The 226,900-nt window shown below is 73.8% G+C and carries 213 protein-coding genes (2 of these 213 cut by a window edge); 136 read left to right on the forward strand and 77 right to left on the reverse strand.

The genetic code is table 11. The annotated features are described in order from the left end of the window. The 5 genes from ABFT23_RS02910 to ABFT23_RS02930 all read left to right on the forward strand — a co-directional run. Window positions 1–1,063, forward strand: the 3' portion of a protein-coding gene (locus ABFT23_RS02910) for a RecQ family ATP-dependent DNA helicase (RefSeq protein ID WP_347892446.1). Its footprint begins 1,046 nt before the window's first position; only the last 1,063 of its 2,109 coding nucleotides appear in the window; the start codon falls outside the window, past its left edge; its stop codon occupies window positions 1,061–1,063. 187 nt (window positions 1,064–1,250) lie between these two features. Further along, complete coding sequence (locus tag ABFT23_RS02915; RefSeq protein WP_347892448.1) at window positions 1,251–2,126, forward strand: LLM class flavin-dependent oxidoreductase; 876 nt, start codon at window positions 1,251–1,253, stop codon at window positions 2,124–2,126. A 102-nt stretch (window positions 2,127–2,228) separates the two neighbouring features. Beyond that, entirely contained in the window at window positions 2,229–4,511 is a 2,283-nt protein-coding gene (locus ABFT23_RS02920) for an outer membrane protein assembly factor BamB family protein (RefSeq protein WP_347892449.1), read from the forward strand. 134 nt (window positions 4,512–4,645) lie between these two features. Continuing rightward, the gene (locus tag ABFT23_RS02925; protein ID WP_347892451.1) at window positions 4,646–7,423 is read left to right on the forward strand and encodes a DEAD/DEAH box helicase; all 2,778 of its coding nucleotides are present in this window, start codon (window positions 4,646–4,648) and stop codon (window positions 7,421–7,423) included. Further along, entirely contained in the window at window positions 7,420–8,115 is a 696-nt protein-coding gene (locus ABFT23_RS02930) for an SWIM zinc finger family protein (protein ID WP_347892453.1), read from the forward strand. The genes ABFT23_RS02925 and ABFT23_RS02930 overlap by 4 nt, the downstream gene beginning before the upstream one ends. Window positions 8,116–8,185: 70 nt before the next feature. On the opposite strand, the gene ABFT23_RS02935 is transcribed toward ABFT23_RS02930, so the two are convergent. Continuing rightward, window positions 8,186–8,755, reverse strand: a complete 570-nt coding sequence (locus ABFT23_RS02935; protein WP_347892455.1) for an SACE_7040 family transcriptional regulator — start codon at window positions 8,753–8,755, stop codon at window positions 8,186–8,188. A 20-nt stretch (window positions 8,756–8,775) separates the two neighbouring features. Further along, the gene (locus ABFT23_RS02940; protein ID WP_347892457.1) at window positions 8,776–10,296 is read right to left on the reverse strand and encodes an MFS transporter; all 1,521 of its coding nucleotides are present in this window, start codon (window positions 10,294–10,296) and stop codon (window positions 8,776–8,778) included. A 79-nt stretch (window positions 10,297–10,375) separates the two neighbouring features. On the opposite strand from ABFT23_RS02940, the gene ABFT23_RS02945 reads away from it, so the two are divergent. From ABFT23_RS02945 to ABFT23_RS02985, 9 genes are all read left to right on the forward strand, one after another. Beyond that, window positions 10,376–10,984, forward strand: coding sequence for a TetR/AcrR family transcriptional regulator (locus ABFT23_RS02945; protein WP_347892459.1), 609 nt, complete (start codon window positions 10,376–10,378; stop codon window positions 10,982–10,984). A gap of 29 nt (window positions 10,985–11,013) precedes the next feature. Next, the gene (ddaH, locus tag ABFT23_RS02950; protein WP_347892461.1) at window positions 11,014–11,787 is read left to right on the forward strand and encodes a dimethylargininase; all 774 of its coding nucleotides are present in this window, start codon (window positions 11,014–11,016) and stop codon (window positions 11,785–11,787) included. A 423-nt stretch (window positions 11,788–12,210) separates the two neighbouring features. Then, window positions 12,211–13,761: a carboxyl transferase domain-containing protein gene (locus tag ABFT23_RS02955; RefSeq protein WP_347893046.1), complete on the forward strand. Its 1,551-nt coding sequence runs from the start codon at window positions 12,211–12,213 to the stop codon at window positions 13,759–13,761. Window positions 13,762–13,861: 100 nt separating this feature from the next. Beyond that, entirely contained in the window at window positions 13,862–15,751 is a 1,890-nt protein-coding gene (locus tag ABFT23_RS02960) for an acetyl/propionyl/methylcrotonyl-CoA carboxylase subunit alpha (RefSeq protein WP_347892462.1), read from the forward strand. Beyond that, on the forward strand, window positions 15,748–16,677 hold the full coding sequence (locus ABFT23_RS02965) for a hydroxymethylglutaryl-CoA lyase (protein WP_457622885.1): 930 nt from the start codon (window positions 15,748–15,750) through the stop codon (window positions 16,675–16,677). Before ABFT23_RS02960 ends, ABFT23_RS02965 begins: the two co-directional genes overlap by 4 nt. 176 nt (window positions 16,678–16,853) lie before the next feature. Further along, window positions 16,854–19,124 (forward strand): SpoIIE family protein phosphatase, encoded by a 2,271-nt coding sequence (locus ABFT23_RS02970; RefSeq protein ID WP_347892464.1) that lies wholly within the window; start codon window positions 16,854–16,856, stop codon window positions 19,122–19,124. Between the two features lie 22 nt (window positions 19,125–19,146). Then, window positions 19,147–20,229 carry a hypothetical protein gene (locus tag ABFT23_RS02975; RefSeq protein WP_347892466.1) on the forward strand — a complete coding sequence of 361 codons (1,083 nt, stop codon included), beginning with the start codon at window positions 19,147–19,149 and terminating at the stop codon, window positions 20,227–20,229. Next, entirely contained in the window at window positions 20,226–21,347 is a 1,122-nt protein-coding gene (locus ABFT23_RS02980) for a hypothetical protein (RefSeq protein ID WP_347892469.1), read from the forward strand. Before ABFT23_RS02975 ends, ABFT23_RS02980 begins: the two co-directional genes overlap by 4 nt. After that, on the forward strand, window positions 21,344–22,570 hold the full coding sequence (locus tag ABFT23_RS02985) for a hypothetical protein (protein WP_347892471.1): 1,227 nt from the start codon (window positions 21,344–21,346) through the stop codon (window positions 22,568–22,570). The genes ABFT23_RS02980 and ABFT23_RS02985 overlap by 4 nt, the downstream gene beginning before the upstream one ends. On the opposite strand, the gene ABFT23_RS02990 is transcribed toward ABFT23_RS02985, so the two are convergent. Then, entirely contained in the window at window positions 22,531–23,232 is a 702-nt protein-coding gene (locus ABFT23_RS02990) for a hypothetical protein (protein WP_347892472.1), read from the reverse strand. The genes ABFT23_RS02985 and ABFT23_RS02990 overlap by 40 nt on opposite strands. Window positions 23,233–23,268: 36 nt before the next feature. Here ABFT23_RS02990 and aat point away from each other — a divergent pair, with 36 nt between their 5' ends. Together aat and ABFT23_RS03000 are read left to right on the forward strand one after the other, a co-directional pair. Then, window positions 23,269–23,964, forward strand: coding sequence for a leucyl/phenylalanyl-tRNA--protein transferase (gene aat / locus ABFT23_RS02995; protein ID WP_347892473.1), 696 nt, complete (start codon window positions 23,269–23,271; stop codon window positions 23,962–23,964). 62 nt (window positions 23,965–24,026) lie between these two features. Then, window positions 24,027–24,506, forward strand: coding sequence for a hypothetical protein (locus ABFT23_RS03000; RefSeq protein ID WP_347892475.1), 480 nt, complete (start codon window positions 24,027–24,029; stop codon window positions 24,504–24,506). Window positions 24,507–24,509: 3 nt separating this feature from the next. Here ABFT23_RS03000 and ABFT23_RS03005 read toward each other — a convergent pair whose 3' ends face one another. Both ABFT23_RS03005 and ABFT23_RS03010 read right to left on the reverse strand, forming a co-directional pair. Then, the gene (locus tag ABFT23_RS03005; protein WP_347892476.1) at window positions 24,510–24,842 is read right to left on the reverse strand and encodes a rhodanese-like domain-containing protein; all 333 of its coding nucleotides are present in this window, start codon (window positions 24,840–24,842) and stop codon (window positions 24,510–24,512) included. 10 nt (window positions 24,843–24,852) lie between these two features. After that, window positions 24,853–25,719, reverse strand: coding sequence for an Fpg/Nei family DNA glycosylase (locus ABFT23_RS03010; RefSeq protein WP_347892477.1), 867 nt, complete (start codon window positions 25,717–25,719; stop codon window positions 24,853–24,855). Window positions 25,720–25,801: 82 nt separating this feature from the next. Between ABFT23_RS03010 and ABFT23_RS03015 the strand changes: the two genes are divergently transcribed. After that, entirely contained in the window at window positions 25,802–26,044 is a 243-nt protein-coding gene (locus ABFT23_RS03015) for a hypothetical protein (RefSeq protein ID WP_347892478.1), read from the forward strand. Between the two features lie 4 nt (window positions 26,045–26,048). Here ABFT23_RS03015 and ABFT23_RS03020 read toward each other — a convergent pair whose 3' ends face one another. Further along, window positions 26,049–27,092, reverse strand: coding sequence for a hypothetical protein (locus ABFT23_RS03020; RefSeq protein ID WP_347892479.1), 1,044 nt, complete (start codon window positions 27,090–27,092; stop codon window positions 26,049–26,051). Then, window positions 27,089–27,427 (reverse strand): hypothetical protein, encoded by a 339-nt coding sequence (locus tag ABFT23_RS03025; RefSeq protein ID WP_347892480.1) that lies wholly within the window; start codon window positions 27,425–27,427, stop codon window positions 27,089–27,091. The genes ABFT23_RS03020 and ABFT23_RS03025 overlap by 4 nt, the downstream gene beginning before the upstream one ends. A 135-nt stretch (window positions 27,428–27,562) precedes the next feature. On the opposite strand from ABFT23_RS03025, the gene ABFT23_RS03030 reads away from it, so the two are divergent. From ABFT23_RS03030 to ABFT23_RS03055, 6 genes are all read left to right on the forward strand, one after another. Further along, window positions 27,563–28,060 (forward strand): hypothetical protein, encoded by a 498-nt coding sequence (locus tag ABFT23_RS03030; protein ID WP_347892482.1) that lies wholly within the window; start codon window positions 27,563–27,565, stop codon window positions 28,058–28,060. 64 nt (window positions 28,061–28,124) lie between these two features. Further along, window positions 28,125–28,916, forward strand: coding sequence for a glycerophosphodiester phosphodiesterase family protein (locus ABFT23_RS03035; RefSeq protein WP_347892483.1), 792 nt, complete (start codon window positions 28,125–28,127; stop codon window positions 28,914–28,916). Between the two features lie 9 nt (window positions 28,917–28,925). Further along, window positions 28,926–29,855 carry a DUF5926 family protein gene (locus ABFT23_RS03040; protein ID WP_347892484.1) on the forward strand — a complete coding sequence of 310 codons (930 nt, stop codon included), beginning with the start codon at window positions 28,926–28,928 and terminating at the stop codon, window positions 29,853–29,855. Window positions 29,856–29,991: 136 nt separating this feature from the next. Then, a complete protein-coding gene (locus tag ABFT23_RS03045; RefSeq protein WP_347892486.1) occupies window positions 29,992–30,132 on the forward strand; it encodes a hypothetical protein in 141 nt (46 codons plus the stop codon). Between the two features lie 21 nt (window positions 30,133–30,153). Then, a complete protein-coding gene (locus ABFT23_RS03050; protein ID WP_347892488.1) occupies window positions 30,154–31,062 on the forward strand; it encodes a hypothetical protein in 909 nt (302 codons plus the stop codon). Then, window positions 31,059–32,129: a hypothetical protein gene (locus ABFT23_RS03055; protein ID WP_347892489.1), complete on the forward strand. Its 1,071-nt coding sequence runs from the start codon at window positions 31,059–31,061 to the stop codon at window positions 32,127–32,129. The genes ABFT23_RS03050 and ABFT23_RS03055 overlap by 4 nt, the downstream gene beginning before the upstream one ends. 12 nt (window positions 32,130–32,141) lie before the next feature. On the opposite strand, the gene ABFT23_RS03060 is transcribed toward ABFT23_RS03055, so the two are convergent. The 3 genes from ABFT23_RS03060 to ABFT23_RS03070 all read right to left on the reverse strand — a co-directional run bounded on the left by ABFT23_RS03060 (window position 32,142) and on the right by ABFT23_RS03070 (window position 34,863). Further along, window positions 32,142–33,473, reverse strand: coding sequence for a hypothetical protein (locus tag ABFT23_RS03060; RefSeq protein ID WP_347892491.1), 1,332 nt, complete (start codon window positions 33,471–33,473; stop codon window positions 32,142–32,144). Window positions 33,474–33,490: 17 nt separating this feature from the next. Further along, on the reverse strand, window positions 33,491–34,405 hold the full coding sequence (locus tag ABFT23_RS03065; protein WP_347892492.1) for an adenylate/guanylate cyclase domain-containing protein: 915 nt from the start codon (window positions 34,403–34,405) through the stop codon (window positions 33,491–33,493). Window positions 34,406–34,494: 89 nt separating this feature from the next. After that, window positions 34,495–34,863: a Crp/Fnr family transcriptional regulator gene (locus tag ABFT23_RS03070; protein WP_347892494.1), complete on the reverse strand. Its 369-nt coding sequence runs from the start codon at window positions 34,861–34,863 to the stop codon at window positions 34,495–34,497. Between the two features lie 130 nt (window positions 34,864–34,993). On the opposite strand from ABFT23_RS03070, the gene ABFT23_RS03075 reads away from it, so the two are divergent. Beyond that, window positions 34,994–36,655, forward strand: a complete 1,662-nt coding sequence (locus tag ABFT23_RS03075; RefSeq protein WP_347892496.1) for a SigE family RNA polymerase sigma factor — start codon at window positions 34,994–34,996, stop codon at window positions 36,653–36,655. A 12-nt stretch (window positions 36,656–36,667) separates the two neighbouring features. Here ABFT23_RS03075 and ABFT23_RS03080 read toward each other — a convergent pair whose 3' ends face one another. Next, the gene (locus ABFT23_RS03080) at window positions 36,668–37,255 is read right to left on the reverse strand and encodes a TetR/AcrR family transcriptional regulator (protein ID WP_347892498.1); all 588 of its coding nucleotides are present in this window, start codon (window positions 37,253–37,255) and stop codon (window positions 36,668–36,670) included. Window positions 37,256–37,333: 78 nt separating this feature from the next. On the opposite strand from ABFT23_RS03080, the gene ABFT23_RS03085 reads away from it, so the two are divergent. Further along, a complete protein-coding gene (locus ABFT23_RS03085; protein ID WP_347892500.1) occupies window positions 37,334–38,113 on the forward strand; it encodes an oxidoreductase in 780 nt (259 codons plus the stop codon). On the opposite strand, the gene ABFT23_RS03090 is transcribed toward ABFT23_RS03085, so the two are convergent. Both ABFT23_RS03090 and ABFT23_RS03095 read right to left on the reverse strand, forming a co-directional pair. Continuing rightward, window positions 38,110–39,330 carry an arginine deiminase gene (locus ABFT23_RS03090; protein ID WP_347892501.1) on the reverse strand — a complete coding sequence of 407 codons (1,221 nt, stop codon included), beginning with the start codon at window positions 39,328–39,330 and terminating at the stop codon, window positions 38,110–38,112. The two genes, ABFT23_RS03085 and ABFT23_RS03090, sit on opposite strands and share 4 nt — an antisense overlap. Window positions 39,331–39,385: 55 nt before the next feature. Further along, window positions 39,386–40,297 (reverse strand): MarR family winged helix-turn-helix transcriptional regulator, encoded by a 912-nt coding sequence (locus ABFT23_RS03095; protein WP_347892502.1) that lies wholly within the window; start codon window positions 40,295–40,297, stop codon window positions 39,386–39,388. A 93-nt stretch (window positions 40,298–40,390) separates the two neighbouring features. On the opposite strand from ABFT23_RS03095, the gene ABFT23_RS03100 reads away from it, so the two are divergent. The 3 genes from ABFT23_RS03100 (at window position 40,391) to ABFT23_RS03110 (ending at window position 44,148) form a co-directional block, all read left to right on the forward strand. Continuing rightward, window positions 40,391–42,043, forward strand: coding sequence for an MFS transporter (locus tag ABFT23_RS03100; protein WP_347892503.1), 1,653 nt, complete (start codon window positions 40,391–40,393; stop codon window positions 42,041–42,043). 189 nt (window positions 42,044–42,232) lie between these two features. After that, on the forward strand, window positions 42,233–42,625 hold the full coding sequence (locus tag ABFT23_RS03105) for a DUF4446 family protein (protein ID WP_347892505.1): 393 nt from the start codon (window positions 42,233–42,235) through the stop codon (window positions 42,623–42,625). A gap of 23 nt (window positions 42,626–42,648) precedes the next feature. Beyond that, window positions 42,649–44,148 (forward strand): TolB family protein, encoded by a 1,500-nt coding sequence (locus ABFT23_RS03110; RefSeq protein WP_347892507.1) that lies wholly within the window; start codon window positions 42,649–42,651, stop codon window positions 44,146–44,148. Between the two features lie 153 nt (window positions 44,149–44,301). Here the strand turns inward: ABFT23_RS03110 and ABFT23_RS03115 are convergent, their stop codons facing one another. Genes ABFT23_RS03115 through kdpA form a run of 5 tightly spaced genes read right to left on the reverse strand, consistent with a single transcriptional unit; the run spans window position 44,302 to window position 51,844 of the window. Next, a complete protein-coding gene (locus ABFT23_RS03115; RefSeq protein ID WP_347892509.1) occupies window positions 44,302–44,997 on the reverse strand; it encodes a response regulator transcription factor in 696 nt (231 codons plus the stop codon). Beyond that, window positions 44,994–47,528 (reverse strand): ATP-binding protein, encoded by a 2,535-nt coding sequence (locus ABFT23_RS03120; RefSeq protein ID WP_347892511.1) that lies wholly within the window; start codon window positions 47,526–47,528, stop codon window positions 44,994–44,996. The genes ABFT23_RS03115 and ABFT23_RS03120 overlap by 4 nt, the downstream gene beginning before the upstream one ends. 8 nt (window positions 47,529–47,536) lie before the next feature. Further along, entirely contained in the window at window positions 47,537–48,148 is a 612-nt protein-coding gene (kdpC, locus tag ABFT23_RS03125; RefSeq protein WP_347892513.1) for a potassium-transporting ATPase subunit KdpC, read from the reverse strand. A gap of 10 nt (window positions 48,149–48,158) precedes the next feature. Continuing rightward, the gene (kdpB, locus tag ABFT23_RS03130) at window positions 48,159–50,171 is read right to left on the reverse strand and encodes a potassium-transporting ATPase subunit KdpB (protein ID WP_347892514.1); all 2,013 of its coding nucleotides are present in this window, start codon (window positions 50,169–50,171) and stop codon (window positions 48,159–48,161) included. After that, window positions 50,168–51,844, reverse strand: coding sequence for a potassium-transporting ATPase subunit KdpA (gene kdpA, locus ABFT23_RS03135; RefSeq protein ID WP_347892516.1), 1,677 nt, complete (start codon window positions 51,842–51,844; stop codon window positions 50,168–50,170). Before kdpA ends, kdpB begins: the two co-directional genes overlap by 4 nt. Before the next feature lie 341 nt (window positions 51,845–52,185). Here kdpA and ABFT23_RS03140 point away from each other — a divergent pair, with 341 nt between their 5' ends. The 3 genes from ABFT23_RS03140 to ABFT23_RS03150 all read left to right on the forward strand — a co-directional run bounded on the left by ABFT23_RS03140 (window position 52,186) and on the right by ABFT23_RS03150 (window position 53,414). Further along, window positions 52,186–52,314 carry a hypothetical protein gene (locus ABFT23_RS03140; protein ID WP_347892518.1) on the forward strand — a complete coding sequence of 43 codons (129 nt, stop codon included), beginning with the start codon at window positions 52,186–52,188 and terminating at the stop codon, window positions 52,312–52,314. 90 nt (window positions 52,315–52,404) lie between these two features. Continuing rightward, window positions 52,405–53,097, forward strand: a complete 693-nt coding sequence (locus tag ABFT23_RS03145; protein WP_347892520.1) for an AzlC family ABC transporter permease — start codon at window positions 52,405–52,407, stop codon at window positions 53,095–53,097. Further along, window positions 53,094–53,414: an AzlD domain-containing protein gene (locus tag ABFT23_RS03150; RefSeq protein ID WP_347892522.1), complete on the forward strand. Its 321-nt coding sequence runs from the start codon at window positions 53,094–53,096 to the stop codon at window positions 53,412–53,414. Before ABFT23_RS03145 ends, ABFT23_RS03150 begins: the two co-directional genes overlap by 4 nt. A 48-nt stretch (window positions 53,415–53,462) precedes the next feature. On the opposite strand, the gene ABFT23_RS03155 is transcribed toward ABFT23_RS03150, so the two are convergent. Beyond that, complete coding sequence (locus tag ABFT23_RS03155; RefSeq protein WP_347892524.1) at window positions 53,463–53,744, reverse strand: DUF427 domain-containing protein; 282 nt, start codon at window positions 53,742–53,744, stop codon at window positions 53,463–53,465. Between the two features lie 67 nt (window positions 53,745–53,811). Between ABFT23_RS03155 and ABFT23_RS03160 the strand changes: the two genes are divergently transcribed. The 8 genes from ABFT23_RS03160 to ABFT23_RS03195 all read left to right on the forward strand — a co-directional run bounded on the left by ABFT23_RS03160 (window position 53,812) and on the right by ABFT23_RS03195 (window position 62,280). Next, on the forward strand, window positions 53,812–54,951 hold the full coding sequence (locus ABFT23_RS03160) for an ROK family transcriptional regulator (protein WP_347892526.1): 1,140 nt from the start codon (window positions 53,812–53,814) through the stop codon (window positions 54,949–54,951). A gap of 91 nt (window positions 54,952–55,042) precedes the next feature. Beyond that, on the forward strand, window positions 55,043–56,353 hold the full coding sequence (locus ABFT23_RS03165) for an extracellular solute-binding protein (protein WP_347892527.1): 1,311 nt from the start codon (window positions 55,043–55,045) through the stop codon (window positions 56,351–56,353). Between the two features lie 91 nt (window positions 56,354–56,444). Then, window positions 56,445–57,416, forward strand: a complete 972-nt coding sequence (locus ABFT23_RS03170) for a carbohydrate ABC transporter permease (RefSeq protein WP_347892529.1) — start codon at window positions 56,445–56,447, stop codon at window positions 57,414–57,416. Beyond that, entirely contained in the window at window positions 57,413–58,369 is a 957-nt protein-coding gene (locus ABFT23_RS03175) for a carbohydrate ABC transporter permease (RefSeq protein ID WP_347892530.1), read from the forward strand. Before ABFT23_RS03170 ends, ABFT23_RS03175 begins: the two co-directional genes overlap by 4 nt. Beyond that, window positions 58,366–59,736, forward strand: coding sequence for a glycoside hydrolase family 3 N-terminal domain-containing protein (locus ABFT23_RS03180; protein ID WP_347892531.1), 1,371 nt, complete (start codon window positions 58,366–58,368; stop codon window positions 59,734–59,736). The genes ABFT23_RS03175 and ABFT23_RS03180 overlap by 4 nt, the downstream gene beginning before the upstream one ends. Further along, window positions 59,733–60,632 (forward strand): ROK family protein, encoded by a 900-nt coding sequence (locus ABFT23_RS03185; RefSeq protein WP_347892533.1) that lies wholly within the window; start codon window positions 59,733–59,735, stop codon window positions 60,630–60,632. Before ABFT23_RS03180 ends, ABFT23_RS03185 begins: the two co-directional genes overlap by 4 nt. Next, a complete protein-coding gene (locus ABFT23_RS03190) occupies window positions 60,629–61,513 on the forward strand; it encodes an N-acetylglucosamine 6-phosphate deacetylase (RefSeq protein WP_347892534.1) in 885 nt (294 codons plus the stop codon). Before ABFT23_RS03185 ends, ABFT23_RS03190 begins: the two co-directional genes overlap by 4 nt. Continuing rightward, entirely contained in the window at window positions 61,513–62,280 is a 768-nt protein-coding gene (locus ABFT23_RS03195) for a glucosamine-6-phosphate deaminase (protein ID WP_347892535.1), read from the forward strand. The genes ABFT23_RS03190 and ABFT23_RS03195 overlap by 1 nt, the downstream gene beginning before the upstream one ends. Here the strand turns inward: ABFT23_RS03195 and ABFT23_RS03200 are convergent, their stop codons facing one another. Both ABFT23_RS03200 and ABFT23_RS03205 read right to left on the reverse strand, forming a co-directional pair. Then, a complete protein-coding gene (locus ABFT23_RS03200) occupies window positions 62,281–63,102 on the reverse strand; it encodes a DUF222 domain-containing protein (protein WP_347892537.1) in 822 nt (273 codons plus the stop codon). A gap of 210 nt (window positions 63,103–63,312) precedes the next feature. Next, complete coding sequence (locus ABFT23_RS03205; RefSeq protein ID WP_347892538.1) at window positions 63,313–63,633, reverse strand: putative quinol monooxygenase; 321 nt, start codon at window positions 63,631–63,633, stop codon at window positions 63,313–63,315. An 83-nt stretch (window positions 63,634–63,716) separates the two neighbouring features. On the opposite strand from ABFT23_RS03205, the gene ABFT23_RS03210 reads away from it, so the two are divergent. The 3 genes from ABFT23_RS03210 to ABFT23_RS03220 all read left to right on the forward strand — a co-directional run bounded on the left by ABFT23_RS03210 (window position 63,717) and on the right by ABFT23_RS03220 (window position 66,599). Next, window positions 63,717–64,478: an IclR family transcriptional regulator gene (locus tag ABFT23_RS03210; protein ID WP_347892540.1), complete on the forward strand. Its 762-nt coding sequence runs from the start codon at window positions 63,717–63,719 to the stop codon at window positions 64,476–64,478. Window positions 64,479–64,547: 69 nt separating this feature from the next. After that, the gene (locus ABFT23_RS03215; protein ID WP_347892541.1) at window positions 64,548–65,003 is read left to right on the forward strand and encodes a hypothetical protein; all 456 of its coding nucleotides are present in this window, start codon (window positions 64,548–64,550) and stop codon (window positions 65,001–65,003) included. A 12-nt stretch (window positions 65,004–65,015) separates the two neighbouring features. Continuing rightward, complete coding sequence (locus ABFT23_RS03220; protein WP_347892542.1) at window positions 65,016–66,599, forward strand: GMC family oxidoreductase; 1,584 nt, start codon at window positions 65,016–65,018, stop codon at window positions 66,597–66,599. A 61-nt stretch (window positions 66,600–66,660) separates the two neighbouring features. Here the strand turns inward: ABFT23_RS03220 and ABFT23_RS03225 are convergent, their stop codons facing one another. Then, window positions 66,661–67,983 (reverse strand): esterase-like activity of phytase family protein, encoded by a 1,323-nt coding sequence (locus tag ABFT23_RS03225; protein WP_347892543.1) that lies wholly within the window; start codon window positions 67,981–67,983, stop codon window positions 66,661–66,663. A 110-nt stretch (window positions 67,984–68,093) separates the two neighbouring features. Here ABFT23_RS03225 and tsaD point away from each other — a divergent pair, with 110 nt between their 5' ends. The 3 genes from tsaD (at window position 68,094) to ABFT23_RS03240 (ending at window position 71,181) form a co-directional block, all read left to right on the forward strand. Beyond that, entirely contained in the window at window positions 68,094–69,116 is a 1,023-nt protein-coding gene (gene tsaD, locus ABFT23_RS03230) for a tRNA (adenosine(37)-N6)-threonylcarbamoyltransferase complex transferase subunit TsaD (RefSeq protein ID WP_347893049.1), read from the forward strand. 95 nt (window positions 69,117–69,211) lie between these two features. Beyond that, window positions 69,212–69,751, forward strand: coding sequence for a Dps family protein (locus ABFT23_RS03235; RefSeq protein ID WP_347892544.1), 540 nt, complete (start codon window positions 69,212–69,214; stop codon window positions 69,749–69,751). A 125-nt stretch (window positions 69,752–69,876) separates the two neighbouring features. Continuing rightward, window positions 69,877–71,181 carry a cytochrome P450 gene (locus ABFT23_RS03240; RefSeq protein ID WP_347892545.1) on the forward strand — a complete coding sequence of 435 codons (1,305 nt, stop codon included), beginning with the start codon at window positions 69,877–69,879 and terminating at the stop codon, window positions 71,179–71,181. On the opposite strand, the gene ABFT23_RS03245 is transcribed toward ABFT23_RS03240, so the two are convergent. Together ABFT23_RS03245 and ABFT23_RS03250 are read right to left on the reverse strand one after the other, a co-directional pair. Next, on the reverse strand, window positions 71,171–71,788 hold the full coding sequence (locus ABFT23_RS03245; RefSeq protein ID WP_347892546.1) for a hypothetical protein: 618 nt from the start codon (window positions 71,786–71,788) through the stop codon (window positions 71,171–71,173). The two genes, ABFT23_RS03240 and ABFT23_RS03245, sit on opposite strands and share 11 nt — an antisense overlap. 44 nt (window positions 71,789–71,832) lie before the next feature. Beyond that, window positions 71,833–72,531 (reverse strand): IclR family transcriptional regulator, encoded by a 699-nt coding sequence (locus tag ABFT23_RS03250; RefSeq protein WP_347892548.1) that lies wholly within the window; start codon window positions 72,529–72,531, stop codon window positions 71,833–71,835. 142 nt (window positions 72,532–72,673) lie between these two features. On the opposite strand from ABFT23_RS03250, the gene ABFT23_RS03255 reads away from it, so the two are divergent. The 9 genes from ABFT23_RS03255 (at window position 72,674) to ABFT23_RS03295 (ending at window position 81,541) form a co-directional block, all read left to right on the forward strand. Then, a complete protein-coding gene (locus ABFT23_RS03255; protein WP_347892550.1) occupies window positions 72,674–73,153 on the forward strand; it encodes a nuclear transport factor 2 family protein in 480 nt (159 codons plus the stop codon). Further along, window positions 73,150–73,980 carry an SDR family NAD(P)-dependent oxidoreductase gene (locus ABFT23_RS03260; RefSeq protein WP_347892551.1) on the forward strand — a complete coding sequence of 277 codons (831 nt, stop codon included), beginning with the start codon at window positions 73,150–73,152 and terminating at the stop codon, window positions 73,978–73,980. Before ABFT23_RS03255 ends, ABFT23_RS03260 begins: the two co-directional genes overlap by 4 nt. Next, window positions 73,973–74,752: an SDR family NAD(P)-dependent oxidoreductase gene (locus ABFT23_RS03265; protein WP_347892552.1), complete on the forward strand. Its 780-nt coding sequence runs from the start codon at window positions 73,973–73,975 to the stop codon at window positions 74,750–74,752. Before ABFT23_RS03260 ends, ABFT23_RS03265 begins: the two co-directional genes overlap by 8 nt. Further along, the gene (locus ABFT23_RS03270) at window positions 74,752–76,194 is read left to right on the forward strand and encodes an FAD-dependent oxidoreductase (protein WP_347892553.1); all 1,443 of its coding nucleotides are present in this window, start codon (window positions 74,752–74,754) and stop codon (window positions 76,192–76,194) included. The genes ABFT23_RS03265 and ABFT23_RS03270 overlap by 1 nt, the downstream gene beginning before the upstream one ends. Window positions 76,195–76,306: 112 nt before the next feature. Then, window positions 76,307–77,650, forward strand: a complete 1,344-nt coding sequence (locus ABFT23_RS03275) for an MFS transporter (RefSeq protein ID WP_347892554.1) — start codon at window positions 76,307–76,309, stop codon at window positions 77,648–77,650. Between the two features lie 174 nt (window positions 77,651–77,824). Beyond that, a complete protein-coding gene (locus tag ABFT23_RS03280) occupies window positions 77,825–78,850 on the forward strand; it encodes an ABC transporter ATP-binding protein (protein ID WP_347892556.1) in 1,026 nt (341 codons plus the stop codon). After that, entirely contained in the window at window positions 78,847–79,680 is an 834-nt protein-coding gene (locus ABFT23_RS03285) for a hypothetical protein (protein WP_347892557.1), read from the forward strand. The genes ABFT23_RS03280 and ABFT23_RS03285 overlap by 4 nt, the downstream gene beginning before the upstream one ends. A gap of 86 nt (window positions 79,681–79,766) precedes the next feature. Then, the gene (locus ABFT23_RS03290) at window positions 79,767–80,930 is read left to right on the forward strand and encodes a sensor histidine kinase (RefSeq protein ID WP_347892559.1); all 1,164 of its coding nucleotides are present in this window, start codon (window positions 79,767–79,769) and stop codon (window positions 80,928–80,930) included. After that, entirely contained in the window at window positions 80,927–81,541 is a 615-nt protein-coding gene (locus ABFT23_RS03295) for a response regulator transcription factor (protein ID WP_347892560.1), read from the forward strand. Before ABFT23_RS03290 ends, ABFT23_RS03295 begins: the two co-directional genes overlap by 4 nt. Before the next feature lie 7 nt (window positions 81,542–81,548). Here the strand turns inward: ABFT23_RS03295 and ABFT23_RS03300 are convergent, their stop codons facing one another. From ABFT23_RS03300 to ABFT23_RS03310, 3 genes are read right to left on the reverse strand one after another with little or no spacing between them, the layout of a single operon-like run. Further along, window positions 81,549–82,220 (reverse strand): IclR family transcriptional regulator, encoded by a 672-nt coding sequence (locus ABFT23_RS03300; protein ID WP_347892562.1) that lies wholly within the window; start codon window positions 82,218–82,220, stop codon window positions 81,549–81,551. After that, window positions 82,213–83,427, reverse strand: a complete 1,215-nt coding sequence (gene fahA, locus ABFT23_RS03305; protein ID WP_347892563.1) for a fumarylacetoacetase — start codon at window positions 83,425–83,427, stop codon at window positions 82,213–82,215. Before fahA ends, ABFT23_RS03300 begins: the two co-directional genes overlap by 8 nt. Further along, a complete protein-coding gene (locus ABFT23_RS03310; protein ID WP_347892564.1) occupies window positions 83,424–84,260 on the reverse strand; it encodes a hypothetical protein in 837 nt (278 codons plus the stop codon). The genes fahA and ABFT23_RS03310 overlap by 4 nt, the downstream gene beginning before the upstream one ends. A 69-nt stretch (window positions 84,261–84,329) precedes the next feature. Here ABFT23_RS03310 and ABFT23_RS03315 point away from each other — a divergent pair, with 69 nt between their 5' ends. Together ABFT23_RS03315 and ABFT23_RS03320 are read left to right on the forward strand one after the other, a co-directional pair. Next, a complete protein-coding gene (locus ABFT23_RS03315; protein WP_347892565.1) occupies window positions 84,330–85,520 on the forward strand; it encodes a homogentisate 1,2-dioxygenase in 1,191 nt (396 codons plus the stop codon). A 38-nt stretch (window positions 85,521–85,558) separates the two neighbouring features. After that, complete coding sequence (locus ABFT23_RS03320) at window positions 85,559–86,656, forward strand: PQQ-dependent sugar dehydrogenase (RefSeq protein WP_347892567.1); 1,098 nt, start codon at window positions 85,559–85,561, stop codon at window positions 86,654–86,656. 47 nt (window positions 86,657–86,703) lie between these two features. On the opposite strand, the gene ABFT23_RS03325 is transcribed toward ABFT23_RS03320, so the two are convergent. After that, window positions 86,704–87,510: an ABC transporter permease gene (locus tag ABFT23_RS03325; RefSeq protein ID WP_347892569.1), complete on the reverse strand. Its 807-nt coding sequence runs from the start codon at window positions 87,508–87,510 to the stop codon at window positions 86,704–86,706. Continuing rightward, window positions 87,507–88,514, reverse strand: a complete 1,008-nt coding sequence (locus ABFT23_RS03330) for an ATP-binding cassette domain-containing protein (protein WP_347892570.1) — start codon at window positions 88,512–88,514, stop codon at window positions 87,507–87,509. The genes ABFT23_RS03325 and ABFT23_RS03330 overlap by 4 nt, the downstream gene beginning before the upstream one ends. A 72-nt stretch (window positions 88,515–88,586) precedes the next feature. Between ABFT23_RS03330 and ABFT23_RS03335 the strand changes: the two genes are divergently transcribed. From ABFT23_RS03335 to ABFT23_RS03345, 3 genes are read left to right on the forward strand one after another with little or no spacing between them, the layout of a single operon-like run. Beyond that, on the forward strand, window positions 88,587–89,453 hold the full coding sequence (locus ABFT23_RS03335) for a PfkB family carbohydrate kinase (protein ID WP_347892571.1): 867 nt from the start codon (window positions 88,587–88,589) through the stop codon (window positions 89,451–89,453). A 26-nt stretch (window positions 89,454–89,479) separates the two neighbouring features. Next, window positions 89,480–90,370 (forward strand): pseudouridine-5'-phosphate glycosidase, encoded by an 891-nt coding sequence (locus ABFT23_RS03340; protein WP_347892573.1) that lies wholly within the window; start codon window positions 89,480–89,482, stop codon window positions 90,368–90,370. Between the two features lie 46 nt (window positions 90,371–90,416). Then, window positions 90,417–92,153: a DUF429 domain-containing protein gene (locus ABFT23_RS03345; protein ID WP_347892574.1), complete on the forward strand. Its 1,737-nt coding sequence runs from the start codon at window positions 90,417–90,419 to the stop codon at window positions 92,151–92,153. Here the strand turns inward: ABFT23_RS03345 and ABFT23_RS03350 are convergent. Continuing rightward, on the reverse strand, window positions 92,105–92,536 hold the full coding sequence (locus ABFT23_RS03350; protein WP_347892576.1) for a hypothetical protein: 432 nt from the start codon (window positions 92,534–92,536) through the stop codon (window positions 92,105–92,107). The two genes, ABFT23_RS03345 and ABFT23_RS03350, sit on opposite strands and share 49 nt — an antisense overlap. A gap of 66 nt (window positions 92,537–92,602) precedes the next feature. Here ABFT23_RS03350 and ABFT23_RS03355 point away from each other — a divergent pair, with 66 nt between their 5' ends. Then, window positions 92,603–93,100 (forward strand): mycothiol transferase, encoded by a 498-nt coding sequence (locus tag ABFT23_RS03355; protein ID WP_347892577.1) that lies wholly within the window; start codon window positions 92,603–92,605, stop codon window positions 93,098–93,100. A 3-nt stretch (window positions 93,101–93,103) separates the two neighbouring features. Here ABFT23_RS03355 and ABFT23_RS03360 read toward each other — a convergent pair whose 3' ends face one another. The 3 genes from ABFT23_RS03360 to ABFT23_RS03370 form a co-directional block, all read right to left on the reverse strand. Further along, window positions 93,104–94,597, reverse strand: coding sequence for an SDR family NAD(P)-dependent oxidoreductase (locus ABFT23_RS03360; RefSeq protein ID WP_347892578.1), 1,494 nt, complete (start codon window positions 94,595–94,597; stop codon window positions 93,104–93,106). A 79-nt stretch (window positions 94,598–94,676) separates the two neighbouring features. After that, on the reverse strand, window positions 94,677–95,966 hold the full coding sequence (locus ABFT23_RS03365; RefSeq protein WP_347892580.1) for an MFS transporter: 1,290 nt from the start codon (window positions 95,964–95,966) through the stop codon (window positions 94,677–94,679). Then, window positions 95,963–96,520, reverse strand: coding sequence for a gamma carbonic anhydrase family protein (locus ABFT23_RS03370; protein WP_347892581.1), 558 nt, complete (start codon window positions 96,518–96,520; stop codon window positions 95,963–95,965). The genes ABFT23_RS03365 and ABFT23_RS03370 overlap by 4 nt, the downstream gene beginning before the upstream one ends. Window positions 96,521–96,672: 152 nt before the next feature. Here ABFT23_RS03370 and ABFT23_RS03375 point away from each other — a divergent pair, with 152 nt between their 5' ends. The 10 genes from ABFT23_RS03375 to ABFT23_RS03420 all read left to right on the forward strand — a co-directional run bounded on the left by ABFT23_RS03375 (window position 96,673) and on the right by ABFT23_RS03420 (window position 109,422). Beyond that, window positions 96,673–96,993 (forward strand): DUF6916 family protein, encoded by a 321-nt coding sequence (locus ABFT23_RS03375; protein WP_347892582.1) that lies wholly within the window; start codon window positions 96,673–96,675, stop codon window positions 96,991–96,993. Further along, window positions 96,990–97,463 carry a DUF6916 family protein gene (locus ABFT23_RS03380; RefSeq protein ID WP_347892584.1) on the forward strand — a complete coding sequence of 158 codons (474 nt, stop codon included), beginning with the start codon at window positions 96,990–96,992 and terminating at the stop codon, window positions 97,461–97,463. Before ABFT23_RS03375 ends, ABFT23_RS03380 begins: the two co-directional genes overlap by 4 nt. Continuing rightward, window positions 97,460–97,978 carry a phage tail protein gene (locus ABFT23_RS03385; RefSeq protein ID WP_347892585.1) on the forward strand — a complete coding sequence of 173 codons (519 nt, stop codon included), beginning with the start codon at window positions 97,460–97,462 and terminating at the stop codon, window positions 97,976–97,978. The genes ABFT23_RS03380 and ABFT23_RS03385 overlap by 4 nt, the downstream gene beginning before the upstream one ends. A gap of 8 nt (window positions 97,979–97,986) precedes the next feature. After that, complete coding sequence (locus ABFT23_RS03390; protein WP_347892587.1) at window positions 97,987–98,502, forward strand: phage tail protein; 516 nt, start codon at window positions 97,987–97,989, stop codon at window positions 98,500–98,502. Between the two features lie 15 nt (window positions 98,503–98,517). Beyond that, window positions 98,518–99,042: a phage tail protein gene (locus ABFT23_RS03395; RefSeq protein WP_347892588.1), complete on the forward strand. Its 525-nt coding sequence runs from the start codon at window positions 98,518–98,520 to the stop codon at window positions 99,040–99,042. An 11-nt stretch (window positions 99,043–99,053) separates the two neighbouring features. Next, window positions 99,054–104,942, forward strand: a complete 5,889-nt coding sequence (locus ABFT23_RS03400; RefSeq protein ID WP_347892589.1) for an Ig-like domain-containing protein — start codon at window positions 99,054–99,056, stop codon at window positions 104,940–104,942. 70 nt (window positions 104,943–105,012) lie between these two features. Beyond that, window positions 105,013–106,665 carry a peptidoglycan-binding domain-containing protein gene (locus tag ABFT23_RS03405; RefSeq protein ID WP_347892590.1) on the forward strand — a complete coding sequence of 551 codons (1,653 nt, stop codon included), beginning with the start codon at window positions 105,013–105,015 and terminating at the stop codon, window positions 106,663–106,665. Beyond that, window positions 106,662–107,369 (forward strand): hypothetical protein, encoded by a 708-nt coding sequence (locus ABFT23_RS03410; protein ID WP_347892592.1) that lies wholly within the window; start codon window positions 106,662–106,664, stop codon window positions 107,367–107,369. Before ABFT23_RS03405 ends, ABFT23_RS03410 begins: the two co-directional genes overlap by 4 nt. Further along, window positions 107,366–108,973, forward strand: a complete 1,608-nt coding sequence (locus ABFT23_RS03415) for a tetratricopeptide repeat protein (protein WP_347892594.1) — start codon at window positions 107,366–107,368, stop codon at window positions 108,971–108,973. Before ABFT23_RS03410 ends, ABFT23_RS03415 begins: the two co-directional genes overlap by 4 nt. Next, window positions 108,973–109,422 carry a YbjN domain-containing protein gene (locus ABFT23_RS03420; RefSeq protein WP_347892596.1) on the forward strand — a complete coding sequence of 150 codons (450 nt, stop codon included), beginning with the start codon at window positions 108,973–108,975 and terminating at the stop codon, window positions 109,420–109,422. The genes ABFT23_RS03415 and ABFT23_RS03420 overlap by 1 nt, the downstream gene beginning before the upstream one ends. Window positions 109,423–109,428: 6 nt before the next feature. Here ABFT23_RS03420 and ABFT23_RS03425 read toward each other — a convergent pair whose 3' ends face one another. Continuing rightward, window positions 109,429–109,932, reverse strand: a complete 504-nt coding sequence (locus tag ABFT23_RS03425; protein ID WP_347892598.1) for a hypothetical protein — start codon at window positions 109,930–109,932, stop codon at window positions 109,429–109,431. A 210-nt stretch (window positions 109,933–110,142) separates the two neighbouring features. Between ABFT23_RS03425 and ABFT23_RS03430 the strand changes: the two genes are divergently transcribed. Genes ABFT23_RS03430 through ABFT23_RS03440 form a run of 3 tightly spaced genes read left to right on the forward strand, consistent with a single transcriptional unit; the run spans window position 110,143 to window position 112,222 of the window. After that, window positions 110,143–111,042, forward strand: a complete 900-nt coding sequence (locus tag ABFT23_RS03430) for a sulfite exporter TauE/SafE family protein (RefSeq protein ID WP_347892600.1) — start codon at window positions 110,143–110,145, stop codon at window positions 111,040–111,042. A gap of 16 nt (window positions 111,043–111,058) precedes the next feature. Continuing rightward, window positions 111,059–111,565, forward strand: coding sequence for a DUF427 domain-containing protein (locus ABFT23_RS03435; RefSeq protein ID WP_347892602.1), 507 nt, complete (start codon window positions 111,059–111,061; stop codon window positions 111,563–111,565). Window positions 111,566–111,577: 12 nt separating this feature from the next. After that, a complete protein-coding gene (locus ABFT23_RS03440) occupies window positions 111,578–112,222 on the forward strand; it encodes a CG0192-related protein (protein ID WP_347892603.1) in 645 nt (214 codons plus the stop codon). Window positions 112,223–112,235: 13 nt separating this feature from the next. On the opposite strand, the gene ABFT23_RS03445 is transcribed toward ABFT23_RS03440, so the two are convergent. Further along, complete coding sequence (locus ABFT23_RS03445; protein ID WP_347892604.1) at window positions 112,236–112,592, reverse strand: hypothetical protein; 357 nt, start codon at window positions 112,590–112,592, stop codon at window positions 112,236–112,238. A 48-nt stretch (window positions 112,593–112,640) separates the two neighbouring features. Further along, a complete protein-coding gene (locus ABFT23_RS03450) occupies window positions 112,641–113,225 on the reverse strand; it encodes a maleylpyruvate isomerase family mycothiol-dependent enzyme (protein WP_347892606.1) in 585 nt (194 codons plus the stop codon). Window positions 113,226–113,387: 162 nt separating this feature from the next. Here ABFT23_RS03450 and ABFT23_RS03455 point away from each other — a divergent pair, with 162 nt between their 5' ends. Both ABFT23_RS03455 and ABFT23_RS03460 read left to right on the forward strand, forming a co-directional pair. Beyond that, on the forward strand, window positions 113,388–113,750 hold the full coding sequence (locus ABFT23_RS03455; protein ID WP_347892607.1) for a YciI family protein: 363 nt from the start codon (window positions 113,388–113,390) through the stop codon (window positions 113,748–113,750). 22 nt (window positions 113,751–113,772) lie between these two features. Continuing rightward, a complete protein-coding gene (locus ABFT23_RS03460) occupies window positions 113,773–114,984 on the forward strand; it encodes an RNA polymerase sigma factor (RefSeq protein WP_347892608.1) in 1,212 nt (403 codons plus the stop codon). A gap of 40 nt (window positions 114,985–115,024) precedes the next feature. On the opposite strand, the gene ABFT23_RS03465 is transcribed toward ABFT23_RS03460, so the two are convergent. Beyond that, on the reverse strand, window positions 115,025–116,323 hold the full coding sequence (locus ABFT23_RS03465; RefSeq protein WP_347892609.1) for an HAD family hydrolase: 1,299 nt from the start codon (window positions 116,321–116,323) through the stop codon (window positions 115,025–115,027). An 82-nt stretch (window positions 116,324–116,405) separates the two neighbouring features. Here ABFT23_RS03465 and ABFT23_RS03470 point away from each other — a divergent pair, with 82 nt between their 5' ends. Continuing rightward, window positions 116,406–118,355: a M3 family metallopeptidase gene (locus tag ABFT23_RS03470; RefSeq protein WP_347892611.1), complete on the forward strand. Its 1,950-nt coding sequence runs from the start codon at window positions 116,406–116,408 to the stop codon at window positions 118,353–118,355. A gap of 8 nt (window positions 118,356–118,363) precedes the next feature. Here the strand turns inward: ABFT23_RS03470 and ABFT23_RS03475 are convergent, their stop codons facing one another. Then, window positions 118,364–119,719 (reverse strand): outer membrane protein assembly factor BamB family protein, encoded by a 1,356-nt coding sequence (locus ABFT23_RS03475; RefSeq protein WP_347892613.1) that lies wholly within the window; start codon window positions 119,717–119,719, stop codon window positions 118,364–118,366. Between the two features lie 155 nt (window positions 119,720–119,874). On the opposite strand from ABFT23_RS03475, the gene ABFT23_RS03480 reads away from it, so the two are divergent. Both ABFT23_RS03480 and ABFT23_RS03485 read left to right on the forward strand, forming a co-directional pair. Next, window positions 119,875–120,609 carry a PadR family transcriptional regulator gene (locus tag ABFT23_RS03480; protein WP_347892615.1) on the forward strand — a complete coding sequence of 245 codons (735 nt, stop codon included), beginning with the start codon at window positions 119,875–119,877 and terminating at the stop codon, window positions 120,607–120,609. Beyond that, the gene (locus tag ABFT23_RS03485) at window positions 120,606–121,001 is read left to right on the forward strand and encodes a DUF1707 SHOCT-like domain-containing protein (protein WP_347892616.1); all 396 of its coding nucleotides are present in this window, start codon (window positions 120,606–120,608) and stop codon (window positions 120,999–121,001) included. The genes ABFT23_RS03480 and ABFT23_RS03485 overlap by 4 nt, the downstream gene beginning before the upstream one ends. On the opposite strand, the gene ABFT23_RS03490 is transcribed toward ABFT23_RS03485, so the two are convergent. Further along, the gene (locus tag ABFT23_RS03490; RefSeq protein WP_347892617.1) at window positions 120,934–121,926 is read right to left on the reverse strand and encodes an SMP-30/gluconolactonase/LRE family protein; all 993 of its coding nucleotides are present in this window, start codon (window positions 121,924–121,926) and stop codon (window positions 120,934–120,936) included. The two genes, ABFT23_RS03485 and ABFT23_RS03490, sit on opposite strands and share 68 nt — an antisense overlap. A gap of 54 nt (window positions 121,927–121,980) precedes the next feature. On the opposite strand from ABFT23_RS03490, the gene ABFT23_RS03495 reads away from it, so the two are divergent. Next, on the forward strand, window positions 121,981–123,195 hold the full coding sequence (locus tag ABFT23_RS03495; RefSeq protein ID WP_347892618.1) for an acyl-CoA dehydrogenase family protein: 1,215 nt from the start codon (window positions 121,981–121,983) through the stop codon (window positions 123,193–123,195). 13 nt (window positions 123,196–123,208) lie between these two features. Here the strand turns inward: ABFT23_RS03495 and ABFT23_RS03500 are convergent, their stop codons facing one another. Further along, a complete protein-coding gene (locus ABFT23_RS03500) occupies window positions 123,209–124,732 on the reverse strand; it encodes a sensor histidine kinase (RefSeq protein ID WP_347892620.1) in 1,524 nt (507 codons plus the stop codon). A gap of 403 nt (window positions 124,733–125,135) precedes the next feature. Then, window positions 125,136–126,338 (reverse strand): ROK family protein, encoded by a 1,203-nt coding sequence (locus tag ABFT23_RS03505; protein WP_347892621.1) that lies wholly within the window; start codon window positions 126,336–126,338, stop codon window positions 125,136–125,138. Window positions 126,339–126,475: 137 nt separating this feature from the next. Between ABFT23_RS03505 and ABFT23_RS03510 the strand changes: the two genes are divergently transcribed. From ABFT23_RS03510 to ABFT23_RS03530, 5 genes are read left to right on the forward strand one after another with little or no spacing between them, the layout of a single operon-like run. After that, window positions 126,476–127,507: a substrate-binding domain-containing protein gene (locus ABFT23_RS03510; RefSeq protein ID WP_347892622.1), complete on the forward strand. Its 1,032-nt coding sequence runs from the start codon at window positions 126,476–126,478 to the stop codon at window positions 127,505–127,507. Window positions 127,508–127,548: 41 nt separating this feature from the next. Then, complete coding sequence (locus tag ABFT23_RS03515; RefSeq protein WP_347892623.1) at window positions 127,549–128,541, forward strand: ABC transporter permease; 993 nt, start codon at window positions 127,549–127,551, stop codon at window positions 128,539–128,541. 8 nt (window positions 128,542–128,549) lie between these two features. Next, a complete protein-coding gene (locus tag ABFT23_RS03520; RefSeq protein ID WP_347892625.1) occupies window positions 128,550–129,326 on the forward strand; it encodes an ATP-binding cassette domain-containing protein in 777 nt (258 codons plus the stop codon). 45 nt (window positions 129,327–129,371) lie between these two features. Beyond that, complete coding sequence (locus ABFT23_RS03525) at window positions 129,372–130,268, forward strand: sugar phosphate isomerase/epimerase family protein (protein ID WP_347892626.1); 897 nt, start codon at window positions 129,372–129,374, stop codon at window positions 130,266–130,268. Then, the gene (locus ABFT23_RS03530; RefSeq protein ID WP_347892627.1) at window positions 130,265–130,909 is read left to right on the forward strand and encodes a nucleoside/nucleotide kinase family protein; all 645 of its coding nucleotides are present in this window, start codon (window positions 130,265–130,267) and stop codon (window positions 130,907–130,909) included. Before ABFT23_RS03525 ends, ABFT23_RS03530 begins: the two co-directional genes overlap by 4 nt. A gap of 22 nt (window positions 130,910–130,931) precedes the next feature. Here the strand turns inward: ABFT23_RS03530 and ABFT23_RS03535 are convergent, their stop codons facing one another. Next, entirely contained in the window at window positions 130,932–131,243 is a 312-nt protein-coding gene (locus ABFT23_RS03535; RefSeq protein WP_347892629.1) for a DUF4333 domain-containing protein, read from the reverse strand. Between the two features lie 77 nt (window positions 131,244–131,320). Beyond that, a complete protein-coding gene (ligA, locus tag ABFT23_RS03540; RefSeq protein ID WP_347892630.1) occupies window positions 131,321–133,336 on the reverse strand; it encodes an NAD-dependent DNA ligase LigA in 2,016 nt (671 codons plus the stop codon). Window positions 133,337–133,520: 184 nt separating this feature from the next. Between ligA and ABFT23_RS03545 the strand changes: the two genes are divergently transcribed. Beyond that, a complete protein-coding gene (locus ABFT23_RS03545; protein WP_347892631.1) occupies window positions 133,521–134,963 on the forward strand; it encodes a sensor histidine kinase in 1,443 nt (480 codons plus the stop codon). Window positions 134,964–135,084: 121 nt separating this feature from the next. Here ABFT23_RS03545 and ABFT23_RS03550 read toward each other — a convergent pair whose 3' ends face one another. The 7 genes from ABFT23_RS03550 to ABFT23_RS03580 form a co-directional block, all read right to left on the reverse strand. Continuing rightward, a complete protein-coding gene (locus ABFT23_RS03550; protein WP_347892632.1) occupies window positions 135,085–138,405 on the reverse strand; it encodes a M14 family metallopeptidase in 3,321 nt (1,106 codons plus the stop codon). 187 nt (window positions 138,406–138,592) lie between these two features. Further along, window positions 138,593–139,864: an MFS transporter gene (locus ABFT23_RS03555; RefSeq protein ID WP_347892633.1), complete on the reverse strand. Its 1,272-nt coding sequence runs from the start codon at window positions 139,862–139,864 to the stop codon at window positions 138,593–138,595. Next, complete coding sequence (locus tag ABFT23_RS03560) at window positions 139,861–141,192, reverse strand: YcaO-like family protein (RefSeq protein WP_347892635.1); 1,332 nt, start codon at window positions 141,190–141,192, stop codon at window positions 139,861–139,863. The genes ABFT23_RS03555 and ABFT23_RS03560 overlap by 4 nt, the downstream gene beginning before the upstream one ends. After that, complete coding sequence (locus ABFT23_RS03565) at window positions 141,189–142,148, reverse strand: CocE/NonD family hydrolase (RefSeq protein ID WP_347892636.1); 960 nt, start codon at window positions 142,146–142,148, stop codon at window positions 141,189–141,191. Before ABFT23_RS03565 ends, ABFT23_RS03560 begins: the two co-directional genes overlap by 4 nt. Continuing rightward, window positions 142,145–142,780 (reverse strand): hypothetical protein, encoded by a 636-nt coding sequence (locus ABFT23_RS03570; protein ID WP_347892638.1) that lies wholly within the window; start codon window positions 142,778–142,780, stop codon window positions 142,145–142,147. Before ABFT23_RS03570 ends, ABFT23_RS03565 begins: the two co-directional genes overlap by 4 nt. Window positions 142,781–142,850: 70 nt before the next feature. Continuing rightward, window positions 142,851–142,970 carry a streptamidine family RiPP gene (gene amiA / locus ABFT23_RS03575; RefSeq protein ID WP_347892640.1) on the reverse strand — a complete coding sequence of 40 codons (120 nt, stop codon included), beginning with the start codon at window positions 142,968–142,970 and terminating at the stop codon, window positions 142,851–142,853. Between the two features lie 99 nt (window positions 142,971–143,069). After that, window positions 143,070–144,011: an ABC transporter substrate-binding protein gene (locus tag ABFT23_RS03580; protein ID WP_347892641.1), complete on the reverse strand. Its 942-nt coding sequence runs from the start codon at window positions 144,009–144,011 to the stop codon at window positions 143,070–143,072. Window positions 144,012–144,063: 52 nt separating this feature from the next. Here ABFT23_RS03580 and ABFT23_RS03585 point away from each other — a divergent pair, with 52 nt between their 5' ends. The 5 genes from ABFT23_RS03585 to ABFT23_RS03605 are packed head-to-tail and all read left to right on the forward strand — an operon-like array spanning window position 144,064 to window position 148,135. Next, complete coding sequence (locus tag ABFT23_RS03585; protein ID WP_347892643.1) at window positions 144,064–145,047, forward strand: iron chelate uptake ABC transporter family permease subunit; 984 nt, start codon at window positions 144,064–144,066, stop codon at window positions 145,045–145,047. Beyond that, window positions 145,044–146,024 carry a FecCD family ABC transporter permease gene (locus ABFT23_RS03590; RefSeq protein ID WP_347892644.1) on the forward strand — a complete coding sequence of 327 codons (981 nt, stop codon included), beginning with the start codon at window positions 145,044–145,046 and terminating at the stop codon, window positions 146,022–146,024. The genes ABFT23_RS03585 and ABFT23_RS03590 overlap by 4 nt, the downstream gene beginning before the upstream one ends. Beyond that, the gene (locus tag ABFT23_RS03595) at window positions 146,017–146,808 is read left to right on the forward strand and encodes an ABC transporter ATP-binding protein (RefSeq protein WP_347892646.1); all 792 of its coding nucleotides are present in this window, start codon (window positions 146,017–146,019) and stop codon (window positions 146,806–146,808) included. The genes ABFT23_RS03590 and ABFT23_RS03595 overlap by 8 nt, the downstream gene beginning before the upstream one ends. After that, entirely contained in the window at window positions 146,805–147,482 is a 678-nt protein-coding gene (locus ABFT23_RS03600) for a nitroreductase family protein (RefSeq protein ID WP_347892647.1), read from the forward strand. Before ABFT23_RS03595 ends, ABFT23_RS03600 begins: the two co-directional genes overlap by 4 nt. Beyond that, entirely contained in the window at window positions 147,479–148,135 is a 657-nt protein-coding gene (locus ABFT23_RS03605) for a hypothetical protein (protein WP_347892649.1), read from the forward strand. Before ABFT23_RS03600 ends, ABFT23_RS03605 begins: the two co-directional genes overlap by 4 nt. Here the strand turns inward: ABFT23_RS03605 and ABFT23_RS03610 are convergent. The 5 genes from ABFT23_RS03610 to ABFT23_RS03630 form a co-directional block, all read right to left on the reverse strand. Continuing rightward, window positions 148,132–149,700 carry a lysyl oxidase family protein gene (locus ABFT23_RS03610; RefSeq protein ID WP_347892650.1) on the reverse strand — a complete coding sequence of 523 codons (1,569 nt, stop codon included), beginning with the start codon at window positions 149,698–149,700 and terminating at the stop codon, window positions 148,132–148,134. The genes ABFT23_RS03605 and ABFT23_RS03610 overlap by 4 nt on opposite strands. Before the next feature lie 96 nt (window positions 149,701–149,796). Next, window positions 149,797–151,353, reverse strand: a complete 1,557-nt coding sequence (locus ABFT23_RS03615) for an AbgT family transporter (protein WP_347892652.1) — start codon at window positions 151,351–151,353, stop codon at window positions 149,797–149,799. After that, a complete protein-coding gene (locus ABFT23_RS03620) occupies window positions 151,350–152,294 on the reverse strand; it encodes an alpha/beta hydrolase family esterase (RefSeq protein ID WP_347892653.1) in 945 nt (314 codons plus the stop codon). Before ABFT23_RS03620 ends, ABFT23_RS03615 begins: the two co-directional genes overlap by 4 nt. Before the next feature lie 122 nt (window positions 152,295–152,416). Beyond that, window positions 152,417–153,178: a creatininase family protein gene (locus tag ABFT23_RS03625; RefSeq protein WP_347892654.1), complete on the reverse strand. Its 762-nt coding sequence runs from the start codon at window positions 153,176–153,178 to the stop codon at window positions 152,417–152,419. A 5-nt stretch (window positions 153,179–153,183) separates the two neighbouring features. After that, window positions 153,184–153,858 carry a FadR/GntR family transcriptional regulator gene (locus tag ABFT23_RS03630; protein WP_347892655.1) on the reverse strand — a complete coding sequence of 225 codons (675 nt, stop codon included), beginning with the start codon at window positions 153,856–153,858 and terminating at the stop codon, window positions 153,184–153,186. A gap of 118 nt (window positions 153,859–153,976) precedes the next feature. Between ABFT23_RS03630 and ABFT23_RS03635 the strand changes: the two genes are divergently transcribed. After that, entirely contained in the window at window positions 153,977–155,290 is a 1,314-nt protein-coding gene (locus tag ABFT23_RS03635) for a hypothetical protein (RefSeq protein WP_347892656.1), read from the forward strand. A 3-nt stretch (window positions 155,291–155,293) separates the two neighbouring features. On the opposite strand, the gene ABFT23_RS03640 is transcribed toward ABFT23_RS03635, so the two are convergent. Beyond that, window positions 155,294–156,310 carry a serine/threonine-protein kinase gene (locus ABFT23_RS03640; RefSeq protein WP_347892657.1) on the reverse strand — a complete coding sequence of 339 codons (1,017 nt, stop codon included), beginning with the start codon at window positions 156,308–156,310 and terminating at the stop codon, window positions 155,294–155,296. A 62-nt stretch (window positions 156,311–156,372) separates the two neighbouring features. Between ABFT23_RS03640 and ABFT23_RS03645 the strand changes: the two genes are divergently transcribed. Continuing rightward, the gene (locus ABFT23_RS03645) at window positions 156,373–156,861 is read left to right on the forward strand and encodes a hypothetical protein (protein ID WP_347892658.1); all 489 of its coding nucleotides are present in this window, start codon (window positions 156,373–156,375) and stop codon (window positions 156,859–156,861) included. Between the two features lie 7 nt (window positions 156,862–156,868). On the opposite strand, the gene ABFT23_RS03650 is transcribed toward ABFT23_RS03645, so the two are convergent. From ABFT23_RS03650 to ABFT23_RS03675, 6 genes are all read right to left on the reverse strand, one after another. Then, window positions 156,869–157,606, reverse strand: a complete 738-nt coding sequence (locus ABFT23_RS03650) for a hypothetical protein (protein ID WP_347892659.1) — start codon at window positions 157,604–157,606, stop codon at window positions 156,869–156,871. A 78-nt stretch (window positions 157,607–157,684) separates the two neighbouring features. Next, entirely contained in the window at window positions 157,685–158,605 is a 921-nt protein-coding gene (locus ABFT23_RS03655) for a GNAT family N-acetyltransferase (RefSeq protein WP_347892661.1), read from the reverse strand. Between the two features lie 72 nt (window positions 158,606–158,677). Then, window positions 158,678–159,244, reverse strand: coding sequence for a YceI family protein (locus ABFT23_RS03660; RefSeq protein ID WP_347892662.1), 567 nt, complete (start codon window positions 159,242–159,244; stop codon window positions 158,678–158,680). Between the two features lie 145 nt (window positions 159,245–159,389). Then, a complete protein-coding gene (locus tag ABFT23_RS03665) occupies window positions 159,390–159,518 on the reverse strand; it encodes a hypothetical protein (protein WP_347892663.1) in 129 nt (42 codons plus the stop codon). A 111-nt stretch (window positions 159,519–159,629) separates the two neighbouring features. Then, the gene (locus ABFT23_RS03670; RefSeq protein WP_347892665.1) at window positions 159,630–160,247 is read right to left on the reverse strand and encodes a hypothetical protein; all 618 of its coding nucleotides are present in this window, start codon (window positions 160,245–160,247) and stop codon (window positions 159,630–159,632) included. Further along, window positions 160,244–160,690 carry a MarR family winged helix-turn-helix transcriptional regulator gene (locus ABFT23_RS03675; protein WP_347892666.1) on the reverse strand — a complete coding sequence of 149 codons (447 nt, stop codon included), beginning with the start codon at window positions 160,688–160,690 and terminating at the stop codon, window positions 160,244–160,246. Before ABFT23_RS03675 ends, ABFT23_RS03670 begins: the two co-directional genes overlap by 4 nt. Window positions 160,691–160,804: 114 nt before the next feature. On the opposite strand from ABFT23_RS03675, the gene ABFT23_RS03680 reads away from it, so the two are divergent. Together ABFT23_RS03680 and glmS are read left to right on the forward strand one after the other, a co-directional pair. Further along, window positions 160,805–161,068 carry a hypothetical protein gene (locus ABFT23_RS03680; RefSeq protein ID WP_347892667.1) on the forward strand — a complete coding sequence of 88 codons (264 nt, stop codon included), beginning with the start codon at window positions 160,805–160,807 and terminating at the stop codon, window positions 161,066–161,068. A gap of 15 nt (window positions 161,069–161,083) precedes the next feature. Then, the gene (gene glmS / locus ABFT23_RS03685; protein ID WP_347892669.1) at window positions 161,084–162,910 is read left to right on the forward strand and encodes a glutamine--fructose-6-phosphate transaminase (isomerizing); all 1,827 of its coding nucleotides are present in this window, start codon (window positions 161,084–161,086) and stop codon (window positions 162,908–162,910) included. A gap of 13 nt (window positions 162,911–162,923) precedes the next feature. On the opposite strand, the gene ABFT23_RS03690 is transcribed toward glmS, so the two are convergent. Beyond that, entirely contained in the window at window positions 162,924–163,298 is a 375-nt protein-coding gene (locus tag ABFT23_RS03690; protein ID WP_347892671.1) for a YccF domain-containing protein, read from the reverse strand. 92 nt (window positions 163,299–163,390) lie between these two features. On the opposite strand from ABFT23_RS03690, the gene ABFT23_RS03695 reads away from it, so the two are divergent. Further along, window positions 163,391–165,190 (forward strand): DEAD/DEAH box helicase, encoded by a 1,800-nt coding sequence (locus ABFT23_RS03695; protein WP_347892673.1) that lies wholly within the window; start codon window positions 163,391–163,393, stop codon window positions 165,188–165,190. Window positions 165,191–165,284: 94 nt separating this feature from the next. Here the strand turns inward: ABFT23_RS03695 and ABFT23_RS03700 are convergent, their stop codons facing one another. After that, complete coding sequence (locus ABFT23_RS03700; RefSeq protein WP_347892675.1) at window positions 165,285–166,211, reverse strand: NAD(P)/FAD-dependent oxidoreductase; 927 nt, start codon at window positions 166,209–166,211, stop codon at window positions 165,285–165,287. 71 nt (window positions 166,212–166,282) lie between these two features. Here ABFT23_RS03700 and ABFT23_RS03705 point away from each other — a divergent pair, with 71 nt between their 5' ends. The 9 genes from ABFT23_RS03705 to ABFT23_RS03745 all read left to right on the forward strand — a co-directional run bounded on the left by ABFT23_RS03705 (window position 166,283) and on the right by ABFT23_RS03745 (window position 177,497). Continuing rightward, window positions 166,283–166,720: a MerR family transcriptional regulator gene (locus ABFT23_RS03705; protein ID WP_347892676.1), complete on the forward strand. Its 438-nt coding sequence runs from the start codon at window positions 166,283–166,285 to the stop codon at window positions 166,718–166,720. A 45-nt stretch (window positions 166,721–166,765) separates the two neighbouring features. After that, entirely contained in the window at window positions 166,766–167,560 is a 795-nt protein-coding gene (locus ABFT23_RS03710) for an SGNH/GDSL hydrolase family protein (RefSeq protein ID WP_347892677.1), read from the forward strand. A 115-nt stretch (window positions 167,561–167,675) separates the two neighbouring features. Further along, window positions 167,676–168,473 (forward strand): SGNH/GDSL hydrolase family protein, encoded by a 798-nt coding sequence (locus ABFT23_RS03715; protein WP_347892679.1) that lies wholly within the window; start codon window positions 167,676–167,678, stop codon window positions 168,471–168,473. A gap of 58 nt (window positions 168,474–168,531) precedes the next feature. Then, entirely contained in the window at window positions 168,532–170,439 is a 1,908-nt protein-coding gene (locus tag ABFT23_RS03720; RefSeq protein WP_347892681.1) for a penicillin-binding transpeptidase domain-containing protein, read from the forward strand. A 90-nt stretch (window positions 170,440–170,529) separates the two neighbouring features. Then, the gene (locus ABFT23_RS03725) at window positions 170,530–173,313 is read left to right on the forward strand and encodes a helix-turn-helix transcriptional regulator (RefSeq protein WP_347892682.1); all 2,784 of its coding nucleotides are present in this window, start codon (window positions 170,530–170,532) and stop codon (window positions 173,311–173,313) included. Window positions 173,314–173,395: 82 nt separating this feature from the next. After that, window positions 173,396–174,505 (forward strand): DNA glycosylase AlkZ-like family protein, encoded by a 1,110-nt coding sequence (locus tag ABFT23_RS03730; protein ID WP_347892683.1) that lies wholly within the window; start codon window positions 173,396–173,398, stop codon window positions 174,503–174,505. Between the two features lie 158 nt (window positions 174,506–174,663). Beyond that, window positions 174,664–176,139, forward strand: a complete 1,476-nt coding sequence (locus ABFT23_RS03735) for an NAD-dependent succinate-semialdehyde dehydrogenase (RefSeq protein WP_347892685.1) — start codon at window positions 174,664–174,666, stop codon at window positions 176,137–176,139. Between the two features lie 37 nt (window positions 176,140–176,176). Then, complete coding sequence (locus ABFT23_RS03740) at window positions 176,177–177,136, forward strand: glycoside hydrolase family 25 domain-containing protein (RefSeq protein WP_347892686.1); 960 nt, start codon at window positions 176,177–176,179, stop codon at window positions 177,134–177,136. Window positions 177,137–177,173: 37 nt separating this feature from the next. Continuing rightward, window positions 177,174–177,497: a YkvA family protein gene (locus ABFT23_RS03745; protein WP_347892687.1), complete on the forward strand. Its 324-nt coding sequence runs from the start codon at window positions 177,174–177,176 to the stop codon at window positions 177,495–177,497. Window positions 177,498–177,507: 10 nt separating this feature from the next. On the opposite strand, the gene ABFT23_RS03750 is transcribed toward ABFT23_RS03745, so the two are convergent. The 5 genes from ABFT23_RS03750 to ABFT23_RS03770 form a co-directional block, all read right to left on the reverse strand. Further along, on the reverse strand, window positions 177,508–178,455 hold the full coding sequence (locus ABFT23_RS03750; protein ID WP_347892689.1) for a LuxR C-terminal-related transcriptional regulator: 948 nt from the start codon (window positions 178,453–178,455) through the stop codon (window positions 177,508–177,510). 10 nt (window positions 178,456–178,465) lie between these two features. Further along, window positions 178,466–179,098, reverse strand: coding sequence for a TIGR03086 family metal-binding protein (locus ABFT23_RS03755; RefSeq protein ID WP_347892690.1), 633 nt, complete (start codon window positions 179,096–179,098; stop codon window positions 178,466–178,468). A 7-nt stretch (window positions 179,099–179,105) separates the two neighbouring features. Further along, window positions 179,106–180,149, reverse strand: a complete 1,044-nt coding sequence (locus ABFT23_RS03760) for a sigma-70 family RNA polymerase sigma factor (RefSeq protein WP_347892692.1) — start codon at window positions 180,147–180,149, stop codon at window positions 179,106–179,108. A gap of 88 nt (window positions 180,150–180,237) precedes the next feature. Next, on the reverse strand, window positions 180,238–181,758 hold the full coding sequence (locus ABFT23_RS03765; protein ID WP_347892693.1) for a glycerol-3-phosphate dehydrogenase/oxidase: 1,521 nt from the start codon (window positions 181,756–181,758) through the stop codon (window positions 180,238–180,240). Beyond that, on the reverse strand, window positions 181,755–182,336 hold the full coding sequence (locus ABFT23_RS03770) for a TetR/AcrR family transcriptional regulator (RefSeq protein ID WP_347892694.1): 582 nt from the start codon (window positions 182,334–182,336) through the stop codon (window positions 181,755–181,757). Before ABFT23_RS03770 ends, ABFT23_RS03765 begins: the two co-directional genes overlap by 4 nt. A gap of 17 nt (window positions 182,337–182,353) precedes the next feature. Here ABFT23_RS03770 and ABFT23_RS03775 point away from each other — a divergent pair, with 17 nt between their 5' ends. Together ABFT23_RS03775 and ABFT23_RS03780 are read left to right on the forward strand one after the other, a co-directional pair. Next, window positions 182,354–183,964, forward strand: a complete 1,611-nt coding sequence (locus tag ABFT23_RS03775) for an FAD-binding oxidoreductase (RefSeq protein WP_347892696.1) — start codon at window positions 182,354–182,356, stop codon at window positions 183,962–183,964. Beyond that, a complete protein-coding gene (locus tag ABFT23_RS03780) occupies window positions 183,964–184,881 on the forward strand; it encodes a diacylglycerol/lipid kinase family protein (protein ID WP_347892697.1) in 918 nt (305 codons plus the stop codon). Before ABFT23_RS03775 ends, ABFT23_RS03780 begins: the two co-directional genes overlap by 1 nt. Here ABFT23_RS03780 and ABFT23_RS03785 read toward each other — a convergent pair. Then, a complete protein-coding gene (locus ABFT23_RS03785; protein WP_347892699.1) occupies window positions 184,878–185,522 on the reverse strand; it encodes a pirin family protein in 645 nt (214 codons plus the stop codon). The two genes, ABFT23_RS03780 and ABFT23_RS03785, sit on opposite strands and share 4 nt — an antisense overlap. 16 nt (window positions 185,523–185,538) lie before the next feature. Between ABFT23_RS03785 and ABFT23_RS03790 the strand changes: the two genes are divergently transcribed. After that, complete coding sequence (locus ABFT23_RS03790) at window positions 185,539–186,906, forward strand: GH1 family beta-glucosidase (RefSeq protein WP_347892700.1); 1,368 nt, start codon at window positions 185,539–185,541, stop codon at window positions 186,904–186,906. A 106-nt stretch (window positions 186,907–187,012) separates the two neighbouring features. Further along, the gene (locus tag ABFT23_RS03795) at window positions 187,013–189,382 is read left to right on the forward strand and encodes a CARDB domain-containing protein (protein ID WP_347892701.1); all 2,370 of its coding nucleotides are present in this window, start codon (window positions 187,013–187,015) and stop codon (window positions 189,380–189,382) included. Between the two features lie 6 nt (window positions 189,383–189,388). Here ABFT23_RS03795 and ABFT23_RS03800 read toward each other — a convergent pair whose 3' ends face one another. Both ABFT23_RS03800 and ABFT23_RS03805 read right to left on the reverse strand, forming a co-directional pair. Beyond that, entirely contained in the window at window positions 189,389–190,099 is a 711-nt protein-coding gene (locus tag ABFT23_RS03800; protein WP_347892702.1) for a class I SAM-dependent methyltransferase, read from the reverse strand. 10 nt (window positions 190,100–190,109) lie between these two features. Then, a complete protein-coding gene (locus ABFT23_RS03805) occupies window positions 190,110–191,915 on the reverse strand; it encodes a glycosyltransferase family protein (RefSeq protein WP_347892703.1) in 1,806 nt (601 codons plus the stop codon). Between the two features lie 18 nt (window positions 191,916–191,933). Between ABFT23_RS03805 and ABFT23_RS03810 the strand changes: the two genes are divergently transcribed. From ABFT23_RS03810 to ABFT23_RS03830, 5 genes are read left to right on the forward strand one after another with little or no spacing between them, the layout of a single operon-like run. Further along, window positions 191,934–193,361 (forward strand): hypothetical protein, encoded by a 1,428-nt coding sequence (locus ABFT23_RS03810; protein ID WP_347892704.1) that lies wholly within the window; start codon window positions 191,934–191,936, stop codon window positions 193,359–193,361. A 7-nt stretch (window positions 193,362–193,368) separates the two neighbouring features. Then, a complete protein-coding gene (locus tag ABFT23_RS03815; protein ID WP_347892705.1) occupies window positions 193,369–194,850 on the forward strand; it encodes a glycosyltransferase family A protein in 1,482 nt (493 codons plus the stop codon). A gap of 10 nt (window positions 194,851–194,860) precedes the next feature. Then, window positions 194,861–195,946, forward strand: a complete 1,086-nt coding sequence (locus tag ABFT23_RS03820; RefSeq protein WP_347892706.1) for a sulfotransferase family protein — start codon at window positions 194,861–194,863, stop codon at window positions 195,944–195,946. Between the two features lie 5 nt (window positions 195,947–195,951). After that, a complete protein-coding gene (locus tag ABFT23_RS03825) occupies window positions 195,952–196,887 on the forward strand; it encodes a hypothetical protein (RefSeq protein WP_347892707.1) in 936 nt (311 codons plus the stop codon). Continuing rightward, on the forward strand, window positions 196,880–198,253 hold the full coding sequence (locus tag ABFT23_RS03830; protein WP_347892708.1) for a glycosyltransferase: 1,374 nt from the start codon (window positions 196,880–196,882) through the stop codon (window positions 198,251–198,253). The genes ABFT23_RS03825 and ABFT23_RS03830 overlap by 8 nt, the downstream gene beginning before the upstream one ends. Here ABFT23_RS03830 and ABFT23_RS03835 read toward each other — a convergent pair. Together ABFT23_RS03835 and ABFT23_RS03840 are read right to left on the reverse strand one after the other, a co-directional pair. Next, window positions 198,245–199,399 (reverse strand): MalY/PatB family protein, encoded by a 1,155-nt coding sequence (locus ABFT23_RS03835; protein ID WP_347892709.1) that lies wholly within the window; start codon window positions 199,397–199,399, stop codon window positions 198,245–198,247. The genes ABFT23_RS03830 and ABFT23_RS03835 overlap by 9 nt on opposite strands. A gap of 20 nt (window positions 199,400–199,419) precedes the next feature. Beyond that, window positions 199,420–200,100: a hypothetical protein gene (locus ABFT23_RS03840; RefSeq protein WP_347892710.1), complete on the reverse strand. Its 681-nt coding sequence runs from the start codon at window positions 200,098–200,100 to the stop codon at window positions 199,420–199,422. Window positions 200,101–200,283: 183 nt separating this feature from the next. Here ABFT23_RS03840 and ABFT23_RS03845 point away from each other — a divergent pair, with 183 nt between their 5' ends. The 4 genes from ABFT23_RS03845 to ABFT23_RS03860 all read left to right on the forward strand — a co-directional run bounded on the left by ABFT23_RS03845 (window position 200,284) and on the right by ABFT23_RS03860 (window position 204,005). Next, on the forward strand, window positions 200,284–201,447 hold the full coding sequence (locus ABFT23_RS03845; RefSeq protein ID WP_347892711.1) for a CaiB/BaiF CoA transferase family protein: 1,164 nt from the start codon (window positions 200,284–200,286) through the stop codon (window positions 201,445–201,447). Between the two features lie 66 nt (window positions 201,448–201,513). After that, window positions 201,514–202,965, forward strand: coding sequence for a flavin-containing monooxygenase (locus ABFT23_RS03850; RefSeq protein ID WP_347892712.1), 1,452 nt, complete (start codon window positions 201,514–201,516; stop codon window positions 202,963–202,965). 94 nt (window positions 202,966–203,059) lie between these two features. Beyond that, window positions 203,060–203,254 (forward strand): CsbD family protein, encoded by a 195-nt coding sequence (locus ABFT23_RS03855; protein WP_347892714.1) that lies wholly within the window; start codon window positions 203,060–203,062, stop codon window positions 203,252–203,254. 58 nt (window positions 203,255–203,312) lie between these two features. Beyond that, on the forward strand, window positions 203,313–204,005 hold the full coding sequence (locus ABFT23_RS03860; RefSeq protein ID WP_347892716.1) for a CPBP family intramembrane glutamic endopeptidase: 693 nt from the start codon (window positions 203,313–203,315) through the stop codon (window positions 204,003–204,005). A 20-nt stretch (window positions 204,006–204,025) separates the two neighbouring features. On the opposite strand, the gene ABFT23_RS03865 is transcribed toward ABFT23_RS03860, so the two are convergent. Further along, window positions 204,026–204,922 carry an NAD(P)H-binding protein gene (locus ABFT23_RS03865; RefSeq protein ID WP_347892717.1) on the reverse strand — a complete coding sequence of 299 codons (897 nt, stop codon included), beginning with the start codon at window positions 204,920–204,922 and terminating at the stop codon, window positions 204,026–204,028. Between the two features lie 256 nt (window positions 204,923–205,178). Between ABFT23_RS03865 and ABFT23_RS03870 the strand changes: the two genes are divergently transcribed. The 13 genes from ABFT23_RS03870 to ABFT23_RS03930 all read left to right on the forward strand — a co-directional run bounded on the left by ABFT23_RS03870 (window position 205,179) and on the right by ABFT23_RS03930 (window position 217,526). Further along, entirely contained in the window at window positions 205,179–206,654 is a 1,476-nt protein-coding gene (locus ABFT23_RS03870) for a DEAD/DEAH box helicase (protein ID WP_347892719.1), read from the forward strand. A gap of 237 nt (window positions 206,655–206,891) precedes the next feature. Continuing rightward, complete coding sequence (locus ABFT23_RS03875) at window positions 206,892–207,812, forward strand: hypothetical protein (RefSeq protein WP_347892720.1); 921 nt, start codon at window positions 206,892–206,894, stop codon at window positions 207,810–207,812. Then, window positions 207,809–208,543, forward strand: coding sequence for a Flp pilus assembly protein CpaB (gene cpaB / locus ABFT23_RS03880; RefSeq protein ID WP_347892721.1), 735 nt, complete (start codon window positions 207,809–207,811; stop codon window positions 208,541–208,543). Before ABFT23_RS03875 ends, cpaB begins: the two co-directional genes overlap by 4 nt. After that, a complete protein-coding gene (locus ABFT23_RS03885; protein ID WP_347892723.1) occupies window positions 208,540–210,147 on the forward strand; it encodes an AAA family ATPase in 1,608 nt (535 codons plus the stop codon). Before cpaB ends, ABFT23_RS03885 begins: the two co-directional genes overlap by 4 nt. A 47-nt stretch (window positions 210,148–210,194) precedes the next feature. Continuing rightward, window positions 210,195–210,497, forward strand: a complete 303-nt coding sequence (locus ABFT23_RS03890; RefSeq protein WP_347892725.1) for a TadE/TadG family type IV pilus assembly protein — start codon at window positions 210,195–210,197, stop codon at window positions 210,495–210,497. Continuing rightward, the gene (locus ABFT23_RS03895) at window positions 210,494–211,870 is read left to right on the forward strand and encodes a CpaF family protein (RefSeq protein WP_347892727.1); all 1,377 of its coding nucleotides are present in this window, start codon (window positions 210,494–210,496) and stop codon (window positions 211,868–211,870) included. Before ABFT23_RS03890 ends, ABFT23_RS03895 begins: the two co-directional genes overlap by 4 nt. After that, on the forward strand, window positions 211,861–212,781 hold the full coding sequence (locus ABFT23_RS03900; RefSeq protein WP_347892729.1) for a type II secretion system F family protein: 921 nt from the start codon (window positions 211,861–211,863) through the stop codon (window positions 212,779–212,781). The genes ABFT23_RS03895 and ABFT23_RS03900 overlap by 10 nt, the downstream gene beginning before the upstream one ends. Beyond that, entirely contained in the window at window positions 212,778–213,689 is a 912-nt protein-coding gene (locus tag ABFT23_RS03905) for a type II secretion system F family protein (protein WP_347892730.1), read from the forward strand. The genes ABFT23_RS03900 and ABFT23_RS03905 overlap by 4 nt, the downstream gene beginning before the upstream one ends. Continuing rightward, window positions 213,686–214,864, forward strand: a complete 1,179-nt coding sequence (locus ABFT23_RS03910) for a sensor histidine kinase (RefSeq protein ID WP_347892732.1) — start codon at window positions 213,686–213,688, stop codon at window positions 214,862–214,864. The genes ABFT23_RS03905 and ABFT23_RS03910 overlap by 4 nt, the downstream gene beginning before the upstream one ends. Further along, complete coding sequence (locus tag ABFT23_RS03915; RefSeq protein WP_347892734.1) at window positions 214,857–215,561, forward strand: response regulator transcription factor; 705 nt, start codon at window positions 214,857–214,859, stop codon at window positions 215,559–215,561. Before ABFT23_RS03910 ends, ABFT23_RS03915 begins: the two co-directional genes overlap by 8 nt. A gap of 192 nt (window positions 215,562–215,753) precedes the next feature. After that, window positions 215,754–215,978, forward strand: coding sequence for a hypothetical protein (locus ABFT23_RS03920; RefSeq protein WP_347892735.1), 225 nt, complete (start codon window positions 215,754–215,756; stop codon window positions 215,976–215,978). Between the two features lie 74 nt (window positions 215,979–216,052). After that, window positions 216,053–216,694 carry a pilus assembly protein TadG-related protein gene (locus ABFT23_RS03925; protein WP_347892737.1) on the forward strand — a complete coding sequence of 214 codons (642 nt, stop codon included), beginning with the start codon at window positions 216,053–216,055 and terminating at the stop codon, window positions 216,692–216,694. A gap of 91 nt (window positions 216,695–216,785) precedes the next feature. After that, entirely contained in the window at window positions 216,786–217,526 is a 741-nt protein-coding gene (locus tag ABFT23_RS03930) for a dienelactone hydrolase family protein (protein ID WP_347892739.1), read from the forward strand. Window positions 217,527–217,532: 6 nt separating this feature from the next. Here ABFT23_RS03930 and ABFT23_RS03935 read toward each other — a convergent pair whose 3' ends face one another. Next, window positions 217,533–218,132: a nitroreductase family protein gene (locus tag ABFT23_RS03935; protein ID WP_347892740.1), complete on the reverse strand. Its 600-nt coding sequence runs from the start codon at window positions 218,130–218,132 to the stop codon at window positions 217,533–217,535. Between the two features lie 23 nt (window positions 218,133–218,155). On the opposite strand from ABFT23_RS03935, the gene ABFT23_RS03940 reads away from it, so the two are divergent. The 6 genes from ABFT23_RS03940 (at window position 218,156) to ABFT23_RS03965 (ending at window position 226,746) form a co-directional block, all read left to right on the forward strand. Beyond that, window positions 218,156–219,352, forward strand: a complete 1,197-nt coding sequence (locus ABFT23_RS03940) for an allantoate amidohydrolase (RefSeq protein ID WP_347892742.1) — start codon at window positions 218,156–218,158, stop codon at window positions 219,350–219,352. Next, entirely contained in the window at window positions 219,352–220,617 is a 1,266-nt protein-coding gene (locus ABFT23_RS03945; protein ID WP_347892743.1) for a formimidoylglutamate deiminase, read from the forward strand. The genes ABFT23_RS03940 and ABFT23_RS03945 overlap by 1 nt, the downstream gene beginning before the upstream one ends. Continuing rightward, a complete protein-coding gene (gene hutI / locus ABFT23_RS03950; RefSeq protein ID WP_457622930.1) occupies window positions 220,602–221,753 on the forward strand; it encodes an imidazolonepropionase in 1,152 nt (383 codons plus the stop codon). The genes ABFT23_RS03945 and hutI overlap by 16 nt, the downstream gene beginning before the upstream one ends. Window positions 221,754–221,900: 147 nt before the next feature. Beyond that, a complete protein-coding gene (locus ABFT23_RS03955; RefSeq protein WP_347892745.1) occupies window positions 221,901–222,047 on the forward strand; it encodes a hypothetical protein in 147 nt (48 codons plus the stop codon). A gap of 145 nt (window positions 222,048–222,192) precedes the next feature. After that, window positions 222,193–225,174, forward strand: a complete 2,982-nt coding sequence (locus ABFT23_RS03960) for a helix-turn-helix transcriptional regulator (RefSeq protein ID WP_347892747.1) — start codon at window positions 222,193–222,195, stop codon at window positions 225,172–225,174. Between the two features lie 165 nt (window positions 225,175–225,339). Beyond that, window positions 225,340–226,746, forward strand: coding sequence for a cytochrome P450 (locus ABFT23_RS03965; protein WP_347892748.1), 1,407 nt, complete (start codon window positions 225,340–225,342; stop codon window positions 226,744–226,746). A gap of 71 nt (window positions 226,747–226,817) precedes the next feature. Here ABFT23_RS03965 and ABFT23_RS03970 read toward each other — a convergent pair whose 3' ends face one another. Further along, window positions 226,818–226,900 carry the final stretch of a TIGR03086 family metal-binding protein gene (locus ABFT23_RS03970; protein WP_347892749.1) on the reverse strand. It continues 484 nt past the right edge of the window, so 83 of the gene's 567 nt are visible here — the last part of the coding sequence; its start codon lies beyond the right edge, outside the window; its stop codon occupies window positions 226,818–226,820.

Below are 226,900 nucleotides of genomic sequence, written 5' to 3' on the forward strand. Positions count from 1 at the left end.
GGGGGCGAGCGTCGTCCTGCTGCCGGCGACGGAGGACCGCGACATCTGGGCCTACTTCGGCTCCCTGTCGTTCCCGCCCGAGGCCCAAGTGCGCCAGACCCTCGAGGTGCTGGCGGCCGAGGCCCGGCCGATGTCGCTGCCGTCGCTCGAGACCCAGGTCGAGCTCAGCCGCAGCCGGCTCGAGCAGATGCTCAAGGTGCTCGACGTCGACGGCGCCGTCCGACGCGTGCGGGGCGGGTGGGAGGCCACCGGGCAGCCGTGGAGCTACGACGAAGACCGCTACCGCCGGGTGCGCGAGGCGCGTGAGCGCGAGCAGCAGGCGATGCTCGACTACCTCGCCACCGACGGCTGCCGCATGCGCTACCTGCGTGAGCAGCTCGACGACCCCGAGGCCGTCGACTGCGGCCGGTGCGACAACTGCGGCGGCCTGCGCCTCGACGCGACGGTCTCCGAGGCGGCGGTCGCCGAGGCGGGCGAGCGGCTGTCGCGTCCGGGCGTGCCGGTCGAGCCACGCAAGATCTGGCCCACCGGGCTGGCCGCCATGGGCATCGAGCTCAAGGGCAAGATCACCGGGGCCGACGAGGGCCGCGCCATCGCCCGGCTCACCGACCTCGGCCACGGCCAGGCCCTGCGCGAGCTGTTCAAGCCCGGCGCGGGCGACGGCCCGGTGCCACCCGGCCTGGCCCGTGCCCTCGTCGACGTGCTCATGCACTGGCGACCGCAGGTCGACGGCGTCGTCGTGGTCGAGTCGCTCTCGCGGCCCGCCCTCACCGACGACCTCGCCACCAACCTGTCGCGGTTCCTCAAGAAGCCCGTGCTCGGCCGCTACGCGATCGTCGACCACGACATCGAGCCCGGTCGCGGCGCGATGAACTCCGCGCAGCGGGTCGCCACCGTCGGACGCCGCTTCGCGCTCGAGGTCGACGAGCCCCTCGACGGGCGCTCGGTGCTGCTGGTCGACGACCTCCACGTCACCGGCTGGACCCTCACCCGGGCCGCCGTCGCCCTGCGCGCCCGGGGTGCCGACGCCGTCCTGCCGCTCGTGCTGGGGACCGAGCGTTGATGGCATCGGCCCTGCCGTTCGACCACGACGCCACGTCGCATAACGCCGTCCAGGTCGCCGGGCGCGTAGCGTCGCTCGAGTACGTCGTCCGGAGCAGGCAGGCCGCCAACCGGCCGAAGGACCAGCGAGTGCTGCCGGTCCTCCGCGAGATCCTCGCGACCCGACACCAACGAGGGGAGACGCAGCGGTGCGCTACGGCATCACGATCCTGACCGACCTGCCGTGGGCCGAGGCGAGGCCGCGGTGGCAGGCGGTGGAAGACATGGGCTTCGACCACGCCTGGACCTACGACCACCTCGTCTGGGGCGGTCTGCCCGACTCGCCGTGGACGACGGCGACCCCGGTGCTCGGGGCGGCGGCCCAGGTGACGAGCCGCATCGGCCTCGGCACGCTCGTCGCCTCGCCCAACTTCCGGCACCCCTACCTGCTCTTCCGCGACGCCCAGGCCCTGGAGGACCTCAGCGACGGCCGCTTCCTGCTCGGGGTCGGCACCGGCGGCAACCTCGACTCCACCGTGCTCGGGCTCGACGAGCTGAGCGTGAAGGAGCGCGTCGACCGGTTCCAGGAGCTCACCGACACGCTCGTGGCCCTGCGCGACGGCGACCACGTGACCCGCGAGGGCCGCTGGTTCTCCACCACCGACGCGCGCACCCTCCCGCCGCTGCGGCGCACCCCGCTCCTGGTCGCCGCCAACGGCCCCCGATCACTGCGCTACGCCGCCCGCGTCGGCGACGGGTGGGTCACCACCGGTCCGAGCGTCGAGACCGTCGGGCAGTGGTGGAGCGGGCTCGCGACCGCCGTCGCGACCTACGACGAGGCGCTCGCGGCGTCCGGGCGCGGGCCGTGCCCGCGCTACCTGCTCACCGACGCCGCCCCCCAGGTGGCGGGCACGCCGGGTCGGTTCGCGCTCAGCAGCCGGGCCTTCTTCGAGGAGGTCGCCGGTCGGGCGGGCGAGCTGGGGTTCACCGACCTCGTCACCCACTGGCCTCGCCCGAGCGAGCCCTACCCGGGCGACGTGGCGGTCCTGGAGGACGTCGCACGTGAGGTGGTCTCGCGGGGGTAGGCCCGGCCCGGCGACCGCGGACCCCTCCCGCGCGACCAGGCCCCGGGGTTTGGCCACGCCGTCGGCATGGGCACCGTGGGGTCTCGAACCGAGAGGACCCCGATGCCCCGCCGCGCCCCCCGCCTGCTCACCGCGCTTGCGCTGACCCTCGTCGGCGCGACGCTCGCCGCGTGCGGTGACGACGACCGCGCCGACCTCCCGGACCTGCCCGTGATCCAGCAGGCGTGGGAGCTGCGCGACGTCGACGTGTTCGTCGCCGGCACGTACTGGACGCGGCCGGCGGTCTGGTCGACCGCCGACCTGCTCGTGGCGACCTCGGCCGACCACGACGCGATGAGCACCACCCTGCGCAGCATCGACCGCGACGGCACCGTGCAGTGGACCACCGACCTCGAGGGCTTCCCGTGCTCGACGTCCGACCAGGTCGGCGACGACGGGACGGCGGCCCTGCGGCTGAGCAGCAGTCGCGACCAGCTGAGCTGCGACCAGCTGGTCGCCTTCGACACCGCGACCGGGACCGTGCGCTGGCAGGCCGAGCTCGGAGCCCTCGACGGACCGTACGAGCCCCGCACCACGGTCGGCGCCGTCGTCAGCACGTCGGGCGCGTGCGGACGGGTGCTCCGGTTCGCCCTCGCCGACGGCGCGCCGTTGCGCGAGGTCCAGACCTACGCCGGTGACCGGCCTTGCCGCGGCGTCGGCGCCTTCGCCGACGACCTGGTGCTCGCCCAGCCCCGCCGCGAGAACGCCGACGGCCGGCCGACCCGGTCGGTGCTGCTCGACGACTCGTTCGCCGAGCGGTGGAGCACGCCGCGTCCTGTGCAGGCCACCGACGTCGTCAGCACCGACCCCCTCGTGGTCGAGGCCGTCGAGGGACCGCACCGGTTCCTGCGCCGTTACGACGACGCGGGCCGGCCCGGGCCGCCGATCGGCTACGACCTCGGCTACACCGCGCACTTCCGCACCATCGCCCACGACGACCGCACCCTCGTCGGTGCCTACGACGACGCGGAGGTCGTGCACGCCTTCGACCTCGACACCGGCGAGCTGCTCTGGACCAGGTCGAACGACCGGTTCGGCTCGACACCACGCCTGCTCGGCGAGCACGACGGCCGGCTCGTCTGGGGGCAGCCCGCCGACGTCGACCAGGGCGAGGAGGGCTACCCGAGCGACCAGTACTGGATCACCCTCACCGACCTGCGCGACCCGACCCGGGGCAGCACCCTCGGCCGGCTGCAGACCGACGACGGGCAGTCGGGTCCCTCGCTCACGGTGGACGTCGACCTGGCCTACGTGGCCGGTGACCTCCTCCTGGTGCCCGGCTACCGGTTCCTGGCCTTCGACCTCACCGCCGACACCGAGGGCGGCTCGGCCCCGGACGGCGTCTCGCTGGTCCCGCCCGATCGCTGGGCCGGTGTCTCCGACACCGACCAGGACTGGGCCGGCGGCGACGTCCGACCCACCGAGGCGCTGCGCGCCTGCACGACGGTCGCGCCGACGACCCTCGACCTGCTCGGCCTCGACGGCGACCTGCCGGCGCCGATCTCCTGCTCCTGGTACGGCGGCGGCGCGGGAACGCTCGCGGTGCGGGTGACGGTCGCGGAGGGCGGCACGTTCGAGGACGGCGAGCGGACGGCGTCGGAGAACGCGGCCCGCTCGATGGACGGGCTCGACGACACGGAGGCGCGGGTCGTCGCCGTCGACGGGCTCGGCGACGCCGCGTTCGTGGCCGACGGCTCGTTGTCCGACCGGCTCGGCACGGCGGGTCCCGCGAGCGCGCCGACGGCAGGACGGTCGCGCGTCGTGGTCCGCAGGGCCAACGTGCTGGTCGACGTCGATGCCTCCGGCTTCACCGGCGTGGCGCCGTCGACGGTGCGACGCGCGGCCCTGCTCGCCGCCACCGACGTGCTCGCCGGCGTGGGGCTCGACGTGGCGCCGCCGGCCCCGGGCACCCCCGGACCGGTCACCGGCGTGGGCACGGCGTGCGCCGACCTGGCTCCCGCGCGCGGCCTGGCCGACGGCCCCGGCCGGGAGATCGGCCCCGGTGGTGAGGTAAACGGTTGCCGGTGGGGCACGACGAGCGACGGGGAGCTCGTGCTCGTCGCCGAGGCGGTCGAGCCGCGACCCACGGGTGGGGTCGACGCCGTCACGACCGCGAGCCAGCTGATGACGGCCGACGACGTCACCGAGGTGCCCGGTCTCGGCGACGAGGCGTGGGCGGCGCTCGACGAGAGCTACGGCGCCACGACGGTGCTGCTCGCGGCCCGGCGCGACAACCTGGTCGTCACCGCGCGCTACTCCGCCTACGACGACGCGTCGAGCGAGCGGCGTCAGCGCCAGGTCGAGGCACTCGTGCGTCAGGCGCTCGAGCCGGGCGTGCTCGGCTGACGGCCTCGGGTCGCTCTTGGTCCGGCGGCTAGCCTCGCCCGCGGCACCGGCCCGCCCCCGGACCGTGTGCGGGCCCGGCGCTGTCCCCGCCCGCGGCTACGGTCGTCGCCGAGAGCCCGAGAGGAGGTCGACCCGTGAGCTTCGTGCCCGTCACCGGCACCGCGACGTTCCGCGCTGCCGAGCCGCCGCGCGAGAGCGTGGTCGAGTTCAGCGACGAGCGCCGCACCGTCGCGCTGCCCATGCGGGCGGCGCTGCCGGTGCTCTCGCGGGTGCGGGGGCGCGACGACGTCCACCCGAGCGTCGGGCTGCTCTCGGGCGCGGCGCTGCTCGGGCTCCGCCTCGTCGCCTCGGGGCGGCTCGAGCCGGGGTCGGGGTCGTGGCGTGCGGCCCCGCTCGCCCCCGACGACGCCGAGCGGGTCGCGCTGCTGGCCGCCGCCCGGGCCCACGACGAGCTCGGGGCGAGCGACGCCGACGCGTTGGTGCGACGGGTGCTCGACGCCGTCGCCGACACCCTGCCGCGCAGCGCTCCGGCCAGCACCGCGGCCCGCCGTCCCGGGCCCGGGGCGCCGAGCACGGGGCCGGCGACGCCGTCCACGCCGTCCACGCCGTCCACGCCGTCGACGACGGGCGGGCCCGACTTCGCCGAGCGGCTGCAGGCGCGCATCGCGCGGCACCGCTCGCGCGCCTCGGTGCTGGCCGACCTGCCCCAGCTGGTGCGCCTCTCACTCCGCGTCGAGGCCGACGAGGAGGACCTCGCGGCCGGGTCGCTGCGCGTCGTCCTGCAGGTGCACGACGAGCTCGACCCGCTGCACGTGTGCGACGCAGCGGTGCTCTTCACCGCCGATCACGACACCCACGGCTTCGGTGAGCGCGCCCGCACTCATGCCAGCATCGCGCTGCGGGCCGCGGCCGAGGCGTGGCCCCCGCTCGAGCGGCTGCTCGCGCTCCGGGTGCCCGACGAGATCACCCTCGACGCCGACGAGATCGGCAGCCTTCTCGAGTCCGGGGTCTCCGCCCTCGGCGAGCGCGGTGTCGACGTCATGTGGCCCAAGGCGCTCGGCCGCGACCTCACGTCGTCGGCCGTGCTCGACGCCGCGCCCCGGCCGAGGGGCGCGGCCGGCGCCGCGCGCGAGGAGCCCCTCAACCAGCCGCTGCTGTCGACCGAGGCGCTGTTCAGCTTCCGGTGGCAGCTCGCCCTGCACGGCGACCCGCTCACCGACGACGAGATGGACCACCTCGCCGCCGCGGCCTCGCCGGTGCTCAAGCTGCGCGGCGCCTGGACCGTCGTCGACCCCGCCACCGCCCGGCGCGCCCGCAAGCGCCTCATCCGCACCGTCAAGCCCGCCCAGGCCGTCGCAGCCGCGCTCACCGGGGTCGTCGAGGTCGAGCCCGGCGCCGACACCTCGGTCGTGGTCGGCGCCTCGCTGCTGCGGGTGCGCGAGCGGCTCACCGCGGCCGCCACGCGCGAGCCGGTCGAGCCTCCGGCCGCGCTCCGGGCCACGCTCCGCGGCTACCAGCGCCACGGCCTCACGTGGCTGGCCGACCTCACCGGCCTGGGCCTCGGTGCGTGCCTTGCCGACGACATGGGCCTGGGCAAGACGATCACCCTCATCGCGCTGCACCTCCACCGGCGCGACGCGGGCCACAGCGCGCCGACCCTGGTCGTCTGCCCGACCAGCCTGCTCGGCAACTGGGAGGCCGAGATCCACCGGTTCGCGCCCGGCGTCGCCGTCCGGCGGTTCCACGGCGCGCAGCGCGACCTCGACGGCCTCGACGGGCCCGACGGCGCCGGCGGCTTCGTGCTCACGACCTACGGCACCATGCGGGTCTCGGCCGAGGCGCTCGGCGCCGTCGGGTGGGACCTCGTGGTCGCCGACGAGGCGCAGCACGTGAAGAACCCGGCGTCGTCGACGGCGCGTGCGCTGCGCTCGATCCCCAGCGTGGCGCGGGTGGCGCTCACCGGCACCCCGGTCGAGAACAACCTCACCGAGCTCTGGGCGGTGCTCGACTGGGCGATCCCCGGCCTGCTGGGCAGCCGCAACGCGTTCCGCAAGGCGTGGGCCGGGCCCATCGAGTCGGGCCAGGAGCCGAAGAAGGCCGCCCAGTTCGCCGACCTGGTCTCGCCCTTCCTGCTGCGCCGGCGCAAGTCCGACCCCGGCATCGCCCCCGAGCTGCCGCCCAAGACCGAGACCGACCACCCTCTCACGCTCACGCGCGAGCAGGTGGTGCTCTACGAGGCCTTCGTGCGCGAGACGATGGAGCGCATCGAGCGCTCCGACCCCGATGCCCGCCGCGGTCTCGTGCTCGCGCTGCTCACGGGGCTCAAGCAGATCTGCAACCACCCGGCCCAGTTCCTCAAGCAGTCGGGCGCCGTCCGGCTCGGGGGTCGCTCCGAGAAGCTCGACCTGCTCGACGAGCTCGTCTCCACCGCGGTCGCCGAAGACGGCTCGGTGCTCGTCTTCACCCAGTACGTCGCCATGGCCCGGCTGCTCGAGAGCCACCTGACGGCGGCGGGGCTGCGGCACCAGTTCCTGCACGGCGGCACGATGGTGCGTGAGCGCGAGCGCATGGTCGAGCGGTTCCAGGCCGGCGAGGTGCCCGTCTTCCTGCTCTCGCTGAAGGCCGGTGGCACCGGGCTCAACCTCACCCGCGCCGACCACGTCGTGCACGTCGACCGCTGGTGGAACCCGGCCGTCGAGGAGCAGGCGACCGACCGCGCCTACCGCATCGGCCAGACCCGCCCCGTCCAGGTGCACCGCATGCTCATGCGCGGCACCGTCGAGGAGCGCGTGGCCGAGCTGCTCACCCGCAAGCGGGCGCTCGCCGACGCCGTCCTCGGCCGCGGCGAGGCGGCGCTCACCGAGCTGAGCGACGCCGAGCTGCGCGACCTCGTCACCCTGCGGCAACCGTGACCGCCTCGGTCGTCAGCCACCCGCCGATCGCCGCCCGGCGCGGCGCCGCTCGCGCGCGCACCTGGTGGGGCAAGGCCTGGGTGCGCGCGCTCGAGGAGGCGGCCTACGCCGAGACCGACCTGCGCCGTGGCCGGTCGCTGTCGCGCGCGGGCGCCGTGGGCGGCATCTCGCTCACCGCCGGCCAGGTGGTCGCCGCCGTCGCCGACGACCGCGGCCTCCACACGGTCGACGCCCGCCTGCCGGTGCTCACCCCCGAGAGCCGGGCCACCCTGGTCGAGGTCGTGGCCGCCGAGGCCGGCCGCATCGGCTCGCTGCTTGCCGGCGACCTGCCCCACTCGCTCGTCGAGCACGCCGACGAGGCCGGCGTCGAGCTGCTGCCGTTCGGCACCGAGCTCGAGACCACCTGCACGTGCGTGGGTTGGCTCGACCCCTGCCCGCACGCCCTCGCGGTGCTCAGCCAGGTCGCCTGGCTCGTCGACGACGACCCGCTCGTGCTCCTGCACCTGCGCGGGCTCCCGCGCGACGAGCTGCTCGCCGGCCTGCACGCCCGCACCGCCGTCAGCTACACCAGCGACGGGGGCGAGGAGACCGACGCCGATCTCGACACCGCCCTCGACGCCGCCGCCCGGGCCGCGCGCATCCTCGAGCTCCTCGACGGCGACGCCGACGCCCGCGTCGACCACCTGTTCTGACCGTTCCGAGCTCACCGCGACAGTCGTGGACGTCTCGCACGAGCCGTTCGCCGGTGCGAGAGGTCCACGACTATCGCAGCAGGGCGCGCAGGGCCATGTCGGTGAGCAGGTCGGTCATCTCGTCGTCGGGCAGCTTGCCGCTGTGGGGCGTGGAGTTGATGAGCCCGAACGCCGCGTGGGCCTGGGCGCGGGCCGCGCCGCGCCCGAGGGCGGGGTCGAGCTGGCGCAGCTGGTCGGCCCACAGGTCGACGTAGGCCCGCTGCAGGCTGCGCACCCGCTCGCGGGCGTCGTCGGGCAGCGACGACCAGTCGCGGTCCTGGACGACGATCAGCGCGCGGCGTCCGAGGGCGAACGAGACGTGCCACGCCACCAGGCGCCGCACGGCGTCGGCGGGACCGGTGGCGGCCTCGACCCGCTCCTGACCGACCGCGAGCAGCTCCTCGCTGATGTTGACCAGCATCTCGGCGAGCACGGCGTCCTTGGAGGCGAAGTGTTTGTAGAGCGCCGGGCCGGAGATGCCGCACGCGGTGCCGAGCTCGGTGACGGAGACGCCGTGGAAGCCCCGTGCCGCGAACAACTCGGCCGCGGTCGCGAGGATCTGCTCGCGGCGGGTGGCCGCGGGGGCGGCGGTCTCGGTCACCCGCACGAGGTTACCGACCGTTAACGACCCACCTCGGCCGGCGTCTCGTCGGCGGGCACGTAGCCGCGGCCCGGGAGCGCGACGACGGCGGCCGCCGCGGCGGCGAGGCACAGCAGGCCGATGGCCACGCAGGCCACCGACAGCCCGTCGACGAAGGCGTCGTTCATGGCGGCGGTGACGCCGGGCACCCGGGCGCCGAGGGCGTCGGTGAAGCCGACCGACTCCTGCGCCCGGGCCAGGGTGGCGTCGTCCAGCTGCCCGGTGAGCAGGGTCGCGAGCCGGTCGGCGTAGAGCGAGGAGAACAGCGAGCCGACGACCGCGACGCCGAGCGTGCCGCCGAGCTCGCGGGTGGCGTCGTTGACGGCCGAGCCGACGCCGGCGCGCGCCGGCGGCAGCACCTGCAGGATCGACTCGGTGGCCGGGGTGCTGACCAGGCCGAGGCCGAGACCCATGAGCACCATCTGCGGCACGATCACCTGCGCGTAGGAGACCTCGACCGTGACCGTGGAGATCCACAGGAACGCCGAGCCGAGCAGCACCAGCCCGGTGGTGACGACCGCCTTCGTGCCCAGGCGCGGCGCGAGCGTGGCGCCGGCGATCGAGGCGATGGCGATGCAGGTGGCGACCGGCAGGATGCGCAGGCCGGTGCCGAGCGCGGAGTAGTCGCGGGTGAACTGGAAGAACTGCGTGATCAAGAAGATGAACCCGAACAGGGCGAAGAAGGCCACCGTGACGGCGCCGCAGGCCGCGCTGAAGCGACGGTCGAGGAACAGGGTGACGTCGAGCATCGGGTGTTCGACGGCGCGCTCGACGGCGACGAAGACGCCGACCAGCACGGCGGCGACGGCGAAGCCGGCGACGGTCGTGACGCTGGTCCAGCCGTGCTCGGGCGCCTCGATGATCGTCCACGTCAGCGTGCCGAGCGCCGCCACCGAGGCGAGCAGGCCGGGCCGGTCGAGCGCGGGCACGTGCGGGTCGCGCGACTCGGGCACGAACGCGAGCGTCATCGCGATCGCGACGAGGCCGACCGGCACCAGTGCCCAGAACACCGCGTGCCAGGTGAAGTGTTCGAGCAGGAAGCCGCCGGTGACCGGACCGAGCGCGACGCCCATGCCGGTGGCGGCGCCCCAGGCCCCGAGGGCGCCGGCACGCTCGCGCCGGTCGGGGAAGGCGTTGGCGATGATCGACAGCGTCGTCGGGAAGATCAGGGCGGCGCTCACGCCCATGACGAAGCGCAGGGCGACGAGGGCGCCGGCGCTGTCGACGAGCGCGGCCACGCCGCTGGCGGCGGCGAACGAGGCAAGACCGACGACGAGCGCGGGACGGCGTCCGACCTTGTCGGAGATGCTGCCCATCGCGAGCACCAGCGCGGCGAAGGCGAGGTTGTAGCCGTCGACGACCCACAGCAGCTCGCGGGTGCCGGCGTCGAGCTCGCGGGCGAGGCTGGGCAGCGCGACGTTGACGATCGTGGTGTCGAGGTTGATCGTCAGCGCGGCCAGGCAGACCGTGAGCAGGATCAGGGGCTTGCGGTGCGTGGGCATCAGGACTCCATGTGGACGGCGACAACATGGAGCATGCATGGTCATGTGGACGCTGTCAACATCGTCTAGTCTCGGCGGGGTGACGACGCAGCGCTACCACCACGGCAACCTGCGCGAGGCGCTCGCCGAGGCCGCGGTGCAGGCCGTGCGCGAGCACGGGCCCGACGGCCTGGCGGTCCGCGACCTCGCCCGTCGCGTCGGCGTCTCGCACAACGCCGCCTACCGACACTTCGCCGACCGCGACGCCCTCGTCGACGTCGTCGCCGAGCACGCCCTGGCCGGCCTGGTCGTCGCCATGCAACGGCGCCTGGCCGGCGTCACCGAGACCGAGCCGGTCGCGCGGGCCCGACGTCGACTGATCGAGATCGGCGTCGGCTACGTCGACTACGCCGTCGCCGAGCCCGGCCTCTTCCGCCTCCTCTTCACCGCCTACCCCGAGGCGCCCGAGCCAGACGGCAAGGCCGGCGACCCCTACGGCCTGCTCAACGCGGCCCTCGACGACCTGGTCGACGTCGGCTACCTCAGCCCGGCGGTGCGCCCGGGCGCCGAGATCGGCTGCTGGTCGGCCGTGCACGGCTTCTCGGTGCTCTGCACCGAGGGCCCCCTCCGGTCGATGCCCGACGACGAGCGTCAGGCCGCCCTCACGGCCATGCTGTCGAGCATCGACCTCGCCTACGGCGTCAGCTGAGCTCGCCGACGGCGCGGCAGACTGACGTCATGACCACCGAGCGACCGCTGCGCGCCCTCGTCCGTCGTCCTGGCCCGCTCCTCGCCGACGGCCTCGTGACCCACCTCCAGCGCACGCCCGTCGATCTCGACCTCGCCGCACGGCAGTGGGAGGCCTACGTGGGCGCACTGCTGGCCGAGGGGTGGGAGATCGTCGAGGTCGCGCCTGCCAACGCGTGTGCCGACGCGGTCTTCGTCGAGGACACCGTCGTCATGTACGCCGACCTGGCCGTCATCACCCGGCCCGGCGCCGACGAGCGCAAGCCCGAGACCGCCGGCACGGAGGCCGCTCTCCGCGCCCTCGGCTACCGCATCGCGCACATCGAGGCTCCCGGCACGATGGACGGCGGCGACGTGCTCAAGCACGACGGCACGGTGTGGGTCGGCCTGGGCGGGCGGACCAACCGGGCCGGGGTCGACCAGCTCGCCGCACTGCTCGAGCCCCTGGGCGCGCGCGTCGTGGCCGTACCGGTGTCGAAGGTCCTGCACCTGAAGTCGGCCGTCACCGCGTTGCCCGACGGGACGGTCGTCGGCTACCAGCCGCTGGTCGACGACCCGACCGTGTGGGACCCGTTCCTGCCCGTGCCCGAGGAGCCCGGCGCCCATGTCGTCCTCCTCGACGGCGAGACCGTGCTCATGGCGAGCAGTGCCCCGGAGACGGCGGCGCTCTACCGCGCGCGTGGCCTCCGCGTCGTCACGGTCGACATCAGCGAGTTCGAGTCGCTCGAGGGCTGCGTCACGTGTCTGTCGGTGCGTCTGCGCTGAGCGCTTCCGCCGACCTCGCCGACCGGTCGACCTGGTCGGTGGGTCTGCGCGCCGGCCCGCGACGCACATGACTATTCCTCCAGGGCCGCCCGGACCGCGTCGTGGTAGCCGGGCGGGTCGAGCAGGAACGAGTCGTGCCCCCACGGGAGACGATCTCGACGTGCTCGGAGTCGGCGGCGCGCAGGAGCTCGTGGGTGCGCACGGAGTGTGCCGTCGGGAAGCGCCACTCGGAGTCGACGGAGACGTGTCGGAACCGGGTCCCGCCGGAGGCCGCCCGGGCCGCGGCGCCGGGCTCGGCGAGCGGGTCGAAGCAGTCCATGACCCGCTCAGGTAGAGGTAGGACGGGGCGTCGAAGCGCTCGAGGAACATCGCCGCCCGGTGGACGACCGGGTTAACGATCGTTAACCTGGGGGCGTGCCCGAGATGAGAGACCTCGTCGCCGACCTGCGCGAGCGGTTGGCCGTCGTACGCCGGGGCGGCAGCGAGGCCGCCCGCACCAAGCACACCGACCGCGGCAAGCTCCTCGTCCGCGACCGGGTCGACCGGCTGCTCGACCCCGGCAGCCCGTTCCTCGAGCTGAGCCCGCTCGCCGCGACCGAGATGTACGGCGGCGCCGTGCCCAGCGCCGGCGTCGTCACCGGCATCGGGCGGGTGCACGGGCGCGAGGTCGTCGTCGTCGCCAACGACGCCACCGTCAAGGGCGGCACCTACTACCCGATGACGGTCAAGAAGCACCTGCGCGCCCAGCAGGTCGCCGCCGACAACCACCTGCCGTGCGTCTACCTCGTCGACTCCGGCGGCGCCTTCCTGCCCATGCAGGACGACGTGTTCCCCGACCGCGAGCACTTCGGCCGGATCTTCTTCAATCAGGCCAACCTCTCGGCGCGCGGCATCCCGCAGATCGCCTCGGTGATGGGCTCGTGCACCGCCGGCGGTGCCTACGTGCCGGCGATGAGCGACGAGACCGTCATCGTCAAGGAGCAGGGCACCATCTTCCTCGGCGGCCCGCCCCTGGTGAAGGCCGCGACCGGCGAGGTCGTCACGGCCGAGGACCTCGGCGGCGGCGACGTGCACGCACGCAAGAGCGGCGTGGTCGACCACCTCGCCGACGACGACGCCCACGCACTCGCACTCGTGCGCGGCATCGTCGACACGCTGCCCCGCTCCGGGGGTCTCGAGGCTCGCTCCGCTCGCACCTCGACCACCGGGGGCCGCACGTGGCAGGTGCGCGAGCCCGAGGAGCCTGCCGTCGACCCGGCCACGCTCTACGACGTCGTCCCGGCCGACACCCGCACGCCCTACGACGTGCGCGAGGTGATCCGTCGCGTCGTCGACGGCAGCCGGTTCCAGGAGTTCAAGCAGCTCTACGGCGAGACGCTCGTGACCGGGTTCGCCCACGTGTGGGGCCACCCGGTCGGCATCGTGGCCAACAACGGCATCCTGTTCAGCGAGTCGGCGCTCAAGGGCGCGCACTTCATCGAGCTGTGCAACCAGCGCGGCATCCCGCTGGTGTTCCTGCAGAACATCACCGGCTTCATGGTCGGCCGCGAGTACGAGAACCGGGGCATCGCTCGCGACGGCGCCAAGCTCGTCACGGCCGTCGCCTGCTCGGTCGTGCCGAAGTTCACCGTCGTCATCGGCGGCTCGTTCGGCGCCGGCAACTACGGCATGTGCGGGCGCGCCTACGACCCCCGGTTCCTGTGGATGTGGCCCAACGCGCGCATCTCCGTCATGGGCGGCGAGCAGGCGGCGTCCGTGCTCGCCACCGTCGCCGGCCGCCCCGACGACGACGAGTTCAAGGCCCCGATCCGCGAGCAGTACGAGACCCAGGGCTCGCCCTACTACGCCACGGCGCGGCTGTGGGACGACGGCGTCATCGACCCCGTCGACACCCGCCGGGTGCTCGGCATGGGTCTCGCGGCGGCCGCCAACGCGCCCGTGCCCGAGCCCTCCTACGGCATCTTCCGGATGTGATCGCGATGTCGTGTGGACCAGTCGGTACGACGCCGCTGAGGTCTCGAGGCTCGTCGCCACGGCTCCTCGCACCTCGACCAGCGTGTGAAAGGGACTTGAAGTGATCCGCCCCATCGCCCTCGACTCCGTCCTCGTCGCCAACCGCGGCGAGATCGCGCTCCGCATCATGCGCACCTGCCGGCGCTTCGGCATCCGCACGATCGCGGTCTACACCGCCGTCGACGCCGGCGCGCCGCACGTGCGGGCCGCCGACGAGTCGGTCGAGGTGGCCAGCTACCTCGACATCGACGCCGTCGTCGCCGCCGCGGTCGCCACCGGGGCCTCCGCCGTCCACCCCGGCTACGGGTTCTTGTCCGAGCGCGCGGCGTTCGCGCAGGCGCTCGCCGACGCCGGCGTCACCCTCGTCGGGCCGAGCGCCACGGTCATGGAGCAGATGGGCCGCAAGGACGCCGCCCGCGAGATCGCCGTCGCGGCCGGGGTGCCCGTCGTCCCGCGTGGTGAGGACGCCGGCTTCCCGGTGCTGGTCAAGGCCGCGGCGGGCGGTGGGGGCAAGGGCATGCGCGTCGTCCGCTCCGAGGCCGAGATGGCCGAGGCGGTCGCGGCCGCGAAGCGCGAGGCGGCGAGCGCCTTCGGCGACGACACGATGCTCGTCGAGAAGTACGTCGAGCGTGGGCGCCACATCGAGGTGCAGGTGCTCGGCGACACGCACGGCAACGTCGTGCACCTGTTCGAGCGCGACTGCTCGACCCAGCGCCGGCACCAGAAGGTGATCGAGGAGGCGCCGGCGCCGACGCTCACCGACGCCGTCCGCGAGACCGTGCTGAGCTCGGCCGTCGCACTGGCTCGGCACGTCGGCTACGTCTCGGCCGGCACGGTCGAGTTCCTGCTCGACGCCGACACCGACGAGGTCTACTTCCTCGAGATGAACACCCGCCTGCAGGTCGAGCACCCGGTCACCGAGTGCATCGCCGGGGTCGACCTGGTCGAGCAGCAGCTGCGCGTCGCCGCGGGCGAGGCGCTCTCGTTCACCTCGGGCGAGCCGGCCGGGCACGCGATCGAGGTGCGCGTCTACGCCGAGGACCCGTTCCACGACTTCCTGCCGCAGGCCGGCACCGCCTCGATCGTGCGCTGGCCCGCGACGTCGGCGGCACGCACCGACCACGCCCTCGAGAGCGGCCAGGTCGTCAGCACCTCGTTCGACCCGATGCTGGGCAAGGTGATCGTGCACGGCCGCGACCGCGACGACGCGCGCCGGCTCCTGGTCGAGGCGCTCGACCAGACCGCGATCCTCGGCCTGACCACCAACGTGGGGTTCCTGCGCCGGCTCGCCGCCTCCGACGAGTTCCGCGACGCCACCATCGACACGGCCTGGCTCGACCGCCACCACGTGCCGGCGCCGTCCTCCGACCTCGCCCGCACGGTCGCCGCCTGGACGTCGGCCATGCTCACCGCCGTGACGGCGCCGGGCGCGGGCGGTCCGTTCGGCTCCGACGGCTTCCGTCTCGGCGCCGACCCCGCGCCCACGCTCGTCGAGCTCGACCGCGAGGTGCTCGTCGACCGGCACGCGGGCACGGTCGGCGGCGTCCCCGTGCGCGAGGTCTCGGCCGCGAACCACGCCGTGCGCCTGGTGGTCGACGGCGTCACCGTCGACGCCGTCGTCAACGCCCAGCCCGGCTTCGTCGACGTCGCCCTGCACGGCCAGCGGTTCCTGTTCACCGCCCCCGACCGGCTCGCCGGAGCGGCCGCCGTCGGCGACGGCACCCTGCTCGCGCCCATGCCGGGCACCGTGCTCGACGTCCGGGTCGCGGTGGGCGACCGCGTCGAGGCGGGCCAGGTGCTCGGCGTCATGGAGGCGATGAAGATGGAGCTGGCGCTGAAGGCCCCGTTCGCCGGCGCCGTGAGCGCCGTCGACGCCGTCGCGGGCACCCAGGTGCCGATCGGCACCGCCCTGTTCGTCGTCGAGGACGTCGTCGAGGAGGCGGGCCGGTGACCGCGCTGCCGATGCTCGTGCCCGAGCCCGGGCTGCCCGCGGCCGTGACGATCTACGAGGTCGGGCCGCGCGACGGCCTGCAGAACGAGAAGGAGGTCGTGCCGCTCGAGGTCAAGGCCGAGTTCGTCCGTCGCCTCGTCGCGGCCGGCCTGCCGGTCGTCGAGGCCACCTCGTTCGTGCACCCGCGCTGGGTGCCGCAGCTCGCCGATGCCGCCGAGCTGATGACCGAGCTCGGGGAGGCCGGCCGCGACCTGCCCGTGCTGGTGCCCAACGAGCGCGGGCTCGACCGGGCCCTCGAGCTCGGCCTCCGTCACGTCGCCGTCTTCGCCTCGGCCACCGAGACCTTCGCGACCAAGAACCTCAACCGCTCCTACGACGACCAGTTCGCGATGTTCGAGCCCACGATCACCCGCGCGCTCGACGCCGGCCTCGACGTGCGCGGCTACCTGTCGATGTGCTTCGGCGACCCGTGGGAGGGCGCGGTGCCGCTCGACGCCGTCGTCACCGCCGGACGACGCCTGCTCGACCTCGGCGTCGGGCAGCTCAGCCTCGGCGACACCATCGGCACCGGCACCGCCGGCCACGTCACCGCCCTCGTGCAGGCCTTCGTCGACGCCGGCGTCGGGGTCGACCGGCTCGCGCTGCACTTCCACGACACCTACGGCCAGGCGCTCTCCAACGTCCAGGCGGGCCTGCGGGCCGGCGTCACCACCTTCGACGCCAGCGCCGGCGGCCTCGGCGGCTGCCCCTACGCGAAGTCGGCCACGGGCAACCTGGCCACCGAGGACGTCGTCTGGCTGCTCACCGGCCTCGGCATCGACCACGGGGTCGACCTCGACGCCGTCGTCGCGACCTCGGTGTGGATGGCCGGACACCTCGACCGGCCGAGTCCGTCGGCCGTCGTGCGGGCCCTGTCGAGCAGGTGACGGGCACCACGTCGACGTCGGGCACTCCGCCCGCCCGGTGACTCCGAACGACTCCTACGCCTACGTGAGCGGCAGATCGCCACAAAGGGGGATTCCCGCGATGCGGGATGATCTGGTGTCGTTTGACATCTCCTGCCGCTCAGGAGACGCCCCGAGCGAGACGAGGAGCAGCACGCATGACCATGGCCGAGAGGGTCGCGGCGGTCCGCGACGGCGGAGGTCGCACCGGTGCGGCCGCCGTCCTGATGGTCGAGCTCGCCTCGCGCCAGGTGGTGCACGTCAACGCCATCGCCGAGGAGCTCGCGCCCGGGGTGTCCCTGCCGGTCGGCCTCGACGTGTGGTCCGACGTCGCCGAGCTGCGCGACATCGACGGCACCGAGCTCTCCGCGACCGACCACCCGCTCTCGCGCGCGGCCCGCTCCGAGCCCGTCGACGGGCAGGCGGTGACCGCGGCCCGGCGCAGCGGGCTCGGCGAGCGCCGCGAGCCGCTGTGGCTGGTGGCCGTCCCCATGATCGGCGCGCCGATGCTCGAGGACCACGTGCTCGTCGTGCTCCTCCCGCACGTCGCCCCGAGCGACGACCGGCCCACCCCCGACGAGGTGCCTCCCCTCTCCGACGAGGTCGACGGCCTGGAGATGGCCCAGATCGGCGCGGCCACCGGCGTCGACGGTCTCGGCAACGGCGACGCCGGCCGCGAGCTGCGCGACCGGGCGCTGGCGGCCACCACCTTGTCCTTCACCGTGGCCGACGCCCTGGCGGACGACCAGCCGCTGGTGTGGGTCAATCCGGCCTTCACCGCGACGACGGGCTACGAGTTCGACGAGGTCGTCGGGCAGAACTGCCGCTTCCTGCAGGGAGACGACACCGACGAGATCGGCCCGGGCCAGCTGCGCCACGCCATCGAGCGCGGCGTGCCCACGCGCGTGACGCTGCTCAACTACCGCAAGGACGGCACGTCCTTCTGGAACCAGGTCGACCTCAGCCCGGTGCACGACGCCCAGGGCACCATCGCGCACATCGTCGGCATCCAGACCGACGTGACCGACCAGGTCGAGGCCGCGCAGGCCACGCGGGCGGCCCTCGAGGCCGAGCGTGAGGCCCGCGCCGACGCCGAGGCCACCCGGACCCGCCTCACCTTCCTCGTCGACGCCGTCAACCGCCTCAGCGGCTCGCTCGACGTCGCCGGGTGCGCCGACGAGCTGCTGAGCCTGGTCGTGCCCTACCTGGCCGACTGGGCGCTGCTGCTGCACGACGACGACGTCGCCCCGCTGTCGCTGATGCGGGCGCGTCACCGCGACCCCCGTCGTCAGGAGGAGGTCGACGCCTTCGCCGCGTTCCTGCCCCGGGCCCTGCGGCCCGGCCCCGTGGCCGACGTCCTGCTCGGCGACCGGCCCTACCGGGTGATCGACGACCTCGACAGCGCGTCGAGCCACGACGAGCGGGGTGGCTACCTGCGTGACGACGCGCTCATCGCACGCACCGCGGCCCTCGGCGGCCGCCAGGCCCTCGTCGTGGGTCTCGTCGGCCGCGCCGGGGTGCACGACGTCCTGGTGCTGGTCCGCGCCGTCGGACGCGCTGACTTCGACGACGACGACATCACCGCCGCGCTCGACCTCGGCCGTCGGGTGGGCCTCATCCTCGACAACGCCAGCCTCTACGAGGGCCAGGCCCGCATCGCGAAGGTCCTGCAGCGCAGCCTGCTCCCCGAGCTGCCCGACGTCCCCGGCATCGAGGCCGTCTCGCGCTACGTGGCCGACGAGACCCGGGCCGAGGTCGGAGGCGACTTCTACGAGCTGTTCGACTTCGCCGGCAACGACGACAGCGCCGCCGAGCTGCGCGGCCGCGGCGCCGGGTTCGCGATCGGCGACGTGATCGGTCACGACATCCTGGCCGCGGCCGCCATGGGGCGCATCCAGGGCATGCTCCGGGCGGCGGCGCGCGAGCGCCCCGACGAGCCGGCGCGGGTCCTGGAGAACGTCGACGCCCTCATGCTCGACATCGGCCACGCCTCGATGACGACCGCGGTCTTCGCCCACCTCGTGCCCTCCGGCCCCGGGTGGCGGTTGCGCTGGAGCAGCGCCGGGCACCCGCCGCTGGCCGTGCTCCGTCCCGACGGCGTGGCCGAGGTCCTGCACGTGCGCAACGACCTGCTCCTCGGCGTCAAGAACGTCGACCGCGTCGAGCACGAGGTCGACCTGCCGCACGGCACGATCGTCGTCGCCTACACCGACGGGCTGGTCGAGCGCCGCACGGAGGTGATCGACGTCGGTCTCGACCGCCTGCGCACGACGCTCCAGGACCTGCCCCGCGGGGTCGAGGGCCGACCCGACCTCGCGGCCGTCTCCGACGGCCTGATCGACGTCCTCTCGGGCCCCGGCCGCACCGACGACGACATCGCGTTGCTCGTGCTGCGCCTCGACGACCCGGAGCAGGTCACCGGGGCGTGACCCGCGTCGCTAGCCTGAGCACGTGAGTCGCACGGTCTACCTGCACGTCGGGGCACCCAAGACCGGCACCACGTACCTGCAGCACCGGCTCGCGCTCAACACCCGCACGCTCGCCCAGCACGACGTGCACTACCCCAGCCGGCACGCCCTCGCCGACGTCACGCTCAGCCAGTTCCGCGCGGCGCTCGACCTCATGGGTCAGGACTGGGGCGGGCCCAGCGGCCACGCCCAGGGCGCCTGGGACGCCACGATGCGCCGGGTCCGGCGGCTCGACGGCACCGTGGTCATCAGCCACGAGGTGCTCGCGACCGCGACCACCGACGACGTCCGCCGGGCGATGCGCGACCTCCGGGGCAGCGAGGTGCACGTCGTCTACTCCGCGCGCGACCTCGCGCGTCAGGTGCCGGCCGCGTGGCAGGAGCACGTCAAGCAGGGCGGCGGCACCGGCTACACCCGGTTCGCGCGGCGCATGACGCGCGGCAACATGTGGTTCGCCCGGGCCTTCAACCTGCCGCAGGTGCTCAGCACGTGGGGTGAGGGCCTGCCGCCCGAGCGCGTGCACGTCGTCACCGTGCCGCACGAGCGCGGCCCGAACGGCGACGAGCTGTGGCTGCGGTTCTGCCGGGCGCTCGGCATCGACCCCGCGTGGGCCCCGGTCGAGAGCGACGTCGTCAACGTCTCGATGGGCATCGCCGAGACCCAGGTGCTGCGGCGGATGAACCGCCGTCTCGAGCACGCCGACCGCAAGGACACCGCCTACGCGCGCATCGTCCGCGAGAAGCTCGCCCAGGGGCTGCTCGCCAACCGCCGCGGCTCGCGCGTGCAGCTGCCGCCCGAGCACCAGGCGTGGGCCACCGAGCAGGCCGAGCGGTGGATCGAGTGGATCGCGGGGTCCGGTGTCGACGTGGTCGGCGACGTCGCCGACCTGCGCCCCCGCGAGCTCGTCTCGGCCGACGAGTGGATCGACCCCAACCGCGCCCCGGCCAAGGCGCAGCTCGGTGCCGCGCTCGACGCCCTCGCCCTGATGACCCGGGAGGCCGCCCGGCGCGAGGACCCCGAGGCCAGGATCAGCGCCCGGGTGCGCCAGAAGTGGCGGGCCCGATGAGTGCCGAGATGGGCCGCGAGGCGATGGAGCGCCGCGCCTGGGGCTGGGTCGCGCACCTGCGCGACGGCGGGACGACGCCCTGGGCGGCCTGGGCGGGCGAGGCCGACCGCACCGGCCGGTTCCTGCCCGGCGCGCAGCAGCTCGAGCTGCTGCGCCGTCTCAACGTCTCGGGTCTCGCCGACCTCGACCTCCGGCGCCGCACCGACCTCGTCGAGCGCGTGCTCACCGCGAGCGCTCCCGGTCGCGGCCGCCCCGACCTCGAGCTCGTGGGCGCCGTCCCACCGGTCACCTACGGCCCCCAGCCGGTCGACCCCGCCGACCTGTCGGCCGACGAGCTGCTGCGCGTGGCGACCAACCTGCTCGCCGAGGACCTCGTCGCCGCCGGCGTCCCGCCCGTCGCGGCGCCGCGCTTCAACCGGCCGTGGCGCCCGTTCGAGGTCGCCGGCGTGCCCTGGCTCGCGATGCCGGTCGCCGACGAGATGACGCGCCGCGGACGCCGTCCGGGGGGCAAGGGCGTGACCGGCTTCCTGCTCGCTACCGACATGGCCACGATGATCGAGCTGGCGTTCGTCGCCCGCTCGTTCGACCAGGGCGGCGCCGCGTGGCGCGACTGGTCGGCCAGCGCCGCCGCGGGCCACCGTCTGCCGCCGCGCGCCGACCTCGCGCCCATGCTCGCGGCGTGGGTCAAGGGCATCGGCGCCGACCGTGTCCGGCTCGTGCTCGACCTCGACCAGCTGCCGCGCCTGCTCGGCACCCGCCGCCCGTTCGCACCGCCCCCGGTGCCGTCGGCCGACGCCACCGACCTCGCGCGGCGCGTCTCCGCCCCGCTGGGCCTCCTCGTGCTGCCCGCCGAGCGGGCCGAGCTGCTCCGTCGCCGGCTGCTGCCCCGCCTGCTCGACCACCCCGGCCCCCCGTCGCGCCTCGACGACGACCAGGTGGCCTGGGCGCGCGAGCAGGGTGAGCGGCTGCGCCGCACGGTGGCCGGCGCCGCCTACGAGGTCGTCGGCTCGCCCGACCGGCTCGTCCCGCCGCGCCGGCGCCCGCCCGGCGGCGAGGTCGACGACGACCGCGTGCTCCGGCTGGCGGCCCGGCTGCTGCTCGAGGGAGGCGCCCGATGAGACGGGTCTACCTCCACGTCGGCACGCCCAAGACCGGCACCTCCTACGTCCAGGACCTGCTGTTCCGCAACCGCGAGCGGCTCGCCGACGCCGGCGTGCGCTACCCGGCCGAGCACCCCGACGACCACTTCCGCGCGGCCCTCGACCTGATGCGCCTGCCGTGGGGCGGGCTCGAGGCCGAGGCCACCGGTGCCTGGGACCGGCTCGCCACCGAGGTCTGCGGCCACGACGGCCCCTCGATCATCAGCCACGAGATCCTCGCGACCGCGTCGCGCTCGCAGGTCGGCCGCGCGCTCGAGTCGCTCGGGCACGCGACCGGCGACGCCGGCGGCGAGGTGCACGTCGTCTTGTCGGTGCGCGACCTGTCCCGGCAGATCCCCGCCGAGTGGCAGGAGAACGTCAAGCACCGGCGCACGTTCACCTACGCCGAGTTCCTCGCCGAGATCCGCGACCCCGAGCGGGCCAGCCGCCTCGCGACCTGGTTCTGGGGCGTGCAGGAGGTGCCGGCGATCCTCGACCGCTGGGCGAACGACCTGCCGCCCGAGCACGTGCACCTCGTCACCGTGCCGCCCCGCGGCGGCCCGCCCGACGAGCTGTGGCGCCGGTTCAGCCGGGCGTTCGGCCTCGACGACGTCGAGCTCGACCTCGAGACCTCCCGCGCCAACCCCTCGCTCGGGGTGCCGGAGATCTCGCTTTTGCGGCGGATCAACCAGGCCACCAACCGACACCTCGCGCCGGCCGCCTACCGCCCGCTCGTGCGCGAGCTGATCGCCCACCAGACGCTGTCCGAGCGCACCGACTCGCCGCGGCTCGGCCTGCCGCCCGAGCTGCGCGCCTGGGCGGGCGAGCTCGAGCAGGCCTGGGCCGACGAGGTCGTGGCGCGCGGCTACGACGTCGTCGGCGACCTCGACGACCTGGTCAGCGAGAGGTCCGGCGCGCCGGGCGAGTGGGCCGACCCCGACCGGGCGCGCCAGCGGCACGTCGCCGCGGCCGCCCTCGACACCATCCAGGCCGTGCTGCTCGACAGCGCCCGCCTGCGCGACGAGACCGAGCGGCTGCGCACCGAGCTCCACGACGCCCGGGTCGCCCTCGAGCGTGCCTACCTGCGTCCCACCTACCGGGCCCGGGCCAAGGTCGTGCGCGGCCTCGAGTCCGGCGCGCCCGGTCGCGCCGTGATGCGCGGCTACCGCGCCTTGCGGGGCCGCAGCTCGCGCTCGGCGTAGCTGCCGACCTTGTAGGTCGCCCACCCGTCGGCGCCCATGCCGACGACGCCGCCCAGGCCGGGCACGCGTCGTCCGACGGTGGCGGCCAGACGGCGTCCGGTCACCCGGGCGACCATGCCGCGAGCGACCTCCCGAGAGACGACGTCGTCGAGTGCGCGGTCGTGCACGGGTGCCGTGGCCAGGGCCATGGGCGGGGCGGGCAGCACCAGGTCGGTGACCAGGCGGTGCACCGACTCCTCGCCCAGCGTGGTCACCAGGATCGCGTTGTGCACCCGCGGGTCGTCGAGGTCGTAGCCGCGCAGGTGGGCGACGGCGGCGACCATGCGGCACTGGACGACCGCGATGCCGCTGAGGTTGGCCGGCACCGTGAGCGCCATGGTGACGAGGCCGCCGAGGTTGGTGGCGAAGCCCGACGCGCCCGCGAAGCGGATGTGGGCGTCGACGGTCTCGCGGACCGCCTGCTGCACGGGGTCGCGCGCGTCGGCGTGGTCGGCGAGCTGCCGGGCCGCCGACTCGCGCACCGGCGCGAGCGGCCCGACGCCGTCGATGGCGCGGCGCAGGGCCTCACGCACGAAGGACGACGTGAGCCCCGGGGCGAGGTCGGTGATGCGGGGCGCGAGCTGCCGACCCACCTGCCTGCCGACCGACCTGCCCACACCCATGGCGTCGATCCTAGGCAGACCGGTACCGTCCCGCCCATGTCGCCGGTGGAGCCACCGCCCTCGCGGTGGAACATCGGCGAGGGCCTGGCCGACGGTGGTCGCGCCCTGCCCGACGACGACCTGGTCGCCGTCGGCGCCGACCTCGAGCCCGGCACCGTGCTCACCGCCTACCGCCACGGGCTGTTCCCCATGCCCGTCGAGCCCGGACGCCGCCGGCAGCCGATGGGCTGGTGGTCGCCGGTCGAGCGGGGGGTGCTGCCGCTCGACGGCCTCGTCGTCTCGCGCTCGCTGCGCCGCGCGTGCCGCGACTTCGAGATCCGCGTCGACTCGGCGTTCGAGGACGTGATCGCGGCCTGCGCCGACCCGCGTCGTCCCCACGGGTGGATCGACTCCGCGATCCGCGAGGCCTACTGCCGCCTGCACGACCTCGGGTGGGCGCACTCGGTCGAGGCGTGGCGCGACGGCCGGCTCGCCGGCGGCCTGTACGGCCTGGCGATCGGCGGGCTCTTCGCGGGGGAGTCGATGTTCCACCGTGAGCGCGACGCCTCCAAGGTCGCCCTCGTCGGACTCGTCGACCTCCTGCGCGACGAGCACGCCGCCGAGCGGCTGGTCGACGTCCAGTGGGTCACGCCGCACCTGGCGAGCCTCGGGGTGCGCGAGCTCGACCGCGACGACTACCTCGACCGGCTGCCGGCCCTGCTCGACGTGCCGCTGCCCGCCCCGTGGCGCTGACGGGGCCGCGGCACCACCCGGGGGTGAGCCTCCACCCCGCCGTGCACGCGAGGGTGTCGGCCATGACCCGCTCCCGGATGTCTCGTCTCGCCGCCCTCGCCGCGCCCGCCGTCCTGCTCGCCTCGCTGACCGCGTGCGGGGGCGACGACGGGTCCGACGCACCGGACGGTGCCTCGAAGGAGGACTTCTGCGAGGCCTACCAGGCCGAGCCCGCCCTCGACGACATCGACCCCGACGCCTCGCCGCGAGAGCAGGCCGAGGCGATCGTCGGCGCCGTCCAGGAGGCGACCGACCGGCTGGCCGAGGTCGGCACGCCGGACGACATCCCGGACGACGCCCGCGAGGGCTTCGAGACGATCATCGACGTCGCGAACGACCTCGACGTCGACGAGGCCGAGCAGGCCATCGAGGAGCAGGACTCGGAGTACTTCGACAACCTCGTCACCGGGGACGACCGGGACAAGAGCGACGCCTTCGACGAGTGGGGCGACGACTACTGCGGCGACGCGGAGGCCCCCACCGACGGCGAGAGCACCGAGTAGCGCTCAGACCACCTGGGGCGGCGCGTCGCCCTCGGCGACCATCGGCCGACCGGCGGCCTGCCACTCGAGCATGCCGCCGTCGAGGTTGACGACGTCGTAGCCCTGCTGCGCCAGCCAGGCCACGGCCTGCCCCGAGCGGCCGCCGACCTTGCAGACCACCAGGGTCTGGCCCTCGGGCAGGTCGCCGAGGCGACCGGCGAGCTCGCCGAGCGGCACGTGCACGGCGCCGTCGATGTGGCCGGCCCGCCACTCGACGTCTTCGCGGACGTCGAGCACGGCCAGCCCCTCGGGCAGGGGGTCGGGCACGCCGGAGACGGCGACGGTGGGCACGGTCACGGTGGGGTCCTCACTTCAAGAACTTGCTGGTGCGGCGGTCGGCGAGCGGCTTGCCGCCGGTCTGGCAGGTGGCGCAGTACTGCAGGCTGGAGTCGGCGAACGACACCTCGCGCACGACGTCGCCGCACACCGGGCACGCCAGGCCGGTGCGGCCGTGCACCGCGAGGTTGCTCTTCTTCTCGCCCTTCAGCTCGCTCGCCGCGAGCCCGCGCGAGCGGTCGACGGCGGCGCCGACGGTCTCGCGGATGGCGCGGTGGAGCAGGTCGAGCTCGTCGTCGACGATCGCGCTGGCCGGGCGGTAGGGCGACATCTTCGCCGCGTGCAGGATCTCGTCGGAGTAGGCGTTGCCGATGCCGGCGATCGTGCCCTGGTGCCGCAGCACGCCCTTGACCTGCTTGCGGCCCTCGCGCTGCAGGATCTCGCCGAGCACCTCGCGGGTGAAGTCGTCGGTGAGCGGGTCGGGGCCGAGGCTGGCGATGCCCGGCACCTCCTGCGGGTCGCGGACGACGTACATCGCCAGGCTCTTCTTGGTGCCGGCCTCGGTGATGTCGAGCCCCGACCCGTCGTCGAGCACGATGCGGACGGCGAGCCCGCTCTTGCTGCTCGGGCGAGGCGGCAGCGTGGGCACCTCGTCCTTCCAGCGGATCCAGCCGGCGCGGGCGAGGTGGAGGACGACGTGCAGGCCGGAGACGTCGATGTCGAGGAACTTGCCGTGGCGCCCGACGCCGTCGACGAACAGCCCGCTGAGCGCGCTCACGGGCGGGTCGTAGGTCTTCAGCGCGCTGAACGCCGCGAGGTACACGGTGTCGATGGCGCGGCCGTCGAGCCGGCCCTGCAGATCGAGGGCCAGCGCCTCCACCTCGGGCAGCTCCGGCATGGGACCGAGTCTAGGGACAGGCACGGACACAGGTATCGACACTGGTGCTGACAAAGGGCTCCGGTCAGAGCATGATGACCGGATGACGGCACCGCGCGCGCTCGCCTCGCCGGGGGCGATCTTCCTCGACCCCCGCGGCTCCGACCGCGCGCTGCGCGTCTCGTGGCACCAGGAGGCCGACGTCGTCGTGCTGTCGCTGTGGCGCGACACCGTGTGCTCGGCGACCTTCCGCCTCGGCATCGACGAGGTGCCCGACCTCATCGACCTGCTGCGCGACGGCCTCGACCTCGCCTACGTCAGGGCCCGGGCCGACCGCACCGCCTGAGCGGCTAGCGCAGCACGCTCGGGCCGGACTGCTGGTCGTCGAGCCAGTCCTCGCCGTCGTCGAAGAGCTCGCGGTCGCCCTGCGGGCGCTGCCCGGTGCGCCGGCGTGAGCCACGGCCACCGGTGCCGGCGGCACCCGTGCCGCGTCCGGCGGCGCCACCGGCGCCACCGGCACCGCCGGCACCCGCGCCGCCACCCACGACGCCCGAGCCACCGAGCACACCGCTCGAGCCTCCGACCGCGCCGCCGAGGGGGCGGGGCGCGGGGGCCGGCGCGCCCGGACCGGAGCCGCCCGCGGGGCCGCGCACGGCGGCCGCGGTGAGTCCGCCGGCACCGAGCGCGCCCGCGCCGGCGGGCGAGACCGCGGACGGTGGGGCCGAGGGGCCGCCGATCGTCGCCGCGGACGACGGGGCACCGGCCACGTGGCCGGCGGTGGACGGGCCCTCCGCGCGCACGAGCGGCAGGTCGTCGGGGTCGGGCAGGACGTCGTCGGGGTCGTCGGTCAGGTCGACCGGGGGCTCGGGCCGCTCGGTGGGCGGCCACCAGGTCGGCCAGGTCGTCGGCGGTCGCTCGACGACGATCGTGGTCGGGGTGGTCGTCACGACGGTGCCGTCGTCGTCGGCGGGGTCGATGCTCTTCATCACCTTGATGCCGTGGCGCAGCGCGGCCTCCTGGTCGTCGGCCGCCCAGCGCGAGCCGTCCTCGCGGACGACGGCCTGCAGGACGTCGCCCTCGGGGTGGTCGCGGTCGATGCGCCGGCGCCGCTCCTGAGTGACCTCGGTGGCCTCGGCGACCATCCTCAGGGCGTCGCCCCCGCGCCGCAGCTCGGCGGCGCGCTCGCGCAGCGTGGTGGCCGAGGCCCGGAAGGCCCGGCCCATCGACGAACCGGTCGCGCCGCGGATCTCGCTCTCGTAGCCGGCGAGCCGCTCCATCTGCTCGGCGGCCTCCTCGAGCACGCGCGAGGCCTCCAGCCACTCGTCGCCGTGCTTGGCGATGCGGCGGGGCTGGGCCCGCTCGACCAGCTGGACCAGGCGTCCGTGCTCGCTCACAGGGTCGCCTCCGTCGTGCCGCGCAGCTCGGTGAGCCGGGCGTCCATCTCGTCCTCGAGCGCACGGATCTCGTCGGTGAACTGCACCAGGGACCCGTGGTGCCGGGCGAGCGTGGCGAGCGCGCCGTCGAGCGCGTCGTAGACGCGGGCCTGCGCACGCAGGGTGTGCCGGGCCATGCGCTCGCCCTTCACGGTGCCGCCGAACATGTCCGGGTCGACCCACCGGGGCTGGCCGGCCGCGACGAGCCGGGCGGCCTCCTCGAGCAGCTCGAGGATGCGGGCGACGGTGGACTCCTGCACCTCCAGGTCGGAGATCGGGTCGGGCTCGGTGCTCATGGCGGGCCTTCTACCCCGCCGGACGTCGGTCAATCCTGCGGGCTCCGTCGTCCACAGCCCGGGGCGACCTGAGAACCCGCTGAACACTCCCGGCGGCAGAGCATCGTCACCCGAGCGATCGGGCACGATGAGCCCATGAAGACTCGCCTGGCGCGCCTGACCTCCACCGTCGCCCCCGCCGTCGCCGTGCCCGCCCTCGTGCTCGCGCTGACCGCCTGCAGCGGCGACGACGGCGACGAGGGCTCGGGCGACGAGCCCAGCTCCACACCGCCGTCGTCCGAGGCCACCACGGCGAGCGGGACCACCACCTCGCCCCCGGACATCGAGCCCCTGCCGGTCGTCAACCAGGCCCAGGGTGCCCGCGACGACATCACCTTCGACGAGACCACGTGCAAGACCGACGCCGGCGAGCAGACCGTCTCGGGCACGTTGACGAACCCGACCGACAAGGCCCAGGGCTACCTGGTCGCGATCAGCTGGACCAACGCCACCAACGACACGCTGGGCCAGGGCTTCACCGTCGTGCGCGGGGTGAAGCCGGGGGCCGAGGCCGAGTGGACCGTCGAGGCCAACGTGGCCGAGGGCGCCGTCCAGTGCGTGCCGTTCGCGCAGCGGGGCTCGATCCCGAAGTAGGTCGTCGGAGGGACACCGCGCGTCCGTCACCCGGGGTTCACCCGGCTCGGGCAGACTTGTCCTCGTGACCGGGCCCGTGACCCCGCAGGTCGTGGCCCACCGGGGGGCCAGCCACGACAAGGCCGAGCACACCCTCGGCGCCTACGTGGCCGCGCTCGAGGCCGGGGCCGACGGGCTCGAGTGCGACGTCCGGCTCACCGCCGACGGGCACCTGGTCTGCGTGCACGACCGCGACCTGCGCCGCACGGCGCAGCAGCGCGGGCTGGTCTCCACCATGGACCTCGCCGAGCTCAACGAGCTCGACTTCGCGGCGTGGAAGAACCCGTGGGCCGACCTCGACGACGAGGCCCCCGAGCGCGACGACGAGCTCGACCGCGTGCTCACGCTGCGCAAGCTGCTCGAGACGGTCGCCGACTACGACCGTCGCATCGAGGTGGCGATCGAGACCAAGCACCCCACCCGCTACGGCGGCCTCGTCGAGCGCCGCCTCGTCGAGATGCTCGGCGACTTCGGCTGGGACCAGCCCGGCGCACCGGTGCGGGTGATGAGCTTCTCGTTCACCGCGCTGCAGCGCGTCGAGCGCGCCGCGCCCGGCATCCGGCTCGTGCAGCTGGTCGACAAGTACCAGTACTGGCAGATGCTGCGCCGGGTGATCGGCCCCGACTGGGTGGTGGGCGCCGGCGTCAACCTGCTGCGCGAGCACAAGAAGCTGGCCCGCAAGGTCGCCGCTGGCGGGCGCGACCTCCACGTCTGGACGGTCAACACCGCCCAGGACCTCCAGCTGTGCGTCGACGCCGGCGTCGAGGCCGTCATCACCGACCGCCCGGCCTACGTGCTGGAGCAGCTCGGTCGGTAGGTTCGTCCCATGGCGAAGAAGTCCCGCACCAAGGCCCGCGAGTCCGCACCCGCCCCCGGCGAGGTCGGCCCCCGTCAGCCCTGCCCGTGCGGGTCGGGCAAGCGCTATAAGGCCTGCCACGGTGCCGAGGGCGGTGACGTCTACGTCGCCCGCCCCTTCGAGGGCCTGCCGGGCGAGTGCGACCTGGTCGCGATGCGCGAGCTGGTCCCCTCGGCCACGGCCCCGCTGACGATCAAGGGCCACGACGACCGCACGGTCCAGCTGTGCTCGCTGCTGCCCGCCGCCTCGCCGGCCATGCACCGCGAGAGCGGCCAGGTCTGGCTCGGCCTGCAGGTGCAGCACTCGTTCGGCGACCCGTCGCGCGACCTCGCCGCCGTCCTCGAGGCCGCCCTGGCCTCCACCGAGCCCGAGGTGATCGGCCTGACGACGCCGCCCGGGCCCGGCCCCCGGCTGCAGGACCTCGTGACCAGCGAGACCCTCGACGTCACCGTGCACGAGGGCTTCGACTTCTGGCTCGCCGACCTCGACGACAGCGACGAGCTGTCCGCCGCCATGGAGCAGGCCAACGAGGGCGCGATCCCGACCAGGCGCCTGTCGTCGGTCGAGGCCGCCTACTGGTGCGACGTCAGCACCAAGGAGCACCTGCGCTGGGTGATGCCCGAGCCCGAGGACGCCCTGCTCACCGCGCTCGCCCGCCTGCACGTGGCCGGGGCCGACGTGATCGTGCCCGACGCCCGCTTCGTCGGCATGTTCCGCGCCCACGGCCTGCTGGCCCCGGTCTGGGACCTCCCGCTCGGCACCGGTGCCGAGGTGCTCGACGAGCCGGCCGCGGCGTTCAAGGCCGCCCTCGACGAGGCTCTCGCCGACACCTCCGACCTCACGTCCGAGCAGCGCTCGGCCCGCAGCGGCCTCGCCAACCGCCAGGTCACCATCCGCTAGCCGCTTCGCCCGCCGACGGGCGCGTTTGCCCGGCCGGGGCCGGGGGCACGGTCGAGCCGTGCTCCCGACCGCGCCACCCCCGCCTCCTGGGCGCTCGCCTCCTCGACGTCGGCTCTGGCTCTGGCCGCTCGTCGCCGTGCTCGCGCTGACGGTCGTCGCGCTGAGCGCCGTCCTCGCGGTGCGGGGTCAGGACGACGACCGCCCGTTCGCGGCACCCGGCGACCTCTACGACTACCCGTTCCAGCAGGACGACCTCGCCCACTACGGCGAGATCTAACTGCCCTGGACGCGGTTGCGGGTGGCGGTCGGCGACGTCAGCACCGAGCTGCCCGACGTGCTGGGCGCGCGCGCCACCGTGCAGGCCCCCGAGGGTGGCAGCTTCGTGCGGGTCGACCTCGACATCCCGGACGACGGGCTGATCCCCCTCGCCGCGGTCGCCGCACCCTTCCAGCAGGAGACCGAGGTCGTGCTGCGCGCCGACGGTCGCGAGTACCCGCTCCTGGGGCCCGGTGGCCCGGTGCTCGACCCCAACGGACTGGTGGGCCAGGGCGGCAGCAGGTGGGTCGCCGTCGAGGGCGAGCCCGACGAGCTCGAGGTGGCCGTGACCGTCGACGGCCTCACGCAGACGGTCGACGCGGCCGACGGCTCGGTCGACAACGGTCGCGCGGCCGAGCTCGCCGACGTGCGCGACCGGGCCGGTGCTGCCGGTGGGGCCGGCCAGCGGGAAGGCACGCCGTGCGGCACGCCGGAGCGCCTCGACGACACGGCCCTCCGGGTCTCCTACGGCCGCTCGCTCGAGTGCCGGGTGCGGCTCGCGCTCCGCACGCCCTACGTCGACGGGCTGGGCTGGGCCGACGAGGGTCGGGAGTTCGTCGCCGTCCAGCTGGTGCAGCCCGTGCGGGTGCAGCTGGTCACCGGCCGCGACGACGCACAGGTCTACTGGGACACCACGACCCGGCTCGACGTGCGGCTCGGCGACGCCGCGCCGCTCGGCCCCGAGGTCGCGGTCAACAGCCTCGACCGGGGCCTGCTCGCGTTCGCCGACCCGAGCGACCCGGGGCAGCTCGTCTTCGACGTCCCCGCCGACGAGCCCCTCGGCGACCTGGTCGCCACCCTGACCGCCGACGCGACGCTCGGCGAGCCGTTCCCGACGGAGCGCCGGAGCGCGGTGTTCCGCTGGATCGTCGCCGGGGAGGACCTGTCATGACCCGCTCCCACCGCATCGCCACGGTCTGCGCCGTCGTGCTCGTCGTCACCGCGCTGGTGCTCGCGGCGCTCGCGTGGCGCGCCGGCGGCGACGACGTCGAGCGGCGCATCGCGATCGGCGAGAGCGAGCCGCTGCGCAGCGCGCTCTACGGCCACGAGGTCGTCGTCCGGGTGCCCGGCGCCGAGGTCGTCGTGCTCGTCGGCGACCCGGCCGAGCACCTCGACTCGCCCGTCTTCGAGCGCAGCTCGGGCCTCTACGACCCCGACGCCCCCGTCGTCGTCGAGGCCGACGACGACGGCCTGCTCGTCCCGGTCTCGACGGTCGCCCGCGGCACCGGCGACGGGCTCCTCCAAGACGATCCGGGCCGGCCGCCGGTCGTCGCCCGGCTCGTCGCCGGCGACCGCACGGTCGAGCTGGTCACCTACCGGCTCGGCAGCTCGAGCGAGCGCAGCGACGCCTTCAGGGGCGCAGCACAGGCGGTGGCGGTCGACGGCGGTCTCGGACTCGACGACCTCCGCGTCGAGGTCGAGTACGACGGGGTCGTCCAGACCGCCGAGGTCGCGACGGGGGAGGTCGACGCCGGCGTCGCGCAGCCGCTCTACGACGACGCGGTCGTCTACGCGACCGGCTGCACCTCGGTACCCAGCCGGTGCGCGCTGCAATCGCCCGAGAGCTCACGCTGGCGGGCCGACGACGACTCGTTCACCGCCAGCGACGTGTCGGTCTACGCCTACGACGGCGAGCACGGGTGGGCCGCCGAGGGGTACCGCTGGGCCTCGGTACGGCTGCAGCTCTTCGGCGCCTACGACGTCGTCGACGCGACCGGCCGCCGTCGCGCCGTGACGGCGGTCGAGGCGCCCGTGGTCACGCTCGACGGCGCCGAGCCCGCCCACGCCGACGACCTGACCGGCGACCGGGGCGACGCCTACGGGCGCGTGGTCTTCCAGGTCGCGGACGACGCCGTCCCGCGGGAGCTCAGGCTCGCGCAGCGGGTCACGCTCGCCGGCGACCAGGCGCCGCGCACGCTCGATCTCAGCGCCCGCGTCGCCCTGCAGCCACCGGGCTGAGCCGGCGGCGGATCACAGCCCGACGCGCAGGGTGGGCCTGGTGCGCACGGCGTGCCGACGGGAGTCCTCGTCCGGAGTCCGGGGCACGGTCGGCCAGCGCCGCATCAGGCGGTTGCGCAGCTCGAGGCCCCGGGCGTCGACGACCATGTCGACGACGACCGCCCCGACCAGCAGCGTGATCGAGACGGCGAGGCCGACGACGCCGTGCACCCGGAGGTCGGCGAACAGGGTCGAGGCGTCGACGAAGGTGTCGTTGTCGGTACCGGCGAGCACCAGCACGGCCGCCGAGGGCACCACGAGCAGCCCGCCGAGCACCCCGGCCAGGCGGGAGACGTCGGCGGTGCGCGGCTCGGAGTAGCGGACCAGCACGTCCTTCTCCGGGCGGGAGGCGGTCGGGTCGTCGAGCCGCGCGGCGAGGTCGCGTCGGGCGGCGAGGGACGTCGTCCGCTCGACCAGGCCGCCGGCCGCTGCGGCCAGGAGCCCGAGGGCGGCGAGCCCGGCCGAGACCCAGATGCCGAGGTCGAGCACCGTCTCGCCGGCGGCGGAGTACTCCTGGCGTTCGGCGAGCCGGGCGCCCGGCGAGCTGTCGGTGCCCGGGTGGCGGACGTAGAGGTAGGTCTGGAGCACGAACGCGCTGAGCGAGCCGAGCACGGCGGCGAGGCCGAGCAGGGCGGGCCCGCCGGCCTGGCCGCGCGGTCGGAACCGGGGCTTGTCGCCGCGGTCGGAGGCGCGCGCCCGGCCCCACGCGGTCTGCTCGGCGTGCGCGCTGACGTGCTCGGCGACGACGCGGCGCACCCGGTCGGAGGGCAGGCGCACCAGGGCGACGCAGCCACCGACGCACCCGGCGAGCACGGCGGTCGCCAGGGCGAGCACCGGCAGGTCGCCCTCGACGAGACCGAAGACCACCATGAGCAGGGCGGCGGCCCCGGTCGCCCCGAGGAAGCCGACGAGCAGCAGGTGCTGCCGCAGGACGAGCGTCTCGACCTGGTGCGGGTGGGGCGCGGCGAGCCGGTCGGTGCTCGCCGTGACCGCCGCGGCCAGGGCGCGCCGGGTGGCGACGGCGCGCAGCGAGTCGGCCACGGCGGCGACGCCGAACCCGGCGTAGGCGAAGGTGATGATCATCCCCAGGGTCATCCGGGAGAGCAGGTCGATCGGCGTCGCGAGCTCGGGCAGCAGGCCCTCCTCGCCGACGATCCCGGCGAGCAGCACGACGACGAACGCCACGGCGATCCCGATGCCGGCGAACGGCAGCACGTGCGCGAGGGCCCGGGCCAGGCGGCCGAGCGGGCCGATGTCGTACTCGCGCCAGTAGCCGGTGTTGTCGTCGGTGCCGTGGTCGTCCACGCGGCCACCCTTCCCGCTCACCGCTCGCGCACACGCACCGCCCAGGCCGCGAGCCGCGCGTAGCCCTTGACCGACAGGCGCCGTAGCCGGCGGAAGACGAGGTCGGGGTGGGCGTCGTGGGTGTCCGCGGCGTCGTGCCCGTCGCGACCGGTGAGCGCCTCGAAGGCGCCCCGGTCGACGAGCACGGTCCCGGGCCGCGCGACCGAGGTCAGCCGCGCGGCGATGTTGACGGTCTCGCCGTAGACGTCGCCGAGGCGCCGGACGACGTCGCCGTGGGCGAGCCCGGCCCGCACCTGCGGGAACCCGTCGTCGGGGTCGTCGCCGCGCCGACACAGCTCGAGGGCGACGTCGAGGGCCGAGCCGGCGCCGTCGGCCACGAAGAGGACCTCGTCGCCGATGTTCTTGATGATCCGGCCGCCGTGGGCGGCGACGAGCTCGCTCGTGCGGTCCTCGAAGCCCTCGATCCAGGCGACGAGCTCGTCCTCGGTGAGCTCCTTGCTGCGCGAGGTGTAGCCGACGATGTCGACGAAGCCCACCGTGAGCGGGGCGGCCGCGAGGTCGGTCGGGTCGGTGGTGGCGAGCCGGCGCGCACCGGCGCTGACCAGGTGACGGCGCCACACGTAGCTCTGCAGCGCCTCGACGCGGGGGATCACCTCCGTGGCCAGCGCAGCGACCGTCTCGTCGGGGTCGGCGCCGCTCTCGACGGCGACCGTGGCGAGCAGGCTCGTCTGCCAGTCGGCGAGCCGGGCGTAGCTGCGGCCCCACGTGCGCACGAGCGCGGCCTGCCGCTCGGGCGAGAGGACGCCGAGCTCGACGAGCTCCTGGGCACCACGGAGCGCGTCGACGTCGGCCTGGGTGAACACGACCTCGTCGTCGCCGACGTGGGCGAAGCCCAGCAGGGACCACAGCCGGACGGCGTCGTCGAGCGGCACGCCGGAGCGCTCGACGACGTCGAGCCGGGTCAGGCCGGGCGGCTCGCCGAGCAGGTAGGCGTCGAGCCGGTCGAGGGACTCGCTCAGGATCAGCCCTTCACGCGCGACTCGACGACGGCGACGAGCTTCTCGCGGAAGCTCGGCATCTCCTCGAGCAGCTCCTTGACGTCGGTGTCGGTGAAGTGGATCGCGACCAGCGGGGTGAGCGCCACGATGGAGGCGGTGCGCAGCGTGTTGCCGACGATCGCGGCCTCGCCGACGATGTCGCCCGGGCCGAGCTGGGCGATCTCGGTGCCGTCGCGGCGCACCGACACGGACCCCTCGAGCAGGATGTAGGCCTTGTCGGCCGGGGTGTCCTCCCAGATCGGCGACCAGCCCTCGGGCAGCTTCACGCGGCGTCCGTGCGCGCTGATCTGCGCGACCTCGCGGGGGGTGAACGAGTCGAAGAACGTTGCCATGTCTCAGCCTTCCTGGCCGGGGTGCTGCGGGAGAGGGAGCGGGACGATCCTGGCCGAGGTGGTCGGGGGTGTCCAGAGAACCCGCGACACCGACTGCGCCGCAGAGCGCCCCGGCAGCGGGGATCGGGACATGATGACCGTGCAGGCGCGACCGTCGGGGCGCGCGAGGCGCGCGGGGGAGGCGACGGTGGGCGGTGGCGGACCGGCCTCGTTCGAGGCCTTCGTCGAGGCTCGCTCGGCGGCTCTCTACCGCCGGGCCTACGTGCTCACCGGCCACCGGGCCGACGCCGAGGACCTCCTGCAGGTCGCGCTGGTCGACCTCCACCTCGCGTGGCGCCGGGCGAGCCGGGCGCCCTCGGTCGAGGCCTCCGCGTTCGCGGTGCTGGTCGACGCCTTCGTCTCCGGACGACGCCCGGCCCGGTTCACCCGCGAGCGGCTGGTCTCGCAGCTGCCCGCGCCGGACGCCGTCCACCGCGACGTCGAGGACCGGCTGGTGCTCTGGCCGCTCGTGCGCCGGCTGCCGCCGCGGCAGCGCGCCGTCCTCGTCCTGCGCCACCTCGACGGCCTGGGCGAGGCCGAGGTCGCCGAGGTGCTCGGCGTCGCGCCCGGCACGGTCTCCTCGACCGTCTCGGCGGCCCTGACGAGCCTGCGGGCGATGACGGCCGGGACGGAGGAGGAGGCGGTGACCGCGCCCGACGACCTCGAGCGGGTGCTGGCCGACGAGCTGGCCGCCCTCGACCGCGCGGTGCGCGTGCCCGCGGTCGACGTGGCCGGCCTGGAGGAGGTCGGACGCCGGGAGCGGCGTCGGCGCGTCCGCGCGGCCGGCACGGTGGCCGCGGTCGTCGTGACGGTCGGCGCGTTGGTCGCCGTGCCGGTGCTGGTGGGCGGGTCGGGCGGCGAGCCGGCCGCGCCCCCGACGCGGGCGGCGTCGGTGGCCGAGCTGCCGGTCGGCGCGGCGAGCCCGGCGCCGTGGGTGGACGGACGCCGGCTGCGGGCCGGTGACGTCGTGCTCGACGTCGACGAGGTCGAGGCCTCGCCGGGCCCGGGCTTCGCGGGCGAGACGAGCGCGGTGGTCGTGCGCCGCGGCGGGCGGTGGATGGGCCTGGTGGCCCGCGACGGCGTGGTGCAGGAGGTGGTGTCGTCGTCGGGCGCGCAGGCCCGGTTCCGGCTGCTGCTGTCGGCCGACGGTCGGCGGGTCGCCGTCCTGCAGGCGGTCGACCGCACGACGACCGACCTGTACCTGGTCGACGTCGAGTCCGGGCTCGAGATCGGCCGCCACACCTTCACCGGCCAGGACGACCGCAGCCGCATCGGCCTGCTCAACGTCGACGTCGACGGCCGGGTGGTGGTCGCCCTCGACCGCTTCTACGTGTGGCCGTTCGGGTTCGACCCGGTGGCGGTCACCGGGCCGGTCGTGGGCGCCGCCGACGACCCGTGGTCCTACCCGCGGGGCGCGACCTTCGAGACCGCCGACGACGGCACCGTCTACGGCACGGTGTCCGAGGCCGGCCGGTTCGAGCCGGCCGGCGAGCTGCCCGACGACGAGGTCGCCTGGGCGCCCGACGGCAACGCCTGGGTGCACGTCGACGTCGACGCCGGCGTCGCGGAGGTCTCCGGACCCGCCCGGGTGACGAGGTCGCTGCTGGTGCCGGCCGACGTCGGCGACCTCGCCGTCGTGGGCTGGGAGTCCGAGACCGACGTGGTGCTCGACGGCGTCGCGGGCGGCGACGACGTGCGCCTGCGGTGCGACGTCGACGAGCTCACCTGCGAGCGGGTGCCTCTGGGCGAGTGATCGGTGCTGCGCTCAGCGCGCGGGCGAGGCGCACAGCTGGTCGACGGTGGCGGCGGCGATGCGATCGAGGACATCGGGCCCGACGCCTGCCTTGGCGAGGGCCTCGAGTCCGCGATGCGTGGCTACCACGACCCCGCCGAGCACGGTCGCGTCGGCGGCCGGATCGACGTGTCCGGCCTCCTGGGCCAGCTCGACGAGCTGACGGCAGCTGACGAGCAACGCCTGGTGGGTCGCCAGCGAGCGCGCGGCGACGTCGTCGTTCTCCCAGGCCAGCTCGGCCGTGCCCTTGGCCACGAGGCACCCGCGCGGGTCGACGCCGCCCTGGGGGGAGGTCAGCCAGGCCCGGATGCGGTCGAGCGCCTCGTCGGCCGGGCCCTCGACGAGGGCGGCAACGCCTGCGGCGGAGTCTGCGCAGACGTCCTCGAAGACCCGGAGGAACAGGGCCTGCTTGTCGCCGAACGCGCCGTACAGGCTGCCCTTGCTGAGGCCGGTGACCCGGGAGAGGTCGTCGACGGAGGTGCCGTGGTAGCCGGTCTCGCTGAACTGCCGGCGCGCAGCCTCGAGCACGGTCTGCTCGTCGAACTTCCGCGGCCGGGCCATGGCTGCATCCTACCGTTGCTGAACGATCGGTCCAGTACTTCTGGACGATCGGTCCAGAACAAGGCTATTATGGACCGTATGTTCAGAACACTGAGTCCTGCGGACCCCACCGAGTTCTCCGGCAAGCGCGCGATCGTCACGGGCGGCTCCCGCGGCATCGGCGCCGCCATCGTGCAGCGCCTCGTCGACGGAGGCGCCAGCGTCGTCACGACGGCGCGCACCGCCACCGACGAGACGCCGAAGGCCGCCACCTTCGTCCAGGGCGACGTCGGCACCACCGGCGGCGTGCGTGCGTTCGCCGCAGCCGCACTCGACCGGCTCGGCGGCGTCGACATCGTCGTCAACAACGCCGCAGCCGCTCGGAGTCATCTCGGCGGCATCGGCACGATCCCCGACGAGGAGTGGCTCGACGCCCTCGACCTCAACTACCTCTCCGCCGTCCGGGTCACGAACGCGCTGCTGCCGGCGCTCCACGAGGCCGGCGCGGGCAGCGCCATCGTCAACATCTCCTCCGGCTCCTCGCTCCTGCCCAACGGCCCGATGGCGCACTACGCCGCTGCCAAGGCCGCGCTGAACGCCTACGGCAAGGCGCTGGCCGGCGAGCTGGCTCCTGCCGGGATCCGCGTCGCCACGGTCCTGCCGGGCAACGTGCTCACGCCCGGGGCCGACCGCATCCGGCAGACCTTCGCCGACGCCGGAGGCGTGTCCCTCGCCGACACGACCGCTGCCGTCCCACTGGGCCGCCCCGGAGACCCGCGCGACATCGCCGAGGCAGTCGCCTACCTCGTCTCCGACCGCGCCCAGTGGGTCACGGGTGCGACACTCGTCGTCGACGGAGGCGAGCTCCCGATCGTCTAGGAGGCCGCCGGGTGGAGCGGCTCGCGCTCGATCGGGCAGCTCATGCACCGCGGCCCGCCGCGGCCGGAGCCGAGCTCGGAGCCGGCGATGGCGACGACCTCGATGCCGGCCTGCTCGAGGCGGGCGTTGGTGCCGTGGTTGCGCTCGTAGGCGACGGCGACGCGGGCGTCGAGCGCGAGGGTGTTGTTGCCGTCGTCCCACTGCTCGCGCTCGGCCTCGACGGGGTCGAGGCCGGTGGCGATGCGGTGCAGCTTGTCGATGCCCATGGCGTCGGCGGCGGCCTCGAGGAACGGGCGCGGGCCGGCGACCTCGAGCAGCAGCGACCCGTCGCCGTCGACGCCGGCCGGCGTGACGGCGTGGGCCACGAGCGAGTCGGCGACGTTCTCGTAGACGATCATCTGGTCGCCGTCGACCATCGTGCAGATGGTGTCGAGGTGCATGGTCGCCCGCTCCTGGGCGATCGGGACGGCGAGCACGGTGTGCGCGAGGTCCTGGTCGAACATCTGCCGGGCGATGCGCTCGACGCCCGCGGGCGTCGTCCGCTCACCGACGCCGACGGCGACGACGCCGGGCGAGAGCAGCAGCACGTCGCCGCCCTCGACGTGCTCGTAGTGCGAGCCGTGGATGCGCGGGGTGCCGACGAACCGCGGGTGGTGGGTGTAGATCAGCTCGGTCAGCTGGGTCTCGCGCTTGCGGGCCGGCATCGCGAGCGAGGTGATCGCGACGCGGTCGCGGATCCACACCGAGGAGTCGCGGGTGAACAGCAGGTTGGGCAGCGGGTCGACGAGGAAGTCGTCGCCGGCGAGCATTGAGGTGACGAGGCCGAAGCCGCCGCGCACCTCGTCGTTGCGGATGCCCGCGGTGAGGTGGGTGGTCAGCTCGGCCGGCGTGACGTCGCTGAGGAAGTCGCGCAGGAAGTGGCGCAGGGTGTCGCCGAGGTCGAGGCCGGCCAGCGCCGTCTCGACGGCGGTCGCGCGGGCCTCAGGCACCGAGAGGGTCTCGGTGAGCAGCTCGGTCAGGTAGAGCACCTCGACGTCGCGGTCGCGCAGCGCCTGGGCGAAGGCGTCGTGCTCCTCCTGCGCGCGGGCGACCCAGGGGATGCCGTCGAAGAGCATCCGGTCGTTGTTGCGGGGGGTGAGCCGGGTCAGCTCGGGTCCGGGTCGGTGGAGGAGCACCGTCCGCAGTCGTCCGACCTCGCTGTCCGCACCATGGCTCATGGGCCGAGCCTAGTGAACGAAAGGATTGTCGGACAATCCTCGCGTCGCGTCGGGTTCAGGCCGTCACGAAGGTGCGCAGCAGTGCGCCGAGACGGCGGGTGTCGCGGACGCCGAGCGGGCCGAGGTGCTGGTTGAGGTCGTCGGCGACCGCGCGAGCCCGGGCGAGCACCTCCTCGGCCCCGGGCTGGAGGTGCAGCAGCCGGGCCCGCCGGTCGGCGGGGTCACGACGACGCTCGACGAGCCCGCGCGCCTCCAGGGCGTCGGCGATCTGGACGACGCGCGGGCCGCTCACGCCCAGCAGCCGGGCCAGGTCGGCCTGGGCGAGCGGGCCGGCCGTCGCGATCGCGGTGAGCGCACCGAACAGGCGCGGCTCGAGGTCGAGGGGGTCGAGGCCGACCTGGAACTCGCGGTACAGGCTGGCGTGCGCGCGGCTGACCAGGAAGCCGATGCTGCCGCGCAGCACCGACGGCGCGTCGGGGGCGATCTCGGCGTCGACGAGGCGGTGCAGCAGGTCGACGAGCTCGGCTCCCTCGGCGGCGTCGAAGGGGGCGAGCAGCCGCTCCTGGACGGCGTCGGCGTGCTGGCGCCAGTCGCTCGCGGCGGCCGCGCCGGCGTCGGTGCGGGTGAGGGCGTAGGAGCGTCGGTCGTCGGGGTTGCGCACCCGCTCGACCAGACCGCGGGCGGACAGGTCGGCGGCGACGCGGGCGAGCGTCGTCCGGCTGACGCTGACGGTGTCGGCCAGCGACTGCTGCGAGCGTGGGACGTCGGCCTCGGCGAGCGCGAGCAGCACGGCGTAGGCGTGGATGTCGACGCCGTCGGGCAGCTCCTCGGCGAGCGCGAGCGCGACCCGGGCGTGCGCGCGCCACAGGACGTGGCCCGGCAGCTCGGCCAGCGCGGGCAGCAGCTCACGGCTGTCGACGACGCCCTCGCGGACGAGGTTCCTGCCTGTCGTGTCCGGGTGGCCCACATCTCTCCTCGGGTGACTTGACCGGTCCACGATCGAGCGTATCGTCAAGCGAGTAATCATTCACCCTGTGACGATTAACCTCGTGAGGAACCCATGACCGACAGCACCGCGCCCGCCGCCGCGCGCGACCCGAAGTGGTGGACGCTCGTCGCCGTCTGCACCGGCGTCTTCATGCTGCTGCTCGACATCACGATCGTGAACGTCGCGCTGCCCGACATCCAGAGCGAGCTCGACGCCTCGCTCTCCGACCTGCAGTGGGTGATCGACGCCTACGCCCTGAGCCTCGCCTCGCTGCTGCTGACCGCGGGCTCGCTCGCCGACCTCTACGGACGCCGTCGTGTGTTCGCGATCGGCACCGTGCTGTTCACGATCGGCTCGGTGGCGTGCGGGCTCGCGGGCGACGTCGCGCTGCTCACCGCCGCCCGTGCCTTCCAGGGCATCGGCGGCGCCGCGATGTTCGCCACCGCCCTCGCGCTGCTCGCCTCCGCGTTCACGGGCAAGGACCGCGGCGTCGCCTTCGGCGCGTTCGGTGCGACCACCGGCGTCGCCGTCGCCATCGGCCCGGTGCTCGGCGGCGTCCTGACCAGCGGCCTCAGCTGGCGCTGGATCTTCTTCGTCAACATCCCCATCTGCGCGGTCGCGCTCGCCATCACGTTCCTCAAGGTGCGTGAGTCGCACAACCCGCGCGCCGGGGCGCCCGACTGGGCCGGCTTCCTGTCGTTCTCCGGCGCGCTCGGCCTGCTCGTCTACGGCCTCATCCGCGCCGGCGAGGACGGCTTCGGCGAGTCCTGGGTCGTGGCCTGCCTGGGCGCGTCCGGCTTCCTGCTGCTGGTCTTCCTCGCCGTCGAGCTCGGTGCCCGGCACCCGATGTTCGACCTCTCCCTGCTGCGCAAGCCGACCTTCGTCGGTGGCCTCGTCGCCGCCTTCGGCGTCTCGGCCTCGATCTTTTCGCTGCTGGCCTACCTGGTCATCTACGTGCAGAACGTGCTTGGCTACTCGGCGGTGCAGACCGGCGTCCGGTTCCTGTTCCTGTCCGGGACGTCGTTCTTCGCCGCCGCCCTCGCCGGCCGGCTGAGCGAGCGCGTCCCGGTCAAGTGGCTCATCGGCCCCGGCTTCACCGTGCTCGGTGTCGGGCTGCTGCTCCTGCTCGGCGTCGCCGAGTCGAGCGACCCCGGCGAGTGGACCCACCTGATCCCCGGCCTGCTCGTGTGCGGCGTCGGCATCGGCATGATCAACCCGCCGCTCGCCTCCACCGCCGTCGGCGTCGTCGAGGTCGCCCGCTCGGGCATGGCGTCCGGGGTGAACTCGACCTTCCGCCAGGTCGGCATCGCCACCGGCATCGCCGCCCTGGGCTCGATCTTCGCCCACCAGGTCGCCGACACCGTGCGCGACCAGCTCGCCGGCACCCCGGTCGCCGGGCGGTCCGACGCCATCGCCGCCGCCGTCACCGGCGGACAGGTGCAGGCCGTCGCCCAGGCCGCGCCGGCCGAGGCCCGCCCACAGATCCTCGACGCCGCCACCACCGCGTTCGTCGACTCGCTCAACCACATCATCGCCATCGGTGCCGTCATCGCGTTCGTGGCCGCCGTGGTCTCGTTCGTGCTCATCCGGCAGAAGGACTTCGTCGCCCGGGGCGAGGCGCCCGAGGCACCGCCGGAGGGCGAGGACTCGGCCGTGGGTGAGGGCGAGCCGGTGCCGGCCGGGGCGCACGTGCGCACCGGGGAGCCGGGCAAGCACCTGGCCTGACCCACGCTGATCGAGGTGCGAGCGGAGCGAGCCTCGAGATCACCGGCCCCACGCACCCGGCCCCACGCACCCGGGCCCACGGTCAAGGGGTCTCGAGGCTTTCTCGCCAGGGCTCGTCGCACCTCGACCAGCGACGTCGCCCCGGCGCTGCGCCGCCGCGCACGCCGTCCGGCCCCGTACGGTCGGGGCATGGCACTGGCGCTGGCGATCGTGGCTCTCGTGCTCGCGGCGGCGGCGCTCGCCGTCGCGGTCCAGGTGCTGCGCCGCACCCGGGCCCGGGCCGACGGCTCCGACCTGCCGGGCGACGTCGTCGGGCTGCGTCGTGAGGTGGCGGCCTTGCGGGCCGAGGCCGGGCTGGGGTTCCGCCACCTCGCCGTCGTCCGCTACGACGCGCACGCCGACACCGGCGGCCACCTCTCGTGGAGCCTCGCGCTGCTCGACGACCGCGGTGACGGCGTCGTCGTCAGCTCGATCCACGGGCGCAGCGAGGCTCGCACGTACGCCAAGAGCGTCGCGACCTGGAAGTCCGAGCAGCAGCTCTCACCGGAGGAGTCCGAGGCGATCGGCGCCGCGCGCGCCTGAGCTCGCCGTGGCACCATCGAGCGGTGCGTGCCCGTCTCGGCGCCCTTGTGGCCGCCCTCGCCGTCCTGGCCCTCGCGGCCCCCGTGACACCCGTCGCCTCGGCGTCGGGGCCGCCGGCCCTCGATCGGGCAGCACCGGTCAGCGTCCGGTGGCAGGTGCCCGCCCGCGCCCGCGTCGGGACGACGGTCACCACCCGGCTGCGTCTCGACCGGGCCAGCGACCTCGACGTCCGCGTCGACGTGCTGGTCAACGGCCGGTGGCAGCTCGCCGGGCGCTCCCTCCTCTCGGGCCGCCGCGGCGTCGTCCGGTTCACCCAGCTCGCCGGTGGACCGACCCGCTACCGCCTGTCCGGGGTCGGTCGTGGCGAGCTCCGCACCCAGGAGCGCACCGTGCGCGGCACGGGCACGGCGCCGGCGCTGAGCACGCGACGCCTGTCGGTCACCGCCCGCGGCGCGCAGGTCAACGGCAGCTCGTACGACGGCACGGCGAGCAGCGACGGCCGTTACGTCGCCTTCACCTCGCTCGCCCAGAACCTGTTGCCGCGGCCCGCCGCGACCAGGCGCGCGAACGTGTACCTCAAGGACACCCGCACCGGCGCCGTCCGCCGCGTCTCGCACACGCGCGGCGGGGATGCCGCGACCGGACCGTCGACCCAGCCGGCGATCAGCGGCGACGGTCGCGTCGTCGCGTTCGTCTCGCGCGCCGGCAACCTCGTGAAGGGCGACCGCAACCGCAAGCCCGACGTCTTCGTGTGGAACCGGAGCACCGACCTGGTCACCCGGGTCGGCACGGACGCGACGGCGCCGTCGATCAGCGACGACGGACGGTTCGTCGCCTTCACCGCCCGCGGCGCGGGGACGACAAGGGTCGAGGTGCGCGACCGTCGCACCGGCCGGGTCTCACGCCTGGGCCGCGGCGCGTCGCCGTCCATCAGCGGCAACGGCCGCCTGGTGGTCTTCGCCGACGCCGGACGGGTCCTGCTCCGCGACCGCACGAGCGGGACGACGCGGGTCGTGGCGGCGTCCGGGCAGCACCCGCAGGTCAGCGCCGACGGCTCGACCGTCGCCTACGAGGCCGCGGCGGGCGGCCACCGCCAGGTCTTCCGTCACCGCCTCGCCACCGGCACGACCACCCTGCTGTCCGCGCGTGACGGCCGGCCGGGGTCGGCGCCGTCCACCCTCGAGGCGCTGAGCGCCGACGGCTCGCGCGTGCTGCTCACCAGCGAGGCCCCGCTGACCGCCGACGACGTCGACGGCGAGCGCTGCGAGTCCGAGGCGGAGTGCTACTCCGACCGCAGCCGCTTCGACGCCTTCCTCGCCCTCGCCTCCGGCGCGGTCTCCCTGGTCTCGCGCAGCTACCGGGGCGCGGTCAGCGAGTACGAGTCGCACGGCGACGACCTGCTGGCCGACGGCAGTGCCGTCGTGTTCAGCTCGCACGACACGCTCGTGCCCGGCCAGACGGCCCGCGGCACGTTCCTCGAGGTCTACTCGTTCTCCGAGGTGTTCCTGCGCCGGCTCCGCTGACGGTCGGAGCTCCTCAGGGACTGCGCACCGTTCTCAGGTGTTGCAACCCCTGGGAACGTCGGGAGTACCGGTGCACCGGGTACGCCCCGGCGCCCCGGCGCCCCGGCGCCCCGGCGCCCCGGCGCCCCGGCGCCCCGGGAGCAGCGCACGCCGTCACGGCTCGAGCGTGTAGCCCAGACCCGCGCTGGTGATCAGGTGGCGCGGGGCCGAGGCGTCGTCCTCGAGCTTGCGGCGCAGCTGGGCGGCGTAGACGCGCAGGTAGTGGGTCTCGTGCTCGTAGGCGGGTCCCCAGACCTCGCGCAGCACCTGCTCGCGCGGCACCAGCCGGCCGAGGTTGCGCGTGAGCAGCTCGAGGAAGGCCCACTCCGTCGGCGTCAGCCGGACGTCGACGCCCGCCTTGGCCACGCGCTTGCGGGCCAGGTCGATGGCCAGGTCGCCGACGACGACCACCGACTCGGTCGGTCCGGCCACCTCCTGCGAGCGCCGGACGGCGGCCCGCAGCCGGGCCATCAGCTCGTTCATCGCGAACGGCTTGGTCACGTAGTCGTCGGCACCGAGGTCGAGCGCCTCGACCTTGTCCTCGCCGTGCTGGCGCGCCGAGAGCACGACGATCGGCACCGTCGTCCAGCCGCGGAGGCCCGCGATGACCTCGGTGCCGTCCATGTCGGGCAGGCCGAGGTCGAGGACGACGACGTCGGGGTGGGTGGTCGCGGCGGCGTCGAGGGCGCTGCGGCCGTCGGCGGCGGTCACGACCTCCCAGCCGTGCGCACGCAGGTTGATGGCCAGGGCGCGCGCCAGGGCCGGCTCGTCGTCGACGACGAGCACCTTGTGGGCCGCGGTGCCGCTCACGCGCCCACCCCGACGTCCGCCTCGGTGTCGGCGCCCGGGTCGGCGCCCGCGTCGGCACCGCGCGGCAGCGAGAGCACCATCGTCAGGCCTCCGCCGGGGGTGTCCTCGGCGCTGAGGCGGCCGTCGACCGCCTCGGCGAGCCCGCGGGCGACCGCGAGGCCGAGACCGATGCCGCCGGGGGAGGTGTCGCCCAGGCGCTGGAAGGCGTCGAACATGCGCTCGCGCTGCTCGGGCGGCACGCCGGGCCCCTGGTCGACGATCATCACCTCGACCCGGTCGGGCAGCACGTGGGCGAGCACCCGCACCGGCACCCCGCGCGAGACCCGGACGGCGTTGTCGACCAGGTTGGCCACCACCCGCTCGAGCAGCCCCGCGTCGGTGCTGACGACGGGCGCCGGCTCGTCGACGTCGAGCACGACGGTGCCCGGCAGCTGGCCGGCGAGGGCCAGCGGCAGCACCTCGTCGAGGCTGCGGTCGCGCAGCACCGGCTTGACCAGTCCGGTCTGCAGGCGCGAGAGGTCGAGCAGGTTGTCGATGAGGGTCTCGAGCTGGTCGGTCGAGGCCTCGAGCGACTCGTGTAGCAGCTCGCGGTCGGCGTCGTCGACCTCGCTGCCGATCAGGCCGTCCACGGCGGCGCGCATGGTGGCGAGCGGAGTGCGCAGGTCGTGCGAGACGGCGCGCAGCAGGGCCGTCGACGTCGCCTCGGCCCCCTCGAGCGCGGCGGCCCGCTGCTCGCGCTCGCGCAGGCGGCGGTACTCCAGCACCAGCGAGGTCTGCACGGCGAACGCCTCGATCACCTTCTGGTCGCTGGCCCGCAGCGGCTCGCCGCGCAGGCACAGGACGTGCTCGTCGTCGACCCGCACCCGGGTGTCGCCCGCGTCGGGCGTGCACGCGTGGTCGGGCCCGGCCGAGGCCGTCACCTCCCACCCGGACGTGCCGAGCGTCAGCAGCGAGACCGACTGCTGCCCGAACACCTCGCGCACCCGCTCGACGATCGCCTCGGCCGTGTCCTGCCCGTGCAGCACCGAGCGCGACAGCGAGCTCATCGTCGCCGCCTCGGTGCGGGCGCGGACGGCGTCGGCACCGCGTCGCGAGGCGAGGTCGACGACGACGGCGACGCCGGCCGCGACGGCGACGTAGACCAGGAGGGAGAGCACGTTGGCGCCGTCGTTGATCGTGAGCCGGCCCGTCGGCGGGGTGAAGTACCAGTTCAGCGCCACGAAGCTGACGAGGGCGGCGAGCAGTGCGGGCAGCAGCCCGCCGACGAGGGCCACCACGACGGCGCCGGCGAGCAGGAGCATCTCGGCGAGCGGCAGCTGGTCGGTGTCCTCGAAGGCCTGCAGCACGAGGGTGAGCAGCACCGGCAGGACGACCGCCAGCGCCCAGCCCGACACCTGGCGTCGCGGGCTCAACGAGGACAGCATCGCCCGGCGTCGGATGCCGCGGGCCGCCTGGTCGTGCGTGACCAGGTGGACGTCGATCGTGCCCGCCAGCGAGGCGATGCGGTCGCCCGTCGTCCCGGTGAACAGCTTGCGCAGGCGCCCGTGCCGGGAGACGCCGACGACGACCATCGTGGCGTTGGACGCCGTCGCGAAGTCGACCACGGCGGCCGCGACGTCGTCGCCGGCGACCGAGTGGAACGTGCCGCCGAGCGAGGCGACGAGCTGTTGGGCGCGGGCGATGCGGGCCTCGTCGGGGTTGCGCAGCCCGTCGGAGGCGATCACGTGCACCGCGAGCAGCTCCGAGCCCGACGCGCGCTGCGCCAGCCGCGCCCCGCGACGCAGCAGCGTCTCGGACTCCGCGCCGCCGGTGACCGCGACGACGATGCGCTCCTTGGTCGGCCAGGGGTGCTCGATGTCGTGGGCGCGGCGGTAGTCGCCGAGGGCGTCGTCGACCCGGTCGGCGAGCCACAGCAGCGCCAGCTCGCGCAGCGCGGTCAGGTTGCCGACGCGGAAGTAGGAGGTGAGCGAGGCGTCGATGCGGTCGGCCCGGTAGATGTTGCCGTGGGCCATGCGTCGCCGCAGGGCGTCGGGCGACATGTCGACGAGGTGGATGTCGTCGGCGGTGCGGACGAGGTCGTCCGGCACGGTCTCGCGCTGCCGGACGCCGGTGATCCGCTCGACTTCGTCGTTGAGCGACTCCAGGTGCTGGATGTTGACGGTCGTGACGACGTCGATGCCGGCCGCGCGCAGCTCCTCGACGTCGCCGGCGCGCTTGGCGTGCCGCCCCCCGGGCGCGTTGGTGTGCGCGAGCTCGTCGACCAGCACCACGGCGGGACGACGCTCGAGGATGGCGTCGGTGTCCATCTCCTCGATCGTCGTCCCGCGGTGCTCGATGCGCCGCCGGGGCACGACCTCCAGGTCGCCGACCATCTCCTCGGTCTTCGCCCGTCCGTGGGTCTCGACGTAGCCGACGACGACGTCGGTGCCGCGGGCCACGCGCCGCTCGGCCTCGCCGAGCATGGCGTAGGTCTTGCCCACGCCGGGCGCAGCACCGAGGTAGACCGTCAACCGGCCGCGCCGCGACTCCACAGGACCCACTATCGCGCAGCCCGCACGGCGATGTTCAGCAGCAGCACGTTGACGGTCGGCTCACCGAGCACGCCGAGGGGGCGACCGTGGGTGGCGTCGGCGACCATCTGGGTCACCTCGTCCTCGCTCAGCCCGTTCTCCCGGGCCACGCGCGGCACCTGCAGCGCGGCGTAGGCCGGCGAGATGTCCGGGTCGAGGCCGGACCCGGACGCCGTGACGGCGTCCGGCGGCACCGCGCTCTCGGCCACGCCCTCGCGCTCGGCCACCTCGGCCTTGCGCTCCTTGATCGCGGCGATCAGGTCCGGGCTCTCGGGTCCGTAGTTGGAGCCGTAGGAGGAGAGCATGTCGTAGCCGTCGCCCGCGGCCGAGGGCCGTGGCTGGAACAGCGTGGGGTCGTCGACGAGCTGCCCGATCAGCTGCGAGCCGACGGCGTCGCCGACGTCGGTCGTGTGTTCGCCGGACTCGGTGAGCAGCGAACCGTTGGCCCGCCACGGCACGACCGCCTGGGCGAACCCGGTGACGACGAGCGGGTAGACGACGCCGAGCAGCACGGTCATGGCGATGAGCACCCGCAGCCCGGCGAGGCTGTAGCGGCCGAGGGCGTAGATCTCTTTCAACATCGGATGGTCCTTAGAGGCCGGGGATCAGCGAGACGAGGAGGTCGATGAGCTTGATCCCGACGAACGGGGCGACGAGCCCACCGACGCCGTAGATCAACAGGTTGCGCTGCAGCAGCGACGAGGCCGACGACGGCTTGTAGCTCACGCCCTTGAGCGACAGCGGGATGAGGGCGACGATGACGAGGGCGTTGAAGATGACCGCCGACACGATCGCCGACTCCGGTGAGCTGAGCTGCATCACGTTGAGCTTGTCGAGCGCCGGGAACGCGGTCACGAACAGCGCGGGCAGTATCGCGAAGTACTTCGCGACGTCGTTGGCCACCGAGAACGTGGTCAGCGCCCCGCGAGTGATGAGCAGCTGCTTGCCGATCTCGACGACGTCGATGAGCTTCGTCGGGTCGGAGTCGAGGTCGACCATGTTCCCGGCCTCCTTGGCCGCGGTCGTGCCCGTGTTCATCGCGACGCCGACGTCGGCCTGGGCCAGGGCCGGGGCGTCGTTGGTGCCGTCGCCGCACATGGCGACCATGCGTCCACCCTGCTGCTCCTTCTTGATGAGGGCGAGCTTGTCCTCGGGGGTGGCCTCGGCGAGCACGTCGTCGACGCCGGCCTCCTTCGCGATGGCCTCGGCGGTGATCCTGTTGTCACCGGTGATCATCACCGTGCGGATGCCCATGGCGCGCATCTCGTCGAAGCGCTCGCGCATGCCCTCCTTCACGACGTCCTTGAGGTGGATGACGCCGAGCAGGCGGGCCTGCCCGCCGCGCTTCTCCGCGACGACGAGCGGGGTTCCGCCGGTGCCGCTGACCTGGGCGACCAGGTCGTCGAGCTGGCGGTCGGTGGTGCCGACCCACTCCGCGACGGCGGAGGCGGCGCCCTTGCGGACCTCGCGGTCGCCGACGTCGACGCCGCTCATGCGGGTCGTCGCCGAGAACTCGACGAAGCTGGCGCCGGCCGGGACGTCGGGCTTGCTGCCGATGAGGTCGATGATCGAGCGACCCTCGGGCGTCTCGTCGGCGAGCGAGGAGAGCAGCGTGGCCTCGGCGAGCTCGTCGTCCGGGACGCCGTCGAGGGCGAGCAGCTCGGAGGCGCGGCGGTTGCCGTAGGTGATGGTGCCGGTCTTGTCGAGCAGCAGGACGTCGACGTCGCCGGCGGCCTCGACCGCTCGTCCCGACATCGCCAGCACGTTGCGCCGGACCAACCGGTCCATGCCGGCGATGCCGATGGCCGAGAGCAGCGCTCCGATCGTCGTCGGGATGAGACAGACGAGCAGCGCGACGAGCACCAGGATCGACACGTCGGCGTTGCTGTAGTCGGCGTAGAACCACAGCGTCGCGCACACGACGACGAAGACGACGGTCAGCGCCGACAGCAGCACGTTGAGCGCGATCTCGTTGGGGGTGCGCTGGCGCTCGGAGCCCTCGACGAGGGAGATCATCCGGTCGACGAAGCCCTGGCCGGGCTCGGAGGTGATCCGGACGACGATCTGGTCCGACAGCACCACGGTGCCGCCGGTGACGGCGCTGCGGTCGCCGCCGGACTCGCGGATGACCGGGGCCGACTCGCCGGTGACGGCCGACTCGTCGACCGAGGCGACACCCTCGATGACGTCACCGTCACCGGGGATCCGCTCGCCGACCACGACCACGACGACGTCCCCGGCGCGGAGCGAGGTCGAGGCGACCGACTCGATGGTGCCGTCGGGACGGCGTCGGTTGGCCGGGGTCTCGGTCTGCAGCTCGCGCAGGCTGGCCGCCTGGGCCTTGCCGCGACCCTCGGCGACGGACTCGGCCAGGGTGCCGAACAGCACGGTCAGCCAGAGCCAGACGGTGACGATCCAGCCCATGGTGCTGGGCTCGACGATCGACAGCACCGTGGTGGCGACCGCGCCGACCTCGACGACCAGCATCACCGGGGTGGCGAGCAGCTCACGGGGATCGAGCTTCTTGAACGCGCCGGGCAGCGCCTCGGCGACCTGGGCGCCGGTGAGGACGCCCGAGGAGGGAGTAGGGGTGGTGACCGTCATGAGAGCGACTCCGCGATGGGACCGAGGGCGAGCACGGGCACGAAGGTCAGACCGACCACGACGAGTGCGACGCCCGAGAGGAGGAGGACGAACAGGGGCTTGTGCGTGGGCAGCGTGCCGCTGCCGACCGGGCGGACACCCTGGCTCGCGTAACGACCCGCGAGCCCGAGCACCAGGATCATCGGCACGAACCGGCCGAGCAGCATGAGCAGTCCGAGCAGCGTGTTCCAGAACGGGGTGCCCGACGTCAGTCCGCCGAAGGCGGAGCCGTTGTTGTTCGCGGCCGAGGTGACGGCGTACATGACCTCGGACAGGCCGTGCGGGCCGGTCTCCTGCAGGCCGGCCAGGCCGTCGCTGGCGGTGATGGCGATCGCGCCACCGACCAGGACGAGCAGCGGGGTCGTCAGCACGTAGCCGGCGACGAGCACGATCTCCTTCTGCCCGATGCGCTTGCCGAGGTACTCCGGCGTGCGGCCGACCATGAGGCCGGAGAGGAACACGGTGACGACGGCCAGCATCAACATGCCGTAGAGGCCGGAACCGACGCCGCCGGGGATGATCTCGCCGAGCATCATGTTGAACAACGCCACGCCGCCACCGGGCGCCGTCAGCGAGTCGTGCATCGAGTTGACCGCGCCCGTCGACGTCGCCGTCGTGACGGCCGCCCACAGTGCGGAGCCCGCCGTCCCGAACCGGGTCTCCTTGCCCTCCATCGCACCACCCGCGAGCTGGGGAGCGGTGCCGGGACCGGCCATCTCGGCCCAGGTGAGCAGGGCGATCGAGATCGACAGCAGGAGCGCCATCACGGCGAGCACCGCGGCGCCCTGGCGCCGGTCGCCGACGATGATGCCGAAGGCCCACGCCATGGCGAACGGGATCAGCAGGATGGTGTAGATGCCGATCATGTTGCTCACGGCGTTCGGGTTCTCGAAGGGGTGCGCGGAGTTGGCGTTGAAGAAGCCGCCACCGTTGGTGCCCAGCTGCTTGATCGCCTCCTGGCTGGCGACCGGCCCGGTGGTGAGGGTCTGGTCGCCACCGGTGAGCGTGGTGAGCACGTGGTGGTCGGCGAGGTTCTGCACGACGCCCGTGAGCACGAGCAGGACGGCGGCGACGACCGAGAGCGGGAGCAGCACCCGGTAGGTGCCGCGGACCAGGTCGGCCCAGAAGTTGCCGACCCGGCCGGCGCCGGCGGGGTCGATCTTGCGCTTCGCCAGGGCTCGGGCGAAGGCGGCGGCGACGGCCATGCCGACGGCGGCCGAGACGAAGTTCTGCACCGTCAACCCGGTCATCTGCATGAGGTTGCCGACGGTGACCTCGCCGGAGTACCACTGCCAGTTGGTGTTGGTCACGAACGAGATGGCGGTGTTGAAGGCGCCGTCGGCGGGCAGTGCGGAGAAGCCGAGTGACAGGGGCAGGTGCTGCTGCAGGCGGCCGAGCGCGTAGAGCGCGAGCACGCCGACGAGCGAGAAGCCGAGCACCGAGCCGGCGTAGGAGCGCCAGTGCTGGTCGGCGTCGGCGTCCACCCGCAGCAGGCGGTAGGTCACGCGCTCGACGGCGAGGTGCTTGTCGGAGGTGTAGAGGTGGGCCAGCCAGCGCCCGAGCAGTGGCACGGTCAGGGCGAGGAGGGCGACCAGGACGAGGATCTGGCCGAGGGCCGGGGCGAGCTCGCTCACTCGTCACCCGCCCGGTCGAGCCGGCCGGCGAGGAGGCCGACGAGGAGGGCGAGCAGCACGAAGACCGCCACCGTCGTCAGCACGTAGATGACATCGTTCACGTGCTCCATGGCACCGCTGCCCGCCGGTCGTGGAGCGGGTCCTTGACGGTTCCTTGACGGCGTCCGGCCCGCTCCTGACGCCACTCTTCCGGGTCGATGACCTGCGTCACTGATCACCGGGGTCGCGTCCGGACGGGCGCGACGAGCGCCCTCGATGCCGCGCGTCAGGATCTGGCCGTGCGGCGTCAGGAACGCGTCAGGACTCGTGACGGCAGGCACCGCCCGGCGCACGATGAGTCCATGAAGAGCATCTCGCCGTCGTCCCGTCCCCGGTCGGTGGCCGTCGAGTCCGGCGGTCCCTGGCTCCTGCTCCTGGCCGTGGTGCTGACCGCGATCATCTCCGGCTGCGCCCGGCTCGCCCTCGTCTGACGTCTGTCGGGCCCCGGGTCGGTCTGGGCCGACCGGGGAGTCGACCGGGCGCGCCGTCGGGCCGGCGGACGCCGTCCCTATCCTCGAGGCGTGGAGGAGGCCGACGCGTACCGGACGGCGTTCCGGCGAGGGCTGCGACTGGGGCTGCCCTACGCGACCGTCAGCGGGGTCCTGTCGTTGTCGTTCGGCGTCGTCGCGGTGCAGGCGGGGTTCACCGTGCTCCAGGCGGTCGTGACCTCGGCGCTCGTCTTCGCCGGGTCCGCGCAGTTCGCGGCACTGTCGGTGCTGACGGCGGGCGGCGGCGTGCCGGCGGCCCTCGGTGCGGCCACCCTCATGCACTCGCGCTTCCTCGCCATGGGTATCGCCGTCGCGCCCTCGATCCCGGGCGGCCCGCTCCGGCGCGCCGTCGAGGGGCAGGCGATGGTCGACTCGTCGTGGGCGCTCGCCAACCGCGGCGACGGCACCTTCGACCGCGGCCTCCTCCTCGGGACGACGGTCCCGCAGTACGTCGCCTGGGTGATCGGCAGCATCGTGGGCGCGCTCGCCGGAGACCTGCTCGGCGACATCGAGCGCTACGGGCTCGACGCGCTCTTCCCCACGTTCTTCGTCGGCATCCTGCTCGCCGAGCTCGGCCGGCCGCGCGGTCGGGTCGCCGCCGCACTCGGTGCCGCGATCGCCCTGGCCCTGGTGCCCTTCACGCCTCCGGGCGTGCCCGTGCTGGCGGCCGCGGTCGCGGCCCTGGTCGGGCTCGGTGCCGACCCGACACCGACCGAGGCGGCATGACGCTCGGCGAGGGCCAGCTCTGGCTCGTCATCGGCGCGCTGGCCCTCATCACCGCCGCGCTCAAGGCCGCCGGCCCGGCCCTCGTGGGTGGCCGCGACCTGCCGCGGTGGGCGAACGGTGTCATCGCGGCGATGGCGCCGGCCCTCCTGGCCGCGCTCGTCGCCACCGCCGTCCTCTCCGACGGAGACCGCTGGAGCGCCGGGGCCGACACGGTCGGGGTGGGGGTCGCCGCCGCGCTGCTTCTCCTGCGCGTGCCGCTGGTGGTGTGCGCCGGCGTCGCCGTCGTCGTCACCGCGGTGCTGCGGGCCCTCTTCTGAGCCGACTGGGGATCCCCGCCGGGTCGACCGCCTCGCCGACCGATCGGCTCAGTCGGTGACCTCGACGCCCTTCCAGAACGCCACGCGGTCGGTGATCGACGAAGCGGCCGGGAGGGGGTCGGGGTAGAACCACGCGGCGTCGGCGTTGGTCTCGCCGTCGACCTCGAGCGAGTAGTACGAGGCGTCGCCCTTCCACGGGCAGTGCGTCGTCGTGCTCGACGGTCGCAGCACCGAGCCGTCGACCGAGCCGATCGGGAAGTAGTGGTTGCCCTCGACGACGACCGTGTCGTCGGACTCGGCGATGACTATGTCGTGCCAGATCGCGCGCATGCTGCGATCGTAGTTCGTAGGGCGTGAAGCCTTGACAGAGATTTGTTAGTGCGTTGGACTAACAAACGTGACCCACGCCACGCAAGGCCGCCAGCTCAGGCCGAGCGGCAAGCTCCTGCAAGAGGATGCTCGTCGCCACCACCGGGCGCTGCTGCTCCAGCGCCTCTTCCGTGACGGCGCGGCCAGCCGGGCCGACCTGGCCCGCACGACCGGCCTCACCCGGGTGACGGTGTCCGACCTGATCGCCGAGCTGATGACCGAGGGCCTCGTGACCGAGCTCGGGGCACCGGCCGAGGCGCGGGTGGGCAAGCCGCCCATGCTCGTCGGCATCGCGAACCAGGCCGCCCACGTCGTGGCCCTCGACCTCTCGCCCGACGATCGCGTCTCGGGTGCGCTCGTCGACCTCTCCGGCACCGTGGTCACGCGTGACGACCGCCCGCTCGACTCCCGCGTCGGAGCAGACGCGACGGCGCTGGTGCGGAGCCTGGTCGACGACCTCGTCGCCGCCGCCACCGTCCCCGTGCTCGGTGTCGGCATCGGCAGCCCGGGTGTCGTCGACGCCCTCGGCGCCGTGCTCGAGGCCCCGAACCTGGGCTGGGAGGCCGAGCCGCTCGCCGCCGACCTGGGCGAGCGCACGGGTCTGCCGGTCCACGTCGCCAACGACGCCAACGCCGCGGCCCTCGGCGAGCACACCTTCGGCGGTGCCGAGGGCGGTGGCCTCATGGTGCTCCGGGTCGGCACCGGTGTGGGTGCCGGGTTGATCCTCGAAGGCACCCTCCTCCACGGCCACCGCGCCGCCGCGGGCGAGATCGGCCACGTCGTCGTCGACCCCAGCGGCCAACCCTGCGCGTGCGGACGCCGCGGCTGCCTCGAGACCCTGCTCGCCGTCCCGCACCTGCGCCGTCGCCTCGCCGAGGCCGAGAGCGACGCCCGCCGTGAGCGGCGAGTCCTCGAGTCGACCGGCCGCCGCCTCGGCGCGGCGCTCGCCCCGGTCGTCGCCACGCTCAACCTGCACGAGCTGGTGCTCTCCGGCCCGCCGGAGCTGCTCGACGGCCCGCTGCGCTCCGCCGTCGAGACGACGATCCATGCCCGCACCATGCCCGTCACCGCCGACGAGCTGCGGGTACGCACCTCGACCCTGGGCGACGACGTCGTCCTCGCCGGGGCGACCGTCCTGGTCCTGGCCGGCGTGCTCGGCGTCTCCTGACCCGCCCCTGGCCCACCCTCTCGCGGTCCTGCCGCGCTCCCACCGTGCTCCACCCTCCCGTCCCGCAAGAGCAAGAGAAAGAAGTCCCGAGGTGCGCACTTCACACACCCGATCGCTGCGGCGGTCTCTGGCTGGCATCAGTACGGCGGCCCTGGTCGTCCTCTCCCTCGCCGCATGCGGATCCGACGACGGCGACGGCGAGGGAGGCGAGGCCGACGGCGGCCCGGCCACGGCCGACATCCGCGTCTGGCTCAACGGCGCCGACACCCCGCAGGCTGCGCGTGACTACCTCAAGACCGAGTTCGAGAAGGAGAACCCCGGCTCGACCCTCACCATCGAGGAGCAGCAGTGGGAGGGCCTCGTCGAGCGCCTGACCACCACGTTGTCGAGCAAGACCGAGACCCCCGACGTGGTCGAGATCGGCAACACCCAGGCCGCGACCTTCGCCGCTGCCGGTGCGTTCTCCGACCTGAGCGACCAGCTCGACGAGCTCGGCGGCGACGACCTGCTGCCGGGGTTCGTCGATGCCGGGAGCTACGAGGGCAAGACCTACGCCGTGCCCTACTACGCCGGTGGCAAGTACGTCTTCTACCGCAAGGACCTCTTCGACAAGGCCGGCCTCGCGGTGCCGACCACCACGCAGGAGTTCGTCGACGCCGCCGCGACGCTCAAGGAGGACAACCCGAAGCCGGCCAACTTCAGCGGCTTCTGGTTCCCGGGCCAGGACTGGCGCAACGCGGTCACCTTCGTGTGGAACGCCGGCGGCGAGATCGCCACCGAGGACGGCGGCTCGTGGTCGGGCCAGCTCGAGACCGCGGAGTCACAGGAAGGCCTCCAACAGGTCCAAGACCTCATGCAGCAGGCCTCCGGAGCCGCCAAGGACGGCAACGAGACCGACCCGCAGATCCCGTTCTGTGCGGGCGAGGTCGGCATGATGTCCGCCCCCGGCTGGGTCAACGGCCTGATCGAGGACGCCGAGGCCGGCTGCCCCGAGCTCGCGGACAAGATCGGCGTCTTCGCCCTGCCCGGTAGCGACGGCCAGCCCGCACCGGTCCTCCTCGGCGGCTCGAACATCGCCGTCGCCAAGAACTCGCCCAACCAGGACCTCGCCGACGAGGCCGTCGCGATCATGCTGAGTGACGGCTACCAGACCATCCTCGCCGAGAACGGCCTCACCCCGGCCCGCACCTCGCTCGCCGACCTCCTCGGTGACGACCAGTTCGCCACCGCCACCATCGCGGCGGCCAGCAACGCCAAGCTCACCCCGGCCGCACCGGGCTGGGCCAAGGTCGAAGGTGCCCGGATCCTCGAGGACCTGTTCGTCGAGATCGCCAACGGTGGCGACGTCGCCGAGCTCGCGAAGGAAGCCGACGACGCCATGGAGGAGCAGCTGAACAGCTGACCCCCACCGTCAGACACCACCCGGGCGCCGGGGCCGAGACGCCCGGTCCCGGCCGACGACCGAGCAGGACGAGAGAGGAAGGGGAGGGATCGTGGCCCTCGTCGTGACCCCGGAGGCGCCAGTGGTGCCGCTACCCGAGGCGCCCGGCGGCGCACCGCGTCGCCGACGGCCTCGTGGACTGCGTGGACTGACGCCGTACGTGCTGATGGTCCCGGCCCTCGCCGCGCTCGCCCTGGCGCTGGGCTATCCCCTCGTCCGGCAGGTCGCCCTGTCGTTCCAGGACTTCGGCCTCGAGCAGCAGTTCGGCGCCCCGGCCGAGCAGGTCGGGCTCGACAACTACCGGGCGCTGCTCGCCGACTCCTACTTGTGGACGCTCGTCTTCCGCACGGTCGCGTTCTGTCTCGTCAACGCCGGTCTGACCCTGGTCATCGGTCTGGCGATCGCGCTGCTCCTCCGTTCCATGTCCCGGTCGGTGCGGCTCATGGTGCAGTCGGCGCTCCTGCTGGCCTGGGCGATGCCGGTGATCTCGGCCGTCACGGTCTGGGAGTGGCTCTTCGACAGCCAGTACGGCGTCGTGAACTGGCTGCTCACCCGGCTCGGTGGCGACTACCAGGGCCACTCCTGGCTCATCGACCCGCTGTCGTTCTTCCTGGTCGCCACCCTCGTGGTGGTCTGGATGAGCGTGCCGTTCGTCGCGTTCACGCTGCACGCAGCCCTGCTCGGCGTCGCGGACGACGTCGTCGAGGCCGCCGAGGTCGACGGCGCGGGGGCCTGGCAGCGTCTTCGCCACGTGCTCCTCCCGGGCATCCGCCCGGTCCTGCTCGTCGTCGCGCTCCTGCAGATCGTGTGGGACCTGCGCGTGTTCACCCAGATCTACAAGCTGCAAGGAGCCGGCGGCGTGACCCGCGAGACCAACCTGCTCGGTACCTACATCTATCGCTCGGGCATCAGCGAGGGGGAGTTCGGGACGGCGGCCACGGCCGCGATCTTCATGCTCGCCCTGACCGTCGTGCTCACCGCGCCCTACGTCGTGCGCATGCTGCGAGAGGAGCGTGAGTCATGAGCGCCACCACCACCTCGCGGCCCTTGGGCCGCGACGGCTCGGCGACCGGCCGCGCGACCGCGACGAAGCGTCGCTCGAAGCGTGGCGGCAAGCCGGGCTCGACGTCCGGCGGCGCGGCCTCGCGCGGGTCCCGTTCGTCGCGGGTCGCGAGCAACGTGGTCGGCCTCGGACTCGTCGTGCTGTTCGTCTTCCCGGTCTACTGGATGATCTCCACCTCGTTCCGCCCGCGCCGGGACATCAACGGTCCGGAGCCGGTCTGGCACCCGTTCGGGGGCACCCTCGACAACTACCGCCGCATCTTCGAGGACGGGCGCTTCCTCGACTCCATGCGGATCAGCCTCACGGTCACCGTCGCGACCGTCGCGATCGCCATCGTGTTCGCCTTCCTCGCCGCGGTCGCGCTGTCCCGCTTCCGGTTCCGGGGGCGCACGAGCTTCGTCGTCGCGCTCCTGGTCGTGCAGATGGTCCCGGCGGAGGGCTTGTTCATCAGCCAGTACAAGATGCTCGACGGCGCCGGGTTCACCAACACCGTCGGCGGCCTCACCCTCCTCTACGTGGCCGCGGTCCTGCCGTTCACCATCTGGGTCCTCCGCGGCTTCGTGAACGGCCTCCCGGCCGAGCTCGAGGAGGCCGCGATGATCGACGGTTGCAGCCGCTTGGGCGCTTTCTTCCGCATCACCTTCCCGCTGCTCGCCCCGGGACTGGTGGCGACCGGCGTCTTCGCCTTCATCCAGTCGTGGAACGAGTTCACCCTCGCGCTGGTCACCATGACCAGCGACGAGAAGAAGACCCTGCCGGTGTGGCTCACCACGTTCTCCGACGTCAACCGCGGCACCGACTGGGGAGCGATCATGGCCGGCTCCACCCTGATCGCGATCCCGGTGATCATCTTCTTCATGATCGTCCAGGGCCGCATGGTCGCCGGCCTCACATCCGGAGCGGTGAAGGGATGAGCCTGCACCGAGAGGCCCTGGCCGTGCTCATGCCCGGTTTCGCGACGCTCGACGCCGAGGTCGCCGAGCTGGTCGGGGAGGGCCTCGGGGGCCTGTGCCTGTTCGGCGCCAACACCTCTGGCGACGTGCGCGCGGTCCTGGCGGGCTTGCGCGCGGTCGACCCCGGCCTCGTCGTCGCCGTCGACGAGGAAGGTGGTGACGTGACCCGCCTGCATGCCCACGACCCGAGTGGTTCGCCCGTGCTCGGCGCAGCGAGCCTGGGCGCCGTCGACGACGTCGTCCTCACCCGCACCTGCGCCGCCGGCGTCGGCTCCGAGCTGCGAGCGCTCGACATCGACCTGTGTCTCGGGCCCGTGGCCGACATCAACTCCGACGTCGACAACCCCGTCATCGGCACCCGCAGCTTCGGCACCGCGCCCGGGGCGGTCGCCGAGCACGTCGCGGCCTGGGTCACCGGGCTCCGCGAGTCCGGTGCCGCCGCCTGTGCCAAGCACTTCCCCGGTCACGGCGACACCCACGTCGACAGTCACCTCGCGCTGCCGGTCCTCCCGGTCGACGCCGAGACCCTCGCCGGCCGTGAGCTGGTGCCCTTCGCGGCAGCGATCGAGGCCGGCTGCGACGCGGTCATGACGGGTCACCTCGTCGTCCCCAGCATCGACCCCGACCGCCCGGCGACCCTGAGCCCGGCAGTCAATGCGCTCCTGCGCGAGCGGATCGGTCCCGACCGGGTCATCGTCACCGACGCCCTCGACATGGCCGGCGCCTCGGTCGACGGCGGCATCCCCGAGGCAGCCGTGGAGGCACTCGTCGCCGGAGCCGACCTGCTCTGCCTGGGCGCCGACCTCGCGCCTGATCTCGTCCGCGCGACGGCCACCGCTATCGTCGCCGCCGTCGACTCGGGTCGTCTGCCGGCGGAGCGCCTGAGCGAGGCGGCGCGACGCGCGGCATCGTTGCGCCGACACGGCACGAGCGACCTGCAGGTCGACGCCGACGCCCTGGTGGCCGGGGCACGACGCGCGATCAGCATCGAGGGCGACCTGCCCGACCTGACCGATGCCTTCCTGATCCGCGTGACCACTCCCGCCACGATCGCCGTCGGCGACGTGCCGTGGGGCCTGCCCGCCGACCTCGACGTCGAGCCCGGGGCCGACGCCGGAGTCGTGCTCGCCGCTGCTGCCGGTCGACCCCTCGTGGCCCAGGTCCGCGACGCCCACCGTCAACCCGCCGTGCTCGACCTGCTCGACCGGCTCGGCTCGCCCGTGGTCGTCGAGCTCGGCTGGCCCGGACCCTGGAACCGGGGGCCACGCGTCGTCACGCACGGCTGCTCCCGCCCGGTCTACGCCGTCCTCACGGAGCTGCTCCGATGAACCGGGTCGGACTCGACATCGGCGCGACCAAGGTGCTGGGCGTCGTCCTCGACGACTCCGGCCGAGTCATCGCCCAGGTCCGCGAACCGTCGGCCCAGGGGGTGGACGGCGTCGTGGCCACGGCGGCGAAGGTCGTCGACGCGCTCCGCGACGCGACCGGGGCGTCACCGCGCGGCCCCATCGGGGTCGGCGTGCCGGGACTCGTCGACGTGGCGTCCGGCAGCGTCCAGCACGCCGTGAACCTCGGCCTCGACGACCAGGCTCCGTTGCGCGACCTGCTGGCCGATCGTCTCGACCACCCGGTCGTGCTCGAGAACGACGTCAACGCCGCCACCCTCGGCGCCGCCGAGGCCACGGGTGCCCGTGACCTCGCGCTCATCAGTGTCGGCACCGGGCTCGCGGCCGGCCTGGTCCTCGACGGCGTCCTGCGTCGCGGGGTGCACGCTGCCGCCGGCGAGATCGGACACGTGCCCGTCGACCCGGCCGGTCGACGCTGCGAGTGCGGGCAGGTCGGGTGCCTCGAGACCATCGCCTCCGGCTCGGCCGTTGCCCGAGCCTGGCCCAGCGCGGTGCGCCCTCCGGCTGTGGCACTCTTCGCCGCCGCAGAGGCCGGGGACACCGACGCCCTCGCCGTGCGCGACGCGCTGGCCGGCGGCATCGCCGCCGCCGTCCGGATGCTGTGCCTGGCCGTCGACGTCGACCACGTCGTCCTCGGCGGTGGCGTGGCCCAGCTCGGCGAACCCCTGGCCGAGGTGGTGCGCCGAGCCCTGCGCGACCAGGCTCGGGACTCGGCGTTCCTCTCGGTACTCGGTCTGGCCGAGCGCATCTCGGTCGTTCCCAGCGACATCCCGGTCGCCGCCGTCGGCGCCGCCCTGCTCGGAAGGGTCGACCGATGACGCTGGTCGACCTCCAGGTCAACGGTGCCGGTGGCATCGACCTGACCAGCGAGCCCGAGCGGCTGTGGGAGGTCGGGGCGCTGCTGCCGGCCTTCGGCGTCGAGGCCTGGCTCCCGACGGTCATCACCGCTGATCCGACCGTCCCCGCGCGGGCGCTGGCCGCCCTCGCGGCCGGACCACCGCCCGGGTACGTCGGCGCCGAGCCATGGGGGCTCCACCTGGAGGGGCCCTTCATCGCAACTCGTCGTCGTGGTGCCCATCCGTCGCGCTGGCTGGCCGACCCACGGGTGGTCGAGGGATGGACGAGGTCGGCGGGCGTCGCCATGGTGACCCTGGCGCCGGAGCTGCCAGGGGCCATCGAGCTCATCGAGCACCTCACGGGGGCGGGGGTCGTCGTGGCCATCGGGCACACCGATGCGGACGCCGTCGACGTGCGGCGCGCGGCCGCGGCGGGCGCCACCGCGGCGACGCACCTGTTCAACGCGATGTCGTTCGGCACCCCTCGCCACCCCGGGGCTGCGCTGGCCGCGCTCGACCTGGGGCTCGTTTGCGGCGTCATCGTCGACGGCCACCACCTGGCTCCCGAGCTGGTGCGACTGGCCTGGCGGGTGCTCGGGCCGGAGCGCTTCGTGTCGGTGACCGACGCGACGGCGGCCCTCGGGCTTCCCGACGGCCGCACCCGTCTCGGTGACCAGGAGGTCGTGCACACCGACGGCGCGGTGCGGCTCGACGACGGGACCCTCGCCGGCGCCGCCTCGTCGCTGCCGCGCAACCTCGCCCTGCTCGAGCAGCTCACCGGATGCACGCCGCACGAGGCCACGGCGACGGCGACCTCGACCCCACGGCGACTGATGGAACGCGTGATGGAGGTGAGCGTCTGATGGAGGTCGTTCCCCTGAAGGACCCGGCCGCCGTCGCGTCCGTCGCCGCCGACGTGATCGAGGCGCAGGTTCGTGCGAAGCCGGCCACGGTGCTGGGGCTCGCGACCGGCTCGAGCCCTGTGCCCACCTACGACGAGCTGGTGGGTCGGCGCGCCGTCTCGTACGGCCGGGTCACGGTGTTCCTCCTCGACGAGTACGTCGGCATCCCGGCCGATCATCCGCAGTCGTACCGCGCGACGATCCGCCGGGAGGTCACCGACGCGCTCGGCATCGACCCGGGTCGGGTGCACGGCCCCGACCCGTCGTTGCTGCCCGCTGCCGGCGGTTCGTACGAGGACCGGCTCCGCGCGGCCGGAGGGGTGGACCTGCAGCTGCTCGGCATCGGATCGGATGGTCACGTCGCCTTCAACGAGCCCGGCTCGTCGTTGGCGTCGCGAACCCGGATCAAGACCTTGACCGAGGAGACCCGCCGCGACAACGCCCGGTTCTTCGCCTCGATCGACGAGGTGCCGCGCCACGCACTGACCCAGGGCCTGGCCACGCTGCTCGATGCCGGCCACCTCCTGCTCGTCGCCACCGGTGAGGGCAAGGCGGCGGCGATCGCGGCAGCGGTCGAGGGACCCTTGAGCGCCGGCTGTCCGGCCTCCGTGCTCCAGCTGCACCCGCACGCGACGGTGCTCGTCGACCGAGCAGCCGGTTCGCAGCTGGCCCGGTGGGAGCACTACGCGGAGGTCTACGCCGGGAAGCCCGACTGGCAGGGCCTGTGACTACGCCGCGGGTGCGGGCCGGCGTCGACGATCGCGCAGTCGCCTCGGCGCGTCCAGCAGGTCGCTCACCCGCCTGCTCCTGATGGAGCCCTCGAGCAGCTGGACGAAGGCCCGGCCGAGGCTTTCGGCGTCCGGCGTGCGTTGTGCCTCGGTATCGGTGGCGGCACGGCCCGGCTCGACGAGGCTCTCGAGGGCCGCGCGGAGCTGGTGGCCCTTCTCGACCGGCAGGATGAAGCGGCCGTGGGTGCGTCCGTCGTCGTCGTACATCGACAACCGGGTCGTGCCCGTGGCTCGATGCTGCCGTGCATGGTGCTCGGCCGCGCGCCGCGCCGCGGCACCCGCCGGGTCGGCGTCGTCGAGCGCCTGCCGGGCCAGGTCGCGGAGCGCCCCGACGTTGCACAGCGACGCCTGCTCGACCAGGTGGCGCTCCACGACCGCTGGGTCGATCGAGGCCCGCTCGAACGTGCGCAGTGACGCGCGGATCGCGACAGCCTGGTCGAGGTTGACGGCGCCGACGCACATCGCGTGGCGCAGGTCGGGGCGCGCTCGCAACGAGTCGGCGAGCCTCGTGGTGCGCCGAGCCACTGCCGGCTCGATGCGGGTGTGCCGGGCCAGCCACACCGCGGTGGACCGGGTGCCCGATGCGCGGGGGAGTCCGAGATCTCGCGCTCGGCCGACCGCGCGGGCCTTCAGCTCGGCGACCTGGTTCTCGAGCGCGGCGACGGAGGCGACGAGCGACTCGGTGGCCGCGGCATCGAGCGAGTCGAGGTCGACGTCGGCGAGGGTGGCTGCCCGGACCCGGGTGGCGTGCACGAAGGTCACGACGGCGTTGCGCTCGGGCGACCGAGCTGAGAGGGATCTGGCGTGGGATGTCGTCGAAGTAGTCATGCCGCCATGGCAGCACCGGCCCCGGACATCTCGCGTGCTCCTCGGAGGAGCCTGTGGACAACGTCGTCGAAACGCGTCCTGTGGACGGTTCGTGGACGTTTCCACAGGTCTCCCCGGCGGGCGGCGACCTGGCGCGACGACGGGTCAGCTGACCTCGAACTCGCCCAAGCGGTGCCACTCCTCCGGCTGGTCCTGCCAGTTGCGGATCTCAGGCGTCTCCTGCACGTACTGCGGCAGCTCGGCCTGTGCCTTCTTGAAGTGGTCGGAATTGACGTGCGTTCCGGCCGCGTCGTCGTCGAACGCCTCGATGAGCACGTACTGGTTCGGGTCGTCGAGGCTGCGCGACCACTCGAAGAACTTGTTGCCGGGCTCGGCTCGCGAGGCCTCGGTGAACTCGCGCGACAGCTCGGGCCAGGCGTCAGCGTGCTCGGGCTTGATCTTCCACTTCACGACGATGAGGATCATGGCCGCGACTCTGCCAGCGACGACGTGACGGCCACCACCCCGTCCTCTCGCCGGTTGATAACCCGGGGGTTACATTCGGCCTCATGTCCGGCTCCGTGGCCCGCACCTTCGACATCCTCGAGGCCGTCTCGGCGCGCGGAGGGGCCACGGCGAAGGAGATCGCCGACGCCACCGGTCTCCCGCTGGCGACGGTGTACCGGCTCGTGCGCGAGCTCCTCGACGGCGACTACCTCGTCCACATCCGCGAGGACAAGCGGTTCGAGCTCGGCTACAAGCTGCACTCGCTCGGCGTCAGCCTGCACGAGCAGATCGGGGTCAGCCGCCAGGTCCGGGCCGAGGTCGTCGCGCTGCACCAGCAGCTCGGCACGGCGGCCTACCTGGCCGTGCACCGCGGGTCGCAGATCGTCGTGGTCTTCACCGCGGACAGCCCGGAGTGCCCGCGGCTCGAACCCCTCGACTTCGGGTTCCACGAGGCGGCCCACGCCACCGCGTTCGGCAAGATCCTGCTGGCGTGGATGGACGACGTCGAGCGCTGCCGGATGCTCGACCCCGAGCCGATGCCGCGCTTCGGGCCCGGCACGATCACGACCCACGCCGACCTGTTCGAGCAGCTGGGCACCGTGGCCGAGCGCGGCGTCGCCTGGGAGTTCGGCGAGTTCCAGGACGGCGCCACCTGCGCCGCTGCCGCGGTGCGCGGAACGGCCGGACAGCTCGTCGGCTCGGTCGCGATCAGCGCACCGGAGGCGCGACTGTCGCACGGACGGAGCGAGGTCGAACGGGCGCTACGTGACACGGCGGCCCGCATCGGGCGGCACTTCCAGAACGCGGTTCTCGCCCGCCGATAACGACCCTGCGCCTGGTCGGCCGACCGGTGGCAACGTGACCGCCGTCACTACCGACCACCGGAGGCTCCGTTGACCGATCCGTCCCGCCCCGACCTCAAACCGGCCCTCGTCCAGCTGCTGCGTGCTGCCTACCCGCACCCCTCGTTCCCGGACGGGCCGTACGAGCGGACCGCCGACACGATCCTGGCCCAGCTCGACGAGGACCTCTGGCACCGGCTCGCCCTCGAGAGCGGGCTGGCGACCCTCGACCTGACCGGCGACCCCGAGACCGACGAGAAGCAGCTGCGCGAGCTTGCCGACGCCGAGTTCTTCGTCTTCGTCCGTGGCGTCGCCGTGACCACCCTCTACGACGACCACGAGGTCTGGGACCTGCTCGGCTACGAGGGCTCGTCGTTCGAGAAGGGCGGCTACCTCGAGCGCGGCTTCGACGACCTCGACTGGCTCCCGGATCCCCGGATCGAGGAGTACGACGGCCCCGAGCCCTTCCAGCCCGTCGCCGACGCCGACCAGCCCGCCTCGGCCTGAGAGGAGCACGAGATGACCACGCAGCAGCACGGCAACCCGATCGCCCAGGACGAGGCGGTCGTCGTCATCGTCGGTTCCGGGGCCGGTGGCGGGACGACGGCCTACGAGCTCGCCCAGAAGGGCATCAAGTCCGTCGTCCTCGAGGCCGGGCCCTGGCTCAAGCCCGACGACTACGAGAACGACGAGTGGGCGGCCTTCAACCAGATGGCCTGGCTCGACAAGCGCACGACGTCCGGCGGCTACCGGATCACCAAGGACTTCCCCAACCTGCCGGCCTGGATCGTCAAGGCGGTCGGCGGCTCGACCACCCACTGGAGCGGCGCGACGCCGCGGTTCAACGAGCACGAGTTCAAGACCCGGACCTACTACGGGGAGGTCGAGGGCGCCAACCTGCTCGACTGGCCGATCGAGCTCGCCGACCTCGCGCCGTACTACGACCGCGCCGAGAAGGCGATCGGCTCGACCCACCGCCACGGTCGGCCGGCGCTGCCGGCCAACAACAACTACAAGGTCTTCGCCAACGGCGCCGAGAAGGTCGGCTACCGCTACTACGCCACCGGTCCCTACGGCACCAACGCCGAGCCGTACGACGGTCGACCGGCCTCGGTCCAGGACGGGTTCAACTTCCAGGGCGACAAGTCGACGGCGAAGTGGAGCACCGCCGTCCGGGAGGTGCCGCGTGCCGTCGAGTCGGGCAACTGCGACCTGCGGACCGAGTGCCAGGCCGTGCAGGTCACCCACGACGCCGCCGGCCGTGCGAACGGCGTGCTCTACCTCGACAGCGACGGCAACCTGCACCGGCAGGCCGCCTCGGTCGTCGTCGTGGCCGGCAACTCGATCGAGACGCCGCGCCTGCTGCTGATGAGCGCCACCTCGCTGCACCCCGACGGTCTCGCGAACTCCTCGGGTCAGCTGGGTCGCAACTACATGCGTCACCTGACCGGCTCGGTCTACGGCCGGTTCGACCGAGAGGTGCGCATGTACCGCGGGGAGACGATGGCCGGCATCATCGCCGACGAGTCACGCCTCGACACCAGCCGCGGGTTCGTCGGCGGCTACTACATGGAGACGCTGTCGCTCGGACCGGCCTTCCTGGCCGCCTTCGTCGACCCGGGGCTGTGGGGTCGGGAGTTCACCGAGGTGATGGAGGCCTACGCCAACACGGCGGGCATGTGGATCGTCGGCGAGGACATGCCGCAGGAGACCAACCGGATCACGCTCAACACCGCGGTGCTCGACCAGTGGGGCCTGCCCGTGCCCGACGTGCACTTCGACGACCACGCCAACGACGTCGCGATGCGCACGCACGGCTACGAGCGCGCCGACATGCTCTACGAGGCGGTCGGCGCGTCCGGCACCCACCACACGCCGCCCTACCCGGCGACCCACAACCTCGGCACGTGCCGGATGAGTGCCCGCCCCGAGGACGGCGTCCTCGGCGCGTTCGGCGAGGCGCACGACGTGCCTGGTCTGTTCGTCAGCGACGGCTCGGTCATGACCACCGGTGCGGCCGCCAACCCGACCCTGACGATCGTCGCCCTGGCGATCCGCCAGGCCGAGCACATCGCCGAGCGGCTCGCGAAGGGCGATCTCTGAGCGACCCGGCCGCAGCAGGACGCCGTCCGGGGACTTCGCCGGCCCCCGGACGGCGTCCGACTCAGCGAGCCAGTAGGCGCTGGTCGACGTCGAGGCGACGCGGCAGGTCGATCTCCAGGTACTCGTTGACGTCCTTCACGTCGGCGCCGCGGCCGCCGGTGCCCGGGTAGTTGTTGTCGTTGAGCACCGCGATCGTGTCGGCGTCGACGAGCTCGACGTCCTCGATCGTCACGTAGGGGAAGGTGAACGGGTCCGTGGCGGCCACCGGGCCGCCGAGCTGCTTCGGGTTGGCGAGGTCCATCAGGTCGACCAGGAGCTTCTTGTCGAGGCGGCCGTCGCGGTTGCGGTCGCGGTCGTCGACGAGGTAGATCCGCTTGAACGCTGCCGTGGCGCCGCTGCCGTTGTCGCGCTCGATGGTGAGGAACTGGTGGTCGTTGACCGCGATGTGGTCGCCGATCGCGTGCGTCGGCGACTCGAGCCGGTAGACGTCGTGGTCGCCGGTGAACCGCGTCGGCGTGCCACCGCGGCCGAGCCGGACGTCGTAGACGCGGAGATCGGTCGGGGGATCACCCGCGACCGGGCCCTCGAGCATCGCACGGAGCGAGCGGCCGTCGGGCGAGATCGCCAGGCCCTCGTAGCCCTTGCTGTTCGCCAGGTTCGCGGTCTCGCCCGGCAGGAGCGTGGGGTTGGACGGCGACTTCACGCCGGGAGTGGGGATCGGCGCCTCGAGCAGGCGCCCGCGTGCGTCGGTGTGCAGGAGGTAGGGCCCGAATTCCTCCCCGAACCAGAACGTCCCGTCCGGCGCCACCTGCATGGACTCGACGTCGAAGTCCCACCCGGTGAGCAGCCGGTCGCGCGGCGGACAGGTGTAGCCGGCCGGCAGCCCGGTCGTCGCGGCGGCCGCCTGGCAGCCTCCGTCGCGCCAGGTGGTGGCCGCGACCCGGTAGTAGGGGTCGGACAGGTCGAACCCGCCCTCGACCGCGATGGTGCCGCGCCGGGTGCTGGGGGCGATGCGGTGCACGCGGAGCACGAAGTCCTGGCTGTTGGCCTTGGTGCCGAAGCCGTTGTCGCTCATCGCGAGGTAGACGCCGTCGCGCAGACGGTGGACGGCCGAGAAGCCCTGGACGGGCTGGCCGGGGTACGGCGCGACGGCGTTGCCGGTGAAGAAGCCGGACGCCTCGCTCCCGGGCACGAATGTGTCGGCGGGCAGGACGGCCCAGCCGGACAGCTCGGGCTCGGCGCGGTGACCGGTCCCGTGGCCCGGTCCGGGGCCGGGTCCGGGACCTCGGGTGTCGTCGCGGCCGGCGACGGCGGGCCCGGTGAGGGCGGTGGCGAGGGATGCGGCGGCCGCGAGAGCCACGCCGCTGAGGACGAGTCGACGCATGGGGCCATGCCACCACCCGCGACCGGGGAGCGGAGCGACGTCCGGGCGACCAACGGCCGAACAGTCGGCGCCGAGCCGTCGGTGGGAGGATCGGGGTCGTGACAGTGGTGATGGGGATCGAGACGTCGTGCGACGAGACGGGCGTCGGGTTCGTGAGGGACGGCGTCCTGCTGGGGGACGCGCTGGCCTCGAGCATCGACGAGCACGTCCGGTTCGGCGGCGTCGTCCCCGAGATCGCGGCGCGGGCCCACGTGCAGGCGATGGTGCCGACGATGCGGGCCGCGCTGGACGACGCCGGTCTCGTGTGGCACGACGTCGGTGCGGTCGCGGTGACGGCCGGTCCGGGGCTGGCGACCGCGCTGCACGTCGGCGTCGCCGCCGGCAAGGCGACGGCGCTGGCGCTCGGCGTCCCGCTGTACGGCGTGCACCACCTCGCCGGCCACGCAGCCGCCGACACGCTCGTGCACGGGCCGCTGCCGGACCGCAGCATCGTGCTCATCGTCAGTGGTGGCCACACCAGCCTGCTGCTCGTCGACGACCTCGTGCGCACGCCGATCGTGCACCTGTCCGACACCCTCGACGACGCCGCGGGCGAGGCCTTCGACAAGGTCGCCCGGCTGCTGGGGCTGCCGTACCCGGGTGGGCCGTCCATCGACCGGACGGCGCGCGAGGGCGACCCGACCGCGATCCGCTTCACCCGACCGCTCATGGGCCAGCGCGATCCCGCCCTGGGGTTCTCGTTCTCGGGCCTGAAGAGCGCCGTGGCGAGGTACGTCGCGGGCCCGCAGGACCCCGGCATCACGACCGCCGACGTGGCCGCCTCGTTCCAGGAGTGCGTCGCGGACACCGTCGTCACCAAGGCGATCCGGGCCTGCCGGCAGGAGGGCGTCGACACGCTGGTCATCGTCGGCGGCGTCGCCGCGAACTCACGGGTGCGCTCGCTCGCCGAGGAGCGGTGCGCCGAGGCCGGCATCGAGCTGCGGGTCCCGCCGATGCGCCTGTGCACCGACAACGGGGCGATGATCGCCGCGATCGGCGACCTCCTGGTCCGCGACGGCGCCCACCCGTCGGTGCCCGACCTCGGTGCGCGGTCGTCGGTGCCGCTGGAGCTCGCCCAGCTCGCCGCCGGGTGAGCGGCGCCGCTCGAGGCTGACGCCGGACCGACGCGACCGCGGAGGGAAGCCTCACCTTTCTGGAATCAGTCCAGAAAAGGTGTCATGGTCGTCCCATGACCGAGACGATGGACCGCCACCAGACCGTGCACAGCTCCCACCCGCCGTTCCGTGCCTCCGAGCAGCTCGCCGCGCACCTGCAGGCCCTGCTCGTCGACCTCACGGACCTGCACCTCCAGGGCAAGCAGGCCCACTGGAACGTCGTGGGCAAGAACTTCCGCGACCTGCACCTGCAGCTCGACGAGATCATCGACGACGCCCGCACCTTCGCCGACACGGTCGCCGAGCGCATGCGCGCCCTGTACGTCACGCCCGACGCCCGCGCCGCGACCGTGGCCCACCAATCGAGCCTGCCGGCCTTCCCGGCCACCGAGGTCGACACGGCCGCGACCGTCGACCTCACGGTGAGCGCTCTCTACGCCGTCTCCGCGACCGCGCGCCGCATCCACGACGACGTCGACGCCGAGGACCCCACGAGCGCCGACATCCTGCACGGCATCATCGAGCGCATCGAGCAGCTGGCCTGGATGGTCGACGCGGAGAACCGCACCGCCGACCGGAGCGTGCCCGCCAACGTGAACGTCTCGAGCCGCTAGGGCTCCGGCGACGCGGCCGGCCGGCCCGGCCGGCCCGGCCGGCCCGGCCGGCCCTGAAAGACCCCAGGGACGACTCGGGGCACGTCCCGAGGCCGGGGCCGCGTCGCGTCTGATCCAATACACCCATGCAGATGATGGGTGCCCTCAAGCAGCGCGTGGGCAAGTGGCTCCTCGAGCGCACCATGAAGGACGGGATCGACCTCCGCAAGCTCCGGTTCCTGCCGGACCCGATCACCATGCCGCTCAAGCGTGACGGGCTCGACCCGCTGCCGGCCATGGCCGAGGTCCGCAGCGAGGCGCCGGTCACCAAGCTCGCCACCCTGTTCGGCAAGGGCGTGTGGCTGGTCAGCGGCTACGACGAGGCTCGGACGGCGCTGGCCGACCCGACGTCGTACAGCAACGACATCGGGCAGTTCGTCAGCCAGGAGGGGCGCTCCGACGAGGAGCAGATCGGCGGCCTCGGCATGACCGACCCGCCGCTGCACACGGCGCTGCGGCGCTACCTGACCCCCGAGTTCACGATGCGGCGCCTGGCCCGGCTCGAGCCGGAGATCGAGCGCGTCGTGACCGAGCGCCTCGACGCCATGGAGGCCGCCGGCCCGCAGGTCGACCTGGTGAAGGAGTTCGCCTTCCCCGTGCCGTTCCAGGTGATCTGCGAGCTGCTCGGGCTCCCGGTCGAGGACCGCGAGCGGTTCTACGAGCTCGGGGTCGCCCGGTTCGACCTGGCCGAGGGGGGCGCCGGGGTGTTCGGGGCCGCGGCGCACACGCGCGAGTTCCTCATCAAGGCGGTGGCCGCCCAGCGGGCCGAGCCCGGCGACGGTCTCATCGGCGGCCTGCTCAAGGAGCACGGCGACCACCTCGACGACCTCACGCTCGGCGGCATCGCCGACGGCGTCTTCCTCGGCGGCTACGAGACCTCGGCCTCGATGCTCGCCCTCAGCGCCTACCTGCTCGCCGAGAACCCCGACGCGATGACGATGCTGCGCGACGACCCCGCCTCCGTCGACCGCGTCGTCGAGGAGCTGCTGCGGCACCTGACCGTCGTCCAGCTCGCCTTCGTGCGCTTCGCCAAGGTCGACGTCGAGCTCGGCGGCCAGCACATCAAGGCCGGCGACGCCGTCGGCATCTCGTTGCTCGGGGCCAACCGTGACCCGCGGCTCGCCGGCGACCGGCCCGACGACTTCGACCCGCACCGCGACCCGACGCGCCACCTCGCGTTCGGGCACGGCATGCACCGTTGCGTCGGCGCCGAGCTCGCCCGCATGGAGCTGCGCATCGCGCTGCGCGCCCTCGCGAACCGGTTCCCCGACCTCCAGGTCACGGCCCGGCGCTCCGACCTGGAGTTCCGCAAGCTCTCCGCGGTCTACGGGGTCGAGGAGCTGCCGGTCGACCTCTACGGCGCGCGCGACCGGGCTCAGCTCACGTCGTGAGCGCGCGGAGGTGAGCCTCGGCCGCGTCGAGGTCGTCGCAGGCCCATGACCGGCACCAGCGTCGGGCGGCGTCGAGGTCGCCGGCGTCGCCCCACAGCCGGGCGGTGACGGCGAGCGCCGCGACGGCGTCGTCGACGCCGCCCCCGCGCAGCGAGAACGGCACCTCACGGTCGAGCGCCGCGTCGATCCAGCCCGCGAGCCCGTCGGATGACGTCGAGGCGAGGTCGAGGCAGAGCGCCCCGTCGACGGCGGCGACCTCGTCGGCCGCGGCCAGCCAGGAGGGGGTGGGTTCGCCCCACACGCCGACGTGCAGCCGGACGTCGGCGGGCAGGCCGCCCGCGTCGCAGGCCGCCACGACCCGGCGGGCGTTGGCGGCCGGGTCGGCGTCGTCGCGCAGCGACGTCTCGAGAGCGACCAGCCGGAGCTCTCGCCGAGCAGCGAGCGCGAGCGGGCCGGCCACCTGCCCGGCACCGCCGGTGACGACCACGCGGAGCGCCACGTCGGACGGCGCGCCCGGCAGGTCGGTGTCCGGCAGCCGCAGTGTGCCGACGAACGGTGAGGCGCTGGTGCTCGGAGCGTCGAGGAATCCGTCGTAGGGCGTGCTCACCCGCACCACTGTGCCAAAGGGCGACGGCAGCGGAGCCGGTCCGGTCAGCCGGCGATGCGTGCCACCTGGGCGGCCGTGGCGAGGACGGCGGCCGCGAGCCGGTCCTGCTCCTCGAGGTCGAAGACCGAGATGCCCACGGAGAGCGGGGCGCCCTCGCGGTGCCCGGGCACCGGTGCCGAGATGCCGTGGACGGACGGGATGACCTCGGAGAACGTGACGGCGTAGCCGCGCTCGCGCGCCTCGGTGACCTCCGGCCGCTCGCCGGGCACGGGAGGTCGCGCGGACAGGATCGCCAGGCCGGCTGACCCGCGGTCGATGTGGTCGAGCTGGCCGGCACGGAAGGCGACGTGCACGGAGGCGTTGCGCGGCTCGACGACGAGGAGCGCACGCACGCGCTCGGCGTCCTCCTGGGCCACGAGGTGGGCCGTGGCCGAGACGCGACTCGCCAGCTCCTCCAGCAGGGGCAGGGCCGAGGAGCGCAGGTCGCGCTCGACCGGCTCTGCCAACGAGACCAGGCCGGCGCCGGGGTGGAACCGCTTGCCGCGGTCGCGCCGGACGAGTCGATGGGCCTCGAGCGTGCGCAGGAACCGGTGCGCGACGGTGCGGTGCACGCCGATCGCGTCGGCGACCTCGGTGATCGTCATGCCCTCGCCCCGCGCGGCGAGCACCTCGAGCACCCGCAGGCCCGAGTGGAGCGTCTTCGACATCGAGCCGTCGACGACGACGTCGTCCCCCTCGCTCATGAGCCTCATCCTGCCGCCTCCCGGGTGCCGCACGTGTGGTGGGTCACGCCGGGGGCTTGACCGGCCGCGTGTGACCTGCTTAACCTTCCGTGCAGTTATAGCACGGGCCGTGCGAATATCGCACGTTACGGAAGGAGGGGTCATGTCGGAGCTCGAGCGCTTCTACGCGCGCCAGTCCCGTCTCATCGACGACGGCAACGCGGTGGGCTGGGCGGCCACGTTCACCGCCGACGGGGTCTTCGACTCGCCCTCCTACCCCCGGCCGGCACGCGGCACCGACGAGCTCGTGGCCTTCGCCCGCGGGTTCCACGACTCGTGCGTCGAGCAGGCCACCCGCCTGCGGCACGTCGTGACCAACGTCGACGTCGTCGGCTACGACGCGACCGCTGACCCGGCCCCCGACCTCGCCCCCGACCAGATCGCCGACGAGGTCGAGGTCCGCGCCTACCTGCAGATCGTGGCCACGCCGGCCGGGCAGGACAGCCGCCTGGTCCGACTCACCACGATCACCGACCGCCTCGTCCGGCGCGCCGACGGCGCTCCCGGGTGGCAGGTCGCCCACCGCGCCGTCCGGCGCGACGACGTCGCACCCGAGCCCGTCCGAGAAGGAGCACCCGCATGACCACCACCGTCCAGCCCACCGAGCACCCCGGCCGCGTCCAGGGAGACCTGATGCAGGTCGAGCACCCCGAGCTGCGCGGCAAGGTCGCCGTCGTGACCGGTGCCGGTCGCGGCATGGGCCTGCGGTTCGCCGCCGCCCTCGCCCGCCGCGGCGTGCAGGTCGTCGGTGCCGACCTCGACCCGGCCGCGATGGACGAGGCCGCTCGGTCCGTCGTCCTCGAGCACGACGGGATCGAGGGGGCCGGCGAGGTCGTCGGCACCGGTGTCGACGTCCGCGACCGCGATGCGCAGCAGCAGGTCGCCGAGCTCGCCGTCGAGCGCTTCGGCCGCGTCGACATCTGGATCAACAACGCCGGGATCTTCCCCGAGTCGCCCGCGCTCGACATCCCCGTGTCGCAGATCCAGGCCAGCTTGTCGGTCAACGTCGAGGGCGTGCTGTACGGCGCCCAGGCGGCCGCGTCGGTGATGGAGCCGGGCGGCGCGATCGTCAACATGGCCTCCGTCGCGGCCGTGCGCGTCCGTCGCGGCCGCGCCGCCTACTGCTCGTCGAAGGCCGCGGTCGCGCACCTGACCGAGTGCCTCGCCGTCGAGTGGGGCGACCTCGGCATCCGGGTCAACGCGATCGCCCCGGGGTTCGTCGACACCGAGATGACCCGGTGGGTCCAGGACGACCCCGAGCTGCTGCAGAAGAACCTCGACAACATCCCGCTGCACCGCCTCGGCTCGCCCGAGGAGATCGTCGGCCCGATGCTGTTCCTGCTCTCCGACAGCGCCCGCTACGTGACCGGCCACATCCTGGCCGTCGACGGTGGCTCCCGGCATGTCTGAGTCACCCGAGCAGCGCGTCGTCCTGGTCACCGGCGCCGCCGGCGGCATGGGCGCGGGGCACGCCCGCACCCTGGCCGCCGCCGGGTGGTCGGTCGTCCTCGCGGACGTCGCCGACTGCACGCCGGTGCTCGACGAGATCGTCGCAGCCGGCGCAACGGCGAGCGCCGTCTCGCTCGACGTCACCGACCGCACCCAGTGGGACGACGCCCTCGAGCACGTGCGCGCCACCCACGGCGCCCTGCACGGCCTGGTCAACAACGCCGGCATCTCGCGCCGCCTGCGGTTCATGGACACCACGCCCGACGTGTGGCGCCAGGTGCTCGCGATCAACCTCGACGGCCCCTTCCACGGCACCCAGGTGTGCGCGCCCCTCATGCGCGACTCCGGTGGCGGGTCGATCGTCAACATCAGCTCGATCGCCGGGCAGATCGGCTACTTCTCGCCGTCGTACTCGACGAGCAAGTGGGCCCTGCGCGGGCTCACGAAGTCGGCCGCCGGCGAGCTCGCGGCCTGGGGCATCCGGGTCAACTCCGTGCACCCGGGCCTCGTCGAGACGCCGCTGCTCTCCGGGTCGGACGGATTCGTCGCCAGCGCGACGGCGTCCATCCCGGCCGGCCGCCTGGGGCGCCCGCAGGAGGTCAGCGACGTCGTCGCGTTCCTGCTCGGGCACGGGTCGTCGTACATGACCGGCGCCGAGCTCACCGTCGACGGAGGCCTGGTCTCCAACGGCACCTACCACCGCATCATCGAGGACATGGAGGGCACGCTCTGATGGGCGCCGCCGGAACGAGCAACGACACCGACTACGACGTCATCGTGATCGGCGGCGGAGGCGCGGGCCTCGCCGCCGCCATCGCCGCGGCCGAGCGGGGCAGGAGCGTCATCCTGTTCGAGTCCGAAGGTGAGATCGGTGGCTCGACCCAGCTCTCGGCCGGCATGTTCACCGCCGCCGGGACGACGGTGCAGAAGGCCCTCGGCATCGAGGACAGCGCCGAGCGGTTCTACCAGCACTACATGGACCTCAACCAGTGGCTGCTCAAGCCGGGCCTGGTCCGCCGCTTCACCGAGCTCGCCGCACCGACCCTGGAGTGGCTGCTCGGCTTCGGCCTCGAGGTGCCGGCGCAGGTCTCGACCAACGCCCACATGCCCGGCCTGACCCGCGCCGGCGTCGAGGACGTCTGGCGCGCCCACGTGCCGAAGGACCAGGGCTACGGCCTGGTCCAGGTGCTCGACAAGGCCCGCAAGGCCCTGGGGGTCGAGGTCGTGCTGCACACCCGGGTCGAGTCGCTCGTGGTCCGCGACGACGACGGCCGGCCCCGTGTCGGCGGCATCGTCGCCGACGGCATCGAGCTCACCGCCTCGGCGGTCGTCGTCGCCTCGGGCGGCCTCGCCCAGGACCGCGAGCTCGTCCGGCGCTGGTTCCCCGAGGCGCTGCGGGCGGGCGACTCGCTGTTCGTCGTCGCCGCCCCGGGCTCGCGCGGCGACCACCTCGCCTTCGGCGAGCAGGTCTCGGCCTCCGTTGCCGGCGACGGGTGGGGCCTCATGCTCCCCACCGCGGAGTTCGTGCGCTACCACCACTGGCAGGCCGGCTTCCCGCCCGTCTCCCGCGTGCACGTCAACGCCGACGGTCGCCGCTTCATGGACGAGGACGCCTCCTACGCCGTCTCGGGCGGCCAGATCGACGCCACCCACGCACCGGCCTGGATGGTCTTCGACGACGCCGCCCGCCAGGGCCTGCCCGAGGGCTACGCCGACTGGGACGCCGCCCGCGTCAGCGAGCTCGTCGAGACCGGAGCCGTCGTCCGGGCCGACTCGGTGGCCGAGCTCGCGACCGCGATCGGCGTCCCGCCCGAGACCCTCGCCGCCACCGTCGAGCGCTGGAACGACCAGCTGCCCCACGGCAGCGACGCCGACTTCCTGCGTCACGAGACCCTGGCCGCCAAGGGCGTCACCACGCCGCCGGCCCCCATCGCGACCGCGCCGTTCCACGCCACCCGCGTGCTCCCGGCCGAGCTCGTGTGCACCCACGCCGGCCTCGAGATCGACGGCAACGCCGCGGTCCTCGACGCGCAGGCCCGGCCGATCCCGGGCCTGTTCGCGGCCGGGGAGGCCGGCGGCGGCGTCCTCGGCAACCGCTACGTCGGAGGCGGCAACGCCATCGCCAACGCCCTCACCTTCGGACGGCTGGCCGGCCACAACGCCGCCGGCGACTGACCCGGAGACCCCCACCCCACATCGCCCCGCTGCCGGATCCGCCCCGTCCGGCACAGATCACACCCACGAGCAATCGCTCGGTCCACCCTGCCCATCGCATCCTGGGAGAACCATGTCCACCAGCACACCCGCGGCACGCTCGGGCGCGTCCAACACGCCGGCCGACCTCGGCCCCACCGTCCTGCGGAAGGTCCAGCGCTACGTGCTGCCCGCCGCGTTCCTGCTCTACATGTTCAACTACATGGACCGGGCCGCGATCGGCTACGCCCAGCTGCAGATGTCGGAGTCCCTCGGCATCAGCCTGGCCACCTACGGCACCGTCGCGGCGATCTTCTTCGTCGCCTACACCGTGCTCGAGGTGCCGAGCAACATCGTGATGAAGAAGGTCGGCGCCCGCATCTGGCTGGCCCGCATCGCCATCACGTGGGGCATCGTGACCATCCTGACCGGGTTCGTGCAGAACACCACGCAGCTCTACATCGCGCGGATCGCGCTCGGTGTCGCCGAGGCCGGACTCTTCCCGGGCCTGCTGCTCTACATGACCTACTGGTTCCGCACCCAGGACCGCAGCCGCGGCATCGCCGGCTTCTCGCTCGCCCAGCCGTTCGCGCTGCTGATCGGCTCGGCCACCGCCGGCGTCATCCTCGACCACGCCCGCTGGTTCGGCCTCGAGGGCTGGCAGTGGGTCTTCATCCTGCAGGGCCTGCCGCCCGTGCTGCTCGGCATCTGGGTGCTGCTCTACCTCGCCGACCGCCCCTCGAAGGCACGCTGGCTGACCCAGGACGAGTCCGCGTGGCTCGAGGGTGAGATCAGCCGCGAGTACGACGCCGTCGACGACGAGCACATGGAGATCTCGCTCGACGCCGTCAAGAACCCCAAGATCCTCTACCTGGCCTTCATCAACCTGCTCTACGCGGTGGGCCTGTACGGCATGACGTTCTTCCTCCCGCAGATCGTCAAGCAGCTCAACCCCGAGTACTCCTCGACCAACATCGGCCTCGTCGGCGCGATCCCCTACGTGTGCGGTGCGATCGCCATGCTCCTCGTCGCCCGCTACTCCGACCAGCTCGGCAACCGCAAGCCGGTCGTGATGGTCTGCCTCGGCACCGCCGTGCTCGGCCTGGTCATCACCATGGTCTTCAAGGAGACCCCGACGCTCGGCATGATCGGCCTCTGCTTCCTGGCCGTGGGCGTGTTCTCCTACCTGGGCCCGTTCTGGGCCCTGGCCTCGGAGGCCCTCACCCGCGCGCAGACCGCCGTCGGCCTGGCCACCATCAACGCCATCGCGGCCGCGGGTGGCTTCTTCGGCCCGTACGTGATCGGCAAGACCGCCGCCGCGGACGACGTCATCTTCAGCCTGCTGTTCCCGGCGGCCTGCATGTCGTTGGCGATCGTGCTGCTGATCTTCGTCAAGCCGGCCAAGAACACCCCGGCCGCCGTCACCGAGACGATCTGACGCCGTCCGGCGCAGCCGTCTCCCCACCGGCCAGGCCGGTCCACCGTGCGGGGCGCACGGTGGGCCGGCCTGTTCCACGTCCCACCCACGTCCCACCCACCGCTGACAAATGTCATCGACACCCGGTGAGCCACCGGACTGAGTGACCGCCGGATCCGGCGGGAAGGTGGAGTCATGAACACCGACACCCACTCCACCGCCTACGCGATCCGGGTCCGCGGTCTGCGTCGGACCTACGGCCAGGGCGCCAGCGCCTACGAGGCCGTGCGGGGCGTCGACCTCGACGTGCCGACCGGCACCATCACCGCCCTGCTCGGCACCAACGGCGCGGGCAAGACCTCCACCCTCGAGGTGATCGAGGGTCTCGCCGCCCCGACGGCCGGCGCCGTCCGCGTGCTCGGCCTGGACCCGGTCGCCGACCGTGCCGCCGTGCGCCGCCGCGTCGGCGTCCTGCTGCAGAAGAGCGGCTTCTCCGGCGACCTCACCGTGCGCGAGACGCTCCGGCTCTGGCACGGCACGCTGAGCGACCCGAGGCCGGTCGAGGAGATGATCGAGCGCCTCGACCTCGCCCACCGCGCCGACACGCGCATGCTCTCGCTTTCCGGCGGCGAGACCCGCCGCGTCGACCTCGCCTGCACGCTGATGGGCAACCCGGAGGTGGTCGTCCTCGACGAGCCGACGACCGGCCTCGACCCCGAGAGCCGCCGCGACGTGTGGCGCCTGGTCGAGGAGCTGCGCGACGCCGGCTCGACCGTCCTCATCACCACCCACTACCTCGACGAGGCCGAGGCGCTCGCCGACCGGCTCGAGATCATGCACGGGGGCGAGATCGTCCGCTCCGGCACCGCGACCGAGATCGCGGCCGGCCACCCCTCGCAGATCAGCTTCGACCAGCTGCCCGACGACTCCGCCCCGCGCGACGTCCTCGCCGTCACGCAGGTCCGCCACGACCGGGGCCGGACGACGCTCGAGACCTCCGACCTGCAGACCTCGCTGGCCCACCTGCTCGCGTGGGCCGAGCGCCACGACGTCCGCTTCGGGGGCCTCGACGCGCACAGCCCGAGCCTGGAGACGGTGTTCCTCTCCATCGCCGACGGTCGCGACCCCCGACCCGACCAGGCCCCGCAGCCGGGCGCCGACCAGCCCACGCCGGCCGCCACCGACCAGCCCGCCACGACCCGCGAGGAGATCCTCCGATGAGCACCGCCACCACCGCCCCGAACCCCTCGAAGCCCTCGACCTCGCGCGCCCCGTCGTTCTCACCGCAGCGCATGCTGCACCTGGCCCGCTGGAACGCGGTGCTGCTCGGGCGCAACAAGCTGTCCCTGCTCTACGCCGTGGTGCTGCCGCTCGCGCCGCTGGCCCTGCTGCTCGCCGGCGACCAGGGCGACGAGTCCATCGGCGCGCAGGCCGCGACGACGATGCTGCTCGTGACCGTGCTGTTCCCCGTCTACTACAACGTGCTGTCGCAGTTCGTGAGCCGCCGCGACGAGCTCGTCCTCAAGCGCATGCGCACCGGCGAGACCCGCGACGCCGAGCTGTTGGTCGGCATCGCGCTCCCTGGTGTCGTCATCGCGGCCGGCATCATGGTCGTGGGCGTGATCGCCGCGTGGGCGGCCGGTCAGATGCTGCCCGTCGTCCCGCTGCTGCTCGCCGCCGGCGTGCTGCTCGCCCTGGTCATGTTCGCCGCCTTCGCCTACTGGACCGCCGCGTGGACCCGCAGCGCCGAGTCGGCCCAGATGACCAGCCTGCCGATCATCCTCATCGCCTCCGTCGGCCCGCTCGGCGCCGCGATGACCAACCTGCCCGACGTCGTCAGCCAGGTCATCGAGCGCACCCCGGGCGCGGCGATGGGCGAGCTGATCCGCGTGGCGTGGTTCGGCCTCGACGGCGTCACGGCGACCGAGTCGACGCTCTCGACCGCCGACGCCTGGAGCGCCGCCGGCTCGCCGCTGCTGGTGATGGCCGCCTGGACCCTGCTCGCCGTGGGCCTCGCCCAGCACTCGATGCGCTGGGAGCCGCGCTCCTGATGCCGACCTCCGTCGCCCCGCACCCCGGGACCGATGCCCACCGGGCACGGACCCGGGGTGCGTCGCCTGCTCGTAGGGTGGACGCCGTGAAGCTCAGCCGGCCGCGTCGTTGGTCCGACCTGAGCCGGGTCGAGCGCGTCGACCGCTACACGCGCCAGTCGCTGCACCTGCTGCTGTGGGTCTTCGCCGCCGCGGTCGTCGTGCCGGTGCTGGTCGACGGCGACGGCAGCGACGCGCGCGAGGCCTGGCTGGCCGCGGGCGCGATCGTCTTGACCGCCCTCGGCACCTGGACGCTGGCCGGCACCATCAACACCTACCCGCGCGTGCACCTGCCGCGTGACCGGCTCGCCCTGCTCGTCGTCGCCGCGGCCGTGTTCCTCGGCGCGGTCGGCCTGACCACCGACGGCGACGTGCGGGGGGCGGCCACCATGATCGCCGTCGTCACCGTGATCGTCGCGCTGGCCGCCGTGCCCGACAACCGGGTCTCGGTCGGGCTCATCGTCGGTTCCACGATCGTGTTCGGTCTCGTGGGTCGCGACCCGGTCACCTTCGCGGCCGGCGCGTTCATCGGCGCCACGATCGTCTTCTCGGTGCGGGTCACGCTCTGGCTCTACGGCGTGGTCGCCGAGCTCGACGAGGCGCGCACCGCGCAGTCGCAGCTCGCGGTCGCCGAGGAGCGCCTGCGGTTCTCGCGCGACGTCCACGACGTCCTCGGGCGCCGGCTGTCGACCATCGCGGTCCAGGCCGAGCTCGCCGCGACCCTCGCGGCCAGAGGCGACGAGCGCGCGGCGGCGAAGATGCTCGAGGTCCGCGGCGTCGCCCACGACGCCCTCGCCGAGGCACGCGAGCTGGCCCGCGGCTACCGGCCCACCGACCTCGCGACCGAGCTCGAGGGTGCCCGCTCGCTGCTGCGCTCGGCCGGCATCGACGTCGACCTCGCCGCCGACGTCGTGCCGCGTGGGTGGCACGAGGCGGCCGGCTGGGTCGTGCGCGAGTCGGTGACCAACGTGCTGCGGCACTCCTCGGCACGCCGGGTGCGCATCTCCTTCGCCGACGGCGAGCTCCGCGTCGACAACGACGGCTCGCGCGCCGCGGAGGTCGTCGAGGGCAGCGGGCTGCGGGGGCTGCGCGAGCGGCTCGGCGCCCTGGGCGCGACGCTCGTCGTCCGCGCCGACGACGACCGGTGGTCGGTCGCGGTCGGGTTGCCGGGCTCCGGACCGCTCAGCGCCTCGACGGCGGGTGCGTCGTGAGCGCGGCCATCCGGGTGCTCCTCGCCGACGACGAGCACCTCATCCGCACCGCCCTCGCGCAGATGCTCGACCTCGAGGACGACGTCGAGGTGGTCGCCCAGGCCGCCAGCGGCGACGAGGCCGTCGCGATGGCCGTCAAGCACCAGGTCGACGTCGCGGTGCTCGACCTGCAGATGCCCGGGCTCGACGGCACCGCCGCGGCCGAGGCGATCGTGCGGCAGCTGCCGGGGTGCGGCTGCATCATCGTGACCAGCCACGGCCGGCCCGGCCACCTCAAGCGCGCGCTCGCCGCCGGCGTGCGGGGGTTCCTGCCGAAGACGACGTCGGCCGTCACGCTCGCCGAGGTCGTGCGCACGGTGCACGGCGGCGGCCGGCACGTCGACCCGCAGCTGGCCGCCGAGGCGATCGCGGCCGGCGACAGCCCGCTCACGCCGCGCGAGTCCGACGTGCTCGAGCTCGCCGCGACCGGCGCCCCGATCGACGAGATCGCCGAACGGGCGTCGCTGTCGTCGGGCACGGTGCGCAACTACCTGTCGAACGCGATGACCAAGCTCGGCGCGGCGAACCGGCACGACGCGGTCGCGATCGCGCAGCGCATGGGCTGGATCTGAGCCGAGATCAGGTCAGTGCGGCGCGGATCTCCTGGGCCGCCCGGCGCACCGGCGCCAGGGCCTCGGTGAGCAGCTCCTCACGAGAGCCCACGACGTTGACCGCGGCCAGCACCGGCCAGCCCGGCAACGGCGCCGCGACGGCGTAGGCGCCCGGGTTCAGCTCGGCCGCCGTGCTCACGTGCCCGGCGGCCCGGACGTCGGCCACCCGGGCCGGCTCGTCCGGCCGCGCCGGCCCCGAGGCGAGGGCGGCGAGCCCGCCCGCGCCGCGGTCGAGCGGGTCGCGGTTGCCGAGCCGGTAGGAGAACCGCGGGCCGTGCGTCGCCGGCTCGGCCACGTAGGTCGTCACCGCGGCGCCGCCGACGACCTCGACGAGCGAGGCCGTGGCGTCGACGTCGCGGGCGAGGGCGTCGAGCACCGGGGCGGCGACGTCGCGCAGCCGCGGTCGCGCGTGATCGGCCAGCTCGGCCGCGGTCGGCCCGACCCGCCACCGGCCGGCGTCGTCGCGGACGGCGAAGGCGGTGCGCTGCAGCGAGACCAGCAACCGGTGCGTGATCGAGCGGTGCAGCCCGCACGCCGTCGCCACCTCGCTCGTCGTCAGCCCGGCCGGGTGCCGGCCGAGCTCGACGAGGACGGCGAGCCCGCGCTCGAGCGTCTGCGACCCGCCCTCGGCGTCAGGCACCGTCGGTCGCGGGGGAGGGGACGATCCGGCCACGGACCTCACCCAACCCGATCCGTCCGCCGGCCGCACCCGGCGCGCTGTAGCGCAGGACGACCTCGTCGCCGTCCTCGAGGAACGTGCGGGTCTCGTCGCCGACGGTGAACGGCGCGGTGCCGCCCCACGAGAGCTCGAGGAACGAGCCGCGCTGCTCGGGCTCGGGCCCGCTGATCGTGCCCGAGCCGTAGAGGTCACCGACGCGCAGCGAGGCTCCGTTCACGGTCATGTGGGCCAGCATCTGGGCCGGTGACCAGTACATGGTCCGGTACGGCGGCCGGGCCACGACGACGCCGTTGAGCTCGACCTCGACCTCGATGTCGTAGCCCGAGGGGCCCGCCTCGCGCAGGTAGGGCAGCACCGGGACGGCGTCCTGGCCCGGCAGGTCGACGAGCGCGGGCTCGAGCGCGGCGAGGGGGGTGACCCACGCCGAGACCGTCGTGGCGAACGACTTGCCGAGGTTGGGGCCGAGCGGCACGTACTCCCAGGCCTGCAGGTCGCGGGCCGACCAGTCGTTGAGGCCGGTCACGCCGAAGACGGTCGTGGCGAAGTCGCTGGTGGCGACCGGCGTGCCGAGCGGCAGGGTGCGGCCGACGACGAAGCCGAGCTCGGCCTCGATGTCGAGGCGCACGCTGGGTCCGAAGGTCGGGGTGGCGGCGTCGGGGGCCTTGCGCTGACCGGCCGGGCGCTGGACGTCGGTGCCGGAGACGACGACCGACCCGGACCGGCCGTGGTAGCCGACCGGCAGGTGCTTCCAGTTGGGCAGGAGCGGCTCCTGGTCGGGGCGGAAGATGCGCCCTACGTTGGAGGCGTGGTGCTCGGAGGCGTAGTAGTCGACGTAGTCGGCGACGTCGAACGGCAGCCGCAGCTCGAGCCCGTCGAGGGGCAGCAGCGTCACCGCGTCGCGGTGCGCCTCGTCGGTGAGCAGGTCGACGACCCAGGAGCGGACGGCGTCCCAGGTGTCGGGGCCGGCGGCCATCAGCGGGTTGAGCGAGCCGGTGTCGAGCAGCGGGGCCCACTCGGGGCGCAGGTCGCGCGCCGCCGCGCCGAGGTCGAGCGCCTGATCGCCGATGCGGACGACGACCCGCGACGGGTCGGCGGTGACCGCGTAGGGCAGGTTGTCGACGTCGTGGAGCGAGCCGGCGGCTCCCTCGACCCAGGTGGGGGTGGTCATGCGATCTCCTTGGTCTGGGGGATGAGGTGCAGCGAGGTGAGGTCGTCGAGCGGCTCGGCGATGCTGCACGAGCCGTAGGAGGTGAAGGCGGTGCGGGCGCGGACGAGGTCGTCGGCGGGCAGACCACCCACGACCGCGGCCAGGGTGACCGGGTCGCGCTCGGCCAGGGCGGCGCGGACGGCGGACCCGTCGCCCGAGGCGGCACGGACCGCGGCGAGCAGCACGTTGAGGTAGCCGTGGTGCTCGAAGCCGGTCGTCGCGCCGGTGTGCCGGGTCGCGTGGTGCAGCCCGGCGGTGCACTTGAACGGGACGCCGTGCGCGACGGCGGCCTCGATCCAGGCCGCGACCTCGTCCTCCGAGGGGAACGCGGCGGCCTCGGTGCCGCCGGTGCGGAACTTGAGCCGGAGCCCGTGCGTGACGACGGCGTCGAGCACGGCCGGCCAGGCGGGCGAGGTCGGCCGGGGCACCTCGACGTAGGCCGGGACGCCGTCGGGGGTCGCGCCGGCGACGACCGCCACGCCCGCGACGGGGTCGCCGTCGCCGAGCTTGACCTCGAGCGAGGCGAGCACCAGCCCGGCCGCGTCGGCGCGGGCGACGACGTCGGCGACGTCGGCGGGCGTGGGGAGCACGACGCTGACCCGCAGCCCGGGGGCGCCGTGGTCGGCGAGCGCGTCGAGCCGGGCGGCGTCGACGACGAACGGCCCGACGAGGTCGGCGTGGGCGGAGGCGAGGTGGTCGAGGTGGGCGGTGACGGCGTCGGGCAGCGGGGCGAGCCCCGGCGGGAAGATCGCGGCGTCGTCGACCAGGTGCTGGAAGGCCGTCGGGATGGACACGCTCACACCCTAGCCGGTAGCGTCCTGAATCAGAACACACGGTGTTCGTTTATCGAACAGGAGCACGCGATGGCGCACTACCGGCAGATCGGCGACGTCCCGCAGAAGCGGCACACCCAGTTCCGCGATCCCGAGGGCCGCCTCTACTACGAGGAGCTCATGGGCGAGGAGGGGTTCTCCTCCGACTCCTCGCTGCTCTACCACCGCGGCGTGCCGTCGGCGATCACCTCGGCCGAGACCTGGGAGCTGCCCGACCAGACCCGGGTGCCCAACCACCCGCTGAAGCCGCGCCACCTCAAGCTGCACGACCTCGTCACCGGCACCGACGCCGTGACCGATCGCCGGCTGGTGCTCGGCAACGGCGACGTGCGCATCTCCTACGTCACCACCGGCGGCAGCGAGGCCGGTCCGAGCCCGCTCTACCGCAACGCCATCGGCGACGAGTGCGTCTACGTCGAGTCCGGCTCCGGCACGGTCGAGACCGTGTTCGGCGTGCTCGCCTACCGCGCCGGCGACTACGTGGTCATCCCGCGTGCGACCACGCACCGGTGGGTGCCCGCCGAGCCGTCACAGCTCTACCCGATCGAGGCCAACAGCCACGTCGCGCCGCCGAAGCGCTACCTGTCGCGCTACGGCCAGCTGCTCGAGCACGCGCCCTACTGCGAGCGCGACCTCCACGGCCCCACCGGCGTCCTGCTCGACGAGTCGGGCGCGACCGACGTCGAGGTGCTGGTCAAGCACCGGGTCGGCGGCGCGATCGTCGGCACCCGCTACACCTACGCGACGCACCCGTTCGACGTCGTCGGTTGGGACGGCTGTCTCTACCCCTACACGTTCAACATCGACGACTACATGCCCATCACCGGCAAGGTGCACCAGCCGCCGCCGGTGCACCAGGTCTTCGAGGGCCACAACTTCGTGATCTGCAACTTCCTGCCGCGCAAGGTCGACTACCACGAGCTGTCGGTGCCGGTGCCGTACTACCACTCCAACGTCGACAGCGACGAGGTCATGTTCTACGTCGGCGGCGACTACGAGGCCCGCAAGGGCTCCGGCATCGGGCTGGGCTCGATCTCGCTCCACCCGGGCGGGCACGCCCACGGCCCGCAGCCGTCGGCCATCGAGGCCTCGCTCGGCGCGGAGTACTTCGAGGAGTCGGCGGTCATGGTCGACACGTTCGCCCCCCTCGAGCTCGGTGAGGGCGGCGTCGCCGTCGAGGACCCCGACTACGCCTGGACCTGGGCCCGCTCGCTCGGCTGAGACGCGCCGCGGTTGGCCCGCCCGGGCAGGCTGGCCGCATGCGCGTCACCCTCGCCCTCGCGACCGCCGGCCTCGCCGCGTCCCTCCTCACCGCCTGCGGCGACGACCCCGCCAACGAGGCCGACCCCGACCGGCCCACCGGAACGGCCACCGCCGACCCGGGCGGACTGCGCACCACCGAGATCGCCACCGGGCTCGACACGCCGTGGGGGCTCGCCCCGCTCGTCGGCGGCGGGCTGCTCATCGGCTCGCGCGACTCCGCCGAGATCCTGCACCTGCCGGCGGGTGGGGCCGAGGCGCCACGGGTCGTCGGCACTGTCGACGGCGTGCGCGCCTCCGGCGAGAGCGGCCTGCTCGGGCTGACCCTGTCGCGCGACCAGACCACGCTGTACGCCTACCGCACCGGCGAGACCGAGAACGGCATCGTCGCGATGAGCTGGGACGGCGAGCGTCTCGGGGCGCCGGAGGAGATCGTCGGCGGCATCCCGGGCGGTGCGTCGTTCCACCAGGGCGGCGCGCTCGCACTCGGCCCCGACGGCAACCTGTGGGTCGGCACCGGCGACAACGGCGTGCCCGAGGACGCCCAGGACCCGGACTCGCTCTCGGGCAAGGTGCTGCGCTACACGACCCAGGGCGAGCCGTCCCCCGACAACGAGTCGGGGACCGCGGTCTACTCGTCGGGGCACCGCAACGTCGAGGGGCTGGTCTTCCAGGGCGACCTGCTGTGGGCCTCGGAGTTCGGCCAGGACCAGTACGACGAGCTCAACCTGATCGACCAGGGCTCCAACTACGGGTGGCCGGAGGTCGAGGGAACCGGCGGCGGCGACCAGTACGTCGACCCGGCCGTCGTCTGGAGCACCGACGATGCCTCGCCGTCGGGCATCGCCTCGTGGGACGGCTCGCTGTGGCTCGCGGCCCTCCAAGGGGAGCGGTTGTGGGAGGTCGTGGCGTCCACGGACCCGAACGGGGCTGTGTCGGTCGAGGAGCCGGTCGCCCACTTCGTGGGCACCTACGGCCGGATCCGCAACACGGTCTCAACCGCCGACGGCTCGGTGCTGTGGGTCGTCACGTCCAACACCGACGGTCGTGGCGACCCGGACGACGGCGACGACCGGCTCATCGCCGTCACCCGGTAGCGCGCCCCGAAGAAGCAGCAGCGCGGGCGCCGCCAGCGCCGCCGGCGCTACTTGCTCGAGGCCTTGCGGAACTGGCGGGTCGAGAGCGGCACGAACACCGCGACGAAGATCGCCGACCAGATGAGCGTGTAGAGCGCCGGGTGCTGCATCGAGAACGCGTCGGACGGCGGCGGCGCGCCCCCGGTGTTGCCGAACAGCTCGCGTGAGGCCTGCGTGAGCGAGGAGACCGGGTTCCACTCGACGATGGTCTTCAGGACGCCGTCGAAGCTCTCGAGCGGTACGAACGCGTTGGACAGGAACGTCAGCGGGAAGATGACCACGAACGAGGCGTTGTTGACGACGTCGACGCTCGGCACCAGCAGGCCGACGTAGGCCATGATCCAGCTGATCGCGTAGGCGAAGACCAGCAGCAGCAGGAAGCCGAGCAGCGCGTCGACCGCTCCCTCGCGGATGCGCCAGCCGACGAGCAGGCCGGTGAGGGCCATGATGATCAGCGACAGCACGTTGTAGACGACGTCGGACGTCGTGCGCCCGATGAGCACGGCCGAGCGCGACATCGGCAGCGAGCGGAAGCGGTCGATGATGCCCTTCTGCATGTCCTCGGCGAGTCCGGCGCCGGTGAAGGTGGCGCCGAACACGACGGTCTGGGCGAAGATGCCGGCGACCAGGAACTCCTTGTAGTCGACGCCGGCCGGCACGTTGATGGCGCCGGCGAAGACGTAGGCGAAGAGCAGCACGAACATGATCGGGCTGATCAGCACGAAGACGAGCACCTCGGGCACCCGCTTGATCTTGATCACGTTGCGCTGGGCGACCACCCAGCCGTCGGTCAGGGCCTGGGTCATGCTGCTCATGCCGGCACCTCCTGGTTCGTCTGGTCGGCCTCGGCGCCGTCGTCGGCCACGCGACCGGTGAGGGTCAGGAACACGTCGTCGAGCGTGGGGCGACGCAGGCCGACGTCGAGCACCCGCAGGCGGTCGGCCTCGAGACCCTCGAGCACCTGGCGCAGGTCGGCCACGCCGTCGTGCACGCCGGCGGTGACGGTGCGCTCGTCGACCTGGACCTCGCCGGCCGCCACCCGGGCGACCACCGCACGGACGGCCTCGACGTCGCCGGCCTCGGCGACCACGACCTCGACGCGCTCGCCGCCCGACTGGCTCTTGAGGTCGTCGGCGCTGCCCTGGGCGATGGCCTGGCCGTGGTCGATGACGATGATGTCGTCGGCCAGCTTGTCGGCCTCCTCGAGGTACTGCGTGGTGAGCAGCAAGGTCGCGCCACCGGCCACGAGCTCACGGATGACGTCCCACATCTGCTGGCGCGCACGGACGTCGAGACCGGTTGTGGGCTCGTCGAGCACGAGCACCGGCGGGGCGGCGACGAGCGCGCCGGCGAGGTCGAGGCGGCGGCGCATGCCGCCGGAGTAGGTCTTGGAGGGCCGGTCGCCGGCGTCGGCGAGGTCGAAGCGGTCGAGCAGCTCGCGGGCGCGGGCCTGCGCCTGCTTCTTGCCCATGCCGTAGAGCCGCCCGACCATCGTGAGGTTCTCGTAGCCGGTCAGGTGCTCGTCGACGGCGGCGTACTGCCCCGAGAGGCCGAGGTGACGGCGCGCCTGCTGCGGGTCGCGGACGACGTCGATGCCGGCGACCTCGGCGTAGCCCTCGTCGGGCACCAGCAGCGTGGTGAGGCACCGCACCGCCGTGGTCTTGCCGGCGCCGTTGGGCCCCAGCAGGGCCAGCACGGTGCCCTCGGGCACCGCGAGGTCGAGCCCGCGCAGGGCCTCGACCGCCTTGTACCTCTTGACCAGACCCTCGGCCCGGATCATGTCGCCCATCTGGTGCAGCACCTCTCGTCGCACGGTCACTGGTCGGTCGGCACCCGACCCTAGGGGAGCCCACCGACAACCTTCGACCGGTTTGGATGGGACGATTCATCGGTGCCCGCCCCGTCCCGTCCCCGCGCCGTCGTCGTGGGTGGGGCGAACGCCGACGTCGTCGCCCGCCCGACGCGCACGGCCCGCCCGGCCACGAGCAACCCGGGACGGGTGAGCGTCACCGCGGGCGGCGTCGCGCGCAACATCGCCGAGGTGCTCGCCCGGCTCGGCACGCCGACGACGCTCGTCAGCGCCGTCGGGCGCGACGCGCACGGCGACCTCGTCGTCGAGGCGAGCAGCGACGCCGGCGTCGACCTCACCCACGTGCACCAGGTCGACGGCGCGACGGGCGCCTACGTCGCCCTGCTCGACGCCGACGGCGAGCTCGTGGGCGCGGTCTCCGACATGGCCGACGTCGCCCTTGAGCCGGCCGACCTCGACGCCGACCTGCTGCGCTCGGCCGACGTCGTCGTCCTCGACGGCAACCTGCCCACCGCCACGCTGGCCGCGGCGATCGACCTCGCGGGCGACGTCCCCGTCGCCGTCGACCCGGTGAGCGTGCCGAAGGCGGCCCGCATCCGCGAGACGTTGGCCGCGCGCCGGCTGTTCCTGCTCTCGGCCGGCGCCGCCGAGCTCGCCGAGCTGTCCGGCGTCGAGGCCGACGTGGTCTGGGAACGGCGCGGACCGGCCGGCTCGACCCTCACCGGGCCCGAGGGCGTCGTCGACCTGCCGGCGCTGCTCGGCGGCCCTGTCGTCGACGTCACCGGTGCCGGCGACGCCATGCTCGGCGCGTTCCTGCACGCGTGGCTGGGTGGCGCGACCCCGGCCGAGGCGGCCGCCTACGGCCACGCCGCGGCGGCGCTGACCGTCGGGTCCGCCCACACCGTCCGACCCGACCTGACCGACGAGCTCGTGAGGAGCCTGCTGTGACCACCCGAACCGATTCACCGGTCGCCATGACCGACGAAGTGCGCGACGCCGTGGCCGAGGGCCACCCCGTCGTGGCGCTCGAGAGCACCATCATCAGCCACGGCATGCCCTACCCCGACAACGTCGCGATGGCCACCGAGGTCGAGGCGATCGTGCGCGACGGCGGCGCCGTCCCCGCCACCATCGCGGTGCTCGACGGCGTCCCGCGGGCCGGGCTGACCGAGGCCGACCTCGACCTGCTCGCCAGCGACCCGGGCGTCACGAAGGCGAGCGTGCGCGACCTGCCGCACGTCGTCGCGCGGGGCGCCCACGGCGCCACCACCGTCGCCGCCACGATGCGCCTGGCCGCGCTCGCCGGCATCGACGTGTTCGTCACCGGCGGGCTCGGCGGGGTGCACCGTGGCGCCGCCGAGTCGTTCGACGTCTCGGCCGACCTCACCGAGCTGGCGACGACGCCGGTCACGGTCGTCTGCGCGGGCGTCAAGAGCATCCTCGACATCGGCCTGACCCTCGAGGTGCTCGAGACCAACGGCGTGCCGCTGCTCGTGCACGGCAGCGACGACTTCCCGGCGTTCTACTCCCGGGTCAGCGGCTTCCGGGCCCCGCAGCGCACCGACACCGTCGACGAGCTGGCGGCCACGGTGCGCGCCGCCCGCGACCTCGGCCTCAGCAGCGGGATCGTGGTCGCCAACCCGGTGCCGGCCGACGACGAGATCCCGGCCGCCGAGATCGACGCCGTCATCACCCGCGCGCTCGCCGACCTCGACGAGCGCGGCATCACCGGCAAGGACGTCACGCCCTACCTGCTGGGCCGCATCGTCGAGCTCACCGACGGCGCCAGCCTGGTCACCAACATCGCGCTCGTGCGCCACAACGCGCGCCTGGGTGCGGCGCTCGCGGTGGCGCTCGCCGGCTGACGGCGTCCGGCAGCCGCGCTGCGTAGCCGGCCACTAGGTTGGACTCGTGCACTACGTCGGGATCGACCTCGCCTGGGGCGAGAAGCGCCCGACCGGCATCGCCGTCCTCGACGCCGACGCCCGGCTGCTGCACGTCGACGCCGTCCAGGACGACGACGAGATCGTGGCCGGGCTGGCCGCCTACGTCGAGGGCGAGTGCGTGGTCGGCATCGACGCCCCGCTCGTCGTCACGAACCCCACCGGGTCACGCCCGGCCGAGCAGCAGCTGAGCGCCGACTTCCGCCGGCACGACGCCGGCACCCACCCGAGCAACACCGGCAAGCGCGAGTTCGAGGGCGGCCGCACCCGGGGGGCCCGGGTCGCCAAGCGGATGAAGCTCGACCTCGACCCGCGCTCCGGACGCCGCCGCCGGGCGATCGAGGTCTACCCGCACGCCGCGACGATCGTGCTGTTCGGTCTCGACAAGGTCCTCAAGTACAAGCAGAAGACCGGCCGCGACCTCGAGCTGCTGCGCAGCGAGCTGCTGGCCCTGATGACCCACGTCGAGACCATCGTGACCGTCAGCGAGCAGTGGGTCGTGCTCCGCACGGCGGTCGAGGACGCCGTCCGCAAGGCCCAGCTGCGCCGCGTCGAGGACCAGGTCGACGCCGTCGTGTGCGCCTACGTCGCGCTGTTCGCCGACCGGCACCCCGAGCGCACCACGATCTACGGCGACGCGGCCACCGGGGCGATCGTCACCCCGACCAAGCAGGGCACGCCGTCGGCCCGCAGCCACGCCGACGTCGTCCGCGACGCCGTGCGCGCCTACGGTGCCGCGCACGCCGACCTGGTGCGCGCGGGCGACGACGCCGTCCGGCTCGTGCAGGGCTTCCTCGACGAGGCGGGCATCAACTACCTCTCGGTCACCGGCCGCACGAAGTCGGTCGCCTCTTTCGCCGAGAAGGCGGCCCGCACCGCGGGTGGTCGTCCCCTCTACGACGAGCCGCTGAGGATGATCACCGACCAGGTGGGGGTGCGGGTGATCACCTACGTCGCCCACGATGTCGCCGCCGTGGCCGACGTGCTCGCCGAGCAGGTGACGATCACCGACGACCGCGACCTCGGCCGCGAGACCGCCAGCGAGGGCCGGTTCGGCTACGCCAGCCGGCACCTGATGCTCGACCTCGACGGACAGGTCGTGCAGGTGCAGGTGCGCACGGTGCTGCAGCACGCGTGGGCCGAGTTCGAGCACGACATCCGCTACAAGGGCAGCGTGCCCGACGAGCACGCCAGCGAGTTCGACCGCCGCTTCACCCTGGCTGCCGGCCTGCTCGAGCTCGCCGACCGCGAGTTCGGCGAGATCCGCGACCGGCTGCGCGGCATCGCGCCGATGACGATCACCGGCACCGTCACCGACACGGTCGGCGGCGACGACCCCCGCCTCGACACCCGCGAGCTCGCCGCGTTCCTGGCCGGGCAGTTCTCCGACGCCGAGTGGTCGCGCACCGACCACTACGGCTGGATCGGCGGGCTGCTCCTCGAGCTCGGCATCACCTCGCTCGACGAGCTCGGCGACGTGCTGCGCGAGGCCGACGAGCCGGCCATCGCCGAGCGCATGGGCTACCGGCACCCGCCGGGCGCCGTCCGGCGTCTCGACGACGCGCTGCTGTGGGTCTTCGGCGCGCGCTACGTCGCGCTGCACGGCAACGCGCACCGGCGGCCGCTGCTCGAGCAGCGGCGCGAGCGCATGCAGGCTCAGGCGGGCAGCGCCGGCTCGCTCGACCCGACCGGCGGGGCCGCGTAGGCGCACTCGGTGAGCGTGAAGTCCTTGAACCGCAGGAACTCCGGCGACGACACCGAGGCCTCCAGGTAGTCCTCGACGGGTAGCTCGGCGTAGTAGCGGACGGCGTCGAGCAGCGCCTCGGTGTCGGACGACGGCTGGTCGTCGGCCAGCGCCTCGGCCTCCGGGACGGCGGTCTCGAAGCGCTCGACCGTGCCGTCGAGGTCGCCGAGGTTGAACGCGTCGATGCCCTGGCGCACCAGGTCGCAGACCTCGGTCTCGGCGAGCACGACGTCGCTGGTCTCGGACGGCGAGGACGAGGGCCCGTCGCCGTCGCCGCCGTCGTCGTCGGTGCCGCCGCAGGCGGACAGCACGAGCACGAGCGCCAGCGGGGCCAGGATCCTCACGCCATCGACGGTACGCCGCCGGGATCGCCTCGGCGCCACCCCTGAGCGTGCGCGTACGGTCGGGTCATGACTCCAGCCCAGCTGTTGGCCGACGCGTTCGGCCGTGTGCACGAGGGTGTCGTCGCGGTGCTCGACGACCTCACCGACGACGAGCTGCGCCACCGCCCCGGCCCCGACGCCAACCCGATCGGCTGGTTGGTGTGGCACCTGGTGCGGGTCGAGGACGACCACCTCGCCGGCGTCGGCGGGCACGACCAGGTCTACGGCGACTTCGTCGACCGCTTCGACCTGCCCTACGACGACGACGCCATCGGCTACGGCCAGAGCAGCGACGACGTCGCGGCGTTCACCGCGCCGGCCGACCTGCTCGCGGCCTACGCGAGCGCCGTCCACGAGCGCACGCTCGCCTACCTCGAGACCGTCGACGCGGCCGACCTCGACCGCGTGGTCGACGAGCGCTGGGACCCGCCGGTCACCCTCGCCGTCCGGCTCGTGAGCGTCGTCAACGACACCACCCAGCACGTCGGCCAGGCCGCCTACGTGCGCGGGCTGCTCGGGCGCTGACGGTCACCAGGCGGTGGGCTGGAAGTCCTTGAGGAAGTGGCCGTGCAGGTCGTCGCCGGCTTCGCCGCGCACCACCGGGTCGTAGACCCGGGCGGCGCCGTCGACGAGGTCGAGCGGGGCGTGCCAGCCCTCGGCGGCGATGCGCAGCTTGTCGTGGTGCGGCCGCTCGTCGGTGATCCAGCCGGTGTCGACGGCGTTCATCAGGATGCGATCGGTCTCGAACATCTCGCTCGCCGAGGTGCGGGTCAGCATGTTCAGGGCGGCCTTGGCCATGTTGGTGTGCGGATGACCGGACCCCTTGTAGCGCCGACCTCCAAACTGGCCCTCCATCGCCGAGACGTTGACGACGTGCGACCGGCCGGACGGCGCCGCCGCGGCCGCCGCGGCGAGCGCTGGCCGCAGGCGTGAGACCAGCAGGAACGGCGCGACCGAGTTGCACAGCTGCACCTCGAGCAGCTCGAGCGGGTCGACCTCGTCGACGGTCTGGGTCCACGAGTTCGAGGTGACGACGTCGGGCAGCAGCCCGCCGGCGTCGACCGCGGTGCCGGCGAGGTGCGCGTCGAGCGAGGCGTGCCCGGCCCTGAGCGCGAGAGCCGTGAGGGTGGCTGCGGTGTGGGCGGCTCGGGCGTGCTCGGGCGCCTCGCCCTCGTGGTGGGCCACCGGCGCCGCGGCGAGCGCCCCCGAGATCGAGGCCGGGTGCAGCTCGGAGATGCGGTCGAAGCTGACCATCTCGGGCAGTGCGATGCCCTCGGGCAGCGGCTCCTTCTCGGCCTCGACCAGCGGCGCGTAGGAGCCGGGCTGGCGACGGACCGTCTGGCAGGCGTTGTTGATCAGGACGTCGAGCGGCCCCGCGGCCGCGACGTCGTCGGCGAGGGCGACGACCTGCGTGGGGTCGCGCAGGTCGATGCCGACGACCTTGAGGCGGTGCAGCCACTCCCCGCTGTCGTCGAGGGCCGCGAAGCGGCGCACGGCGTCGTGCGGGAACCGCGTCGTGATGGTCAGGTGGGCGCCGTCGCGCAGCAGGCGCAGGGCGATGTACATGCCGATCTTGGCCCGGCCGCCGGTCAGCAGCGCACGTCGTCCGGTGAGGTCGGTGCCCTGGTCGCGCTTGGCGTGCGACATCGCGGCGCACGAGGGGCAGAGCCAGTGGTAGAACGCGTCGACGAGCGTGTAGTCGTTCTTGCAGATGTAGCAGCCGCGGGGGTTGAGCAGCTCGCCGGCGAACTCGCGCCCGGCCGACTCGGCCGCCGAGGTGAGCAGGATGCCCTCGGTCTCGTCGTCGATGCGCAGCGGGCTGCCGGTCGCCGTCGCCTCGGTGATCGCCCGGTCGTGGGCCAGCTCGGCGTCGCGCTTGGCGCGCCGCCGCTCGTGCTTGAGCGCCTTGTACATGTGCGACGCCGCCCGCTTGACCGCGATGTGGTCGGGGTCGTCCTCCGGCACGGTGTGGAGCGCGCCGAGGACGCGCAGCGTCGCCTCGAGGTCGTCGGGGTCGATCACCGACCCAGGGTAGGAGCGGGCCGAGCCCGGCGGCGAACTCGCGCCGCCGTGACGCGTCCGCGGCCGACGTGGCCGGCGGTCAGATGGTCGTCGGGCGGGTGATCCGGTAGCGCACGAACGCCGGGACGGCGAGCGCGGCCACGACCGTGCCCACGACGACGAGCACGCCGCCGCCGGCCGCGGCGGCGGCGGTGCCGACCGAGGCGGCGGCCGCGCCGTGGGCGACGTCGGCGATGCGCGGGCCGCCGGCGACGACGACGATGAAGATGCCCTGGAGGCGTCCGCGCACCTCGTCGGACGCCGCGGCCTGCAGCATCGAGCTGCGGAACGCGGCCGAGGCCATGTCGGCCGCGCCGCCGAGCATCAGCATCACGACCGCGACGGCGAGCATCGTCGTCCGCAGGTCGGCGTGCGAGGCCGCGACGCCGACCGCGAGGCCGAACCCGACCATCGCCGCGCCCCACAGCAGGATGCACACGATGACCGCGCGACCCTGCGCCTCGACCTTCGAGACCCAGCCCGACAGCACGCCGCCGAGCACGGCGCCGGCGGGGATCGCGGCGAACAGCAGCGCGAACGCCAGCCCGCCCTCGGGGTCGCCGGCGAAGCTCTTGTCGGCGATTTCCGGGAAGAGCGCGCGCGGCATGCCGAAGACCATCGCGATGATGTCGACGACGAACGACATCATCAGCACCGGCTGGCCGCGCAGGTAGGTGAACCCCTCGACCACCGAGCGGAGCCCGGGCGCCTTGGCGGCCACGCCCTCGATCGCCAGCGACGGCAGCCGGACGACGGCCGACAGCGTCGCGAGGAGGGTGAGGGTGTCGATGAGGTAGAGCCACTCGAGCCCGAAGACGGGGATCAGCGCCCCGGCGACGAGCGGGCCGGCGATGCCGCCGGCCTGGAAGACGGTCATGTTGAGCGAGTTGGCCGCCGGCAGCAGGTCGGGCGTCAGCAGCCGCGGCAGGACGGCGGAGCGGGTGGGCTGGTTGACGGCGAAGAAGGCCTGCTGCACCGAGAACAGACACAGCAGCAGCCACACGTTCGTGTTGCCGAGTGCGGCCTGCACCCAGAACAGGGCGCTGGTGACGATGAGGCCGACGGTCGTGCAGATGAGGATCGTGCGCCGGTCGAAGACGTCGGCGAGCGCGCCGCCCCACAGCCCGAACACGACGAGCGGCACCAGGCCGAACACGCCGGTCAGGCCCACGTAGGCCGACGAGCCGGTGTCGGCGTAGATCTGGGCGGGCACGGCGACGACCGTCAGCTGGGCGCCGATCACGGTGACGATGTTGGCGAGCCACAGCCGCCGGAAGTGGTCGTTCTGCAGCGGCCGGGTGTCGGCGACCAGGCCGCGCAGCCGGCTCACGGGCGTTCGTCGGGGCCGGGGTCGACGACCTCGACCACGACGGCGCCGGCGGCGTGGCGTCCGGCGAGCTCGCGGTAGTAGGCGGCGTTGGTCTCGACCCAGAACTCCGACGACGTGCCGCCGATCGGCTTGGTCGGTCGGCACGGCACCCCGGCCGCGACCATGCCGCCGGGGATCTGGGTGCCGGGGGTGACCACCGAGCCGGCCGCGACGAGCGTGCCGGGGCCGACCACCGACCCGTCGAGCAGGGTGCTGCCGTTGCCGACCAGCGCCTTCTCCTCCACCGCCCGGCCGTGGACGACGCACCCGTGGCCGATGGTCGCGTCGGGCCCGACCTCGACCGTCTCACCGGGCGCGGCGTGCAGCACCGAGTTGTCCTGGACGTTCGAGCCGGCACGCACGACGATCGTGCAGATGTCGGCGCGCAGCACCGCGCCGTACCAGACGCTGGCGCCGGCCTCGACGGTCACGTCGCCGATCAGCGTGGCGGTGTCCGCCACGAAAGCGTCGGGGTGGACGACGGGGCGCTTGCCCTCGAACTCGATCAGGGTCACCTGTGCACGGTAGGACCAGCCCGATCCGGTCGGGTGATGGGGTCCACGGGAACCGGACGGGTGAAATCTCGTGAAACTCCACCGGGTACGGCTCCTGGGTGCTTCCCTGAGCAGTCGCCACCCTCCGGGCGACCACACACGAAGAGAAGCCGATGCCCCCCACCGACGACGACGTCGACCTCGACCACGCGTACCTGTCCGCGCGTGCCGGCACCCCCGCGACCCTGCTGGGGCCCGAGGGCGAGCCCGTGCTCGCGCTGACCCTCGGCGAGCCGAGCCAGGAGCGGGTCGCCGGCGGCTGGGCCTCCTGGTCGGTCGACCTCGTCGGTCCGGCCGACCCGCGCCTCGACCAGAGCACCTACCGCGTCCGCTTCGACGACGGCGAGGCCTGGCTCTTCCTCGTCCCGGTCGCCGGCGACGACGCCACCACGACCTACCAGTCCACCTTCACCCGGGAGGCCGAGACGCCATGACCGACCACCTCGACACCCTCGCTGACCCCGAGGCGACCGGCCGCCCCGTCGCGGCGACCAGACGCAGCGTCATCACCGCGGCCGGCGTCGTCGGCGCGGCCGTCGCCGTCCCGGTCGGACTCCGGTTCGGCCCCGAGCTGTTCCAGGGCGCGGCCGCTGCGGCGCCGGTGCTCGACCGGGCCAGCTTCACCCCGCACCTCGGACGCCGGTTCACCGCCCGCCTCGGCGACACCACGGCCGGCCTCGAGCTGGTCGAGGTGCTCGACCTGAACGGGGCGCCGGCCGGCGACACCGACAGCTTCGTGCTGCGCTTCACGCCCGACCGCGACCTCCCCCAGGACAGCTACGAGATCTCGCGGACCGGCCTCGACGCCGGTCCGGTGTTCCTCGTGCCGGAGGGCCCGGAGCCGGGCGACGCCCTGGTCGCGGTGTTCAACCGCACCGTCGACCGTCGGGGGGTGGCTCGATGAGCGAGCCCCACATCGGCGAGATCCGGCTCTTCGGCGGCAACTTCGCGCCCGTCGGCTGGGCCCTGTGCGACGGCTCGCTGCTGCCGATCGCCGAGTACGACGCCCTCTACAACCTCCTCGGCACGAGGTACGGCGGCGACGGCCAGCAGACCTTCGCCGTGCCCGACCTGCGGGGCCGGATGCCCGTGCACCGTGGGCAGGGTCCGGGCCTGTCCGACCGGGTCGCGGGGCAGGCGTTCGGCACCGAGACCGTGACCCTCACGGTCGCGCAGCTGCCGCCCCACGACCACCGGCTGGCGGCCAGCAGCGGCCTGGCGACGTCGTCGTCCCCGGTCGGTGCGGTGCCCGCCCAGGTGCTCGAGGACGCCGCCTACAGCACCGGGGGAGCGGGGGTGGGCCTGCAGGCCGACGCCGTCAGCCCGGCCGGCTCCGGCCTGCCCCACGCCAACGTGCAACCGGTGCTGGCGGTCACCTACATCATCAGCCTCTTCGGCATCTACCCGTTCGCGAGCTGAGGAGCGACATGGACTTCGAGCCGTTCGTGGGCGAGATCGCCCCGTGCCCCTACGACTTCGCGCCGCGCGGCTGGGCCCTGTGCCAGGGCCAGCTCCTGAGCATCAACCAGAACGTCGCGCTCTTCAGCATCCTCGGTATCACCTACGGCGGCAACGGCACCACCACCTTCGCCCTGCCGAACCTCAGCGGCCGCGTCGCCGTGAACCGGGGCCAGGGCCCCGGCCTGTCGCGCTACGAGCTGGGTCAACCGTCGGGCAGCGAGTCCGTCACCCTCACCGCCGCCACGATGCCGCCCCACCGGCACCGGGTCCTCGCCTCGGCAGGCCCCGGGAACGCGAGCAGCCCCGCGGGGACGGCGTTCGCGGCCGGCTCCGCACCGGCGTTCCGCGCCGGGGGCGAGGGCCGGTTCACCTTCGCGACCCTGCCGGGCGCGGGCGGGAGCCAGCCGCACGAGAACCGGCAGCCCTTCGTCGTCCTGAACTACGTCATCGCCCTGCAGGGCGTGTTCCCACCACGTCCCTGAGCAGGAGACCACCTCGTGAGCGACGAACCCTTCCTCGGCAGCCTGATGCTGACCGCCTTCGACTTCGCCCCCCGCGGCTGGGCCCCCTGTGACGGCCAGCTCCTGCCGGTGGCGCAGAACCAGGCGCTGTTCTCCCTGCTCGGCAACCGCTACGGCGGCGACGGTGTGACCACCTTCGCCCTGCCCGACCTGCGCGGCCGGGTGCCGGTCGGGGCCGGGCCGCTGCCCGGCGGGAGCACCTACACCCTCGCCTCGTCCGGTGGTGCCGAGGAGGTCGTGCTCACCGCGGCACAGCTCCCGCTGCACGACCACCGTCTGGACGCCTCCGGTCGACAGGCCAACACCGCAAACCCCGACGGGGCCCTGATCGCCGCGGGTGGTCCTCTCCGCTTCGCCACCCGAGCCACGTCGGCCGGTGTGGCGATGGGGCCGGGCACGCCCGACGGCGGTGGGGGCGGTCAGGCCCACCCCAACCTCGGACCCTCCCTCGTCCTCAACTGGGTGATCGCCCTCGCCGGCCTCTACCCGAGCCGCAGCTAGAAGGTCACCACGTGAACCGCACCCTGTCCCTGTCCCTCGTCGGCGCCCTCGCCGGAGGACTCCTCGCCGCAGTGCCGCTGGGCGCCCCGACGGCCACGGCCTCGTCGGCACTGGTCCAGGCACCGACGACCGAGGCGCCGCTGGTCCGCGCCCCGGCCGGCTCGGCCGAGACCCGACTCAACACCCAGGACGCCCTCGGCGGTGTCGGTGAGACCGACGTCGCCTTCGACCCGGTCGCCAACCGCTACCTGGTCGTCTGGTCGGCCTCCACCGTCGTCGACGCCGCCCGCGGCTCGGCCGGCACGCGCCAGTCGGTCGTCGGCCAGTACGTCGACGCCACCAGCGGCGCCGTCGTCGGCGACCAGCTCGCCATCGCCTCGGGCGCGACGGGCCGGGGCGACCTCGACGCCGTCGAGCCGTCGGTGGCCTGGGACGCCGGGCGCGCCCGCTTCGTCGTCGTCTACGCCCAGGACACCCTGGCCGACATCGGGCCGGTCGACCGCACGGCCTTCCAGGTGCGCGCGGTGACCGTCGCCGATCGGACGGTCGGTGACTCGGTCGCGGTCAGTGCCGACCCGGTCGGTGAGCGTGACGCCCGTCAGCCCGACGTCGCCGTCGCCGCGAGCACCCCGGCGCCCGATGCGCTGGTGGTGGCGTGGCAGTCGGCCGAGGAGAACGGTCTCCGGCAGACCCGGCTGACCCGGCTGCGCGGCACCGACCTGACCCCGGTGGGTGACTCGTTGGTCGCCAACGACTTCGGCCTGACCGTCGGCGACCAGAGCGCGCCGTCGGTCGCCGTCCAGCGAGGTGGGTCCGCCGTCGTGACGTGGACCGCCACCATCGACGACGCGCCGCAGGCGCGGCTGTTCATCGGGTTCACGACGTCGGACTTCACGCCGTTGCGCACGAGCATCACGTCGAACGTCACCGACGGGGGCCCGACGTCGGTCACGGCCGAGGTGGGCGCTGACGGCGCCCTGGTCGCCTGGTCGGCGTTCCCGAGCGGCGGGCCGGCCCGCGTCACGGCCGGCCGGGTCGGCGTCGTCACGGCGGCCAACCCGTCCTTCCGGGTCCTGGGCCCGGTGGGTCCGTCCGCGAACGACCAGCTGTCGCCGGCGATCAGCGCGAACCGTGACGGCGAGGCCGTCGTGTCGTGGATCGAGCGTCAGGGTGTCGACCACCAGGTGCGCACGGCCCGTCTCACGACCGGCGACACCCCGGTGACGACCGGGCCCTTCACGCTCAGCACCCTGCGCGGCTCGATCAGCACTGAGCCGACCGCCCCGGCGGTGGCCTGGAGCAAGGGCACCGTCGGCACCTCGTTCACGACCTGGTCCGGCGAGGCCTCGGGACTGCTGGCCCCCGGCGAGTCGGAGGCGTGGGGACGCATCGAGCAGGGTCCGCGCCGGCTCGAGGCCGACCTCGGCACGACGCTGACCGTCTCGCCGAGCAACCCCGCCGCGCCGGTCGCCGGCGTCGAGACCGGCGACGTGATCACCTGGACGCTCGGCTTCTCCAACGCCGCCGTCAGCGCGACCGAGGTCGACGGCGCCACCTTGACGTTGAGCAACGACGTCGGCGCCGACCTCACCGACCTCGTCGGCAGCATCACGTACGACACCCCGGGGGTCGTCGTCTCCCAGACGTCGGCCGACCCGCTCCGCTGGACGCTGTTCGGGCTCGACCCGGGCGAGTCCGGCACGATCACCGTGCAGAGCCGGGTGGTCACGGGCCGTCCGTCCGGCACGGTCCTCCAGCGGACGTCGTCGATCTCGGCGCCCGCCAACACCGACGCCAACGCCGCGAACGACGCCGCGAGCGCGACCGCGACGAGCGACGACAAGCCCTCCGTCGTCTCCGTGACGGCCGGCCCCTCGCCGGTGCGGACGACGGCCACGGCGACCGTCCGGTTCAGCGAGGCGGTCACCGGGTTCACCACCGCCGACGTCGCGGTCGGCGCCACCACCGGCACGGCGAGCGCCACCGTGACCGGCGTGAGCTGCTCGGGCCAGGACTGCACGGTCTCGCTCGCGACGACCGGCGACGGCACCGTGCGCGTCGTCGTCCCGGCCTCCGCCACGGCCACCGACGCCTCCGGCAAGACGCTCTCGACGGGCAACCTGCCGCTCTCCAGCGGGACGGTGCTGGTCGACACCACGCGCCCGACGATCGCCTTCGACGCCCCCGCCGGCCCCGTCCGGGGCTCCTTCGGGGTCTCGATCATCGCCAGCGAGGCGGTCACCGGGCTCGAGGCCGGCGACTTCGTGGTCACCAACGCCACCTTCGGCAGCCTGGCCGGCAGCGGTGCGGTCTACACGCTCGTCGTCACCCCCACCGCCGACGGCCCCGTCACGGTCTCGCTGCCCGCCGGCGCGGTCGCCGACGCGGCAGGCAACCCGAACCTGGCCTCGCCCGTGCTGTCGGTCGACTACGACGGCACCGCCCCGACCGTGTCGCTCGACGCCGCCCCCGGGCCGTTCCGCGCGCCCTACCGCGTGACGGCCACGTTCAGCGAGTCCGTCACCGGCGTCCAGGCCGGGGACTTCTCGGTCACCGCCGGCTCTGCCACCATCGGCGACCTGCAGGGCTCGGGCACGACGTGGTCGGTGCTCGTGTCGCCGACGGCGCAGGGCCCGGTCACCGTCGCGTTCCCCGCGGGCGGAGCGGTTGACCGGGCCGGCAACGCCAACACCGCGGCGACGCCTGTGGTGCGCACCTTCGACTCCCTCGCACCGACCGCGACGCTGTCGACGACGTCGTCGGCGACCGTGCCGGTCAACGGCGCGTTCCCGGTGACGCTGACGTTCTCCGAGTCGGTGAGCGGCGTCGTCGCCGGCGACGTCACCGTCGTCAACGGCACCGTCGAGGGCTTCGCGGGCTCCGGCGACACCTACACCTTCTCCGTGCGTCCCACCGCCGACGGCGAGGTGTCGGTCTCGGTCGCCGACGGCGCGGGTGCCGACACCGCCGCCAACCCGAGCGCGGCCAGCAACACGATCACCCGGACAGCGGACCTGACCCGGCCGAGCGTCGTCCTGACGGCGCCGGCGGAGCCGGTCAGCTCGGCCTTCGCGGTCACCGCGACGTTCTCCGAGACGGTCACCGGCCTCGAGGCCGCCGACTTCTCGGTCACGAACGGCACCGTCACCGCGGTCACCGGCTCGGGCACCACCTGGACGGTGAGCGTCCGGCCGACGGCGGACGGCGACGTCGTCGTCGCCCTGCCGGCCGGAGCCGCCTCCGACGCCGCCGGCAACACCAGCCTGGCCGGTGCGCCCGTCACCACCGTCTTCGACGGCACCCGGCCCTCGGTCGTGCTCGACGCCGCACCCGGGCCTTTCCGCGCGGCCTACCGCGTGACGGCGACGTTCAGCGAGTCGGTCACCGGCGTCCAGGTCGGGGACTTCGCCGTCACCGGCGGCACGGCCGAGCTCGACGACCTCCAGGGGTCGGGCACGACGTGGTCGGTGCGGGTCTCGCCGTCGTCGCAGGGCGCGGTCACCGTCGCCTTCGCCGCGAACAGGGCCACCGACGCGGCCGGCAACGGCAACACCGCGGCGACGCCGCTGGTGCGCACCTTCGACTCCGTCGCCCCGACGGCGACGCTGACGTCGGAATCCGGGCCGGTCAACGGTGCGTTCGCGGTGACGCTGACGTTCTCCGAGTCGGTCGCCGGCGTCGTCGCGAGCGACGTCACCGTCGTCAACGGCACCGTCGAGGGCTTCGCCGGCTCCGGCACGACGTACACCTTCGACGTGCGTCCCACCGCCGACGGCGAGGTCTCGGTCTCGGTCACCGGTGGCGCGGCCACCGACGCCGCCGGCAACCCGAGCGCGGCCAGCAACACGATCACTCGCGCCGCGGACCTGACCCGACCGACCGTCGAGCTGACGGCGCCGGCCGGGCCGCTCAACGCCGCCTTCACGGTGACCGCGACGTTCTCCGAGGCCGTCACCGGCCTCACGCTCGACGACGTCGAGGTCGCCGGCGGCACGCCGTCGGCACTCGAGACCGTCAGCGCGTCGGTCTACCGGTTCACGGTCACGCCCGCCGTCGACGGCACCGTCACGGTCGGCCTGCCCGCGAACGCGGCGACCGACGTCGCCGGCAACGGCAACGAAGCGGCGACCCCGCTCCCGCGCGACTACGACGCCACCCGGCCCACGGTCACGCTGACGGCCCCCGACGGGCCGCTCAACGCACCGTTCATGGTGACCGGCACGTTCTCCGAGCCGGTCACCGGCCTCCAGGTCGGCGACCTCCAGGTCACGGGCGCCGGGCTCACCGACCTGGTGGTCACGGCCTCGGGCTTCACGGTGCGGGTCGTCCCGACGGCCCAGGGCGAGGCGAGCCTCCTCGTCGTCGACGGCGCGGTGCGCGACGCGGCCGGCAACCCCAGCACCGCCTCCGACGTGCTGCGGCGCGCCTTCGACTCCGTGCGTCCCGACGTGACGCTCACGGCGCCTGCCGGCCCGGTCGACGGCGCGTTCACGGTCACCGCCACGTTCTCCGAGACCGTCACCGGCGTCACGCTCGACGACGTCGCGATCACCAACGGCGTGGCGCGCGACCTCGCCGGCTCCGGCGCTACTTACACCTTCACGGTCGAGCCGTCCGCCGACGGCGACGTCACGGTCACCGTCATCGACGGCGCGGCCACCGATGCGGCGGGCAACACCAGCACCGCGTCGACGACGCTGACCCGGCTCGCCGACGCGACCGCCCCGACGGCGACGATCACCAGCTCGGCGGCCGACCCGACCTCGTCGACGTCGATCACCCTCGACGTCGTCTTCTCCGAGCCGGTCACCGGCCTCGCGCTCGGCGACCTGACGGTCACCGGCGGCGTGCTGTCCGACCTCGTCGGCTCGGCCGACACCTACGGCGTCACCCTCACCTTCGACCCGGCCGGTGACGGCGCCACCGTCGGCCTCCCCGCCGACGCAGCGGATGACGCGGCGGGCAACGGCAACGCCGCGGCCACGCCCTTCAGCACCGGGTACGACGCCACCGCGCCGACCGTGGTCGTGACCCGTGGCCCCGGACAGGCGGACCCGGCCCGCGGCAGCACGGTCGTCTTCACCGTGACCGCGAGCGAGCCGGTCGGCGACCTCGCCGCCGCCGACCTGGTGGTCACCGGCACGGCCGGCGCCCGGACGGCGACGGTGACCCGTCGCGGCGCGGCGACCTTCCAGGTCAGCGTGACCGGCATGCGCACCAGCGGCGGCGTCGGGCTCGGCCTCGCCGCCGGCGCCCTGCGCGACCGGGCCGGCAATGGCTCCGCCGCGGTGCCCGGCGTCGTCGTCACGTGGCTCGCCGTCCCGGCACCGCAGGTCGGCATCCTCTTCGACCACCGGTGCCTGCCCGGCAACGGGCTCGACGGCGGGCAGGTCGGGATCCGACTCACGCCCGCCACCGCGACGACGCTGCGGATCCTGTCCACCAACGCGGCGCTGGTGCCGCCGTCCCGCGTCCGGGTCGTCGGCCGCGGCGCCGGCGACCCTCGCCACCGCCTCGTCGTGCGCCCGGTCCCCGGTCGCTCCGGCGTCGCGATCGTGACGGTGGTGGCCACCAACGCCGCCGGCACCGCCCGACGCAGCGTGCGTGTGGTCGTCGGTACGAACGGGCCCGACCGGCTCGTCGGCACCGCGGGCGTCGACCTGATGTTCGGCCGCCATGGCGACGACGTGATCCGCGGTGGGGCCGAGCGCGACCTGCTGTGCGGCGGCCCCGGCCGCGACCGGCTCGACGGTCAGGAGGGCCGCGACGCCCTGTACGGCGGCGCGGGCGACGACGTACTGTTCGGCGGACGACGCAGCGACGTGCTCGTCGGCGGTCGAGGTCGCGACGTCCTCAAGGGCGGGCGCAACGTCAACGTGGTCGTCCCGCGGCTGTTCTGATCCCACGCGCCGTCGCCACGTCTGCCCGATCGGGCATGCACGGCCCAGCCCGTCGTCCTACCGTGGACGGATGGTGGACCGGGCCCGCCGTGGGCCGACGACGGGCCCCGAGCGTGACGAGCGGGGCGGCGCGCCCCGGCGCGCGCCCGACCACCGGGTGACGGTGCTCCAGCGCCAGGTCGGCAACAAGGTGGCCGGGCAGCTCGTGCAGGCGCTCGCCGTCCAGCGGCTCAAGGAGGGCGACGGGCCGAACCACGACGTCGGCGTCATCCAGCAGCAGCTCAACCACGTCGGTGCGAAGCCCCGGGTCGCGATCACCGGCCGCTTCGACGCCGAGACGACGACCGCGGCGAAGGCGTTCCAGAAGCAGCTGATCGCCGAGGGCGCGAAGGGCGTCGTCGAGAACGGTGTGGTCGACGGCACGACCCACGACCAGCTCAAGCTGCGGGCGCCCTCGGTCGCCATCAGCAACAACGACACCGTCGTCGACGGGCCGGGCAACACCCAACAGCTGCTCAACCCCGCCCTCGGCACGCACGCCGCGCTCGCGGTCGGCGCCAAGGGCGTGGCGGTCAAGGAGCTGCAGGAACGCCTCAACAGCTCGAAGGCGGCGGGCGCGCCGCTCACCGTCGACGGCGTCTTCGGCCCGCTCACCGACGGGGGCCTCAAGGCGTTCCAGGCCGGTGTGCCGCTGCCCGCGACCGGGCTGGCCGACCCGGCGACGTGGGCCAAGCTCGAGGTCGCCGGCGCCGCGACGCAGGGTCACGTCGAGTTCGACTGGCGCGAGGAGGTCGAGGGCGTCACGAACGTCGGGCTGCGCGCCGCCTACGACTGGCGGCTGTCGAAGACGGCGATGACGGTCACCGTCAACATCGACTTCAAGAAGAAGCAGCCGGGTGTCGACGCGAAGATCGGCACCTGGCTGTCCGACATCAAGCAGATCTGGAGCACGTTCCGCGCGGTCAACGAGAGCGACCCGAAGAAGAAGACGATGAACCTCGACTTCGAGGCCAAGCGGGGCGCCGGCCACGTCGTCGAGGTCTACCGCGCCGACCCGTCGCTGCCGAAGGCGAACGCGAAGCAGAGCCGGTCGAACTCCGGCACCTGGTACACGATCGACGACCGGCGCTCGATGGCGCCGCACGAGTTCGGTCACCTCATCGGCCTCGCCGACGAGTACAACCGCACCGAGGAGCACTACGTCGACGTGACCGGGGAGGAGCCGGCCGTCGGCGACACCGCGGGCCTCGCCGCCGACGGCGTCCAGCTGGCCAAGGACATCAAGACCAACCTGCCGCTGAGCGACGTCGTCGCGGCACCCGTGGCGAACGACGACCCGGCCTGGGGCGCCGTGCTCAAGGGCGTCATCGCGCCCAAGCTCGGCACCAAGCAGGGCGGGTTCTCGCGCTTCGTGGCCCAGCAGTACGCCCAGCAGAACGGCGGGTCGTCGGTGTACGGCGACATCCAGGCCGCCTTCAACGCCAAGGGCGTCACCGGGTTCCAGGCCAACTTCGGCGCCTGCGTGACGCCGTTCCTCTACTCGAACAACAGCCTGATGGGCAACATGCTCACGACCCCGAAGAAGGGCGGTGGGGGCAAGGGTGCCCCGCCGCACGAGCACCCGATCGAGCCGCGGCACGTGCAACCGTTCGTCAGCCTGCTCGCTCGCGAGTGGGCGCTGCAGACGGGCAAGGCCGACGTGTGGAAGCCCGAACGCCGATGACCGACCTGACCGACCCCACGAGGAGCCTGGTGCGCTACACCCGCTACACGCCCGGACCCTCCCCGCTGTCGTCGTCCCTCACGGTCGCAGGCGACACGGTGTCCGCCCGCACCGACCACGGCGTCGCCGTGGGCCGCTTCACCCGCCGGCTGGACGACGCCGAGCAGGCCCGGCTCGCCGAGGCCGTCGCGGCGGCCGGTGGCCTCGGCGCCGTCGTCCAGCCCGCCGGCACGGGCACGGTCGAGCGGCTCATCGCCGACGGCGTCGACCTCGCGCTGGCGCCGCCGGCCGACCCGCCGGCCGCGGCCGCCGACCTGGTCGGCGTCGTCCGCGACCTCGACCGGTCGCTGGCGTCGCACCCGGTGGCCGGACTCCGGCTCGCCGTGCGCCCGGCCGTCGACGACGCCGACGGCCACGCCCTGCTCGAGCACATCGGCACGGAGGCCGTGCTGGTGCGGCTCGGCACCCTCGCCCTCGAGGCCACCGCCTACGACGCCGACCACGCCGTCGTCGACAGCCTTGAGGCCACCGTCGACGTCGGCATCGACGGCCCGGTCGAGCCGGGGTGGTCGGTGCGGCTCGCCGACCTGCCGATCGCGGTGCCCGACGGTGGCTACGTCGTCGTCAGCGTCGGCCCCACCGAGGTCGACGTCGACGGCAGCGGCGTCGTCCAGGCCACCCACCTCGCCTGGACGACGCCGTGACCACCACGCCCGCGCCGCCCCGTGTGGGCAAGACGATCTCCTCGGTGCTCGGACACGCTGTCTCGTCGACGTCGTCCTCGGGGTCGACCGGTCGGGAGCCGGTCCGGCTGGCCGACTCCGGGCTGTGGGACCGACAACGGTCCTTCTACGACGGCGACGTCGCCGGCCTCTGGGGCAGCGGCGCGGTGCCGCACCACATCACGGGCAACCCCGTGATCGCCCACTGCTACGCCCGCCTGGTCGTCGAGTTCCTGCGCGCGCTGCCCGACGACGAGGCGGCGCGGCCGTTGCTGCTCGTCGAGCTCGGTGGCGGCTCGGGACGCTTCGCCTACCTGTGCGTGCAGGCCCTGCGCGAGCTCGCCCCCACCCTCCGCTTCACCTACGTGGTCACCGACTTCAGCGCCGAGCGCGTCGACGCCTGGGCGGCCCACCCGTCGTACGCGCCGCTGCTCGCCGGCGGCTACCTCGACGTCGCCGTGCTCGACGCCGACGACCCGGGGCCGACCACGACCCGGGTGTCCGGACGACGTCTCGCCCCGGGGGAGTGGGATGGGCCGGTCGTCGGGATCGCCAACTACGTCTTCGACACGCTCGTGCACGACGCCTACGTCGTGCGGGCCGGCGAGCTGCGGGAGGCGCGGGTGACCGTGCCGGCCGACCTCCACGCCGACCGTCCCGCCGGTGGCGTCGTCTGGTCGAGCGTGCCGTGCGACGCCCTGCCCGCCGGCGGTCCCGAGGGCCTCGCGCCCGTGCTCGAGCACTACCGCGAGGTGCTCGACGACACCGCCGTGCTCGTGCCGACCGGCGGCCTGCGTTGGCTCGACCTCGTCGCCGGGCTCACCGCCGGCTCGAGCTGCTCGCTCGTCGCGGACAAGGGCCACGGCTCGCTGCTCGAGCTGTGCTCGCAGCCCGAGCCCTCGGTGGTGCTGCACGGCGCCGGGTTCTCGCTCATGGTCAACTTCGACCTGCTCGCGCGCCGCACGCGCGCCTGCGGCGGGGTCGCCGTCCTGCCGCGCGACCGGTCGCCGCACCTCGTCGTGGGCGCCTTCGCGCAGGGCGCCGTCGCCGACCCCGAGTCGTTCGCGGCCGCCGTCCGCGACGAGCTGGTCGACACCGGGCCCGACAACTACTACCTGCTGCGCTCGCTGCTCGCGCCCGGCGCCGACACCGGCGTCGGGTCGCTGCTCGCCGCGCTGCGGCTCTCGAGGTACGACCCGACGCTGCTCGTCGAGCTGCTCCCGCGGCTGCTCGACGTGCTGCCCGACGTGCCCGACGTGCAGCGCGCCGACGTCGAGCGGGCGCTCCTGCGCGTGTGGGACCAGTGGTTCCCCATCGGTGAGCGCCTCGACCTCGCGCTGTGCGTCGGGCTGGCCCTGTCGGCGATGGACCGCTTCGCCCGCGCGCTCCCGTTCCTCGAGGACTCCGTGGCCGCGCACCCCGACAGCGCGCCGGCCCTGTTCTCGCTGGCCGTCGCGCACCGCGGCGCGGGCGACCTCGAGGCGGCGCGCCGCTGGGTCGACCGGGCGCTGGACGCCGACCCCGGCATGGCCCAGGCGCGGGCGCTGCGGGCCGTCGTCGACGACGAGCTCGGGGTCACGGGCTGATGTTCGACCAGGTGCTGCGCTTCCTCTCCGACGACGGGTGGCCGGTCGAGCCCGGTGAGCACGACGGCGTGCCCTGCATCGAGACCCACTTCGTCGGCACGCGCCGGGAGTGGTCGTGCCGAGCGCGGCCCTACGACCCGTTCGGCCAGCTCGCCTTCGAGTCGGTGCTCCCCTTCGTGGTCGACCACGATCGTCGCGCGGCGTTCGCCGAGCTGGTGCTGCGCAGCAACTGGCGCCTGCTCACCGGGGCGTTCCAGCTCGACCTCGACTCCGGGCGGGCGGCCTTTCGGACCATGCTCTTCCTCTCCCACGGCGGCGAGCCGACGGAGGGGCTGTTGCGCGGGCTCGTCTACGGCAACGTGCTCACCGTCGACCGATGCCTGACCGAGCTGCAGGCCGTCGCCGAGGGCGCCGACACCGCCGGCGCGTTCGCGCGCCTCGCGCTCTGAGGCTCCTCAGCGCGACGCGGCGCGGCTGCGCCCGACCAGGAACCACACGGGCACGATCACCAGGAGCAGGAACCCGGCCGCCAGGTCGACGTCGTCGTCGGTGGCCCGGCTCCGCCCGCTCCCGGCGTCGGTGAGCACGAGGAGGGTGAACGCGCAGGCGAGGGTGACCACGGCCGCGGCCACCATGGCCCACCCGGCCCACGGCTCACGCCCGCCGGTCACGATCGGCGTGAGCGCCAGGCACGCGACGACCATGAGGAACGCCACGAGGGCGACCAGCGCGATCGCTCCCGCCCGGTCGCTCTCCCCGGGCTCGCCGACCAGCCCCAGCAGGGTCGACTGGCCGTCGGCGGGGTCCCACTTGCCGTCGTCGCCCTCGACGTAGGAGAACATCGGCACGAACATCGACACCAGCGCCAGCACGCAGCCCAGACCCAGCACGAGTGCCGCCCAGAGTCGGTCGAGCTCCTCGCGCATCATGCGATGCCTGCGCTCCAGTGCGTCGGTCATGGGTCCCGCCTCTCGTCGTCGTCGGGGCCACCGTGCCCCGGGACGGCGTCGGCGAACCCCACGCGGACTCGGACGCCGCCGACCGCCGCGGCGCCCCCGGCCCATGTCGATCCATATTTCCGACTGTGACATCGGAGATACCGAAGAATAGTGACTTTATAATCTTTGGGTGTAGGGTCGCCCGACACCACCTCGTGAGGAGAGCGCACCGTGGAGAAGTTCCTGATCTTCGTCGTCGTCGGACTGGCGGCCCAGGCCGTCGACGGCTCGCTCGGCATGGCCTACGGGGTCACGTCGAACTCCCTGCTGGTGGCCACCGGGGTCTCGGTCGCGGTCGCATCGGCGTCCGTGCACTTCGCCGAGGTCGGCACGACCCTCGTCTCCGGCCTCTCGCACTGGCGCTTCGGCAACGTCGACTGGCGCGTGGTCGGCATGCTCGCCGTTCCCGGCGGCATCGGTGCGTTCGTCGGCGCCACCGCGCTGTCGAACGCCTCGACCGAGGCGGCCGTGCCGTGGGTGGCCGGCCTGCTCATCGTGCTCGGGGTCTACATCATCGCCCGGTTCGTCTTCAGCCAGCCGAAGGTCCCCAGCGCGGGCCGGCGCCCGGGGCCGTGGCTGCTCGGTCCGCTCGGCCTCGTCGGCGGCTTCATCGACTCCACCGGCGGCGGTGGCTGGGGACCGGTCACCACCCCGACCCTCATCTCCAGCGGCACGCTCGACCCGCGCAAGGTGATCGGCTCGGTCTCAACGTCGGAGTTCGTGGTCGCGCTCTCGGCCAGCATCGGCTTCCTCGTCGGGCTCTCCGACGAGGCCATCGACTGGCGCATCGTCGGCGGTCTGCTCGCCGGCGGCGTCGTCGCGGCCCCCTTCGCGGCCTACCTGGTCCGGCACCTGTCCCTGCCGGTGCTCGGCGCCCTGGTCGGCAGCCTGATCCTCGTCACGAACTACCGCACCCTGCTGCGCTCGCAGGACGCCGAGTCGCTGCCGGCCTACGTGCCGGTGGTGCTGGTCGCCGTCGTCGTGCTGACCATCGCCCTGCGCAAGGTCGGCGGCCGGCTCACCGACACCGACGGCGCCGACGACGACCGCGAGCCCGCCCGCGTGGGGTGAGGGCACACTGGGAGTCGTGAGACACCCACGCCCCGACCAGCGCATCAAGCCCGGCCCCGGGCAGGAGTCGTGCTGGGACTATCCCCGCCCGCCGGCCCTCGTGGCGTCGTCCGAGACCGTCGAGGTGGTGCTCGGCGGCGTGGTCGTCGCCAGCACGACCCGGTCGTGGCGCGTGCTCGAGACCAGCCACCCGCCGACGTACTACCTGCCCCGCGAGGCCTTCGTCGACGGCGCCCTGCGCGAGACGGACGGCTCGTCGTCGTGCGAGTGGAAGGGCGTGGCGGCCTACTTCGACGTCGTCGGAGGCGGGGTCGTGGCGCCCCGTGCGGCCTGGACCTACCCGGACCCGACCGCGCGCTTCGCCGACCTCGCCGGCGCGGTCTCGGTGATGCCCGGCCAGGTCGAGGCCTGCCTCGTCGACGGCGAGGTCGTCGTGCCCCAGGCCGGCGGCTTCTACGGCGGCTGGATCACCTCCCGCGTCGTCGGACCGTTCAAGGGGGAGCCCGGCACCTGGGGCTGGTGAGAGACTGGCGTCATGGCCGTCCTGCACCGCGCCTCGATCAGCCCCACCAAGGCCGAGCTGCTGCAAGCCTGGGTGCCCCACCGGTCGTGGTACGCCGGCAGCGGCCCGCTGACGACGCTCGGCGCCTACCGACTGGACGACCCCGACGGCGAGGTCGGCACCGAGACCTTCCTGCTCCGCGCGGGTGACGGCCCGGTGCTGCAGGCGCCGCTGACCTACCGGGCCGCGCCGCTCGAGGGCGCCGAGCGCGACCTCGTCTGCGAGATGACGCACTCGGTGCTCGGCCCACGGTGGGTCTACGACGGGCTCGCCGACCCGGTCTACCGCTCTGCCCTCGTCTCGACGGTGCTGGGCGGCGGACGCCAGGCCGACCTGCAGGTCGACGTCGACGGCGTCCTGACCCCCCGCGAGACCACCACGTTCGTGCAGGGCAGCGGCAGCCCGGGCGTCGTGCTGCCGTCGTCGGAGGTGATCGACGCGCTCGAGCGGCACGAGGTCGTCGGCTGCACGGTGCTTGCCGGCCCCGGGCTCGAGGTCACCCTGTGCCGCGTCGTGACGACCGAGCCCGGCTTCGACGTCGCCGGGCAGCACACGCTCACCGGGCGCTGGCCCGACCACAGCACCCCCACCGTGCTCGCCGCCGTGCGGGCGGGCTGATCGCGGGCGCTGCCTACTCGATGCCGGCGGTCCGGTCCAGCTCCTGCAGCAGGTCGTGAGCGGCCAGCTCGACCTGCTTGTGGCGCCACTCGGCGGCGCGGTAGGCGCAGGCGATGAGGCCCGAGCGGTGCACGCGACGGAGGTCGCCGACCACGAAGGCGTAGCGGGCCTTGGTCTCGTCGGTGGCACCCTCGGTCAGGCCGAGGTGCCACGAGGCGTACTCGGCCCACGAGTGCCGGTCGAGGTAGGCGTTCTGGACGACCGCCGCGGGCTGGGCGTCACCCCAGTCGCTCTCGAGGACGTACTGCCGCTTGGCGATCAGGTCGCGGACGTGCGCGACGGCGGCGCCGTTGACCGAGTAGCGAGCCATGCCAGCACTGTAGGTCCGCCGGCGGGGGGCCGACAGGGCCGAGGCATCTCAGGCGGGGACGGGCTGGTCGTCGTCGCGCGGGCCGAAGATGCCCAGCCCCTCGACGGCGTCGTCGTCGAGCCCCCAGCTGCGCAGCTGCGCCCGTGAGCGCCGCGAGAACAGCCCGCGGAAGAGCTCGTAGTCGTCGACGCCCTCGGGCACGACGGGCTTGCGCATGAGCACGACGGTCTCGAGCACGGGCCGCCAGTAGCGCTCGGGCAGGCGACCGAGGCCGAGGGCCTCGTGCAGGTCGGCATGGTGGACGGCGATGTCCCACACGATCGCCGGGCGCGGGTTGTCGACCGTGGAGTGGCCGATCGCCTCGGCTTTGGTCTCGAGCTCCTCGACCAGGACGGCGACCGGCAGCACCGCTCGCTCGGCGACGTGGCGCGCCGTCCACTCGGGCCCCGGGGCGCCGTCCGTGCGGCCGGTGACGGCATCGGCCGCTCCGCCGGCCAGGTGGGCGAGGACGTCGTGCACGGTCCAGGCCGGCGCGCCGGGCACCTCGCGGGCCAGGTCGTCGTCGGAGAGCCCGGAGACGAGGGCGGTCACCGCGGTCACGTGGTCGCGGTAGAGCGCCGCCCAGTCGGTCATGGACCGACGGTAGTGGTCGTCGATCCGCCGTGCCCGGGCCGGACCGCGCACGGTAGGAAAAGTTCTCAGAAGATTCCCGCCGGTCTGTCGTATCGCCGTCACCTCGTTCGTGGAGAGGGTGAGAGGCAGCCAGCGAGGCCGCCCCGAACCGAGGAGAACGCCATGCCGAACTACTTCCTGGCCGTCAACCACGACGAGAACGGCGCCGCCGAGATGGCCGAGATGACGATGGAGCAGATGCAGCCGATCTTCGAGGCGGTCGACGCCTTCAACACCGAGCTGCAGGAGCAGGGTGCCTGGGTGTTCGCCGGCGGGCTGCAGACCCACGACGCCACCACGGTCGTCGACAACACCGGCGACGCGGCCGTGGTCACCGACGGCCCTTTCTCGGAGTCGAAGGAGTACCTCGGCGGCTTCTGGATCATCGAGGCCGCCGACCTCGACGCCGCGCTCGAGTGGGCCAAGTTGGGCTCGAAGGCCTGCCAGGGCAAGGTCGAGGTCCGACCGTTCCAGGCCGAGGGCTGAGCGGCCCGCGGGGGAGCCGGCCGTGGAGCAGGTCGAGCGGGTCTACCGCGAGGAGTTCGGCCGGGTGGTCGCCTCGTTGACGCGGCGCTTCGGCGACATCGACGTCGCCGAGGACGCCGCCGGCGAGGCGCTCCTGGTGGCCCTCGAGCGCTGGCCGGTCGACGGCGTCCCGCCGAACCCGGGCGCGTGGCTCACCACGACCGCAGCCCGCAAGGCGATCGACCGGATCCGCCGCGAGTCCCACCGCGACGCCAAGCACCAGGCAGCCCTGATGCTCGACGACGATACACCGCACGAGCCCACCGGCCCGGTCGACGACGACCGGCTGCGGATGGTCTTCACCTGCTGCCACCCGGCCCTGGCGCCCGAGGCGCGGGTCGCCCTCACCCTGCGGCTCCTCGGCGGCCTCACCGTCGGCGAGATCGCGCAGGCGTTCTTCGTGCCCGAGACGACCATGGCCCAGCGCATCACGCGCGCCAAGAAGAAGATCGCCGGCGCCGGCATCCCGTTCCGGGTGCCGTCGCTCGCCGACCTGCCCGAACGCCTCTCCGGCGTGCTGGCCGTCGTCTACCTCGTCTTCAACGAGGGCTACCTGTCGACGTCGGGGGCCGACGGGCAGTCGGTGCGTGACGACCTCACCGGCGAGGCGATCCGGCTCGGCCGGATCCTGCACGACCTGCTGCCCGACGAGCCGGAGGTCACGGGATTGCTGGCGCTGATGTTGCTCACCGAGTCGCGGCGTCCGGCGCGGGTGGCCGCCGACGGCGTCCTGGTGCCGATGCCCGAGCAGGACCGCTCGGCGTGGTCACGCCCGCTGATCGTCGAGGGACATGCGCTCGTGCGCGAGTGCCTGGCGATCAACCGACCCGGGCGCTACCAGCTGATGGCGGCCGTCAACGCCGTGCACACCGACGCTCGCACGGCCGACGCCACCGACTGGTCGCAGGTCGTCGCGCTCTACGGCCAGCTCGCCGCGCTCGACCCGAGCCCGGTGGTCGCGCTCAACCGGGCGGTCGCGGTCGCCGAGCTCGACGGACCCGAGGTCGCTCTGGCCCTCGTCGACCGCCTGCCGCTCGAGGGCTACCACGCCTTCCACGCCACCCGGGCCGACCTGCTGCGCCGGCTCGGCCGCTCCGCCGAGGCCCGCGCCGCCTACGACGCCGCGCTGTCGCTCATCGACAACCCGGCCGAGACCGCCTACCTCACGCGCCGGCGCGACCAGCTGGGCGGCTAGTACCACCGCAACGGGTCGAGCAGAGCGATTCTCAGCCCGCTCAGCCGTGCACGCGGTCGACCTGGTCGGGAATGACCGAGCCGTCGCGCCGGCGCACGGGCCGCTCGTCGCCGAACCGGTCGACGTAGCCGGTGGTCGAGCACGGGTAGGGCTCGGCCTGCTGCGGCAGCGGCTGGATGAACATCGGCTGCACGGCCCAGCGGCCGTCGGCGTCGTCGTAGGCGCGACACATCACCTCGGCGCCGTTGCGGTTGAGCACCACGTGCACGCCGGTGGCGTCGCGGAGCATCGAGACGTCGGTGTTGGCGTCGCCGCCGGCGACGACCGGGCGGAGCCGCCAGGGCGCGGGTCGCAGGGCCTTCGGCCCGCGCATGCCGAGCACCCGCTTGTTGATGAAGCAGCGCTTGCCGTCGACGTAGGTCATGATCCCGTCGCGCCGCACGCCGCCGCACGGCTCGAGGTGGCCGCTCAGCCGGCCGTCGACGAGGCGCTGCGAGACGCCGATCGTGTGCGCGCGGTCGATGCCGGCGGCGCGGCCCCAGACGTCGGCGAACTCCTGCGGCGACGCCGAGACGATCCACGGCTCGATGCCGGCCCGCTTCAGCGTGCGGACCAGGTCGCGCATCGCCGGGTAGTAGCGGATCCAGGCCGTCTGCGTCGTCGTCCCGACCCGCTGCGTCGCGCCGACCGGCGCCCGCAGGGCCGCGCGCCGCGCCTTCTTCGCGATACGGCGCACCTCGGCCGGGGTGTAGCCCTGCAGCACCTGGCCGACCCAGGCGTACATCGCCTCGGTGCGGCGGTGGTGGTAGCCGGCGAAGACCTCCTCGCCCGACGTCGTCTCCTGCTCCTTGCGCACCGAGACGATCTCGTCGGCGCAGCGGGTGTTCGTCGACGTCGGCAACGGCCGTCCGGGCCGGGCCAGCCGTCCGCACGCCGCCCGTAGCGCCCGCGCGCCGGCGTCGGTCATGAACCGGCTCGTCGTGCGCCAGTCGCGACCGGGGGGCTGGCGGATCAGGTCGTGGCGCAGCATCCAGAAGATCGTCTGGTCGGAGATGTCGTTCTTGATCATCGTGTTGTCCCAGTCGAAGACCGCGTAGGGCTTGATCTTCGGGGCCTTGCCGCCGGGCCACGAGCACCGGCCGCGCTCGTCGATCGCGCGCTGGATGCGCTGCGCGTTGTCGCCGTACCAGAGCCCGGGTCGCTGCAGCTGCGGGCACCGGGCCGCGCGGTCCCTCGTGGAGTCGGTCGTGGAGTCGGGCGGTGCTGCTGGAGAAGGGGCCGGGACGACGCCGAGCGACGCGACGAGGGCGAGGACGAGGGCGGACGCGAGACGACGCATGATGGACCTCCGAAACGGCGACGTTGCCTCTCGTGACACTGCCACAGTGAGCGCCTCGCGCGCCCCCTCCTAGGGTGAAAGCGTGACCCCCGAGACCCTCGAGCCGCTGACCCTGCCCGCCACCGCCGACGCCGCGGGGTGGGAGTCCTGGATGCGCGAGCGGGCCGAGTCCGGCCTGGCGCGGGCGCGCGAGCTGGTCGACGGGCTGCGCACGTCGCCCCCCGACGACGCGGTCGAGGTGCTGCGCCGCTGGGACGACGCCATGCTGCAGCTCGGCAACGTCGCCGCGGCCGGCTCGCTGCTGGGCAACGTGCACCCCGACGAGGCCGTGCGGACGACGGCCGAGCGCGCCGAGCAGGACGTCAGCCGGCTGAGCACCGAGTGGTCGCTCGACAGCGTGCTGTTCGACGTCTTCGCCGGTCTCGACGACAGCGGCCTCGACGACGAGGCCCGGCGGCTGCTGGCCAAGGTGCGCCGCGACTTCCGGCGGGCCGGCGTCGACCGCGATGACGCCACGCGGGCCCGGATCACCGCGATCAACGAGCGGCTCACCGAGCTCGACCAGGACTTCAGCCGCGCGGTCCGCGACGACGTCCGCACGATCCGCGTCACGCCCGAGCAGCTCGCCGGGCTGCCGGCCGACTGGCTCGAGGCCCACCAGCCGACGGGGTCGGCGGACGACGACGGCCTCGTCACGGTCACGACCGACTACCCCGACGCCGTCCCGGTGCGGCAGTTCGCGCACGACCCGCAGGTCCGCGCCGACATGGTCGATGCGTTCCTCAACCGCGGCTACCCCGCGACCGAGCCGATGCTGCAGGAGATCTTCGCCCTGCGGCACGAGCTGGCCGGGCTCGTCGGCTACCCCGACTGGGCCAGCTACGACGCCGAGGTCAAGATGATCGGCGAGGGCGCGGCGATCCCCGCGTTCATCGACAAGATCGCGGCGGCGGCCGCCGAGCCGGCCGAGCGCGACCTCGCCGTCCTGCTCGAGCGCTACCGCCGCGACCGGCCCGACGCCGAGCGGGTGCCGATCGCCGACGCGCTCTACTACGAGGAGCTCGTGCGCAAGGAGCAGCTCGAGGTCGACTCGCAGCGGGTCCGCACCTACTTCGCCTTCGACAAGGTCCGCCGCGGCCTGCTCGAGGTCACCGGCCGGCTGTTCGGGCTCCGCTACGACGAGGTGCCCGACGCCGCCGTGTGGCACCCCGACGTCACGGCCTACGACGTCGTCGACGTCGGGTCGGGCGACGGCCTCGGCCGCATCTACCTCGACCTGCACCCGCGCGAGGGCAAGTACAAGCACGCCGCGCAGTTCACGCTCACCGACGGCGTCGCCGGCCGGCAGCTGCCCGAGGGCGTGCTGGTCTGCAACTTCTCGCGCGGCCTCATGGAGCACGACCACGTCGTCACGCTGTTCCACGAGTTCGGCCACCTCGTGCACCACGTGCTCGGCGGCCACGTGGCGTGGGCGCGCTTCGCCGGCGTCGCGACGGAGTGGGACTTCGTCGAGGCGCCGAGCCAGATGCTCGAGGAGTGGGCGTGGGACGCCGACATCCTCCGCTTGTTCGCCACCGACGACGCCGGCGAGCCGATCCCGGCCGACCTGGTGCGGGCGATGCGGGCCAGCGACGACTTCGGCAAGGGCGCCCACGCGCGCACGCAGATGTTCTACGCCGCGATGTCGTACTACTTCCATGTCGAACGACCTGGCGACCTCACCGCGCGCATGGTCGAGCTGCAGGAGACCTACTCCGCGTGGCCCTACCGCGAGGGCACGCACATGTTCGCCTCGTTCGGTCACCTCGGCGGCTACAGCTCGGCCTACTACACCTACATGTGGTCGCTCGTCATCGCGAAGGACCTCTTCTCGGCGTTCGACGACGACGACCTGTTCGCCCCTGACGTCGCCCGCCGCTACCGCGACCGCGTGCTCGCCCCGGGTGGCTCGAAGGACGCCGCCGACCTCGTCGCCGACTTCCTCGGCCGGCCGTACACCTTCGACGCCTACGCGGCCTGGCTCAGCAGCTGACGCCGGCGTCAGCGACGGCGCAGCACCGTGATCGTGCGCAGCTCGTTGCCGTAGCGCACCTCGGTGCCCTCGACGAGGTAGCGGGCCGACAGGCTCTCGATGCGGCCCGGGCGGTCGTCGCCGACCCGGTCGCCCGCTGCGTCGAGGAACACGGTCGGCCCCTCGAGCACGTCGTCGGCCACCACCACGCCGTCGACGACGCGGTCGGGCGTGCTGGTCAGGGGCTCGGCGGAGAGTGACATCGAGCCGGTCGCGTCGAGGGTGAGCAGCCGCTTCGCCGAGGGCTCGTCGGGCGCGCTCCACTCACAGGCGAGGTCGAGCGACCCGCTGACCCACGCGGCACAGAACCGGACCACGCCCGGCGGCTGCGCCGCCAGCGGGACGCCGGTCCGCGTGTCGAGGAGCGTGATCGCGTCGGAGTCCTCGGCCTCCACCGCGATCACCCGTGGGCTGACGCTCTGCAGGGCCAGGAACGGCGAGGTCACCGGGCTGCGCCAGCGCTGCTCGCCGGTGCGTGCGTCGAGGCCGACCAGGAACGGGGCCGCCTCGTCGTTGACCCGGACGACGACCAGGTCGGCGACGACGGCCTCGGGCACGACGCCGCGCCGGGCCCACAGCCGCTCACCGGAGACGGGGTCGAGGGCGACGGCGTAGACGGGGAGGTCGGCGTCGACCTGCCCGCTGACGACGATGTCGCCGTGGCCAACGCTGGTCACCACCGCCCGTGGTGAGGACAGCACGCCGGCGACGACGAGGTCGAGGTCACGGTCGCGCGGGCGGAGGTAGTCGGCCTGTGCCGAGCCGACGAGGCCGCGGCCCCAGGCGACGTCGCCGGTCGTCGCGTCGAGGGCGACGATGCCCTTCTGCTCGCTGTGGTACTGCTCGGGCACCGGGCAGCCGAACGCGCAGCCGTTGGCGTAGAAGCTCGAGACCGCCCGCGGTCCGTCGGCAGACGGGGCGAGCACGAGACCGGCCGCCGACGTCGTGCCGGGCAGCGGCAGGTCCTCGTCGTCGCCGAGGGTCCAGAGCACCTCGCCCGAGCGCAGGTCGACGCCACGCTGGTCGCGCGGCGTGGCGACGACGGCGAGGTCGCCGTCCACCTGGATCGTCTTCGGGCCGCGGATCCCGCTGGAGGTCCAGGCCGGGCGCGCTGCCGTCGTGACGTCGACCGGGGCGGAGGTCGTGGTGAGCTCGGGCAGCGGCAGCCCGGGCGCGGACGGCGACGGCGACGGCGACGGCGACGGCGTCTGCGTCTCGCTCGTCGACGAGGCGTCCGGTCGGGTCGCCGGGTCTCCCGGCTCGTCGGTGCAGGCCGCCAGTGGCAGGACGGCGAGGGCGAGGGTCGAGACGACGAGGCGGCGCACGGTGGCGGTGTGCCCGCGGAGCGACCCCGGCCAAACGCTCCCGGACGCTCCCGGACTCTCGCTTGCCCACCCGGAACGATCGGCGTACAGTCGCGATATATCGCGAACGTATTCAGAAGAGTCGCGATACAACTGACACGAGAGGGGGTCCCGTCATGGGACACCGAGGACGCACCAGATGGACCGAGGGTGAGAACCCGTGGCAGGCACACGGCGGCGGACGTCGTCGGCACGGCTGGGCCGGCGGCCCCGAGTGGGGCGGCCCGTTCGGCGGCCCCGGCGGTGCCGGCCCGGGCGGACCGGGAGGCCCGCCGCCGTGGGTGGCCGGCCTGTTCGGCATGGGCCAGCCCGAGCGCGGGCGAGGGCCGCGGGTGCGCCGCGGCGACGTCCGCGTCGCCATCCTCGACGTGCTGGCGGCCGCGGCCCGAGCCGAGGAGTCGGTCAACGGCTACCAGGTCATCCAGCAGATCGCCGACCGCAGCGAGGGCGGCTGGCGCCCGAGCCCCGGCTCGGTCTACCCGACGATCCAGCAGCTGCAGGACGAGGGGCTCGTCGAGACCGACGACGAGCGCGGCCGCCGGGCGCTGCGACTCACCGAGGCCGGGCACGCCTACGTCAACGACCACGCCGACGAGCTCGCCGGCGTCTGGGCGCCGTTCGAGCGCTCGGCCGAGGCCGGCAAGGTAGCGGCCAAGGGCGAGCAGGTCGACCTCAAGAGCGAGCTCGGCCAGGTGATGCCCGCCGTGTGGCAGATCGTCACGCAGGGCTCGGAGGCCCAGCGCCGGGCGGCGCTCGAGATCCTCGCCGACACCCGGCGCCGGCTCTACGGCGTGCTGGCCGACGGGCCGGACGCCGTCCGCGACGACCTCGACGAGGAGCCCGGGTCGTGAACGACGGCCTGCGCATCGGCGACGTCGAGCGCGAGCGGGCCGCGGCCGCCCTGGCCGAGCACGCCGGCCAGGGTCGGCTCGACCCCGACGAGCACGCCGAGCGGCTCGACGCCGTCTGGTCGGCGCGCACGCGCGGCGACCTCGACGTGCTGTTCCACGACCTGCCGGCGCAGGTCGTGGAACGCGACCGCCGGGCCTACCCGCCCGGCCGACCGGGCTGGCGCCCGGTGCCGTTCGTGCCGATCGCGGTCGCGCTCGTCGTGCTCTCGGTCGTGACCGGGCTGCCGTTCTGGATCGCGATCCTGTTCGTCGGGTGCGGCCTGTTCAGGCGTGCCCGCCGGTCTTCAGCCGCACGACGTCGTACGTCGTCTCCGGCGTCGCCGGCGTGGTGAAGCGCGCGTTAGGCAGGTAGAGCGCACCGCGCCACCGGGCCACGGTGGTGGGCACGTCGAAGCGCTTCGAGGTGAGGACCCGCACCAGCCGGCCGGCGCGCGCGTGGTCGGCGATGCGCAGCACGGCCACCTGGTCGAGGCGGTTGCGCACGACGTAGAGCCGGCGGCCCTCGAGCAGCATGCCGTCGCCGTTGGTGAGCGAGACGCCGCCGAGCTTCACCCGCGTGGCGATGCCGGCCCGCTTGCCCGACCGCGGCACCTTGAACAGGGTGCCGTCGGTGGAGTTGACGACCAGCAGGGCCGTGCCCCGCGGCGTCGCGGTGATGCCGTTGGCGCCGAACTCGCCCGGCGCCGGCTGCTCCCAGTCGCCGCGCAGCCGGATGGCGCGCACGTCGCGCTGGCGGGGCAGGGTGCCGTCGGCGAAGATCGGCACGCGGTAGATCCTGGCGGCGGCCGAGTCGGTGAACCACGCGGCCGACCTCGTGAGCACGACGTCGTTGACGAACGAGCTGCGCCCGGCCGGGGCGAGGCGCACGGACTTGAGGATGCGGCCGGTCCGGGCGCTGACGACCCGCATCGTGCCGGTGTCGCCGCCGGCGACGTAGAGCCGCTGGCGCGGACCCACCTTGAGCCCGACGGACGCCGTCCCGGGGCCCTCGCTGAACACCCTGCCCTTGCCGGTGCGCAGGTCGACGCGGTAGAGGTCGCCGTCGACCCGCGAGCCGAAGTAGCCGCGGTGACCGTCGATCGCGACCCCCTCGGGCTGGAAGCCGTCGGGCAGGGCGATCGTGCGCGGTGGTGCACCGGCGGCCCGCTCGGCGGACGCTGGGGTGTCGGCAGGGGCGGCGCCGGCGGGGCCGGCGAGCGCGACCGAGAGAGCGGCGATCGTCGCCAGGGCGCGCAGGGAGCGGGGTCCGAGAGGCATCTGTTCACCCTAGCGAGGCTCCACCGTGACATCGTGTCGCGGTATCTTCCGTGCGTGAGCACCCCGTCGTTCGACCTCACCCCCGACCACCTCGAGCTGAAGGACTGGCTGCACGGCTTCGCCGCCGACGTCATCCGCCCGGCCGCCTCGGAGTGGGACGAGCGCGAGGAGTTCCCGTGGCCCGTCGTCGAGGAGGCGGCGAAGGCCGGCATCTACTCGATGGACTTCTTCGCCACGCAGGGCTTCGACCCCACCGGCCTCGGGATCCCGGTCTCGATGGAGGAGCTGTGCTGGGGCGACGCCGGCATCGGGCTCGCGATCGTCGGCACGGCGCTCGCGGCCGCCGGCGTCAGCTCGAACGGCACGCAGGAGCAGGTGCTCGAGTGGGTGCCGCAGATGTTCGGCTCGCCCGGCGACCTCAAGCTCGGCGCGTTCTGCTCCTCCGAGCCTGACGCCGGCAGCGACGTCGGCGCGATGCGCACCCGGGCGCGCTACGACGAGGCCACCGACGAGTGGGTCGTCAACGGCACCAAGACGTGGGCGACCAACGGCGGCATCGCCGACGTCCACGTCGTCACCGCCGTCGTCGACCCCGACCTCAAGACCCGCGGGCAGGCCTCGTTCGTCGTCCCGCCGGGTACGAAGGGGCTCAGCCAGGGGCAGAAGTTCCACAAGCACGGCATCCGCGCCAGCCACACCGCCGAGGTGGTGCTCGACAACGTCCGCGTCCCTGGGCGCTGCCTGCTCGGGGGCAAGGACAAGCTCGACGCCCGTCTCGCCCGGGCCCGCGAGGGCGCGGGCGCGCGCGGCAACGCCAGCATGGCCACCTTCGAGCGCACCCGCCCCGCCGTCGGCGCGATGGCGGTCGGCATCGCGCGCGCGGCCTACGAGGTCGCGCTCGACTACGCCAAGACCCGCGAGCAGTTCGGCAAGGCCATCATCGAGAACCAGGGCGTCGCCTTCGCGCTGGCCGACATGGCGGTCTCCATCGATGCCAGCCGCCTCCTCGTGCACCGCGCGGCGTGGATGGCCAGCCAGGGCAAGTCGTTCGAGGCGGCCGAAGGTTCGATGTCGAAGCTGATGGCGGCCGAGACCGCCGTCAAGGTGACCGGCCAGGCCATGCAGATCCTCGGCGGCAACGGCTTCACGCGCGAGTACCCGGTCGAGCGGTGGGCCCGTGACGCCAGGATCTACACCATCTTCGAGGGCACCTCCGAGATCCAGCGGCTCGTCATCGCCCGCACCGTCTCGGGAGCGCCGATCCGGTAGCGCCGGTCCCGGGTCAGCCGCCCACGCCGTCGGCCGCAGGCCGCCCCAGCGGGTCGGCGGGGACCTCGACCCGGGCGCGAGTGCCGGTGCCCGGCGCGCTGTCGATGTGCAGTAGACCACCGTGGGCCCGCACGATCGCGTCGACGATGCCGAGGCCGAGCCCGAGGCCCGGTGAGTGACGGGCGCGGGCCTGCTGGCCCCGGAAGAAGGGGCTCCGGATGCGAGCCAGGTCGTCGCGGTCGATCCCGATGCCGTCGTCGGCCACGGTGATCAGCACGGTCCGGTGGCCCCGGGCCAAGCGCTGCTCGCAGGAGACGGTGATCCGTCCGCCGTCGTCGGAGTACTTGATCGCGTTGCCGATCAGGTTGTCGAGCACCCGACGCAGGCGCTCGGCGTCCACGAAGCAGCGGTCGGTGCCGGCCAGGTCGGCCTCGATCGTCAGGCAGTGCTGGGTCGCGGCCGGCCCGGCCGACTCGATCGCCTCGGCGACCAGCGCGTCGATGTCGACGTCCTGGCGGTCCAGCGCGACGCTGCCGGTTCGCAGGTGGTTCTCGTCGAGGATGTCGCCGACAAGATGGAGGAGCCGATGGGCGTTGCGCCGGACGACGGCGAGGGGCTTGGTCAGCGCCTCGGGGAGGTCGACCTCGCCCTCGGCCACCATCTCGAGGTGGCCGACGATCGAGGTCAGCGGGGTGCGCAGCTCGTGGGAGACGGTGTTGGCGAAGTTCGCCTGCAAGTGGAGGGCGGTCAGCAGGACGGTGATGTCGACCATCGCCAGCGCTCGCGCGACCGGCCGCCCCTCGGAGTCGCGGACCGATCGCGCCGAGACCGACACGGCCCTCCGGGTCAGCGGGTCGTCCCCGACCCAGATGCGGTAGTCGTCGAACTCCTCCCCGGCGATCGCCCGCACCGACGGGAGCCCGGCCACGCTGAGGGGCGTCGTCCCGTCGGCGGCGAAGGTCAGTCCCGGGTCGGTGCTCGTGAGGTCGCCGTCGGGGTGGGCGAGCGCCAGGAAGGCCCGGTACCGGTCGTTCATCCGCTCGATCGCGCCGTCGCCGTCGAGGAGGGTCAGGCCGACGTCGACCGTGTCGAGGATCGCGTCGCCCACGAGCCGCTCGTGCTCGGCGCGTGCGGTCGCCCGGGCCAGCGCCAGCTGGTCGTCGTGCTGGGCCGTGACGTCGACGACCTGGGAGAACACGTACTCGGGCCGGCCGTCGCCGTCCCGCACGAGCGCGACGGACAGGTCGACCCACACGTCGGTGCCGTCGGCACGCACGTAGCGCTTGCGCAGCCGGTAGTCGTCGAGGCCGCCGTCGGCGACCCTCGCGAACTGCGCCTGGCTGTCGGCGAGGTCGTCGGGATGGGTGAATGTCACGTAGTTGGTCGACACCAGGTCGTCGTGGCTCCGCCCGAGCATCCGGCAGAACGCGTCGTTGACCAGGACCAGGTCGCCGGCGGCGTCGGCGATTGTCATGCCGACGGGCGAGCGGCTCATCACCAGCTGCCACAGGTCGTCGGGGAGGGGGCCGCGCGTCATGACCGTCCGTCCGTCCGAGCGGCGCCGTCTCTGGGGGGTGGAAGGCCCGCACAGCCACTATGGCCCCGGACCGGGGGTCGTGGCGGCGTCCGGACCGATCCTTTACCCGCTCGGTTCCGCGCCGTCGCCGTGCACCGGCGGCGCGACCGTCAGCTCTGAGCGGCCGGCGTGCGGTCGGTCGTCGCGGCCAGCTGGGCCATGGCGCCGGCGCAGGTGTCGGCCGGCTGAGCCTGCGGTGGCGGTGCGTGAGCCACCGAACCGACGGCGGGATGGGCCCGGAACGGTTGCTTACCTACCGCCAGGCCGGGCGGGGCCGGCTGAGCCCGTGGTGGCGGTGCGTGAGCCACCGAACGGGCGGTGGAAGGACACCGGAACGGTGGCTCACCTACCGCCACCGCCGCTGTCAGGCCGACGCCTCCGAGAGCTGCAGGTCGATGCGGGTCGGGTCGAAGATGTGGTCGCTGAGCAGCAGCGCCAGCCCGACCGACGCGGCACGGCCGTCGAGTCGGCCGCGGCGCAGCTCGAGGCGGCGGGTGGCGAGCGGGAGCGAGCGCGAGTAGACCATCTCGCGCAGCCCGGCGAAGATCTGCTCCTCGGCCTCGGCGAGCTGGCCGTCGACGACGACGACGCGCGGGTTGACGATGTTGACCATCTCCGAGAGCGCGAGGCCGAGCACGCGCCCCGCCGCGCGGGCCAGCCGGACGGCGACCGGGTCGGAGGTGCGCACGAGCTGCACCACGCCGTCGACGGTGTCGACCTCGCGGCCCTCGGCGGCGAGGTCGCGCATCATCGCCCACCCGCCGGCGCGGGCCTCGACGCAGCCGAGGTTGCCGCAGCGGCACAGCGGCGCGTTGGTGGGGGAGGGGTCGAGCAGCTGGGTGTGGCCGATGTCGCCGGCGGCGCCGTCGGCCCCCCGGTGGATGCGGCCGTGGCTGATGATGCCCGAGCCCACGCCCGTGCCGAGCTTGAGCAGCACGATCGTGTCGGCGTCGGGGTAGTGGGTGCGGTACTCGCCCCACGCCATGGCCGTCGCGTCCTTCTCGAGCAGCAGCGGGCAGCGGTAGTCGGTGGCGAACCAGCCGCGGACGTCGAACTGGTCCCAGCCGGACATGATCGGCGGCGAGATCACCGTCGCCTGCTCGTGGTCGACGGGTCCGGGCACCGACAGCGCGAGGCCGTGCACCTCGGTGCGCGCCCGGCCGACGGTCTCGAGCAGCGCGGCGAACATGGACTCCACGCGCGGCAGCACCTCGAGCGGTCCCTCGGTGACGTCGCTGCGCAGGGTGGTCTCGGTGAGGATCCGGCCGGACAGGTCGCAGGCCGCGGCCCGCATGGCCGTGGCGCCGATGTCGCAGACCAGCAGGACGCCGCGGTCGACGTCGAGGGCGAACGAGCCGGCCGGTCGCCCGCGCCCACGACCGGGGACGACGTCCGGCTCGCGCTCGGCGAGCAGGCCCGCCTCGAGGAGCAGGTCGATGCGCTGGTTGACCGTGGAGCGCGACAGGCCGGTGACGCGCATGACGTCGGCGCGGGTCAGCGGCGGCCGGGCGCGGAACAGCGCCAGCACCTCCCCCGGTCCGGGCGAGCCCAGCGCCTGTGTCGTCATGGCGGCCACCCTATATTGACGAGACCTCAGACGAAAAGACCCCGCATTTTGCTTGACAGAAGACATAATTGAGCGCTTCCATGAGAGGGCCGTCACAGCGACGCGCCAGCAGCACCCGAACTCGTAGGAGAACTCGCATGATCCGCACCACCGGCTCCCGCAAGGTGGCCCTCCTCGCTGTCGCCGCCGTCACGGCGCTCTCCGTCGCCGCGTGCGGTGACGACGCCGGCTCGGGTGCCGGCGGCAACGGCGACGGCGAGATCGCCGCCGTCATCAAGGGCCTCGACAACCCGTTCTTCCAGGGCATGGAGGACGGCATCGACGCCGCCGCGACGGCCGGCGACGTGAAGGTCGACGTGCAGGCCGCGGCCGACATCACCGACACCACGGGGCAGCTCGACAAGCTGACCCAGGCCGCGACCAAGGACCTCGGCTGCGCGATCGTCAACCCGATCGACGGCACCAACCTCATCACCGGCCTCGCCCAGCTCGCCGCCAAGGACGTGCCGATCGTCAACATCGACAGCCCGGTCGACGCCGACGCCGCCGCCGAGGTCAAGGCCACGCCGACCACCTACATCGGCACCGACAACACCGAGGCCGGCCAGATGGCCGGCGAGCACATGCTCGAGCTGCTGCCCGACGGCGGCGACGTCGCGCTCATCGGCGGCATCGCCGGCGACGTCACCAGCAACGCGCGCCTCGACGGCTTCACCGCCGGCGTCGGCGACGGCGTCACCATCACCCAGACCGTCGCGGCCAACTGGAACCGCGAGGAGGCGCTCAACCAGGCCACCACGCTGCTGCGCGCCGACACCGACCTGGCCGGCTTCTTCGTCGCCAACGACGACATGGCGCTCGGCGTCGCCCGCGCCGTCTCCGACGTCGGCCGCGAGGGCCAGGTCAAGATCATCAGCGTCGACGGCGTCGCCGACGGCCTCAACGGCGTCAAGGACGGCCAGATCTCGGCCGTCGTCGCCCAGTACCCCTACGCGATCGGCGAGATGGGCGTCAACGCCTGCCGCGCCGCGATGGCCGGCGACGACATCCCCGACAACGTGACCGCGCCGATCGCGCTCGTCACCCCCGAGAACGTCGACGACGCCCTCGCCGCGGCCCCCGCGCCGTTCCAGGAGTACACCGACCCGTTCGCCGACCTCGTCAAGTAACCAGCCACCACCACTGGCCACCCGGCTCCAGGAGCAGTGAGATGACCACCATGACCGCACCTGCGTCGACCACCGTCGACACGGATCCCGCCCGCCGCGGACGTCGGGTCTTCGACGTCTCGCTGTGGGCCGACTGGGCCGCCCTGATCGGGCTGGTCGCCCTGCTCGTCCTGTTCACCGCGCTCGACCCGTCGTTCCTGAGCGCCGGCAACATCACCGGCATGCTCGCCGCGGCGGCCGCGCTCCTGGTGCTGACGGTGGCCCAGACGTTCGTCGTCGCGACGGCCGGCATCGACTTGTCGATCGCCTCGGTGATGACCCTGGGCATCGTCGTGCTCGGCCAGCTCTACGAGGCCGGGGCCCCGCTGTCGCTGGCCATGCTCGGCGCCCTGAGCGCCGGGCTGGCCGCCGGCGTCGTCAACGGCATCCTGGTGGCCTGGGGGAGGATCACCGACTTCGTCGTCACCCTCGGCATGCTGTCGGCGGCGTCCGGCCTGGCGCTCATCCTCTCCGACGGCCAGCCGGTCACCGTGACCGAGAGCTTCTTCTTCACCCTGGCCCTCGACGGCCCGGTCTCGTTCGTGCCGTGGATCGTCGTCATCGCCGCGGTCGTCGCGGTGGTCGCCCACGTGGTCCTGTTCCACACCCGGCTCGGCACCCACGTGCTCGCCACCGGCGGCTCCGACGAGGCGGCCCGCGCCACCGGCATCAACACCGCGCGGGTCAAGCTCTTCGTCTACTCCTTCGCCGGCCTGCTCGCCGGCCTGGCTGCGATCATCGTCGTCACGCGCCTCGGCGCGACGCCGCCCGCGGCCAACACGACCTACCTGCTCAACTCGGTCGCGGCCGTCGTCCTCGGCGGCGTGAGCCTCTTCGGCGGCCGGGCCACGATCCTCGGCCCGGTCTTCGGCGCGATGCTGCTCACCGTCCTGCTCAACGGCCTGACGACGCTCGGCGTCAGCCAGTACTACCAGCCGCTGTCGGTGGGCGTGGTCGTCGTGGCCGCCGCCTTCCTGATGCGATTCCAGAAGTGAGGACCGACATGTCCGAGACCACCCTCGTCAAGGGCAAGGGCACCGAGCTCGCCCCCGAGCCGATCCTCGAGGCGCGCAACGTCTCCCTCTCCTTCGGCAGCGTGCGCGCGCTCGTCGACGTCTCGGTCACCCTCGCCCCGGGCGAGGTGACCGCGATCGTCGGCGACAACGGTGCCGGCAAGTCGACCCTGGTGCGCTGCTTCTCCGGCATCCACCGCCCCGACAGCGGCGACGTGGTCTTCGAGGGCGAGACCGTGCGGTTCTCCTCGCCCGAGGCCGCCCGCGAGGCCGGCATCGAGACCGTGCACCAGAACCTCGCCCTCGTCGAGGACCTCACCGTCTGGCAGAACCTCTTCCTCAACCGCGAGCTGACCCGCCTCGGGTTCCTCGACCGGCGCCGGATGAAGCGCGAGGCGGCCGACATGGTCAAGACGCTCGCGGTCAACGTGCCCGAAGTGACCTCCCGCGTGCGCCGCCTCTCCGGCGGGCAGCGCCAGGCCGTCTCGATCTGCCGGGCCGCGGGGTTCTCCTCGCGCCTGGTGATCATGGACGAGCCCACCGCCGCGCTCGGCGTCCAGGAGACCGCGCGGGTCGAGGAGCTCATCAACCGCCTGCGCGGCGAGGGCCACGCGATCCTCCTCATCAGCCACAACTTCGAGCAGGTCCTGCGCCTGAGCCAGCAGGTCTGGGTCATGCGCGCCGGCCGCTGTGTCGCCGGACGACGCACCGCCGAGACCACCGGCCAGGAGATCGTCGGCCTCATCACCGGCGCCATCACGTCCTGACCCCGCTCACGCCCCCCCCCGACCCACCAGTCCAGGAGACACCCCATGAACGACGCCACTGCGGCGCGCCCGAACGCCCCGACCAACCCCCTCGGTGTCCACGCCCTCGTCTGGGTCGGCGGCACCACGCCCCAGCAGGTCGCGACCGCCGTCCGGCAGACCGCCGACGCCGGGTACGACCTGCTCGAGATCTCCCTCCACGACGCGGTCAACCTCGACACGGCCGCCGCCCGGGCCGAGCTGGAGAAGGCCGGCATCGCCGTCGCCTGCTCGCGCGGCCTGGCCTTCGACGCCGACGTCTCGAGCGACGACCCCGCCGTCGTCGAGCGCGGCGAGAAGCTGCTGCACGACTCGCTGCGGATGACGCAGGAGCTCGGCGGCAGCCACTTCACCGGCGCGCTCTACAGCGCGCTCGGCAAGTACGGCGCGCCCCTGTCGCCGCAGGGGCGCGCCAACGTCGTGCAGGTCCTCAAGGGCCTCGCCGCGAGCGCGGCCGAGAAGGAGATGACGCTCGGCCTGGAGATCTGCAACCGCTACGAGACCAACGTCATCAACACCGCGGCCGACGCGCTGCGCCTGGCCGACGACATCGGTGCTGACAACGTCACCATCCACCTCGACACCTACCACATGAACATCGAGGAGGACTCGCTCGTCGCGCCGGTGCACCTGGTCGGCGACCGCCTCGGCTACGTGCACATCGGTGAGAACCACCGCGGCTACCTCGGCTCGGGCCACATCGACTTCTCCGGCTTCTTCGGCGCCCTCGGCGAGATCGGCTACACCGGCCCGATCACCTTCGAGTCGTTCTCCTCGGCCGTGGTGTCGCCGACCCTGTCGAACGACCTCGCCGTGTGGCGCAACCTGTGGACCGACGGCGTCGACCTCGCCGTCCACGCCCGCTCGTTCATGCAGGCCGAGCTCGACAAGAACGCGGCGTGAGCCAGCCCCCCGCGCCGCAGCAGGTCGCGAGCCTGGACGACGTCGTCGCCCGCGCCCGCGACCTCGCGGCCCGACCCGGGCGCACGGTGCTCGGCATCACCGGCCCGCCCGGCGCCGGCAAGTCGACGCTGACCGACCTGGTCCTGCCGGCCCTCGGCGAGGTCGCCGGCCACCTGCCGATGGACGGCTTCCACCTCGCCGACGTGCAGCTCGACCGCCTCGGCAACCGCGACCGCAAGGGCGCTCCCGACACCTTCGACGTCGGCGGCTACGTCGCCGCGCTGCGACGCCTGGGCGAGGCGCCGGACGACGTGCTCTACGCGCCCGGCTTCGAGCGTGAGCTCGAGCAGCCGATCGCCGCGGCCATCGCGATCGAGCCGACGGCGAGGTTCGTCGTCACCGAGGGCAACTACCTGCTCCACGACCGCGACGGGTGGGAGCACGTCGCGCCGCTCCTCGCCGAGACCTGGTACGTCGACGTCGACCCCACGGTCCGTGTCGAGCGCCTGGTCGCGCGGCACGTGCGGTTCGGCAAGTCGCCCGACGAGGCCCGTGCGTGGGTCGAGCGCAGCGACGAGGCCAACGCCCGGCTGGTCGCGACCACCCGCGCGCGGGCCGACGTCGTCGTCGAGCTCGGCTGAGCGCGGGTGGCCCGCCGGCCCGCTACTGGGGCGCCTCGTCGACCTGGATGTCGAACTTCACGTTGTCGCCGTCGACCGAGGTGACCTCGACCTGCACACCGAGCTCGTCCTCGCCGGCGGTGAGCGTGCACTCCATGGTCTCGCCCTCCTCGGCGTCGAGGTCGCCCGGGCAGCTGATGTCGTCGGGGGCCTGGCCGACCTCCTCCTCGAGCTGGGTGGAGATCTGGTCCTCCAGGTCGCTCTGGTCGACGGAGCCTCCCGACGAGCAGCCGGCGAGGGCGAGGGCGAGCACGACGGCGGGGCCGGCGACGAGGGTGCGGACGGGGTGACGCATGGGGGACCTCCAGGGTCTCGTGGACGTGGAGGGTTGACTGCCCGTCGGGCGGGCCGCCAAACGACCCGAAGGGGTGGTCAGCCGACGACGCCGGAGTCGCGCAACCACCCCCACAGCCGGTCGGCGTCGACGACGGTGACGCCGAGCTTCTCGGCCTTGTCGGTCTTGGCCGCGCCGACGTTGGCGCCGGTGAGCAGGTAGTCGGTGGTCGACGAGACCGAGGACGACGCCGTGGCACCGGCCTGCTCGACGAGGCGGGTGAGGTCGGGGCGGCTGATCTTCGCGCCGGTGACGCCGTGGGTGAAGGCGCCGGTGACGACGACCGTGGCGCCCTTGAGCGGGGAGTCGCCGGCGGCGGCGACGTCGACCGGCCGGTCTTCGTCGAGCACGTCGAGATGCACGCCGAGCGCGCGGAGGTCGGTGATCTCGGTCTGCACCGACTCGCGCTCGAAGAAGGCGACGACCGACTCGGCCACGAAGGTGCCGATGTCGCGGATGGCGGTCAGCTCGTCGACCGTGGCGGCCGCGACCGCCTCGATCGAGGTGTAGCCGGCCAGGCACAGTCTCTTGGCGGTGCCGTCGGAGGCCCGGGGGATCGCCAGCCCGATGAGGGCCCGGCGCAGGCCGAGACCCTTCGACCGCTCGATCGCGGCGATCATGTTGCCGGCGGACGTCGACCCCATGCGCTCGTAGGACATCAGCTGCTCGGCGGTGAGCCGGTAGAAGTCGGCCCGCGAGGCGAGGATGCCGTCGTCGGCGAGCTTCTCGATCCAGGTGTCGCCGACGCCCTCCATGTCGGCGGCCGGTCGCGAGGCCCAGTGCATGAGCCGGCGGGTGAGCTGGGCGGGGCACTGCAGGTTGACGCACCAGCGCTCCTCGCCGGCGCCGCGCACCTCGAGCTCGGCCTGGCACGACGGGCAGTGGGTGGGTGGCTCGACGACCTGCTCGGAGCCGTCGCGCAGCTCGGGCAGCGAGCGGCCCACGAACGGGATGACGTCGCCGCGCCGGACGACGGCGACGGTGTCGCCGATGCGCAGGTCGCGCTCGCGGATCATCTTGGGGTTGTGCATCGTGACGTTCTCGACGGTCACGCCGCCGACGAAGACCGGGGCGACCCGCGCCCGCGGGGCGATGCGCCCCACCTTGCCGACCTGCCACTCGATCGCCAGCAGCGTGGTCGTGCGCTCCTCGGGCGGGTACTTGAAGGCGATGGCCCCCCGGGGCTCGGCGGAGTTGTAGCCGGCCGCGTCGAACTCCGCCGGGTCGTGCAGCCGGACGACGGCCCCGTCGATGTCGTAGTCGAGCGAGTCGCGCCGCGCCCCGATGGCCTCGATGGCGGCGATGACCTCGTCGGCGTCGGCGCACACGAAGGTGGCGGCGTCGACGATGCCGCCACCGAGGGCGTCGACGTCGACCGCGGCGCCGTCGCGGTCGGCCCCGAACGCGAAGAACGACAGCACGCGCCCGGCGGCGGCCGCCGCCGCGGGGTCCTTCTGCATGAGCGTGCCGGCGGCGCCGTTGCGCGGATTGGTGAGCGGCTTGTCGGGGTGGGCCTCGTTGTAGGCCGACCACACCGAGCGCAGCATCACGGCCTCGCCGCGCACCTCGATGCGGCCCGGCTCGGCGACCGTGTCGGGCAGGTCGGGCAGCACGTGCGCGACCTTGTCGGTGACGATCTCGCCGACCTCGCCGGTGCCGCGGGTGGCGGCGTGGTCGAAGCGGCCGTCGACGTAGACCATGCTCAACGACAGGCCGTCGAGCTTCTCCGAGACCCGGAACACCTTGCCGGGGAAGCGCGCGCAGAAGGTGCGGATCGCCTCCTCGGTGTTGGCCTTGGCCAGCGACAGCATGGGCCGTGCGTGCCGGATCGTGTCGCCGACCAGCTGCGAGGGCTGGTTGACCTTGTCGAGCGGGTTGTCGGCCGGAGCGAGGTCGGGGTGCTCGGCGACGAGCGCGGCGAGCTCGTCCTTGAGGGCGTCGAACTCGGCGTCGGGCACGGTGGAGTCGCCGGTGCCGTAGTAGAGGTCGTTGAGGCGCTGGACCTCGGCGGCGAGCTCGGCGATGCGAACGGCGGGGTCGGGGGTCTCGGGCACGGGCCCATCCTCGCCCACGCCACCGACACCCGGCCCCGGCAGTGGGCGGCCTGACGACCTCGCGGCGGTGCGCATCGGGTCGCCCGACGACGTGGTGCCCGGGTGCGGAGCCACCGAGGCGCGGACGCCGTGATGTGCGCCGAACCGCCCCGTAGCGGGCTGTGTACTCCCTAGAGTGCCCTGCATGTCCCAGCCGCCGGTCACGCCGCCGGGGTCGGCCGACGCCGCGGCTCGGCTCGTGGCGCAGCTGACCGAGGTCGCCGTCATCGAGCTAGACCCCGACGGGGTCATCGTCAGCTGGAACGAGGGGGCGCGGCGACTCAAGGGCTACGAGGCCGTCGACGCCGTCGGGCGCAGCTTCGAGATGTTCTACGGCCCCGACGACCGGGCCACCGGCCTGCCGCAGGCCCTCCTGCTGCAGGCGCGCACCACCGGCAGCGCCCAGCACTCCGGGTTCCGGGTGCGGCGCGACGGCAGTCGGTTCTGGGCCGACGTGCTCATCACCGCGCTCCACCACGACGACGGCACGCTGGCCGGCTACGCGAAGGTGACGCGCGACCTCACCGATCGCCACGAGCTGGAGGTCGAGCTGCGACGCAGCGAGGAGCGCTTCCGCAGCCTGGTCGAGCAGGTCGTCGACTACGCGATCATCGGTCTCGACCGGGCGGGCGAGGTCGTCAGCTGGAACGCCGGCGCCGAGCGGCTCAAGGAGTACCCGACGGCCGAGGCACTCGGTCAGCACTTCTCGATCTTCTACACCGCCGACGACCGCGCCGACGGGCTCCCGCAGCGACTCCTGCAGCGCGCGCTCGACGACGGCCACGTCGAGCACACCGGATGGCGCGTGCGGCGCGGCGGCACCCAGTTCTGGGGCAACGTGGTGATCACCGCGCTGCGCGACGACGACGGCCGGGTCACGGGCTTCGCCAAGGTGATCCGCGACCTGACCGCCCAGAAGCGGTTCGAGGAGGCGCGCGAGTCGTTCTTCCACGCCTTCGCCCACGACTTCCGGGCTCCGGTGGCGGCGATCGCCGGGTTCGCCGAGGTCTTCCACGACGCCGACCCCGAGCTCGCGGCCGACCTGGTCGACCGCATCGGCACCAACGCGCGCCGGCTCGTCGACATGACCAACGACCTCGTCGAGCACAGCCGCCTCGCGGCCCGGTCCACGGCCGCGCCGACCCGGCTGCGCCTGCACGACGTCGTCGACGGCGTTGCCCGCGGGCTCGGCGACGGGGCGGCCGGGCGCATCGACGTCGCGGTGGGCGACGTGGTGCTCCACGCCGACCGTTCGGCCCTCGAGCGGGTGCTGGTCAACCTGCTCTCCAACGCGCTGAAGTACTCGGCCGCAGAGACCACGGTCGGCGTCGCGGCCGCCGTGCTGCGCGACCGGGTGATGCTCGTGGTCGCCGACCGCGGCCGTGGCATCGACGCGCTCGACCTGCCGCACATCTTCGACGAGTTCCAGCGCGGCCGCCTCTCCGAGGACGACGGCGGCCACGGCATCGGGCTGGCCAGCGTGCGCCGCCTCGTCGAGGCGATGGAGGGCACCGTGTCGATCTCGAGCCGGGTCGGTGTCGGCACCACCGTCACCGTCGACCTGCCGGTGGCCGGCCCCGCTCGCTGACGCCCCCGGCGACCCTGCGCGGTGGTCGTGGTCGATCGATCGCGCGGAAATGGCACGAGGCCGACACCCCGCGGGGGTGCCGGCCTCGTGGTCGAGCCGTGGAGCGCGGATCAGTGGATCGTCAGCGCACCGTGATGGAGCGGGTGAGGCCCGCCGGGGCGACGAGGGCGGTGCCGGCGAAGCGCACCGTCAGCTTGCGCGACCCCTTCGGCACCCAGAGCGTCACGGTCTTCGGCGTACCGGCCTTGACCGTCACGGTCTTGGTGACCCCGCCGGCGGTGACGGTGACCCGACCGGTCGTCGGCACGCCGGGCACCCGCAGGTTGACGGCCACGACGACCTTGCCCTTCTTCGCTTTCGGCTTCGAGGCCGGCGTCTTGACCGACGTCCGGAGCACCGGCGTGGCCTTGGTGACCACGATCGACACCGGGGCGCTGGTCGAGCCGGTGTAGCCGGCCGCGCTCGGCGTGAACCGGGCGACCACGCGGGTCGTGCCCGGTCGCAGGCCGGGGACGGCGAGGGTCGCCGCACCGTTGGTCGACGTGCCGCGCGCCAGGACGGTGCTGCCCGCGACGAGCTCGACGGTGCCGGGGACGCTCGCGTCGCCGCCGGCCGAGGTGAGCACCGAGACCCGCGCGACGGCCGGGTAGGCGACGCGCGCCGGCGTCAGCGCGACGACGGCGGTGGCCGTCGGCTCCTCGGGAGCCTCCGGAGCCACGACGGGCTCGCCCTCCGGGCCGGCCCAGAACAGCGCCCGTGCCGCCTGGCTCATCCCGCCCTTGGGGTGGGTGCGGAAGAACACCGAGGTGCCGAACACGAGCGACTTGGTGTCGGTGGTCGTGTTCTCGGACGAGACGACCGAGGCCTTGCCGGCCGCGACCTCGGGGCCGTTGGTGGCGTTCGTCGAGCGCCAGTGACCGGCGAGGAACGGGTCCTCGGCGTCGTAGGTCTGCTCGGTCTTGACGCCCGTGCCGGGCACGAACGAGTAGGCCGGGTAGATGAACGAGGAGTCCTGGGCGTACGGCGCGAGCACCGAGTCGGCCGGGGTGTCGACGGCGACGATGCCGTTGCCACCACCGTTGCCGGCGGTGACGGTGCCGCTCATCAGGCCGGCGGCGACCGCGGCGTTGAACGCGGCGTTGGTGCGACCGAGGATGTCACCGCCACGGGCGGTGAAGGCGGTGACGGCGGCCCGTGCGGTGGCGAAGCTCGTGCCGCTCGGGTTGCTCGTGCTGGGCGGCACGTCGGCGGTGTTGAACGTCGAGCCGATCCAGAGCACGTCGATGCCGTCGAGCAGCGACGGGTTGGCGTTGAGCCCGGCCGCGGTGATCTGGCGCAGGCCGCCGAAGCCGAGCTCGGTGAGCGAGAGCCGGTCGTCCTGCGTGCCCACGTAGGCGATCGACATGTCGCGCAGCGGCTTGGTGGAGGCGTCGTCGAGCGCGTCGAGGTCGGCCGCGGAGGCCTCCTCGAGCTCGACGCCGGCCGCGGACGCCGCGGCGACGGCGGTGTCGAAGCCGGCCTGGTCGACGACGGCCGAGCCGTCGGCGAGCATAGAGACCTTGACGTCGGCGTCGAGCAGCGTGTTGAGCACCTGGTAGTCGGAGACGCCGGCCAGGTCGAACGTGGTGAACGTCGAGCTCGCCGGGGCGGTGGGCACGTCGACCGAGGTGACGGGGGTGGTCGCGCCGATGGCGGCGTCGGTGGTCAGGCCGACCTTGTCGACCGTCGCGCCCCAGGTGTAGCTGTACGACCAGGCGGAGATGTCGTACATCGACGGCACCTTGGCCGAGATGTCCTCACCGAGGTCGAGCAGCGCGTTGGCCAGGCCGCGCAGCGGCTGGTGCATGTCGACGACGTAGGAGCCGGCGGCGTAGGTCGTCTCGCCGACGACGGCCGGGGCGGTCAGGCGCGAGACCTCGATGTCGTGCTGCAGGAGCTTGGCGACCAGGTCGGTCGCGTCGCTGCTCGAGCGCTGGTCGGCCCCGACCGGGATGACGTAGGCACGCGGCAGCGTGATGGGCTCCTGGTTGTCGACGACGTCCCAGAGCGGCTTCCACTGGGTCGGGCCGGGGACCGAGGCGACGTCGGCGACGGTCAGGTTCTTCTTGACCTCGCCGGCGACACCGCGGCGGAAGACCTCGATCTGGTTGGCCAGCATCTCGCGCGCAGGGCCGGCCTGGTTGAGGTAGCCGATCGTGCTCTTCATGGTCTGCAGGGCGACGGTGGTGTTGATCCGGGCGCGGTCGGGCGAGATGCGCGAGGTGCCGTTGACGCTCAGGTTGCGACCGAGGGGCAGCTCGACGGTGGCCGAGGCGGCGCCGTAGAACGCGGCGTACTGCGCGGTGAAGATCGGCGGGAAGTCGTCCCAGCCGTCGGGGGTGTCGCGGTAGGGGATCTTGATGTTGCCCGTGTTGGTCGTGCTGACGGTCCCGGTGGTGGTGTTGTAGTAGGTGTTGCCCGGGATGTTGGCGGCGACGACGTCGCGCTCGACCTTGAGGGCCAGCGCGTAGTTGTGCGGCACGTACAGGTCGTACTCGTAGTTCGAGCCGTGCGGCGGACCGGTGGGCTCCATCTGCAGCACGCTGGTGTAGCCGTGGAAGTCGGCGGCGTAGATCGGCTGGATGGCCTGGACCTGACGGATGAACGACTTCGTCTCGGGCGTGGTGTTGGTGATCATGTCGCGGTTGGGGTCGAGGCCCAGCGCGGTCGCCCGGGTGGCGTTGGTGCGGCCGTCGGGGTTGAGTGACGGCGAGAAGTAGATGCGGTTGTTCTCCAGGATCGAGCGGACCTCGAGCAGCGGCGCGGTGGCGAGGTACTCGATGTACTGCATCGCAGCGTCGGTGCCCTCCCACTCGTTGCCGTGGATGTTGTTGCTGATCCAGATGGGCGTCTTGTAGCCGGCCTTGAGCGCCGTGTCGGCAGCGGCCGCGACCGGGTCGGTCTTGATCTCGTTCTTCCAGGCGGCCTGCTGCGCGGTCTCGGCCTCGTCCTCCGGCGCGGTGATCGTGACCAGGTAGAGGTCACGCCCCTCGGTGGACTGCCCGACGACCTGCGCGGAGACGCGGTCGCTGCGCGACATCAGGTCCATGAGGCGCGGCGCGATCTGCGGGTGCGTGATGAGCTCACCCGTGACGGCGGCGTCGTCGACGTTGTCGCGGTAGACCTTCAGCGTCGGCTGGTACGGGTAGGACGTCGGCATCACGATCGGGTCGCCGGCGACGGCGGTCTCGGCCGCGCGACGCAGCACCTGCGCCCGCTCGACCGGGTCGACGCTCCGCTCGGTGGCGGCCCCGCGGCCCTTGCCCGCCGGCGACGTGGGGGTCGCGGTGGCCGGCGTGACGCCGGGAGAGGTCGGGTCGGCCGAGGCCGTCGGCGTGAACGCCAACGTCGCGGCCGCGAGGGCCAGACTGGTCACGCCGATGCCGGCGCGTGTGCGCTTCAAGTGATCCAACTCCGATTCGCTGCTTGGTCGTGCGTGGAGCGACCACCCGGGCGGATGGCCGACGGCCCCGAGACCGGTGGGCTCACATTGCCTGACAATCGGCGGGCGGGGTAGGGATCGGTGCCGACATTTCACATGTCGGTTACACAAGGGGTCTTGTCGAGCCGACTACCACGCTCGTGTGACGTCACCGTGGCGGCGTCCGAGGTGCGGGCGGTCGGACCGTCCCGACGGCCGACTCTTGCAGCTCGGCCAACCGGGGGAACCGGGGGACGCCGGCCAGCAGCGCGCCGACCAGCGACACGAGCAGGCCACCGGCGGCGACGCGCAGGGCCCACTCGGTGCCCGCGACGCCGGCGACGACGCCGCCGAGGGCCGCCCCCAGCGGAGAACCGCCCCAGGCGATCAGCCGGGCGGTGGTGCCGACGCGCGCCTGGAGGTGGTCGGGGGTGACCACCTGTCGGGTGACGATGCCGTTGAAGATGAGCGAGGTCGCGGCGAAGTTGAGCACCGCCAGCAGCGGCAGCGCGACCAAGACCGACGTCGTCAGCGACAGCGTCAGCACGACCGCCAGCCCGACGGCGTAGCCGGTCGTCGTGATCACGCCGACCCCCACACTCCGCTGCAGCCGGGGCAACGACAGGCCGGCGGCGAACGTGCCGGTCGCGCCGGCGGCGAAGAGCCAGCCCAGCGCGGGGGAGTCGTCGGCGAGGCCGAGCTGCTCGACCCCGACCACGACGAGCAGCCCGGTCACGGCACCACCGGCGAGGCTGTTGCCGGTGCCCAGGACGGTCAGCCAGCGGACGACGGGCGTCGTCCAGATGTACGTCAGGCCCTCGGCGACCTCGGCCCGCAGCCGTCGTCCGCTCGGCCCGCGCACGGTCTCGCTGCCCTCCCAGCGCAGCCGGGCGGTCACCGCGGCCGCGGCCAGGTAGGCGAGGCCGTCGACGCCGAGCACCAGCGCCGGGGACGTCACGGTGACCAGGAGCCCCGCCACGACGGGGCCGGCGAGACCGATCGTCGTCCCGACCGTGACGAGCGTCGACGTCGCCGACGCGACCCGCTCGCGCCCGACCATCTGCGGGACGACGCCGAACGTGGCCGCGTCGGCGAACACGAACAGCGTCGACACGGTGGCCGCGACGACGAGCAGGTGCGCGAAGGTGAGCACCCCGAGCTGGTCGGACACCGGCACCGTGAGCATCGCGAGCCCGCTCGCCGTGCTGCATCCCACGAGCACGCGGCGCCGGTTCCACCGGTCGACGAGGGCGCCCGCCGGCAGGCCGACGACCAGGTAGGGCGCCGTCTCGACCGCGGTCACGAGCGCGGTGAGCGTGGCGCTGCCGGTGAGCCGGTAGACCAGGATCGGCAAGGCGACCAGCGTGAGCGCGTTGCCGGCCATCGCCACCGTGCGGGCCGCCAGGTAGCGGCGGTAGGTCGGGTCCTCGAGCGCGCTCACAGGCTGGGTGGCGGGAGCAGGAGCAGGCTGTCGGGCGTCGGCTCGCGGCCGGCGACCTCGGCCCAGCGCGGCAGGCCGTAGTACGGGAAGCCGGCCGGGGCGTTGGGCACCAGCCCCCGCGCGCAGACCCGGACGACGCGGAGCGGGGTGAGCGCGACGTCGGGCGTGGTCAGGTCGCACACGACGACGTCGTGCCCGCCCGCGGCCAGCGCTGCCCGCAGGCCCGCCTCGGTCCCGGTCGGCAGCTCGTCGAGCGGCACGGTCGACGGCGGCGCGGTGAAGCGCGGCAGCAGGCGCCGCTGCACCTCCGGGTCGAGCCACACCTGGGCCTGGGCGCCGAGGTCGCGCACCCGCGAGCAGTGCTCTCCGACGTCGGCGAGATAGTCGCGCCCGGCCCGATGGGGCAGGTAGAGCCCCTCAGAGAGGATGCCGGCCCGCACGGCCTCGAACACCCAGCCGTCGGCGTCGAGCAGTCCGAGGCTGAACACCCAGCTGTGGATGGCCTCGAGCGTCGCCTTGACGGCGGTCTCGGCCGGGTCGAGCTTGGCCGAGAACCCGCCGGCGACGATCCCGGTCACCGGGTCGTGGACGACGGCGGCCACCACCGGCACGCCGAACCAGGCCGGCAGGGCCAGCAGGTGCAGCTCGAGGCGCGAGCCCGAGAGGTGGTCGAGGAGTCCGGGCACCGTGGCGGGGTCGATGCCGCTCGCGGGCAGGCCGAGGTGCCACCACAGCGACAGCGAGTCGCGCTCGACCAGCTCGAGGAGGCCGCGTCGGGTGGCGTCGTCGACCGACTGCCCGGTCGCGATGCCCGCGTAGTTGACCGGGTGCAGGAACGGTTCGCTGCGCCGCGCGCCGGTGCGCCAGTTGAGGTGGGCCCACGACGCCGGGACGAGCACCTCGTCGCCGGCCTGGTCGAGGCCCTCGACCCACGCGACGTCGAGGTCGTCGGCGAACCGGGCGAACGGGAAGCCGCCCCGCGCGTGCTGCCAGTCGGCGAAGAACCGCAGGTCGTCGGGCCCGAGCACCCGACGTCCCTCGGCCCGCAGGTCGCGTGCGGTGGCCCGGCGCAGTCCGGCGGGCACGTAGTTGCCGCAGTAGCGCTCCACGGCCTCGCCGATCGCGGCGATGCGCGCGCCGTCCGGGTCGTCGAACGTGGTGCCGAGCGAGACCCGGTCGCTGGGCCAGTTGCCGTGCACGCGGGCGTCGGCCACCTCGGCGGTGATCCCGACGTACGACGGCGGCAGGCCCTCGAGCCGCTCGACCGGGTGCAGGCCGGTGACCAGGCCGAAGTCGGGGTCGACGAGGTCGGCGGTCTCGGCGTTCATGCGATCTCCAGGTGGTGGTCGGGCACGGGGCGCGGGGCGTGCGGGGCGCGGGCGTAGCGCGGGAAGTCGTCGGTGGCGAGCCGCAGCTCGAACGGTCCGTCGTCGAGCACCGGGCCGAGCGTGATGCGACGTCCGACCGCGGCGCCGTGGGCGACCTCGCGGCCGTCGACGAGCAGCGAGGCGCACCACTGCTCGTGGGCTGCGGCGTCGACGTGCACGGTCGCCGTCAGCGGTCGGCCGGTGCTGGACGGCGGCGACCCGTCGAGCACCAGGTCGAGCCAGGCCAGGGTGCGACCGGCGCGCCGGGCGCCGGACAGGGCGTGGTCCCACGGGCCGAACGCCAGCTCGGCCGGGCCGCCCCAGTGGGCGCAGAGGTCGGTCGTGTCGTGCGCGAAGTGGTCGTAGGCGCCGCCGATCGCCAGCAACGGGCAGCGGATCGAGGCGACGTCCAGGGCCCGCTCGGCGTCGCGTCGTCGGGCGGACAGCACGTCCGACCAGGGCCGAGGCACGTCGTGGGCGAGCCACCAGCCGAGGCGTGAGGCCAGCTGCAGCACCCCGCCGCGGGTGCGAGCGGTCTCGCCGAGCCCTAGCGCCGGCACGGCGACGACGACGCCGTCGGGCTCGACCTGCGTGGCGGTGGCGAGCGCGGCGTGGGCGCCGTAGGAGGTGCCCAGCAGCACGACCGGGGCCTCGGTCCACGAGCGGACCCAGGCCGTCAGGGCCGGACCGTCCGGGCCGCCGTCCTCGGCGTAGGGGCGGAACGTGCCGGGTGACTCGTGGCGCCCCCGCACGTCCTGGACGACGAGCCCCACGTCGTGCGCGGTCCACCCCCGGGCCTCGGCGGCGTGACCGGCGGCACCGTAGGGCGTGCGGGCGACGAGGACGGCGCGCGGCGGGCCGTCGGGCAGCCAGGCGTAGGTGACGAGGCCGCGGACCGCGGCACGCAGCGACCTCATCGGGGCGCCGGTGGCACCGGCAGCACGCGGTGGCGGGAGACGACGAGGGTGTCGAGGTCGACGACCACGGCCTCGAGCGGGTGGCGGTCGGGCCGGCGGAGATCGGCGACGACGGTCACCGCCGCGAGCTCGAGCCCGGCGCGCTCGTCGCCGGTGCCGACGACGCCGCGACCGCCGGTGCGCACGACGACGCCGCGGTGCCGCGTGGCCGCCCGGTGGCGGGCCTCCACGTCACCGGCCGGTACCGCCGGCGGTCTCAGCACGACGCGATGTCCGCTCATCCAGCAGGTGGCGTCGTCGGTGGGGGCGTCGTCCGCCCGGACGACGAGGTCGTCGCCGGCGGCGCCCATGCGTCCTGCGGCGGCGCGCAGGGCGCCGGCGAGGCGCCCGTCACCGACGACGGACACGCGGGTGGGTGCGGCGTCGGCCAGGCCGGCGTCGACGAGGGCAGCGAGTGCGCCGCGGGCGGGGGCGGTCGCGGGCGGTCCGCCGTCGAGCAGGGCGTCGAGGAGGGCGGTCGCGTCGGCGTCGTCGAGGTGCACGTGGTGGTCGGCGCCGTCGACCCGCAGCAGGTGGCCGCCGTCGGCGGCGTACAGGGCGACGCCGGCCCTGAGGCGCGGGGAGGTGAGCATCGGTTCTCCTAAGGAGTGCGGACGGCCCCCGCCTGCCGGAGCCAGGCGGGGGCCGACGGTGCCGGTGCGGTCAGTCGGCCTCGGTGGCCTCGACCTCGTCGAAGGGGTTCTCGACGAGGGCGTTGCTGTGCCCGGGGGTGTGGGTGGCCAGCTGGACGCGGCCGGCGGCGGGGCTGAAGAACTCGTTCATCACTTCTCCTCGATGGGGGATCGCGGCCCCGGTCGGGACCGCCGTCGGCACGCTAGCATTTATCGAGAATCATTCTCAATAAGGATCCGTCGCGGAGTGTCAGCCCAGCTCCGCCTCGACGGTGTCGAGCACGATGCCGAGCGAGATCGTGCCGCGCCCCGTCGCCCACACCGCCGCCTCGACCTCGACCACCCGGCCCTTCCGGGCGGCCGTGAGGCCGGCCCAGGTCGGGTCGGTGGCGAGGCGCTCCGAGAGCGCCTCGGTGTCGTCGGAGGCCGAGAACGCCTGGGCGAAGACGACGTCGGGGTCGACCTGCGCCACCTGCTCGACGGCGATCGGTGCGAACGGGTCGGCGGCGGCCGGCCAGGGGTAGTCGCTGACGGCGTCGAGCAGGGAGCCGACGGGCGTCTCGACCGAGTCGACGCCGAGGCTCCCGGGCTCGCCGAACATCGACAGTGTGGTCAGCTCCGACGGGGTCGCGGCGGCGTCCTCGACCCGCTCGGTGAACGCCTGCGCCCTGGCCTCGGCCTCGTCCTCGGTGCCGGTGAGCTCGCCGATCGTGCGCAGGACGTCGACCGAGTCCTCCCACGAGCGCGGGTCGACGAGGTAGAGCGGGGCGGACTCCTCGACGGCGGCGCGCAGGCCGTCCTGGGCGCCGGCGAGCCCGATCACCAGGTCCGGGCGGGCGAGCGCGACGTCCTCGGTGTTCTCCTCGCCGAAGCCGCCGGTGATCTCGCGCATGTCGGCGTCGGGTCCGGCGTAGCGCTCGTCGAGGGCCAGGGGGTCGCGGTAGGCGACGGGGGTGATGCCGACCTCGGTGAGCGCGTCGACGCAGATCATCGTCAGGCACGCGACCCGCGTGGCCGGGCCGGGGATCGTGATCTCGGCGCCCGTGGCGTCGGTGACGGTGATCGGGGTGGTGCCGGTCGCGGCGTCGGGCCCGGTGTCGGCGTCGGCGCCGCCGCAGGCGGTGAGGCCGCCGGCGAGGGCGACCGCGAGGGTGGCCGCGAGCAACGGGACGGCGAGGGCTGGCTTGCGCATGGGTTCTCCTGTGGGGTTCGATGAGAACGAAATGATAATCATTCTCAATCTGATGGCGATGGCCGTGGGGTGCGTGGTCGCCGCCCTGTGCCTCGGCGAGCCGGACGTGACGCCCACGACCGCGGTCGCCGCGCTGGTCGAGGCGGGCCACCCGCTGCACGTCGCGATGGTCGACGTCCGGCTGCCCCGGGCGCTGCTCGGACTGGCCGGCGGAGCGGCGCTCGGCGTCGCCGGCCTCCTGCTCCAGGACGTGCTGCGCAACCCCATCGCCGGGCCCGAGCTGCTCGGGGTGTCGTCCGGCGCCGCGGTGGTCGTCGCGACGGTCACCGTGCTCGGCCTCGGCGTGCCGCTGGTGCTCCTGCCGTACGCCGCCCTCGCCGGGGCTCTGGTCGCGGGCGCCCTCGTCCTGCTGGCGATCGGCCGCACGCGCTCGCCCGACCACGTCGCGCTCGTCGGCGCCGCCGTCGCCGCCGCCTGCGGCGGGCTGGTGGTCGCCGTCGTCGGCCTGGGCACCCAGGGCAACGTCGTCATGCTGTTCCGCTACCTGCTCGGCAGCCTCGCCGGTCGCGGCTGGCCGCACCTCGAGGTGGTCGCCCCGTGGCTCGGCCTCGGCCTGGTCGTCGCCGCGCTGCTGGCCCGTCGCGTCGAGACGCTCACCCTCGGCGACGAGGCGGCCGCCGGGCTCGGCGTCCCGGTCGTGGCCACGCGGGTCGGCGCGGTGGCCGTCGCCGCCGTGCTGGCCGCCGCGGTCGCGGCCGTGTGCGGGCCGATCGCGTTCGTGGCCCTGCTCGCACCGCACGCGGCCCGGCTGCTGCTCGGCTCCGTGAGCACGAGGCGCGTGCTGGTGCCGACCGCCCTCGTCGGTGCGGTGCTCCTCGCGCTGGCCGACCTCGCCGCCCGCACGGTGCAGTACCCGGTCGAGCTCCCGGTCGGCATCGCGACGACGGTCGTCGGCGTCCCCGCGCTGCTGCTGGTGCTGCGCCGGCGGACGACGCGCGGGGTCAAGACCGGCCCGGCCGCCGGGAGCGCGGCGTGAGACGCGCCGTCGTGCCGGCCCTGGCGGCGGTCGTCGCCGGCGTCGGGCTCGTGCTCGCGCACCTGTTCGTCGGCCGCTCCGACGTGCCCGGTGCCGCCGTCGTGCGGGTGCTCACCGGGCGCGAGACCGACCCGGTCTTCGAGATCATCGTGCTGCGCTACCGCCTGCCCCGCGTGCTCGTCGGACTCGCCGCCGGCGCCCTGCTCGCCGTGGCCGGGGTGCTCGTGCAGGCCGTCGTCCGCAACCCGCTCGCCGAGCCGTCGACCACCGGGGTCGGGGCCGGCGCGGCGCTGGCCGTCGTCGCCTCGACGGTGCTGTGGCCCGGCCACCAGCTCGTCAACCTGGCCGCGCTGGTCGGCGCCCTGGCGACCGGCGGCGTGCTCTGGGCGGTCGGCCGGCGCTCGTTCGCGCTGGCCGGGGTGCTCCTCGGCGCGGTGCTGGCCGCCGTGACGTCGCTGCTGCTCGTCGTCGACTCGGCGCCCATGGCCACGGTGCTGCGCTGGCTCGTCGGCTCGCTCAACGCCCGCACGCCGCACGACTGGGCGTTGCTGTGGCCGTGGCTGGTGCTGGTGCCGCTCGCCTGGCTGCTGGCCCCGCGCCTCAACGTCTGGGCGCTGGGCGAGCCCGCCGCGATCGGGCTCGGGGTCCGCGCCGGGGCGCTCGTCGCCGTCGTGCTCCTCCTCGCCGTCGCCGCGGCCGCGGCCGCGATCGCCGCCGCCGGTGCGGTCGCCTTCGTCGGGCTCGTCGCACCCCACGTCGCCCGCCTGCTCGCCGGCGCCGACCACCGGGTGCTCGTGCCGGTCGCCGCCGCGCTCGGCGCCCTGCTGCTCAGTGGCGCCGACCTGATCGCCTTCTCCGTCACGGTGCGCCTGCCCGGCGTCGCCGACGACGTCGCCGGCGTCCCGGTCGGCGCGGTGACGGCGCTGCTCGGCGCACCCGTGCTCGTCAGCCTGGTCCGGAGGGAGAACCGTGCCTGACCCACCCACCCCACCCGTTCTCGCGGCACGGTCGCTCGACGCCGGTCACGGACGACGCGTCGTCGTCCCCGACCTGACGTGGGCCGTCGAGCCGCGCACGATCACCGCGCTGGTCGGGCCGAACGGCTCGGGCAAGTCGACGTTGCTGATGACGCTCGCCCGCGTGCTCAAGCCGGCCGGCGGCAGCGTGCTGCTCGACGGCGAGCCGATCGGCTCGCGCTCCTCGGTCGACGTCGCGCGCCGGCTCGCCGTCCTGCCGCAGACCGCCGTCGTCCCCACCGGTGCGACCGTGCGCGAGGTCGTCGAGCAGGGCCGCTACCCGCAGCTCGGCCCGTGGGCGATGCTCCGGCGGCGCGACGACGGCGCCATGCGGCGGGCGCTCGAGCTGACCGGGCTCGGCGACCACGCCGACCGGCGGCTCGACACGCTCTCGGGCGGCGAGCGGCAACGGGCCTGGATTGCGATGGCACTCGCGCAGGAGACGGGGGTGCTGCTGCTCGACGAGCCGACGACCTACCTCGACGTCCGGCACCAGGTCGACCTGATGCGGCTCGTCGAGCACCTGCGCGACGACCACGGCATGACCGTGGTGATGGTGCTCCACGATCTCAACCAGGCGGCCCGGCACGCCGACCGCATCGTCGCGCTCCGCGACGGCCGGGTCGTCGTCGACGGCCCGCCGGCCGAGGCGATGACCGCGGAGACGCTGCGGGCGGTCTTCGACCTCGACGCCGTGGTCATCGACGACCCGGTCTCGGGCCGACCGTTGTTCGTGGCGCGATGACCGACCTCGCCCGCGCCGTCCACGACGCACTCAACCGGACGGCGACGTCCCACACCCCCGAGGCCGCCCCACCGCCCCACGCCGACGGCACCCGGCCGCTGCCCGCGCCCGGACCGCTCGAGCCGGCCGACCTCGGCGCGACGATGGGTAGGCGCCGGTCGACCTACCGTTTCGCGCACGGCTCGCCGAGTCGGGCCCAGCTCGCCGCGCTGCTGCACCACGGGGTCGGCACCGCGCCGCGGGCCGGCGGGCTGGCCTCGATCACGCCGTACGTCGTCACCCGCGACGGCGTCCGGTGGGCCGACCTGCGCCGGCCCGTGCCGAGCCTGGTGACCGTCCGCGCGGGCGACCCGACGGAGTACGTGCGTCAGTCGATCGACCAGCCGCCGTTCGCCGACCGGGTGCCCACGTGGATCGCGCTGGTCGCCGACCTCGCGCCGTCCCGGGACCGCTACCCGGCGCGGCACTACCGCACCGTCCACCTCGACGCCGGCGCCGCCCTGCAGAACGTGCTGCTCGTGGCCGCCGCGCTCGGCCTGGCGACCTGCCCGGTCTCCGGCTTCGACGACCGGGCGTGGGCCCGGCTCCTCGACCTGCACGACGACGCGTTCGTGGCGGTGCTCGTCGCCGCGGGAGGAGCCGCGACGCCGCCGTCGCTACAGTCGAGGAGGTGACCGTTCCCCCGCACCGGCACCGGATCCGGTTCCGCGGCCAGATCGCCGGCGTCGGCACCACCAGCGGCACGCGCGTCGTCGTCGGGCGCTGGCTCGACAGCCCGCTCGGCTCGTTCTCCGACGCCATGGTCGAGCGGCCCGACGGCCACCGGCTCCTGCTCGCGCCGTCGCCCGAGGTGGCCCGGTTCGTCGCCGCGACCTACGAGTTCGACGAGATCCGGGTCGAGACGTTCGCGACGACGGCGCAGCCGCACGGCTGGCAGGTGCGCAGCCCCTCGCTCCGCCTCGACGTCACCGTCGGCGGCACGACGGCGCTCGGCCGGCTGCTCGCCGTCGTCCCGGCGTCGGTCGCGGAGGCGCCGTGGTGGTGCGAGGTGACCGACCAGGTCGCGCGTCGGGTGCTGGACGGCGTCCGCACGCGCGGGGAGACCCGCGACCGGCGCGAGTGGTACGGCGCCTCGGGCAACCGGCACGTCGTGGCGGCGTCCGGCTCGTTCGACGGCGACGACCTCGGCCGCCTCGCCCCGGTCGAGCCGGCGCCGCGGTTCGGCTTCTCGTCGACGCCGCCGCGGCCCTCGGTCACCGACGTCGTCACGACGATCGAGCTCGACCGGTCCGAGGTGCTGGTCGGGCCCTCCGTCGGCCGGTCCTAGTAGCCGTCGCCGTTGTCAGGGCTCGGTTCGTCGACGATCCCGACCCGGGCGGCACGGACGACGCGGGCGCCGGGCTTGCCGCCGATGACGACCTTGCGCAGCGCGACGTTGTCGGTGGTCGACGACTCGACGAGCCGCTGGCGCGGGTTCGCGATGGTGGCGATGTAGTAGGTGCCGTTGGGCAGGCCCCGCAGGTCGAACGACTGGCCGGCGCGGAACTGGGCGTAGGTGTCGCCCCACCCGGCGGCCAGCACCTGGCGCAGCGAGCGCGAGTCGGGCTCGCCGCAGTCGGTCGACAGGTCGGTGTTGTCCGGCTGCCAGTCGGCGCCCGGCACGGTCAGGTCGACCGCGTCGGTGTTGGCCAGGCAGAACGCCTCCTTGCGCGAGACGACCGCGGTGCTCTTGTCGGCGCGGAGCAGCGTGTAGGTCGCGAAGTCGGTGAAGTGCCAGTGCTGGTGGGTCTGCTTGTGGTCGAACTCGAACTGGCCGACCGGCTGATAGCCGGTCTGGTTGCCGTCGGTGTCGAAGAAGTACTGGTAGGCCTTCATGCGGTCCTGGCGCGTCTCGTCGACGAAGCCGTCGACGACGAGCGGGCTGTCGCCGGCGTTCCAGACGGTGGCCGAGAAGCGCAGGTAGTTGCCGCTCTCGTCGACGTCGATGCCCCACGCCGGCAGCGAGCGCAGGTTCGGCACCGGGCCCTCGACGGCGCGGCGGCCGAGCGGGCGCCCGGTCGGAGGGGAGGTCGGGGGAGCGGCGTCGGGCGCCGCGCCGGCGCGGTGCGCGTGCCCCTCTCCTTCGTCGTGCCCGTGGTCGTGGCCGCGGTGCCCCTTGGTCACGGTCGCGCCGAACGACGTCGTCGCCTCCGCGGGCGTGAGCCCGAGCGCCTGCGCGACCACCGGGCGCAACGAGACCTGGATCGTGTACGAGCCGCGGGGCAGCCAGATCCCGCCGTCGTAGCCGACGAGGGGCGTCGACCACCCGGCCTGCACGCCCTGCACCGAGCCGAGCGTGTAGGGCATCGGTGAGCCACCGGACGTCGAACCGGCACAGTCCATCGGGTACGGCGACCGCGGCTCGGCGTCGGGCCGCGCGCGCTGGGTGCCCCACTGGTTGAGGCACCCGCTGCGCGTCCTGGTCGCGACGAGCCTGCCGGTCTTGCGGTGCACCGCCCTGATCGTGAGCAGCCGGTCGACGCCGCGGAAGCCGGACACCACGGTGCCGGGCAGCGGCACCGTGCGGTCGCCGACGGTGAGGACGGCGCGCACGGGCTCGGCGTACGACGTCCGCGTCGTGCGGATCTCGATGCTCTCGGACCCCGCGGTGAGGCGCACGGGCAGCGGCACCAGGCCCTTGCGCTTCGTGCCGGGCTTCGTGCGGCCCACCACCTCGGTCGTGACCGACCGCGGACCCCACAGGGCCGGCTTCACGGGGTCGACCGCGGCCCGGACGACGGCGCCCGGCTCGGCGTGGGCGGGGGTGAGCGAGGCGAGGCCCGAAACGGCGGTCAGCGGGGCCAGGGTGGTGATGGTCGCGACGACGACGGCGCGACGGGTGCGACGGGGCATGGGTGTTCTCTCTCCCGTGAGGTGACGACGACCGGTGTTCGGGAGGGTGACGCGCTCACGGACGGAAAGGTTGCGTGCCGTCGCGTCGCGCGCCGGTCAGCGCACCGGCGCACCCGGGCCGAGCGGGATGCCGAGCGCCCACCAGGCGAAGAACAGCAGCGTCCAGAAGAACGTCATGGCCAGCGCCAGGGGCAGCGTGTACGAGGCGAGGGTGCCGATGCCGGCGCTCTTGCGGTAGCGCTGGAGGAACCCGAGCGCCATGACGAAGTAGGGGCTCATCGGCGTGATCGCGGTCGAGCCGGAGTCGGCGATGCGGAACAGCGCCTGCGTGGTCTCGGCGGGCACCGAGAGCAGCATCAGCATCGGCACGAGGACGGGCGCGGCGATCGACCACATGGCCGAACCACTGGTCACCATCACGTTCACGATCGTCAGCAGCACCAGCACCATGAGGAAGATGACCGGCACCGGCACGTCGTTCTGGTCGAGCAGGTCGGCCGACTCGACGGCGAGCACGTCGCCGATGCGGGTCCAGTCGAAGTAGGCCAGGAACTGCGCGATCGCGAAGAACAGCACGAGCACGGGCGCCATCTGCTTGATGCCCTCGCCCATCAGCTTGGGGATGTCGCCGGCCGCCTTGATCGCGCCGGTGCGGACGCCGTACAGGGCTCCGGTGGCACCGAAGAGGACGGCGACGATCATCGCGATGCCCTCGATGAGGGGCGACTCGGCGAGGTCACCGCCCTCGCCGCGCAGGGGCGAGCTCTCCGGCAGCACGATCGCGGTGATGGCGACCAGCATCGCGACGAGCAGCAGGCACGCGGCGCGGAGCGCGCCGCGCTCGCGGTCGCTGAGGTGGAGGCTCCCGATGTCGTCGAGGTCGACGTCGGGGTCGGCGTCGAGGTCGGGCCGCTTGGAGAGCACGAGCTTGACCATCACCGTGATGACGGTGGCGAGCAGCACCGACGAGGCGATGTTGAAGTACCAGTTGCTGACCGGCGAGACGTAGGCGTCGTCGTCGATGATGCGTGCCGCCGCGGTGGTGATGCCGGCGAAGATCGCGTCGTTGGGCGTGGGCACGGGGCTGGCGTCGTAGCCGCTGGCGATCGAGGTGTAGGCGACGACGATGCCGAGGATCGGCGAGCGCCCGACGGCGCGGAACGCGAGCCCGCCGAGCGGCACCAGGATGATGTAGGCCGCCGCCGAGGCGACGTGGGAGACGGTGCCGAGGAAGGCCACCGCGAACACCACCCACGACGCCGGCACCCGCGAGACGCCGACCTTCATGGCCGCGGCGAGGAAGCCGGTGCGCTCGGCGATCGCGACGCCCATGATGACCACGACGATGGTGGCCATCGGCGGGAAGGTGGCGAAGTTGGTGATCGCCGTCGAGACCGCCATCGCGAGGCCGTCGCCGCTGAACAGGTTCTGCACGGCCACCGTCTCGCCGTCGCTCGGCGAGACGACGGTGACGTCGAAGCCGGCGAGCACCGCGCTGATGACCCCGAGGATCAGCGCCAGGATCCAGAACAGCCAGAACGGGTGGGGCAGGGCGTTGCCGACGCGCTCGACGACGGCCATCGCCCGGATGATCCGGGGCAGCTTCTCCTGCCCGTGCCTCTGGGTCTCGGGAGTCTTCTCGGCGGTGCTCATCGACCGTTCCTCTCGAAGAAGCGCCAGATGACGCGGGACGTCTCGATCGACCGGGTGGTGTACCCGCCGCCGGAGTAGATGTCGGAGCCGGGCCACACGTGGCCGCCGCCGGTGACGGCGACGTGCTCGACGGCGGCGGCGCAGTCGCGGTAGCGGTAGGTCGTCACCTCGCGCGTCGTCCGCTCGGTGCGCACCGGGCCGCGGCAGTCGTTGCGAGCCGCCCAGGTGGCGACCTGGTCGCGGACGGCGGGCAGGTCGCGGTCGGCGTCGCCGGCGTAGGGGATCGTGGCGTCGCCGGTGCCGTGAATGGCGATCACCGGCACGGGCGGGGCGTCGTCGCAGCCCTCGCGGGTGCCGGGGTAGTAGGCCGCGGCCACGGGCGCGACGGCGGCGAAGCGGTCGGGCAGGCGGCAGGCGAGGAGCGCGACCAGGCCGCCGCCGTTCGACTTGCCGGTGGCGAACGTCTGCGACTCGGCCACACAGTGTGTCGCCTGGATGTCGTCGAGCAGCGCTTCGGTGAAGGCGACGTCGTCGACCCCGGGCGGCTGGTAGGGCGCGCCCTGCCAGGCCTGCCGGTACCCGCTGCCGGTGCCGATGGCGCCGTCGGGGTAGGCGACGACGGCCGGCAGGCGCGACAGCTCGGAGTAGCCCTCGACCTCGACGCCGGTGCTGCCGCGGCCGTGGAAGGCGACGATCAGCGGCCAGTCGTCGCGCTGCTCGTAGCCGTCGGGCAGCCGGAGGATGTAGGTGCGCTCGAGGCCACCGACCTCGATCTCGTGCAGCGCCGAGGTGCCGCCGGCCTGCTCGACCGGCCGGTCGCACGTCGTGGGCCGGGGCTTCGGCGGCGGGCGGTCGGCGGCCGGCGTCCCGGAGACGGGGACGGCGGGCGCGAGCAGGAGCAGCGGCGCCAGGACGGCGGGCAGGGCATGACGGATCAGCACGGGTACCTCCGAGCAGGGGTCGTGGACGGTGATCGAGGTGCGAGCGGAGCGAGCCTCGAGATCGGGCGACGGTGATCGAGGTGCGAGCGGAGCGAGCCTCGAGATCGGGAAGGGGGCGACGCCTACGCGTCGCGCCACTCCTTGAGGAACGACACGAGGCGCTGGGTGGCCTCGTCGTAGATCGCGCGGCCGGCGTCGGCGGTGGCGGTGCGGGGGTCGCCGAGCACCCCGTTGGCCGAGAGGCGGTCGTAGGTGACGGCCAGCGTGGGTGGCCCGGCGTGGCGGGCGAGGCGGGGGACCGGGTCGAGCTGGTCGAGCGTGGTGGTGCCGGGCTCGAGCAGGTCGGAGCGCACGAGGTGGGGTGCCACGTGCAGCATCTGCGCGGTCTCGGCCTCGCCGCTGTGGCCGGTGACCTCGGCGCGGTCGAGGTCGGCGACGGCGCCGGGGGCGGACGCCGTGACGGGTGCCCACGCGAGCTCGAGCTCGGGGCGGTCGGCCATGAGCTCCTGGGCCAGGACGCCGAGCGCGGCGTTGTTGCCGCCGTGGCCGGTGACGACGAGGAAGCGCCGCCAGCCGTGGTGGGCGAGGCTGTCGACGTACTCGCGCAGCACGGCGACGAACGTCGCGGGGCGCAGCGTGACGGTGCCGGCGAAGGCGGTGTGGTGCGGCGAGACGCCGACGGGCACCGGCGGGCCGATCACGACGGCGTCGGGCAGCTCGGCCGCGACGCGCTCGACCAGCGCGTCGGCGCGGATCTGGTCGGTGCCCAGCGGCAGGCCGGGGCCGTGCTGCTCGAGCGCCCCGACCGGCAGCAGGACGACGGTGCCGCGCGCGACGGCCGCGGCGGCGTCGTCGGTGGTCATCTCCGAGAGTCGGTAGGTCACGCCGGTCATGACAGGGCCTCGCTGATCGAGTCGTGGATGGCGGTGAGGTGCGTGCGGGTGAGGTCGCGCGCGGCCGCGGTGTCGCGACCGCGGACGGCGTCGAGGATGAGCAGGTGCTCGGCGTGGTCGCGCTCGCGGTCGGCGTACTGCCGGCGGATGGCGACCTGGTCGCTCGAGCGGGTGCGCAGCAGTGCCTCGACGGTCTCGCACACCAGCGCGTTGCCCGTGGCCGCGGCCAGCGCGACGTGGAAGTGCACGGCCGGCCGCTCGTCGCCGCGCTGGGGCTGGAGGGCGTTGGCCGTGGCGGCGTCGAGCGCGGCGAGGTGGTCGTCGTCGCGGCGGGCGGCGGCCTGCGCGGCGATCGGCGGCTCGAGCAGCAGGCGCGCCTCGACGAGCTCGAGCACCGAGCGGGCGTCGGGGGCCGCGCCGTGCGGGTTGGCCATCAGCCGGCGGACGACGCCCTCGCCGACGTAGGTGCCGGATCCGTGGCGGAAGACGATGACGTCGGTGGCCTCGAGGCGGCGCAGCGCCTCGCGCAGCGTGGGGGTGGTGACGTCGAACCGCTTGGCGAGCTCGCGCGAGGACAGCAACGGGTCGCCCGGGCGCAGCCCGTCGGCACGGATGAGGTCGACGATGCCGTCGGCGATGCGCTCGGAGGTCGAGGGTGTGGTCGCGGTCACGCAAGTGATCTAATCACTTAGTCAATTGATGAGTCAAGGGTCACACCGTCGGGCTCGCAGCGTGCGGCGGCCCGGCGCTGGGTAAGGTCCGCCCGTGATGTGGCGCAGGATAGCGATGGTGCTCGCGGGGACGCTGGCCCTGGCGCCGGTGGCCGCCGCGGCCGACGCCACCGACGCCGGCGACACCGCGCCCGGCAGCACGTCGTCCACCACCCTGGGCGGCACCCCGGCCGCGACGAGCAACAACCCGGCCGAGCCGACGCCGCTCACCGCCGGGTTGTGGTCCAACACGCTGTCGGGCCCGGGAGCGCCGAAGGCCAACGCCCACCAGTACAGCTACGCGCGGCGCATCGAGAACAGCACGGTGCTGGTCTCGGTGACCGGGGTGTCCGAGGAGACCTCGAGCGACACGATCCAGGTCGTCGCCGCGACGTCCGCCGGCGACGCCTGTGGCTCCGACGCGGTCGGCTCCGACTCCACGACGCCCGGCACGGCGTTCGGCGCGATCGTCCTGGTCGCGTCGAGCACCTTCGGCGAGACCAGCCCGTGCCAGACCGCGCCCGTGCTCGCGATCGAGGTCAACCGCTCCTCGAGCAGCCTCGAGGGCGATCTGCCCTACACGTTGCGCATCGTCGAGGAGGCTCCGGTCGTCAGCCCCGAGGGCGACCTCCCCGCCTACGACGGCGCCCCAGTGCCCGTGGTGCCCGAGCCGGGCGAGCCGGAGGAGCTCTCCGGCGCTGCGTCGTTCGAGGACGCCCCGACCGTCGGCACGGGCACCTACGCCGGCACGGTCCCCGAAGGCACCGAGCGCCTCTACCGCGTGCGGCTGGGCTGGGGCCAGCGCTTCTCGGTGCGCGTCGACCTGCCCCCGCAGGACGACCTCGACAGCTCCCCGTCGGTCGACCTCGGCACCTTCGACCCCATGCACAACACGTTCAGTGGCGGCGTCGGCGACGTCGACGAGAGCGGCTACTACGGCAGCGAGGGCGACACCCTCTACACCGGTCTCCCGGCCGTCGCCTACCTCGCCCGCTTCGACGGCGCCCTCGCGGTCACGGTGCCGGGCGACTACTTCTTCTCGATCGTCGCCCAGCCCGCGCCCGACGACCGCGAGGCGGTCGAGATCCCGGTCGAGGTGAGCGTCGAGGTGACCGGCGAGCCCGGTCCCGCTCCGGAGTTCCGCCGCATCGTCTCCGCCCCCGGCGGCAACGAGGAGGCGCCCGCCGGCTACGACCCGTCGACGCCCTACCTCGTCGGCGACGACGAGCTCTCCGCCGTCGTCGGCGACGCCCCGGTGGCGGCCGAGGGCGGTTCGGGCGGCGGCTCCAGCGGCGACGCGACCCGTCGGACGTCGGGCCTGGTCGTCGGTGCGCTCAGCCTGGTCTCCCTCGCGGCGGGCGTCGTCCTGCTGAGGCGACGACGCCCGGCCTGAGGCCTACCCGACCAGCAGCCAGGCCGCCACGACGAGGCCGAGCACGCCCAGCGCCACCAGCACCACCCCGGGCACGGCCGACGGGCGCGACCATGCGACCTCGGCGCGCGGCGCCGCCGCGCCCGGCGCGAACGCCACGGTGCGCGGGGCCGGCCCGGTCGTGGCCGGCAGGTCGGCGACCGTCGGCGCCTCGATGGCGGTGAACCGGTCGGGCACCGAGACCCCCGGCTCGCCGGGCACGGGCGGCAGCGAGAGCAGGCCCGACGCGGTGAGCCGTTGCCGCAGGGCTGTCGCGTCGGCGGGTCGATCGGCCGGCGCCGCGCGAGTGGCCTCGGCGACGACGTCGAGCAGCAGGCCGCGCGCCGGGTCGTCGGTGCGCAGGGCGGCGAGGTCCTCGTCGCCCGGTTGCCGACCGAGCAGCATCGCCAGCGCCACCCGGCCGACGGCGTAGACGTCGGCGCGCGGGTCGGGGTCGGCCCCGTGCCACTGCTCGGGCGGCATGTAGCCGGGCGTGCCGATGGCCTCCGAGCCCCGCGTCATGCGCGGCTCGTCGACCGGCGCGGCGATGCCGAAGTCGGTCAGGCGCAGGTGCGGGCGGCCGGTGCCGGTCGGCTCGAGGAGCAGGTTGCCGGGCTTGACGTCGCGGTGCACGATGCCGGCCGCGTGCACGGCCTCGAGGGCCCGCAGCAGCTGGTCGGTCAGCTCGACGACCCAGCGCACCGGCAGGGCGCCGCGCTCGCGCAGCAGGTCGGCGACCGACCCGCCCCGCACCAGGGGCATGGTGAACAGCACGCGGTCGTCCATGCCGGCCCACGACATCGGCGTCACCACGTGGGTGTGGTCGATGCGCATCGACTGCTCGCGCACGAAGCGCAGCAGCGAGGCGGCGTCGGACTGCCGCAGGATCTTGGCCGCCTTGACCTCGCCGTCGTGACGGTCGTGCACCCGCCAGATCGTCCCCATGCCGCCGGTGGCCACGGGGTCGAACAGCTCGTAACGCCCCGCGAAGACCTCACCCATGGGCCCAGTCTCCCTCAGGTTTCCGTCACGGTTCCCGAAGGGCCGAGCGCGACGATGCCGGCATGACCCGCCGAAGCCCGTTGCTCGTCGTCCCCGCGCTGCTGCTCGCCCTCTCGCTGACCGGTTGCGGTGGCGACGACGGTGACGGGGGAGACAGCAGCGGCGGGGGAGGCGGGGACACCGTCGACGGCGGCGACCTGCCGGCGCTGCAGGGCGAGGACTGCGACGCCGAGGTCACCCTCTCCGGTGCGGTCGAGGCCTCGTGGTCGGGCAACGGCACCGTCAGCACCGCCGAGTCCGGTGGCGTCGCGCCGCCGGCGAGCTACCAGACCAGCAAGGACGGGATGGTGCTCACGCTGCTCTCGACCGGCAACGGCTTCGACGCGCCGTCGGTGCTGCTGCTGATCAGCGACACCGAGTCGTACACCGTCACGCCCGGCGAGGGCTCGGTCGAGGTCGCCGAGGACGGCAGCGGCGCAACGGTCGACGCGCCCGCCGGCATGATCGGCACCACCGACTCGGTCGACGTGCAGGCGACGTTCGACTGCTGAGGCCACCTCAGCGCGGTTCGTCGTCGCGCCGCCCGTAGAGGTCAAGCACCACCAGCACCGACGTGACGACGATTAGGATGCCGGCCAGGTCGGCGAACCGTCCGAACAGCCCGGCCTGGAAGACCACGACGGTGCCGGCGATGCCCGGGAGGACTCCGAACGGCCCGCGGAGGCCGAGGGCGGCCACGAACAGCGCCACGCCCACGACGCACGCCAGTGCGCCCAGGAGGCGGCCGTGGACGAGTGCGACGCCGGCGAGGCAGACGCCGGTCAGGCACAGCCCGGCCAGAGCGGCGTAGACCCGATTGGGTCGACGTCGGTACCGCGCGACCGACCACGAGCGGGCCCGCACCTCCGACCGGCGCCCGGCCGGTCGGCGACTGCTGCGCGCCACCTCGTGCTCCTGGACCCGTCGGCGCGCGGGCAGCGGGCGCGGCTCGCGGGCCGGCCGCAGCTGCAACGCGTACAGGAGGAGCCCGACGGGCGCCACCAGGCCCCAGCGCCGGACGTCGTCGGGGAAGTCGAGCAGGGCCCCGTTGACGAGCGCGGAGGTGCCGAGCCAGTGGCCGGCCACCGCGAGCCAAGACCGTCGCTGCGCGGCGGCGAAGGCGAGCAGCCCGCCCGCGACGACCAGGGCGGCGCCGGGCCACGACCCGCGTCCCACCGTGACCGCGAGGCCCAGCAGCGCGACGACGAGCGCGTCGCCGCCGCGGGCCAGTGCGCTCGTGGGTGACGCGTCCGTCATGCCGCTCCGTCCTGCGGGGCGTGGGTCGCCACCGCGCGAGGAGCCTAGGGGCGGCCGGCGCCCGCCCCGCGGGGAGGTTCAGAGCGCGATCGCCCGGTTGACCCAGGTCGACGTCGCCCGCATGCCGACCTTCTCGTAGAGCCCGAGGGCGCCGGTGCGGCTGTCGGTCGACAGCCCGCAGGTGACGGCGCCGCGGGCGCGCGCGGTTGCGAACGTGTCGACCATGAGCGCCTGGGCGAGTCCGCGACCGCGCTGGTCGCGGCGGGTGGCGAGGCGCGAGATGTAGGCCTCGGTGTCGGCGGCGGAGTCGGTGAAGAACATCTGCACCACGGCCACGGCGACCACGGCGCCGTCCGGGTCGAGCACGACCCGCAGGTGCCAGGGCTCGAACCCGGGGCGCTCGAGCACGACGGCGGTGAAGTCGGCGAACGTCTCGCGCTCGCGCCTCGACCACTCCAGAAAGGCGTCCTCGAGCACGGTGTGCGCCGCGGGCAGCTCGTCGGACGTCGCCTCGCGCACGACGTAGCCGTCGGGCAGCGGGCGTTCGGTGATGCTCGCCCCGGCCGGCAGCTTGAGCACCCACGACGTCCAGCGCACGTGGTAGCCGAGCTCGGTCAGCAGCCGGTCGCCGGGCGAGCCCTCGGGCACGGCGGCGCCGACCTCGGTGGCCCCGCGGGAGCGGGCGAGGTCGCGCACCCAGGCCGAGAGCCAGGTGCCGATGCCGCGACCGCGCGCGGCGGGGACGACGGCGACGTCGCTGCGGTCGGGCGCCGAGAACTCGGCGTAGCCGACCATCGTGTCGCCGTCGAAGACCCCGACGGTCTGGGCGGCGACGTCGAAGCCGGGCCGCGCCCACTCGCCGACGATGTCGGCGGCCTCGATCTCGACCGTGCCGATGTCGGCGCGCTCCTGCGCCGCGATCGTCTCGTAGACCGCTGTCGCGTCGCTCTCGGCGAGGGGACGGTGGGTCAGGCCGTCAGGCAGGTGCACGTCGTCCACGCCGTGGATGGTGGCACCGACGCACGAGGGGCCGCGATGTTTTATCGCGGCCCCTCGTGGTGTGGCCGGCGGTCAGGCGTTGCGGATCGCCGAGATGTCGAACTCGAGCTTGACCTTCTCCGAGACCAGCACGCCGCCGGTCTCGAGGGCGGCGTTGAAGTTCAGGTTCCAGTCGCTGCGCTTGACGGTGACGCCACCCTCGAAGCCCACGCGGGTGTTGCCGAACGGGTCCTGCGAGGAGCCGATCTCCTCGAAGACCACGGTGACCGGGTTGGTGGTGCCCTTGATGGTCAGGTCGCCGGTGATGGTCCACTCGGAGCCGTCGCGCTCGACCTCGGTGGAGACGAAGGTGATCTGCGGGTTCTCCTCGGCGCCGAAGAAGTCGTTGCTCTGCAGGTGGCCGTCGCGGTCGGGGCTGCCGGTCTTCACGCTGGCGGCGGTGATGGTCAGGTCGACCTTGGAGTTGGCCGGGGTGGCGGTGTCGATGTGCGCGGTGCCGCTGAACTCGTCGAAGTTGCCGCGGACCTTGGTGACCATCGCGTGGCGGGCCTGGAAGCCGATGCGGCTGTGCGACGGGTCGATGGTGTAGTCGCCGGTGATGTCGGCGATGGCGGTGGTGGCGGCGTCGAACTCGGACATGGGGTGCTCCTCGCGGAAGTAGGTGGTTGAACTCTCAAGCACCATAACGGACCGCGGTCCGTTTTGTTCCCGGGCGAGGTGTGCGAATTGGCAGGAGCCGCCGTCCGGGTCGGACGGCGGCTCCCGCGCAGGTCGTGAGGGTCGGTCAGGCGGCGTGGCTGATGCCCGCGGACTCGGTCGGGACGATCCAGACCGCCTCCATGCGCGTGCGTCCTGCCTCGTCGCTCACCGGGACCCAGCGCATCTCCAGCTGGTTGGTTCGATCGTCGGTCATGGGACACCTCCTGTTCACCTTCTGTTCACCAAAGATAGCCCACCCCCACTCGAAATGCCAGTGAGCCCCATTCAGGGTGCTCGCGCCCCACCCGACCACCCCTGTGGGTGGTCAGGACCGTGGTGGCGCTCCACCCGCGATCTGCAGGCGGACCCGAGCGGCCACGTCCCGCGGGTCGTCGACGTACACACGCACCTCGTCGACCTCGTGCGTCACATCGCCGACCACGACCGCGAGCGGTCGGCGGAGCACCAGGTCGAGGCTCGTGCGCTTGCCGACGGCGATGGAGGCGGTGCGGTCGTCGACCTGCACGGCCCCGCCCGAATCGAGGCTCCTCTCCCGGGTGCGGACGGCGTCGATCGCCTCCCATGGGACGACGAGCGCGGGCTCGCGACGCTGGGCCCGCAGGCGGAGCCCGTCGTCGGTCGCGAGGTGCGGGTAGACGTAGTGGCAGCCGGTGAACCCGAGGCACCAGACCACGCCCCAGACGCCGAGGACGTCGGCGCCGACGCGCACCGCGTGCCACGGGATGACGAGGTGCAACGCCACCAGCTCGACCGCCGAGACCACGGTGAACGCCCACAGCAGCACCGACACGGCGCCGACGTAGCGCAGCGGCTCGGCGCCGTGGGGCACGTCGGGGCGTCGTCCGAGCAGGCGCACGAGGCCGCCGTAGACCCGCAGCTCGGTGGCGACGGCGAGGCGCACGAGCCGCCGGACGCGCGTCACGACGACTCCTCGACCAACGTCTGGACCCGGGAGAGGACGGCGTCGAGGCCGGCGGTCAGGCGCTCGACGTCGTCCGGGCGCCAGTCGGCGAACAGGGCCCGGGCGAGCTCGACCCGGCCCTCGGCCAGGGCCCGCGCTGCGGCCGCGCCGGCCGGGGTGGGCGTGACCAGGGTGGCTCGGCGGTCGGTCGGGTGCGGTTCGCGGGTGATGTGGCCGCTCGCCTCGAGGCCGTCGACCAGGCCGGTGACGGTGCGCGGCGTGACGTCGAGGGCGTCGGCCAGGGCGCGCTGCGTGGTCGGCCCGGTGCCGTGCAGCACGAAGAGCAGGTGGGCGCGCGACTCGGTGAGCCCCTGGCCGGCCAGGTGGCCGGACATGTCCCGGCCGAGCACGACGGTGAGCTCGAGCAGGCGGTCGAGGGCGGCGGTGGCGACGTCGACCGGCATGTAGTGAGTTTACTTCACTATGTGCGTTGCATCTCGCGCCTGCGGCAGTCTCTTTCCTGCCCGGATTCGGGCAGGAACTTGCGATTCGCTGGCCGCAGAACGACGATCGCAGCCGTGCCTGCCGATCCCGACCTCGTGGCCCATCTGGTCGCGACGACCGGGTTGACGGCGTCCGAGGCGGCCCGGGTGGTCGACGACGTCGTCGCCTTCCACGCCGAGCCGGTGGAGGCCTACGTGCGTCGTCGGCACGGCGAGCTGAAGACCTACGGCGCCAAGAACCCCGAGATCTTCGCCCGGATCGCCGACGAGCTCGCCGAGCGCGTCGTCGCGGCACCACCCCTCTCCGAGCGGCAGTTGCGCCGCCTGGTCTACGGATAGAAGAAGGCTGATCACATGTGCGGCATCGTCGGATACATCGGACGGCTCGACGCGGCCCCGCTGCTGCTCGAGGGCCTGAGCCGCCTCGAGCACCGCGGCTACGACTCCGCAGGCGTCGCGGTGCTGGCACCGTCCGGCCTCAAGGTGGCGCGGCGCGCCGGACGGGTCCGCGACCTGCAGGAGGCGATGCCCAGGCGGTTCGGCGGCCGGGCCGGCATCGGCCACACGCGGTGGGCGACCCACGGCCCGGCCACCGACGCCAACGCCCACCCGCACGTCGACGCGACGGGCCGGGTCGCCGTCGTCCACAACGGCATCCTCGACAACGCCGCCGCACTGCGCGCCGAGCTGACGGCCGACGGCGTCGAGCTGGCCTCCGACACCGACACCGAGGTGGTCGCCCACCTCATCGGCCGCTCCGGGGCCGAGACCCTCGAGGAGAAGGTCGCCGAGGCCCTGGCCCGCATCGACGGCACCTACGGCCTGGCGGTCGTGCACGCCGACGTCCCCGACCGGATCGTCGTCGCGCGTCACGGCAGCCCGCTCATCATCGGCGTCGGCGACCACGAGATGCACGTGGCCTCCGACCTCGCGGCGCTGGTGCGCTACACCACGACGGTCGCGCACCTCGAGGACGGCGAGATCGCGACCGTCACGGCGGCCGGGTTCACCACCTACCGCGCCGACCTCACCCACGCCCCGCGGGCGGCCACCGAGGTCGACGTCGACCCGTCGTCCTACGACGTCGACGGCGACGACCACATGCACCGCGAGCTCCTCGACCAGCCGGCCGCCGCCGAGCGCGTGCTGCGCGGCCGCCTCGACGAGCGGTTCGGCACCGCCCACCTCGGCGGGCTCAACCTCGAGCCGCGCGAGACGCGGGCGATCCGGCGGGTCAAGGTCCTCGGCTGCGGGTCGGCGTTCTACGTCGGCCAGATGGGCGCCTCGCTCGTCGAGGAGCTCGCCCGCATCCCCGCCGACGCCGAAGCCGCCTCGGAGTTCCGCTACCGCAACCCGGTCATCGAGCCCGACACCCTCTACGTGGCCGTCAGCCAGTCGGGCGAGACCATCGACACCCTGCTCGCCGTCCAGGAGATCCGCCGCAAGGGCGGTCGCGTCGTCGGGCTGGTCAACGTCGTCGGCAGCGCTATCGCCCGCGAGGTCGACGGCGGCATCTACCTGCACGCCGGCCCCGAGGTCGCCGTCGCCTCGACCAAGGCCCTGACCACCATGTACCTCGGCTTCGTGCTGCTCGCCCTGCAGCTCGGCCGCGTGCGCGACCTGTCGGTGGCCGAGGGCAAGCGGCTCGTCGCCGGCCTGCAGGCCCTGCCCGGCCTCGTGCAGCAGGTGCTCGACGACTCCGACGCCCTCGTCGACGTCGCCCACCGGCTCGCCGCCGCCGACAGCCTGTTCTTCGTCGGACGCGTGCGTGGCTACCCGGTCGCGCGCGAGGGTGCGCAGAAGTTCAAGGAGGTCACCTACCGCCACGCCGAGGCGTACCCGACCTCCGAGCTCAAGCACGGCCCGCTCGCGCTCGTCTCGCCCGACGTCCCCACGGTCGCGATCGTGCCGGCCGACGAGCTGACCGAGCGCAACGTCGCCGCCCTGCACGAGATCAGCGCCCGCGGCGGGCCGCTCGTCGTCGTCACGCACGCCGAGGTCGACCTCGGCGAGCTCGAGCGCGGCGCGTGCACGCGCATCGACGTCCCACGCTCGGAGCGCGAGCTCGACCCGATCCTGATGACGATCCCGCTGCAGCTGCTGGCCCTGCACGCCGCCACCCACCTCGGCCTCGACGTCGACAAGCCGCGCAACCTGGCCAAGTCGGTCACGGTGGAGTGAGGGCGCGAAACCCCTATCGGGCCGGCACGATCTCGCGTCCGAGCGGCAGCAGCGAGATCGGGATCATCTTGAAGCTGGCGATGCCGAGCGGGACGCCGATGATCGTGAGGCACAGGGCGATGCCGGTGACCACGTGCCCGATCGCGAGCCACAGCCCGGCGAAGACGAACCAGATCACGTTGCCGACGGCCGACGGAGCCCCGGCGTCGGGGCGCTCGACGACGTCGCGCCCGAACGGCCACAGGGCGTAGTTGGCGATGCGGAACGAGGCCAGCCCGAACGGGATCGTGACGATCAGGATGCAGCAGACGATGCCCGCGATCGCGTAGCCGACGGCCATCCAGAAGCCGCAGAGCACCAGCCAGATGATGTTGAGGATCGTCCGCACGTAGCCAGCGTACGGAGGGCGTGCCGGATCGTGACCCACCCCACCGCGTCGCGCATTGGGGTGGTACAAGCCACAACCACTACCGTTGTCGGGTGAATGACGAGCAGGACCAGACCGACGTGACCGACGCGCCCCCCACCTTCGCCGCCCTCGGGCTCGGCGACGCCGTGCTCAAGGCCCTCAAGGACGTCGGGTACGAGAGTCCGTCGTCCATCCAGGCCGAGACCATCCCGACCCTGCTGCAGGGCCGCGACGTCGTCGGCCTCGCGCAGACCGGCACCGGCAAGACGGCGGCGTTCGCGCTGCCGATCCTCGACCGGCTCGACGTGAAGCAGAAGACGCCGCAGGCGCTGGTGCTGGCGCCCACGCGTGAGCTCGCACTGCAGGTGTGCGAGGCGTTCCAGAAGTACGCCTCCGGCACCCGCGGCGTGCACGTGCTGCCCGTCTACGGCGGCCAGGCCTACGGCGTCCAGCTGAGCGCGCTGCGCCGCGGCGTGCACATCGTCGTTGGCACGCCCGGCCGCATCATGGACCACCTCGACAAGGGCACGCTCGACCTGTCGGAGCTGCGGTTCCTCGTGCTCGACGAGGCCGACGAGATGCTCAACATGGGCTTCGCCGAGGACGTCGAGACGATCCTCGCCGACACCCCCGACGACAAGCAGGTCGCGCTGTTCAGCGCCACGATGCCGGCGCAGATCCGCCGGCTGTCGAAGAAGTACCTGAACGACCCGGTCGAGATCACCGTCAAGAACAAGACGGCGACGGCCTCGAACATCACCCAGCGCTACCTGATCGTCGGCTACCCGCAGAAGGCCGACGCCCTCACGCGCATCCTCGAGGTCGAGAACTTCGAGGGCATGATCGTCTTCGTCCGCACCAAGAACGAGACCGAGACCCTCGCCGAGAAGCTCCGCGCCCGCGGGTTCTCGGCGATGGCGATCAACGGCGACGTCGCCCAGGCGCAACGCGAGCGCACGGTCAACCAGCTCAAGTCGGGCAAGCTCGACATCCTCGTGGCCACCGACGTCGCCGCGCGCGGCCTCGACGTCGAGCGCATCAGCCACGTCGTCAACTTCGACATCCCCACCGACACCGAGTCCTACGTGCACCGCATCGGCCGCACGGGCCGGGCGGGTCGCTCGGGCGACGCGATCTCGTTCGTCACCCCGCGCGAGCGCTACCTGCTCAAGCACATCGAGAAGGCCACCCGGCAGTCGCTCACCGAGATGCGCCTGCCCGACGTCGACGCCGTCAACGCCACCCGCCTCGCCCGCTTCGACGACGCCATCACCGCCGCCCTCGGCCAGGGCGAGCGCGTCGAGGCCTTCCGCGACATCATCGGCCACTACGTGCGCAACCACGACGTGCCCGAGGTCGACGTCGCCGCCGCGCTGGCCATCGTCGCCCAGGGCGACACCCCGCTGCTGCTCGACCCCGCCGCCGAGCGGGCCCGTCCGACCTTCACCGACAAGGCCGCGCGCACCGAGCGCCCCGGCCGCGGCGAGGACCGCTTCGACCGTGGCCAGCGTCGTCCGCGGCACGCCAGCGACAAGGCGATGAAGGCCTACAAGATCCAGGTCGGCAAGCGTCACAAGGTCGAGCCGCGCCAGATCGTCGGAGCCATCGCCAACGAGGGCGGCCTGTCGCGCGGCGATTTCGGCGCCATCAAGATCAACCCCGACTTCTCGATCGTCGAGCTGCCCGCCGACCTCAGCCCCGACGTCTGGAAGCGGCTCGAGAACACCCGCATCAGCGGCAAGCTGATCGAGCTCTCCGAGGACCGCGGCCCCCGCGGCGGCGGCGCGCGGGCACCGCGCTCCGGCGCCGACGACGGCCCGCCGGCCCGCGAGAAGAAGCCGCGGCACAAGAAGAACCGCGACGACGACTGAGGTCTCGAGGCTCGCTGCGCGCGCACCTCGACCGCTCTCGACGCCGGTCGAGGTGCGAGGAGCCCCGGCGACGAGCCTCGAGACCGCCGTCGACCTACGCCGGCGCGAGGACGCCGTGGTCGAGCTCGAGCAGGTCGGCGACACAGGCGATGGCGGCCGACTGACCGGCCGCCGCCGCGCCGAGCACCGAGGCCATCGGCATCGGGAGCTGGGCGGTGTGGGCCAGGTCGCCGGCGGCGTAGACGCCGGGCCGCGACGTGCGGGCGAAGGCGTCGACCTCGATGCAGCCCGAGGCGAGCAGCGTGAGTCCGAGGTCGGCGGCGAACGGCGCCGACTGCTCGAAGGTGGTGCCGACCATCACGCCGCCGAGCTCGACGTCCGGACCGTCGGCGAAGGTGGCCCGGGCGCCGAGCGACGTCGGGCAGAACCCGGCCACGACCTCGTCGCGCACCGACGCCCCGATCGAGGCGAGCTGGGCGCGGTTGGCGTCGTCGAGCTCGCCGCCGTCGGCGAGCACCACGATCTCGGAGGCGATCGGCGCGAGCATCGCCGCGACGCGACCGACGTGGGCGTGGCTGCCGAGGACGCCGACCGGGGTGCCGGCGTACTCGTGGCCGTGGCAGAACGGGCAGTGCGCCGCGACGGTGCCGAAGAGCCCGGCGAGCCCGGGCTTGTCGGGCAGGGTGTCGCGGACGCCGGTGGCCAGCACGACGCGTCGGGCGCCGACCGGCCCGGTCTCGGTGCCGACCGAGTAGTGCTCGCCGTCCGGCTGCACCGACAGGGCGGCGCTGTCGCGGACCTCGACGGTCGCGTACGTCGCGAGCTCGGCACGGGCCATCGCGCGCAGCTCGGCCGGCGGCCGGCCGTCGTGGGTGATGAAGTTGTGCATCAGGTCGGCCGGGTCGTTGCGGTAGCAACCGGCGTCGAGCAGCAGCACGCTCCGGTGCATGCGGCCCAGCGTGAGGGCGGCCTGCAGGCCGGCGGGTCCGCCGCCGACGACCACCACGTCGTACTCGTCCATGAGTTCTCTCCTTCTTGCGACTTGTTCTCAACATCAGGATGTGAGTTCATGTGGACATGAAGTCAAGTCCCATGAGCATCGGAGACCTGGCGAGCCGGTTCGGACTCGCGACGCACGTGCTGCGGCACTGGGAGGACGTCGGCCTGCTGGCCCCCGAGCGCGACGGTGGCGGACGCCGTCGCTACGGCCGCGACGAGCTCGTGCGCGTCGCGATCATCCTGCGGAGCCAGGCGGCCGGCATGTCGCTGGAGCAGATCGGGGTGCTGCTCGACGCCGAGGCGCCGGAACGGCACCTGGTGCTCGAGGCGCACATCGCCGACCTCGACCGACGCATGACCGAGATGCAGCGCAGCCGGGAGATGACGCTGCACGCGCTCTCGTGCCGCGCGCACGACGTCGCCAACTGCCCCGGGTTCAAGAAGGGGGTGCAGGACATGCTCGACGGCGACCCGTCGACCCTCGTCCAGGGTTTGCCCGCTACCGCACGGCGCACGGCGGTGCTTGGCTGAGCAGCGCCCCTCAATCCCGCTCAGACCCGTTCTCGGAGGTCATCGGTGCTCGTCCGTCGTCTCGCTCTCGCCCTCACCGCCGTCGCCGCCACAGTGGCGCCCGCCGTGGTCTCGGCCGCGCCCGCCCAGGCCGCGGCGCCGTCCTACGTCGCCCTCGGCGACTCCTATGCCTCGGGGCTCGGCACCCGTGGCTACGTCGACGACTCGTCGTGCAAGCGGTCCGACGCCGCCTACCCGCGGCTCGTCGCGAACCAGCTCGGCTACGCCCTGAGCTTCCAGGCCTGCGCCGGCGCGACGATCCCCACCGTGAGCAGCGGCCAGCTCGGCGCGCTGGACGCCTCGACGTCGTACGTGTCGGTCTCGGTCGGCGGCAACGACGCCGGCTTCGCCGACGTGCTCACCGAGTGCGCCACGCCCGTGTGGGCCGGCGACTGCGACGGCGCGATCGACGGCGCGCAGGCCTTCATCGCCACCACCCTGCGTGGCCGGCTCGACGGTCTCTACGCCGACATCGCCTCCCGTGCGCCGTCCGCCGAGGTGGTCGTCGTCGGCTACCCGCGGGTGTTCATGGGCGAGGACTGCAACGCGCTCACCTGGTTCTCGCCGGAGGAGCAGGCGCGGCTCAACGCCACCGCCGACCAGCTCAACGGCGTGCTCGCCGCAGCCGCGGCCTCCCGTGGCTTCTCGTTCGCCGACCCGACCAACGCTTTCGTCGGACATGCTGTCTGCGACAGCCCGGAGTGGCTCAACGGGCTCTCGAACCCGATCGACGAGAGCTACCACCCCAACGCCGCCGGCCACGCCTCCGGCTACGCGCCGCTGGTGGCCGCTCTTCTCTGACCGTTCGTCCACAGGTCGCCGCCGGCCCCTACCGGATGTCGGCGGCGGCTGCTTGAGTGTGAGACGTGGGTCACATCGGGTGCCCCGCACGCGGAACATCTCTCGGAGGTCGCAGGTGCTCGTCCGTCGTCTCGCTCTCGCTCTCGCCGCCGTCGCCGCCGTGGTGGCGCCGGCCCTCGTGTCCGTCGCCCCGGCCCAGGCCGCCGCGCCGTCCTACGTCGCCCTCGGCGACTCCTACGCCTCCGGGCTCGGCACCCGCAGCTACGTCGACGGCTCGTCGTGCAAGCGGTCCAACCTCGCCTACCCGCGCCTGGTCGCCAACCAGCGCGGCTACGCGCTGAGCTTCAAGGCCTGTGCCGGGGCCACTGTCGGCACCGTCACCAGCAGCCAGCTGAGCGCGCTGTCGTCGTCCACCCGCTACGTGACGATCTCGGTCGGCGGCAACGACGCCGGCTTCACCAGCGTGCTCACCGAGTGCGCCCAGCCGGGCTGGGCGAGCGACTGCGACGCCGCCGTCGACCGGGCCAACTCGTTCATCAACAACACCCTCCCGGGCCGCCTCGCCACGCTCTACTCCGCCATCCGGTCCCGAGCGCCCCAGGCCAAGGTCGTGGTGGTCGGCTACCCGAGACTCTTCATGGGCGAGGACTGCAACGCCCTCACCTGGTTCTCGCCGGCCGAGCAGGCCCGGCTCAACGCGACGGCCAACCTGCTCAACTCCAAGCTGTCGAGCGCCGCGTCGGCCCGGTCGTTCTCGTTCGCCAACCCGACCAGCCGGTTCGTCGGACACGCTGTCTGCGACAGCCCCGAGTGGCTCAACGGCCTCTCCAACCCGATCGACGAGAGCTACCACCCCAACCGTGCGGGGCACGCGTCCGGGCTCGCGCCGCTGGTCTCCGGCCTGCTCCGCTGACCCGCCGACGCTCGATCGCCGGCGTCGATCGTCCCACCCGGCTGGTAGAACCGACGGCATGCGCCGCCCCCTGATCGCCGCCTCCGCCGTGCTGCTGGCCGCCAGCCTGGTCGCCTGCACGGGCGACGACGACCCCGCCGATGCCGGCGACGACGCCGAGGCCACGGCCGCCGCCCTCGTCGAAGGCCTCGGGTCGGGTCGCTTCGACGACCTCGTCTTCGTCGACGCCACCCCGGCCGACGTCGCCACCGACTACGCCTCCGTCGTCGAGGGGATGGGCGACCTCGAACCCGCCGTCGAGCTCGGCGGGGTGGAGGCCGACGGCGACACGGCCGCCGCCACGATCTCGTGGTCGTGGCCCCTGGTCTCCGACGACGACGAGGGCGACGCCGAGCCGTGGGCCTACGAGACCGAGGTCGCCCTCGAGCAGGTCGACGACGAGTGGCAGGTCGCGTGGGGGCACCAGGTCGTCGAGCCCACGCTCAACGCCAACTCGGTGCTCGACACCACCAGCGTCGCGGCGACCCGCGGCGACATCCTCGGTGCCAACGGCGTCGCCCTCGTGACCGAGCGGCCCGTCGTCCGGGTCGGCATCGACCGCAGCCAGGTGCCGGCCGCACAGGCCGGTGCGTCCGCCGCGGCCCTCGCCCGGCTGGTCGGCGTCGACGTCGGGCCCTACCGCACGCAGGTCGAGGGCGCCGGACCCAAGGCCTTCGTCGAGGCCATCACGTTCCGCCGCGACGACGTGCCGCGCGGGGTACCGGCGGGCGTGCGCGGCATCGCGGGCGCCATCACGATCTCCGGCGAGGCCCCGCTCGCCCCCACCCGCGACTTCGCGGCCCCGATCCTCGGCACCGTCGGCCCGGTCACGGCTGAGATGATCGCCGACGAGCCCGACCGCTACGAGGCGGGCGACGTCGCGGGCCTCTCGGGCCTCCAGGCCCGCTACGACGAGCAGCTGCAGGGCGAGCAGGGCGTCGTCGTCAACGCGGTGGGCAGCGACGGCCGCGAGCGCGAGCTCTACCGTGCCGGCGGTGGCGAGGGCGCTGCGCTGCAGCTCACCCTCGACGAGCGCCTGCAGTCGGAGGCCGAGTCGCTGCTCGCCGACGTCGGCCCGGCCAGCGCGGTCGTCGCCGTCCGGCCGAGCGACGGTGCGATCCTGGCCGCCGCCAACGGCCCCGGCAACGGCGGGCAGAACCTCGCGACCTTCGGCCAGTACGCACCCGGCTCGACCTTCAAGAGCGTCAGCGGGCTCGCGCTGCTGCGCCGCGGTCTCACGCCCGACAGCCCGGTCGACTGCACCACCACGATCGACGTCGACGGTCGCGACTTCAAGAACTACGACGACTACCCCGCAGGCGGCACCGGCACCATCCCGTTCCGCACGGCCATGGCCAACTCGTGCAACACCGCCTTCATCGCCGAGCGCGGCCGTCTGCGCGACGGCGACCTGGCCGCCGCCGCGGCGACGCTCGGGCTCGGCATCGACCACGACCTCGGCTTCCCGGCCTACTTCGGCCAGGTCGACCCGCCCACCACCGAGACCGGTCGGGCCGCCGACATGATCGGCCAGGGCACGATCCTGGCCTCGCCGATGGTGATGGCCACCGTCATCGCCTCGATCCAGCAGGGCAGCACCGTCGTCCCGAGGCTCGTGCAGAGCGTCGACGTCGCCGTGCCCGCCGAGGCGACGCCCCTGACCGCGGGCGAGGCCGAGCAGCTGCGCTCCCTGCTGCGCGGCGTCGTCACCGACGGCAGCGGCCGGGCACTGGCCGGCCTGCCCGGCCCCGAGGTGATCGCCAAGACCGGCACCGCCGAGTTCGACGACGGCGGTCAGATCCGCACCCACGCCTGGATGATCGCCGCGCAGGGCGACCTCGCCGTCGCGGTGTTCGTCGGTGAGGGGGCGTCGGGCTCGCGCACCGCGGGACCGATCATCGAGGCGTTCCTCCGGGCCGCGCGGTGACCGGCCATCCGCCCCGAAGCGCGGGCGAGGGGAACCTTCCCGTTCCGCGGGACTGTCCGCGCCTGGTGAGCGCCCCCTAACCTGAAGACCATGTCTCGGATGGTCGGACGCAGCGCGCTGCTGGCGGAGGTCCACGACCTCCTCGCCCGCGGCGAGTCCGTCGCGCTCCACGGTACCCGGGGCGTGGGCAAGAGCGCGCTGCTCGACGTCGTCGAGCACCGGGCCCGCACCGAGCAGCGGGCCGAGGTGCTGCGGGCCAACGGCGCGGCCGACGAGACCGCCCTGCCGTTCGCGGCCCTGCGCGACCTCCTGGCCCAGTGCCCGGAGCCGCTGCTCGAGGGCATGCCGCCGCAGGTGCGCGAGGTCGTCGCCTCGGGTCTGGTCGGCCTCGAGCGCACCCATGACGTCCGCTCCGACCTCGCCGCCGCGGTGCACACCCTGCTCGACGAGTGGTCGCGCGAGCACCCGGTGCTGCTCCTCCTCGACGACGTCCAGTGGCTCGACGCCGACTCCTCGGCCATCGTGGGCTACGCCCGACGTCGCCTCGGCGGCCGGGTCTCGGTGGTCGCGACGGTCGGCCTGACCCCCGACGACGAGACGTCCGCCGCCGGTCTCGACGGTCCGGTCGGGTCCGGCGACCCCGGCGACCCCGCGGTCGACGTCAGCGAGCTCCACCCCGTCGACGTGCCGCCGCTCGACGCCGTCGACATGATCGAGCTGCTCTGCTCGCACGACCTCTCGCCCGACGTCGCGCAGCGCGTGCACGTCGAGTCGGGCGGCATCCCCTCGCTCGCCCTCTCGCTCGCGGGTCTCATCGGTGAGCGCCCCGTCGTCATGGGTGGTCCGACGCCCCGGCCGGCCAGCATCGAGCGGGTGCTGCGCGACCGGTACCGCGCGCAGCCCCCCGAGGTGCGCGAGACGCTCCTGTACGCCGCGCTGCTGCACCGCCCGACCGTGCGCGACCTCGAGCGGGCCGGTCGCATCTCCGCCGACGACGACGTGCGGCGCGCCGAGACGTCCGGACTGCTGGCGCCGTCCGACGGCGGGGTCCGGTTCATCCCCTCGGCGCTGCGCGAGGTCATCGTCGACCTCTACCCGGCCGCGGCCCGCGGGGCGCTGCACGAGCGCCTGGCCGAGTCGTCGCCGTCCGCCGCCGGCCGGCTCCGGCACCTGGCCCTGGCCGACCCCCGGCCCAGCGCCGACCTCGCCCACGAGCTCGGACGGGTCGCCCGCGAGAGCGCCACCGCCGGTGCGCGCGAGATCGCGGCCGAGCTGTACGTGCTCGCCGCCGACCGCGCCCCGGTCGAGCTCGCCGCCGAACGGGTCGAGTGGCTGGTGAGCGCGATCGAGACCGCCGCCCCCGGCAACCACGTCGACCTCGTGCAGCGCGCCCTCGCCGACGTGCTCGAGGCGCCGACGACGCCGGCGCAGGCGGTGCGCGTGCGCCTCGCCATCCCCGAGCTGGCCGGGCACGGCGTCACGGTCCTCGACGAGGTGCTCACCGCGGCCCTCGCCGACGCCGGTGACGACGACCTGCTGGTGGCCAAGGTGCTGCTCCAGCGCGCCCGCATCGCCCTGATGGAGTCGCGCCCGCACGCCGCCCACCGCGCGTGCGAGCGCGCCGTCGCCCTGCTCGAGCGGCACGGCAACCCGGTCGAGCTGGCGCTCGGCCTCACCACGCTCTCGGTGGCGCGACGCTGGACCGGGGCCGACCACGTCTCGGCGATCGAGCGCGCCGTCGAGCTGTCGGGGCCCACGCCCACCGGCTTCCTGCACACCTCGCCGGAGTACATGGCGGCCCGGTTCGCCTTCTACGACGACCGGCTCGACGAGGCCTGGTCGGCCAACCTGTCGATGCTCGCGCACGTCGAGCGGGGGGCGGGCATGGACCACCTGCACGTGCTGCGCTGCCTCGTCGAGGTCGCCGCCCGCACCGGACGGTGCGCCGAGGCGCTCGAGTACGCCGCCCGCGCGGCACGGATCGGGGAGCAGTTCGACCTCGAGGCCTACAGCGGCTGGTTCGTCACCGCGACGGCCGAGCTCGTCGCCGGCGACCTCACCCGCGCCCGCACCCTGGCCGCGCGGGGCGCCGAGGCGGCCGAGGAGCGCGGCGACGTCCGCTACCTGCAACGCAACCTGATCGTGCTGGGTCAGGCGCTGCTGCGCTCGGGAGACGCGCAGGGCGCCCACGACGCGCTCGACCGGGTGCGCGAGATCGAGCGTGAGGGCGGCTTCAGCGATCCCACCGTCAACCGCTGGCAGGCCGACCTCGTCTCGGCGCTCACCGCGCTCGGTCGCACCGCCGAGGCGCAGGAGGTGCTGGCCCAGGCCCGCTACGAGATCTCCCGTCGCGAGGAGCGCGGCGGCACCGACGGCGTCTCGGCCCAGCTCGACCGGGCCGAGGCCGAGCTGCTCGTGGCCCGCGGCGAGCTCGACGCCGCCGAGCAGGTGCTCGACCGTGCGGCCAAGGTCTCCGCCGACCTCGGTCTGCGCGTCGACGTCGGGCGCGTGCAGGTCACCCGCGCCCACCTGGCGCGGCGCCGTCGTCGCGTCGCCGCCGCGCGCACCTCGCTGCAGGAGGCGCTCGACACCTTCACGTCGCTGCGGGCCGAGGCCTGGGCCACCCAGGTGCGCGGCGAGCTCGACCCCGACCGGGCCCCCGACACCGGCGACCCGCTGCTCGACCAGCTCACCGACACCGAGGCCCGCATCGCGCGGGCCGTCGCCGAGGGCGCCAGCAACCGCGAGATCGCCGAGCGCACCTTCGTCAGCGTCAAGACCGTCGAGGCGACGCTGACCCGGATCTACCGCAAGCTCGACCTGCGCTCGCGCACCCAGCTGGCCACGCTCCTGGTGCCGGCGCCGCCCGAGTAGCGCGGAGCCCCGGGAAGCCACGGTTCCGGACAAGTGCGGTCCGCGGACGCCGATCGTCCGTGATCGCTGACAGGCTCGGCCCATGAGCTCGCCGCAGTTCTCCGTGACGTGGCCGCAGGCGCTGGGCTTCCGGCTCGGGCGCCACCTGCTCGACCCGATCGGGGTGGGGTCGGTCGCCGACGTCGTCGGCCGGCTGGGCGCCGTCCCGGCGATGGACGACGCGCTGGCCGAGCTCGCCGTGGCCACCCGCCGGACGGCGTCGCGGCCCGGCGCGCTGGCGCGGGCGCTGGCCGACGGCACCGTCGTCTCGGTGTTCGCCTACCGCGGCGCGGTGCACCACCTGGCTCCCGCCGACGCCGGCACCTACCTCGCGCTGCGCTGTGCCGGGCGCCAGTGGGAGCTGAAGAGCTGGGTCGACTTCTACCGACTGCGGCCCGACGACTGGCCGGACTTCCGCGCCGCCGTCCGCGAGGCGCTCGACGACGGGCCGCTCACCATCGCCGAGCTCGGGGCGGCGCTGACCGCCCAGCGCCGCTACCGGCACCTGCGCGCGGTCTTCGACGACGGCGCGGGCACGCTGGTCAAGCCGCTGACCTGGCAGGGCGACATCTGCTTCGGGCCGCGCCGCGACGGCCGCGCGACCTTCCAGCGGCTCGACCGCAACCCGCGCTGGACCGGCCTGCCCGACCTCGACGCCGCGGGTCCGCGGGCGATCACGGCCTACCTGCGCACCTACGGCCCCGCGACGCCCGACCACGTGCACCACTGGTTCGGGCGCGGCCTCAGCGCCGGACGCCGTCGCCTCGACCGCTGGCTCACCGAGCTGGCGCCCGACCTCGTCGAGGTCGACGTCGAGGGCACCGCCGCGCTCGTCGTCCGCGACGACGCCGACGCACTGCAGGCGGCCGTGGCGTCGCCTGCCGTGCGTCTGCTGCCCGGTCACGACCAGTGGGTCATGGGCGTCGGCACCCAGGACCGGCACGTCGTCCCGCCGGCCGTGCGCGACGTCGTGACGCGCAAGGCGAACCTCGTGCTCGAGGGCGGCGTGGTCGCCGGCACCTGGGCCCGCCGCGAGGGCACCGTCACGATCACGTGGCTCGCCGACACGCCACGCCCCGACCGCGCGATGCGCGACGAGGTGCGCCGGCTCGGTGCCCTCCTCGACCGCGAGCTCACGACGGCCTGGGACTGATCGGAAAACAGGCGGACCCCCCGCCGCATGGGGTCGGCGAGGGGTCCTCGTCGTCTTCTTGGTGCTCCCTCCGAAGGACGACTGAGAAGAGAATACGCCCGCGACTCAAGGTGTGTCCCCCCTTTGGCGGGAGATCTTTGGGTGGAAGGCTGTTTGACATGAGCGGACAAGACCGGATCGATTCCCTGCTGTCGCCCGAGCACCGCAACCTCTACGTCGGCGGCACCTGGCGCGAGGCCGACGACGGACGCCGCTTCGACGTCGTCGACCCGGCCGACGGGTCGGTGCTCGCCACCGTCGCCGACGCCTCGGCGGGGGAGGCGGTCGAGGCGCTCGACGCCGCGGTCGCCGTCCAGGCCGAGTGGGCGGCGACGCCGCCGCGCGAGCGCGGCGAGGTGCTGCGCCGGGCGTGGCAGCTGCTGCAGGACCGCGCCGACGACGTCGCGCTGCTGATGAGCCTCGAGATGGGCAAGCCGGTCGCCGAGGCCAAGGGCGAGGTCACCTACGGCTCGGAGTTCTTCCGGTGGTACGCAGAGGAGGCCGTGCGCATCCACGGCCGCTGGATGCAGGCGCCGGCGGGCGGGTCGCGGCTGCTGACGATCCGCAAGCCCGTGGGCCCGTGCCTGTTCGTCACGCCGTGGAACTTCCCGCTGGCGATGGGCACCCGCAAGATCGGCCCGGCCGTGGCGGCCGGGTGCACGATGGTGGTGAAGCCGGCGTCGAGCACGCCGCTGACGATGCTCTACCTCGCCGACCTGCTGGCCGAGGCGGGCCTGCCCGACGGCGTCCTCAACGTGGTCACGACCACCCGCGACAAGGAGCTGAGCGAGACGCTGCAGGCCGACGACCGGCTCCGCAAGGTGAGCTTCACCGGCTCGACCGCGGTCGGCCGGGTGCTGGTGCGCCAGAGCGCCGACGTGCTCCAGCGGGTGAGCATGGAGCTCGGCGGCAACGCGCCCTTCCTGGTGTTCGCCGACGCCGACCTCGACGCCGCCGTCGACGGCGCGATGGTCGCCAAGATGCGCAACATGGGCGAGGCCTGCACGTCGGCCAACCGGTTCCTGGTGCACGCCGACGTCGCGGAGGAGTTCGGGCGCAAGCTGGCCGAGCGCATGGGTGCGCTCACGGTCGGCCGGGGTCAGGACGACGGCGTCGACGTCGGACCGCTGATCGACGAGAAGGCGGTCGAATCGGTCTCGCAGCTGGTCACCGACGCCGTCCACGACGGCGCGCGGGTGCTGGTGGGCGGCCCCGACGGCACGGTGCCCGACGGTCCCGGCTACTTCTACGCCCCGACGGTGCTGGTCGACGTCCCGGCCGACTCGGCGATCAACACCGAGGAGATCTTCGGGCCGGTGGCGCCGATCTCGACGTTCACCACCGACGAGGAGGCGATCGCCGCGGCCAACGACACCGAGTACGGCCTGGCCTCCTACGTCTACACGCGCGACCTGGCGCGCACCATCCGGGTCGCCGAGGCGCTCGAGTTCGGCATGGTCGGCGTCAACACCGGCCTGGTGTCGAACCCGGCGGCGCCGTTCGGCGGCATGAAGGCCAGCGGCTTCGGCCGCGAGGGCGGCTTCGAGGGCATCGAGGAGTACCTGGAGACGACCTACGTCGCGCTGCCCGGCTGAGAACCGGGTCCCTGGTCGGCTCCGTACCCTGGGGCCCATGAGGTGGGCGGTCGGGGCGCTGGTGCTGTGCCTCGTCGCGGCCTGCTCGGCCACGTCGGACGACGAGACGGCCGCGACGGCCGCGACGGCCACCCCGTCCGGCTCGGCGACGGCCACGCCCGACCCGCCCTCGCCGACCCACGTCGACACGCCGGCGGCGACCGAGGCGCCCCCGCCGTCGCCCGAGCCGAGCCGCAACCCGCTCGCCGACCTCGTCGAGGGCATCGAGATCACCGACGAGCCGCTGCTCGGGGCCGACATCAGCTGGCCGCAGTGCCCGCCGGGCCTCGGCATCGCGCAGAAGCGGTCGTCGGGCCAGCCGATGCCGGTGCCCGAGGCGCGCTACGTGATCATCGGGCTGACCAACGGCCCCGGGTTCTACCCGAACCCGTGCCTGCGCGACCAGGTCTCGTGGGCCCGCCAGAACGGCCTGATGGCCGCCGGCTACGCGGTCGCGTCCTTCCCCGAGCCGCGCTTCGTCGAGCAGTACGGCCAGGACGGGCCGTTCGACGGCGGCAGCGAGCAGGGCGCCCTGGCCAACGCCGGCTACCAGCAGGCGCTGTTCAACGTCCGCACCATGCGCGAGGCCGGCCTGCCGAGCCCGGCGGTGTGGATCGACGTCGAGCCCGTGCCCGACTTCGCGTGGAGCGGCGACCTGTCGGCCAACGCCGCCGTCGTCACCGGCATCGCCCGCGGCTACACCGACGCCGGCTTCCGGATCGGCGTCTACTCCACGCCGGCACTGTGGGCCGGCGTCGTCGGCGACCTCGAGCTCGGCGTCCCGGAGTGGCGCGCGGCCGGGCAGACGTCGTCCGACGAGGCGCTCGCACGCTGCGGCGCCGACTGGGTGATCCAGGGCGGCGACGCGATCATCGGGCAGTGGGTCGAGCGCGACCGCGACATGAACCTGACGTGCCCAGGGGTCACGGACCTCAGCGTCTGGTTCCACCAGTTCTGAGCGCGATCGACGGCGAGTCGCATGGGAGGGTGGGGAGATGGACGTCTCCGACCTGATCGTCGCGGTGCTGGTCGTGGTCGGCGTCGTGTTCGTGCTCGGGGTCGCGGTCATCGTGTTCGTGATGTGGCGCTACCGGGTGCCGCCGCGCGGCCTGGTGGCCATGGTGGGGGCGCTGGTCTACCTGGTGAGCCCGGTCGACGTGCTGCCCGAGGTGGTGCTCGGTCCGTTCGGCTTGGTCGACGACGCCGGCGTGATCACGGTCGTGGCCGTGTGGGTCTACAAGCTGGTCCAGGCGCGCCGGATCCTGCGCGAGGGCGGGGTGCGCGACAACCGGAGGCCGAGTCGGCAGGAGCGGCCCTGACCCGGGGTCGCTACGCCTGGCGCGGCCCGACCGAGGCCACCAGTGCCGAGCGCGAGCCGACGCCGAGCTTGCGGTAGACCTTCGACAGATGTCCCTCGACGGCCTTGACCGACACGACGAGACGGTCGGCGACCTCGCGGTTGGTGAGCCCGTCGAGCACCAGGACGGCGACGCGGCGCTCGGCCGCGGTGAGCACCGACAGCGTCTCGGACTCCGCGCGGTGCGGCGCCTCGCCGAGCCGGTCGAGCAGTCGCCGCACCCGGCTCTGGAGCGGCCAGAGGCCCTCGCGGCCGGCGTAGAGCTCGGCCGGGCGGAGGAGCGCGAGGGCCTCGCCGGTGGCGCCCCCGAGCACGAGCAGGCCGGCGAGGTCGGTCTGGAGCTGGGCCCGCAGGCGGTCCGGGCCGTCGGTCTCGGTCAGCAGCGCCAGCCCCTCGCGCAGGCGCGCGACACCGGTGCCGGGATCGGCCGTGGCGAGCACCCGGAGCGCGAGCGCGACGTCGTCGGGTGATCCCGTCGCGAGGGCGAGGGCGTGCTGGTCGCGTGCGAGCTCGAGCGCCTCGGCGCGCCGTCCGATGCGGATGAGGGCGAGGGCGGCGCCGGCGCGCCACGCGAGGTCGAGGCCGTGGACGTCGTGGGCCCGCCCGGCCGCGAGGAACCGCTCGACGGCGAGCTCGGGCTCGCCGATCGCCGAGGCGAGCTCGGCCCGGGCGTGGTGGGCCGCCGCCGTGTCGGCGTGCTCGAGCAGCGTGCCGAGGGTCAGCGCCGCACCGAGGTCGCCCTGCGCGAGGTGGCACTCGAGGAGCAGGGCCGCGGCGTCGACGTGCTCGGGGTGGACGGCGTGGAGCTGGCGCAGCTCGGCCACGGCGGCCTCGATGCGGCCGCGACGGACCAGGACACGCGCCTCGTCGAGGCGGGTGTCGTCGGGGGCCTCGAGGTCGTGAGGCGTGGCGGCGACCATGACCCACAGGTTAGGAAGCGTCGAGGTCCCGCGTCCGCCGAACGGCGTAACTGTGACGTAGTGGACCAGTCAGGTCGGGCACGCCGGCGGCCGGGTCGCGGCCGAGGAAGGCCAGCAGCCGCTCGGCCGGCGCGGGATCGCTGCCCGGGTGACGGGGGAAGGCGAACCGGTGGCCGCGGTCGGCGTCGTCGACGAGCGCGGCCGCGACGGGGTGCAGCATCAGCGCGAGGTCGGGCGGCAGCGGGCTGCGGTGGCCGGTGGCCTGGGCGACGTCCCAGCCGTGCACCGTGATCTCGAGCGCGGCCGCCCGCACGACGACGGACGTCGGCACCGGCATGCCACCGACGCGGACGAGCGTCGTCCGGGCCCCGCTCCAGGCGCCGAGCAGGTCGCAGGCCTTGGCCTGCAGGGTCGCGACGCGGACGTCGAGCGCGTGGGGCGGGGGCTCGGGCGCTACCTCGCCGGCGGCGCCCTCCTCGAAGGCGACGAGGGCGTCGTGCATGTGGTCGAGCAGTCGGTCGAGGTCCCAGTCGGCGCACGGCGTGGGGCGGAACAGGTGAACGGGACGGACGTACAGCAGTGCCGCGCGCGTGTAGACCAGGGCCCGTTCGAGCAGCTCGACCCCGCGGTCGGGGTGGTCCACGACGCGCTCAGTCGGCGGCGGGGGTCGTGGCGGGCACGGCGGCCGGCGCGGCCGGCACGTAGTCGGCCGGCAGCCGGTCGGGCAGCCCGAACGTCTCGAAGAGCCGCGGCTCGAAGAACGCCGTCACGTGGCGGACCTTGTCGCCCTCGAGGTGCAGCACCTGGAGGTGGAAGGGCACGAAGTCGCCCTGCGGCGAGCGCATGTACAGCGCGAACGCCGGCTGGCCGTTGGCGACGGTGGGGATCATCGGCATGTCCTGGACGCCGCCGGGGCACTTGGTGCCGATGAGGTCGCCGATGTTGGCCGAGCCGCGGTACCAGTTGGTGAAGGGCGGCATGTCCCACGTCGCGTCGTGCTTGAGCAGGCTGACGATGGTGTCGATGTCCTTGGCCCAGAACGCCTCGAGGTAGCGGTCGAGCAGCATCTGCTGGCGCTCGTCGAGGTCCTCGACGACGGTGTCCTCGGTCAGCGCCCGCTCGCCGAGCTGGGCGTGCGCCCGCTGCAGGGCCGAGTTGACGGCAGCGACGGTGGTCTCGAGGGCCTCGGCGGTCTCCTTGGCGCTCCACCGCAGCACGTCGCGGAGCACGAGCACCGCGCGCTGGCGGGCCGGCAGGTGCTGGAGCGCGGCGACGAACGCCAGACGCAGCGTGTCGCGCTCGGCGACGACGACGGCGGCGTCGGGCACCGGCTCGAGCCAGGCGATCTCGTGGTTCTCCTCGAGGGCGTCGCCGGCCATCTGGTCGGAGGTGCCGAGCCCGGCCGGGAGCGGCCGGCGGGGCTTGCCCTCGAGATTGGTCAGGCAGACGTTGGTGGCGATGCGGTAGAGCCAGGTGCGCACCGAGCTGCGGCCCTGGAAGGTCGCGCTCGCCTTCCACGCCCGCAGGAAGGTCTCCTGCACGAGGTCCTCGGCCTCGTGCACCGATCCGCTCATGCGGTAGCAGTGGGCCATCAGCTCGCGCTGGTAGCGCGCCGTCAGCCCGTCGAAGTCCTCGAGCTCTGCCCCCGGCGCCACGCCGGTCGCCGTCGTCGTGCCGCTCTCGGTCGTGGTCATCTCGTCCCCGATGGTCGAAGTCATCGTCTGCTCCCGATCTCGCGTGCCAGTCTGCCTCTCCGCTACAGACCGGGTCGACCCGCAAATGTCATCGGTCGGGGCGCGCGAGCGAGAGCGCGCGCCGGGCGGCCGGGACGGCGAGGGCCCGGTCGGCGGGCACCAGCCCGGTGCGGGTGCGGCGGTCGAGGAGGTCGTCGACGTCGTGGGCGCCCTCGTGGGTGACGGCGAAGACGAGCTCGGCGAGGGTCGTCGGCACGGTGTCGGCGACGGGGGCGAGCAGGTCGTCGTCGGGCAGGCCGGTGACCTCGCGGGCGGTGTCGAGCACGAGGGCGGCGTCGGTGCCGAAGCGACGCACGAGGCGCTCGGGCTGCTCGAGCAGCGCCAGCTCGGCACGGGGTGCGGCGCCGAGCAGCGGCGTCGTCGCGGTGACGCACGGGCCGCCGAGGCCGACCGCGTCGAGGGTGTCCTGGGCCATGCGGCGATACGTCGTCAGCTTGCCGCCGACGATGGTCGTGACGCCGCTGCGGCTCGTCAGGACGGCGTGTCGGCGCGACAGGTCGGCGGTCGAGCCCTCGCCGTCGGTCGTGGCCGTGTCGAGCAGCGGGCGCAGGCCGGCGAAGGCGCCCACGACGTCGGAGCGGTGCAGCGGGCGGTCGAAGGCGGCCGCGACGACGTCGAGGAGGAACCCGATCTCGGGCTCGGACGGCGTGGGCACGTCGGGGACGGCGCCCTCGACCGGCTCGTCGGTGAGACCGACGTACAGGGTGTCGTCGGGCTGCGGCAGCACCATCACGAACCGGTTGAGCGCGCCCGGCACCGGCGCGAACACGGCCGTGCGCAGGCCCGGCAGGGTGCTGGCCCGCAGCACGAGGTGGGTGCCGCGGCTGGGCCGCAGCGTGACCTCGTCGACGAGGTCGCCGGCCCAGACACCGGTGGCGTTGACGACGGCCCGCGCCCGCACCTCGGACGTCGCGCCGGTGAGCTCGTCGCGCAGCGTGACCGAGCGTCCGGTGGCGGCCAGCACGCGGGCGCGGGTGCGCACGTGGGCGCCGTACGACGCCGCCGTGCGGGCGAGAGTGGTGACCAGGCGGGCGTCGTCCTCGAGCCGGCCGTCCCACGAGAGCCAGCCGCCCGCCGACCCGGCCGTGCGCAGGCCGGGGGCCAGCGACCGGATCTCGGTGGCCGACAGGCGTCGTGGCTTGGGCAGCGTGTCGGGCGAGGTGTGGGCGCCGCGGCGCAGGAGGTCGCCGGCGCGCAGGCCGCTGCCGGTGAGCGCGCGCTGCGTGCGCGTGGTCGTGGCGGTGAACGGCACGACGTAGGGCATCGCGTGCGTGAGGTGCGGCGCGGTGACCTCCATGAGGACGCCGCGCTCGGTCGCGCTCTCGTGGGCGACGCCGACCTGGCCGTTGGCGAGGTAGCGCAGCCCGCCGTGCACCAGCTTCGACGACCAGCGCGAGGTGCCGAAGGCGAGGTCGTGGGCGTCGACGGCGAGCACGGACAGGCCCCGGGTAACGGCGTCGAGCGCCACGCCGGCGCCCGTGACGCCGAGGCCGACGACGACGAGGTCGACGTCGACCGGCGCGCCCGCCAGGCCGGGCGTGATCGTCACGGCGCGAGCGCCCGGCTGAGCACGAGGGCCAGCTCGGCGTCGAGCTCGGCCTCGCTGGCGGCGTCGTCGACCATCGTGTGGGCCGAGAGCACGAACCCGTGGGCGGCCAGCACGAGGCCGCGGGCGATCGCGGTGGCGTTGCCGGCGCGCACCGTGCCGTCGGCCTGGCCGGCGGTGATGGCCTCGGTGGCGATGGCGAGGATCAGGTCCTGCGAGCGACCGCGCCGGGCGAGCAGGTAGGGCAGCACGAGCTCGGGGTCGACCTCGACGATGCGCACGAAGAGCTCGTTGACCCGCAGGGCCCGGATGGTGGCGACCATGCGCTCGACGAGGCCCGCGCCCTCGAGGGACGACGTGCCGGCCACGATCGCCGTCCACTCGCGCGCCATCAGGTCGCCGAGCAGCGTGGGCATGTCGGCCCAGGTGCGGTAGATCGTCATGCGCGAGACGCCGGCGCGTCGGGCCACCTCGGTGAGCGTGGTGCGCCTCCAGCCGACGTCGAGGAGGCAGGCGCGCGCGGCGTCGAGGTAGGCGTCGCGGGGCGAGTCCGCCGACTCGTTGTGACGAAGTGACGTCATGTGTAACACTGTAACACGTGACCCGACCCACGCCGTCCGAGATGCACCCGTCGCGCTGGGGCGACCCGGCCCGCGCCACCGCCCTGCCCGACAGCGCCCGCGGGCTGGTCGAGCTGGCCTTCGGGCCCCGGCCGTGGCACGAGCGACCCGCGCTCGACGACGCACCGCTGCCGCCCTCCGGTCTGGCCGACGCCCTGCTCGCTCCGTTGCGCGCCACGCTCGGCGACGAGCACGTGCGCACCGACGACGACACCCGCCGGCTGCGCACCCGCGGCAAGTCGACGCCCGACCTGCTGCGCGCCCGCGCCGGCGACCTCGCCGACGCCCCCGACGCCGTCGTCCGGCCCGGCTCGCACGACGAGGTCGCCGCCGTGCTGGCCTGGGCCGTCGAGCACCACGTGGCCGTCGTGCCCTTCGGCGGCGGCACGTCGGTCACCGGCGGTCTCGTGGCCCGCCGCGAGGGCTTCGCCGGACTCGTCTCGCTCGACCTGGTGCGGCTCAAGCGCCTGATCAGCGTCGACCGGGTCTCCATGACCGCCGTCCTCGAGCCCGGCCTGCGCGGGCCGGAGGCCGAGGCCCTGCTCGGCGCCGAGGGACTGACGCTCGGGCACTTCCCGCAGTCGTTCGAGTACGCCACCATCGGCGGCTTCGCCGCCACCCGGTCCTCGGGCCAGAGCTCGGCCGGCTACGGCCGCTTCGACGCGCTGGTCGTCGGGTTGCGGGTCGCGACGCCGCGCGGGGAGTGGCGCCTCGGGTCGGCGCCGGCCAACGCCGCCGGTCCCGACCTGCGTCAGCTCGTGCTCGGCTCCGAGGGGGCGTTCGGCGTCATCACCGAGGTCACGGTGCGGGTGCGCCGGCGGCCCGCCGTCACGACCTACGAGGGCTGGCGGTGGCCCTCGTTCGACGCCGGCGCCGACGCCATGCGCACGCTCGCGCAGGCCGGGCTGCTGCCCACCGTCATCCGGCTCTCCGACGAGTCCGAGACGGCGATCAACCTGGCCCGCCCCGACGCCATCGGGCCGTCCGGACAGGCCGAGCCGGGCTGCCTGATGATCACCGGCCACGAGGGCGAGCCGGACGCCGTCGAGGCCGGGCGGCTCGCCGCCACCGCCGTGCTCGAGGGGCTCGGTGGCACGCCGCTCGGCACCGAGCCGGGCGAGGCGTGGGTGCACGGACGCTTCGACGCGCCCTACCTGCGCGACTCCATGCTCGACGTCGGCGTGCTCGTCGAGACCATGGAGACCGCCACCTGGTGGAGCAACCGCGCGCGCCTCTACACCGAGGTGAAGGCCGCGCTGACGGCCTCGCTCGGCGAGGGCGCTCTCGTGCTGTGCCACATCAGCCACGTCTACGAGACGGGCTGCTCGCTCTACTTCACCGTCGCCGCCCAGGCCGCCGGCGACGAGAGCGCCACCCTCGACCAGTGGCTCGCCGCCAAGGCCGCCGCCTCCGACGCGATGACCGACGCCGGCGCCACGATCACTCACCACCACGCGGTCGGCACCGACCACCGGCCGTGGCTCACCCGCGAGATCGGCGAGCTCGGCGGGTCGGTGCTGCGCGCCGTCAAGGCCGACCTCGACCCGACCGGGGTGCTCAACCCCGGGATCATGGTGCCGGTGGCCTGATGGCCCGCTCGTTCACGTTCCTGGTCAACCCGGCGTCGGGCGGCGGGGCCACGCCGGAGGCCGTCGTCCCGGTCGCCCGGCTGCTGCGCGACGCCGGCGCCACCGTCGACGTCACGTACTCGCCGGGCCCGCGGGCGATGGCCGGCCTCGTGCGCGCCGCGGTCGAGCGCGACGACGTCGTCGTCTCCGTCGGCGGCGACGGCATGCTCTCCTCGCTCGCCGGGGCGGTCTCCGAGCTCGACGGCACGCTCGCCGTCCTGCCGGCCGGGCGCGGCAACGACTTCGCCCGCATGCTCGGCCTGCCCGACGACCGCGCGGCCCTGGCGCGGCTGCTGCTCGACGGCGACGTCCGCCGCGTCGACCTGATCTCCTGGACCCTGCCCGGCGCCGCCCCGCGCCGGGTCGCCGGCTCGGTCTACGCCGGCATCGACGCCCGCGCCGGTGAGGTCGTCGACCGCGCCCACCGGCTGCCCCGCCGGTTGCAGTACCCCTACGCCGCCGTCCGGGCGATCGCCGGCTACCGGCCCGGCCGGTTCCGGGTCACGGTCGACGACGTCACCGGCGAGTACGCCGCCGCGTCGGTCGTGGTCGCCAACTCGGCCTACTACGGCAAGGGCATGAGGATCGCGCCCGGCGCCGTCGTCGACGACGGCCTGCTCGACGTCGTCGTCATCGAGGCGGCGTCCAAGCCGGCTTTGCTGCGCTCGCTGCCGAAGGTCTACGCCGGTGCCCACGTCGACCTCGACGAGGTGACCGTGCTGCGGGGCCGTCGGGTCGAGGTGGCCGCCGACGCCCGACCGCCGGTGCCCGTGGGCGGCGACGGCGAGCCGCTCGGCGTCCTGCCCGGACTCGCCCTCGAGCCGGCCGTCGTCGAGGTGCTGCCCGGCGCCCTCGCGGTGGTCGGCCCGCCGTCCTAGCCCGCGAAGGTCCAGACGAGGAGCGTGGACGCGACGGCGGCCGCGAGGTCGCGGGCGGGCTCGTCGACGAAGCGGAACGCGTCGCCCTCCTGCATCGGCTCGGCGAGCGAGGAGCGCAGGAGCGCGCCACGGACGACGTAGACGTGCGCACGGGCCGCGGGCGGCACCGTGCAGGTCTCGCCGTCGGCGAGCCGGACGACGTCGAACCGGGCACCCGGCAGCGGCTCGACCGTGCTCACGCCCTCGGGCAGGACGTCGTACGTGGGCTCGGCCGTCGGCTGCTCGTCGCTCAGCCAGACCTGCACGAAGCGCGTCTGCGGCGCCGCCGCCACCTCGCTGTGCTCGACGCCGGCGCCGGTGCGCAGGACGGCGATCGAGCCGGCCGGCACGGTGGTCTCGCCGGCGGGGCCGGTGTGCGCGAGCGCGCCGGTCGCGACGTAGGTGACGATGACCAGGCCGCTGTGGCGGTGGGTCTCGAAGCCTCGGCCGTCGGCCAGGAAGTGGTCGTCGTGGCAGACCATCGGCCCGAAACGCAGGTTGTCGGCGTCGTAGGAGTCGCCGAACGCGAACGAGTGACGGGTCACTCGTCCGGGCTGCTTGTCGACGAAGCGGTCGGTTCCTCGGCGGATCTCAGCACTCACGGGCATGATTGTGCAGGTGTCACCCCCGCCCGGTGGACCTCGGTCCGCCCCTCCCGTCCTGCCACCGGGCTTCGTGCTCGGCACGGCGACGGCGGCCTACCAGGTCGAGGGTGCGGTGGCCGACGACGGGCGCGGGCCGAGCATCTGGGACACCTTCACCCGTCGTCCCGGCGCGATCGCCGACGGCAGTGACGGCGCCGTGGCCGCCGACCACTACCACCGGCTCGAGGAGGACCTCGACCTCCTCGCCCGTCTCGGCGTGCGCGGCTACCGCTTCTCGGTGTCGTGGTCGCGGGTGCTGCCGTCGGGCCGTGGGCCGGTGAACCCCGCCGGTCTCGACTTCTACGACCGGCTCGTCGACGGCCTCCTGGCCCGCGACATCGAGCCGATGGCCACGCTCTACCACCACGACCTGCCGCAGTCGCTCGAGGACGACGGCGGGTGGATCAACCCCGCGACCGCCGTCGCGTTCGGCGACTACGCCACGGTCGTCGGCACGCGCCTGGCCGACCGCGTGGCGCGCTGGGTGCCGCTGAGCGAGCCCAACGTCGCCTCCCTCCAGGGCTACGGCGAGGGCACCCAGGCGCCCGGCGTCCGGTTGTACTTCGAGGCCCTCCACGTGAGCCACCAGATCCTGCTCGGCCACGGCCACGGCGTCGCTGCGCTGCGTGCCGCCGGGGCCCGCGAGGTCGGCTGCGCCAACAACCACGCACCGATCTGGCCGGCCAGCGACGACCCCGCCGACAGCGGCGCCGCCAAGCTCTTCGACTCGCTGTGGAACGGCATGTTCATCGAGTCGATGCTGCTGGGGCGCTACCCCGTCGACCTCGCCCCGCTGATGGACGAGCTGGTGCAGCCGGGCGACCTCGCGGTCATCCGCCAGCCGCTCGACTTCTACGGCGTCAACTACTACAGCCCCATCCGCGTCGCGGCCGCACCGCCCGAGGCGCAGCTGCCCTTCGAGTTCCTGCAGCTGCTCGGCTACCCGACCACCGACCGCGGCTGGACCGTCGTCCCCGACGCCCTGCGCGAGTGGCTGATCACGTTCCGGGCGCGGTTCCGCGCGGCGCTGCCGCCGATCGTCGTCACCGAGTGCGGGGCGTCGTACGCCGTCGCGCCCGACGCCGACGGCGTCGTCGACGACCAGCCCCGCATCGACTACCTCGACGCCCACCTGCGGGCCGTGGCCATGGCCTGCGAGCGCGGCGTCGACGTGCGTGGCTTCTACGCCTGGTCGCTCCTCGACGGGTTCGAGTGGGCGGCCGGCCTGCGCGAGCGCTACGGGCTCGTGCACGTCGACCGCGACACCCTCGACCGGACGCCGAAGACCTCGTTCGAGTGGTACGCCGGCGTCATCGCGGCGCAGACGAGGTCGGTCGGCTGACGCTGCGGCGGCTCCCGGGCTTCCTCGGGCTCCGCGGGCTCCCTCGGCCGGGGGACTGCCACGTGCAGCAAGCAGACTGCAACCCCGACGCGGCAGGGTCCGCTGCATGTCGAAGCCCCTCTCGCGCCGGCCGGGCTCTCCCGCCCCCGCCGTCGTGCCCGCCGTCGTGCCCGCCGTCGTGTCCGTCGTGTCCGTCGTCGTCACCGTGCTGGCCACCCTCGCCGGCACGTCGGCGATCACGCCGGCCCACGGCGCGGCGGCGCGCCCCGACCTGGTCGTCACCGCCGGCACGGTCGCGCCCCGCGTCGTCACCGCCGGCGCCTCGCTGCGGGTCGTGGCGACCGTGCGCAACACCCAGCGCCGGGCCGCCCGGGCCTCCGTCGTGCGGGCCGACCTGGTCGTCCGCGGCCGGTCGGTGGCCGGGGCGCACGTCGCGACGCCCGCCCTGCGGGGCCGCGCCCGCGTGACCCGGCCCGTCGTCGTCCGGGTACCTGCCACCACACCGGCCGGCGTGCTCACGCTCCGCGTGTGCGCCGACGTCACGCGTCGCGTGGTCGAGCGCGACGAGCGCAACAACTGCCGGGTGCTGGGCACGGTCCGCGTGGTGGCCCGTCCGGCCACGCCCCCGGCACCGGGGACGCCGGTGCCGACCCTGCCCGTGATGGACCCCGGCGCGACGACCATCGACAGCTTCTCGGCCACGAGCACGGCCACCGACGAGACCTTCGCCGTCCAGATGATGAAGGCGCGGTGCGCCCAGGTGCACCCGGTGCGTCCCCTCACCCTGCCGGCGGCCCGGGCCTCGCTCGACGCTCGGCTGCAGCGCGACGCCGCCGACGGCGTGCGCCGCCTGCGGGCCTCGAGCGCCTACGGCGACCCGGTCGCGCTGCAGCACCTGGCCGCGACCGGCGTGATCGAGGGCGTGCCCGGGCTCGCCCTGGCCGCGCTGCTGCGCGCCGCCGACCTCGAGCCCACCGTGGCGACGCACCTGGTCAACGCGGCCGCCGTCGCGACCACCCTGGGCCTGCCCAACGAGGCGATCGCCCTGCTCGACGCCGCCCGCACGCGCCGTGCCCGCACCCCGGCGATGGGCGTGCCGGTCGAGGCCGTCGCGGCCACGGTCCGAGGCCAGGCCCTGGTCATGACCGGACGCCTCGAGGAGGCGCGTCGGTGGTTCACCGCCGTCCGCGCCTCGAGCCCGGTGCTGACCGAGGCCGACACGGGGCTCGCCACCGTCGAGGCGTGCGCCGGCGGCAGCCTGCCGCGCGCCGCCCGCCTGGCGGGGAGGTCGCGGGTACGCACCCATGTCGCCTCGACCCCCGACCAGCCGCCGGTCGTCATCGACCCCGCCACCCGCGTCGACCTGCGCCGCGGCCGGCCCACGGCGCTGCGGGTGCTCCCCCTCGCCCAGTCGCCGGCGCAGCTCGTCGCGATGCAGGACCGCTACCAGGCCGCCACCGTCGACCTCGCGAACGAGCTCGTGGCCCACGAGCGCCGGCTCGACGACGCCCTCGGTCGTCTCGACGCCGCCGACGCCCGGGCCTCGCAGGCCGAGCTCGTCCGTCGAGCGGGCCTGCTCGACCTCGGCCAGCGCATCGACACCCCCGACCTCGACGACCTCGAGCGTGACGTCGCCGGCGTCCGTGACCGGCTGCAGGCCTGGTGGGACGAGTTCTGGGGCGGCGGGACGGACGGCACGTTCGGCCGCATCGTCCGAGAGGCCGACGCCGCCTGCGCCGGGCGGGAGCAGGGCGGGTGCTCGTTCCGCTACATCAACGACCACTGCCGCCCGGCCCTCGCCGAGGCGCACCGGCACTGGGTGCAGGAGATGAACGACCTCCAGAGCGCGTCGGCACGACGTCTGCGTGCCACCTCGACGCTGCGCAGCGCGGTGGCGGCCAACCTGGCCGAGGAGTCGGCCCACGAGGTCGTGCTGCTCTCGATCGCCCAGGTCGAGCGCGAGCTGTACCACGTCGTCCTCGACGAGGCGCGGCGGTGGATGACCTCGGCCGCCCAGTTCGCGCAGTTCTGCGTCGAGCCGTTGCCGGCCGACCTGCTCGACGTCCCCGCCGAGCCGGCCGTCGCGACCGAGGGGCCGTGCCCGTCGGACCTGGCCCGCATCAGCTTCAAGCTCGGCTGGGAGGGACACGAGATGAAGGTCAACTGCGAGAAGATCTCGGGTGAGGTCTCGGTCGAGACGCTGCCGATGCTCTTCGCCTTCGCCGAGCTCACCGCCGACTACCGCGCCGGCACCGTCACGCTCGTGGCCGGCAGCAAGGGCAAGGTGCCCGGCGGACCCACCGAGGTCAGCTTCAAGTCCGGTGCCTACCTCACCATCGACGCCGCGACGGGCTCGGTGAAGGACGTCGGCTGGCAGGTCGGGCCCGAGATCACCGCGACGGCCGCCGGGATCGAGCTCTCGGTCTACAAGGACGAGATGGACTTCTCCTTCGTCTCCGGGCTCACCGGCGGCTAGCGGCGGCTAGCGGCGGCGCAGCACGTAGACCGACTGCCCGTCGGTCTCCTTGCCGTGGACGAACTCGGAGACCGCGAGGCCGGCGTCCCACATGAGCTGCTCGAAGAAGTGCCGCTCGTAGCGCACGCAGTGCAGGGCGCCGTCCCAGCGCAGGTCGAGGTAGTCGTCGGGGTTCTCGACGCAGTCGGGAACCTCCTCCTCCACGAACGCGGTCAGCCAGGCGCGGCCCTCGGGGGCCAGGATGCGGCGGATCGTGGCGGCGTAGCCCGCGACGTCGTCGGCGAGCATGTGGCTGAAGACCGAGTAGCCGTGGACGACGTCGACGCTGCCGTCGTCGGCCGGGATGTCGAACGACGGCCGGCCCCGGGGGTTGTAGCGGGCGTTGTGGGCGTCGACGAGGGTGAAGCGGTGGTGCTCGTCGGCCAGGTGGGCCTGCGCCCACCCGATCAGCGCCGGCTGGACGTCGACGCCGTGGTAGTCCTCGACGTGGCCGAGCAGGTGCTTGATGCCGACCGCGAGCCGGCCCGCGCCGCAGCCCCAGTCGAGCACGCGCTTGCGGCGGCCGAGGCCGGCGCGCTGGCGCAGCTGCCGGACGTCGCGCACGCCGGCGTTCACGAACGCAGGGTCCTTCTTGAAGTGCCGACCGCCCATGCGCAGCTCGTAGGGCGGCAGCGGGATGGTCGGGTCGGGGACGATCTCGGGGGCCGGGCCGTTCACGCCGGGGAGTCTACGAGCGACCGCGCAGCCGCCGAGTGGCGCTCCGGGCAGCGTTCAGCAGCGTGGCCGCGCGGGCGTCGAACGAGTGCTCGCGGACGACGCGCTCGGCCAGAGCCCGGCGCTCGTCGGCCCCGGGCCAGGCGGCCCAGGGCGCGACGGCGAGACGCGCGACGTCGTCGGGGGAGCGCCAGACGGGCAGGTCCGCCAGGGGGGCGAGGGTGTCGAGGCCCGCGACCGGGTCGGTGAGCAGGCGGCCGCCGACGGCGAGCACGTCGAAGACCCGGTTCGACACGAAGCCCTCGCGGGCCATGTCGGCGTGGTGGTCGGTCAGCACCACGCCGGCGCTCGCGTAGGCCGCGGGCAGGTCGGCGTTGTCGATCGACTCGGCGGCGACCTCGACCCCGTGCTCCGCCCAGCCGGATCCGACGACGGCGAGCGGCACGCCCGCCTCGCGGGCCGCCGCCACGGCCGGCCGGGGGCCGCCGCGGGCGTTGCCGACGAACCGCACGGGGCCGTCGGGCTCGCCGACCGTCAAGTCGGGGCGGAACCGCGTCGCGTCGGTGCACTGGAGCAGCGGCTCGACCCCGTGGCTGGCCGCCCACGACGTGCTCGCCGCGTAGGCGACGTCGAAGCCGGCCAGCTCGTCGTCGCTCACCTCGTCGGGGTGGCTGATCACCCAGAGCAGGTTGACGGCGCCCGGGTGCGGCTCGACGCGCTCGAGCCCGCGCAGCGTCAGCACGACGTCGGTCTCGGCACGCGTCGTCCGCCCCCGGGTCTCGGGGTGGTCGATCTCGACCCACTGGCCCCGGCGCTCGAGCGCGTCGGCCAGCGAGCGCGCGAAGTGCCAGTCGCCCCACCGACGCCCGAGCGGGGCCGCCGGGGCCGCCACGTCGATCGCCCACCGCAGCCCGCCGTCGGGGACGGCGCGCGCGACCGCGTCGAGCGCGCGGACGACGTGCGCCGGCCCGGGCACCCACGCCGCCGTGGTCAGCACCCGCGGACCGTCGACACCGTCGCGGCGCGCCTCGACGCCGGGGACCCGCTCGGGCAGCGGGGTCAGGTCGAGGCGGTCGAGCGCCGAGACCGGGTGGCCGGCGAGCGCGGGCGCGGTGAGGGTCTGGTCGTCGCCGACGAGCACGGGCTGCACCGCGCCGGCCTCCGACCGCTCGAGCACGTCGAGCAGCGCGGGCAGCCAGCGCCAGCGTGGCACCGCGACGTCGTCGTCGATCGTCACCTCGGCCTTGCCCCACGACGTCGACCACGACGCCGGGTCGACGTGCACCCGGGGGAGGTCGGCGGCCACCGACCGCACCACCCGCGCCGTCGCGCCCTCGAGGTGGTCGAGGTCGACGACGACCTCGGGGGCCGTGTGCGTCAGGTGTCGGACCCAGGCCACCAGCTCGCCGAGCCGTCGCGTGCCGAGCCGGACCGTGACCGCGCCGTGCTCGCGCTCCGCCTCCTCGGGCAGCAGCTCGGCCGGGTCGTGATCGACCAGCCACCGCTCCAGCGGACCCAGCTCGGCCTGCGGGTAGCGCGGGTGCGGCGACCGCGGGCCCCGCCGGTCGGCGTCCTGCGAGAGGTAGAACGACAGCGGGTCGGGTGCGTGCCGTCGCCACCGGCCCCCGGGGTAGAGCCACGCCGGCTCGAACAGGGGGTGCGGCGAGGCCTCGTCGGGTCCCGCGCCCGGCGCGGCGACCCAGTGCGCCACGGCCTCGGCCCGGTCGGCGAAGCGCTCGAGCACGAGGTCGGCGTACCAGAGCTCGTCGAAGAGCGGGCTGGCGAGCACGAGCGCCGTGGCGTCGTCGCGGCTCAGCACGGGCTCTACCGTAGGCGCATGTCTGCAGCCGCCGTCGCGCGTGCCCTCGACGGCGCCCGCCTGCCGGCGCTGGTGGTCACCGACGAGCCGCTGGTGCTCGAGGCCGACGTCGCCACGGTGGTCGCGCCCGGTGATGCGAAGCCCGACGGCCACTTCCGCACGGTCCTGCTCGCCGTCAGCGACGTCGACGACCTGCGTCGCGCGGTCGCCCGCCTGGCCCCGGCCGGGTGGGCCCGCATGGTCGCGGTCGTGGTGGCCGACCACGACCGTGCGCTCACCCTGCGCCCCGACCCGACGTGGCCCGCCCTGACCGCGGTCGTCGCGACGGCCGGCCACACCCGGCTCGAGTTCGACGCCCGGCTCGAGGCCCTCCCCGTGCTGCGCGCGCTGGCCCGCTCGGCGGCCGCGCCCGTGGTCGGCGGCGACGGGGGTCTACGCACGGGCCGGCCGGGCCAGCCGGTCGACGACCCGGCCGTGAAGCACCCGGTCGACATCGCGGTCGACCCGCCCACGCCGCCGGTGGTCAGTGAGGTGACCGGACGCGCGCCCGTCACGCTCGCCGCGCGCGACCTGCCCCTGGCGGTCGACGAGGCGGTCTACCACCCGATCGGCTGGCGCCGCACCTGGACCCGACCGGTCGTCGACCTCGACCCCACGACGAGGCTCACGCCCGCACTGGTCCGCGACCTCCGCGACGCCCAGGGCGTCCGGCTAGCGCCGGGACACGACCCACGGGTGGCCGCCGGCCTGGCGATGAGCGGCATCCCGCTCCTCGGTGCCACCACCCTGGTGGGCGCGCTCGGCGCCGAGGTCTCCCTCGTCGACGACGCAGGTCTCCTGGCGGACCCGGTGCGTCGCGAGGACCGGTCGGTGCGTCTGCGGCGGGCCGCGCTCACCCACCACTCGAGCCTCGCCGTGCGCCACCGCCTCGCCACGGCGGCCGGCGTGCGCGCCACCACCTACCCCTGCGTCACCCTCGTGCTCCACGCCCGGCGGCCCGACCTGCTCGACGCCGCCATCGACCGGGTCGCGCGCCAGCACCCCACGCTCCCCGGCGCCGAGGTCGAGATCGTCGTCGCCGCACACGGGTTCACCCCCGATCCTGCTGTCGTGGCCGCCGCCCCCGAGCGGAGCGGGGTGCCGGTCACCTTCCTACCCGCCGCCACCGACACCGTGTTCGAATCGATGCGCGCCGCGGCGGCCGCGGCCCGCGGCGACGTCGTGGTCGGCGTCGACGACACCCACGACGTGGGGCCGCACCTGGTGACCGACCTGCTCCTCGCCCGTCGCTACAGCGGCGCCGACACGGTGGCCGCGGTCGACGGCGACGACGCCGAGACCTACGGCCGCGACACCACCGGCGCCCCCCGCCTCGTCGACCGCGCGGTGCTGCGCGAGCCCGCGCGCGCCGTCCGGGCCTACCGCACCCACGCGAGCCGGACGTGACCCGGCCGTGACCCAGCCCCGCATCCGCCGCAACGAGTGGCAGGTCCTCGTGGCGCCCGCCCTCGGCTCCTGGACGCCGACCCTGAGCGTCAGCGTCGTCGTCCCGGCCTACGACGCCGGTCGCCTGCTGCCCACGGTGCTCGCCGGCCTGGCCGCGCAGACCTACCCCGACCACCTGCTCGAGGTGGTCGTCGTCGACGACGGCCCGGGCGCGCTGGTGCTGCCCGACGTCCGCCCGGAGAACACGCGCCTCGTGCGACCGCGGCAGGGCTGGGGGCGCGCCAACGCGTGCCACGCCGGGGCGCTGGCGGCCGACGGCGACGTGCTGCACTGGCTCGACGCCGACATGCTCGTCGAGCGCCACGAGGTCGAGGCGCAGGCCCGCTGGCACCACCTGCTCGACCACGTCGTGGTGCTCGGCGACAAGTGGTTCGTCGACCCCGGCCCGGTGCTGGCGCTCACCCCGCAGCACGTCTACGACGCCGTCGGGCGCGACGGTCTCGACGAGCTCTTCGGCGACCGCGAGCCGCACGCCTGGGTCGAGGAGGTCTACGACCGCACCGACCGCCTGCGCCTGGCCGGGTGGAACGCGCTGCGCACCCACACCGGCGCGACGGCGTCGGTCGGCGCCGGACTCTACCGCGAGTCCGGCGGGCTCGACGTCGACCTCCGCCTCGGCGAGGACATCGCGCTCGGCTCGCGCCTGGCCCACCAGGGCGCCGTGTTCGTGCCCGACGCCGAGGCGCGCAGCTGGCACCTCGGCCGCACGCACGTGATGGAGCGCCGCGACCGCGTCAACGCCTACAACGACCCGTTCCTCGCCGAACGGGCGCCGAGCCTGCGCGCGAAGCGCCACCCCGGCCGCACCTACCGGACGCCGTACCTCGAGGTCGTGCTCGACGCCCACGGCCACGCCGCCGACGCCGTCACCGCCGCCGTCGACGCCGTGCTGGCCAGCACGTTGCACGACCTCGCCGTCACCCTCGTCGGGCCGTGGTCGACGCTGCACGACGACCGCGACGACGTGCTCGGTGACGCCGCCTACGACGTCCGCGTCGTGCACACGACCTACGCCGACGAGCCACGCGCGCGCCTGGTCGAGGCGGCCCCGACGACGCCGTCCGACGCGGCGTTCCGCCTGGTGCTGCCCGGCCCGCACGTCGCGCCGCGCCCGCCCGCGCTCGAGAAGGCGCTGCTCCACCTCGAGCACACCCACGAGGGGCTGCGCCTCGTCGAGCTGGACGACGGCACGCAGGTCCGCATCGAGCGCACGGCCGCCGTCAACCGCGCCCGCCGCCTGGTGGCCCCGGGGGAGCACCTCGACGACGTCGTCCACGAGGTCGCCGGGGCCCGCACGATGCCGGCCAAGCGGGCGGGGTTCGGGCCGAGTGCCGACGTCCGGCCGCGGCACTACCCGCGCACGGGCGGTCCGCCGGTCGACGGCGAGGAGGCCTGGGCGCGGATCAGGAAGACCTTCGACGCCCGCTAGCCTGACCCCCGTGCCAGAGCCCCATCAGGAGAAGCGCCGCGTCGTCTTCGTCGCCGGCTCCGGCCGCAGCGGCACCAGCACGATGGCGGGTGCGCTGCGCACGCTGGGCATGCACGTGCCGCAGCCCGAGGTGCAGGCCGACGACACCAACCCCAAGGGGTTCGGCGAGCCGCAGTGGGTCGTCGACTTCCACACCGAGCTGCTGCAGCGCTGCCACGTGCAGGTCTCCGACGCGCGCCCGCAGGCGTGGTTCGAGGCCGGCAAGCTCGCCGGGCTCGAGCCGTTGCGCGAGCGGCTCTTCGAGTGGCTGGAGGGCCAGCTCGCCGACAACCGCCGGCCCGAGGGCGGCAGCGAGCTGGTCGTGAAGGACCCGCGACTGGCCTGGTTCATGGGCCTGTGGCGCTCGGCCGCCCTGCGGTGCGACGCACAGCCGGCCTTCGTGACGATGCTCCGCCCGCCCGCCGAGGTGGTCGGCAGCAAGCAGAAGTACTACGCCGGCGGTGGCCAGGGCGCCCGGGGTCGCGCGCAGGGCGAGGTGCAGCGCACGGCCGCGTGGGTGAACATGATGCTGCACACCGAGCGGGCCACCCGCGGCGAGCTGCGCACCTTCGTCCGCTACGCCGACCTGCTCGACGACTGGACGATCCCGCTGTTCGACATCGGTCGTCGTTTCGACCTCACCACCGTGCAGGAGGCCAACGCCAACGACGTCCGCGCGGTGCACGCCTTCGTCGACCCGTCGCTGCGGCGCGTGCAGGCCACCTGGGACGACGTCCGCGTGCCCGCCCGCTTGCAGGACCTCGCCCAGCAGACCTGGGACCAGCTCGACCTGCTCGCCGAGCCCGACGGCGACGTGCCCGCCGTCCACGGGCGGCTCGACGCGCTACGGGCGGAGTACGCCGAGATGTACGCCGAGGCCGAGGCGATCGCGTCGTCCACCACGCTCGCGGCGCACCGCGAGGGCCTGCAGACGATGCCGGCGCCGGTCAACGCGGTCGTGAAGCGCGGGGCCGACCGGGTGCCGCACGCCGTGCGCTCGATCGTGCCGCCGAAGGCCCGCGCCGCCGTGCGCAAGGCCATCGGCCGGGAGCGCTGAGCCGCATGGTCATGCCGCCGCGCGGCGCCGACATCCCCTGCCTCGAAGGCGATCCGGCCTACGACGTCCGGTGGGCGTGGAACACCGACGAGCCGCTGCGGCCGGGCCTCACCTGCGTGTTCCGGGTCAAGGACGAGGCCCGCAACCTGCCCTGGGTGCTGCCGCAGATGCTCGACGCCGTCGACCACGTCGTGCTCGTCGACAACGGCTCCACCGACGGCACCGCCGAGCTCGCTCAGCAGATCGCCGACGACGCCGGGGCCACCGACCGCTACACGGGCGTGGCCTACCCGCACCGCGTCAGCCGCGCGGGCTCGGAGCACCTCGCCACGCCGCCCGACTCGGTGCACTCGCTCACGCACTTCTACAACTGGGCGTTCTCGCACGTGCGCACCACCTACTCGATGAAGTGGGACGGCGACATGGCGCTCACCCGCGAGGGCGTCGGCGTGCTGCGCGACCTGTCGTGGCAGCTGCAGGGCTCGGGCGCCGTCGTCGCCGTGCCGCGGCACCCGATCGTCGTCGAGCACGACCGGTTGGCCTGGATCGACCTCGGGTCGCGGTTCCTCGAGCCGTGGATCTACCCCATGGGACCTGCGTTCACCTACGTCAAGGCGTTCGAGTGGGAGGTGCGCGAGTTCCCACCGTCGTCCGAGCGGGTGGTCGCGCCCGAGGGCATGACCATCGAGGTCAAGTGGCTCGAGGACGACGAGCTGGCCCACTGGAGCCCGATCGAGGACTTCCCGCCGTCGCGGGTGCAGCGCAAGCGGCGCGAGCAGGAGGTCGACCGCGCGATCCGCGCCGGCCGCGCCGAGGAGGTCGAGGGCATCCACCGGGTCGAGTCGCCCGACGGCGTGCACGTCGTCGACCACCTGCTCACCACGTGGCTGCGCGAGCGCGAGCGGCCGCTGGTCCGTCGCGCCGCGCGGTTCGATGTCTGAGCTGCCACCACCCGCCCGCCGGTTCTCTGAGCGACGCGCCGCGGTCGTCATCTCGCGCGACACCATGCCCGGCGAGTACCCGGCTGTCGTGGTGGGGTCGGGAGAGCCGGTGCCGCAAGGCGTGCTGGCGACCGCTATCGGTCTCCACGGCGGCGACCGCGTCGTCGTGCTGCTCGCCCGCCCCGACTGGCCCGCTCTCGTCGAGCTGCGGTCGCGCCGGGCCGGCGGTGGCTGGTGGACGGTGCTCGGCTTCGCCGGGCCGGTCGACGTCGCCGACGTGCTGGCCGAGGTCGAGCGCCAGCCGGTGTGGCGGAGCGACGACCGGCCGCGCGAGCCCTACGACGTGCGCACGATCAACCCGACCGGCTTCGTGCCCACCGCCGACGGCCCCGTGGTCGGCCTCGACGACGTCCCCGAGGTCACGCCGTCCGCGATCGACGCGCTGCGGGGCAACGCTGCCGTCCGCGTCGACCGCTGGGACGACGCCGCCGCGCACCGGGTGCTGGGCCTCGCCCTCGCTGGTGTGCCCGTCGTCGCCGACGACGCCCCGGCGCCCTGGTCGGCGACGACGACTGCCGTCGACCTCGCCGACCCGACCGCCCGCGAGGAGCGCAGCGTCGTCCTGCGCCGGACGGCGTTCGCGATGCTCGCGCCCGTCCGGCAGCCGGCCGTGAGCATCCTGCTCGCCACCCGACGCGCAGAGATGCTCGACTTCGCCCTGAGCCAGGTCGCGCGCCAGCGCGGGGTCGACGACCTCGAGCTCGTGCTGGCCCCGCACGGCTTCGACGTCGACCCGGCCCGCGTGCGCGAGCTGCTCGGGCCGACGATCGGTCTGCAGGTGCGTCCACATCCGTCGGACACCCTGTTCGGCGACGTGCTGCACGACGCCGCGCAGGCCGCCGGCGGCGACGTGCTGCTGAAGATGGACGACGACGACTGGTACGCCCCCGACGTCGTCACCGACCTGATGCTCGCGCGCCGGTGGTCGGGCGCGGAGATGGTCGGCATGCCCGCCGAGCTGCACTACGTCGCCGAGCGCGACCTCACCGTCAAGCGCGGCCACCCGGTCGAGCTCTACGCCGCGTTCGTGGCCGGTGGCACGATGCTCGTCGACCGCGACGCGCTCCGCGAGGCCGGTGGGTTCCGCGCGGTGCGCAAGTGGGTCGACGCCCAGCTCATCGACGCCTTCCAGCAGATGGGCGCCGCGATCTACCGTACGCACGGGCTCGGCTACGTGCTGCGCCGCAACCCCACCGGTCACACGTGGGACGTCGACCTCGACTACCTGCTCGACCCGAGCCGCACCGTCGCCACGTGGCCGGGCTTCCGCCCGAGCCGGCTCTTGGAGGCCGAAGCCCTACGGTGACGTCACCGCCGCGGCCAGCCGCTCGAGGATCGCGGTCAACCGGGCGGGGCTCGTCGCGAAGTTCAGCCGCACGTGGCCGTCGAGCCCGGGCTGGTAGTCGTGCCCGGCGGCGAGCTTGACCCGCTGGCGCTCGAGCGCGACCGCGGCCGGGTCGTCGTGACCGTAGGCCCGCAGGTCGAGCCACGCCAGGTAGGTCGCCTCGACCGGGCGCATCCGGGCCAGCGGCAGGTGCTCGGCGAGCAGCGAGCCGAGCAGGTCGCGCTGCGCGGCCAGCCGGACGAGGAGCGCGTCGAGCCAGGCGTCGCCGTGGGTGTAGGCCGCGATCGAGGCCTCGACGCCGATGGTCGACCACGAGTCGTTGCGCGCCATCGGCGCCTCGGCGAGCGCCGTGTGCAGACGCCGGGAGCCGGTGACGAGCTGCGCGCACTTGAGGCCGGCGATGTTGAAGCCCTTGGACGCCGCCACCACGGCCACCGTGTGGTCGGCGGTGCCCTCGACCGAGAGGTACGGCACGTGCTCGCGGCCGTCGAGCACGAGCGGCGCGTGGATCTCGTCGGAGACGACGAACCCGCCGTGCCGCAGGACGACGTCGCGCACTCCCTCGAGCTCGGCCCGGGTGAACACGCGCCCCCACGGGTTGTGCGGCTGGGTCAGCAGCAGCACGCGCGCCCCGTTCTCGAAGTGGTGCGCGAGCTGGTCGAGGTCGAGCTCTGCCCGCTCGGCGTCGGGGTCGACGACGAGGTCGTGCCGGCGGCGTCCGGTGATCTCGGCCATCGCCAGCTGCGGCGAGTACCCCGGCACCGGGAACACCAGACCACCGGACGGCGCCGCGACGTCGAGCGCCAACCGGACGCCGGCCGTGACGTCGGCCGTGGCGAGCACGCGACCGGCGTCGACCGCGTGGCCGAAGCGCCGGTCGGCCCAGCCGGCGTACGCCGTCCCGAGACCGGGTGAGTCTGCCGGCCGCGGGTAGCCCGTCATGCCGATCGCGACGGCGCGCTGCACCGCCTCGATGATCGGCTCGGCGACGGCGTAGTCCATCTCGGCCACCCAGGCCGGCAGGACGTCGTCGGGCACCTCGCCCCACTTGCACACCAGGGCCGCCCGGGCCTCGGCGTCGGTCAGGTCGCGGATCTCGGCACTCACGCCCCGAGCGTAGGCACCGCCTACGAGGCCGCGGTCAACCACCCGGTCACCGCGGCGATGCCGTTGGTGGCCGGCTCGACGTCGGCCCCGGAGAACGGGCCCTCGCCGGTGCCCTCCGCCGCGCCGCACGAGAACTCGACGGTGGTGCTCGCCGCCGACATGCCCATGAGGAGCAGGCTGCAGCCGGAGTAGATCGGGAAGTAGTCGCCCTCGGCCTGGATGCCGAAGAAGTAGTCGCTGGTGCCCAGGCTGCCGGGCGCGAGCGGCAAGACGTCGGGGGTGTAGGTCAGCACGACGCCGGCCTCGGCGTCGCCGATCGTGAGCGAGACCTCCGGTTCCTCGGGGTCGACGTAGGAGCCCAGGATCGAGTCGGCGGAGAGCCCGTCGGCGGTGAGGCAGGTCGACGTCCCGTCGGCGCGGGTGACGACGAACGCGGCCGAGGCGGAGGAGTACATCGTGCGACCGCCGCTGGTGTCGACGCCCCCGCCCGCCGGGGCCGGCGGGCACTCGACGGTCGCGGCCCCGGTCTCCGGGGCCTCGGGCTCCTCGGTCACGTCGACCGCGGGCTCGGACGTCGGCGATCGGTCAGCGTCACCGGTGTCGCCGGTGTCGCCGGTGTCGGCGGCGTCGCCGTCGTCGCCGCACGCGGCCAGGGTCAGGGTCAGCAGGACGGCGGCGAGGAGCCTCGGGGCACGGGTCACGCCACGACGATCGACCGCCGCGCGACCGGCTGTCGAGGGTCGCCGGCAAAGATCGGGGTCGGACCCCTACGCGGGAGCGATCGCCGTCACAGACGCGATCCGAGGGCGGCGGCCTGGCCGGGACAGCTCGACCCCGCAGACCGTGACAGCATCACTGGCACGGTTCGTGGCAGGATCGCGGGCATGAGCGAGCACAGAGTCGAGCTGGGGCAGGGGACCGGGCCGCTGAGGGGGGTCAAGGTCGTCGAGATCGCCGGGATCGGACCGGGGCCGCACGCGTGCATGATCCTGGCCGACCTCGGCGCCGACGTGATCCGCGTCGAGCGCCCCGGCGGCCAGCCCCTCGCCGGCGGCCCGACGATGCTGCTCAACCGCGGCCGGCCGAGCGTCGCGCTCGACCTCAAGAACCCCGAGGCACGTGCCGTCGTCCTCGACCTCGTGAAGGACGCCGACGTGCTCGTGGAGGGCATGCGTCCCGGCGTCACCGAGCGGCTGGGACTCGGCCCCGACGACTGCCACGCCGTCAACCCGCGGCTGGTCTACGGTCGCATGACCGGTTGGGGCCAGGACGGTCCGCTCGCGCAGAGTGCCGGCCACGACATGAACTACATCGCCATCACCGGCGCCCTGTTCGGGCTCGGGCAGGACAAGGCGCGCCCGCACTTCCCGGCCAACCTGGTCGGCGACTTCGGCGGTGGGTCGACCTACCTCGTCATCGGCATCCTCGCGGCGCTGCTCGAGTCGAGGATCTCCAGCGAGGGCCAGGTGGTCGACGCCGCCATCGTCGACGGCACCGCGCACCTCAACGCGATGACCAACGCCTTCGCCAACGCCGGCGGCTACCGTGAGGAGCGCGCGGCCAACCTGCTCGACGGCGGCGTGCCGTTCTACGACGTCTACGAGACCTCCGACGGGCGGCACCTCAGCGTCGGCTCACTCGAGCCGCAGTTCTTCGACGCCCTCGTCACCACCCTCGGCGTCAAGGAGACCTGCCCGGGCCAGGCCGACCTCGACCGCTACGACGAGATGCGCGCGGTGTTCACCGAGACGTTCCGGTCGCGGACCCAGGCCGAGTGGATCGAGGTCTTCGAGGGCACCGACGCCTGCGTCGCCGGGATCGTCCCGATCAGCGAGGCGGTCGAGCACCCGCACCTCGTGGCGCGAGGCACCTTCGTGGTCAAGGACGACATGCCGCAGCCGGCGCCCGCGCCGCGGTTCAGCCGCACCGAGCCGAGCCTGACCCTGCCGCCGTCGTCGCCCGGCGAGCACACCCGCGCCGCCCTCGAGGCCTGGGGTGTCGCGGACGTCGACGGCCTGCTCGAGCGCGGGGTCGCCGTCCAGGCCTGACCACCGCCCCGGGCAGTGACGCGCCACCCTATTGAACATCTGTCAACAAGGGCTTACCGTGAGGGCATGAGCACTCCTGAGCACGTCGACGTCCTCATCGTCGGCGCCGGCCTGAGCGGCATCGGCGCCGCGTGCCAGCTGAAGACGGCCCACCCCGACCGCTCGATCGCGCTGCTCGAGGCGCGCGAGGGCAGCGGCGGCACGTGGGACCTGTTCCGATACCCCGGCATCCGCTCCGACTCCGACATGTTCACGTTCGGCTACAAGTGGCGGCCGTGGCCGAGCGAGACCGCTCTGGCCGACGGCGCGCTCATCCTCGACTACCTGCGCACGGTGGCCGAGGAGCACGGCGTCGACAAGCTCATCCGCTACCGCTACCGGGTGACCGCCGCGTCGTGGGACTCCGCCACGTCGCGCTGGACCGTGACCATCGACCACGACGGTGCGCCGCTGACCATGACGGCCGGCTTCCTGTGGGGTGCCACCGGCTACTACGACTACGAGCAGGGCCACGCGCCCGCCTTCCCGGGCCGCGAGACGTTCGAGGAGGCCGGCGGCCAGGTCGTGCACCCGCAGTTCTGGCCCGACGACCTCGACTACGCCGGCAAGGACGTCGTCGTCATCGGCTCCGGTGCCACCGCGGTGACCCTGGTGCCCTCGATGGCGCCCACGGCCGGCAAGGTCACCATGCTCCAGCGCACGCCCACCTACATCCTCCCGCAGCCCGGCAAGGACCCCCTCGCCGTCGCGCTCCGGCGCCTGCCGACGAAGATCAGCTACCCGATCGTGCGTGGGTCCAACATCGCCAAGCTGGTGGCCAACTACCAGCTCGCCCAGCGGCTGCCCGCGGTGTCGAAGCGGCTGGTGCGCCGCTTCACCGAGCGGCAGCTGCCGGAGGGCATGTCGTACGACGAGCACTTCCAGCCGCCGTACAACGTGTGGGACCAGCGGCTGTGCGTCGTCCCCAACTCCGACCTGTTCCGCGCGCTGCGCTCGGGCCAGGCCGACGTCGTCACCGACACCATCGAGACCTTCACCGAGAAGGGCATCCGGCTCACCTCGGGCCGCGAGCTCGAGGCCGACATCATCGTCAGCGCCACGGGCCTGAAGCTCAAGCTCTTCGGCGGCATCGACGTCACCGTCGACGGCGAGCCGTTCGAGCCGAGCGAGACCATGACCTACAAGGGGCTCATGGTCAGCGGCATTCCGAACTTCGTCTTCACCATCGGCTACACCAACGCCTCCTGGACCCTCAAGGCCGACCTGGTCGGCGACTACGTCGTCCGGCTCCTCGCCCACATGGACGAGCGCGGCCTCACCTCGGTGGTGCCCGTCAAGGACCCCACGGTCGGCGAGCGACCGTTCATGGACCTCGCCTCCGGCTACGTGCAGCGTGCCCTCGACGGCCTGCCGAAGCAGGGCGACCGGGCGCCGTGGGCCCTCAAGCAGAACTACTACGTCGACGTGCGATCGATCCGCCGGGGCCGCATCGACGACGGTGTGCTCCAGTTCACCTGACCCCCACACGGAGGGGTGAAAGGGTGTCGCAGACACCGTGGAACTCTTGATGTAGAGCCGGTGCACCAGGCACCGCCCGACGTAGGGAGTTCCGATGGGACTGGGCGACAAGATCAGCAACAAGGCCGAGGACCTCAAGGGTCAGGGCAAGGAAACCACCGGCAAGGCGACCGGCGACGAGCAGCTCGAGGCCGAGGGCAAGAGCGACCAGGCCTCGGCCTCCATCAAGGACGGCATCGAGAAGGTCAAGGACGCCGCGAAGGACCTCAAGGACGGGCTGACGAAGTAATCGTCCGACCCGCCTCCTCACCCCTCGTCCCTGTGCTCCGAGACGAGGGGTGAGTCGCGTGGTCAAGAGCTGGGTCCGCCGCTCGCTGTGGGACGTCGTCCCGCGCGACCACCGGATGAGCGCCGCCGAGCTGCGACGCCGGCAGCTCGTCACCGCCGCCTTCGTCGTGCTGGGCGCCATCGTGCTCGGCGTGCTGCTGCGGCTCCAGCAGGGCAGCGCCATGTTCGTGGTGATGTCCTTCGTGCTCGCCGGCGTGTGGACCGTAGGCGCGTTCGCCAGCGGACCCATCCACCTGGGCCGCATCACGGTCAAGGACATCGAGGTCCGGCCCGTCGTGCAGCCGATCCTCATCGGCGCCGCCCTCGCCGGTGTCTTCGTCGCCGGCGCCCTGGTCGTGCGCGAGATCGGGCCCCTGGCCGACCAGATCCGCAACGTGCTCGGCTTCGCCAGCGAGGGCTACCTGCCCGTGCTCGTCGTCGTCACCGCAGTCAACGGCATCGCCGAGGAGCTGTTCTTCCGGGGCGCGGCCTACGCCGCCATCACCAAGTACCCCGTCGCCTGGACGACCGTGGCCTACACGATCGCCACCGCGGCCACCGGCAACGTCATGCTGGCCTTCGCCGCGATCCTGCTCGGCGTGATCGCCGGGCTTCAACGCCGGGCGTCCGGCGGCATCCTCGCGCCGATCCTCACCCACTGCACGTGGTCGCTCACGATGCTGTTCGCCCTCCCTGCGATCTTCGGCGTCTGAGCCGGAGCCGGGAGCCGGGCTCAGCCCTTCGGCGTCTCACCGCTCTCGGTCAGCGCCTGCCGCACGGCGTCCATGTACGACGTCGGCTCGAACGGCACCAGCTCGCGGATGGTGTGGTCGGTGACGACGACCTCGGTGGCCATCGAGTCGATGAGGTTCTTGGCCGTGGTCGTGTCGACGTCGGTGACGAGCGAGATCCAGCGCGACGACAGCGACGGCGAGAGCAGGGGCACCGTGACGATCGGCAGGCGGCGGCCCATCATCACCTCGGCGGCCTGCTGCATCATGACCAGGTAGGTCAGCTCCTCCGGGCCGCCGATCTCGAGCACCTTGCCGATCGCGTCGTCGTTGCCGACGACGCCGTCGAGGTAGCGCACGACGTCGTCGATGGCGATCGGCTGGGTCTTGGTCCTGACCCACCTCGGCACCACCATCGCCGGCAGGTTCTTGACCAGCTGGCGGGTGATCTCCCAGGAGATGCCGCCGGCCCCGACCACGATCGCGGCCCGCAGCACGGTGACCGGCACTCCGCCCTCGGCGAGCTTGCCCTCGACCTCGCGGCGCGAGCGAAGGTGAGGCGAGAGGTCGTCGTCGTCGGCGCCCAGTCCGCCCAGGTAGACGATCTGCCGGACGCCGGCGTGTGCGGCGGCCTTGCCGAAGGCCAGGGCCGCCTCGGCGTCCTTGCGCTCGAAGTCGTCGTCGTCGAGGGAGTGGACCAGGTAGACGGCCACCTCGACGCCGTCGAGGGCGTCGGTGAGCGTGTCGGGGTCGCCGACGTCGCCGTGGACCGCCTGGCCGGGTCCGTCGTAGTCGTCGGGGTGCCGGGTCATGGCGCGCACGTCGAGGCCGCGATCGACCAGTACCGGTGCGAGACGACGGCCGACGAACCCCGTGGCGCCGGTCAGCAGGACACTCATTTTCCCAGGCTAGGAGCGTCACGGCGCTCCGCGCTCACCCCGCAGGTCCTTCGGCGCGCCCTATGGGCAACGTCACCTCCTGTCGATGCCGGTGTTGCCGGTGGGGCTCGGTAGGGTGGAGCCACAGGCCCGTCCAGTCTTGCCTCGGGCTCCCGCACCGGCTTCTCGCCGGTGCCCCTCCTTCGTGAGGCCGCTAACTCGTCCCGCCGACCGGCGGGGCAGCGTGGTGAGACACACCAACGCGAGAGATTTCTTCGTGACTTCGTTCCACGACCTGTCCGTCCCTGCCGACCTGGTCGCCGTCCTGGCCGACCGCGGCATCACCACCCCCACGCCCATCCAGGCCGCCACCCTGCCCGACTCGCTCGCCGGGCGCGACGTGCTCGGCCGCGGCCGCACCGGCTCGGGCAAGACCTACGCCTTCCTGCTGCCCCTCGTCGCCCGCCTCTCCGGCGGACGCAGGGCGGCCGCGCGCAAGCCGCGCGCGCTCATCCTCGCCCCGACCCGCGAGCTCGTCGGCCAGATCCAGGAGTCGCTGGCCCCGCTGGCCGCCTCGGCCGGCCTGACCACGCAGACCGTGTTCGGCGGCGTCGGCCAGAACCCGCAGGTCAACGGCCTGCGCAAGGGTGCCGACATCGTGCTCGCCTGCCCCGGCCGGCTCGAGGACCTCATGGGCCAGGGGCATTGCCTCCTCGACGACGTCGAGGTCACCGTGCTCGACGAGGCCGACCACATGGCCGACCTCGGCTTCCTGCCCGCCGTGCGGCGCATCCTCGACAAGACCCCGGCCGACAGCCAGCGTCTGCTGTTCTCCGCCACGCTCGACAACGCCATCGACGTGCTGGTCAAGCGCTACCTGGCCAAGCCCGTCGTCCACCAGGCCGACTCGGCGCAGTCACCGGTGGCGAAGATGGACCACCACGTGCTGCACCTCGGTCGCGAGCACCGCGTGCCCGTGCTCGTCGACCTCGCCTCGGCTCCCGGTCGCACGGTCGTCTTCACGCGCACCAAGCACGGCGCCAAGGCGCTGGCCCGCCAGCTCAACAAGAGCGGCGTGCCCACCGTCGACCTGCACGGCAACCTCAGCCAGAACGCGCGCACCCGCAACATGGAGGCCTTCCACTCCGGTCGGGCCACCACGCTGGTGGCCACCGACATCGCGGCCCGCGGCATCCACGTCGACGACGTCGCCCTCGTCGTGCACGCCGACCCGCCCACCGAGCACAAGGCCTACCTGCACCGCTCGGGCCGGACGGCGCGCGCGGGCGCGGCCGGCACCGTCATCACGCTGATGACCGACGACCAGGTGCGTGACGTCCGTCAGCTCACGCGCGCGGCCGGCATCAAGCCCACCACGACGAAGATCGCCGACGCCCGGCACCCGGTGCTCACGCAGCTCGCCCCGGGCGAGCGGACCTTCGTCCCCGGTGGTCTCGTGGTCGAGGCCCCCGCCGAGCGCACCGCCCAGCCGAAGGCGAAGAAGCCGCAGGGCGCCGGCACGTCCGGTGGCGGCAACGGTGGCGGCGGACGCGGACGCGGTCGCGGTCGCGGGCGCGGTCAGGGTGCCGGCGCCTCGTCGAGCGCCCCGGGCACGTCCGGCGGCGGCAACCGCAACCGCAACCGTCGCCGCGGCGGCGCGGGCGGGGGTGCCGGCTCCAACGCAAACGGAAACGCATCGGGTGCTCGGCGCGCGGGCGGCCACTCGGCCGCCTCGTTCTCCTCGAGTCGTTAACCCCATAGCAGCAAGGGATTTCCCGGTAACGGGTCCTCTCTCATAGCGAGGTTCGGCCAGACCGGCAAGGGCTGAAGCCACCCAAACAAATGTTGTTTTGGTGTGGCTTTGCCCTTGACCGCCGTCGTCGTCGACTGTGATTCTCGACAACATGGTTCGGGCCATCACAGGGATCGACGGCGTCCAGCGCACGCGCTGCACGCCCACGACGCCGACGTCGGGCACCGCGCTCGACCGATGCGGCTCCCCGACCTCGTCGGCGTGCTGAGCCGGCCGAGCTCGCTCGCGGTCGCCGTCCTGACTCCCGAGTCCATCGAGCCGTCGAGCACCCCGGACGGCGCCGCGCCCTGGGGCGGTTGGGGCCTCCACCCGCTCGACGACGCCGCCGTCCTGGCGACCGACGCGACGGTGCTCGACCCGGCCACGACCCACGTGCTCGTGCTCGCTGCCGACAGCCACGCGCCGGCGGCGCACGTCGTGGCGTCCACCATCGCTGCGGCCCGCCCCGACCTGCCGGTGCGGGTGCTCACGGCGCCCGTGTCGCTCACCGTGCTCGTGCGGGCGCTCGAGCTGGTGCCCGCCGACGCCGGCTCGCCGAACCGCGTGCACGACGCCGTGGTCGCCGCACTCGACTCGCTCACCTGGGCGGCTTGGCTCCCGTCGGTGGCCAAGCTCTCCGCGCCGCCGCCTTCGGTGGGACAGCACGTCCGATCATGGTTCGCCGACCGCAAGCGCGGCTTCCTCGCCGTGCAGGGCGATCCCGGCTGGGTGGCCCAGCTGCCCGTCGCCGACCTCGCCGCCGAGCGCCGGCTGACCCGGCTCGCCCGCGGCGGGGCGCCCTATGAGTGCCACGTCTTCGGCGAGGTGCCCGAGACGGCGGTCGCCACGTTGTTCGACATGGGCCTGAACGCCCGGCCCGTCCGCCGCGACCCGATCGCGTCGCCGGCGACGTCGTGGGGGAGCGCGAAGGCCGTCGAGCTCGTGCTGTCCACCCCGGTCGTCCTGCCCGCGCCCGAGCTCGACCGGTGCTGCCCGGCCTGCGCCGAGCCGGTCGCCGGTGCGTCCTGCCCCTTCTGCCGCGTGGCGCCGGTGCGCGGTGGGTCCCTCGACCCGGGGGCACCGCTCGCCCCGGGTCCCGTCCCGGAGGTCGCCTCGTGAACGCCCGTCAACGGCGCGGAGTCCTGTTCCTGGTCGCCGCGGCCGCGCTCGCCGTCGCCGTCTTCGTCGCGGTGAGCAACTACGTCTCGCAGGTCGAGAGCCAGGTCGGTCCGCGCGTCACCGTCTACGAGGTCACCGAGCCCGTCGACGCCTACCTGCCGCTCAGCGCCGACAACGTCAAGGCCGTCGAGGTCCCGGAGCGATGGGCCTCGCCGACCTCGGTCACCCGCCTGCGCGACCTCGAGGGACGCCGCGTCGGCTTCCAGCTGGCCGCGGGCACCGTCATCACCTCCGACATGCTCATCCCCTCCACCGACCTCAGCCCGAGCGAGCGCGAGATCGCGATCAACGTCGACAGCGTCACCGGTGTCGCCGGACGCGTCCGGCCGGGCGACCGCGTCGACATCATCACGGTCTTCGCCGAGGTGCCCGGACTGCCCAAACAGGCAAGGGTGCTGGTGCGCGACGTCCGCATCGTCTCGATCGGCGGCCAGCAGTCGGTGCAGGTCGACAGCGAGGACTCCGTCGGCCGCTCGCGCGAGGTCGTGCCGGTCACGCTCGCGCTCGAGCCCAAGGACTCGTTGTCGGTGACCTACGCGGCCGCGTTCGCCGAGGAGGTGCGCCTGGTGGCCCTGCCGGGCGACGTCGGCGCCAACCGCTCGGAGGAGATCGACGACTTCGACGCCTCCGACCTCGGCGGCCAGGCCGTGCCCGAGGAGGGGTCGCGATGAGCCGGCCCGCCAAGGTGCTCGTCGGCGCCGCCGAGCAGGGCGTCGTCACCGCCGTCCGCAACCTCGTCGGCGAGATCGACGGCGCCGAGCTGGCCTCGTTCCAGGAGACCACCCACGAGCTGTCGGCGATGGTCGCCCGGACGAAGCCCGACGTGGTGATCCTGCACGACGCCCTCGGGCCGCAGAGCGCCGCCGACGCCGTCCGCGAGCTGGTGCTGCGCTCGCCCACGACCGGCGTCCTGCTGGTCAACTCGAGCCTCGACACCACGGCCGCGCTGGCCGCGATGGAGGCGGGCGCCAAGGGCGTGCTGCCCTACCCCCTCACCTTCGACGACCTCGCGGGTCGCTTCGAGATCGCCCGCCAGTGGTCGGAGCGCATGTCGGGCCTGATCTCCGGCGCGGTGGCCGACACTGCGCGCGACCTCGGCCGGCACGGCCGCATCACGCTGCTCGCCGGGGCCAAGGGCGGCGTCGGCACCACCACGATCGCCACCCACCTCGCGATCGACCTGCACCGCAAGGTCGAGGGCACGAGGGTCTGCCTCGTCGACCTCGACCTGCTCGCGGGCGACGTCTCGGGCGTCGTGGAGGCTCGGCAACGCGTCTCGATCGCCGACGTCGCCAAGGTCGCCGAGGACCTCTCCGCCTCGACCATCCTCGACGCGCTGGTGCACCACGAGTCCGGCATCTCGCTGCTGCTCGCGCCGCTGCAGCCGCACGAGAGCGAGTACGTCACCGCCAACGCCGTGCGCGCCATCCTCGGCCTGCTGCGCCAGGAGTTCGACGTCATCCTGGTCGACGGCGGCTCGCACGCGACGCCGGCGCAGGCGGCCGCGGTCGAGGTGAGCGACGCCGTCGCCGTGCTGGTCACGCCCGACGTGCTCGCCATGCGCTCGTTCCGGCGCACGGTGCAGGCGTGGGAGGCGCTCGGCGTCCGCTCCGAGTCGGAGCTGCACGTGATCGTCAACCGGGTCGCCCGCGACGACACCCTCAACGTGGAGGCGCTCGGGCGCCTGACGTCGGCCACCGTCGTCTCGACCCGGCTGCCGACCGCGCTGCGCACCCTCGAGCGCGGCGTCAACGCCCGCAACCCCGACGAGGTGCGCGAGGCGTCGTGGTGGGCCGCGATCGAGCGGATCGGCACCGAGGTCGGCGTCCGCGACCTGCCCTCCGGACCGCTGGGCACGGCGCCCGCGCGGCGTCCGCGACGTCAGCCGAAGGCGAAGACGAAGACGAAGACGACGAAGTCCACGTCCAAGGCGAAGGCCGGCGCCGAGGCCGGCCAGATCGCCGTCGAGACCGTGGCGCTGGTGCCGCTCGTGCTCCTCGTCTGCCTGCTCGCCTGGCAGCTCGGCCTCACGGCGTTCGCCATGGTCTGGAACGGGCACGCCTCCAACGCCGCCACCCGGGCCGCTGCCGTCGGCAACGACCCCGAGGAGGCCGCGCGCGACGCCGTCCCCGACTCGATGCGCGACAGCGTGCACGTCGTGGTGCGCGAGGACGGCTCGGTCGAGGTGAGCACCGACGTGCCGGTGATGTGCCCCGGCTGCGGGTCGTTGCCGACCTCGATCTCGAAGACCACCGACGTGGTGTACGAGCCGTGAGGGCGACGCGTCGGGCCGAGCGGGCCGAGCGGGCTCAGCGGGGGAGCGTGTCGATCGAGGTCGTCGCGCTCGTGCCGCTGCTCGTGCTCGTGGCGCTGCTGGTGCTCCAGCTCGGGGCGGCCGGGTGGACGGCGTCGCAGACCTCGGAGGCCGCACGGGTCGCGGCGCGCGCCCAGAGCCTCGGCCAGGACCCCCGGGCCGCGGCGGAACGGGTGCTACCCGACGCGATGGAGCTCGTCGAGGTGCGCAGCGACGGGGGTGCCGTCGAGATCGAGGTGCGGGTGCCCCGTGTCTCGCCCCTGCCCGCGTTCACGGTGACCCGCGACGTCGTCATGCCGGAGCGGCCATGAGCGGCTACCGGGGCTTCGCCGGCATCGACCCCGCCGGCCCCGAGCCGGTCGCGGGGGAGACCTCCGACGAGCTGCTCGTGCGGCGGCTGAAGCGGCTGCTGCTCGAGGAGGTCGACCTCTCCGAGCTCGGTCGGCTCGACGAGTCGCAGCGCCGCACGCGCCTCGAGCGCGTGCTCAACCACCTCGTCTCCACCGAGGGCATCATCCTCAGCACGCGCGAGCGCACCAACCTCGTGCGTCGCGTGGTCGACGAGGCCGTGGGCCTCGGCGTGCTCGAGCCGATCCTCGCCGACCCCGCCGTCAGCGAGATCATGATCAACGGCCACGACACGGTCTACGTCGAGCGCTACGGCGTGGTCGAGCGCATCCCGTCGGGGTTCACCAACAACGAGCAGCTGCTGCAGACCATCGACCGCATCGTCTCCACGGTCAACCGTCGCGTCGACGAGTCGAGCCCGATGGTCGACGCCCGGCTGCCACCCGACAGCCGCCTGCCGCGCGGGGCCCGCGTCAACGTCGTCCTGCCGCCGCTGGCGCTGCGGGGGCCGACGGTGACCATCCGGCTGTTCCCGCGGCGCTACGGCATGGACGAGCTCGTCCAGCGCGGCAGCATCGACCGGCCCACCGCCGAGCTGCTCGAGGCCGCCGTCCACGCGCGGCTCAACGTGGTCGTCTCGGGCGGCACGGCGTCGGGCAAGACGACGATGCTCAACGCCCTGTCGGCGTTCCTGCCCGACCACGAGCGCATCGTGACCATCGAGGACGCCGCCGAGCTCTCCCTCGACCAGGAGCACGTCGTGCAGCTCGAGACCCGCCCGGCCAACGTCGAGGGCCGTGGCGAGGTGACGATCCGCGACCTGGTGCGCAACGCGCTGCGCATGCGGCCCGACCGCATCGTCGTCGGTGAGTGCCGTGGCGGCGAGGCCCTCGACATGCTCCAGGCGATGAACACCGGCCACGAGGGCTCGCTGACCACCGTGCACGCCAACACCACCGACGACGCCCTCGCGCGGCTCGAGACGATGGCCTCGATGTCGGAGGTCGACGTCCCCTTCCACGCCCTGCGCGAGCAGGTCAACTCCTCGATCGACCTGGTGCTGCAGCTCATCCGCTCGCCCGACGGCACCCGTCGGCTCGTCGAGGTCAGCTACCTGTCGTCGCGCCGGCGCGACGACTTCGTGCTGCACCGGCTCGTGCACTGGGATCCTCGTGCCGCCGGCCCCTCGGGCACGACCGGCAACTTCGTCAGACATCCTGTCCACCCAGCGCTCGCCGACCGGCTCGAGGAGCGGGGCGAGAGGGTGCCGGACGGCTTCGTGCGCGCCGAGTCGGCCAGCGGTGCCGACGTCGGAGGTGGCGTCTCGTGGTCCTGACGATGGTGCTCGGCACGCTCGGGGTGCTGGCCCTCGCGGCGCTCGGCGCCGCGCAGCTGATCGCAGTCGCCGGCGACCGCCGCCGGCTCTACGCCGCGGTCGCCGACGTCGACGGCATCGACGACCAGCCGCTGCTCGACCGCGCCAACCAGCGCTTCCGGCGCACCCGGCTCGGGCAGTTCGTCGAGCGCGAGCTGACCCTGGCCGGCATGGACCAGCGGCCGCTGCTGGTGGTGCTGGCCGCCGTCGGCATCGGCCTCGTCTCCGCCTACGTGCTCTGGACGTCGCTCGCGCCCGTCTTCGGCGTGCTCGGCGTGAGCATCGGTGGCATCGCGGCCCGCGCCTACGTGCGACGCGCCCGGACGCGGCGACTCGAGGCCTTCATCGTGCAGATGCCCGAGCTGGCGCGGGTGCTGGCCAATGCCACCAACGCCGGGCTCTCCATCGCCACCGCGCTCGCGATCGCCGCCGACGAGCTCGCGGCGCCGGCCGGGGTCGAGCTGCGCGTCGTCGCGAACTCGATGCGCTTCGGCACCGACCTCGAGACCGCCCTCGACACGATGGGCGAGCGCCTGCCCTCGCGCGAGGTCGGCGTGCTGCTCTCGACGCTCGTCGTGTGCTCGCGCAGCGGCGGCTCGCTCGTGACGTCGCTGCGCGACATCGCCGACACGCTCGAGTCTCGTAAGGAGACCCGCCGCGAGATCCGCACGACCCTGGCCCAGGCGGTCGCCACCGGCTACCTGGTGATCGGGCTCGGGCTGTCGATGCTGTTCGTGCTCAACACGATCCAGCCCGGCTCGGTCGAGGCGATGACCGGACACATCGTCGGACAGATCGCGCTGGTCATCTCCGGCTCGCTGTTCTTCCTCGGCTTCGTGCTGATCCGCCGCATGACGAGGTTCGACCTGTGAACCCCGCGGTGTTCCTGCCGGGCGCCGCGCTCGCGCTCGCCCTCGTGATCGCGCTGCGCGGCTACCACCTGCTGCGCGCCGACCCCGCCGACGGGCTGGGCCTCGACGACCTGACGATCCTGCGGCCCGAGCAGCGCCGCTCGGCGACGGGCGAGGGCCCGCTCGGCCGGCTCGCGACGCGGCTGGCGCCCGCCGTCCGACGGCGCCTGCACCCGCGCGTGATCCGGTGGCTGCAGACCCAGGTCGAGTACGCCGGTCGGCCCGACGGCCTCGGGGTCGACGGCGTCATCCGCATCGGTCTGGTCTGGGCGCTCATCGTGTCGCCGGCCGTGCTGCTGTTCGTCGTCGGCGGCAACCTGGTCGGGCTCGCGCTGTGCCTCACGGCGCCGGTGATCATGCCGCTCGCGCGCCTGTCGAGGTTCCGGCGGATCCGCACCGAGGCCATCGAGCGCGACCTGCCCGACTTCCTCGACGTCCTCGCCGTCACCGTGACCGCCGGCGTCGGGTTCCGGCCCGCGCTGCTGCGGGTCTCCGAGCGCTTCGGCGGACCGCTCGCCGGCGAGATGCAGCTCGCGCTCGGGCAGGTCCAGCACGGCGCCACGCTGCGCGGGGCGTTCGAGCAGCTGCGCGAGCGCAGCGACTCCGAGGCGCTGCGCCAGTTCGTGACGGCGTTCCTGCAGTCCGACGAGCTCGGCGCGCCGCTCGTCGAGGCCCTCAGCCAGATCGCCGTCGACCAGCGCCGCGACCACGCCCAGCGTCAGCGCCGCAAGGCCGCCCAGGTGGCGCCGCGGGTCACGCTCGTGACCACCGTCGTGCTCGTGCCCGCCACGCTGATCCTGCTGCTCGTGGGCATCGTGCTCGGCGCCGACCTCGACTTCAGCAGCCTGTTCGGCGGGTTCTCCCAGTGAGCGGCGAGGCCCTGGTCGCCGCCGAGATCCGCACGCTCGTGCGGGTCTCCTGCCTGCTGCGCATGCTCACCCTGCTCGCGAGCCTCGTCGGCTTCGTCGACCAGACGCTCACGCTGAAGGCGATCGTGGCCATCGTCTTCCTCACCTCCACCAGCATGGTCGGCGTCTCCGACCCGCAGGTGCCGGCGCTGCTGCAGCGCCACCCGATCCTCGTCGTGTGCGACAGCCTGGTGATGACGGCGCTGATGGTCGCCCTGGGCACCGACAACCCGCTCGTGCTGGTCGGGCTGAGCAGCTGCATCATCATCGGCGTCGTCCTGCGGCCGCTGCCCGCGGCGCTGTCGACGGTGACGATGGTCTGCGGCTACCTCGCCGCCAGCCTGACGACCGGCGCCGAGGGCACCTTCCTCGCCGACTTCGGCTTCCCGGTCACCTTCGTCTGCGTCGTCGTCCTCGGCCAGGTGTTCCGCCGGCTCGCCGAGCAGAAGCGGCAGTCGGAACGGGCGGTGGCCGACCTGATCTCCGGCACGGTCACCGCCGAGGAGCGCGCCCGTCTGGCTCGCGAGCTGCACGACGGCACGGCCAAGACCCTCCAGGGCCTCGTGCTCAGCGCGCAGTCGCTGCCGGTGTGGATCGACCGCGACCCCGATCGCGCGCGCGTCGAGGCGAGCAGCATCGCGGCGGCCGCCGACGACGCCGTCGTCCGGCTGCGCGGCCTGCTCTCGACGCTGAGGCAGGACGACCTCTCGCAGCCGTTCCACGAGTCCCTCGCGGCGATCGCCCGCGACCGGACCCACGACCACCCGCAGATCAAGCTGCGCCTCAACCTCAACCCGGTCGAGCTGACGGCGCCGTCGGTGCGCTACGAGCTGCTCGCCGCGGCCCGCGAGGCGCTCGACAACGCCGTCGCCCACTCCGGCACCGACCGCATCGCCGTGCACCTGACCAGCGGCGACGACGGCGAGGTGTTCGTCGAGGTCACCGACGCCGGGTGCGGCTTCACCTCCGACATCCTCCCCGAGCGCGAGCGCGCCGGACACTTCGGCGTCCGGGGCTACTCCGAGCGGCTGACGACGATCGGCGGCCGCGCCGACGTCGACAGCCAGCCGGGGAGAGGGACCAGGGTGCGCTTCGTCGCACCACGCATGGGACTGAGGGAGACCACCGATGCCTGACCTGCCCGACCTCACCAACCTGACGATCGCGTCGCTCGACGTCGCCGCCGGACCGGTGCGCACGCTGATCGTCGACGACAACCCGGTCGTGCGCACGGGCCTGCGCAGCCTGCTCGACGCCTCACCGGACGTCGAGGTCGTCGGCGAGGCCGGCGACGGCATCCTGGCCGAGTCGATGGTGCGCAACCTGAGCCCCGACGTCGTGCTGCTCGACGTGCGCATGCCGCGACGCGACGGCGTGCAGACCGCCCGGGTCATCGCGCCGCTGACCACGGTGGTGATGCTGACCTTCACCGACGAGCCCGAGCACATCCGCGCCGCGCTCGACGCCGGCGCGGCCGGCTACCTCGTGCACGGCTCGTTCGACGCCTCGACGCTCGTGCACACCGTGCGCCAGGCGGCGCAGGGCGCCGGCGCCTTCTCCCGCCAGGCGCTGGAGGTGATCCGCGAGGGTCGCGCCTCGGCCGACCACGCCGTCGAGCACGAGGACCGCCAGCGCCAGTTCGACCTCAGCGAGCGCCAGCGCGAGCTGATGGAGCTCATCTCGCGCGGGCTCACCAACGCCGAGATCGCCGCCGAGCTCTACCTGGCCGAGAAGACCGTCAAGAACCACGTGAACGCGATCTTCGGCAAGCTCGTGGTCACCAACCGCAGCGAGGCGATCGCGGTGTGGCTCGGACGCCGTCCGGTCGGCTGACGGGCCTGGGGATCGGGTCTGCGAGTGGGTCTGGGAATGGGTCTGGGCCTGGGTCCCCGGGCCCCCGTCGTACGGCCCGCACGAGCCTAGATTTCCAGGTGTCGGAGCGGCTCGGAAACCACTCCACAGGCTTGCGGCCCGCATCTCGGGGCGTGGCCGCCACCTACTCGGCCCAGGAAGAGGAAGTCCATCATGATCAAGGTTCTCGTGGCACTGATGATGCACCGCATGCAGCTGCTCTCCGACTCGCACGACGACGAGCGCGGGCAGGGCACGCTCGAGTACGTCGGCATGATCATCGTCGCCGCCGGCATCGTCGTCGCGGTCCTGCAGGCCGCCGGCGCGATCGACCTCGGCGCGGTCTTCACCGAGGCCGTCGGCACGGTCACCGACGGCGGCGGTGGCGGCGGCGAGTGACCCACCTGCGGCGCCAGCCGAAGCCGGTCCGGGACGACGTCCCGGGCCGGCTTCGGCGCGCTCGCGCCACCCGGGTGCGTGACGAGCGCGGACAGGTGGCGACGGCGCTCGTCGTCTGCTGCGTGCTCGGCCTGGTGGCCGTGGCGGTCTGGGGCGTGGCGCTGCTCGCCCGCGGCGCCGACCAGAAGACCCAGGCGCAGAGCGCGGCCGACGCCGCCGCGCTGGCCGGCGCCGGCGTGCTGAGCGACGCGCTGCCGCAGCTGCTCGCGCTGCTGGCCGACAAGGACGGGCTGTCGGGCACGGCCGGCTGCGCCCTCGGTGAGGACCGTGCGCGCGACTACGCCGCCCGCAACGACGCCGAGCTCATCGACTACTGCTTCGACCTCGGCAGCGGCCGGGTCTCGGTGACGGTGCGGATGCTCGAGCCCGTCAACGACGAGCTCGACGGCGCCGTCGCCGACGCCACCGCCTCGATCGGCCTCGACCTCGCCGACTGCGACTGGCAGGACGACGACCCGCCGGAGCCCGAGGCCGAGCCGGTCGAGCCGCCGTCCGGCGGCCCGACCCCGGACGCCGAGCCGGCCCCGCCGCCCACCCTCGGGACGACGCTCAGCTGCGGCGCGTTCTCGGCCGAGTTCGAGATCGACGGTGACGGCGGCGGCCTGTCGTTCGTCGAGCTCGACGTCGACGCGCTCGAGCCGGCGTTGGTCGAGTAGAGCGTCGTCCCACCCGCCCACGGGTGTTCCCCACCCGCGCTCCCCGGCCAGATTCGCGCTCCCGCTCCACCCCGCCGCTACCGTCGGCGTCATGGATCTCGTCGACGTCCCCGTCCCGGCCGGCACCGCCCAGGCCTACGTCGCCCGACCGCCGTCGGGCTCGGGGCCGGGCGTGCTGTTCTTCATGGACGCCATCGGCGTCCGCCCGCAGATCGCCGAGATGTGCGACCGCATCGCGTCGTGGGGCTACGTCTTGGTCGCGCCCAACGTGTTCTACCGCGACGGCGACGTCGACGCCGTGCGGCCGCACGCCGACCTGCGCGAGCCGGGGGAGCGCGAGGCGTTCTTCGAGCAGGCGATGCCGCGGGTGCACGGCCTGACGAGCGACCTCGCGGTGCCCGACATCGCGGCCTACGTCGCCTTCGTGCGCGGCCTCGACGGCGTCGACAGTGGCCCCATCGGCGTCACCGGCTACTGCATGGGCGCGCGGCTCGCGATGCGCGCGGCCACCGGCCATCCCGACGACGTCGCCGCGTGCGGCGGCTTCCACGGCGGCGGGCTGGTCACCGATGCGTCCGACAGCCCGCACCTCGGGCTGGCGTCCGCGCGGGCCGAGTTCGTGTTCGGCCACGCCGACCAGGACCCGTCGATGCCGGCCGAGGCCGTCGACGCGCTGGGCGCCGCGCTCGCCGAGCACGGCCTGGTCGCCGACAACGCGGTCTACCCCGACGCCCCGCACGGCTACTCGATGGCCGACACCTCGATGTACCAGGAAGCGGGCGCCGAGCGGCACTTCACCGAGCTGAAGGCGTTGCTCGAGCGCACGCTGTGACGCGGGTCAGCCCCGCCAGCCCCCGCGGTGCACGACGTCGCCGGCCGGGGTACGGCGGCGCGTGGCCGGGGAGCCCTGGGCGCCGCCCTCGGCGGCGTGCCCGATGCTGATGACGCCGATCGGGTCGTGCGAGTCGGGGATGCCGAACTCGCTGCGCAGGGCGCCCTCGCGGCCCGGGGCGACGCCGAAGAAGCAGGCGCCGAGGCCGGCGTCGGTGACGGTCTGGAGCACCAGCAGGCTGGCCATCGCGGTGTCCATGTGCCAGTAGGGCATCGGCCAGCGCGCCTCGTCGCGGTCGGTCCAGCCCTTGTCGGACTCGGCGTAACGGTCGAGGTAGGCCGCCTTGCTGCTGCACGGCAGCACGATGACGGGCGCGCTCATCATGCCGCGGCGCCACCGGTCGGGCACGCCCTCGGCGCTGACCTCCCAGAACCGGGCGACGTCGGCCGGGGTGTCGAGGACGACGAACGCCCACCCCTGGCTGAAGCCGGCGCTGGGTGCGCGGGTGGCGTTGTCGAGGGCCCGGTCGATGATCGCTGGGTCGACCGGCCGGTCGTCGTACTTGCGGACCATGCGGCGTCGCTGCACGACGTCCTGGAACTCCATGGCCCCACCCTAGGGTGGTCCCCGTGGCGGACGACTTCGAGCGCATGTGGGCCGACCTCGAGCCGATCGGGCTGTCGGCGTCGTCCGGCGGCTACTTCCGCCAGCCGTTCGAGTCGGCCGAGCGCGAGCTCGCCGCCTGGTTCGCCGAGCAGGCCGCCGCCCGGGGCCTCGACGTCGAGACCGACGGGTTCGGCAACGCGGTCGCCTGGTGGTCCCCCACGGCCGCCGACGACGAGCCCGCGCTGCTCACCGGCAGCCACCTCGACTCCGTGCTCGACGGCGGCGCGTTCGACGGCCCCCTCGGCGTCGTCTCGGCGTTCGCCGCGGTCGACGTGCTGCGCGAGCGGGGCGTCGTCCCCCGGCGGCGCATCGGCGTCGCGGCGTTCGTGGAGGAGGAGGGCTCCCGCTTCGGCCAGGCCTGCCTCGGCTCGCGCCTGGCCACCGGCGCCGTGTCGTGGGACGACGCCCGCGGGCTCCGCGACCGCGCCGGCGTCGCGCTGGGCGACGTCGTCGACGGCGACGCCGGGTCGCTGCTGCTCGACGCCGTCAGCACCTACGTCGAGCTGCACGTCGAGCAGGGCCGCGACCTGGTCGACCAGGGGTCGGCGGTCGGGGTCGCGAGCGGCATCTGGCCGCACGGTCGCTACCGCTTCGACTTCGAAGGAGAGGCCAACCACGCCGGCAGTACCCGCATGGACGACCGCGCCGACCCGATGCTCACCTACGCCATGACGGCGCTCGCGGCCAACAAGCAGGCGCGCCTGGCCGACCAGCGGGCGACGTTCGGACGGGTCGAGGTGGCGCCCAACGGCACCAACGCCGTGCCGTCGCGCGTCGCGGCCTGGCTCGACGCGCGCGGCGACGGCGAGCAGGCCGTCGCCGACCTGGTCGCCGCGGTCGAGCGCCAGGCTCGCGAGCGGGCCGAGCGCGACGGCACCACGGTCACGGTGACCGCCGAGTCGGTCTCGCCGGCCGTGTGGTTCGACGAGGAGCTGATCGAGAGCCTGCGCCGCGACCACGCGGTCGGCGACTGGCCGGTGCTGTCCACGGCGGCCGGTCACGACGCGGGGGTGCTGCACGGGCGCGGCATCCGCAGCGCGATGCTGTTCGTCCGCAACCCCACCGGCGTCTCGCACTCGCCCGCCGAGCACGCCGAGGCCGACGACTGCCTCGCCGGCGTCGAGGCGCTCGCGACCACGCTCGAGCGGCTCTGCGGCTGATGACGGCGTTCCTGCTCGAGCGCGCGTGGGTCGACGGGGCCGTGCACGACGACGTGCTGGTCGACGTCGTCGACGGGCGGTTCGCGCAGGTGACGCCGGGCGGCAGCGGGGGCGAGCGGGTCGCGGGGCTCACCCTCCCCGGCCTCGCCAACGCCCACAGCCACGCCTTCCACCGGGCGCTGCGCGGGCGCACCCAGCGCGGGCAGGGCACGTTCTGGACCTGGCGCGAGCAGATGTACGCCGTCGCCGAGCGCCTCGACCCCGACTCCTACCATCGCCTGGCCCGCGCGGCCTACCGCGAGATGGTCGCGGCCGGCTACACGAGCGTGGGCGAGTTCCACTACCTGCACCACCGGCCCGACGGCACCCGCTACCCCGAGGAGGACGCGATGGGCTCGGCCCTGCAGCACGCGGCCGACGACGCCGGCATCCGGGTCCGGGTGCTCGACACCTGCTACCTCAGCGGCGGGTTCGGCGAGCCGCTCGCCGGCGCCCAGGTGCGCTTCGGCGACGGCACCGCCGAGCAGTGGGCCGACCGCGCCGACGGCGGCCCGGCCGCGATCCACTCCGTGCGCGCGGTGCCGCGCGACCAGCTGCACGTCTTCCGCGACTGGGCTCCCCTGCACGTGCACCTGTCGGAGCAGCCGGCCGAGAACGAGGCCTGCCTGGCGGCGTACGGCATCACGCCCACGCGCCTGCTGCACGAGGAGGGCCTGCTCGGCCCCGGCACCACGGTCGTGCACGCCACGCACCTCACCGACGACGACGTCCGGCTGCTCGGCGACTCCCGCACCCAGGTCTGCGTCACCCCGACCACCGAGCGCGACCTCGCCGACGGCATCGGGCCCGCCCGCCGGCTCCACGACGCCGGCTGCCGCGTGAGCATCGGCAGCGACAGCCACGCCGTCGTCGACCCGTGGGAGGAGCTGCGGGCGCTCGAGATGCACGAGCGCCTCGCGACCCACCGCCGCGGCCACTGGACGGCGGCCGAGCTGCTCGCCGTCGGCACGGCCCACCCGGCCCTCGGCATCGACGACGTCGGCGCGATCGCCGTCGGGCAGCGGGCCGACCTGGTCACCCTCGACACCCGCTCGCCGCGCACCGCCGGCACCGGCGCCGACGAGCACACGGCCGTGTTCGCCGCAACGGCCGCCGACGTCGTGCGGGTCGTGGTGGGTGGCGAGCTGGCCTACACGCCCGACGACGACGAGGAGATCGGGCGCGAGCTCGACGAGGCGATCGGAGCCCTGTGGCCAGCACCCTGATCACCGGCATCGCCGAGCTCACCACCTATGACGACGTCCGCCCGGTCGTCGACGACGCCGCCCTCGTCGTCGACGGCGACCGCGTCGCCTGGGTCGGGCCGGCCCACGAGGCGCCCGCCGCCGACGCCGCGGTCGACGTCGGCGGGCGTGCCGTCGTCCCCGGGTTCGTCGACTCGCACTCCCACCTGGTCTTCGCCGGCGACCGCGCGGCCGAGTTCGAGGCCCGGATGTCCGGCACGCCCTACGCCGCCGGCGGCATCCGGACGACGGTCGCGGCCACCCGCGCCGCCACCGACGAGCAGCTCACCGCCCAGGTCGCCCGGCTGTTCGCCGAGATGCGCCGGCAGGGCACGACCACGGTCGAGGTCAAGAGCGGCTACGGGCTCACGGTGGCCGACGAGGCCCGCGCGCTCGCGGTCGCGCGCCAGTTCACCGACGAGACCACGTTCCTCGGCGCGCACGTCGTCCCGGCCGAGCACGCCGACGACCCCGCCGGCTACGTCGACCTCGTCACCGGCCCGATGCTCGAGGCCGCGGCGCCGTACGCGCGCTGGATCGACGTCTTCTGCGAGCGCGGGGCCTTCGACGCCGACCAGGCCCGCACGATCCTCGCCGCGGGCGCGGCCGCCGGCCTCCGCGGTCGCCTGCACGCCAACCAGCTCGGCCCAGGCCCCGGCGTCGCGCTGGCGTGCGAGCTCGGCCTCGTCGCGGTCGACCACTGCACCTACCTCACCGACGACGACGTCGACGCGCTCGCCGGCTCGGGCACGGTCGCGACGCTGCTGCCCGGCGTCGAGTTCTCGACCCGTCAGCCCTACCCCGACGCGCGCCGGCTGCTCGACGCCGGCGTCCGGGTCGCCATCGCGAGCGACTGCAACCCGGGCTCGTGCTTCACCTCCTCGATCCCGTTCTGCATCGCGCTCGCCGTCCGGGAGATGGGCCTGACGCCGGCCGAGGCGCTGCACGCGGCCACGGCCGGGGGTGCCGCCGCGCTCGGCCGCGACGACGTCGGCCGGCTCACCGTGGGGGCGCGCGCCGACCTCGTCGTCCTCGACGCGCCGTCGTACCGCCACCTGGCCTACCGGCCCGGGGTGCCGCTCGTGGCCGCGACGTGGGTGGGCGGCCGGCCGGTCTGAGGCACGCCCCGCGGCCGGAGTGCCTGTCTGAGGTAGGCGCGCCCGGAGGATAGGACGCTTGCCCGATGCCCGGCCCTACCTCAGACGGCGAACCTCGTCCTACGTGACCGGCACCGTGCCGGTCCTGAGGTAGGCAGGAGAGCCACCATGTACGACTACGCATCCATCCAGGCCGAGATCGACTACCGCCGCGACCGGCTCACCCTGGCCCCGGACCGACGCGGCAAGGCCGTGCGCCGGACGCGCACCCCGTTCGTCGGAATCCGCGAGTCCCTCAACCGGCGCGTCCGCTGACGCCGGTCACGACGGCCGGGGCGCGCCCCGAGCGACCCGCGCCGTCCGAGCCCCCGAGCGCCGAGTCTCCCGACCTCCCCGAGGTCCGAGGCTCGGCGTTCGTCGTTGCGGCCCGGGAACGGTGAGGGAGGACAGAATGGAGACCATGCCCGCGATCCAGTCCAGCACGATGATCGGCCGCGACGCCGAGCTGGCCGAGATCGCCGCCTCGCTCGGCGTGCGGCCGGCGCGGGCCGCCGCCGACCTGACCGACGTGCTGCTCTCGGGCGACGCCGGCGTCGGCAAGACCCGGTTGCTGCGGGCGCTGCGCGACGTCGCCGTCGGCGAGGGGTGGCAGGTCCACGCCGGGCACTGCCTCGACTTCGGCGACAGCGCCCTGCCCTACCTGCCGTTCTCCGAGGTGCTCGGCCGGCTCGTGGTCGAGCAGCCGGACGTCGTCACCGAGGTCGGTGCGGCGCACCCGGCCCTCGCGCGGCTGCTGCCCAACCGGCGCCAGATGAGTGGCCCGGCGGCCGAGCAGGTCGACGCCGAGGCGTCCGCGCTCGACCGGGCCGACCTGTTCCGGGCGATGGCCGCCGTCCTCGAGGCCGCGGCCCGCCGCGCGCCGCTGCTGCTCGTCATCGAGGACACCCACTGGGCCGACCGGTCGACGCGCGACATGCTCAGCTTCCTGCTCTCGCGGCTCGACCCCGGCGGGTTCGCCGTCGTGGCCTCCTACCGCACCGACGACCTGCACCGCCGTCACCCGCTGCGCCGCCAGGTGGCCGAGTGGTCGCGGCTGCGCGGGGTCGACCGCATCACGCTGTCGCCGCTCGACGACGACGACGTCCGCTCGCTCGTGCGCGAGCTCGTGCCCGACGGCCTGCCCGACGCCGAGGTCGCCGACGTCGTCGCGCGGGCCGAGGGCAACGCGTTCTTCGTCGAGGAGCTCGTCAGCGCGGCGGCCGACCCGGGCAGCGTCGTGCCGGCCGACCTCGCCGACGTGCTGCTCGTGCGCCTCGACCGCCTCGACGACGACGCGCGGCAGGTGGTGCGCACCGCCAGCGCGAGCGGACGCCGGGTCACCCACGAGCTGCTCGAGGCGACGTCCGGCCAGACGCCCGCGGCGCTCGAGGCCGGCCTGCGCGGCGCCGTCGAGATGAACGTGCTGGTCGCCGACCGGGGCGCCTACGCCTTCCGGCACGCGCTGCTGGGCGAGGCGGTCTACGACGACCTGCTGCCCGGCGAGCGGGCGCGGCTGCACGCTCGCTACGTGTCGGCCCTCAGCGAGGGCACCGCGCGCGGCACCGCGGCCGAGCTGGCCCGCCACGCCCGCCTCGCGATGGACAAGACGACGGCGTTGCTGGCCAGCGTGCGCGCGGGCAACGAGGCGAGCGCCGTCGGGGGCCCCGACGAGGCGGCCTACCACTTCCAGCAGGCGCTGGAGATCCTGAGTGGCGACACCGAACGAGCCGGCCGCGCGGGCGGCGGCGAGCTCGGCGACCACGGCGTCGACCTGTCGAAGCTGGTGGTCAAGGCCGCGGCGGCCCTGGTGCAGTCGGGCGACCCCGAGCGGGCGATCGGTGTCATCGGCGAGCAGCTCGAGCGGCTGCCGGCGTCGGCGTCCGACGCGTGGCGCTCGCGCATGCTGAGTGCCCAGGCCGAGGCGCTCTACATCACCGAGGAGATCGAGACCGACGCGCTCGCGGTCTCGAGCCGCGCGGTCGAGCTGGCGCCCGAGGGCGACAGCGGGCTGCGGGCCCAGGTGCTGGCCAACCACGCCAAGATCCTGGCCGCCTACGGCCGCTACCTCGAGGCCGAGACGGTGGGGCTCGACGCCCTCGAGCTCGCCGAGCGGCTCGACCTGCACCAGCTCGTGGTCGACGTCATCACCACGCTGTCGGGGCTGAAGAAGGCCGGGCCGAAGGAGGGGTTGCGCGCCTCGCTGGAGGAGGCGGTCGGGCGGGCCGTGGCCGCCGACGCCATCCACGCCGAGCTGCGCGGCCGGTTCCTGCTCGGCCGCTCGTTCGAGGACTGGGGCGAGTTCGACGCCGCCGAGCGGTGGTTCGCCAGCGGCATCGAGCGCGCCGTCGACGCGGGCCTGCCCTGGGCGCCCTACGGGTTCGAGGCCCGCTGGCAGCTGGCGTGGATCTGCATCGTGCGCGGCGAGTGGGAGCGCGCCCTCGACCTCATGGTCGTCGAGGGGCCGTTCCCGCCGCCGATCCCGCGGGCCATGCTGACCTCGATGCGCCTGCAGGTGCTGCAGCACCGCGGCGACGACGTCGGCGCGCGCGTGCTCGGCCTCCGGCCGTTCTGGCGGCGCGAGGGCGCGGTCGCCATCCACGCCGCGCCGGTCGAGATGGTCGCCGCCGGACGCCGCGACGACCCCGAGGCCGCCGTGGCGGTCTACGACGACGCGGTCGCGGTGCTCTCCCGCATCTGGCACGAGTGGTTCTCGGCCCGCATCCGGCTCGCCGCGGTCGCCGTCGGGGTGGTCGCCGACGCGCTCGAGAGGCGCGGCACGGCCGAGCGCGAGTCGATGGTGCGGCACGTCGAGCGTCTGCACGGCGACGGGCACACGGTGCTCGACCGCTACCAGGACCCCTCGGGCTACTGGGGCCCCGAGGGCCGGGCCTGGGTGAAGCGACTCGACGCCGAGACGCTGCGGGCCCGGTGGCGATCCGGCATCGAGGCGCCCCCGCTCGACGTCCTGGTCGAGACCTGGCGCGAGACCGAGACGCTGTTCGCCGACTTCGGCCACGTGCACGAGCAGGCGATCGTGCAGACCAGGCTCGCCGGCATCCTGCGCGCGACGGGCGACGTCGCCGGGGCCCGCGAGCTCGGCGACCGGGCCCGCGAGACCGCGCGCCGGCTCGGCGCGCAGCCGCTGCTCGACGAGCTGCGGGCGATCGGCTCGGCCGCGGCGCCGCGCTCCCCCGAGGGGGCGGGCACCGTCACGCTCACCACGCGCGAGCGCGAGATCCTCGACCACGTGGCCCAGGGCCGGACCAACGGCGAGATCGCCAAGCTGCTCTACATCAGCACCAAGACGGTCTCGGTGCACGTGTCGAACATCCTCGGCAAGCTCGGCGCCTCCGGCCGCACCGAGGCCGCCGCGATCGCGCGTCGCACCGGGTTGCTCGACTGAGCCGGCAGGCCCCGGGGGCCCGGGCGGGGAACACCCGGTACACCGGGTACTCATGACGTTCTCAACGGTTGCAACACCTGAGAACCCGCAGAACACCCGGTGCACCGGGTGTTCCGCACCCGCTCAGCCCTGGACTGTTGACGAATGTTCAGTAGCCTGACGAGGGTGACGGCGCTCGACGACGTACCCCTCCTGACCGCCCAGCGGTTCCGCGCGACGAGCTCGGTCGGCGGCAGCACCCCGGTGCCGCCGCGCGGCGCCGTCCTGCCACCCGGGCCGCGGTGGCCGGCCCTGGCGCAGACTGTCGCGCTGATGCGCTTCCGCCACTGGTTCCACCCCTACCTGCACCGGCGCTACGGCGACGTCTTCACCGTCCGCCTCGTCCCGGGCGCCCGTCCGCTGGTGATGCTCACCCGGCCCGAGCACACCAAGGAGGTCTTCGCCGGCGACCCGGAGGTCTTCCACGCCGGTAAGGCCAACTCGATCCTCGGCCCGGTCATGGGCCGGCACTCGCTGCTGCTGCAGGACTCGACCGAGCACCAGCGGGCCCGCAAGCTGCTGATGCCGGCGTTCAACGGCCAGGCGCTCAAGGGCTACGCCGACCTGGTCGCCGACCTCGCCCGCGACGAGGTCGCTTACTGGCCGGACGACGCCCGCTTCCGCTCGCTCGACCGGATGAACGTGCTCACGCTCGAGGTGATCCTGCGGGTCGTCTTCGGCGTCACCGACGAGCGCCGCCTGGCGCTGATGCGCCCGCGGGTCAACGCGACGGTCGACATCGAGCCCGTCGTCCTGCTCGGCTGGACCTACCCGCGCCTGCAGAAGGTCGGCGTCTGGCGGCGCGCCGTCGACAACCAGTACGAGCTCGACCGGCTCATCCACGCCGAGATCCGCGAGCGGCGCGTGGCGCCCGACCTCGCCGAGCGCACCGACGTGCTCTCGCGGCTCATCCGGGTCGGCCACGAGCCCGGTGCCGACCCCGCCGACCGGCTGAGCGACGTCGAGCTGCGCGACCAGCTGGTCACGCTCCTGCTCGCCGGTCACGAGACGACGGCGACCGCGCTCGCCTGGTCGCTCCACGAGCTCGGCCGCCACCCGGAGCTGCACGCCCGCACGGTCGACGCCGTCCGCGAGGGAGACGACGCCTGGCTCGAGGCCGTGCTCAAGGAGGCCATGCGGCTGCACCCGGTCATCCCGATGGTGGTGCGCACCCTGCTCGAGCCGACCACGGTCGCCGGCCACGACCTGCCCGCCGGCACCACCGTGGGCCCCTCGATCGTGGTCACCCACCAGCGCGACGACCTCCACCCCGACCCCGAGGTCTTCCGGCCCGAGCGCTTCCTGGGCCAGAACCCGCCGGCCAACACCTGGATCCCGTTCGGCGGCGGCGTCCGACGCTGCATCGGTGCCGGGTTCTCGGTGATGGAAGGTGTCGCGGTGCTGCGTGAGGTCTTCCGGTCGTTCGACGTCGAAGCGGTCGGCGACGACGTCCCGAAGGTCCGCAACATCACCTCGGTGCCGCGCGGGGGCGCCGTCGTCCGGGCGGTGCGTCGTCCCCGGCCCGAGGGATAGTCCCGGACGGAATCGCCCCTTTCCGCCCGGGGGAGCGACAGGTTCGTCCGGGACTACCCCCGGCCGCGCCCTCAGGAGGGGTCGCGCCCCACGAAGCCCATGAGGCGCGAGACGGCGTCGGCGTCGTCGGGGACGTCGACCCGCGGGCCGTACT

Source organism: Nocardioides secundeburneus (assembly GCF_039939255.1).
GTDB lineage: Bacteria > Actinomycetota > Actinomycetes > Propionibacteriales > Nocardioidaceae > Nocardioides.

Excerpts from the sequence above, each read along its gene's own strand:
- ABFT23_RS02920 (WP_347892449.1), top strand. The coding sequence starts at position 2,229 with ATGCCCCGCCGCGCCCCCCGCCTGCTCACCGCGCTTGCGCTGACCCTC.
- ABFT23_RS02940 (WP_347892457.1), bottom strand. The coding sequence starts at position 10,296 with ATGCCCACGCACCGCAAGCCCCTGATCCTGCTCACGGTCTGCCTGGCC.
- ddaH (WP_347892461.1), top strand. The coding sequence starts at position 11,014 with ATGACCACCGAGCGACCGCTGCGCGCCCTCGTCCGTCGTCCTGGCCCG.
- ABFT23_RS02955 (WP_347893046.1), top strand. The coding sequence starts at position 12,211 with ATGAGAGACCTCGTCGCCGACCTGCGCGAGCGGTTGGCCGTCGTACGC.
- ABFT23_RS02970 (WP_347892464.1), top strand. The coding sequence starts at position 16,854 with ATGACCATGGCCGAGAGGGTCGCGGCGGTCCGCGACGGCGGAGGTCGC.
- ABFT23_RS02980 (WP_347892469.1), top strand. The coding sequence starts at position 20,226 with ATGAGTGCCGAGATGGGCCGCGAGGCGATGGAGCGCCGCGCCTGGGGC.
- ABFT23_RS02985 (WP_347892471.1), top strand. The coding sequence starts at position 21,344 with ATGAGACGGGTCTACCTCCACGTCGGCACGCCCAAGACCGGCACCTCC.
- ABFT23_RS02990 (WP_347892472.1), bottom strand. The coding sequence starts at position 23,232 with ATGGGTGTGGGCAGGTCGGTCGGCAGGCAGGTGGGTCGGCAGCTCGCG.
- aat (WP_347892473.1), top strand. The coding sequence starts at position 23,269 with ATGTCGCCGGTGGAGCCACCGCCCTCGCGGTGGAACATCGGCGAGGGC.
- ABFT23_RS03000 (WP_347892475.1), top strand. The coding sequence starts at position 24,027 with ATGACCCGCTCCCGGATGTCTCGTCTCGCCGCCCTCGCCGCGCCCGCC.
- ABFT23_RS03010 (WP_347892477.1), bottom strand. The coding sequence starts at position 25,719 with ATGCCGGAGCTGCCCGAGGTGGAGGCGCTGGCCCTCGATCTGCAGGGC.
- ABFT23_RS03015 (WP_347892478.1), top strand. The coding sequence starts at position 25,802 with ATGACGGCACCGCGCGCGCTCGCCTCGCCGGGGGCGATCTTCCTCGAC.
- ABFT23_RS03025 (WP_347892480.1), bottom strand. The coding sequence starts at position 27,427 with ATGAGCACCGAGCCCGACCCGATCTCCGACCTGGAGGTGCAGGAGTCC.
- ABFT23_RS03030 (WP_347892482.1), top strand. The coding sequence starts at position 27,563 with ATGAAGACTCGCCTGGCGCGCCTGACCTCCACCGTCGCCCCCGCCGTC.
- ABFT23_RS03040 (WP_347892484.1), top strand. The coding sequence starts at position 28,926 with ATGGCGAAGAAGTCCCGCACCAAGGCCCGCGAGTCCGCACCCGCCCCC.
- ABFT23_RS03055 (WP_347892489.1), top strand. The coding sequence starts at position 31,059 with ATGACCCGCTCCCACCGCATCGCCACGGTCTGCGCCGTCGTGCTCGTC.
- ABFT23_RS03070 (WP_347892494.1), bottom strand. The coding sequence starts at position 34,863 with ATGGCAACGTTCTTCGACTCGTTCACCCCCCGCGAGGTCGCGCAGATC.
- ABFT23_RS03075 (WP_347892496.1), top strand. The coding sequence starts at position 34,994 with ATGATGACCGTGCAGGCGCGACCGTCGGGGCGCGCGAGGCGCGCGGGG.
- ABFT23_RS03080 (WP_347892498.1), bottom strand. The coding sequence starts at position 37,255 with ATGGCCCGGCCGCGGAAGTTCGACGAGCAGACCGTGCTCGAGGCTGCG.
- ABFT23_RS03085 (WP_347892500.1), top strand. The coding sequence starts at position 37,334 with ATGTTCAGAACACTGAGTCCTGCGGACCCCACCGAGTTCTCCGGCAAG.
- ABFT23_RS03090 (WP_347892501.1), bottom strand. The coding sequence starts at position 39,330 with ATGAGCCATGGTGCGGACAGCGAGGTCGGACGACTGCGGACGGTGCTC.
- ABFT23_RS03100 (WP_347892503.1), top strand. The coding sequence starts at position 40,391 with ATGACCGACAGCACCGCGCCCGCCGCCGCGCGCGACCCGAAGTGGTGG.
- ABFT23_RS03105 (WP_347892505.1), top strand. The coding sequence starts at position 42,233 with ATGGCACTGGCGCTGGCGATCGTGGCTCTCGTGCTCGCGGCGGCGGCG.
- kdpC (WP_347892513.1), bottom strand. The coding sequence starts at position 48,148 with ATGTTGAAAGAGATCTACGCCCTCGGCCGCTACAGCCTCGCCGGGCTG.
- kdpB (WP_347892514.1), bottom strand. The coding sequence starts at position 50,171 with ATGACGGTCACCACCCCTACTCCCTCCTCGGGCGTCCTCACCGGCGCC.
- ABFT23_RS03140 (WP_347892518.1), top strand. The coding sequence starts at position 52,186 with ATGAAGAGCATCTCGCCGTCGTCCCGTCCCCGGTCGGTGGCCGTCGAG.
- ABFT23_RS03150 (WP_347892522.1), top strand. The coding sequence starts at position 53,094 with ATGACGCTCGGCGAGGGCCAGCTCTGGCTCGTCATCGGCGCGCTGGCC.
- ABFT23_RS03155 (WP_347892524.1), bottom strand. The coding sequence starts at position 53,744 with ATGCGCGCGATCTGGCACGACATAGTCATCGCCGAGTCCGACGACACG.
- ABFT23_RS03175 (WP_347892530.1), top strand. The coding sequence starts at position 57,413 with ATGAGCGCCACCACCACCTCGCGGCCCTTGGGCCGCGACGGCTCGGCG.
- ABFT23_RS03180 (WP_347892531.1), top strand. The coding sequence starts at position 58,366 with ATGAGCCTGCACCGAGAGGCCCTGGCCGTGCTCATGCCCGGTTTCGCG.
- ABFT23_RS03185 (WP_347892533.1), top strand. The coding sequence starts at position 59,733 with ATGAACCGGGTCGGACTCGACATCGGCGCGACCAAGGTGCTGGGCGTC.
- ABFT23_RS03190 (WP_347892534.1), top strand. The coding sequence starts at position 60,629 with ATGACGCTGGTCGACCTCCAGGTCAACGGTGCCGGTGGCATCGACCTG.
- ABFT23_RS03195 (WP_347892535.1), top strand. The coding sequence starts at position 61,513 with ATGGAGGTCGTTCCCCTGAAGGACCCGGCCGCCGTCGCGTCCGTCGCC.
- ABFT23_RS03205 (WP_347892538.1), bottom strand. The coding sequence starts at position 63,633 with ATGATCCTCATCGTCGTGAAGTGGAAGATCAAGCCCGAGCACGCTGAC.
- ABFT23_RS03210 (WP_347892540.1), top strand. The coding sequence starts at position 63,717 with ATGTCCGGCTCCGTGGCCCGCACCTTCGACATCCTCGAGGCCGTCTCG.
- ABFT23_RS03220 (WP_347892542.1), top strand. The coding sequence starts at position 65,016 with ATGACCACGCAGCAGCACGGCAACCCGATCGCCCAGGACGAGGCGGTC.
- ABFT23_RS03225 (WP_347892543.1), bottom strand. The coding sequence starts at position 67,983 with ATGCGTCGACTCGTCCTCAGCGGCGTGGCTCTCGCGGCCGCCGCATCC.
- tsaD (WP_347893049.1), top strand. The coding sequence starts at position 68,094 with ATGGGGATCGAGACGTCGTGCGACGAGACGGGCGTCGGGTTCGTGAGG.
- ABFT23_RS03235 (WP_347892544.1), top strand. The coding sequence starts at position 69,212 with ATGACCGAGACGATGGACCGCCACCAGACCGTGCACAGCTCCCACCCG.
- ABFT23_RS03240 (WP_347892545.1), top strand. The coding sequence starts at position 69,877 with ATGCAGATGATGGGTGCCCTCAAGCAGCGCGTGGGCAAGTGGCTCCTC.
- ABFT23_RS03250 (WP_347892548.1), bottom strand. The coding sequence starts at position 72,531 with ATGAGCGAGGGGGACGACGTCGTCGTCGACGGCTCGATGTCGAAGACG.
- ABFT23_RS03255 (WP_347892550.1), top strand. The coding sequence starts at position 72,674 with ATGTCGGAGCTCGAGCGCTTCTACGCGCGCCAGTCCCGTCTCATCGAC.
- ABFT23_RS03260 (WP_347892551.1), top strand. The coding sequence starts at position 73,150 with ATGACCACCACCGTCCAGCCCACCGAGCACCCCGGCCGCGTCCAGGGA.
- ABFT23_RS03265 (WP_347892552.1), top strand. The coding sequence starts at position 73,973 with ATGTCTGAGTCACCCGAGCAGCGCGTCGTCCTGGTCACCGGCGCCGCC.
- ABFT23_RS03270 (WP_347892553.1), top strand. The coding sequence starts at position 74,752 with ATGGGCGCCGCCGGAACGAGCAACGACACCGACTACGACGTCATCGTG.
- ABFT23_RS03275 (WP_347892554.1), top strand. The coding sequence starts at position 76,307 with ATGTCCACCAGCACACCCGCGGCACGCTCGGGCGCGTCCAACACGCCG.
- ABFT23_RS03280 (WP_347892556.1), top strand. The coding sequence starts at position 77,825 with ATGAACACCGACACCCACTCCACCGCCTACGCGATCCGGGTCCGCGGT.
- ABFT23_RS03285 (WP_347892557.1), top strand. The coding sequence starts at position 78,847 with ATGAGCACCGCCACCACCGCCCCGAACCCCTCGAAGCCCTCGACCTCG.
- fahA (WP_347892563.1), bottom strand. The coding sequence starts at position 83,427 with ATGACCACCCCCACCTGGGTCGAGGGAGCCGCCGGCTCGCTCCACGAC.
- ABFT23_RS03315 (WP_347892565.1), top strand. The coding sequence starts at position 84,330 with ATGGCGCACTACCGGCAGATCGGCGACGTCCCGCAGAAGCGGCACACC.
- ABFT23_RS03320 (WP_347892567.1), top strand. The coding sequence starts at position 85,559 with ATGCGCGTCACCCTCGCCCTCGCGACCGCCGGCCTCGCCGCGTCCCTC.
- ABFT23_RS03325 (WP_347892569.1), bottom strand. The coding sequence starts at position 87,510 with ATGAGCAGCATGACCCAGGCCCTGACCGACGGCTGGGTGGTCGCCCAG.
- ABFT23_RS03340 (WP_347892573.1), top strand. The coding sequence starts at position 89,480 with ATGACCGACGAAGTGCGCGACGCCGTGGCCGAGGGCCACCCCGTCGTG.
- ABFT23_RS03355 (WP_347892577.1), top strand. The coding sequence starts at position 92,603 with ATGACTCCAGCCCAGCTGTTGGCCGACGCGTTCGGCCGTGTGCACGAG.
- ABFT23_RS03375 (WP_347892582.1), top strand. The coding sequence starts at position 96,673 with ATGCCCCCCACCGACGACGACGTCGACCTCGACCACGCGTACCTGTCC.
- ABFT23_RS03380 (WP_347892584.1), top strand. The coding sequence starts at position 96,990 with ATGACCGACCACCTCGACACCCTCGCTGACCCCGAGGCGACCGGCCGC.
- ABFT23_RS03385 (WP_347892585.1), top strand. The coding sequence starts at position 97,460 with ATGAGCGAGCCCCACATCGGCGAGATCCGGCTCTTCGGCGGCAACTTC.
- ABFT23_RS03390 (WP_347892587.1), top strand. The coding sequence starts at position 97,987 with ATGGACTTCGAGCCGTTCGTGGGCGAGATCGCCCCGTGCCCCTACGAC.
- ABFT23_RS03405 (WP_347892590.1), top strand. The coding sequence starts at position 105,013 with ATGGTGGACCGGGCCCGCCGTGGGCCGACGACGGGCCCCGAGCGTGAC.
- ABFT23_RS03410 (WP_347892592.1), top strand. The coding sequence starts at position 106,662 with ATGACCGACCTGACCGACCCCACGAGGAGCCTGGTGCGCTACACCCGC.
- ABFT23_RS03420 (WP_347892596.1), top strand. The coding sequence starts at position 108,973 with ATGTTCGACCAGGTGCTGCGCTTCCTCTCCGACGACGGGTGGCCGGTC.
- ABFT23_RS03425 (WP_347892598.1), bottom strand. The coding sequence starts at position 109,932 with ATGACCGACGCACTGGAGCGCAGGCATCGCATGATGCGCGAGGAGCTC.
- ABFT23_RS03440 (WP_347892603.1), top strand. The coding sequence starts at position 111,578 with ATGGCCGTCCTGCACCGCGCCTCGATCAGCCCCACCAAGGCCGAGCTG.
- ABFT23_RS03445 (WP_347892604.1), bottom strand. The coding sequence starts at position 112,592 with ATGGCTCGCTACTCGGTCAACGGCGCCGCCGTCGCGCACGTCCGCGAC.
- ABFT23_RS03450 (WP_347892606.1), bottom strand. The coding sequence starts at position 113,225 with ATGACCGACTGGGCGGCGCTCTACCGCGACCACGTGACCGCGGTGACC.
- ABFT23_RS03455 (WP_347892607.1), top strand. The coding sequence starts at position 113,388 with ATGCCGAACTACTTCCTGGCCGTCAACCACGACGAGAACGGCGCCGCC.
- ABFT23_RS03465 (WP_347892609.1), bottom strand. The coding sequence starts at position 116,323 with ATGCGTCGTCTCGCGTCCGCCCTCGTCCTCGCCCTCGTCGCGTCGCTC.
- ABFT23_RS03480 (WP_347892615.1), top strand. The coding sequence starts at position 119,875 with ATGGGACACCGAGGACGCACCAGATGGACCGAGGGTGAGAACCCGTGG.
- ABFT23_RS03490 (WP_347892617.1), bottom strand. The coding sequence starts at position 121,926 with ATGCCTCTCGGACCCCGCTCCCTGCGCGCCCTGGCGACGATCGCCGCT.
- ABFT23_RS03500 (WP_347892620.1), bottom strand. The coding sequence starts at position 124,732 with ATGACGCGCGGCCCCCTCCCCGACGACCTGTGGCAGCTGGTGATGAGC.
- ABFT23_RS03505 (WP_347892621.1), bottom strand. The coding sequence starts at position 126,338 with ATGACGACACAGGCGCTGGGCTCGCCCGGACCGGGGGAGGTGCTGGCG.
- ABFT23_RS03510 (WP_347892622.1), top strand. The coding sequence starts at position 126,476 with ATGATCCGCACCACCGGCTCCCGCAAGGTGGCCCTCCTCGCTGTCGCC.
- ABFT23_RS03515 (WP_347892623.1), top strand. The coding sequence starts at position 127,549 with ATGACCACCATGACCGCACCTGCGTCGACCACCGTCGACACGGATCCC.
- ABFT23_RS03520 (WP_347892625.1), top strand. The coding sequence starts at position 128,550 with ATGTCCGAGACCACCCTCGTCAAGGGCAAGGGCACCGAGCTCGCCCCC.
- ABFT23_RS03525 (WP_347892626.1), top strand. The coding sequence starts at position 129,372 with ATGAACGACGCCACTGCGGCGCGCCCGAACGCCCCGACCAACCCCCTC.
- ABFT23_RS03535 (WP_347892629.1), bottom strand. The coding sequence starts at position 131,243 with ATGCGTCACCCCGTCCGCACCCTCGTCGCCGGCCCCGCCGTCGTGCTC.
- ABFT23_RS03545 (WP_347892631.1), top strand. The coding sequence starts at position 133,521 with ATGTCCCAGCCGCCGGTCACGCCGCCGGGGTCGGCCGACGCCGCGGCT.
- ABFT23_RS03560 (WP_347892635.1), bottom strand. The coding sequence starts at position 141,192 with ATGAACGCCGAGACCGCCGACCTCGTCGACCCCGACTTCGGCCTGGTC.
- ABFT23_RS03565 (WP_347892636.1), bottom strand. The coding sequence starts at position 142,148 with ATGAGGTCGCTGCGTGCCGCGGTCCGCGGCCTCGTCACCTACGCCTGG.
- ABFT23_RS03570 (WP_347892638.1), bottom strand. The coding sequence starts at position 142,780 with ATGCTCACCTCCCCGCGCCTCAGGGCCGGCGTCGCCCTGTACGCCGCC.
- amiA (WP_347892640.1), bottom strand. The coding sequence starts at position 142,970 with ATGAACGAGTTCTTCAGCCCCGCCGCCGGCCGCGTCCAGCTGGCCACC.
- ABFT23_RS03580 (WP_347892641.1), bottom strand. The coding sequence starts at position 144,011 with ATGCGCAAGCCAGCCCTCGCCGTCCCGTTGCTCGCGGCCACCCTCGCG.
- ABFT23_RS03585 (WP_347892643.1), top strand. The coding sequence starts at position 144,064 with ATGGCGATGGCCGTGGGGTGCGTGGTCGCCGCCCTGTGCCTCGGCGAG.
- ABFT23_RS03600 (WP_347892647.1), top strand. The coding sequence starts at position 146,805 with ATGACCGACCTCGCCCGCGCCGTCCACGACGCACTCAACCGGACGGCG.
- ABFT23_RS03610 (WP_347892650.1), bottom strand. The coding sequence starts at position 149,700 with ATGCCCCGTCGCACCCGTCGCGCCGTCGTCGTCGCGACCATCACCACC.
- ABFT23_RS03615 (WP_347892652.1), bottom strand. The coding sequence starts at position 151,353 with ATGAGCACCGCCGAGAAGACTCCCGAGACCCAGAGGCACGGGCAGGAG.
- ABFT23_RS03640 (WP_347892657.1), bottom strand. The coding sequence starts at position 156,310 with ATGGGTGAGGTCTTCGCGGGGCGTTACGAGCTGTTCGACCCCGTGGCC.
- ABFT23_RS03645 (WP_347892658.1), top strand. The coding sequence starts at position 156,373 with ATGACCCGCCGAAGCCCGTTGCTCGTCGTCCCCGCGCTGCTGCTCGCC.
- ABFT23_RS03650 (WP_347892659.1), bottom strand. The coding sequence starts at position 157,606 with ATGACGGACGCGTCACCCACGAGCGCACTGGCCCGCGGCGGCGACGCG.
- ABFT23_RS03660 (WP_347892662.1), bottom strand. The coding sequence starts at position 159,244 with ATGTCCGAGTTCGACGCCGCCACCACCGCCATCGCCGACATCACCGGC.
- ABFT23_RS03665 (WP_347892663.1), bottom strand. The coding sequence starts at position 159,518 with ATGACCGACGATCGAACCAACCAGCTGGAGATGCGCTGGGTCCCGGTG.
- ABFT23_RS03675 (WP_347892666.1), bottom strand. The coding sequence starts at position 160,690 with ATGCCGGTCGACGTCGCCACCGCCGCCCTCGACCGCCTGCTCGAGCTC.
- glmS (WP_347892669.1), top strand. The coding sequence starts at position 161,084 with ATGTGCGGCATCGTCGGATACATCGGACGGCTCGACGCGGCCCCGCTG.
- ABFT23_RS03700 (WP_347892675.1), bottom strand. The coding sequence starts at position 166,211 with ATGGACGAGTACGACGTGGTGGTCGTCGGCGGCGGACCCGCCGGCCTG.
- ABFT23_RS03705 (WP_347892676.1), top strand. The coding sequence starts at position 166,283 with ATGAGCATCGGAGACCTGGCGAGCCGGTTCGGACTCGCGACGCACGTG.
- ABFT23_RS03720 (WP_347892681.1), top strand. The coding sequence starts at position 168,532 with ATGCGCCGCCCCCTGATCGCCGCCTCCGCCGTGCTGCTGGCCGCCAGC.
- ABFT23_RS03725 (WP_347892682.1), top strand. The coding sequence starts at position 170,530 with ATGTCTCGGATGGTCGGACGCAGCGCGCTGCTGGCGGAGGTCCACGAC.
- ABFT23_RS03730 (WP_347892683.1), top strand. The coding sequence starts at position 173,396 with ATGAGCTCGCCGCAGTTCTCCGTGACGTGGCCGCAGGCGCTGGGCTTC.
- ABFT23_RS03735 (WP_347892685.1), top strand. The coding sequence starts at position 174,664 with ATGAGCGGACAAGACCGGATCGATTCCCTGCTGTCGCCCGAGCACCGC.
- ABFT23_RS03740 (WP_347892686.1), top strand. The coding sequence starts at position 176,177 with ATGAGGTGGGCGGTCGGGGCGCTGGTGCTGTGCCTCGTCGCGGCCTGC.
- ABFT23_RS03745 (WP_347892687.1), top strand. The coding sequence starts at position 177,174 with ATGGACGTCTCCGACCTGATCGTCGCGGTGCTGGTCGTGGTCGGCGTC.
- ABFT23_RS03750 (WP_347892689.1), bottom strand. The coding sequence starts at position 178,455 with ATGGTCGCCGCCACGCCTCACGACCTCGAGGCCCCCGACGACACCCGC.
- ABFT23_RS03760 (WP_347892692.1), bottom strand. The coding sequence starts at position 180,149 with ATGACCACGACCGAGAGCGGCACGACGACGGCGACCGGCGTGGCGCCG.
- ABFT23_RS03770 (WP_347892694.1), bottom strand. The coding sequence starts at position 182,336 with ATGACGTCACTTCGTCACAACGAGTCGGCGGACTCGCCCCGCGACGCC.
- ABFT23_RS03780 (WP_347892697.1), top strand. The coding sequence starts at position 183,964 with ATGGCCCGCTCGTTCACGTTCCTGGTCAACCCGGCGTCGGGCGGCGGG.
- ABFT23_RS03795 (WP_347892701.1), top strand. The coding sequence starts at position 187,013 with ATGTCGAAGCCCCTCTCGCGCCGGCCGGGCTCTCCCGCCCCCGCCGTC.
- ABFT23_RS03810 (WP_347892704.1), top strand. The coding sequence starts at position 191,934 with ATGTCTGCAGCCGCCGTCGCGCGTGCCCTCGACGGCGCCCGCCTGCCG.
- ABFT23_RS03825 (WP_347892707.1), top strand. The coding sequence starts at position 195,952 with ATGGTCATGCCGCCGCGCGGCGCCGACATCCCCTGCCTCGAAGGCGAT.
- ABFT23_RS03830 (WP_347892708.1), top strand. The coding sequence starts at position 196,880 with ATGTCTGAGCTGCCACCACCCGCCCGCCGGTTCTCTGAGCGACGCGCC.
- ABFT23_RS03845 (WP_347892711.1), top strand. The coding sequence starts at position 200,284 with ATGAGCGAGCACAGAGTCGAGCTGGGGCAGGGGACCGGGCCGCTGAGG.
- ABFT23_RS03850 (WP_347892712.1), top strand. The coding sequence starts at position 201,514 with ATGAGCACTCCTGAGCACGTCGACGTCCTCATCGTCGGCGCCGGCCTG.
- ABFT23_RS03855 (WP_347892714.1), top strand. The coding sequence starts at position 203,060 with ATGGGACTGGGCGACAAGATCAGCAACAAGGCCGAGGACCTCAAGGGT.
- ABFT23_RS03865 (WP_347892717.1), bottom strand. The coding sequence starts at position 204,922 with ATGAGTGTCCTGCTGACCGGCGCCACGGGGTTCGTCGGCCGTCGTCTC.
- ABFT23_RS03875 (WP_347892720.1), top strand. The coding sequence starts at position 206,892 with ATGCGGCTCCCCGACCTCGTCGGCGTGCTGAGCCGGCCGAGCTCGCTC.
- ABFT23_RS03885 (WP_347892723.1), top strand. The coding sequence starts at position 208,540 with ATGAGCCGGCCCGCCAAGGTGCTCGTCGGCGCCGCCGAGCAGGGCGTC.
- ABFT23_RS03895 (WP_347892727.1), top strand. The coding sequence starts at position 210,494 with ATGAGCGGCTACCGGGGCTTCGCCGGCATCGACCCCGCCGGCCCCGAG.
- ABFT23_RS03915 (WP_347892734.1), top strand. The coding sequence starts at position 214,857 with ATGCCTGACCTGCCCGACCTCACCAACCTGACGATCGCGTCGCTCGAC.
- ABFT23_RS03920 (WP_347892735.1), top strand. The coding sequence starts at position 215,754 with ATGATCAAGGTTCTCGTGGCACTGATGATGCACCGCATGCAGCTGCTC.
- ABFT23_RS03930 (WP_347892739.1), top strand. The coding sequence starts at position 216,786 with ATGGATCTCGTCGACGTCCCCGTCCCGGCCGGCACCGCCCAGGCCTAC.
- ABFT23_RS03935 (WP_347892740.1), bottom strand. The coding sequence starts at position 218,132 with ATGGAGTTCCAGGACGTCGTGCAGCGACGCCGCATGGTCCGCAAGTAC.
- ABFT23_RS03945 (WP_347892743.1), top strand. The coding sequence starts at position 219,352 with ATGACGGCGTTCCTGCTCGAGCGCGCGTGGGTCGACGGGGCCGTGCAC.
- ABFT23_RS03955 (WP_347892745.1), top strand. The coding sequence starts at position 221,901 with ATGTACGACTACGCATCCATCCAGGCCGAGATCGACTACCGCCGCGAC.
- ABFT23_RS03960 (WP_347892747.1), top strand. The coding sequence starts at position 222,193 with ATGCCCGCGATCCAGTCCAGCACGATGATCGGCCGCGACGCCGAGCTG.